185 protein-coding genes, 9 tRNA genes, 1 other RNA gene, 29 pseudogenes and 1 riboswitch (2 of these 225 cut by a window edge) are annotated in these 228,783 nt (G+C 69.6%); of the genes and pseudogenes, 78 read left to right on the top strand and 146 right to left on the bottom strand.

Annotated elements, in window-relative coordinates; translation table 11 throughout:
* The 11 genes and pseudogenes from rsfS to ACRQ5B_RS12995 form a co-directional block, all read right to left on the bottom strand.
* Nucleotides 1-132, bottom strand: partial view of a ribosome silencing factor gene (rsfS, locus tag ACRQ5B_RS13045; RefSeq protein WP_290257628.1) — the start only. Its footprint begins 270 nt before the window's first position; 132 of the gene's 402 nt are visible here — the first part of the coding sequence; it begins with the start codon at nt 130-132; the stop codon falls past the left edge of the window.
* A 113-nt stretch (nt 133-245) separates the two neighbouring features.
* Nucleotides 246-1,580, bottom strand: a complete 1,335-nt coding sequence (locus tag ACRQ5B_RS13040) for a hypothetical protein (RefSeq protein WP_432394493.1) — start codon at nt 1,578-1,580, stop codon at nt 246-248.
* A gap of 7 nt (nt 1,581-1,587) precedes the next feature.
* On the bottom strand, nt 1,588-2,259 hold the full coding sequence (gene nadD / locus ACRQ5B_RS13035; protein WP_432394491.1) for a nicotinate-nucleotide adenylyltransferase: 672 nt from the start codon (nt 2,257-2,259) through the stop codon (nt 1,588-1,590).
* Nucleotides 2,260-2,272: 13 nt separating this feature from the next.
* Nucleotides 2,273-2,506 (bottom strand): hypothetical protein, encoded by a 234-nt coding sequence (locus ACRQ5B_RS13030; RefSeq protein WP_412883158.1) that lies wholly within the window; start codon nt 2,504-2,506, stop codon nt 2,273-2,275.
* A gap of 80 nt (nt 2,507-2,586) precedes the next feature.
* Nucleotides 2,587-3,918, bottom strand: coding sequence for a glutamate-5-semialdehyde dehydrogenase (locus ACRQ5B_RS13025; RefSeq protein ID WP_432394488.1), 1,332 nt, complete (start codon nt 3,916-3,918; stop codon nt 2,587-2,589).
* Nucleotides 3,919-3,944: 26 nt separating this feature from the next.
* A pseudogene (gene proB / locus ACRQ5B_RS13020) lies at nt 3,945-5,101 on the bottom strand (glutamate 5-kinase).
* Nucleotides 5,091-6,680, bottom strand: coding sequence for a GTPase ObgE (gene obgE, locus ACRQ5B_RS13015; RefSeq protein WP_364135206.1), 1,590 nt, complete (start codon nt 6,678-6,680; stop codon nt 5,091-5,093). Before obgE ends, proB begins: the two are co-directional and overlap by 11 nt.
* Before the next feature lie 116 nt (nt 6,681-6,796).
* The gene (gene rpmA / locus ACRQ5B_RS13010) at nt 6,797-7,060 is read right to left on the bottom strand and encodes a 50S ribosomal protein L27 (RefSeq protein WP_009372867.1); all 264 of its coding nucleotides are present in this window, start codon (nt 7,058-7,060) and stop codon (nt 6,797-6,799) included.
* A gap of 59 nt (nt 7,061-7,119) precedes the next feature.
* A complete protein-coding gene (rplU, locus tag ACRQ5B_RS13005) occupies nt 7,120-7,428 on the bottom strand; it encodes a 50S ribosomal protein L21 (protein ID WP_290257883.1) in 309 nt (102 codons plus the stop codon).
* 365 nt (nt 7,429-7,793) lie between these two features.
* On the bottom strand, nt 7,794-9,371 hold the full coding sequence (locus tag ACRQ5B_RS13000; protein ID WP_432398763.1) for a bifunctional hydroxymethylpyrimidine kinase/phosphomethylpyrimidine kinase: 1,578 nt from the start codon (nt 9,369-9,371) through the stop codon (nt 7,794-7,796).
* Nucleotides 9,372-9,429: 58 nt separating this feature from the next.
* Nucleotides 9,430-9,527: riboswitch (TPP riboswitch) on the bottom strand.
* A 153-nt stretch (nt 9,528-9,680) separates the two neighbouring features.
* Entirely contained in the window at nt 9,681-12,539 is a 2,859-nt protein-coding gene (locus ACRQ5B_RS12995; RefSeq protein ID WP_432394481.1) for an Rne/Rng family ribonuclease, read from the bottom strand.
* A 1,230-nt stretch (nt 12,540-13,769) separates the two neighbouring features.
* Here ACRQ5B_RS12995 and ACRQ5B_RS12990 point away from each other — a divergent pair.
* Entirely contained in the window at nt 13,770-14,441 is a 672-nt protein-coding gene (locus ACRQ5B_RS12990) for a vitamin K epoxide reductase family protein (protein ID WP_432394478.1), read from the top strand.
* Between the two features lie 85 nt (nt 14,442-14,526).
* Here the strand turns inward: ACRQ5B_RS12990 and ndk are convergent, their stop codons facing one another.
* From ndk to ileS, 4 genes and pseudogenes are all read right to left on the bottom strand, one after another.
* Nucleotides 14,527-14,940 (bottom strand): nucleoside-diphosphate kinase, encoded by a 414-nt coding sequence (ndk, locus tag ACRQ5B_RS12985; RefSeq protein ID WP_432394475.1) that lies wholly within the window; start codon nt 14,938-14,940, stop codon nt 14,527-14,529.
* Nucleotides 14,941-14,977: 37 nt separating this feature from the next.
* Nucleotides 14,978-15,421 (bottom strand): DUF4233 domain-containing protein, encoded by a 444-nt coding sequence (locus ACRQ5B_RS12980; RefSeq protein WP_432394472.1) that lies wholly within the window; start codon nt 15,419-15,421, stop codon nt 14,978-14,980.
* 3 nt (nt 15,422-15,424) lie between these two features.
* Nucleotides 15,425-16,783: a bifunctional folylpolyglutamate synthase/dihydrofolate synthase gene (locus ACRQ5B_RS12975; protein ID WP_432394469.1), complete on the bottom strand. Its 1,359-nt coding sequence runs from the start codon at nt 16,781-16,783 to the stop codon at nt 15,425-15,427.
* A 3-nt stretch (nt 16,784-16,786) separates the two neighbouring features.
* Nucleotides 16,787-20,156 (bottom strand): annotated as a pseudogene (ileS, locus tag ACRQ5B_RS12970) (isoleucine--tRNA ligase).
* Between the two features lie 402 nt (nt 20,157-20,558).
* Here ileS and ACRQ5B_RS12965 point away from each other — a divergent pair.
* On the top strand, nt 20,559-21,635 hold the full coding sequence (locus tag ACRQ5B_RS12965) for an endonuclease/exonuclease/phosphatase family protein (protein ID WP_432394466.1): 1,077 nt from the start codon (nt 20,559-20,561) through the stop codon (nt 21,633-21,635).
* Nucleotides 21,636-21,705: 70 nt separating this feature from the next.
* Here ACRQ5B_RS12965 and ACRQ5B_RS12960 read toward each other — a convergent pair whose 3' ends face one another.
* Together ACRQ5B_RS12960 and ACRQ5B_RS12955 are read right to left on the bottom strand one after the other, a co-directional pair.
* Entirely contained in the window at nt 21,706-22,476 is a 771-nt protein-coding gene (locus ACRQ5B_RS12960) for an SDR family oxidoreductase (RefSeq protein WP_432394463.1), read from the bottom strand.
* A 30-nt stretch (nt 22,477-22,506) separates the two neighbouring features.
* On the bottom strand, nt 22,507-22,875 hold the full coding sequence (locus ACRQ5B_RS12955; RefSeq protein ID WP_432394460.1) for a DUF488 domain-containing protein: 369 nt from the start codon (nt 22,873-22,875) through the stop codon (nt 22,507-22,509).
* Nucleotides 22,876-22,957: 82 nt separating this feature from the next.
* Between ACRQ5B_RS12955 and valS the strand changes: the two are divergent.
* A pseudogene (gene valS / locus ACRQ5B_RS12950) lies at nt 22,958-25,645 on the top strand (valine--tRNA ligase).
* 74 nt (nt 25,646-25,719) lie between these two features.
* On the opposite strand, the gene ACRQ5B_RS12945 reads toward valS, so the two are convergent.
* The 8 genes and pseudogenes from ACRQ5B_RS12945 to ACRQ5B_RS12910 form a co-directional block, all read right to left on the bottom strand.
* The gene (locus ACRQ5B_RS12945; protein WP_364135176.1) at nt 25,720-26,016 is read right to left on the bottom strand and encodes a putative quinol monooxygenase; all 297 of its coding nucleotides are present in this window, start codon (nt 26,014-26,016) and stop codon (nt 25,720-25,722) included.
* 57 nt (nt 26,017-26,073) lie between these two features.
* Nucleotides 26,074-27,936, bottom strand: coding sequence for a glycoside hydrolase family 15 protein (locus tag ACRQ5B_RS12940; protein WP_432394457.1), 1,863 nt, complete (start codon nt 27,934-27,936; stop codon nt 26,074-26,076).
* A gap of 398 nt (nt 27,937-28,334) precedes the next feature.
* Nucleotides 28,335-28,955, bottom strand: a complete 621-nt coding sequence (locus ACRQ5B_RS12935; protein WP_432394454.1) for a DsbA family protein — start codon at nt 28,953-28,955, stop codon at nt 28,335-28,337.
* Between the two features lie 94 nt (nt 28,956-29,049).
* Nucleotides 29,050-30,328: pseudogene (gene clpX, locus ACRQ5B_RS12930) on the bottom strand (ATP-dependent Clp protease ATP-binding subunit ClpX).
* A 209-nt stretch (nt 30,329-30,537) separates the two neighbouring features.
* Nucleotides 30,538-31,197, bottom strand: a complete 660-nt coding sequence (locus ACRQ5B_RS12925) for an ATP-dependent Clp protease proteolytic subunit (RefSeq protein ID WP_056738346.1) — start codon at nt 31,195-31,197, stop codon at nt 30,538-30,540.
* A 38-nt stretch (nt 31,198-31,235) separates the two neighbouring features.
* Nucleotides 31,236-31,841, bottom strand: a complete 606-nt coding sequence (locus tag ACRQ5B_RS12920; protein WP_290257881.1) for an ATP-dependent Clp protease proteolytic subunit — start codon at nt 31,839-31,841, stop codon at nt 31,236-31,238.
* 242 nt (nt 31,842-32,083) lie between these two features.
* Nucleotides 32,084-33,475, bottom strand: coding sequence for a trigger factor (gene tig, locus ACRQ5B_RS12915; protein WP_432394451.1), 1,392 nt, complete (start codon nt 33,473-33,475; stop codon nt 32,084-32,086).
* A 68-nt stretch (nt 33,476-33,543) separates the two neighbouring features.
* Nucleotides 33,544-33,618: transfer RNA gene (locus tag ACRQ5B_RS12910), tRNA-Pro, on the bottom strand.
* A gap of 130 nt (nt 33,619-33,748) precedes the next feature.
* On the opposite strand from ACRQ5B_RS12910, the gene ACRQ5B_RS12905 reads away from it, so the two are divergent.
* Nucleotides 33,749-33,819 (top strand) — tRNA-Gly (locus ACRQ5B_RS12905).
* Nucleotides 33,820-33,892: 73 nt separating this feature from the next.
* Here ACRQ5B_RS12905 and ACRQ5B_RS12900 read toward each other — a convergent pair.
* The 3 genes from ACRQ5B_RS12900 to ACRQ5B_RS12890 all read right to left on the bottom strand — a co-directional run bounded on the left by ACRQ5B_RS12900 (nt 33,893) and on the right by ACRQ5B_RS12890 (nt 36,382).
* On the bottom strand, nt 33,893-34,822 hold the full coding sequence (locus ACRQ5B_RS12900; RefSeq protein ID WP_432394448.1) for an Fpg/Nei family DNA glycosylase: 930 nt from the start codon (nt 34,820-34,822) through the stop codon (nt 33,893-33,895).
* Nucleotides 34,822-35,316, bottom strand: coding sequence for a ribose-5-phosphate isomerase (locus ACRQ5B_RS12895; protein WP_432394446.1), 495 nt, complete (start codon nt 35,314-35,316; stop codon nt 34,822-34,824). The genes ACRQ5B_RS12900 and ACRQ5B_RS12895 overlap by 1 nt, the downstream gene beginning before the upstream one ends.
* Nucleotides 35,317-35,380: 64 nt before the next feature.
* A complete protein-coding gene (locus ACRQ5B_RS12890; protein ID WP_432394445.1) occupies nt 35,381-36,382 on the bottom strand; it encodes a hypothetical protein in 1,002 nt (333 codons plus the stop codon).
* A gap of 141 nt (nt 36,383-36,523) precedes the next feature.
* On the opposite strand from ACRQ5B_RS12890, the pseudogene pepN reads away from it, so the two are divergent.
* Both pepN and ACRQ5B_RS12880 read left to right on the top strand, forming a co-directional pair.
* Nucleotides 36,524-39,078: pseudogene (gene pepN, locus ACRQ5B_RS12885) on the top strand (aminopeptidase N).
* Between the two features lie 110 nt (nt 39,079-39,188).
* Nucleotides 39,189-39,656: an OsmC family protein gene (locus tag ACRQ5B_RS12880; protein ID WP_432394442.1), complete on the top strand. Its 468-nt coding sequence runs from the start codon at nt 39,189-39,191 to the stop codon at nt 39,654-39,656.
* A gap of 30 nt (nt 39,657-39,686) precedes the next feature.
* On the opposite strand, the pseudogene ACRQ5B_RS12875 reads toward ACRQ5B_RS12880, so the two are convergent.
* Nucleotides 39,687-40,705 (bottom strand): annotated as a pseudogene (locus ACRQ5B_RS12875) (NAD-dependent epimerase/dehydratase family protein).
* Nucleotides 40,706-40,793: 88 nt separating this feature from the next.
* Between ACRQ5B_RS12875 and ACRQ5B_RS12870 the strand changes: the two are divergent.
* From ACRQ5B_RS12870 to ACRQ5B_RS12855, 4 genes are all read left to right on the top strand, one after another.
* Entirely contained in the window at nt 40,794-41,462 is a 669-nt protein-coding gene (locus ACRQ5B_RS12870; protein WP_432398762.1) for a mechanosensitive ion channel family protein, read from the top strand.
* Nucleotides 41,462-41,920, top strand: a complete 459-nt coding sequence (locus ACRQ5B_RS12865; protein WP_364135146.1) for a globin — start codon at nt 41,462-41,464, stop codon at nt 41,918-41,920. The genes ACRQ5B_RS12870 and ACRQ5B_RS12865 overlap by 1 nt, the downstream gene beginning before the upstream one ends.
* A 139-nt stretch (nt 41,921-42,059) precedes the next feature.
* Nucleotides 42,060-42,515 carry a GNAT family N-acetyltransferase gene (locus tag ACRQ5B_RS12860; protein WP_432394439.1) on the top strand — a complete coding sequence of 152 codons (456 nt, stop codon included), beginning with the start codon at nt 42,060-42,062 and terminating at the stop codon, nt 42,513-42,515.
* Between the two features lie 79 nt (nt 42,516-42,594).
* Nucleotides 42,595-43,221 (top strand): CG0192-related protein, encoded by a 627-nt coding sequence (locus ACRQ5B_RS12855; protein ID WP_432394436.1) that lies wholly within the window; start codon nt 42,595-42,597, stop codon nt 43,219-43,221.
* A gap of 20 nt (nt 43,222-43,241) precedes the next feature.
* Here the strand turns inward: ACRQ5B_RS12855 and ACRQ5B_RS12850 are convergent, their stop codons facing one another.
* Nucleotides 43,242-43,901 carry a hypothetical protein gene (locus ACRQ5B_RS12850; RefSeq protein WP_432394433.1) on the bottom strand — a complete coding sequence of 220 codons (660 nt, stop codon included), beginning with the start codon at nt 43,899-43,901 and terminating at the stop codon, nt 43,242-43,244.
* A gap of 63 nt (nt 43,902-43,964) precedes the next feature.
* Here ACRQ5B_RS12850 and tesB point away from each other — a divergent pair, with 63 nt between their 5' ends.
* The gene (gene tesB / locus ACRQ5B_RS12845) at nt 43,965-44,891 is read left to right on the top strand and encodes an acyl-CoA thioesterase II (RefSeq protein WP_432394430.1); all 927 of its coding nucleotides are present in this window, start codon (nt 43,965-43,967) and stop codon (nt 44,889-44,891) included.
* An 82-nt stretch (nt 44,892-44,973) separates the two neighbouring features.
* On the opposite strand, the gene ettA is transcribed toward tesB, so the two are convergent.
* The 3 genes from ettA to ACRQ5B_RS12830 form a co-directional block, all read right to left on the bottom strand.
* Nucleotides 44,974-46,656 carry an energy-dependent translational throttle protein EttA gene (gene ettA / locus ACRQ5B_RS12840; RefSeq protein ID WP_432394427.1) on the bottom strand — a complete coding sequence of 561 codons (1,683 nt, stop codon included), beginning with the start codon at nt 46,654-46,656 and terminating at the stop codon, nt 44,974-44,976.
* 79 nt (nt 46,657-46,735) lie between these two features.
* The gene (locus tag ACRQ5B_RS12835; protein ID WP_432394424.1) at nt 46,736-47,245 is read right to left on the bottom strand and encodes a DUF6993 domain-containing protein; all 510 of its coding nucleotides are present in this window, start codon (nt 47,243-47,245) and stop codon (nt 46,736-46,738) included.
* A 112-nt stretch (nt 47,246-47,357) separates the two neighbouring features.
* Nucleotides 47,358-47,864, bottom strand: coding sequence for a single-stranded DNA-binding protein (locus tag ACRQ5B_RS12830; RefSeq protein ID WP_432394421.1), 507 nt, complete (start codon nt 47,862-47,864; stop codon nt 47,358-47,360).
* A gap of 159 nt (nt 47,865-48,023) precedes the next feature.
* Here ACRQ5B_RS12830 and ACRQ5B_RS12825 point away from each other — a divergent pair.
* The 3 genes from ACRQ5B_RS12825 (at nt 48,024) to ACRQ5B_RS12815 (ending at nt 49,516) form a co-directional block, all read left to right on the top strand.
* A tRNA-Arg gene (locus ACRQ5B_RS12825) sits at nt 48,024-48,096 on the top strand.
* Between the two features lie 181 nt (nt 48,097-48,277).
* The gene (locus tag ACRQ5B_RS12820; RefSeq protein WP_432394418.1) at nt 48,278-48,751 is read left to right on the top strand and encodes a LapA family protein; all 474 of its coding nucleotides are present in this window, start codon (nt 48,278-48,280) and stop codon (nt 48,749-48,751) included.
* Nucleotides 48,752-48,820: 69 nt separating this feature from the next.
* Complete coding sequence (locus ACRQ5B_RS12815; protein ID WP_432394415.1) at nt 48,821-49,516, top strand: DNA alkylation repair protein; 696 nt, start codon at nt 48,821-48,823, stop codon at nt 49,514-49,516.
* Nucleotides 49,517-49,550: 34 nt separating this feature from the next.
* Here the strand turns inward: ACRQ5B_RS12815 and mptB are convergent, their stop codons facing one another.
* Nucleotides 49,551-51,128, bottom strand: coding sequence for a polyprenol phosphomannose-dependent alpha 1,6 mannosyltransferase MptB (gene mptB / locus ACRQ5B_RS12810; RefSeq protein WP_432394413.1), 1,578 nt, complete (start codon nt 51,126-51,128; stop codon nt 49,551-49,553).
* Between the two features lie 155 nt (nt 51,129-51,283).
* Between mptB and orn the strand changes: the two genes are divergently transcribed.
* From orn to ACRQ5B_RS12785, 5 genes are all read left to right on the top strand, one after another.
* Nucleotides 51,284-52,018, top strand: a complete 735-nt coding sequence (gene orn, locus ACRQ5B_RS12805) for an oligoribonuclease (protein ID WP_432394410.1) — start codon at nt 51,284-51,286, stop codon at nt 52,016-52,018.
* Nucleotides 52,019-52,117: 99 nt separating this feature from the next.
* Nucleotides 52,118-52,189: transfer RNA gene (locus tag ACRQ5B_RS12800), tRNA-His, on the top strand.
* A gap of 101 nt (nt 52,190-52,290) precedes the next feature.
* Entirely contained in the window at nt 52,291-53,445 is a 1,155-nt protein-coding gene (locus ACRQ5B_RS12795) for an acyl-CoA dehydrogenase family protein (RefSeq protein WP_432394407.1), read from the top strand.
* A 55-nt stretch (nt 53,446-53,500) separates the two neighbouring features.
* Nucleotides 53,501-54,073, top strand: a complete 573-nt coding sequence (gene def / locus ACRQ5B_RS12790) for a peptide deformylase (protein WP_432394404.1) — start codon at nt 53,501-53,503, stop codon at nt 54,071-54,073.
* Between the two features lie 48 nt (nt 54,074-54,121).
* Complete coding sequence (locus tag ACRQ5B_RS12785; protein WP_432394403.1) at nt 54,122-55,093, top strand: 1-phosphofructokinase family hexose kinase; 972 nt, start codon at nt 54,122-54,124, stop codon at nt 55,091-55,093.
* Here the strand turns inward: ACRQ5B_RS12785 and ACRQ5B_RS12780 are convergent.
* From ACRQ5B_RS12780 to ACRQ5B_RS12770, 3 genes are all read right to left on the bottom strand, one after another.
* Nucleotides 55,080-55,907, bottom strand: a complete 828-nt coding sequence (locus ACRQ5B_RS12780) for an HNH endonuclease family protein (protein WP_432394400.1) — start codon at nt 55,905-55,907, stop codon at nt 55,080-55,082. The genes ACRQ5B_RS12785 and ACRQ5B_RS12780 overlap by 14 nt on opposite strands.
* Before the next feature lie 124 nt (nt 55,908-56,031).
* Entirely contained in the window at nt 56,032-56,241 is a 210-nt protein-coding gene (locus ACRQ5B_RS12775; RefSeq protein WP_432394397.1) for a hypothetical protein, read from the bottom strand.
* 71 nt (nt 56,242-56,312) lie between these two features.
* The gene (locus tag ACRQ5B_RS12770; RefSeq protein WP_432394394.1) at nt 56,313-57,806 is read right to left on the bottom strand and encodes a glyceraldehyde-3-phosphate dehydrogenase; all 1,494 of its coding nucleotides are present in this window, start codon (nt 57,804-57,806) and stop codon (nt 56,313-56,315) included.
* Nucleotides 57,807-58,202: 396 nt separating this feature from the next.
* On the opposite strand from ACRQ5B_RS12770, the gene ACRQ5B_RS12765 reads away from it, so the two are divergent.
* Nucleotides 58,203-59,195, top strand: a complete 993-nt coding sequence (locus ACRQ5B_RS12765) for an IS481 family transposase (RefSeq protein ID WP_432394391.1) — start codon at nt 58,203-58,205, stop codon at nt 59,193-59,195.
* 9 nt (nt 59,196-59,204) lie between these two features.
* Complete coding sequence (locus ACRQ5B_RS12760; protein WP_432394388.1) at nt 59,205-59,351, top strand: LPXTG cell wall anchor domain-containing protein; 147 nt, start codon at nt 59,205-59,207, stop codon at nt 59,349-59,351.
* A gap of 79 nt (nt 59,352-59,430) precedes the next feature.
* Here the strand turns inward: ACRQ5B_RS12760 and rnpB are convergent.
* Nucleotides 59,431-59,824: RNase P RNA component class A (gene rnpB / locus ACRQ5B_RS12755), an RNA gene on the bottom strand.
* Nucleotides 59,825-59,932: 108 nt separating this feature from the next.
* On the opposite strand from rnpB, the gene ACRQ5B_RS12750 reads away from it, so the two are divergent.
* Together ACRQ5B_RS12750 and ACRQ5B_RS12745 are read left to right on the top strand one after the other, a co-directional pair.
* Complete coding sequence (locus tag ACRQ5B_RS12750) at nt 59,933-60,796, top strand: slipin family protein (RefSeq protein ID WP_432394385.1); 864 nt, start codon at nt 59,933-59,935, stop codon at nt 60,794-60,796.
* 22 nt (nt 60,797-60,818) lie between these two features.
* Complete coding sequence (locus ACRQ5B_RS12745; protein ID WP_432394382.1) at nt 60,819-61,583, top strand: YaaA family protein; 765 nt, start codon at nt 60,819-60,821, stop codon at nt 61,581-61,583.
* Nucleotides 61,584-61,590: 7 nt separating this feature from the next.
* Here ACRQ5B_RS12745 and ACRQ5B_RS12740 read toward each other — a convergent pair whose 3' ends face one another.
* Nucleotides 61,591-62,328, bottom strand: coding sequence for a zinc ribbon domain-containing protein (locus tag ACRQ5B_RS12740; RefSeq protein ID WP_432394379.1), 738 nt, complete (start codon nt 62,326-62,328; stop codon nt 61,591-61,593).
* Nucleotides 62,329-62,460: 132 nt separating this feature from the next.
* A complete protein-coding gene (locus ACRQ5B_RS12735) occupies nt 62,461-63,453 on the bottom strand; it encodes a Nif3-like dinuclear metal center hexameric protein (RefSeq protein ID WP_432394376.1) in 993 nt (330 codons plus the stop codon).
* Nucleotides 63,454-63,572: 119 nt separating this feature from the next.
* Here ACRQ5B_RS12735 and msrA point away from each other — a divergent pair, with 119 nt between their 5' ends.
* The 3 genes from msrA to epsC all read left to right on the top strand — a co-directional run bounded on the left by msrA (nt 63,573) and on the right by epsC (nt 65,775).
* Entirely contained in the window at nt 63,573-64,154 is a 582-nt protein-coding gene (gene msrA, locus ACRQ5B_RS12730; RefSeq protein WP_432394373.1) for a peptide-methionine (S)-S-oxide reductase MsrA, read from the top strand.
* 67 nt (nt 64,155-64,221) lie between these two features.
* On the top strand, nt 64,222-65,157 hold the full coding sequence (gene cysK / locus ACRQ5B_RS12725; RefSeq protein WP_432394370.1) for a cysteine synthase A: 936 nt from the start codon (nt 64,222-64,224) through the stop codon (nt 65,155-65,157).
* Nucleotides 65,158-65,190: 33 nt separating this feature from the next.
* Nucleotides 65,191-65,775: a serine O-acetyltransferase EpsC gene (epsC, locus tag ACRQ5B_RS12720; protein WP_412883285.1), complete on the top strand. Its 585-nt coding sequence runs from the start codon at nt 65,191-65,193 to the stop codon at nt 65,773-65,775.
* A gap of 62 nt (nt 65,776-65,837) precedes the next feature.
* On the opposite strand, the gene gndA is transcribed toward epsC, so the two are convergent.
* On the bottom strand, nt 65,838-67,274 hold the full coding sequence (gene gndA, locus ACRQ5B_RS12715; RefSeq protein ID WP_432394367.1) for an NADP-dependent phosphogluconate dehydrogenase: 1,437 nt from the start codon (nt 67,272-67,274) through the stop codon (nt 65,838-65,840).
* A 136-nt stretch (nt 67,275-67,410) separates the two neighbouring features.
* On the opposite strand from gndA, the gene ACRQ5B_RS12710 reads away from it, so the two are divergent.
* Nucleotides 67,411-68,139: a FadR/GntR family transcriptional regulator gene (locus ACRQ5B_RS12710; protein ID WP_364135075.1), complete on the top strand. Its 729-nt coding sequence runs from the start codon at nt 67,411-67,413 to the stop codon at nt 68,137-68,139.
* Between the two features lie 190 nt (nt 68,140-68,329).
* On the opposite strand, the gene ACRQ5B_RS12705 is transcribed toward ACRQ5B_RS12710, so the two are convergent.
* Nucleotides 68,330-68,620 carry a hypothetical protein gene (locus ACRQ5B_RS12705; protein ID WP_432394364.1) on the bottom strand — a complete coding sequence of 97 codons (291 nt, stop codon included), beginning with the start codon at nt 68,618-68,620 and terminating at the stop codon, nt 68,330-68,332.
* 182 nt (nt 68,621-68,802) lie between these two features.
* Here ACRQ5B_RS12705 and ACRQ5B_RS12700 point away from each other — a divergent pair, with 182 nt between their 5' ends.
* On the top strand, nt 68,803-69,948 hold the full coding sequence (locus tag ACRQ5B_RS12700; RefSeq protein WP_432398761.1) for an IS1249 family transposase: 1,146 nt from the start codon (nt 68,803-68,805) through the stop codon (nt 69,946-69,948).
* A 118-nt stretch (nt 69,949-70,066) separates the two neighbouring features.
* Here the strand turns inward: ACRQ5B_RS12700 and ACRQ5B_RS12695 are convergent.
* The 4 genes and pseudogenes from ACRQ5B_RS12695 to ACRQ5B_RS12680 all read right to left on the bottom strand — a co-directional run bounded on the left by ACRQ5B_RS12695 (nt 70,067) and on the right by ACRQ5B_RS12680 (nt 72,134).
* Nucleotides 70,067-70,142: transfer RNA gene (locus ACRQ5B_RS12695), tRNA-Val, on the bottom strand.
* Between the two features lie 100 nt (nt 70,143-70,242).
* Nucleotides 70,243-71,162, bottom strand: a pseudogene (locus ACRQ5B_RS12690) (NAD-dependent protein deacetylase).
* Nucleotides 71,163-71,217: 55 nt separating this feature from the next.
* Nucleotides 71,218-71,718, bottom strand: a pseudogene (locus ACRQ5B_RS12685) (peroxiredoxin); the annotation flags it as partial.
* Nucleotides 71,715-72,134 (bottom strand): DUF3052 domain-containing protein, encoded by a 420-nt coding sequence (locus ACRQ5B_RS12680; RefSeq protein WP_432394361.1) that lies wholly within the window; start codon nt 72,132-72,134, stop codon nt 71,715-71,717. The gene ACRQ5B_RS12680 and the pseudogene ACRQ5B_RS12685, both read right to left, overlap by 4 nt.
* 406 nt (nt 72,135-72,540) lie before the next feature.
* Here ACRQ5B_RS12680 and aceE point away from each other — a divergent pair.
* From aceE to fabF, 6 genes and pseudogenes are all read left to right on the top strand, one after another.
* A pseudogene (gene aceE, locus ACRQ5B_RS12675) lies at nt 72,541-75,293 on the top strand (pyruvate dehydrogenase (acetyl-transferring), homodimeric type).
* Between the two features lie 163 nt (nt 75,294-75,456).
* Nucleotides 75,457-76,701 carry a PucR family transcriptional regulator gene (locus tag ACRQ5B_RS12670; RefSeq protein WP_290257563.1) on the top strand — a complete coding sequence of 415 codons (1,245 nt, stop codon included), beginning with the start codon at nt 75,457-75,459 and terminating at the stop codon, nt 76,699-76,701.
* 87 nt (nt 76,702-76,788) lie between these two features.
* Nucleotides 76,789-77,718, top strand: a complete 930-nt coding sequence (locus tag ACRQ5B_RS12665; protein WP_432394357.1) for an ACP S-malonyltransferase — start codon at nt 76,789-76,791, stop codon at nt 77,716-77,718.
* Nucleotides 77,715-78,767 (top strand): beta-ketoacyl-ACP synthase III, encoded by a 1,053-nt coding sequence (locus tag ACRQ5B_RS12660; protein ID WP_412883294.1) that lies wholly within the window; start codon nt 77,715-77,717, stop codon nt 78,765-78,767. Before ACRQ5B_RS12665 ends, ACRQ5B_RS12660 begins: the two co-directional genes overlap by 4 nt.
* 138 nt (nt 78,768-78,905) lie before the next feature.
* On the top strand, nt 78,906-79,151 hold the full coding sequence (locus ACRQ5B_RS12655) for an acyl carrier protein (RefSeq protein WP_290257560.1): 246 nt from the start codon (nt 78,906-78,908) through the stop codon (nt 79,149-79,151).
* Nucleotides 79,152-79,331: 180 nt separating this feature from the next.
* Nucleotides 79,332-80,565, top strand: a pseudogene (gene fabF / locus ACRQ5B_RS12650) (beta-ketoacyl-ACP synthase II).
* Nucleotides 80,566-80,649: 84 nt separating this feature from the next.
* Here fabF and ACRQ5B_RS12645 read toward each other — a convergent pair.
* A complete protein-coding gene (locus ACRQ5B_RS12645; RefSeq protein WP_432394353.1) occupies nt 80,650-81,606 on the bottom strand; it encodes an ABC transporter substrate-binding protein in 957 nt (318 codons plus the stop codon).
* Nucleotides 81,607-81,658: 52 nt separating this feature from the next.
* Nucleotides 81,659-82,623: pseudogene (locus ACRQ5B_RS12640) on the bottom strand (M20 metallopeptidase family protein).
* A 387-nt stretch (nt 82,624-83,010) separates the two neighbouring features.
* Here ACRQ5B_RS12640 and ACRQ5B_RS12635 point away from each other — a divergent pair.
* The gene (locus tag ACRQ5B_RS12635; RefSeq protein ID WP_432394351.1) at nt 83,011-84,027 is read left to right on the top strand and encodes an Lrp/AsnC family transcriptional regulator; all 1,017 of its coding nucleotides are present in this window, start codon (nt 83,011-83,013) and stop codon (nt 84,025-84,027) included.
* 91 nt (nt 84,028-84,118) lie between these two features.
* On the opposite strand, the gene ACRQ5B_RS12630 is transcribed toward ACRQ5B_RS12635, so the two are convergent.
* From ACRQ5B_RS12630 to ffh, 19 genes and pseudogenes are all read right to left on the bottom strand, one after another.
* On the bottom strand, nt 84,119-84,622 hold the full coding sequence (locus ACRQ5B_RS12630; protein ID WP_290257555.1) for a DUF3145 domain-containing protein: 504 nt from the start codon (nt 84,620-84,622) through the stop codon (nt 84,119-84,121).
* 315 nt (nt 84,623-84,937) lie between these two features.
* Nucleotides 84,938-85,864 (bottom strand): tyrosine recombinase XerC, encoded by a 927-nt coding sequence (locus ACRQ5B_RS12625; RefSeq protein WP_432394347.1) that lies wholly within the window; start codon nt 85,862-85,864, stop codon nt 84,938-84,940.
* Nucleotides 85,865-85,989: 125 nt separating this feature from the next.
* Nucleotides 85,990-87,173: pseudogene (gene dprA / locus ACRQ5B_RS12620) on the bottom strand (DNA-processing protein DprA).
* Nucleotides 87,174-87,204: 31 nt separating this feature from the next.
* Complete coding sequence (locus ACRQ5B_RS12615) at nt 87,205-88,749, bottom strand: YifB family Mg chelatase-like AAA ATPase (protein ID WP_432394345.1); 1,545 nt, start codon at nt 88,747-88,749, stop codon at nt 87,205-87,207.
* Nucleotides 88,750-89,106: a YraN family protein gene (locus ACRQ5B_RS12610; RefSeq protein ID WP_432394342.1), complete on the bottom strand. Its 357-nt coding sequence runs from the start codon at nt 89,104-89,106 to the stop codon at nt 88,750-88,752.
* Between the two features lie 108 nt (nt 89,107-89,214).
* The gene (locus tag ACRQ5B_RS12605; RefSeq protein WP_290257548.1) at nt 89,215-89,541 is read right to left on the bottom strand and encodes a DUF2469 domain-containing protein; all 327 of its coding nucleotides are present in this window, start codon (nt 89,539-89,541) and stop codon (nt 89,215-89,217) included.
* A gap of 70 nt (nt 89,542-89,611) precedes the next feature.
* Nucleotides 89,612-90,283: a ribonuclease HII gene (locus ACRQ5B_RS12600; RefSeq protein WP_432394339.1), complete on the bottom strand. Its 672-nt coding sequence runs from the start codon at nt 90,281-90,283 to the stop codon at nt 89,612-89,614.
* A 10-nt stretch (nt 90,284-90,293) separates the two neighbouring features.
* On the bottom strand, nt 90,294-91,343 hold the full coding sequence (gene lepB / locus ACRQ5B_RS12595) for a signal peptidase I (RefSeq protein WP_432394336.1): 1,050 nt from the start codon (nt 91,341-91,343) through the stop codon (nt 90,294-90,296).
* Nucleotides 91,344-92,021 carry a signal peptidase I gene (gene lepB / locus ACRQ5B_RS12590; RefSeq protein ID WP_432394333.1) on the bottom strand — a complete coding sequence of 226 codons (678 nt, stop codon included), beginning with the start codon at nt 92,019-92,021 and terminating at the stop codon, nt 91,344-91,346.
* Nucleotides 92,022-92,120: 99 nt separating this feature from the next.
* Complete coding sequence (rplS, locus tag ACRQ5B_RS12585) at nt 92,121-92,480, bottom strand: 50S ribosomal protein L19 (RefSeq protein WP_056738299.1); 360 nt, start codon at nt 92,478-92,480, stop codon at nt 92,121-92,123.
* A 280-nt stretch (nt 92,481-92,760) separates the two neighbouring features.
* Nucleotides 92,761-93,564 carry a tRNA (guanosine(37)-N1)-methyltransferase TrmD gene (gene trmD / locus ACRQ5B_RS12580; protein ID WP_432394329.1) on the bottom strand — a complete coding sequence of 268 codons (804 nt, stop codon included), beginning with the start codon at nt 93,562-93,564 and terminating at the stop codon, nt 92,761-92,763.
* A 1-nt stretch (nt 93,565) separates the two neighbouring features.
* Nucleotides 93,566-94,159, bottom strand: a complete 594-nt coding sequence (gene rimM / locus ACRQ5B_RS12575) for a ribosome maturation factor RimM (protein WP_432394326.1) — start codon at nt 94,157-94,159, stop codon at nt 93,566-93,568.
* Nucleotides 94,160-94,284: 125 nt separating this feature from the next.
* Nucleotides 94,285-94,526, bottom strand: a pseudogene (locus ACRQ5B_RS12570) (RNA-binding protein).
* A gap of 1 nt (nt 94,527) precedes the next feature.
* Nucleotides 94,528-94,950 (bottom strand): 30S ribosomal protein S16, encoded by a 423-nt coding sequence (gene rpsP, locus ACRQ5B_RS12565; protein ID WP_290257538.1) that lies wholly within the window; start codon nt 94,948-94,950, stop codon nt 94,528-94,530.
* A gap of 208 nt (nt 94,951-95,158) precedes the next feature.
* Complete coding sequence (locus ACRQ5B_RS12560; protein WP_432394324.1) at nt 95,159-95,596, bottom strand: hypothetical protein; 438 nt, start codon at nt 95,594-95,596, stop codon at nt 95,159-95,161.
* 85 nt (nt 95,597-95,681) lie between these two features.
* Nucleotides 95,682-96,557, bottom strand: coding sequence for a VOC family protein (locus ACRQ5B_RS12555; protein ID WP_432394322.1), 876 nt, complete (start codon nt 96,555-96,557; stop codon nt 95,682-95,684).
* Between the two features lie 75 nt (nt 96,558-96,632).
* Nucleotides 96,633-97,730, bottom strand: a complete 1,098-nt coding sequence (locus ACRQ5B_RS12550) for an amidohydrolase family protein (protein ID WP_432394319.1) — start codon at nt 97,728-97,730, stop codon at nt 96,633-96,635.
* A gap of 10 nt (nt 97,731-97,740) precedes the next feature.
* Nucleotides 97,741-98,490 (bottom strand): alpha/beta fold hydrolase, encoded by a 750-nt coding sequence (locus ACRQ5B_RS12545; RefSeq protein WP_364134999.1) that lies wholly within the window; start codon nt 98,488-98,490, stop codon nt 97,741-97,743.
* A 69-nt stretch (nt 98,491-98,559) separates the two neighbouring features.
* Nucleotides 98,560-100,140 (bottom strand): signal recognition particle protein, encoded by a 1,581-nt coding sequence (gene ffh, locus ACRQ5B_RS12540; protein WP_432394316.1) that lies wholly within the window; start codon nt 100,138-100,140, stop codon nt 98,560-98,562.
* Nucleotides 100,141-100,290: 150 nt separating this feature from the next.
* On the opposite strand from ffh, the gene ACRQ5B_RS12535 reads away from it, so the two are divergent.
* A complete protein-coding gene (locus tag ACRQ5B_RS12535; protein ID WP_432394313.1) occupies nt 100,291-101,679 on the top strand; it encodes a glucose-6-phosphate dehydrogenase in 1,389 nt (462 codons plus the stop codon).
* A gap of 130 nt (nt 101,680-101,809) precedes the next feature.
* Here the strand turns inward: ACRQ5B_RS12535 and ACRQ5B_RS12530 are convergent, their stop codons facing one another.
* Nucleotides 101,810-102,148: a P-II family nitrogen regulator gene (locus tag ACRQ5B_RS12530; protein ID WP_136322366.1), complete on the bottom strand. Its 339-nt coding sequence runs from the start codon at nt 102,146-102,148 to the stop codon at nt 101,810-101,812.
* Nucleotides 102,145-103,521: an ammonium transporter gene (locus ACRQ5B_RS12525; RefSeq protein ID WP_432394309.1), complete on the bottom strand. Its 1,377-nt coding sequence runs from the start codon at nt 103,519-103,521 to the stop codon at nt 102,145-102,147. The genes ACRQ5B_RS12530 and ACRQ5B_RS12525 overlap by 4 nt, the downstream gene beginning before the upstream one ends.
* A gap of 228 nt (nt 103,522-103,749) precedes the next feature.
* Here ACRQ5B_RS12525 and ACRQ5B_RS12520 point away from each other — a divergent pair, with 228 nt between their 5' ends.
* Nucleotides 103,750-105,000, top strand: coding sequence for an MFS transporter (locus tag ACRQ5B_RS12520; protein WP_412883317.1), 1,251 nt, complete (start codon nt 103,750-103,752; stop codon nt 104,998-105,000).
* 9 nt (nt 105,001-105,009) lie between these two features.
* On the opposite strand, the gene ftsY is transcribed toward ACRQ5B_RS12520, so the two are convergent.
* Nucleotides 105,010-106,206, bottom strand: coding sequence for a signal recognition particle-docking protein FtsY (gene ftsY, locus ACRQ5B_RS12515; RefSeq protein ID WP_432394306.1), 1,197 nt, complete (start codon nt 106,204-106,206; stop codon nt 105,010-105,012).
* Nucleotides 106,207-106,263: 57 nt separating this feature from the next.
* Nucleotides 106,264-109,868, bottom strand: a pseudogene (smc, locus tag ACRQ5B_RS12510) (chromosome segregation protein SMC).
* Nucleotides 109,869-110,170: 302 nt separating this feature from the next.
* Here smc and ACRQ5B_RS12505 point away from each other — a divergent pair.
* From ACRQ5B_RS12505 to ACRQ5B_RS12495, 3 genes and pseudogenes are all read left to right on the top strand, one after another.
* Entirely contained in the window at nt 110,171-111,193 is a 1,023-nt protein-coding gene (locus ACRQ5B_RS12505; RefSeq protein WP_290257521.1) for a 3-oxoacyl-ACP synthase III, read from the top strand.
* Nucleotides 111,187-113,867, top strand: a pseudogene (locus tag ACRQ5B_RS12500) (alpha/beta fold hydrolase). The gene ACRQ5B_RS12505 and the pseudogene ACRQ5B_RS12500 overlap by 7 nt, the downstream one beginning before the upstream one ends.
* Nucleotides 113,864-114,891 (top strand): annotated as a pseudogene (locus tag ACRQ5B_RS12495) (NAD-dependent epimerase/dehydratase family protein). The pseudogenes ACRQ5B_RS12500 and ACRQ5B_RS12495 overlap by 4 nt, the downstream one beginning before the upstream one ends.
* Here ACRQ5B_RS12495 and mutM read toward each other — a convergent pair.
* The 5 genes from mutM to coaD all read right to left on the bottom strand — a co-directional run bounded on the left by mutM (nt 114,827) and on the right by coaD (nt 117,923).
* Nucleotides 114,827-115,816: a bifunctional DNA-formamidopyrimidine glycosylase/DNA-(apurinic or apyrimidinic site) lyase gene (gene mutM, locus ACRQ5B_RS12490; protein ID WP_432394302.1), complete on the bottom strand. Its 990-nt coding sequence runs from the start codon at nt 115,814-115,816 to the stop codon at nt 114,827-114,829. The pseudogene ACRQ5B_RS12495 and the gene mutM sit on opposite strands and share 65 nt — an antisense overlap.
* 8 nt (nt 115,817-115,824) lie before the next feature.
* On the bottom strand, nt 115,825-116,574 hold the full coding sequence (gene rnc, locus ACRQ5B_RS12485) for a ribonuclease III (protein ID WP_432394300.1): 750 nt from the start codon (nt 116,572-116,574) through the stop codon (nt 115,825-115,827).
* A 21-nt stretch (nt 116,575-116,595) separates the two neighbouring features.
* Nucleotides 116,596-116,799, bottom strand: coding sequence for a 50S ribosomal protein L32 (gene rpmF / locus ACRQ5B_RS12480; protein WP_056738282.1), 204 nt, complete (start codon nt 116,797-116,799; stop codon nt 116,596-116,598).
* A 36-nt stretch (nt 116,800-116,835) separates the two neighbouring features.
* A complete protein-coding gene (locus tag ACRQ5B_RS12475) occupies nt 116,836-117,360 on the bottom strand; it encodes a YceD family protein (RefSeq protein WP_432398760.1) in 525 nt (174 codons plus the stop codon).
* A gap of 83 nt (nt 117,361-117,443) precedes the next feature.
* Nucleotides 117,444-117,923, bottom strand: coding sequence for a pantetheine-phosphate adenylyltransferase (coaD, locus tag ACRQ5B_RS12470; protein ID WP_290257515.1), 480 nt, complete (start codon nt 117,921-117,923; stop codon nt 117,444-117,446).
* A gap of 48 nt (nt 117,924-117,971) precedes the next feature.
* Here coaD and ACRQ5B_RS12465 point away from each other — a divergent pair, with 48 nt between their 5' ends.
* Genes ACRQ5B_RS12465 through ACRQ5B_RS12455 form a run of 3 tightly spaced genes read left to right on the top strand, consistent with a single transcriptional unit; the run spans nt 117,972 to nt 120,885 of the window.
* Entirely contained in the window at nt 117,972-118,892 is a 921-nt protein-coding gene (locus ACRQ5B_RS12465; protein WP_432394295.1) for an SDR family NAD(P)-dependent oxidoreductase, read from the top strand.
* Nucleotides 118,889-120,100, top strand: coding sequence for an aminotransferase class I/II-fold pyridoxal phosphate-dependent enzyme (locus ACRQ5B_RS12460; protein ID WP_432394292.1), 1,212 nt, complete (start codon nt 118,889-118,891; stop codon nt 120,098-120,100). Before ACRQ5B_RS12465 ends, ACRQ5B_RS12460 begins: the two co-directional genes overlap by 4 nt.
* Entirely contained in the window at nt 120,097-120,885 is a 789-nt protein-coding gene (locus ACRQ5B_RS12455; protein WP_432394289.1) for a spermidine synthase, read from the top strand. The genes ACRQ5B_RS12460 and ACRQ5B_RS12455 overlap by 4 nt, the downstream gene beginning before the upstream one ends.
* Nucleotides 120,886-120,915: 30 nt before the next feature.
* Here ACRQ5B_RS12455 and ACRQ5B_RS12450 read toward each other — a convergent pair whose 3' ends face one another.
* Nucleotides 120,916-121,437 carry a MarR family winged helix-turn-helix transcriptional regulator gene (locus tag ACRQ5B_RS12450; protein ID WP_432394286.1) on the bottom strand — a complete coding sequence of 174 codons (522 nt, stop codon included), beginning with the start codon at nt 121,435-121,437 and terminating at the stop codon, nt 120,916-120,918.
* Between the two features lie 193 nt (nt 121,438-121,630).
* Here ACRQ5B_RS12450 and ACRQ5B_RS12445 point away from each other — a divergent pair, with 193 nt between their 5' ends.
* Entirely contained in the window at nt 121,631-122,608 is a 978-nt protein-coding gene (locus tag ACRQ5B_RS12445) for an ABC transporter substrate-binding protein (protein WP_432394283.1), read from the top strand.
* A 3-nt stretch (nt 122,609-122,611) separates the two neighbouring features.
* On the opposite strand, the gene rsmD is transcribed toward ACRQ5B_RS12445, so the two are convergent.
* From rsmD to ACRQ5B_RS12425, 4 genes and pseudogenes are all read right to left on the bottom strand, one after another.
* Nucleotides 122,612-123,214, bottom strand: coding sequence for a 16S rRNA (guanine(966)-N(2))-methyltransferase RsmD (gene rsmD, locus ACRQ5B_RS12440; RefSeq protein WP_432394281.1), 603 nt, complete (start codon nt 123,212-123,214; stop codon nt 122,612-122,614).
* Between the two features lie 18 nt (nt 123,215-123,232).
* Nucleotides 123,233-125,505, bottom strand: a pseudogene (locus ACRQ5B_RS12435) (ATP-dependent DNA helicase RecG).
* Nucleotides 125,495-126,561 (bottom strand): annotated as a pseudogene (locus ACRQ5B_RS12430) (DAK2 domain-containing protein). The pseudogenes ACRQ5B_RS12435 and ACRQ5B_RS12430 overlap by 11 nt, the downstream one beginning before the upstream one ends.
* 22 nt (nt 126,562-126,583) lie before the next feature.
* Nucleotides 126,584-127,615, bottom strand: coding sequence for a thiamine-phosphate kinase (locus tag ACRQ5B_RS12425; protein ID WP_432394279.1), 1,032 nt, complete (start codon nt 127,613-127,615; stop codon nt 126,584-126,586).
* A gap of 71 nt (nt 127,616-127,686) precedes the next feature.
* Here ACRQ5B_RS12425 and ACRQ5B_RS12420 point away from each other — a divergent pair, with 71 nt between their 5' ends.
* Nucleotides 127,687-128,190 (top strand): DUF3515 domain-containing protein, encoded by a 504-nt coding sequence (locus tag ACRQ5B_RS12420; protein WP_432394276.1) that lies wholly within the window; start codon nt 127,687-127,689, stop codon nt 128,188-128,190.
* Nucleotides 128,191-128,218: 28 nt separating this feature from the next.
* On the opposite strand, the gene ACRQ5B_RS12415 is transcribed toward ACRQ5B_RS12420, so the two are convergent.
* The 4 genes from ACRQ5B_RS12415 to murA are packed head-to-tail and all read right to left on the bottom strand — an operon-like array spanning nt 128,219 to nt 132,618.
* Nucleotides 128,219-129,382 carry a D-alanine--D-alanine ligase family protein gene (locus ACRQ5B_RS12415; protein ID WP_432394273.1) on the bottom strand — a complete coding sequence of 388 codons (1,164 nt, stop codon included), beginning with the start codon at nt 129,380-129,382 and terminating at the stop codon, nt 128,219-128,221.
* Between the two features lie 2 nt (nt 129,383-129,384).
* The gene (locus tag ACRQ5B_RS12410; protein WP_432398759.1) at nt 129,385-130,419 is read right to left on the bottom strand and encodes an NAD(P)H-dependent glycerol-3-phosphate dehydrogenase; all 1,035 of its coding nucleotides are present in this window, start codon (nt 130,417-130,419) and stop codon (nt 129,385-129,387) included.
* 19 nt (nt 130,420-130,438) lie between these two features.
* Entirely contained in the window at nt 130,439-131,284 is an 846-nt protein-coding gene (locus ACRQ5B_RS12405; RefSeq protein WP_432394271.1) for a lysophospholipid acyltransferase family protein, read from the bottom strand.
* An 8-nt stretch (nt 131,285-131,292) separates the two neighbouring features.
* A complete protein-coding gene (gene murA / locus ACRQ5B_RS12400; protein WP_432394268.1) occupies nt 131,293-132,618 on the bottom strand; it encodes a UDP-N-acetylglucosamine 1-carboxyvinyltransferase in 1,326 nt (441 codons plus the stop codon).
* Between the two features lie 383 nt (nt 132,619-133,001).
* On the opposite strand from murA, the gene ACRQ5B_RS12395 reads away from it, so the two are divergent.
* Nucleotides 133,002-134,411 (top strand): HNH endonuclease, encoded by a 1,410-nt coding sequence (locus ACRQ5B_RS12395; protein ID WP_432394265.1) that lies wholly within the window; start codon nt 133,002-133,004, stop codon nt 134,409-134,411.
* Nucleotides 134,412-134,501: 90 nt separating this feature from the next.
* Here ACRQ5B_RS12395 and leuD read toward each other — a convergent pair whose 3' ends face one another.
* Complete coding sequence (gene leuD / locus ACRQ5B_RS12390) at nt 134,502-135,104, bottom strand: 3-isopropylmalate dehydratase small subunit (RefSeq protein WP_432394263.1); 603 nt, start codon at nt 135,102-135,104, stop codon at nt 134,502-134,504.
* Between the two features lie 9 nt (nt 135,105-135,113).
* Nucleotides 135,114-136,567: pseudogene (leuC, locus tag ACRQ5B_RS12385) on the bottom strand (3-isopropylmalate dehydratase large subunit).
* Nucleotides 136,568-136,713: 146 nt separating this feature from the next.
* Here leuC and ACRQ5B_RS12380 point away from each other — a divergent pair.
* Together ACRQ5B_RS12380 and ACRQ5B_RS12375 are read left to right on the top strand one after the other, a co-directional pair.
* The gene (locus ACRQ5B_RS12380; protein WP_412883341.1) at nt 136,714-137,433 is read left to right on the top strand and encodes an IclR family transcriptional regulator; all 720 of its coding nucleotides are present in this window, start codon (nt 136,714-136,716) and stop codon (nt 137,431-137,433) included.
* 40 nt (nt 137,434-137,473) lie between these two features.
* Nucleotides 137,474-138,025: a DUF1697 domain-containing protein gene (locus ACRQ5B_RS12375; protein ID WP_432394260.1), complete on the top strand. Its 552-nt coding sequence runs from the start codon at nt 137,474-137,476 to the stop codon at nt 138,023-138,025.
* Here ACRQ5B_RS12375 and ACRQ5B_RS12370 read toward each other — a convergent pair.
* The 4 genes and pseudogenes from ACRQ5B_RS12370 to ACRQ5B_RS12355 form a co-directional block, all read right to left on the bottom strand.
* A pseudogene (locus ACRQ5B_RS12370) lies at nt 138,022-139,636 on the bottom strand (GTPase). The gene ACRQ5B_RS12375 and the pseudogene ACRQ5B_RS12370 sit on opposite strands and share 4 nt — an antisense overlap.
* Nucleotides 139,633-141,483, bottom strand: a complete 1,851-nt coding sequence (locus ACRQ5B_RS12365; RefSeq protein WP_432394257.1) for a dynamin family protein — start codon at nt 141,481-141,483, stop codon at nt 139,633-139,635. Before ACRQ5B_RS12365 ends, ACRQ5B_RS12370 begins: the two are co-directional and overlap by 4 nt.
* 40 nt (nt 141,484-141,523) lie before the next feature.
* A tRNA-Glu gene (locus ACRQ5B_RS12360) sits at nt 141,524-141,596 on the bottom strand.
* 108 nt (nt 141,597-141,704) lie between these two features.
* A tRNA-Gln gene (locus tag ACRQ5B_RS12355) sits at nt 141,705-141,776 on the bottom strand.
* 344 nt (nt 141,777-142,120) lie between these two features.
* On the opposite strand from ACRQ5B_RS12355, the gene ACRQ5B_RS12350 reads away from it, so the two are divergent.
* On the top strand, nt 142,121-143,551 hold the full coding sequence (locus ACRQ5B_RS12350) for a hypothetical protein (protein WP_432394254.1): 1,431 nt from the start codon (nt 142,121-142,123) through the stop codon (nt 143,549-143,551).
* A 42-nt stretch (nt 143,552-143,593) separates the two neighbouring features.
* Here ACRQ5B_RS12350 and ACRQ5B_RS12345 read toward each other — a convergent pair whose 3' ends face one another.
* The 8 genes from ACRQ5B_RS12345 to ACRQ5B_RS12310 all read right to left on the bottom strand — a co-directional run bounded on the left by ACRQ5B_RS12345 (nt 143,594) and on the right by ACRQ5B_RS12310 (nt 150,316).
* On the bottom strand, nt 143,594-144,301 hold the full coding sequence (locus tag ACRQ5B_RS12345; RefSeq protein ID WP_432394251.1) for an HAD family hydrolase: 708 nt from the start codon (nt 144,299-144,301) through the stop codon (nt 143,594-143,596).
* Between the two features lie 41 nt (nt 144,302-144,342).
* Nucleotides 144,343-145,749, bottom strand: coding sequence for a glutamate--tRNA ligase (gene gltX, locus ACRQ5B_RS12340; RefSeq protein WP_432398758.1), 1,407 nt, complete (start codon nt 145,747-145,749; stop codon nt 144,343-144,345).
* A gap of 267 nt (nt 145,750-146,016) precedes the next feature.
* The gene (locus ACRQ5B_RS12335; protein ID WP_290257489.1) at nt 146,017-146,793 is read right to left on the bottom strand and encodes a fumarylacetoacetate hydrolase family protein; all 777 of its coding nucleotides are present in this window, start codon (nt 146,791-146,793) and stop codon (nt 146,017-146,019) included.
* A gap of 10 nt (nt 146,794-146,803) precedes the next feature.
* A complete protein-coding gene (locus ACRQ5B_RS12330; protein WP_432394247.1) occupies nt 146,804-147,589 on the bottom strand; it encodes an MBL fold metallo-hydrolase in 786 nt (261 codons plus the stop codon).
* Nucleotides 147,590-147,636: 47 nt separating this feature from the next.
* Nucleotides 147,637-148,749: a branched-chain amino acid aminotransferase gene (locus ACRQ5B_RS12325; protein WP_432394244.1), complete on the bottom strand. Its 1,113-nt coding sequence runs from the start codon at nt 148,747-148,749 to the stop codon at nt 147,637-147,639.
* A gap of 96 nt (nt 148,750-148,845) precedes the next feature.
* Complete coding sequence (locus ACRQ5B_RS12320) at nt 148,846-149,898, bottom strand: 3-isopropylmalate dehydrogenase (protein ID WP_432394241.1); 1,053 nt, start codon at nt 149,896-149,898, stop codon at nt 148,846-148,848.
* An 83-nt stretch (nt 149,899-149,981) separates the two neighbouring features.
* Complete coding sequence (locus ACRQ5B_RS12315; protein WP_432394238.1) at nt 149,982-150,158, bottom strand: hypothetical protein; 177 nt, start codon at nt 150,156-150,158, stop codon at nt 149,982-149,984.
* Between the two features lie 2 nt (nt 150,159-150,160).
* Complete coding sequence (locus ACRQ5B_RS12310) at nt 150,161-150,316, bottom strand: hypothetical protein (RefSeq protein ID WP_432394235.1); 156 nt, start codon at nt 150,314-150,316, stop codon at nt 150,161-150,163.
* 143 nt (nt 150,317-150,459) lie between these two features.
* On the opposite strand from ACRQ5B_RS12310, the gene ACRQ5B_RS12305 reads away from it, so the two are divergent.
* Nucleotides 150,460-150,723, top strand: a complete 264-nt coding sequence (locus tag ACRQ5B_RS12305; protein WP_432394232.1) for a hypothetical protein — start codon at nt 150,460-150,462, stop codon at nt 150,721-150,723.
* A 115-nt stretch (nt 150,724-150,838) separates the two neighbouring features.
* Here ACRQ5B_RS12305 and ACRQ5B_RS12300 read toward each other — a convergent pair whose 3' ends face one another.
* The 10 genes and pseudogenes from ACRQ5B_RS12300 to ACRQ5B_RS12255 form a co-directional block, all read right to left on the bottom strand.
* Nucleotides 150,839-151,597 (bottom strand): hypothetical protein, encoded by a 759-nt coding sequence (locus ACRQ5B_RS12300; RefSeq protein WP_432394229.1) that lies wholly within the window; start codon nt 151,595-151,597, stop codon nt 150,839-150,841.
* A gap of 341 nt (nt 151,598-151,938) precedes the next feature.
* A pseudogene (metG, locus tag ACRQ5B_RS12295) lies at nt 151,939-153,496 on the bottom strand (methionine--tRNA ligase).
* A 9-nt stretch (nt 153,497-153,505) separates the two neighbouring features.
* The gene (locus ACRQ5B_RS12290; RefSeq protein ID WP_377970056.1) at nt 153,506-154,276 is read right to left on the bottom strand and encodes an ABC transporter ATP-binding protein; all 771 of its coding nucleotides are present in this window, start codon (nt 154,274-154,276) and stop codon (nt 153,506-153,508) included.
* Nucleotides 154,273-157,061 (bottom strand): annotated as a pseudogene (locus ACRQ5B_RS12285) (ABC transporter permease). The gene ACRQ5B_RS12290 and the pseudogene ACRQ5B_RS12285 overlap by 4 nt, the downstream one beginning before the upstream one ends.
* Nucleotides 157,062-157,276: 215 nt before the next feature.
* Nucleotides 157,277-158,872: a phosphoglycerate dehydrogenase gene (gene serA, locus ACRQ5B_RS12280; protein ID WP_364134893.1), complete on the bottom strand. Its 1,596-nt coding sequence runs from the start codon at nt 158,870-158,872 to the stop codon at nt 157,277-157,279.
* Nucleotides 158,873-159,009: 137 nt separating this feature from the next.
* Nucleotides 159,010-160,035 carry a ketol-acid reductoisomerase gene (ilvC, locus tag ACRQ5B_RS12275; protein WP_290257480.1) on the bottom strand — a complete coding sequence of 342 codons (1,026 nt, stop codon included), beginning with the start codon at nt 160,033-160,035 and terminating at the stop codon, nt 159,010-159,012.
* Nucleotides 160,036-160,114: 79 nt separating this feature from the next.
* Entirely contained in the window at nt 160,115-160,627 is a 513-nt protein-coding gene (gene ilvN, locus ACRQ5B_RS12270; protein ID WP_432394224.1) for an acetolactate synthase small subunit, read from the bottom strand.
* 2 nt (nt 160,628-160,629) lie between these two features.
* Nucleotides 160,630-162,531, bottom strand: a complete 1,902-nt coding sequence (locus ACRQ5B_RS12265; protein WP_432394221.1) for an acetolactate synthase large subunit — start codon at nt 162,529-162,531, stop codon at nt 160,630-160,632.
* A 340-nt stretch (nt 162,532-162,871) separates the two neighbouring features.
* A complete protein-coding gene (ilvD, locus tag ACRQ5B_RS12260; protein ID WP_432394218.1) occupies nt 162,872-164,590 on the bottom strand; it encodes a dihydroxy-acid dehydratase in 1,719 nt (572 codons plus the stop codon).
* 101 nt (nt 164,591-164,691) lie between these two features.
* A complete protein-coding gene (locus ACRQ5B_RS12255; protein ID WP_412883354.1) occupies nt 164,692-165,660 on the bottom strand; it encodes a LysR family transcriptional regulator in 969 nt (322 codons plus the stop codon).
* A gap of 105 nt (nt 165,661-165,765) precedes the next feature.
* Between ACRQ5B_RS12255 and ACRQ5B_RS12250 the strand changes: the two genes are divergently transcribed.
* Nucleotides 165,766-166,629 (top strand): hypothetical protein, encoded by an 864-nt coding sequence (locus ACRQ5B_RS12250; protein ID WP_432394214.1) that lies wholly within the window; start codon nt 165,766-165,768, stop codon nt 166,627-166,629.
* A 256-nt stretch (nt 166,630-166,885) separates the two neighbouring features.
* Nucleotides 166,886-166,957, top strand: a tRNA-Lys gene (locus tag ACRQ5B_RS12245).
* A 733-nt stretch (nt 166,958-167,690) separates the two neighbouring features.
* Here the strand turns inward: ACRQ5B_RS12245 and ACRQ5B_RS12240 are convergent.
* Complete coding sequence (locus tag ACRQ5B_RS12240; RefSeq protein ID WP_290257472.1) at nt 167,691-167,825, bottom strand: hypothetical protein; 135 nt, start codon at nt 167,823-167,825, stop codon at nt 167,691-167,693.
* A 102-nt stretch (nt 167,826-167,927) separates the two neighbouring features.
* Nucleotides 167,928-168,422, bottom strand: a complete 495-nt coding sequence (locus ACRQ5B_RS12235; RefSeq protein ID WP_432394210.1) for a MarR family winged helix-turn-helix transcriptional regulator — start codon at nt 168,420-168,422, stop codon at nt 167,928-167,930.
* Nucleotides 168,423-168,530: 108 nt separating this feature from the next.
* Here ACRQ5B_RS12235 and bcp point away from each other — a divergent pair.
* The 6 genes and pseudogenes from bcp to ACRQ5B_RS12205 all read left to right on the top strand — a co-directional run bounded on the left by bcp (nt 168,531) and on the right by ACRQ5B_RS12205 (nt 176,842).
* A pseudogene (gene bcp, locus ACRQ5B_RS12230) lies at nt 168,531-169,002 on the top strand (thioredoxin-dependent thiol peroxidase).
* A 56-nt stretch (nt 169,003-169,058) separates the two neighbouring features.
* Nucleotides 169,059-169,142, top strand: a tRNA-Leu gene (locus ACRQ5B_RS12225).
* 196 nt (nt 169,143-169,338) lie between these two features.
* Entirely contained in the window at nt 169,339-170,034 is a 696-nt protein-coding gene (locus ACRQ5B_RS12220; RefSeq protein ID WP_364134872.1) for a fasciclin domain-containing protein, read from the top strand.
* 487 nt (nt 170,035-170,521) lie between these two features.
* Nucleotides 170,522-171,946 carry an ABC transporter substrate-binding protein gene (locus tag ACRQ5B_RS12215; RefSeq protein ID WP_432394207.1) on the top strand — a complete coding sequence of 475 codons (1,425 nt, stop codon included), beginning with the start codon at nt 170,522-170,524 and terminating at the stop codon, nt 171,944-171,946.
* A 78-nt stretch (nt 171,947-172,024) separates the two neighbouring features.
* A pseudogene (locus tag ACRQ5B_RS12210) lies at nt 172,025-173,526 on the top strand (malate:quinone oxidoreductase).
* 82 nt (nt 173,527-173,608) lie between these two features.
* Nucleotides 173,609-176,842 carry an efflux RND transporter permease subunit gene (locus ACRQ5B_RS12205; protein ID WP_432394204.1) on the top strand — a complete coding sequence of 1,078 codons (3,234 nt, stop codon included), beginning with the start codon at nt 173,609-173,611 and terminating at the stop codon, nt 176,840-176,842.
* A 34-nt stretch (nt 176,843-176,876) separates the two neighbouring features.
* On the opposite strand, the gene ACRQ5B_RS12200 is transcribed toward ACRQ5B_RS12205, so the two are convergent.
* Nucleotides 176,877-178,334: an MFS transporter gene (locus ACRQ5B_RS12200; protein ID WP_432394201.1), complete on the bottom strand. Its 1,458-nt coding sequence runs from the start codon at nt 178,332-178,334 to the stop codon at nt 176,877-176,879.
* Between the two features lie 197 nt (nt 178,335-178,531).
* Here ACRQ5B_RS12200 and ACRQ5B_RS12195 point away from each other — a divergent pair, with 197 nt between their 5' ends.
* Nucleotides 178,532-179,635, top strand: a complete 1,104-nt coding sequence (locus ACRQ5B_RS12195; RefSeq protein WP_432394199.1) for an LLM class flavin-dependent oxidoreductase — start codon at nt 178,532-178,534, stop codon at nt 179,633-179,635.
* Nucleotides 179,635-180,129 carry a MarR family winged helix-turn-helix transcriptional regulator gene (locus tag ACRQ5B_RS12190; RefSeq protein ID WP_432394196.1) on the top strand — a complete coding sequence of 165 codons (495 nt, stop codon included), beginning with the start codon at nt 179,635-179,637 and terminating at the stop codon, nt 180,127-180,129. Before ACRQ5B_RS12195 ends, ACRQ5B_RS12190 begins: the two co-directional genes overlap by 1 nt.
* Here the strand turns inward: ACRQ5B_RS12190 and ACRQ5B_RS12185 are convergent.
* The 3 genes from ACRQ5B_RS12185 to ACRQ5B_RS12175 form a co-directional block, all read right to left on the bottom strand.
* Nucleotides 180,126-180,932, bottom strand: coding sequence for a transglutaminase-like domain-containing protein (locus ACRQ5B_RS12185; RefSeq protein ID WP_432394193.1), 807 nt, complete (start codon nt 180,930-180,932; stop codon nt 180,126-180,128). The two genes, ACRQ5B_RS12190 and ACRQ5B_RS12185, sit on opposite strands and share 4 nt — an antisense overlap.
* Before the next feature lie 79 nt (nt 180,933-181,011).
* Complete coding sequence (locus ACRQ5B_RS12180) at nt 181,012-181,815, bottom strand: hypothetical protein (protein WP_432398757.1); 804 nt, start codon at nt 181,813-181,815, stop codon at nt 181,012-181,014.
* Nucleotides 181,816-181,848: 33 nt separating this feature from the next.
* On the bottom strand, nt 181,849-183,201 hold the full coding sequence (locus ACRQ5B_RS12175) for a M20/M25/M40 family metallo-hydrolase (RefSeq protein WP_432394191.1): 1,353 nt from the start codon (nt 183,199-183,201) through the stop codon (nt 181,849-181,851).
* Nucleotides 183,202-183,383: 182 nt separating this feature from the next.
* Between ACRQ5B_RS12175 and ACRQ5B_RS12170 the strand changes: the two genes are divergently transcribed.
* Together ACRQ5B_RS12170 and ACRQ5B_RS12165 are read left to right on the top strand one after the other, a co-directional pair.
* Nucleotides 183,384-184,001: a DUF1684 domain-containing protein gene (locus ACRQ5B_RS12170; protein WP_432398756.1), complete on the top strand. Its 618-nt coding sequence runs from the start codon at nt 183,384-183,386 to the stop codon at nt 183,999-184,001.
* Between the two features lie 4 nt (nt 184,002-184,005).
* Nucleotides 184,006-184,491: a GtrA family protein gene (locus ACRQ5B_RS12165; protein ID WP_432394188.1), complete on the top strand. Its 486-nt coding sequence runs from the start codon at nt 184,006-184,008 to the stop codon at nt 184,489-184,491.
* Between the two features lie 41 nt (nt 184,492-184,532).
* Here ACRQ5B_RS12165 and ACRQ5B_RS12160 read toward each other — a convergent pair whose 3' ends face one another.
* The 6 genes and pseudogenes from ACRQ5B_RS12160 to ACRQ5B_RS12135 form a co-directional block, all read right to left on the bottom strand.
* The gene (locus ACRQ5B_RS12160) at nt 184,533-185,687 is read right to left on the bottom strand and encodes a cysteine desulfurase family protein (protein ID WP_432394185.1); all 1,155 of its coding nucleotides are present in this window, start codon (nt 185,685-185,687) and stop codon (nt 184,533-184,535) included.
* A pseudogene (gene nadC, locus ACRQ5B_RS12155) lies at nt 185,684-186,707 on the bottom strand (carboxylating nicotinate-nucleotide diphosphorylase). The gene ACRQ5B_RS12160 and the pseudogene nadC overlap by 4 nt, the downstream one beginning before the upstream one ends.
* Complete coding sequence (gene nadB / locus ACRQ5B_RS12150; protein ID WP_412883372.1) at nt 186,704-188,413, bottom strand: L-aspartate oxidase; 1,710 nt, start codon at nt 188,411-188,413, stop codon at nt 186,704-186,706. Before nadB ends, nadC begins: the two are co-directional and overlap by 4 nt.
* Nucleotides 188,410-189,723 carry a quinolinate synthase NadA gene (gene nadA / locus ACRQ5B_RS12145; protein ID WP_432394182.1) on the bottom strand — a complete coding sequence of 438 codons (1,314 nt, stop codon included), beginning with the start codon at nt 189,721-189,723 and terminating at the stop codon, nt 188,410-188,412. Before nadA ends, nadB begins: the two co-directional genes overlap by 4 nt.
* Nucleotides 189,720-190,430: an NUDIX hydrolase gene (locus tag ACRQ5B_RS12140; RefSeq protein ID WP_412883373.1), complete on the bottom strand. Its 711-nt coding sequence runs from the start codon at nt 190,428-190,430 to the stop codon at nt 189,720-189,722. The genes nadA and ACRQ5B_RS12140 overlap by 4 nt, the downstream gene beginning before the upstream one ends.
* A 147-nt stretch (nt 190,431-190,577) precedes the next feature.
* Nucleotides 190,578-191,051, bottom strand: a complete 474-nt coding sequence (locus ACRQ5B_RS12135; protein WP_412883374.1) for an Lrp/AsnC family transcriptional regulator — start codon at nt 191,049-191,051, stop codon at nt 190,578-190,580.
* 172 nt (nt 191,052-191,223) lie between these two features.
* On the opposite strand from ACRQ5B_RS12135, the gene ACRQ5B_RS12130 reads away from it, so the two are divergent.
* The 5 genes from ACRQ5B_RS12130 (at nt 191,224) to ACRQ5B_RS12110 (ending at nt 195,942) form a co-directional block, all read left to right on the top strand.
* Nucleotides 191,224-192,603 (top strand): amino acid permease, encoded by a 1,380-nt coding sequence (locus tag ACRQ5B_RS12130; protein ID WP_432394177.1) that lies wholly within the window; start codon nt 191,224-191,226, stop codon nt 192,601-192,603.
* 126 nt (nt 192,604-192,729) lie between these two features.
* Nucleotides 192,730-193,767, top strand: a complete 1,038-nt coding sequence (locus tag ACRQ5B_RS12125; protein ID WP_432394174.1) for a thiamine pyrophosphate-dependent enzyme — start codon at nt 192,730-192,732, stop codon at nt 193,765-193,767.
* Complete coding sequence (locus tag ACRQ5B_RS12120) at nt 193,760-194,788, top strand: alpha-ketoacid dehydrogenase subunit beta (RefSeq protein ID WP_432394171.1); 1,029 nt, start codon at nt 193,760-193,762, stop codon at nt 194,786-194,788. The genes ACRQ5B_RS12125 and ACRQ5B_RS12120 overlap by 8 nt, the downstream gene beginning before the upstream one ends.
* Entirely contained in the window at nt 194,781-195,110 is a 330-nt protein-coding gene (locus ACRQ5B_RS12115) for a biotin/lipoyl-containing protein (protein ID WP_290257447.1), read from the top strand. The genes ACRQ5B_RS12120 and ACRQ5B_RS12115 overlap by 8 nt, the downstream gene beginning before the upstream one ends.
* A gap of 4 nt (nt 195,111-195,114) precedes the next feature.
* Nucleotides 195,115-195,942 (top strand): alpha/beta fold hydrolase, encoded by an 828-nt coding sequence (locus tag ACRQ5B_RS12110; protein WP_432394168.1) that lies wholly within the window; start codon nt 195,115-195,117, stop codon nt 195,940-195,942.
* A gap of 13 nt (nt 195,943-195,955) precedes the next feature.
* Here ACRQ5B_RS12110 and ACRQ5B_RS12105 read toward each other — a convergent pair whose 3' ends face one another.
* From ACRQ5B_RS12105 to ACRQ5B_RS12095, 3 genes are all read right to left on the bottom strand, one after another.
* Nucleotides 195,956-196,471, bottom strand: coding sequence for a hypothetical protein (locus ACRQ5B_RS12105; protein WP_432394165.1), 516 nt, complete (start codon nt 196,469-196,471; stop codon nt 195,956-195,958).
* Nucleotides 196,468-196,833, bottom strand: a complete 366-nt coding sequence (locus ACRQ5B_RS12100; protein WP_432394163.1) for a hypothetical protein — start codon at nt 196,831-196,833, stop codon at nt 196,468-196,470. Before ACRQ5B_RS12100 ends, ACRQ5B_RS12105 begins: the two co-directional genes overlap by 4 nt.
* A 1,237-nt stretch (nt 196,834-198,070) precedes the next feature.
* The gene (locus tag ACRQ5B_RS12095) at nt 198,071-199,405 is read right to left on the bottom strand and encodes an MFS transporter (protein ID WP_432394160.1); all 1,335 of its coding nucleotides are present in this window, start codon (nt 199,403-199,405) and stop codon (nt 198,071-198,073) included.
* Nucleotides 199,406-199,744: 339 nt separating this feature from the next.
* Between ACRQ5B_RS12095 and ACRQ5B_RS12090 the strand changes: the two genes are divergently transcribed.
* Complete coding sequence (locus tag ACRQ5B_RS12090; protein WP_432394157.1) at nt 199,745-200,458, top strand: IclR family transcriptional regulator; 714 nt, start codon at nt 199,745-199,747, stop codon at nt 200,456-200,458.
* Nucleotides 200,459-200,462: 4 nt separating this feature from the next.
* Here the strand turns inward: ACRQ5B_RS12090 and ACRQ5B_RS12085 are convergent, their stop codons facing one another.
* From ACRQ5B_RS12085 to ACRQ5B_RS12060, 6 genes and pseudogenes are all read right to left on the bottom strand, one after another.
* Nucleotides 200,463-201,662, bottom strand: a complete 1,200-nt coding sequence (locus tag ACRQ5B_RS12085; protein ID WP_432398755.1) for an MFS transporter — start codon at nt 201,660-201,662, stop codon at nt 200,463-200,465.
* A gap of 403 nt (nt 201,663-202,065) precedes the next feature.
* Nucleotides 202,066-204,483, bottom strand: a complete 2,418-nt coding sequence (locus tag ACRQ5B_RS12080; protein ID WP_432394155.1) for an SbcC/MukB-like Walker B domain-containing protein — start codon at nt 204,481-204,483, stop codon at nt 202,066-202,068.
* A gap of 218 nt (nt 204,484-204,701) precedes the next feature.
* Nucleotides 204,702-205,124, bottom strand: a pseudogene (locus ACRQ5B_RS12075) (AAA family ATPase); the annotation flags it as partial.
* Nucleotides 205,121-206,293, bottom strand: a complete 1,173-nt coding sequence (locus tag ACRQ5B_RS12070) for an exonuclease SbcCD subunit D (protein WP_432394152.1) — start codon at nt 206,291-206,293, stop codon at nt 205,121-205,123. The gene ACRQ5B_RS12070 and the pseudogene ACRQ5B_RS12075, both read right to left, overlap by 4 nt.
* Nucleotides 206,294-206,370: 77 nt before the next feature.
* The gene (locus ACRQ5B_RS12065) at nt 206,371-206,592 is read right to left on the bottom strand and encodes a hypothetical protein (protein WP_432394149.1); all 222 of its coding nucleotides are present in this window, start codon (nt 206,590-206,592) and stop codon (nt 206,371-206,373) included.
* Nucleotides 206,593-206,846: 254 nt separating this feature from the next.
* Nucleotides 206,847-207,227, bottom strand: a pseudogene (locus ACRQ5B_RS12060) (aquaporin); the annotation flags it as partial.
* Nucleotides 207,228-207,556: 329 nt separating this feature from the next.
* On the opposite strand from ACRQ5B_RS12060, the gene ACRQ5B_RS12055 reads away from it, so the two are divergent.
* The 3 genes and pseudogenes from ACRQ5B_RS12055 (at nt 207,557) to ACRQ5B_RS12045 (ending at nt 208,597) form a co-directional block, all read left to right on the top strand.
* Nucleotides 207,557-207,961, top strand: a complete 405-nt coding sequence (locus ACRQ5B_RS12055) for a hypothetical protein (protein WP_432394146.1) — start codon at nt 207,557-207,559, stop codon at nt 207,959-207,961.
* Nucleotides 207,937-208,395: pseudogene (locus ACRQ5B_RS12050) on the top strand (ADP-ribosylglycohydrolase family protein); the annotation flags it as partial. The gene ACRQ5B_RS12055 and the pseudogene ACRQ5B_RS12050, both read left to right, overlap by 25 nt.
* Before the next feature lie 37 nt (nt 208,396-208,432).
* On the top strand, nt 208,433-208,597 hold the full coding sequence (locus tag ACRQ5B_RS12045) for a hypothetical protein (protein ID WP_432394143.1): 165 nt from the start codon (nt 208,433-208,435) through the stop codon (nt 208,595-208,597).
* Here ACRQ5B_RS12045 and ACRQ5B_RS12040 read toward each other — a convergent pair.
* Together ACRQ5B_RS12040 and ACRQ5B_RS12035 are read right to left on the bottom strand one after the other, a co-directional pair.
* Nucleotides 208,584-209,174, bottom strand: a complete 591-nt coding sequence (locus tag ACRQ5B_RS12040; protein ID WP_432394140.1) for a DUF4395 domain-containing protein — start codon at nt 209,172-209,174, stop codon at nt 208,584-208,586. The two genes, ACRQ5B_RS12045 and ACRQ5B_RS12040, sit on opposite strands and share 14 nt — an antisense overlap.
* Nucleotides 209,175-209,250: 76 nt before the next feature.
* Nucleotides 209,251-210,270, bottom strand: a complete 1,020-nt coding sequence (locus ACRQ5B_RS12035) for an exonuclease domain-containing protein (protein WP_412883390.1) — start codon at nt 210,268-210,270, stop codon at nt 209,251-209,253.
* Nucleotides 210,271-210,338: 68 nt separating this feature from the next.
* On the opposite strand from ACRQ5B_RS12035, the gene ACRQ5B_RS12030 reads away from it, so the two are divergent.
* The gene (locus ACRQ5B_RS12030) at nt 210,339-211,106 is read left to right on the top strand and encodes a VTT domain-containing protein (protein WP_432398754.1); all 768 of its coding nucleotides are present in this window, start codon (nt 210,339-210,341) and stop codon (nt 211,104-211,106) included.
* 87 nt (nt 211,107-211,193) lie between these two features.
* Here ACRQ5B_RS12030 and rdgB read toward each other — a convergent pair whose 3' ends face one another.
* From rdgB to clpS, 7 genes are all read right to left on the bottom strand, one after another.
* Nucleotides 211,194-211,844 carry an RdgB/HAM1 family non-canonical purine NTP pyrophosphatase gene (gene rdgB / locus ACRQ5B_RS12025; RefSeq protein WP_432394137.1) on the bottom strand — a complete coding sequence of 217 codons (651 nt, stop codon included), beginning with the start codon at nt 211,842-211,844 and terminating at the stop codon, nt 211,194-211,196.
* Nucleotides 211,841-212,599 (bottom strand): ribonuclease PH, encoded by a 759-nt coding sequence (gene rph / locus ACRQ5B_RS12020; RefSeq protein WP_290257430.1) that lies wholly within the window; start codon nt 212,597-212,599, stop codon nt 211,841-211,843. Before rph ends, rdgB begins: the two co-directional genes overlap by 4 nt.
* Before the next feature lie 33 nt (nt 212,600-212,632).
* The gene (locus tag ACRQ5B_RS12015) at nt 212,633-213,430 is read right to left on the bottom strand and encodes an MBL fold metallo-hydrolase (protein WP_400158780.1); all 798 of its coding nucleotides are present in this window, start codon (nt 213,428-213,430) and stop codon (nt 212,633-212,635) included.
* Nucleotides 213,427-214,416, bottom strand: a complete 990-nt coding sequence (murI, locus tag ACRQ5B_RS12010) for a glutamate racemase (protein WP_432394133.1) — start codon at nt 214,414-214,416, stop codon at nt 213,427-213,429. Before murI ends, ACRQ5B_RS12015 begins: the two co-directional genes overlap by 4 nt.
* Nucleotides 214,417-214,627: 211 nt before the next feature.
* Complete coding sequence (locus tag ACRQ5B_RS12005) at nt 214,628-215,041, bottom strand: hypothetical protein (protein WP_432394131.1); 414 nt, start codon at nt 215,039-215,041, stop codon at nt 214,628-214,630.
* Between the two features lie 49 nt (nt 215,042-215,090).
* The gene (locus ACRQ5B_RS12000; RefSeq protein ID WP_290257426.1) at nt 215,091-215,651 is read right to left on the bottom strand and encodes a DUF2017 domain-containing protein; all 561 of its coding nucleotides are present in this window, start codon (nt 215,649-215,651) and stop codon (nt 215,091-215,093) included.
* Nucleotides 215,644-216,009 (bottom strand): ATP-dependent Clp protease adapter ClpS, encoded by a 366-nt coding sequence (gene clpS / locus ACRQ5B_RS11995; protein WP_290257425.1) that lies wholly within the window; start codon nt 216,007-216,009, stop codon nt 215,644-215,646. The genes ACRQ5B_RS12000 and clpS overlap by 8 nt, the downstream gene beginning before the upstream one ends.
* A gap of 206 nt (nt 216,010-216,215) precedes the next feature.
* Here clpS and ACRQ5B_RS11990 point away from each other — a divergent pair, with 206 nt between their 5' ends.
* The 3 genes and pseudogenes from ACRQ5B_RS11990 (at nt 216,216) to ACRQ5B_RS11980 (ending at nt 218,630) form a co-directional block, all read left to right on the top strand.
* Complete coding sequence (locus ACRQ5B_RS11990) at nt 216,216-217,544, top strand: nicotinate phosphoribosyltransferase (protein WP_290257424.1); 1,329 nt, start codon at nt 216,216-216,218, stop codon at nt 217,542-217,544.
* A pseudogene (locus ACRQ5B_RS11985) lies at nt 217,545-218,182 on the top strand (isochorismatase family protein).
* 82 nt (nt 218,183-218,264) lie between these two features.
* A complete protein-coding gene (locus ACRQ5B_RS11980; protein ID WP_432394126.1) occupies nt 218,265-218,630 on the top strand; it encodes a hypothetical protein in 366 nt (121 codons plus the stop codon).
* A 123-nt stretch (nt 218,631-218,753) separates the two neighbouring features.
* Here ACRQ5B_RS11980 and ACRQ5B_RS11975 read toward each other — a convergent pair whose 3' ends face one another.
* The 5 genes from ACRQ5B_RS11975 to ACRQ5B_RS11955 all read right to left on the bottom strand — a co-directional run bounded on the left by ACRQ5B_RS11975 (nt 218,754) and on the right by ACRQ5B_RS11955 (nt 224,992).
* Complete coding sequence (locus ACRQ5B_RS11975; RefSeq protein WP_432394123.1) at nt 218,754-220,538, bottom strand: DEAD/DEAH box helicase; 1,785 nt, start codon at nt 220,536-220,538, stop codon at nt 218,754-218,756.
* A gap of 98 nt (nt 220,539-220,636) precedes the next feature.
* Nucleotides 220,637-220,984, bottom strand: a complete 348-nt coding sequence (locus ACRQ5B_RS11970) for a DUF3039 domain-containing protein (RefSeq protein ID WP_432394120.1) — start codon at nt 220,982-220,984, stop codon at nt 220,637-220,639.
* 21 nt (nt 220,985-221,005) lie between these two features.
* Entirely contained in the window at nt 221,006-222,106 is a 1,101-nt protein-coding gene (locus ACRQ5B_RS11965) for an NADH:flavin oxidoreductase/NADH oxidase (protein ID WP_432394117.1), read from the bottom strand.
* On the bottom strand, nt 222,106-223,104 hold the full coding sequence (locus tag ACRQ5B_RS11960; protein WP_432394114.1) for a co-chaperone YbbN: 999 nt from the start codon (nt 223,102-223,104) through the stop codon (nt 222,106-222,108). Before ACRQ5B_RS11960 ends, ACRQ5B_RS11965 begins: the two co-directional genes overlap by 1 nt.
* Nucleotides 223,105-223,138: 34 nt before the next feature.
* Nucleotides 223,139-224,992, bottom strand: coding sequence for a hypothetical protein (locus tag ACRQ5B_RS11955; protein WP_432394111.1), 1,854 nt, complete (start codon nt 224,990-224,992; stop codon nt 223,139-223,141).
* A 297-nt stretch (nt 224,993-225,289) separates the two neighbouring features.
* Here ACRQ5B_RS11955 and ACRQ5B_RS11950 point away from each other — a divergent pair, with 297 nt between their 5' ends.
* Entirely contained in the window at nt 225,290-226,465 is a 1,176-nt protein-coding gene (locus ACRQ5B_RS11950) for an AI-2E family transporter (protein WP_432398753.1), read from the top strand.
* A 4-nt stretch (nt 226,466-226,469) separates the two neighbouring features.
* On the opposite strand, the gene ACRQ5B_RS11945 is transcribed toward ACRQ5B_RS11950, so the two are convergent.
* Entirely contained in the window at nt 226,470-227,264 is a 795-nt protein-coding gene (locus ACRQ5B_RS11945; protein ID WP_432394108.1) for an alpha/beta hydrolase, read from the bottom strand.
* Between the two features lie 52 nt (nt 227,265-227,316).
* Entirely contained in the window at nt 227,317-227,661 is a 345-nt protein-coding gene (locus tag ACRQ5B_RS11940; protein WP_432394105.1) for an ATP/GTP-binding protein, read from the bottom strand.
* A 77-nt stretch (nt 227,662-227,738) separates the two neighbouring features.
* On the opposite strand from ACRQ5B_RS11940, the gene nucS reads away from it, so the two are divergent.
* Together nucS and ACRQ5B_RS11930 are read left to right on the top strand one after the other, a co-directional pair.
* Nucleotides 227,739-228,434: an endonuclease NucS gene (gene nucS, locus ACRQ5B_RS11935; RefSeq protein ID WP_290257414.1), complete on the top strand. Its 696-nt coding sequence runs from the start codon at nt 227,739-227,741 to the stop codon at nt 228,432-228,434.
* A gap of 285 nt (nt 228,435-228,719) precedes the next feature.
* Nucleotides 228,720-228,783, top strand: the beginning of a protein-coding gene (locus ACRQ5B_RS11930; RefSeq protein WP_003804766.1) for a cold-shock protein. Its footprint extends 140 nt past the window's final position; the window shows 64 of its 204 coding nt (coding positions 1-64); the start codon lies at nt 228,720-228,722; its stop codon lies off the right edge, out of view.

Genomic DNA, 228,783 nt, shown 5'->3' with positions numbered 1-228,783 from the left:
GGCGATGAGGAAGACGTCAGCCAGGGCGAGGCGTTCGCTGACGTCGAGCGCCACGATGTCTTCGGCCAGCTTGTCCGCGGCCGCGTGGGCGGCGTGGCGGGCGGTGGTGATGGCTGAATCGGTTGCAGTCACGGGACTCCTTGTTGGTGATGAAACTTTGGTGAAACTCGGTGAATAGGGTGCCGGCCCAAGGCCGGACGGTGAAAGCTGGTGGCGATAAGGGGCGGTCCGCGGCGGTGGCCGCGTCAGTGCCCCAGGCCCGTGATGATCAGGATGACGCCGGCCACAAGGGCCAGGACGCCGAGGGCCAGGACGCCGAGCTGCAGCAGGTGCAGCCGCCGGGCCCTGCCGAGTCCGGCGGTGGCCGCGTCCAGCGGGTCCAGTCCGTAGGCGGCGTTGGCGGCGACCGGCGGACGGGCGGCCAGGTCTTCGTGCGCCTGCGCGTCCTGGATTTGGACCGCTGCTGCGGGACGCCGGCCGGCCTTGGCCGCGGCTTCGGCCCGGGCCAGGACGCCGGTGCGGCCTGCGTCGCGCTGCTGCTTGGCCGGACGGCGGCCGGTGCGGGGCTGGACCTTCGGACCCTGGTTGGTCACGAGTGGCACGTAGGAGGTTGCCGGGCGCTTCATCACCGGGCGTTCCATGCCGGGGACCTCGACGAATTCCAGCGGGGTGACCATGGCCAGGTTGCTGGCCGTGGAGGGCCCGTTGTCAGCTGTACCGGGCTTAGGGGCGACGCCCTCGGCGCCCGTCTCCGGGATGCCGGCCGTGGTTCGGGGGGCCTGCTGGTTGTTCTGCTCGGCGAGCTTCTGCTTGGCCGCGGCGCGCCGGTTCAGGACGGCGGCCCGCTCGGCCAGGGCGATCTGCTGTGCCAGGACCTCGGGGTCGACGGCGTCGGGGTCGGTGGCGGCGATGTGCTCCATCTTCGCCACCTGGTTGCGGGCCTGGGCGGCGAGGAGTTCCCGGGCGGCCAAGGCCTGCTCGACGCTCATGCCCTCCGTTGCGGCGGGGGCTTCCGGTGCAACCGGGGCTTCCGGTGCGCCGGAAGATTCGGGCGCCTGCTGCGGAGCCGCTTCGGGTGCGGCCTCCCTCGGAGCCACCACCGGGTGCCGCTGCGTCCGCGGCGAGGGCATCGGCACGATCGGGTTGGCCGACGTGGCCGGAGCCGTTTCCTCGGCCAGCTGCTGGAGGCGCAGCTGCCGGCGGGTGGGTGGGCCGCCCGGGGAGAGCTGGCCCTCCTTCTCGGCAAGTTCCTTGATGGTGCGCAGCGCGGCCCGGTCACGGGCACGGATCTGGGAGGACCGCTCGGCAGGCGTCTCGCGGCGCACGGTGTCCACCGGGCCGGGGATCCGGCGGCGGCCGGTGGTCTCGGCCTCGGTGGGTTCCACAGGCCGGGACTGCCGTGGCGCGACGGCGTTGTCCGGGGAGCCGGAACCGGCGCCGGCACTCCCCGGGTTCCCGGGGGTATCGGCGCTCCCGGATTTATCGGCATTTCCCGGGGCTTCGGGGGTCGCTGCCTGCTGTTCATCCCTGGCACGGCGCAATTCGCGTCGGCTGCGGATGGGAGGCTGTTCCTGACTCATGGGAGGCTCACTCGGTACTGGCGGTTAGGTGCGGTTGGAGGACGGGGCGGACCTGGTGGACGTCCCGATCGGTTTCCGGCTGGCCGTCGTAGAGTCCGTACTTGGCGATGTACTGCACCACGCCGTCCGGCACCAGGTACCAGACAGGGTTGCCGGCAGCCACGCGGGCGCGGCAGTCCGTGGACGATATCGCCATCGCAGGGATCTCCAGGAGCGTGACGTCGTCGCGGCCCATGCCGTCCAGGACGTGACCGGGACGCGTCACCCCGACGAAGTGCGCCAGCGACCAGAGCTCGTTGATGTCCTTCCAGGAGAGGATCTGCGCGAGGGCATCCGCTCCGGTGATGAAGAACAGGTCAGCGTCGGGACGCTGCGTGTGCAGGTCCCGCAGGGTGTCGATGGTGTACGTGGGACCCGGCCGGTCGATGTCCACGCGGCTGACCGTGAAGCGCGGATTGGACGCCGTCGCAATGACGGTCATCAGGTACCGGTGCTCGGCCTGGGTGACCTTCTTGCTGCTCTTCTGCCACGGCTGCCCGGTGGGGACGAACACCACCTCGTCGAGGCCGAACTTGGCCGCGACCTCGCTGGCGGCCACCAGGTGCCCATGGTGGATCGGATCGAACGTGCCGCCCATCACACCCAGGCGCAGGCGGCGTGTTGCGCCGTGCGGCTTCATGATGGCGGAAATATTAGTGGCCCTGGCCGTGGCCGTGCTTGTTCGGGTGCTGGCGGTGCGGGTCAGCGTGCTCTTCGACGGCGGAGTGGCGCTTGCCCAGGTTGCCGTAGGAGAGGGTGATGAACATCAGGACCAGGAGGAGCAGGAACATCGAGCCGCCGATCACGTATGGCGGCGCGATGAGCGGAGCGGGTTCTTCGTGCGCCACTGCTGCGGCAACGGACGTGGCGATCTGCTGAAACAGCATGTTCTCCCCTAGTGAGTTCTACAAATGGACGACGGCGGAGGATCCCGCCGTTCCTGGCTTTAGTCCATGGTACCGCGTGACTAGGCCCGGACCTGGCCCTCGCCCTGCACGATCCACTTGGTGGTGGTGAGTTCGGTCAAGCCCATCGGGCCGCGGGCGTGCAGCTTCTGCGTGGAGATCCCCACCTCGGCGCCCAGCCCCAGCTCGCCGCCGTCGGTGAACCGGGTGGAGGCGTTGACGATCACCGCTGCAGAATCAATCTCTGCGATGAACCGTTCGGCGTTGGCGAGGTCGTTGGTGACGATCGCCTCGGTGTGGCCGGTGGACCAGGAGCGGATGTGGGACAGCGCCTCGTCCATGCTGTCGACCATGGCCACGGCAAGGTCCAGGTCCATGTACTCGGTGGCCCAATCCACGTCCGTGGCGGGCACGGTCTCCACCGAGGGCAGCGCCGCGGTGACGCGGGCGTCGGCGTGCAGGGTGACGCCGGCGGCCCGCAGGGCGGCGGCGACGGCGGGCAGCACGGTGGACTCCGAGTGCACCAGGAGGGTTTCCACCGTGTTGCAGACGCTGGGCCGCTGGGTCTTGGCGTTGAGGAGGATCTCCACGGCCATCTTCTCGTCCGCGGAGGCGTCGAGGAAGATGTGCACGTTGCCCTCGCCGGTCTCAATGACGGGGACAGCGGAGTTGGTCACGACGGTCTGGATCAGGTCCCGGCCGCCGCGGGGAATCAGGACGTCCACGCGGCCGCGGGCCCGCATCAGCACGTTGGCGCCCTCACGGCCGTATTCGTCGACGCTCTGGACGGCGTCCGCGGGCAGTCCGACGGAGACCAGGGCGTCGCGGAGGACGTTGATCAGGGCGACGTTGGTTTCGGCTGCGGCGCTGCCGCCGCGCAGGATCACGGCGTTGCCGCTCTTGAGAGCCAGCCCGGCGATGTCCACGGTGACGTTGGGGCGGGCCTCGTAAATGGCGGCGACGACGCCCATGGGCACGTTGACCTGCCGCAGGCGCAGTCCGTTCGGCAGGGTCTGGCCGCGCACCACGTTGCCCACGGGATCGGGCAGGCCGGCGAGGTTCTCCAGCGCCGCGGCGAGGGCTTCGATCCGGGCGTCGTTCAGCGTCAGCCGGTCCAGCAGCGCGGCGGAGGTGCCGTTGGCACGGCCGGCAGCGACGTCCTTGGCGTTGGCGGCGAGGGTGGTCCCCCGGTGGTCCAGGAGGGCGGCGCCGATGGCGCGCAGACCTCGGTCCTTCCAGGCCCGGTTGGCGCGGGCCATCTCGCGTGAGGCGGCGCGGGACCGGTCGGCGATCGCGTGGACCGAGGCTTCGACACCCGGGGCCGCCGGCGGCAGGCCTGCGGCAGGCGTGTCGTTCAGGGGCAGGTCGGGGTGCGAAGTCAGGGCCTCAGTCATGCTCCAAGTTTAGGCGAGCGGGTGGGTCAGACCAGCACCAGGTCGTCAACATGAACAACTTCGCGCTCATAGCCAGGGCCCAGGCTGCGGCCCAGGTCCATGGTGGAGCGGCCGAGCATCTGCGGCAGCTCCCCGGCGCCGTAGTTGACCAGCCCGCGGGCGATCACGGTGCCGTCGGTACCGACCATCTCCACCGGGTCGCCGCTCTCGAAGTCCCCGTGCACGGCGGTGATGCCGGCGGGCAGCAGGGAGGTGTGGCGTTCCCGGACGGCGCGCACGGCGCCGTCGTCGAGCACCAGCCGGCCCCGGACGGACGCGAGGTGCGCCAGCCAAAGCAGCCGGATGGGCTTGCGGGCGCCGTTGACGGAGAACCAGGTCCCCACGTCCTCCCCGCCAGCGCGGCGGCGGCGTTCGGGGTGGAGGTGACCAGGGCGTGGATACCGGAGCCGGCGGCGATCGAGGCGGCCTCCACCTTGGTGACCATTCCGCCGGTCCCCACCCCGGCCTTGCCGGTGCTGCCGATCGAGACGCCTTCGAGGTCGCGGGGGCCGGCGACGTGCGGGATCCTGCGGGCGCCGCGGGCGGGCGGACCGTCGTAGAGGGAGTCGACGTCGGAGAGCAGCACCAGCGCGTCTGCGCGGACCAGGTGGGCCACCAGGGCGGCGAGCCGGTCGTTGTCGCCGAAGCGGATCTCGTGGGTGGCGACGGTGTCGTTCTCGTTGACCACGGGCACGACGCCGAGGTTCAGCAGCCGGTCCAGGGCTCGGAAGGCGTTGGTGTGCTGGCTGCGGCGCATGAAGTCGTCCGCGGTCAGCAGTACCTGGCTGACGGTGACCCCGTGCGCACCGAAGGCGTGGGTGTAGCGGGCCATGAGCAGGCCCTGCCCGACGCTCGCCGCGGCCTGCTGGGTGGCGAGGTCACGGGGCCGCTTCTCCAGTCCCAGCGGTGCCAGCCCGGCGGCGATCGCGCCGGAGGAAACCAGGATGATCTCGGTGCCGGCGTTGCGCTTGTGCGCCAGGGCGTCGGCCAGGCCGGTGAGGGCCTCCTCGTCGATACCGCCCTTGATGGACGTCAGCGACGAGGAGCCGACCTTGACGACGATCCGGCGCGCGTCGGCCAGGAGGGCCCGGCCGGGAAATACTGCCGGCGCCCCGGCGCCGGACTGGGTGGCGTTACTGGTCATCGGCGTCGCCGAGTCCACTCTCCTTGAGCGGCTGCTGGGCGCGGCGGCCGCTGACCGATTCGGTCCAGATGCCGGCCTTGCGTTCGGCTTCGAGCTCGGCGCGGGCGGCGGCCTTGGCGTCGCGGCGTTCCTGCTGTTCCTCGCGCTTCTGGCCGCGGGTGGGCCGGTCGCCGATGTCCGCGAAGCGGATGTCAGTGCCACGCGGGGAGGCCAGCAGTTCCGCGCCGGCCATCATGGTGGGCTCCCAGTCGAAGACGACGCCGTCGTCCTCGCCGATCACCACGGCATCGCCGGGCTTCGCGCCCTGCTTGAACAGCTCGGTTTCGACGCCCAGCTTGGCCAGCCGGTCCGCGAGGTAGCCGATGGCTTCCTCGTTGGTGAAGTCGGTCTGCTTGACCCAGCGGACAGGCTTCTCGCCCAGGACGCGGAACAGCGGCTCCATGCCGCGCTCCTCGCGGCGGATGGTGAAGCCGGATTCGTTCACGGCGCGGGGGCGCAGCACCGGGGCGGCGACCTTTGGCGGGGTGGCGGCGACGGCGTCGCGGGCGGCCTTGACGATTTCGGCCATGGCGAAGCCCAGCTGGCGCAGGCCCTCGTGGCTGGTGGCGGAGATTTCGAAGACGCGGTAGCCGCGCTTCTCCAGCTCGGGGCGGACGAACTCGGCCATGTCCTTGCCGTCGGGCAGGTCCACCTTGTTCAAGGCGACCAGCCGCGGGCGGTGATTCAGCGGAACGACCTCGCCGTCGGTGCCGGCGTAGCTCATGTCGACTGCGTACTTCTCCAGCTCGGCCTCGATCACGGCCAGGTCGGAGAGCGGATCGCGGTCCGATTCGAGCGTGCCGCAGTCCAGGACGTGGACCAGGGCGGCGCAGCGTTCGACGTGGCGCAGGAAGTGGTGGCCGAGGCCCTTGCCCTCGCTGGCACCCTCGATCAGGCCGGGCACGTCGGCGATGGTGAAGCGGACGTCGCCGGCCTGGACGACGCCGAGGTTGGGGATCAGGGTGGTGAAGGGGTAGTCCGCGATCTTGGGCCGCGCGGCGGACATGGCGGCGATCAGGCTGGACTTGCCGGCGGACGGGAAGCCGACCAAGGCGATGTCCGCGATGGACTTCAGTTCCAGGACGATGTCGCTGGATTCGCCCTCGATGCCGAGCAGCGCGAAGCCGGGGGCGCGGCGCTTCTGCGAGGACAGGGCCGCATTGCCGAGGCCGCCGAGGCCGCCGGCGGCGGCGATGTATTCGGTGCCCTCCCCCACCATGTCGGCCAGGACGGTGCCGTCCTTGCTCTTGACCACGGTGCCTTCGGGGACGGGCAGGACCAGGGTCTCGCCGTTCTTGCCGCCGCGCCAGTCACCCATGCCGGGGCCGCCGTTGGTGGCGTGCCGGTGGGGGGCGTGGTGGTAGTCCAGGAGGGTGGTGGTCTGGGGGTCGACGCGGAGGATGACGTCGCCGCCGTTGCCGCCGTTGCCGCCGTCGGGCCCGCCGAGGGGCTTGAACTTCTCACGGTGGACGGAGACACACCCGTGGCCGCCGGTACCGCCGGATACGTGCAGTACTACCCGGTCTACAAAGCTGGCCACGTGGATCTCCTCAGTGCTGTTCCCGGTCCGCAAGGTCCCGGAATGATTGTAATGCGGTTAAGAACACCGGTGGAGCGGACCCATTGGCCCGCCCCACCGATTATGAAACGTAGGTGCTACTCTGCGGCTGCAGCAGCCACGATGTTCACGACGCGACGGCCGCGGCGGGTGCCGAACTCGACAGCGCCGGGGGTCAGAGCGAACAGGGTGTCGTCGCCGCCACGGCCAACGCCAGCGCCCGGGTGGAAGTGGGTGCCACGCTGGCGGACGATGATCTCGCCGGCGGAAACAACCTGGCCGCCGAAGCGCTTCACGCCGAGGTACTGGGCGTTGGAGTCACGACCGTTGCGAGTGGAGCTCGCGCCTTTTTTATGTGCCATTTGGAATGCCTGCCTTCAAAATTCTGGGAAACTGCGGGAACCTGATCAGTAACGGAAAGTTACTTGATACCGGTGATCTTGACCTTGGTCAGTTCCTGACGGTGACCCTGGCGCTTCTTGTAACCGGTCTTGTTCTTGTACTTCTGGATGACGATCTTGGGACCACGGAGGTCTTCCAGGATCTCAGCCGTAACCGTTACCTTAGCCAGGTCCGCTGCGGCAGACGTGACCTTGTCACCGTCCACCAGGAGCAGTGCGGGCAGCTCAAAGGTGCTGCCGGCTCCACCGGGGACGCGGTTCAGGGTAACGAAGTCTCCAACAGAAACCTTCTCTTGGCGGCCGCCTGCGCGGACAATCGCGTACACCACTGGGGAACTCACTTCTCTCGACGTTTATTACTAGATTTGCGTGCGGAACCTGGCCCCGAACTACCGGAGCGGCTCACGCTGTGCCTCAACGCCGGCAGGTTCCCCGGGGGAACCCATGAGCTATCCCGTGGATCATCCGTCCCGCGTGGGGTGGACAGGTCCTCAAGGTCATAACCCAAGTGTTGGCGTAAGCACCGAAGATCAAGACTACGCTAATTTCGCCTTCGGCCGCAAACGAGGCAGGCCCCGGAGAGTCGGGCGTGACCGGTGCCACAGTGCCGTTTTCCAAGGAACCGGACCGGGCGCCGCAGCCGCTTTCGGGAACCGCGCCCCACCACCTTACCGGCCGCGGCTCCCGTTCCGGGTCAGGCGTGCAGCCGCGGCGCGTCGAAGAAGTCCACCTCGAAGCGCACGGAGTGGACGAAGGCCTCGGTCATGGCGCCCCGTTCGGCGGCGGAACCGCGGCGGGCGGCGGCGTCCGTGTAGCGGATCGCCTGCCGGGTCGACTCGGCGAAGGCCTCGTCCGCGTAGGTGCGCAGCCAGGCGGCGTAGGGGTGGGCTTCGTCCGCGCCCGCTGCCAGGAACTGCGCGTGCAGCGCGGCGCCGACCTCGGCGTAGAGCCAGAAGCAGGGCAGCGCCGCGGCCACGAGGACCCCGTAGCTGCCGGCCAGCGACGCGGCGTGCAGGTGGTCCACGTAGGACTTGGTGACCGGACCCTGCCGCCGCGGGGTGCCGGCACGTCCGGCCAGCCAGCTGCGGTGCAGTTCCGACTCAACTTCCAGGCACTGGGCGGCCGAGCGTGACCAGAACAGCTGCTCTGCCTCCGTCGGGGCAAGCGCGGCGGCGCGGGACAGCACCCGGGAGTAGCCATTGAGGTAAAGCGCGTCCTGGCCCAGGTAGTAGGCGAACTCGTGCTCAGGCAGGGTCCCGTCGGCCAGGCCCCGGATAAAGTCCAGGGCGTAGATTTCCGTCAGGCCCTCCGCGGCGAGCGGCTCGAGTCCGGTGGCGAAGTCGCCGGGTTCCTTGAGGTGGTCCGTGAACTGTCCCGTGCCGGCCGCGGGCGCCGGTTCCGCCGGCTGGGCGAGGTGGTGGAAGTGGTGGACGGGTCCGTTGCCGGTGCCGACGTCGAGCCGTCCGGCCTCGCGCAGCGCCCCCAGCAGCCAGGGCTTGACGCGGCGCAGCGCGGCTTCCCAGTCCCCGCCGGCGGCGTAGGCCGTCGCAAGGGCCGAGGACAGCGAGCACCCGGTGCCGTGGCTGTTGCGGGTGTCGACCCGCTCCCCCGGCACCACCACGGTTTCGCTGCCGAGCAGTCCGGAGCTGTTGACCAGCGCGTCCGGGCAGCCGCCGTCGGCGTCCTCCTCGAGGTGGCCGCCCTTGACCAGGACCGTGGTTCCGGCCAGCGCGGAGAGGCGTTTGCCCTGCTCCAGCGCCTCCGCCCAGCCGGCGGCGACCGGTTCGTCCAGCAGGAGGGCGAGTTCGGCCAGGTTGGGGGTGACCAGGTCGGCGAGCGGCAGCAGGGTGTGCAGCGCCGCCACCGCCGATTCCTGCAGCAGCCGGTCACCGCTGGTGGCGACCATGACGGGGTCCAGGACGACAACGGCGGGCCGGGTGCGTTCCAGCCACGCCCGTACCGCGTCGATGACGCCGGCGTCGCCGAGCATGCCGATCTTCACGGCATCGATGGTGATGTCCTCGGCGATGGCGTCCAGCTGCTCGGTCAGGAAGGCGGCGGGCGGCACGTGCACGGACCGGACGCCGCGGGTGTTCTGGGCGGTCAGGGCCGTGATGGCGGCCATGCCGTAGCCACCCATGGCCGCGATGCTCTTCAGGTCCGCCTGGATTCCGGCACCGCCGGAAGGGTCGGACCCCGCGATGGCGAGGACCCTGGGGATCGCGGCCCGCCCGGTGGGTGCAGCCTGCGCTGCGGGAAATACCGTCTGCAGGAAGGTGGCGCCGGCCGCGGGAACGGTTGAAGGTGCCGCGGGTGCTGCCGCGGGTTGGGTCGAAGACAAGAGACATCCCTTCGCCGGTGCTAACCGGACAGGTTCAACGGGTGTGGATCTCAGCCGGCCCGATGCGCGGCACCCCGTGTCGCGTTCCAGCGTAGCGCCCCTCCCCGGGTTCTCCCGCCCGTCCCGTCCTCCGACCGGTCTCCCCCTTAACCGGCTCGCGGGTACCGCCCGGAGTCGACGCTTCGAAACGTCGAGTCCGGGAGATACCCGCGAGTGGTGCCGATGCGTGCGGCCGAGCGGTTACAGCTCCGAGGCCGGTACGCCGACGCCGAGGATGATCGGGCCGCCGTTGTCCTTGACCACAGGCTTGACCGTTTCCGGCGCCTTGGCCTCGTGGACCGAGCCCTGGCCGGATGCGGCCGAGGCCTGCCGGTGCTGCTCGACGGCGGTCTCGTTGGCCGCCCCCTGGGCACGGCTGGCGCTGCGGTGCCGCCGCGGACGGCGCTGACCGGTGGCCGGTTCATCAGCCGCGGGGGTGCGGGTGGCGACGGGGGCCGCCACCGGTGCAGCCGTCTTCGGAGCCTCCTGCTGCCGGGTGTCCTGCTTCGGAGCCTCCTGCTGCCGGGTGTCCTGCTTGGGAGCCTGCTGCGGGGCGGGTTCCCGGCGCGCTTCGGGCTCGGCCGCGCGGTTGCGGGCGTTCGGCGGCTGGATCCGGGCCGTGCGGGCACGTCCCCGGCCCCGGGTTGCCCGGGACTGGTCAGCGGACCGACCGGCGGCCGGAGCCTCGGCGGGTGCCTCAGCCTCCGGGGCAGGGGTTTCCTCGGACCGTGCTTCCACAGACGGCGCTTCCACAGGCGGGGCGGCCTCGCGGGCCGCGGTCTCCGTTGGCCCGGACTGGCGGTTCCGCGAGTCCGAGTCGCCCAGGTTGGCGAACGCCTCGGTCAGCAGGTCCAGCGTCAGGGCCGGCTGCGGCGCCTGCTCGGCGTGCTCGACGAAGGGCAGGGCCACCTGCTCGCCGCCGAAGGTCAGCACGGCGGCGGGACGGCCGGCTGCTTCCTCGGTGGAGGCCAGCTCGACGGCGGCATCCAGGGCCGCCTGCCTGGTCTCGGCGTCGGGCGCTGCGGTGGCTTCGCCGTCGTGCAGGTGCGCCGCGTGGGCCGCCGCCGCGATGTTCGCCAGTGCGGCCCGGGTGGCCTCGGCCTTGGCGTGCCGCTCGGCCTCGGTGGGCTCGTGGTGCCCGGCAGCCGGTGCCTGCTGCTGGACCTCGGTGCCCTGGCCGCCCTTGCCGCGGCGGCGCTTACGCTCGTTGCGGGCGGCGGGCTGCTGCTCGGTGCGCGGAACGTGGTGTTCCGCGGCGACGGTGTTGGCGCGGCGGTGCTCGACCGGCTCGTCGTGCGTGACGACGCCCCGGCCGGCGCAGGCCTCGCACTGCTCGCCGAAGACTTCCAGCAGGCCGGTGCCCATCCGCTTACGGGTCATCTGAACGAGGCCCAGTGAGGTCACCTCGGCCACCTGGTGCTTGGTCCGGTCCCGGCCCAGGCACTCCACCATGCGGCGCAGGACCAGGTCGCGGTTGGATTCAAGCACCATGTCGATGAAGTCGATCACGATGATGCCGCCGATGTCGCGGAGGCGCAGCTGGCGGACGACTTCCTCGGCCGCTTCCAGGTTGTTCTTGGTGACGGTTTCCTCGAGGTTGCCGCCGCTGCCGGTGAACTTGCCGGTGTTGACGTCCACCACGGTCATGGCCTCGGTGCGGTCGATCACGAGGGAGCCGCCGGAAGGCAGGAAGACCTTGCGTTCCAGAGCCTTGTGGATCTGCTCATCGATACGCCAGGCGGAGAAGATGTCCGTGTCCTTGGTCCACTTCTCGAGCCTGCCCACCAGGTCCGGCGCCACGTAGGTGACGTAGGCCTCGATGGTGTCCCAGGCCTCCTCACCGGAGACGATCAGCTTGGAGAAGTCCTCGTTGAACACGTCGCGGACCACCTTGATGGTCAGGTCCGGTTCGCCGTAGAGGAGCTCCGGGGCGAGGATCTTGGTGGACGCGGCCTGGCTTTCGATACCTTCCCACTGGGCGCGCAGACGGTTGATGTCATGCGTCAGTTCCTCTTCCGAGGCTCCCTCAGCCGCGGTGCGGACGATCACGCCGGCGTCTTCCGGCAAGCGGTCCTTGAGGATGCGCTTGAGGCGGTTGCGTTCGACGTCGGGCAGCTTGCGGGAGATGCCGGTCATGGAGCCGCCGGGCACGTACACGAGGTACCGGCCGGGCAGGGAGATCTGGCTGGTCAGCCGGGCGCCCTTGTGGCCCACCGGGTCCTTGGTCACCTGGACCAAAACGGAGTCGCCGGACTTGAGCGCGTTCTCGATCCGACGCTGCTTGCCCTCGAGGTTGACGGCGTCCCAGTTGACCTCGCCGGCGTACAGCACGGCGTTGCGGCCGCGTCCGATGTCGACGAAGGCCGCCTCCATGGAGGGCAGCACGTTCTGGACACGGCCCAGGTAGACGTTGCCAATCAGGGAGTCCTGCTGGGTCTTGGACACGAAGTGCTCGGCCAGGACGCCGTCTTCGAGGACGCCGATCTGGATTCTGTCATCGCGCTGGCGCACGATCATCTGCCGGTCAACGGATTCGCGGCGGGCCAGGAACTCCGCCTCGGTGATGACGGTGCGGCGGCGGCCGGTGTCGCGGGACTCGCGGCGGCGCTGCTTCTTCGCCTCCAGCCGGGTGGAGCCCTTGACCGAGGTGACGCGGTTGCTGACGGGCGCGTCGCTGACGGTGCGCGGGGCACGGACCCGGGTGACGGTGTTGGGCGGGTCGTCGTCGCTGCCGCCGGTCAGTTCGAGGTCCTGTTCACCGCGACGGCGGCGACGGCGGCGGCGGGACGTCACGCCGTCCTCCAGTGCGGCTTCGCGGCCCTCCTCGGCGTCCTCGTCGCCGGGCTCGGCGTCGGTGTCGGCCTCGGCGACCCGGCTGCGGCCACGGCGGCCGCGGCTGCGGCGACGGCGGCGGTTGCCCTGCTCGTCGTCCTCGTCGTCTCCATCGGTGTCGGCGTCCTCGGCAGCGGCAGCAACCGGGGCGGGGGCGGGACGGACGACGGCGGTGAGGTCCGGGGCCTGGAAGAGCATTGAGGTGACGGCGCCGGCGCCGGGGGCCATGAACAGCGACGGCGTTTCGGTTTCCTGAGCCTCCTCCGCGGGGCCTCCGGTGCCGGAGCCGCCTCGGCGGGGGTTTCGGTGGCGACGGCGGGAGCGTCCTGGGCGGCAACGGCATTATCGGCCGTGGGCGCGTCGTCGGTGGCGCCGGCCTCCGGTGCGGTTTCTGCAGGCACCTCGGCGGGGGCTGCCTTGGCGCGGCTGGCCCGGCGGCGGACCGGCTTGCGCGGGACATCGGTCTCGGCCTCGGCCAGCACGTCGGCGGGTGCCACGGCCTCGGAGACGGTGAGGAGGGCGGGGGCTTCGTCCGCGGCGGCAGCCTCGGGTGCGGCGTCGGCGTCTGGTGCTGCGGCTGCCTTCGGAGCGGCCTGGCGACGGGTACGGGTCCGGCGCGCCGGGGCCTTCTCCGCTACCGGATCCCCGGCAGCCGCGGCCACGGCCGTGCCGCTATTGTCTGCACCGGCAGCGGACGCTTCTGCGTCGGCGGCGGGGGCCGCGGCGTCGGCGGCTTCGCCGACCGGTGCGGCCGCTTCGGCCTTGGGGGCCGCCTTCTTGCGGGTGCGCGGGGCCCGTTTGGGCTTCTCCGGCACCTCGGTGGCGGTTACGCCGTCGGTCATGGGGGCGTCGGAAACCGTTGCTTCGTCGTTGCCCGTTTCCAGCTGTTCATTATCCATATGTGGCCACGCTCCTGCCCCTGATGCGCCGCCACATCCGGCGCCCTGGGGGCATATATTTGTCAACACCCGCAGGCATTGACAGAAGTCAATTGAATACCCTCAGGTTCGCACCGGCATTGGGGTGCGGCAGCCCTGGAGGGCCGGCGGCTTCGCTGCGAACCCGTTGATCGATGCATCACAACCAGGTGCCGTCCAATGGCATTGCGGGAAAACCGGATCATCAGACCCGGGAAGATCCCTGCTCCTCATTGGCGGTCTTGAATTCAAAGTCGCCGGACTGAAGCGCGAATGTGGTTCACGTCCCAGCCAGCTTCATTGTCTCACAGCAGTCGGAAATGCTGGCTTAGGCCGCACATCCCGGACGCACATGACACCGAATCACCGGTAAGCGGGAGGCGATCGGACCCGGAACCCGGGATTCGTCCAGCCTCCGGCGATAGAATTTGCCGTAGCACGCCGTTCCGCAGCCAGAGCTGCGCGCACGGCGGACCTGAGCACCGAGAACCTGACTTTCGAAGACCCAGCACAGAGAACCGACGCAAAGGACGAACGATCCATGCCCAGCATCTCCCACGCCCCTGACGACGTGGCCACCCCGGCACGGGACAACGGACCGGCCGAAGCGGACCGGCAGGTTCCGTCGATGACCCGGCCGCGGCCGTTTGGCTGGCTGCTGGTGATCACCGGCGTCGTCGGCTGGCTCGCCTCCGGCGCCCTGGTGCTGGAGAAGCTCGCCGTCCTCAAGGACCCCAGCCACGTCACCGTCTGCGACGTCAACCCCTGGATTTCCTGCGGCCAGGTGATGCAGACCTGGCAGAGCTCACTCTTCGGCTTCCCGAACATGTTCATCGGCATCGTGGCGTTCGCCGTGATCATCACCACCGGCATGGGGCTCCTGTCCGGCGCCCGCTTCGCCCGCTGGTACTGGCTCGGGCTGCAGACCGGCGTGACGCTGGGCTTCGCCTTCGTGGTGTGGCTGTGGTCGCAGGCGCTGTACTCGATCCACATCCTCTGCCCGTTCTGCATGATCGTCTGGGCGGCCATGATTCCGCTCTTCGTCTGGGTGACCGTCCGCAACATCACCCACGGCGTCATTCCGATGCCCGCCAGCGCCACCCGCATCCTGGGCGAGTCCGGCTGGATCCTGACCGCCCTGCTCTACATCGCCGTCATCGCCACGATCTTCTTCGCCTTCATCCAGGTCTTCGTCGGCACGTCCGGCTACTAAGAAGCCGCAAGAAAACAAAAGCCGGGGCCGGTGTTCGACTACGAACACCGGCCCCGGCTTTTAACGCCCCCTGGGGGCAGAGAGCCTAGAACCAGATCTTGATCTCGCGCTCGGCGGACTCCACCGAGTCGGAGCCGTGGACCAGGTTCTGCTGGACCTTGACGCCCCAGTCGCGGCCGAAGTCGCCACGGATGGTTCCCGGAGCCGCCGTCGTCGGGTCGGTGGTGCCTGCGAGCGAACGGAAGCCCTCGATCACGCGGTGGCCCTCGAAGATCGCCGCGACCACGGGGCCGCTGAGCATGAATTCGACCAGCGGCTCGTAGAAGGGCTTGCCGACGTGCTCTTCGTAGTGCTGCTTGAGGAGTTCGCGGGTGGCGTTGACCTTCTTCAGTTCGGCCAGGGTGTAGCCCTTGGCTTCGATCCGGGCGATGATGCTGCCCGTCAGGTTGCGGGCGACGCCGTCGGGCTTGACCAGGACTAGGGTGCGCTCGATGCTCACAGCTGCTCCAATGTGTTGTGGTGGGTTTGGGACAAGTCTAGTTGCTCGGGGTCTCCGGGTTGGCGGCCTCCCAGGCCGCCTGCTCCCGGTCCCGCTGGGCCGCCTCGCGGTCGATCCGGATACCGGTGCGGATGCCGTACCACCAGGTGAGGGCGAACAGGGCGCCCACCACGAACATGGTCGGTTCCACGAAACCGGTGAGGATCAGCACCAGTTGCAGCACCCAGCCCAGGGCAACTCCCCACGGCTTGGTGAGCACCGCGCAGGTCAGCGCCAGCACCAGCGCGAGGCCGATGCCGAGCCCGAAGACCAGCGCGGGAGCAAATTCCCCGCGCCGCAGGCCGAACACGGCCAGGGTCCCGAAGATCGCCACGAAGGCCTCCAGCAGGAGGACCGTGGAGGCGAACATGACCTTGGTGGAACGCCGCTTCTTCGGCATGCCCGGGCGCCACTCGCGCTGGGCCTTGGTGAGTTTCGCCATCGGTTACGCCTCGGACTTTCCGAGCAGGATCCGGGCCTCGGCCACGAGCGTGATGGAGCCGGTCACCAGGACGCCGCCGGCCAGGTCGTCGTTGGACTCGGCCCGCTCCACCGCCCATTCGAGGGCGTCGTCGAGCTTCTCCGCGGTGTGCACGAGGTCCTCGCCGAAGCCCAGGTCCAGGGCCAGCTCGCCGAGTTCTTCCGCGGGGATGGCCCGCGGCGAGTTGGACTGCGTGAAGCAGAACTCGGCCGGCACGTCCTCGAGGGAGTCCTTGAGCTGGCGGAGGATTTCCTCGGCGTCCTTTTCCTGCAGGATGCCCAGGACCACCACCAGCTTGCTGAAGCTGAAGGCCTCCTGGAGCGCCTCGGCGGAGACCCGGATGCCCTCCGGGTTGTGTGCGGCGTCCACCACGATGGTCGGGGCGGTGCGCAGCACCTCCAGCCGGCCCGGGGAGGTGACGGCGGCGAAGGCCTCCTGGAGCACCTCGGGGTTCAGCGGCTTGTCCGCCCCGAAGAACGCCTCCAGGGCGGCGACGGCGACGGCGGCGTTCTCGGCCTGGTGGGCGCCGTGCAGCGGCACCAGCAGGTCTTCGTACCGGTCCGCGAGGCCCTGGATGGTCACCATCTGGCCGCCGACGGCCACGGTGCGGGACTCGACGCCGAACTCGACGCCCTCGAAGCGGAACGGCACGCCAACCTCCTTGGCCTTCTCCAGGAGCACCTGGGCGGCGTCCACCGGCTGGGCGGCGCTGACCAGGAAGCCGCCGGGCTTGATGATGCCGGCCTTCTCGTGGGCGATGTCCTCGGTGGTGTCGCCCAGGAGGTCCGTGTGGTCCAGGGAGATCGGCGTGATGACGGAGACAAGGCCGTCGCCGACGTTGGTGGCGTCGGTGATGCCGCCCAGGCCCACCTCGATCACGGCCACGTTCACCGGCTGGTCCGCGAAGACCGCGAAGCCCAGGATGGTGAGGCATTCGAAGTAGGTCAGCCGGGGCTGGCCCTCCGCGGTGAGTTCGTTGTCCACGATCTCCAGATACGGCCGGATCTCGTCCCAGATCCGGACGAAGGTCTCATCCGAGACCGGTTCGCCGTCGATGCTGATCCGCTCGGTGACCTTGGACAGGTGCGGGCTGGTGTACCGGCCGGTGCTCAGGCCGTGGGCCCGCAGCCCGGCCTCGATCATCCGGGCCGTGGAGGTCTTACCGTTGGTGCCGGTGACGTGGATGATCGGGAAGGCCTTGTTCGGCTCCCCCAGGATGTCCATCGCCCGGCGCAGCGGCGCCAGCCGGGGTTCCATCTTGTTCTCCGGCGCCCGGCCCAGCAGTTCTGCGTAGACGCTCTCGACCGAAAATTCGTCGCTCATGGATTATGCCCCTGCTTCAACGGTGACTTTTTCGACGCTGACCTGCGGTTCCTTGACGTCGGCGTGGACCGTGTCCAGGTCCACGCTCAGCGTCTCGGTCTTGACCAGGCCGGCGTGGGCCTGCAGCGCCTCGACGACGGCTACGGGCGCGGTGACGGTGGTGCGGATCCGGTCGCTGACGTTCAGCCCGGCGTCCTTGCGGGCCTGCTGGATGGCGCGGACCAGGTCGCGGGCGGTGCCCTCGGCCTCCAGTTCCGGCGTGACCTCGGTGTTAAGGACCACGAAGCCGCCGCCGGGCAGGACCGCCGCCGCCCGTGATCCCTCCCCCGCCGCGGCCTCGGCCACGACGGTCTCCAGGGTATATTCCTGCGGCTCGAGTTCGAGGCCGCCGGCAGTGACTACGCCGGCGTCGTTCACGGACCAGTCGCCGGACTTGGAGCCCTTGATGGCCTGCTGGACGTTCTTGCCCAGGCGCGGACCGGCGGCGCGGGCGTTGACCACCAGCTTCTGTTCGATGCCGAACTCCTCCGGGGAGGCGGCGTCGGCGTCGAGCACGCGGACGGAGCGCAGGTTCAGCTCGTCGGCGACGACGGCGGCGAAGCCCGCGAGGGTGTCCGCGCCGGGGGCGACGACGGTGAGTTCCTGCAGCGGCAGGCGCACCCGGAGGTTCGCGGCCTTGCGCAGCGAAGAGCCGGTGGAGCAGATCTGCTGCACCCGGTCCATCGCCTCCACGAGGCCGGCGTTGGCGGGGAACAGACCCGCGTCCGGCCAGTCGGCCAGGTGCACGGAGCGCCCGCCGGTGAGGCCGCGCCAGATCTCCTCGGAGATCAGCGGCAGCAGTGGTGCGGCGACGCGGCAGACGGTCTCCAGCGCGGTGTAGAGCGCGTCGAAGGCGTCGGTGTTCTCGTCGAAGAACCGCGTGCGGCTGCGCCGGACATACCAGTTGGTGAGCATGTCCAGGTAGCCGCGCAGTTCGTCGCAGGCGCCGGAAATGTCGTAGCTGTCCAGCTGTTCGGTCATGCTGCGGACCAGGTCGCCGGTGTTGGCCATCAGGTACTGGTCCAGGGTGTCGGCGTAGCCGTCGTAGCGGAGTTTCGCGTCGTAGCCTGCAGCTGTTCCATCCACTGCGTTCGAAGCGTTCGTGTAGAGGGTGAAGAAGCTGTAGACGTTCCACAGCGGCAGGATGACCTGGCGGACGCCGTCGCGGATGCCCTGTTCGGTGACCACCAGGTTGCCGCCGCGCAGGATGGGGCTGGACATCAGGAACCAGCGCATCGCGTCGGAGCCGTCGCGGTCCAGGACCTCGGAGACATCCGGGTAGTTGCGCAGGCTCTTGGACATCTTCTGCCCGTCGGAGCCGAGGACGATGCCGTGGCTGATGACGTTGCGGAACGCCGGGCGGTCGAACAGCGCGGTCGAGAGGATGTGCAGCATGTAGAACCAGCCGCGGGTCTGGCCGATGTACTCGACGATGAAGTCCGCCGGATTGTGGGTGTCGAACCATTCCTCGTTCTGGAACGGGTAGTGCACCTGGCCGTAGGGCATGGAGCCGGAGTCGAACCAGACGTCCAGGACGTCCTCGACGCGGCGCATCACGGACTGGCCCTCTTCGGGGTGCGCGGGTCGTCCGGGTTCGGGCGGGTCAGCTCGTCGATGAACGGACGGTGCAGGTCCACCTGGCCGTCGTTGTTCAGCGGCAGCCGGCCGAAATCGGCCTCGATCTCGGCGAGTGAGCCGTAGACGTCGGTGCGCGGGTAGTCCGGGTCGCTGGACTGCCAGACCGGGATGGGGCTGCCCCAGTAGCGGTTGCGGCTGATCGACCAGTCGCGGGCGTTGGCCAGCCACTTGCCGAACTGGCCGTCCTTGACGTTGCCCGGGATCCAGTTGATCTCCTGGTTCAGCTCGGACATGCGGTCCTTGAACTTTGTGACCTCGACGTACCAGGAGGAGACGGCGCGGTAGATCAGCGGGTTCCGGCAGCGCCAGCAGTGCGGGTAGGAGTGCTCGTAGCTGGCCTGGCGGACCAGACGGCCCTCGGCGCGGAGCACCTGGGTGATGGGCTTGTTGGCCTCGAAGACCTGCAGCCCGGCGATCGCGGCGAGGGGTCCGTGGCCGAAGAGGGGCAGGAACTTCGCGCCTTCGTCGACGGAGAGGACCACGGGGATGCCGGCCTCTTCACAGACCTTCTGGTCGTCTTCACCGTAGGCCGGGGCCTGGTGGACGATGCCGGTGCCGTCGGTGGTGGTGACGTAGTCGGCCACGAGGAAACGCCAGCCGTTCTCGGTGCCGTACTTCTCGGCGTCGGCGAAGTAGTCCCAGAGCGGCTCGTACGTCAGGCCCTCGAGTTCGGTGCCGAGGTGGCGGGAGACGACGGCGGCCTCGGCCGCGGCGGCCCCCTCGGCGCCGTCGCCGTAGCCCAGGTCCTTGGCGTAGGCGCCGAGGAGGTCGGCGGCGAGCAGGAAGGATCCGCTGACCGGCGCATCGTCGGAGGCGGCCTTGATTCCGTGCGGTCCGGCGGGCAGAACCACGTAGGTGATGGCGGGTCCGACGGCGAGTGCCAGGTTGGTGGGGAGGGTCCAGGGCGTGGTGGTCCAGGCGAGCGCCTGGACGCCGGCGAGCTGCTTCGAGAGCTCGGACTCCCCGCGGTGATCGGGAAGGTCACGGTGACGGTCTGGTCCTGGCGGTTCTTGTAGACGTCGTCGTCCATGCGCAGCTCGTGGTTGGAGAGCGGCGTCTCGTCCTTCCAGCAGTACGGGAGGACCCGGTACCCGTTGTAGGTCAGGCCCTTCTCGTGCAGCTGCTTGAAGGCCCAGAGGACGGACTCCATGTATTCGACGTTGAGCGTCTTGTAGTCGTTCTCGAAGTCAACCCAGCGGGCCTGGCGGGTGACGTAGCTCTTCCACTCGTCGGCGTACTTCATCACCGAGGCGCGGCAGGCATCGTTGAACTTGTCGATGCCCATGGCCTCGATCTGGGTCTTGTCCGTCATGCCCAGCTGCTTCATCGCCTCGAGCTCGGCGGGCAGGCCGTGGGTGTCCCAGCCGAAGCGGCGCTCGACGCGGCGGCCACGCTGGGTCTGGTAGCGGCCCACCAGGTCCTTGGCGTACCCGGTCAGCAGGTGGCCGTAGTGCGGGAGGCCGTTGGCGAAGGGAGGGCCGTCGTAGAAGACGAATTCGTTGGAGCCGTCTTGACCCGCGTCCCGCTGGTCGATGCTCGCCTGGAACGTGCCGTCCTGGTCCCAGTACTTGAGGATGCGCTCCTCGATCTCCGGGAACTTCACGGAGGCGGACACGCCTGCGGCGCTGGAAGCCGTGCTGGCGTCGGAGGGTGCGGCTGCGGAGGTTGCGGCTGAGGCCTTGGGGTAATGGGTCATCTCGACATCCTGGGTTGAGCTGTGAACAACGGGATTCATTCAGGATGCGAGGACGGCTCCTGTGCTGTCGGAACAACACCGGCACCGCGGTACCACCTCACTTACCGGCTCCGGGCCCGGACCACCCCGTGGGGGTGGAACGCGCACCGCTGCCGGCCGCTCGTTGACTGCTGTGACGGGCTTACCCGTCCGGTTCTACTGGCACCGCGCGGACCGTGGGGTCCGCGCCGGAGTGTTCTTCCGGAAGCTCACCGGTGATGGCCGGGTCGACGCTGTTAGTTCGATGGTACCGGAGAGGGGCCGGTGTCCGCCGCGCCCGGACGGGCCGACGGCCCGGGATACAAACGGATCCCGTCCTGCTGAACCCTCGCCCCGGGACCCGGGCCTGCTTACACTCGGGGAATGGGCCTTCCTCACGGCGTTGCCGACCGCTTGTCCGGGACTGCCCGGGCCGGGGTGGTGCCGCGCCGGCGTTGGCTGGCGGCGGCGGGGCTGCTGGGGTTACCGGTGGCGGGGCTGTCCGTGTGCCGCGCCGTGGATCTGCCGTGGCCGGAAACGGTGGTCCAGCTGCTGTCCTTCACGCCCTGGCTGGTGGTTCCGGCGGGCTTCTCGGTGCTCTGTGCGGTGGCGGCACGCCGTCCGATGGCGGCCGGCGCGGCCGCGGCGCTCCTGGCCCTGCAGGCGGCGTGGCTGTTCCCGACCGGCCACGCCCGTCCGTTGCCGCCAGCGGAGGGCACGGGAGCGGAGCTGGTGACGATGAGCGTCAACGCGAAGCTGGGCCGGGCCGACGCCGGGGAGATCGTCCGGCTGGTCCGGGACCACGGCGTCGGGCTGCTGGCGCTCCAGGAGTACACCCCCGCCTTGGAGCAGCGGCTGGAGGCCGCGGGCATCACCGCAGAGCTGCCCTACCGGATCAGCGCCCCTGCCAAGGACGCTTCCGGCGCGGCGCTGTACTCCCGCGTCCCGCTGCAATCCACCGGAACCCTTGCCGGGACCAGGTTTCCGATGGTCTCGGCGAGGCTGGAGCTTCCTGCCCCGGACGGCGGCGCCGCCGTGCTGGAGGTGACGAACGTGCATACCCGGGCGCCGGTGGACGGCGGGCTCGGCCAGTGGCGCAAGGAGCTGGCGGCCCTCGGCAGGCTGCCCGAGTCCGCTGCCGGAGCAGATGCGGCAGCCTCCGGCGCCGGCGGGCAGCAGGCACCGCTGCTTCTGCTGGGCGACTTCAACGCAGGGTACGACCACGCGGAGTTCCGGCACTTGGTCTCCGCCGCCGCAGCGCACCCGTTGGTGGACGTGGCAACCACCCAGGGTGCTCGTCTGATACCCACCTGGCCGATGGATCTGCCGCTGCCGGGCACCACGCTGGACCATCTACTGACGGGCCCCTCGATTGGCAGCACGGATTACGGGGTGCACCGGGTGGCCGGGACGGATCACGCGGCCGTGGTGGCGACGCTCACCGTCCCGGCGCCGGGCTAAGCCGTGGGCTAGGTTGCCGGCCTAACTTGCCGGGCAACTGGCGGGCTGGGTCGCAGGCTCGCCGGGCCGGTCAGCCCTTGCGGATCACCTTGAAGTTGGACGCCTGCGCCACCGGCCGGATGATGATCTGGTCCAGGTTCACGTGGTGCGGGGCGGTCACCGCGTAGCGGACCACGTCGGCGACGTCGTCCGCCGTCAGCGGCTTCTCGACCCCGGCGTAGACCTTGTCCGCGGCGCCCTTGTCTCCGAGGCGGTTGAGCGAGAACTCCTCCGTCTGCACCATGCCGGGGGCCACCTCGATCACGCGGAGGTTGTGTTCGGCTTCCTCCAGGCGGAGCGCCCCGGTGAGGGCGTGCTGGCCGAACTTGGCCGCGTTGTACCCGCCGCCGCCCTCGTAGGCGGAGAGCCCGGCGGTGGAGGTCAGGTTCAGGACGGTGCCTTCGCCGCAGGCGCGGAGCATCGGCAGGAAGGCGCGGGTCAGCTTGAGGGTGCCGAGGACGTTGACCTCGTACATCCACTGCCAGTCCTCGGCCTTGCCGTCGGCAATCCTGTCCGCCCCGCGGGCTCCGCCGGCGACGTTGATGAGCGTGTCGATACCGCCTCCGCGGGTGACCTCCTCGACCAGGCGGGCGACGGCGTCGTCGTCGGTCACGTCGGCGGCCAGCGCGACGGCGCCGGTTTCCGCCGCGAGGGCGTCCAGGCGGTCGGCGCGGCGGGCGACGGCGAACACGGTCCACCCTTCCCTGCGGAGCGCACGGACCGTGGCCTGCCCGATTCCGGTGCTGGCGCCGGTGACGACGGCGGCTTTGGCTGCTGCTGTGTTGGTGGTTCCCTCAGTCATGGCACCACCCTAATGGGAATCGGGCGGCGGTTAGCGGCCACCGCGCTGGAGGAACTCCAACAGAACCCGGGCGTGGTTGGTTTCCACATCCCTTGCCCCGAACAGCATGGTCACGCGGGCGTGGTCGGTCCCGATCCGGCGCAGGGTCTCCACCGCCGGGTTCTCCGCAAGCTCCACCTCGTAGGCGGACCGGAAGTCCTCGAAGCGTTCCTGCATGTGCGCGAACCCGGTACGCAGCGGCCCCGACGGGGCCACGTCCTTGAGCCACAGGTCCAGCTGCGCCCGATCCTTGCTGACGCCACGCGGCCAGAGCCGGTCCACCAGGACCCGGTAGCCGTCGGCGTCCCCGGGTGGGTCATAGATGCGTTTGATCGCGAAATGCGCCGAATTTTCCTTCATAGTCCCGCACGTTATTGCAGCGAGATTCGCCAAACCAGCACTGTGGGGCGAAAGGAAGTGAAATAACTGCAAGAATTGACCCATGGCTGAAGACACGCAGGGTACAGACACGCCCACCACCGCCCCCACCAACGTTCCGGACAAGCCCGCCCTCGAGGGGCTGGAGGCGTCGCTCACCCGGCGCTGGCTCGATGAAGGAACCTACAAGTTCAACCCGGACACCACCCGGGAGCAGGTCTACTCGATCGACACTCCCCCGCCCACCGCGTCGGGTTCGCTGCACGTGGGACACATGTTCTCCTACACGCAGACCGACGTCCTGGCCCGCTACCAGCGGATGACCGGCAAGAACGTCTTCTACCCGATGGGCTGGGACGACAATGGCCTGCCCACCGAGCGGCGCGTGCAGAACTACTATGGCGTGCGCTGCGATCCGGCCATCCCCTACGACGCCAACTACCGTCCCCCGGCCGAGCCGGCCAAGAACCAGCGCGACTTCGACGTCGTCTCGCGCCGGAACTTCATCGAGCTCTGCGAGGAACTCGCCGTCGAGGACGAGAAGGTATTTGAGAACCTCTTCCAGACCCTGGGCCTGTCCGTCGACTGGGACCTGACCTACCGGACCATTGACGATAAGTCCCGTGCCATCTCCCAGCGGGCGTTCCTGGCCAACCCTGGCCGCCGGCGACGCGTACATGGCCGAAGCCCCCACCCTGTGGGACGTCACCTTCCGCACCGCGGTGGCCCAGGCCGAGCTGGAGGACCGCGAGGTCGCCGGCGCCTACTACCGCTACCCGTTCTTCACCGAGTCCGGCGAGAAGATCTACATCGAGACCACCCGCCCCGAGCTGCTGGCCGCCTGCGCCGCGCTGGTGGCGAACCCCGACGACGAGCGCTACCAGCCGCTCTTCGGCACCAAGGTCACCTCCCCGTCTTCGGCGTCGAGGTGGAGGTCAAGGCCCACCCGCTGGCCAAGGCGGACAAGGGCTCCGGCATCGCCATGGTCTGCACCTTCGGTGACCTCACCGACGTCACCTGGTGGCGTGAGCTGCAGCTGCCCACCCGCGCGATCGTGGGCCGCGACGGCCGCATCGTCGGCGAGACCCCGGACTGGATCACCACCGAGGAGGGCCGCGAGGCCTTCACCGCGATCGCCGGCAAGACCGTCTTCAGCGCCAAGGAGGGCGTGGTGGAGCTGTTGGCCGCCGCGAATCTGCTCGACGGCGAACCGAAGAAGATCATGCACCCGGTCAACTTCTTCGAAAAGGGCGACAAGCCCCTCGAGGTCGTCACCTCCCGCCAGTGGTACATCCGCAACGGCGGGCGCGACGAGGACCGCCGCGAACGCCTGATCGGCCGCGGCAAGGAGATCGACTTCCACCCTGCGTTCATGCGCTCCCGGTACGAGAACTGGATCACCGGCCTGAACGGTGACTGGCTGGTCTCCCGCCAGCGCTTCTTCGGCGTGCCGGTGCCGGTCTGGTACCCGCTGGACGCCGACGGCAACCCGGACTACGACGCTCCGATCCTGCCCGCCGATGAGCAGCTCCCGGTGGACCCCGCCGCGGATGCCGCCCCCGGCTTTGAGGAAGCCCAGCGCGACGTTCCGGGCGGCTTCACCGGCGACGCCGACGTCCTGGACACCTGGGCCACGTCATCGCTGACCCCGCAGATCGTGGGCGGGTGGAGCACCGATGAGGCGCTCTTCTCGAAGGTCTTCCCGTTCGACGTGCGCCCGCAGGGCCACGACATTATCCGGACCTGGCTGTTCTCCTCCGCGGTCCGCGCCGACGCCCTGCAGGGCATGGCGCCGTGGAAGCACGCCGCGATTTCCGGCTGGATCCTCGACCCGGACCGGAAGAAGATGTCCAAGTCCAAGGGCAACGTGATTGTTCCGACCGATGTGCTCAACGAGTACGGCTCGGACGCGGTCCGCTACTGGGCCGCCTCGGCCAAGCTCGGCGCGGATACCGCCTACGAGATCGCGCAGATGAAGATCGGCCGCCGCCTGGCGATCAAGCTGCTCAACGCCTCCAAGTTCGTCCTGAACCTCGGTGCCACCGAGGACTCGGTGCTTTCCGGGGACCTGTCCGTCCTGACGAACCCCGGGATTGATCGACCCAACGCGGAAAAAGCGCCCGCGTCGGGCCCCTTGATCAATCCCTTGGACCGCGGCGTGCTGGCGCAGCTGGCCGACGTGGTGGCCCAGGCGACGAAGGCCTTCGAGGCCTACGACTACGCCCGTGCCCTGCAGATCACCGAGAGCTTCTTCTGGCACTTCACCGACGACTACGTGGAACTGATCAAGGACCGCGCCTACGGTGCCGCCGGGGCGGAGCAGCAGGCCTCCGTGCTGGCCGCCCTCGCCACCAGCCTGGACACCCTGCTGCGGCTCTTCGCCCCGTTCCTGCCCTTCGCCACGGAGGAAGTCTGGAGCTGGTGGCGGAAGGGCTCCGTGCACCGGGCGCAGTGGCCCGCCGCCGTGGAGGTCGACGGCGACACCACGTTGCTGTCCACCGTCGGCGCGGCCCTGGGCGGCATCCGCAAGGCCAAGTCCGAGGCGAAGGTCAAGCAGCGCACCGAGGTGCTTTCCGCGGCGATCACCGGCTCGGAGTCCCTGGTCCAGCAGCTCCGTGCCGGACTGGGCGACCTGAAGGCCGCCGCGAACGCCCGTGAGCTGACGCTGGTGGCCGGCGACGGCGAGCTGGCGGTCAGCAACGTCGTCCTGGCCCCGGCGGACGTTCCCGTGGAAGCGCCAACCCAGGCCTAGTAGCGCTTCGCCTCACGACAAGGGCCCCCGCCCGGCTGATGCCGGACGGGGGCCCTTGTGGTTGCGGTAGGTGCTCAGGCCTCGAACGAGGTCTCAAAGTGCGTCAGCGTCGGCGGGGCGGCCAGCAGGGCGCCGAGGCCGCTGGCGCCTTCCTCGGTGGCGCGCCAGGCACGGTAGGCCGCGTCCTGTTCCATGGAGGCCCAGCGTTCGACGACGAGGACGTGCGTGGGATTCTCCCGCTCGACCAGGACGTCGACGCCGAGGCAGCCGTCGAAGGCGCGGGTGTCGGCCAGCGTCTCGCGCAGGACGTCGGGGGCGGTGTCGAGGACTTCGGTCTTCAGGGTCAGGTCCAGATGTGCGGTGATAGCCAATGTCACTCCAATGGTCGCGGGACATCCCGGAGGATGCTGTCATAGGGGCCAACCGCCTCAGCGCGGCTCTTGTTCCCCGCCGTCGCCGCCCCGGGCATTCTCCTCCCGGCTCCGCCGCTCGGCCTCGCCGATGGCCCAGGCCGCGTTCACCAGTCCGATGTGGCTGAAGGCCTGCGGAAAGTTGCCCAGCAGTTCCGGGCCGTCCGGGGCTATCTCCTCTGCCATCAGCCCCAGGTCGGTGGCGAAACCGGCGGCACGCTCGAAGACCTCCCGGGCCCGCTCGGTCCGCCCGGCGAGTGCCAGTGCGTGGGCCAGCCAAAAGGTGCAGAGCAGGAATGCACCCTCCCCGCCGGGCAGGCCGTCGTCGGCGAGGTAGCGGTAGACCAGCCCGCGGGAATCGGTGAGGCGTTCCTCCACAGCCTCCACGGTCGCCAGGAACCGCGGGTCCATCCCCTCCAGGAACCCCACGATGCCCAGCATCAGGGCGGAGGCGTCCAGTTCCGCTGCGCCGTAGGACTGCGTGTACGCCCCGGCCGCCTCATTCCAGCCGTGGGTGCAGATCGATTCCCTGATCTCCTCCCGGGCCGCCGTCCAGCCGGGCACCCGGTCTGTGGTCCGCAGCAGGGCGGCCAGGCCGATGGCGCGGTCCACGGCCACCCAGCACATCAGCTTCGAATACAGGAAGTGCCGTGGTTCCCCCCGGACTTCCCAGATGCCCTGGTCCGGGCTCCGCCACCGGGCCGCGGCGACGTCGGCGGCGTCGGCCAGGAAGCGCAGGGTCTCCGGTGCCAGTTCCGCCACGGAATCCCGCATCGTGGCGGCCGCGTCCAGCAGCTCTCCGTAAACGTCCAGCTGCCGCTGGTCCCACGCGCCGTTGCCCACCCGGACGGGTGCGCTGCCACGCCAGCCGGGCAGGTGGCTGAGCTCCCGTTCCGGGAGTTCCCTTTCGCCGCCAATGCCGTACATGATGTGGAGGTCTTCCCCGGCCGCCAGCTGCCGGGCGGCGGCGGTCGCGAGGAACTGGAAAAACGTACCGGCCTCGTCCGGGCAGGCGGCCACCCACAGCGCCTGGAGCGTCATGCTGGCATCCCGCACCCAGGTGTAGCGGTAGTCCCAGTTCCGCGTGCCCCCGGCGACTTCCGGCAGCGACGTGGTGGGCGCAGCCACGATCGCTCCCGTCGGGTAGTAGCTCAGCGCTTGCAGCACCCTCCCGCTGCCGGCCACCAGGTCCTGCCAGGGGCCGCGGTAGTTCTGGTGGATACCGGACCAGCTGGTCCAGCCTTCGAGCGTGTCCGCGAGCCTGCGGTCCATCTCCTTCTGGTCCCAGAACACGGGGTCCTCCCCGCCGCTTGTCGGGCGGTGCAGGGCGAACGCCACACTCTCGCCGGCACGCAGCCGGAGCGTGGCGGACGCCGTCCCGCCGTCGTGCTCGAGCGCCACCGGGGAGGACAGCGTGAGCACCTCGCCGCCCGCGGTGATGAGCAGGCCGCCGGGCACGCCGCGCAGGACCGGTTCGAGGAGGCCATAGCCGGGGCGCGGCGCGCACTCGAACTCCACGTCGACGCTCCCCCGCGTGCAGGCCAGGCTCCGCAGCAGGGTGCCGGGCGAGCCGTCGCCAAGGTCGTGGCCGCGGCGGCCGCTGCCCAGGACCAGGGCGTCGGTGACGGTCAGGTCGCCGTCATCGGTCCGGTGCCGGGTCTCCAGGACCATCGACGGTCCCAGATACCGCCGGGAACTCCCGCGCACGCCCGCGGCACGCACCGACCAGTGGCCGGCGGCCTCCCCGAGAATCCGGCCGAAGACGGAGGGACTGTCAAAGCGCGGAAAGCACAGCCAGTCCACGGAGCCGGCGGCACTGACCAGGGCCGCGGACCGGCAGTCGGACAGCAGCGCGTAGTCGGCGATGGGCTGGTTGCTCATGTCCCGGTCAGTCCTCCGGTGAGGCGGGAGTTTTTAGGCTGTTTATGGGCAATGCTGTTTTTGGGCAATGCTGTTTTTGGGCAAAGGGGAAGCCCCATCAGCTTTTTGCGGTTGGTGGGGCTTCGACTTTTTCGATCACCACGTGACCTCTTAGGCAATCTGGCGGGATCCTTGGAATTTCAGGTCTTCCTACCTCGTCACTGGTAGCCATCATCTGACTGTGCCGAAGGCTGCGTCGGATGAGTGTCACTGAATCTTTGGTTCCTGCGTCCCTCCCCTTGCGGGGTGGGTATTAACCATTGTTCTCCCGTCCCCGGGGATGCACAAGGGCGCCGCGGGAACTACAGCGTGGTAGTTCCCGCGGCGCCCTGTGGTCCCGCCGTGGCGGGGTCCGTTGCCTAGTCGAAGACGGGGCTTTCGGTGCGGCTGCGCTTGAGTTCGAAGAAGTACGGGTAGGAGGCCAGGCCCACGGAGGCGTCCCAGAGCTTGCCGGCGTCCTCGCCGCGGGGAATGCGGGTCAGGACCGGACCGAAGAACGCGGTGCCGTTGATGGCTACCACCGGGGTGCCGACTTCCTGGCCCACCAGGGAGATCCCGGACTCGTGGCTGGCACGGAGTTCGGCGTCGAACTCGTCGCTGTCGCCGGCCGCGGCGAGCTCCGCCGGGAGGCCGAGCTCGGACAGGGACTTCGCGATGACCTCGGCGATGTCCTTGTTGCCCTCATTGTGGATCTTGGTGCCCATGGCGTCGTAGAGCGGCTTGATGTACTGCTCGCCGTGCTTCTGCGCCGCGGCCACGATCACGCGGACCGGAGCCCATGCCTTGGTCAGGAATTCCTTGTAGTCGGCAGGCAGTTCATCCCGGCCCTCGTTCAGGACGGCGAGGCTCATGACGTGCCACTCGGTCGAGATGCTCCGGACGGTTTCCACCTCGGAAATCCAGCGGGAGGTAACCCAGGCGAAGGGGCACATCGGGTCGAACCAGAAGTCGGCCTTGTTCGTGGCGGTGTTCTCAGGCACGTGAATTCTCCTTGTTGGGAAGCTGACAGGCGTCTCAGGGCACAGCAGAAAGCGGCGCGGATTTATTCCGGGTTCCTGCCGTTCCGGGAAGGAATCAGGCGGACTTACGGCGCTTCACGTCGTGCGGAATCATCGTGGGCTCGGCCTTCTTCGCCACGACGTCCTCGGTGATCACCACGGTGGCGACGTCGTCGCGGCTGGGCAGGTCGAACATCACCGGCAGGAGGACTTCCTCCATGATGGCGCGCAGGCCGCGGGCGCCCGTGCCGCGCTCCAAAGCTTGGTCCGCGATCATGTCCAGCGCTTCGTCCTCGAAGACCAGCTCCACGCCGTCGAGCTGGAACATCTTCTGGTACTGCTTGACCAGGGCGTTCTTGGGCGTGGAAAGGATCTGGATCAGGGCCGGGCGGTCCAGGTTGGATACCGTAGTGATGACCGGGAGGCGGCCGATGAATTCGGGGATCAGGCCGAACTTGAGCAGGTCCTCCGGCATGACCTCGCCGTAGGAGTCCGCGTTGTCCTTGACCTCGTTCAGCGGGGCGCCGAAGCCGATGCCCTTCCGGCCGGACCGCGACCCGATGATCTCCTCGAGGCCGGCGAAGGCGCCGGCGACGATGAAGAGCACGTTGGTGGTGTCGATCTGGATGAATTCCTGGTGCGGGTGCTTGCGGCCGCCCTGCGGGGGACGGAAGCTACCGTGCCCTCGAGGATCTTCAGCAGCGCCTGCTGGACCCCTCGCCGGAGACGTCCCGGGTGATGGAGGGGTTCTCGCTCTTGCGCGAGATCTTGTCGATCTCGTCGATGTAGATGATGCCCTGTTCAGCCTTCTTGACGTCGTAGTCCGCGGCCTGGATCAGCTTGAGCAGGATGTTCTCGACGTCTTCGCCGACGTAGCCGGCCTCGGTCAGGGCGGTGGCGTCGGCGACGGCGAACGGGACGTTCAGGCGCCGGGCCAGGGTCTGGGCCAGGTAGGTCTTGCCGCAGCCGGTGGGGCCGATCAGCAGGATGTTGGACTTGGCGATCTCCACGTCGTCGTGGTGGCCGCCCTCGGCCAGGGCGCCGCTCTTGGGGGCGTGGCCGGCCTGGATGCGCTTGTAGTGGTTGTAGACCGCGACGGCGAGGGAGCGCTTGGCGGGTTCCTGGCCGATGACGTATTCCTGCAGGAAGTCGAAGATTTCCCGGGGCTTGGGCAGTTCAAAGCTGCCCAGGTCGGCGACTTCGGCGAGTTCTTCTTCGATGATCTCGTTGCAGAGTTCGATGCACTCGTCGCAGATGTAGACGCCGGGCCCGGCAATGAGCTTGCGGACCTGCTTCTGGCTCTTTCCGCAGAACGAGCACTTCAGCAGATCGGTGCTCTCGCCAATCCGAGCCATATGTGAACCCCTTTGTATCTTGCTGCCGGCCGGGTCATGCCTCCGTGCAGCGTGGCACCCATTTTGAAATCACCGCCGGCCCCGAACGGGACGGCCGTGACATATTCCACTCTAGGTCACTTTGGGCCTGTTGGGTGGAAAGAAGACGCCGGTTCACCCCGTTTCCACGGGCCGAACCGGCGTCGTCTACTGCTGTAAAGCTGCCAAGGCTACTTGGTCAGCGCCTGCGGCTTGATCTTGCGCGAGTCGAGGACCTGGTCGATCAGGCCGTAGCTCATGGCTTCGGCGGCCGTGAGGATCTTGTCGCGTTCGATGTCGTTGTTGACCTGCTCGGAGGTCCGGCCCGAGTGCTTGGCCAGCGTGTCCTCCAGCCAGGAGCGCATGCGCATGACCTCGGCGGCCTGGATTTCCAGGTCGGAGGCCTGTCCGCCCTGGCCGCCGGAAAGCGCGGGCTGGTGGATCAGGACGCGGGCGTTCGGCAGTGCCAGGCGCTTGCCCGGCGTACCGGCGGCCAGCAGCACCGCGGCGGCGCTGGCGGCCTGGCCGAGGCAGACCGTCTGGATCTCCGGGCGGATGTACTGCATGGTGTCGTAGATCGCCGTCATGGCGGTGAAGGAGCCACCCGGGGAGTTGATGTAGAGGGTGATGTCGCGGTCCGGGTCCGTCGATTCGAGGACCAGCAGCTGGGCCATGATGTCGTCGGCCGAGGCGTCGTCCACCTGGACCCCGAGGAAGATGATGCGGTCCTCGAACAGCTTGGTGTACGGGTCCTGGCGCTTGAAGCCGTAGGGGGTGCGCTCTTCAAACTGCGGCAGCACGTAGCGGCTGCTGGGCAGGTTTCCGGCAGTCGATCCGAAGTTGTAGTTCATGTTCATTGCTCCTGGAGTCGGTTCTGTCTGCGTGCCGGTTACTTGCCGCTGTCGGCGTTGGTTCCGCCGCCGCCGGCCACGGACCCGGCGTGGGCCGCGATCTTGTCGAAGAAGCCGTATTCGAGGGCCTCGGTCGCCGTGAACCACTTGTCACGGTCGTTGTCCTTGAGGATGGTCTCCACGGTCTGGCCGGTCTGCTCGGCCGTCAGTTCGGCCATGACCTTCTTCATGTGCAGGATCAGCTCGGCCTGGATCTTGATGTCCGAGGCGGTGCCGCCGATGCCGCCGGAGGGCTGGTGCATGAGGATGCGGGCGTTCGGGGTGGCGTAGCGCTTGCCCTTGGTGCCGGAGCTGAGCAGGAACTGGCCCATGGAGGCGGCGAGGCCGGTGGCCACGGTGACGACGTCGTTCGGGATGAACTGCATGGTGTCGTAGATGGCCATGCCGGCGGTGACGGAGCCGCCGGGAGAGTTGATGTAAAGGTAGATGTCCTTTTCGGGGTTCTCCGCCGAGAGGAGCAGCAGCTGGGAGCAGATCGCGTTGGCGTTCTCGTCGCGGACCTCGGAGCCGAGCCAGATGATGCGCTCTTTCAGCAGGCGGTTGTAAATGTAGTTATCCTGGGCCGCGGGATCGACGGTAGCCATCCGGGGTGCCCCTGCTTGCTGTGACATGTGTACTTACCTCTCGCTGGCGACGGTGGTGCCGTGGGGTGGCTCCACTGAACTTTCCTACATGGACACTAACCGTTTTCCCTGCCGCATTGTGCCGGCGTGGCGGGCTGTTCGCTGACGGCGCACGATTGGGCCGCCGGGTTCGTCTGCGGCTTAAAGCCGCACCCCGGATCGCTGATCCGGGGGTGCGGGCACTGCTCAGGGTGCCGGGCGGGCTAGAACTTCACTGCCGCCGGGTCGTCGTTCTTGGGAGCCTCGGTGGCTTCCTCGGAGGACACTTCCTCGGCCGGAGCTTCCTCGAAGGAGGACTCTTCGCCGCCGGGGCGGACGAACTCGCTCAGGTCAACCTTGTTGCCCTCGGAGTCGGTGACCTCGGCCTGGCCCAGCACGACGGCCAGGGCCTTGCGGCGGCGGACCTCGGAGACCATCATCGGGACCTGGCCGCTCTGATCGATGATCTGGGCGAACTGGTTCGGGTCCATGCCGTACTGGCTGGCGGTGGTGACGATGTAGTCGATCAGCTCGTTCTGAGTGACGTTGACTTCTTCCTTTTCGGCAATGGCGTCAAGGATGATCTCGTTCTGGAAGGCGCGCTCGGTGTTGGCCTTGACCTCGGCGCGGTGCTCCTCGGTGTCGTGCTCGCCTTCACCGTGGTTGTTCTCGGCGCTGAAGTGCTGCTCGAGCTGCTCTTCGACGACGGACTCGGGAACCGGGACCTCGATCATTTCTACGAGCTTGTCCAGGACCTTGTCGCGGGCCTCGACGCCCTGCTCGACGGTCTTGGAGTCGGCGGCCTGCTTGGCGAGGTCCTCGCGGAGCTCGGCCAGGGTGTCGAACTCGGAGGCCAGCTGGGCGAAGTCGTCGTTGGCCTCGGGGAGCTCGCGCTCCTTGACGGCCTTCACGACAACCTTGACCTGGGCGGCTTCGCCGGCGTGGTCGCCGCCCACCAGGGTGGTGTCGAAGATGGCATCCTCGTCGGCGCTGAGGCCGGTGACGGCCTCGTCCAGGCCCTCGAGCATGGTGCCGGCGCCAACCTGGTAGGACAGGCCGGAAGCGGAATCAACCTCGGAACCCTCGATGCTGGCGGTGATGTCGATGGTCAGGAAGTCGCCGTCGGCGGCCGGGCGGTCAGCGCTCTTGAGCGTGCCGAAGCGACCGCGCAGCTCGTCCAGGGCCTTGTCGACGTCGGCCTCGGAGGACTCGGCGGCGGCAACCTCGACCTTGATGCCGGCGTAGTCCGGCAGCTCGATCTCGGGACGGATGTCAACCTCGGCGTGGAACTTCAGCTCGCCGTCGGTGGCGGAGGGGTCCGGCACCTCGGTGATCTCGACCTCGGGACGGCTCAGCGGGCGGATGCCGGTCTCCTGGACGGCGGCCTGGTACCAGCCGTTGAGGCCCTCGTTGATGGCGGTTTCCAGAACGTAGCCACGGCCGACGCGCTGGTCGATCAGCTTGGAAGGGACCTTGCCCTTGCGGAAGCCGGGTACCTGAATCTGGGAAGCAACGCTCTTGTACGCCTCGGCGATGCTGGGCTGCAGTTCCTCAAACGGGACCTCAACATTGAGCTTGACCCGCGTAGGGGTGAGGTTCTCGACGGCGCTCTTCACAGTCTAAGTACTCCTGGTTTTGGGGGATTGTGGGTCTGCAACGCCGATGACCGGCAGTTGCTGCAGAGTCGGGGTGACAGGATTTGAACCTGCGACTTCCTGCTCCCAAAGCAGGCGCTCTAGCCAAGCTGAGCTACACCCCGTAAGTGCACAGAACAGTCTAAGGTCATCGTGTGGCCATTTGCACATTTGACACTGCGGGGCTGCATTGGGTTTAGTTGTATCCGGCTTGAACAGCCGACCGGAAGTTTGCTGGATTTCCAGCATAGTCCCGGGGACGTAGCTTAATGGTAAAGCCTCAGTCTTCCAAACTGATTACGCGGGTTCGATTCCCGTCGTCCCCTCTCCAAAAACATCACGAAGGGCCCCTCCAGCGGAGGGGCCGCTTCGTGTGTCTGCGGGCCTTGCGTCACGGTTTTAGCTTTGCTGGCAGACCGTGCACCAGTACAGCTTGCGGGCTGCGTGTTCCACGAGCGAGACGGGGGTGCCGCAGACCCGGCAGTCCTGGCCCTGCCGCCGGTAGACGAAGTGCGCCTCCTCCGGAGCGGGAAGGACAGCACCCTCTCCGCCGGAGGACTCTCCCCCGGCGCTCCAGTACCGGGGCCCGGTGGTAATGATCCGGCCGTCGCGCACGCCGTCGGCCATGACGGCGACCGTGTCGTCCCAGAGCAGCCCGGCGTCCCCGGCCGGGAGCCCGGCACCGGGCAGCCAGGGGTCCAGGCGCTGCCGGAACAGCAGCTCGGCTCGGTAGACGTTCCCGACGCCGGCAATCACCTTCTGGTCCATGAGCAGGGTGGCCAGCGGGGTCTTCCGCCGGCCCAGTGTGGCGACAAAGGCCTCCCTGTCCCCCGGCAGGTTTCGCAGCGGGTCCGGGCCCAGCCGGGCCATCACAGTGTCGGTTTCCGCTTCGGTGAGGGTCTCGCAGGTGGTCGCCCCGCGCAGGTCCGCCCAGCCGTGGCTGCCGGCGAGCCGGACGCGGACGGCGCCCACCGGGGCGGGTGGGCCGGCGTAGGCGGCGTCATCACCCACGGCACCGGCATCGGCGTCGCGGTCCTCCCGCTCCCCGATCCTGCGCGGTGCGCCGATGCTGGAGGCGCCCCGGAAAGTGCTGTCGCCGCCGAAGTTCCAGGCGCCGTAGAGGCCCAGGTGGACGTGCAGGGACAGTCCGTGCTCGAAGCGGAGGAACAGGTGCTTGCCGTGCGCGGTCGAGCCGGTGAGGACGTGCCCGTCCAGCAGGGCGGCGCCGCCGGCGAAGCGTCCCTGCGGACTGGAGACGGACAGCCGCTCACCCGTGAAGACGTCCGCGAACTGCCGGGCGAGCCGGTGGATGGAGTGGCCCTCGGGCACTACTCGACGACCTCGCCGGTGGCCTCGTAGGTGGCGATCTTGCCGATACGGCGGACGTGGCGCTCGTCGTGGCTGAACGGCTCAGTCAGGAACGCCTCGATGATTCCGGTGGCCTCCTCGACGCTGTGCTGACGGCCGCCGACGGCGACGACGTTGGCGTCGTTGTGCTCGCGGGCCAGCTTCGCGGTGGGCAGGCTCCACGCCAGGGCCGCACGGACGCCCTTGACCTTGTTGGCGGCGATCTGCTCGCCGTTGCCGGACCCGCCCAGGACAATCCCCAGGGCGTGGACGCCGGCGTCCTGGTCCGCGACGACGGCGAGAGCGGCGTTGATGCAGAAGGACGGGTAGTCATCGAGCGCGTCGTAGACCTTCGGTCCGTGATCCACCACTTCGTAGCCCTTGGCGCTGAGGTGCTCCACCAGGTGGGCGCTGAGCTCCATGCCGGCGTGGTCGGTGGCGATGTGGACGCGCGGAAGGTCCTGGGCGGTGGTCACAGTCGGATCCATTCTGTGGTCGCCGGAGGGCATCCGGCGTGGTGATCGGGGTGGCTCCAGCCTACTAGGGACGGGGCGGCGCGCCGTCGCCGCGGGCCCGGGAAGCCACGCGGGTCAGGGTCTGCGCGACGTTGTCCGCCGTGGCGGGGCCGCCGGCGCTGACCGTCACGGTGCCGCCGCCCAGGCGCTGCACCACGACGGCGGGCCCGTTGGCCACCAGCATGCTGGAGTCCCGGCCGTGGCGGCGGAAGCCCCAGCCGCCACGCTCCGCCGCGCGCACCAGTTCCGGGGTGGCCGAGCCGATCTCGGCGGCGGGAACCGTCAGCACGGGAAGCAGTCCGGCGGCGAGGACGCGGAGCCCGGCCCGGTCCACCCTGACCCGGGCGAAGAGGAAGAGGGTTGCCACGAGCGCCGCGGCCGCCAGGACGGCCGCGAGCCAGGGCAGGGCCAGGCTGAGCAGCGCCGCCGGGAACAGCGTGGAGATTCCGAGCATCACGAAGATCGAGCTGCGGGCGTGGACCCAGAGGCGGACGTCGTCCCTGGCCAGGTCCGGGTCGCGGATGTGTTCGAGCGCCTCGCGGGCGGCGCGTTCGTCGTCGACGGACCAGCGCTCATCGGCCTTGAACACGAAGCCCATCACCACGCCCAGGCCCAGGGCGGCGCCGCTGCCCATCGCCAGAATGGTGACGTCCACGTGCGAGGCGCGGGCGTCGGAGAGTCCGATCTGCCCGACCAGGACAGCGGCCAGCACGGCGGTGACGAACAGGCTGAGGCCCAGCCCGGCGCCCATCATGATCCGCCGCATCACGGCGGGCCGGGTCAGCGGGGCGGCCTGGAGCAGCACCGCCCAGCCCGTCAGGACGATCATGGCGGCGCCCACGCCCACCACGGCGGCGAAGGGAGCAAAGTTTTCGGCGCCCTCCGCGGACCACCGGACGGCCAGCGGCTCGGGCAGCCGGGACCGGATCAGGAGCGCGCACACCGTGAAGGCGGCGGCCAGCACCAGGGGGAAGCCGATGGCGAAGCGCACGGCCCTGGTGTCGACGGAGTCCCGGAAGGTTCCCATGCCGTCAACGCTACCCCCGTCCGCGCCACCGGCGGCCGGGCTGTGACGGGGGCAACTTGCCAAGGCCGCAAGGCGTGAAAGAATGATTTCACAGTATCCCCATTTCCCGTTCCCGCATTCCTGGAGGCCCCCTTGCCCGGTATGAACCTCACACGCGCCGAAGCCCGCGAGCGCGCCGCCCTGATCGCCGTCGACTCCTACGACGTGACCCTGGACCTGACCCGGGGCGACACCGTCTTCGGCTCCACCACCCGCGTGCGCTTCACCGCGACGCAGGGCTCCTCGACGTTCATCGACGCGGTCACCCGGACCGTGCACAGCGTGACCCTCAACGGCCGCGAACTGGACCCCGCCGAGGTCTCCGACGGCATCCGCATCCAGCTCCCCGAGCTGGCCGCGGAGAACGAGCTGGTGGTGGTCGCGGACGCCCCTACATGAACACCGGCGAGGGCCTGCACCGCTTCGTGGACCCGGTCGACGGCGAGGTCTACCTCTACACCCAGTTCGAGGTCCCCGACTCCCGGCGGATGTTCGCCGTCTTCGAACAGCCCGACCTCAAGGCCACGTTCACGTTCACCGTCACCGCTCCCTCGCACTGGGACGTGGTGTCCAACTCCCCCACGCCGGCACCGTCCGAGACCAGCCCGGGTGAGGACGGCGGCGCGCGCTCGGTGTGGGCCTTCGCGCCCACCCCACGCCTGTCCTCCTATGTCACCGCGCTGATTGCCGGCCCTTACCAGAGCGTCCGCAGCGAGGTGGTTTCCGCCACCGGCAAGGTCACGCCGCTGGGCGTCTTTGCCCGCAAGTCCCTCATGCAGTACCTGGACGCGGACAACATCTTCGAACTGACCCGCCAGGGCTTTGAGTTCTTCGAGGCGCAGTTCGGCTGCCCCTACCCGTTCGACAAGTACGACCAGCTCTTCGTGCCGGAGTTCAACGCCGGCGCCATGGAGAACGCCGGCGCGGTGACCATCCTGGAGGGCTACGTCTTCCGCAGCAAGGTCACGGGGGCCCAGGTGGAGCGGCGCGCCATCACCGTCCTGCACGAACTGGCCCACATGTGGTTCGGCGACCTGGTGACGATGCGCTGGTGGAACGACCTCTGGCTTAACGAGTCCTTCGCCGAGTACATGTCCCACCTCGCCGCCGTCGAAAACACCAAATTCGACGCCGCGTGGACCACCTTCGCCTCGGTGGAGAAGTCTTGGGCCTACCGCCAGGACCAGCTGCCCACCACGCACCCGATCTTCGCCGAGATCAACGACCTGCAGGACGTCGAGGTCAACTTCGACGGCATCACCTACGCCAAGGGCGCCTCGGTGCTGCGGCAACTGGTGGCCTGGGTGGGTCCGGAGGAGTTCATGGCCGGCGTCCGCGAGTACTTCCGCAAGCACTCGTGGAAGAACACTGAGCTGGCGGACCTGATGGTGGAGCTGGAGCAGGCCAGCGGCCGCGACCTGGACCAGTGGGGCAAGCTCTGGCTGGAGACCGCCGGAGTGAACACGCTGAAGCCCGAGCTCGAGGTCGATGCCGGCGGGACCATCACGTCCTTCGCGATCCTGCAGTCGGCCACCGAGGCGCAGCCGACCATCCGCCCGCACCGGCTCGCCGTGGGCTTCTACAACCTCGACGGCGCCTGCAAGCTGGAGCGTGTGCACCGCGAGGAGCTCGACGTCGACGGCGCGCGCACCGAGGTCCCGGCCCTGGCCGGGCTGGCGCGGCCGGACCTGATCCTGCTCAACGACGACGACCTGGCCTATGCGAAGGTTCGGCTTGATCCGCAGTCGTGGGCCACCGCCACGGCGCACCTGAAGGACTTCGGCCGCAGCCTGCCACGGACCCTGGTCTGGGGCTCGGCCTGGGACGCGGCGCGCGACGGCGAAACCCCGGCGCGCTGCTACGTGGAGCTGATCCTGGCCAACATCGCGGAGGAGACGGATTCCTCGGTGATCCTGGTGCAGCTGCGCCAGCTGGCCGCCACGCTGAACTTCTACGTCGCCGCCGAGCACAAGGACGCCACGGCGGCCGCCGCCGCGGACCGGCTCTGGGACCTCGCCTCCCGCGTGGCCGCCGGCTCCGATGCCCAGCTGCAGTTCGTGAAGTCCTACGCCCTGCTGGCCCGCACGGGTGCGCAGTTCGACACGGTCGCCGGGCTGCTGGACGGCTCCCGCGAGCTGCCGGGCCTCACCGTGGACCAGGACCTGCGCTGGGAACTGATCACCTCCCTGGTGGTGGGCGGCCGGGCCGGCAAGGCGGAGATCGACGCCGAGCTCGAGCACGACAACACCGCCACCGGCCAGAACGCGGCCGCCCAGGCCACGGCCGCCATCCCCACCCCGGAGGCCAAGGCCGCCGCCTGGGAGTCGATAGTGGTCACGGGTGAGCTGTCCAACGCGCTGCAGGGCTCCGCCGTCGCCGGCTTCACCCGGGTGCTGGACACCGCGCTGCTGGAGCCCTACGCGGAGAAGTATTTCGAGGCCGTCCCCGGGATCGTCCGGGACCGCACCCACGCCCTGGCCCAGCAGATCGTCGTCGGGCTCTACCCGGCGCAGCTGACCACCCAGTCCACCGTGGACCGCACGGACCAGTTCCTCGCCTCGCTGCCGGCGGACAGCGCCGCGCTGCGCCGGATGATGCTGGAGAACCGTGACGGCGTGGCCCGCGCCCTGCGCGCCCGCGCCGCGGACATCGGCTAGGCAGGAAGCCCCCACCCCGCCCAACTAGCTCGCAGCTAAGGCCGTTTTGGATGCTCAGAACGGCCCCTGCTGCCAGCCAGTTGGGCGGGGACGTGTCCTAGACTTGCCGCATGAGCCTGGACGAGCACCACTACGCCCTGACGGTCACCTGGACGGGCAACCTCGGCGAGGGGACGTCCGGCTACCGGGCGTACAGCCGCGACCACGAGATCGAGATTCCGGGCCTGCCGGTCCTCAAGGGCTCGGCGGACCCGACCTTCCGCGGCGACCCCGGCCGGTACAACCCCGAGCAGCTGCTCCTGGCCGCGCTGAGCCAGTGCCACATGCTCTCCTTCCTGCACGTGGCGGTAAAGCACGGCGTGGTGGTCACCGGCTACCGGGACCAGGCCGAGGGGCTGATGCGGACCAACCGGGACGGAAGCGGCCAGTTCGAGTCGGTCACGCTGCGCCCGGTGGTGGCCACGAAGGACCCGGTGGCCCCGGACACCATGGCCGAGATGCACCACGAGGCCAACTCGCTCTGCTTCATCGCCCGCAGCGTCAACTTCCCGGTCCGGCACGAGGCGTCCGCCGGCTGACGGTTCGGCGCCGCCAGCCTGGGGCAGCAACTACCCCGAGTAGGCAACCGGGCCCGTAGCGTCCCGCCATTCCTCCAGCAGCCGCTGCTCGGTTTCCGGGCTGAGTCCGGCCCTGCGTTCCCGGTCCAGCCCCCGGCGCCGCTCGTCGTCGAGACTGTCAGCCAGCGTCCGGGTCCACGGCCGCAACCGGAGTCCGGCCGCAACCGCGGCGGCGTTGCTGCGGGTCGTGAATCCCTCGTGGCCCGGCGGCAGCCACAGCGGCAGGGAGTCCGGACCTGCCCAGTAGTTCACCCCGCGCGAGGCGAGCCAGTCGGGCGGCGCGGCCACGACCGCCGCTGTTCCCCCGTCGAGACGCCGTGATTCATCGAGGTACTCGGCGAACGGCACGGGATCGCCGACCGCGTTCAGCGGCCCGGCGACGCCCCGTTCCGCCGCGGCCAGGACCCAGGCGGCCAGGTCCCGGACGTCGATGATCTGGGTCAACGCCGCCGGAGTGTCCGGGACGAGGACAGGTCCAAGGTCCCGGGCGAAGCGGGCCGGCCAGTACCCGTAGCGGTCCGATTCGTCCCCGGGCCCGCCGATCAGGCCCGGCCGGCACAGGTGCGCCGTGTCCCCGGCCAGTTCCAGGGTCAGGTGTTCAATCGCGGACTTCGCTGCACCGTAGTTCTCCATCGTCGCCGGCGTTCCGGCCGGCAGCGGCTCCAGCACGGCGGCGTCCTCCGCCGTTCCGGGGACCGAGGTGTCCGCGTAGACCGAACAGCTGGAGATGAAGGTCCAGTGCCGGGCACGGCCGGCGAGCGCCACGAGGGCGTCCTCCGCCTGCCCGGGGTCGCGGGCGACGTCGACGACGGCGTCCCACTCCCCGCGTGCACGGCCCCGGCGTAGGCAGCCGGACCCTGTGAGCGGTCCGCCTGGAGCCAGCTGGCACCCTCCGGCGGCGCGGTCCGGGATCCGCGGGCCAGGCACGTGACTTCGTGGCCGGCGGCTACCGCCTGCCGGGCGATTTCGGCAGAGAGGAAGGCGGTGCCACCAAGGACGAGGATGCGCATGGGGCCACGCTACGGCGCTAGTCTGGACAGTGAACAGAGTCTTATGCGGCCGGCGAACGCGGGCGTGCCGAAGGAGCAGTACCACTTGATCTTGAGCTTCACCACCCCCGAACCCCTGACCCCGCTCGACGTCTCCGCCATCAACGTGCCCGGAGCACTGATCAGCATCGGTGTGGGCGTCCTTGTCTGGCTGGTGGCGTCCTTCGTGATTTCCGGGATCACCAAGCGCGTCGCCGCGGGCAGCACCTTCTTCAAGAAGCCGCGGTTCCGCTGGGTGGCCCCCGCCCTGCGCGCCCTCGACCACCAGCGCCGGGAGCAGCGGGCCCGCACCATCGGCGCGCTGCTGACCAGTGTGGTGAGCGTCCTCGTCGTCGTGATCACCGCGATGTACGTGCTGCAGTACCTCGACGTCAACATCGCGCCGCTGCTGACCAGCGTCGGCATCCTGGGTGTCGCGATCGGCTTCGGCGCCCAGCAGCTCATCCGCGACTTCCTGGCCGGGATCTTCATCACCATCGAGGACCAGTACGGCATCGGCGACATCATCGAAACCTCCGAGGTGGTGGGCACTGTGGAGTCGATGGGCCTGCGCATCACCCGGGTCCGCGCCGACGACGGCACCATCTGGTACCTGCGCAACGGCGAAATCCTCCGCGTGGGCAACCGCTCCCAGGGCACCTACACCCCGACCCCCGACGACGAGTCCGGCCCGGCGGCCGCCGCCGACGCCGCACCCCAGCAGAAAGCCGGAGAGTAATGACCATCCCCCTCGGCGGAGACCCCCGCCAGCCCCGGCAGCTGATGCAGAACGACCCGTTCAGCAAGCCCGGCTACACCGACAACTTCTACGACGCCGTCGGCGGGCACGAGACGTTCGTCAAGCTCATCGACGTGTTCTACGACGGCGTCGCCACCGACCCGCTGCTGCGGCCCATGTACCCGGAGGAGGACCTCGCTCCGGCGAAGCGCCGCTTCCTCATGTTCCTGGAGCAGTACTGGGGAGGTCCCACCACTTATGGCGAGGAACGCGGCCACCCCCGGCTCCGGATGCGGCACCAGCCGTTCCGCGTGACCCCGGAGGCCAAGGACGCCTGGCTCCGGCACATGCGCACCGCCGTCGATGCCCTGGAGCTCCCGCCGCTCTACGAGGGAACCCTGTGGGACTACATGGAGCGGGCCGCCCTCTCCATGGTCAACAGCCCGTCCGGAGCCTAGGCCGGTCGCGCCGCTTGCCGCCCGCACACAGAGAAAGAACCCCGGAGGCACTTGGGGGGATGCCTCCGGGGTCTTTCTGAAAATAATAATACCCACCCGGGTATGACCTTGCAAGGGGTTCCCCGCCTAGGCTGGAGCCATGATCACGATTCGCGAAACGGTCAACGGCGACCTGCCCGCCCTTGCCGCTTTGCGGGCCACCTGGGCGGCCGAACAGGCACCCGCCGCCGATGGCACGACCGTTGACCCTGAAAAGTTCCTCGCCGCGCTCAAGAGGTGGCTGGAGGCCAATCCGCGGACCTTCTTCCTCGCCGAGGACGACGGCGTTCCCGTGGGCATGCTGAACCTCATGGTGTTCGAACGCATGCCCAAGCCCGGCAAGGACATCTCGCGCTGGGTGTACCTGGGCAACGTCTACGTGCTTCCCGACCGCAGGAACGCCGGCATCGGGGCGCAGCTGGTGGAGGCCGCCCTGGCCTATTCGCGGGAGATCAACGCGGTCCGCATGCTTCTCTCCCCGTCGTCGGAGTCCCGGAACTTTTACGCTCGGCTGGGCTTTGTGCCGGCGGAGGAACTGAACGTGCTGACCTTCTAAGCTGCGTCTCCACCCGTACCGGCCCGTTTGCGAGCCTTTCCGCCCGCTGCCCGGCGCGGCCGGGTCTAGGCTGGCGGTCATGGCGATCATTCATCAGGCAACGTTGACCCCCTCCAAGATGGAACTCCTCGAGCGCTGGCTCCCCGGCCGGTCCTGGTTCCCGGACACCGGGTCCGCCCCGGAGAAGGCCGGACACTTCCGCTTCGACGACCCGGAGGGAGAGGTGGGCCTGGAGACCATCCTGGTGCGTTCCGGCGGCGCCGTGTTCCAGGTGCCGCTCAGCTACCGGGGCGCTCCCCTGCCCGGCGCCGATGACCACCTGGTCGGCACCATGGAACACTCCGTCCTGGGCAGCCGCTGGGTCTACGACGCGTGTACGGACCCGGCCTACGTCCGCGCGCTGGCCGGTGCCATCCTGGCCGGCACGCCGCAGGCACAGCATGTCCTGCAGGTCGACGGCGGCCAGAGGGTGCTCCCCGAATCGGTCACCGTGCACGGCACGGGCTCCGCGGGTATATCGGTTCCGGAGGTCGGCGACGTCACGGCCAGCGACACCGCTGAAGGGACCGTGATCCGCTCCGGTGCGCTGGAGATCATGGTCCACCGGCGGCTCGACCCCGCTGTCCCGCCGGCGGCCCGCTCCCTGGCCGGCACCTGGGAGGGTCAGGACACGCCGGTGGCCCTCGCCGCCGTCACGGAAGGCTAGGGCGTCGTCGCGGGGTCCGGCTAGAGACCAGAGCCCGCTCGGACCAGCACGTGGCCGCGGGGGCTGCTGAGCCGGAACCACGTGTCGGCCCGGAAGACGGACTGCTCCCCCTCGGCCAGGAAGCCCAGGGTCAGCACCGCGAAGGCCGCCCCGGCGGGCAACCCGTGGACCGCCGGCAACGGCCGGCCCCAGACGGTGGCGCGGGCGTTGTTCACGATCAGGGCGCCGGGCTTGTCCGGGATGATGCCGGCAATCTCCCTGATCCCCTCCTCCGCCACCCGCCGCAGTTCGGCGTCAGGGACGGTGCCGGCAGGTTCCCAGCCGCCGCGGGGTGCTCCGACGCCGGCCCAGGATTCCCGCAGGGTCATCGGCGGGACGGGAAGGTCGACGTCGTCGGGCCCCGATCGGGCGAGCCGGTCCAGCACCGCCGAGAGCGGCACCGTCACGTCCAGCCGGGCCGGCACGGCCAGAGCCATGGTGCGCAGGCCCAGGATGGTCGGCGTTCCCTCGCCCAGCAACCGCGGCCGCAGGAGGCAGACGTAGGCGGCCAGGACGGTGCCGTCGGCGCTGAGGCGGATGCCGCCGTCGTCCACCGCCTTGGCCCTGGTGGCGAAGGTGCGCAGGTCGGCAAGGTCGCGGGGATCGGAGAACTGCAGGGACTCGGTGAGGACATCAGACACATTCCCGACTTTACCGGCTGAGCCTCTTTGGAGCCCGGCCGAGCCGCCGTCTAAAGTCAAACCATGACTGAAGCCGAAGCCGCAGTGCAGGCCGCACCCGCACCCCCGGAGGACCCGACCACCTCGCTCATCCACCTTCTGGACCTGGGCGAACTTCAGGGTGCCCGGACGGACGAGGACATTTTCCTGGGCCCGTCGCAGAAGCAGCCCCGGCAGCGGGTGTTCGGCGGCCAGGTGCTGGCCCAGTCGCTGGTGGCCGGCAGCCGGACCGTTCCCGAGGGCCGGGGCGTGCACTCGATGCACGGCTATTTCTTGCGGCCGGGCGACGCGAACCAGCCCATCACCTTCGGCGTCCAGCGGCTCCGCGACGGGCGCTCCTTCTCGGCCCGCCGGGTCCACGCGTACCAGGACGGCAAGCCGATCCTGTCGATGATCGCCTCCTTCCAGGACGAGGATGAGGGCATCGAGCACCAGACACAGATGCCGGAGGGAATCCCGGACCCGGAGTCGCTACCGAGCACGGCCGACCTGCTGGGCAAGTTCGACCACCCGGTGGCCCGGCACTGGGCCTATGAGCGGCCCTTCGACATCCGGCACGTGGACCCGGCCCTGTATGTCTCGGCCGAGGGGCCCAAGGAGGCCCGCAACGCCGTGTGGATGCGGACCTTCGGCCCGATGCCGGACGATCCCGGCCTGCACCGTGCCGCGCTGGCCTACGCCAGCGACTACACCCTCCTGGAGTCGGTGCTGCGCCGGCACGGTATGAGCTGGATTACGCCGGGGATGTCCGTGGCGAGCCTGGACCACGCCATGTGGTGGCACCGTCCGGTGCGTGTGGACGAGTGGCTGCTGTACGTGCAGGAATCCCCCAGCGCCCAGGGCGCCCGGGGCCTGGCCACCGGGAAGATCTTCAGCCGCGACGGCCGGCACGTCGCTACCGTGGCGCAGGAGGGCATGATCCGGTTGCCCACCGAGCCGACGCCGCAGTAACTGCGAACGCCTCTAACGCAAAGCCCTGCGCACCCCTCTCGGGGATGCGCAGGGCTTTTGCGTTGGCGGGCCGGCCGCGGAACTAGTCGCGGGTCAGGCGGCGGTGGGTGACCCGGTGCGGCTTGGCCGCGTCGGGGCCGAGGCGCTCCACCTTGTTCTCCTCGTAGGATTCGAAGTTGCCCTCGAACCAGTACCACTTGGAGGGGTTCTCCTCGTCACCTTCGTAGGCGAGGATGTGGGTGGCCACCCGGTCGAGGAACCAGCGGTCGTGCGAGACGACGACGGCGCAGCCGGGGAATTCCAGCAGGGCGTTCTCGAGGCTGCTGAGGGTTTCGACGTCGAGGTCGTTGGTCGGTTCGTCGAGGAGCAGCAGGTTTCCGCCCTGCTTAAGGGTCAGCGCGAGGTTCAGGCGGTTGCGCTCACCGCCGGAGAGGACGCCGGCCTTCTTCTGCTGGTCCGGGCCCTTGAAGCCGAAGGCGGCGACGTAGGCGCGGGACGGCATTTCGACCTGGCCGACCTGGATGAAGTCGAGTCCGTCGGAGACGACCTCCCAAAGGGTCTTGTTCGGGTCGATGCCGCCGCGGCTCTGGTCCGCGTAGGAGATCTTCACCGAGTCGCCGACCTTGAGTTCGCCGCCGTCGAGCGGCTCCAGGCCGACGATGGTCTTGAACAGGGTGGTCTTGCCGACGCCGTTGGGGCCGATGACGCCGACGATGCCGTTGCGCGGCAGCGAGAACGACAGGCCGTCGATCAGCATCCGGTCCTCGAACCCCTTCTGCAGGTTCTTCGCCTCCAGGACCAGTCCGCCCAGGCGCGGTCCCGGCGGGATCTGGATCTCTTCGAAGTCGAGCTTGCGGGTCCGGTCCGCCTCGGCGGCCATTTCCTCGTAGCGGGCCAGACGGGCCTTGGACTTGGTCTGGCGGCCCTTGGCGTTGGAGCGCACCCAGTCGAGTTCCTCGGCGAGGCGCTTGGCCTGCTTGGCGTCCTTCTTGCCCTGGATTTCCAGGCGGGCGCGCTTCTTCTCGAGGTAGGTGGAGTAGTTGCCCTCGTACGGGTAGAGGTGGCCGCGGTCCACTTCGGCGATCCATTCGGCCACGTGGTCCAGGAAGTACCGGTCGTGGGTGACGGCCAGGACGGCGCCGGGGTACGAGGAGAGGTGCTGTTCGAGCCAGAGCACGCTCTCGGCGTCGAGGTGGTTGGTGGGCTCGTCGAGGAGCAGCAGGTCGGGCTTCTGCAGCAGGAGCTTGCAGAGGGCGACGCGGCGGCGCTCACCACCGGAGAGCACGGTGACGTCGGCGTCGGCCGGCGGGCAGCGCAGGGCGTCCATGGCCTGCTCCAGCTGGGAGTCGAGGTCCCAGGCGTCGGCGGCGTCGATCGCTTCCTGCAGCTGGCCCATCTCTTCGAGCAGGGCGTCGTAGTCGGCGTCCGGGTTGGCCATCTCTTCGGAGATCTCGTTGAAGCGCTGGATCTTGCCGTAGATCTCGCCCACGCCCTCCTGGACGTTGCCGAGGACGGTCTTTTCCTCGTTCAGCGGCGGCTCCTGCAGCAGGATGCCGACGGTGTAGCCGGGGCTCAGCCGGGCCTCGCCGTTCGAGGGAGTGTCCAGGCCGGCCATGATCTTGAGGATGGTGGACTTACCGGCACCGTTCGGGCCGACAACACCGATCTTGGCACCGGGGAAGAAGGACATACTCACGTCGTCGAGGATGAGTTTTTCGCCAACGGCCTTACGGGCCTTGGTCATTGTGTAGATAAATTCCGCCATACTCTCAAATCTAGTGGTTCGGCGCTGATAACTCACATTCCGAGGCGCAGGTTCCGCGCTGCCGTCGCCGGGGGACCGGTCAGGCTGCCGGGCCGGCGAGGCAGCGGCCGTCGGCGAGGGCCGGCAGGACCGCAGCGATGACGGACCGCCCCCGGATCTGGGCGACGACGCAGCCCGCGCCCTGCCGGACTGACGCTTCCACAGCGTCGGCATCCAGGCCCGTGGGGGTCCGGCTGGCGGTGACCTCGATGGCCCCGGGAGCAAAACCGGCCCGGACCAGTGCAGTCCGAACGCTGTCCGTCGCCGGCACCGTACCGTTTGCGAAGCCGGCGAGCGCATCGCGCACCGTGGCCGCATCCACGGGTGGCGCGGCCGCCGAGCCGCTCGCCGTCGACGGAGCGCTGGGCGTGGGCACAGAGGGGGCTATGGGCATGGCGGTCGCGGTCGCGACGGCGGCGGACGCTGATGCCGCGGGGGCGACTGTATCGCCCGACCCGGAGCATCCTGAGAGGGCCACTGTAACCACGATGCCGGCCAGGGCGGCGGACGTCGGGAACAGCGCGCGGGGAAGGAGTCTGGGCCGGGTCACCCGGCCATTCTGCCACCGGCACTGGTCCGGTCATCGCAGCCACCCCCGCCCACGCTCTTAGCCGAGCCTTCCGGGCCGGCGACCTGCTGGCACTGGCCCGGAAACGAAGTCCTCAGGCGGCGTCCTCCTTCACCTCTCCGGTTTCCTCGTCGAAGTCGGGCAAGTCCTCCGTGGCGTCGACTCCGCCGTCCCCGCCGCTCCCCTGCCCGGCCGTTCCCGTGGTCCCGCCCTGATCCGCCCCGTCCGGCTGCTGTTGCTGCCCGCCGGTGTTACGGGTGAAGTTGGCAGCACCCCACGCCAGGTCGTGCCCGATGGCGTCGGCATCGATGTCCACGGCGTGGTGGATGCGGCCCTCCGACTCCCAGGTGCGGATCTTGAGCCTGCCGGCAACGATGACGGGCTGCCCCTTCCGGATACTGCAGGCCATGTTGCCGGCCAGCTGGCGGTAGCCCTGCACGGTGAACCAGTTGGTGGTGCCGTCGACCCAGGCGTTGGCCGCCCGGTCGAAGCGCCGCCCGGTGGAACCCAGCCGGAAGGATGCGGTGGCGACGCCGCCGGGCGTGGTCGAACTCTTGATTTCCGTGGCGACGAAGCCACGGATGGTGATGCTGTCATTCATTGGTCTGTCCTGTCTCGTGGGAAGGCTGGCTGGTCCTTCCCACTCTGCGACCGGCGTCCGGCACACGGCAGTCCGTACCGGGGCTATGTGGAAAACGCGCCGCGGTGGCACGGTAAACTTCTTGAGGCGTGCCCGGCTCCGGTCGATGGGCACGCGAGTGCCCCAGTAGCTCAGGGGATAGAGCAGCGGCCTTCTAATCCGCCGGTCGGGGGTTCGATTCCCTCCTGGGGCGCCTGCACGGTCCCGGTCACGGAATTTCCGTGACCGGGGCCGTTCCGTTTAAGCTCCCCAGTTTCCTGGTTCCCCGGCTCAGCTAAGGGAGCGCCGCCTCCCGCCGGGGCCATAAGCAGGCTTAGTATTGAGTCGAGAGCTGGAGGCGGTGCCCCCGGCCCGTAACCGAAAGTAAGGCAGCCATGACGCAGACACCCCGCGGATTCGACTCCTACGACCAGGCCGACACCCCGCCGGAGCCGGAGCACGCAAGCACCGGACTCCCCCGGGAGGAACTTCCGGGGGCCACCTCCTCCCCCGCCCGGACGCCCGCAGAGGCTCCCACGCCGGAGCCCGCTCCCGCCACCCCGGCAGCACCCGCGCCAACGCACGAGTCCCGCCGCGTGACCCGCGCCGGGATGGTGTGGACCGCCGTCGCGGTCGCGCTGGCGGTGCTGATCCTGCTGATCGTCTTCATCCTGCAGAACCAGGACTACGTCCAGGTCAAGTTCTTCGGCCTGGCGGGCGCCGTGCCACTGGGTGTTGCGCTGTTCATCGCCGCAGTCGGCGGCGGGGTGCTGGTCGCCATCGCCGGGGCCGCCCGCATCATCCAGCTCCGGCTGTCCGCGCACCGCCAGCGCACCCGCCTCGCCGGGCAGGGCACCCGCAACCGCTAAATCTGGGGAACCGCTGAGCCGGAGGCACGGCAGGAGCGCAGACCGGCCGGACTGCCCTACAGTTGCCGCATGTCCGAAGGCCTCATTACTGCCATCCGCACTGCCCTGCACGCCGCGGCAGACCCGGTCCGCGGCGCGGCGGCCCAGCGGTACCTGAAGTCGGAGATGCCGTCCCTGGGCGTCCGGGTCCCGGAGGTCCGGGCCATCGTCAGGAACGCCGCCCGGCGGTTGCCGCCGCAGTCGCTGTCCGAGCTCACCGCCGGCGTGACCGGGCTGTGGCGCGAGGCCCGCTGGCGGGAGGAACGGCTCGCGGCCATCGAACTTACCGGTTTACGGCTGGCCCGGGACGAGCTCGCCATGCTTCCCCTGTACGAGGAGATCATCCGCGACGGCGCCTGGTGGGACCTGGTTGATTCCCTGGTGCACCGTCTGGGCGGCCTGCTCCTGGCACATCCCGCCACGATGGCGTCGTTGCTGCGCCGATGGAGCAGGGACCCGGACCTCTGGGTCCGCCGTGCTTCCATCACCGCCCAGCTGGGAGCCAAGGGCGCCACGGACCGGGAGTTGCTGGCTGACGTGATCACGGCCAACCTCGGCGACCGTGAATTCTTCATCCGCAAGGCCATCGGCTGGGCGTTGCGGGACTTCGCCACGACGGATCCGGACTGGGTCCGGGACTTCGTCGACCGCGCCGGGGACGGTTTGAGCCCGCTCTCCCGCCGCGAGGCGTTAAGGAAGCTGGGACCAGCGGACGGCCTCAGCTGAGCGGTCTTAGGTGACCGCCCTTAAGTGACCGGCCTCAGATAACGGGCCGACTGGTGACCGGTTCGTCCGGTTTGCTGAACAGCTGCTTGGTCTTGGGGTCCAGGAAGATCAAATAGAGGGCGAACAGCAGGGCAATGATCGCTGCGGCGTTGCGGGCCAGGGCCAGCGCCAGGCCCAGGTCCTGGCTCTGCAGGTACGGGAAGACCTCCAGCTGGTCGGAGATCGCGTAGACCATGAAGAACGAGACCATGAAATACAGGGCCTTGACCTGCCAGTCGTCGCGGATACCGGTGACGGCGAAGAGCGGGATCAGCCACACCACGTACCAGGACTGGATCATCGGGGCGAGGAACACGACGGCGGCGAAGGCCAGCGTCAGGCGGCGCATCAGCCGGTCGTAGTCGCCGCGGAAGATCTGCCAGGCCACGATCCCCAGCGCCAGGACCTTGCCGGCGTCGTACACGTATTTCGCCAGGCCCCAGCCGTCGAGACCGAAAGCGTTGGAAATGGAGGCAACGATCAGGCCCACCAGGCCCACCGGGGCGTACCAGATCCAGATGCTGCCGGGGGCGGACAGGCCGTTGATCCAGCCGAAGCCGAACCCGTTGACGGCGCTCATGGCGTAAAGCAGGCCCACGCTGATTCCGGCGGTCAGGGCCCAGAACACGAACTTCCGCGGCCACCCGGCGTTCTTGCCGGCCCACAGCAGCCCGATGAAGGGCAGGAACACGATGGTGATCGGCTTGACCGCGATTGAGAGTGTCACCAGGACCAGGCCCACCAGCACCCGCTTGGTGGCGCAGTAGTAGAGGCCGGCGAGCGCCAGGCCGATCATCAGGGCGTCGTTGTGAACGCTGGCGATGAAGTTGGTCAGGAAGAGCGGGTTGGCGGCGGTCAGCCAGAGGGCGCGGTGCGGGTTGACACCGTGCAGTTCCGCGAGCTTCGGGACGTAGATGATGCAGAGCACGATCCCCACGAGGGCGGCCAGCCGGAACAGCATGATGCTGGCCTCCGGCTGGACATTCGTGGACCACACGACGAACTGCTCGATCCAGAGGAACAGCTGGCCATAGGGCACCGGCGCCTCGGTCCACATCTTGTCCGCGCCGAGCTGGAAATAGTTGGAGAGCGCGGAGATGCCGTTCTCGTAAGGGTTGAAGCCCTCGACCATCAGCCGGCCCTGGCCGATGTAGGCGTAGACGTCGCGGCTGAAGAGCGGCACGGAGAACATCATCGGCAGGCCCCAGGCGACGACGGCGGTCATGGTCGCCTTCCGCGCGCCCACGCCCCAGTGCCGGACCCGCTGGCCCAGCCGCAGCCACGCCCGCACCAGCAGCATCCCGCCGACCGCCAGCAGCACGATGCACATGCCGACGCCCACGGCCTCGGTGCGCATCCAGATGAAGAGCGGCAGCCGGCGCAGTTCGGAGACCGGCGCCAACCAGCCGACGCCGAGGGAACCGATAAACATGAACAGCGAGCCCAGGAATCCGGAGAGGATGGGTGAGCGTGCGTTGTCCACGTCGGCCGAGGCCGCCGTGGACGGTGCCCCGGAGGATGCCCGGGACGTACCGGCAGCCGTCTTTCCCGCCGCAGGTACAGGCGCCGTCATCTCAGGGGTGTCCAATCTGTCGAGTGCTGGTGGAGCCCACTCGTGGCCTGAAAGCCGGTCAGGGGCACGCCGCACGGAGGAAAAATTCCGACGGCCGCGTTGCCAAAATCGTAGCACCGGGCCCCTCCGGGGCGGCGGAACGGTAGGCTGGGCGCGTGCCTATATCTAATGAACGCATCGTGTGGATCGACTGCGAAATGACCGGCCTGGACACCAAGAATGACGCCCTGATCGAGGTAGCTGCCCTGGTGACCGACTCGGAACTGAATATCCTCGGCGACGGCGTCGACGTCGTCATCAAACCGGACGACGCCGCCCTGGCCCAGATGAACGACTTCGTGCGCGACATGCACACCCGTTCCGGGCTGCTGGAGGAACTCCCCCGCGGCAAGACCATGGCCGAGGCGCAGGAAATGGTGCTGGCCTACATCAAGAAGTGGGTACCGGACCCCAAGAAGGCCCCGCTCGGCGGCAACTCGGTGGGCACCGACCGCGTCTTCCTGGTCCGGGACATGCCGGAACTGGTCGAGCACCTGCACTACCGGGTGATCGACGTCAGCACCATCAAGGAACTCTCCCGCCGCTGGTATGCCCGCGCGTACTTCCAGTCCCCCGCCAAGCTCGGCGGCCACCGCGCCCTCGGCGACATCAAGGACTCCATCGACGAGCTCCGCTATTACCGGCAGGCCGTCTTCGTCCCGGCGCCCGGCCCGGACAGCTCCACCGCGCAGCGCATCGCCAAGGACATCATGGCCACCTCGGGCGCCGCTCCCGGCAGCGCGCCGACGGACGCCGCGGACGACGCCGGGAACCCCGGAAACGCCTCGGCAGAGTCCCCGCGGGTGCCCGCGCAGAGTAATCTGCGCCACGTTTCGGCCTTTTTTCGATGAAATCGCCAAAACTGGCAAAAGCACCCCCGCGGAGCAGGTAAGCTATTTGTCGTTGCCTTTCCGGAAGGCCGGTTCGCCGGTTCGACTGACAGGCACATGGTGGGCGTAGCTCAGTTGGCAGAGCGCCTGGTTGTGGTCCAGGAGGTCGCGGGTTCAACCCCGTCGCTCACCCTCACCGAGGACGGCACGATTGTCCGACCTTGCCAAAGGCCGCACCGGATATCCGGTGCGGCCTTTGTTGTTTGTCCCGAAAACACATGGAAGGAACCGCGATGAGGCGCCAGCTCTTCGAAGAAGACCATGAGATGTTCCGCGAGATGGCGGCCGAGTTCAACGTCCGCGCCGTGGCCCCACATTATGCGCAGTGGGACCGGGACCACATGATGCCGCGGGAGCTGTGGACCGCCGCCGGGGAACAGGGCCTGCTGGGGCTCGCCGTCCCCGAGGAGTTCGGCGGCCTCGGCATGACCGACTACCGGTTCCGCGCCGTGCTGGATGAGGAATTCGCCAAGAGCAACCACCTCGCCGTCGGCCTGGCCTTCCACCTGCACGACGACATGGTCCTGCCCCATCTGCTGGCCTACGGCTCGGAGGATCTCAAGCAGCGCTGGCTGCCCGGCATGGTCTCCGGCGAGACTGTCACCTCCGTGGCCTGGACCGAGCCGGGCGCGGGCTCTGACCTCCGCGGCGTCCGCACGAAGGCCGTCCGCGACGGCGATGACTGGGTGATCACCGGCCAGAAGACGTTCATCGGCAACGGCATCTCCGGCGACGCCGCCCTGGTCCTCGCCCGCACCGACGGCGGAAGCGGCCGCGGCGGCGCCGAGTCCTTCTCGCTCTTCATGGTCCGCAAAGGCGAGGGCTACACCACCGGCAACCAGCTGGACAAGATGGGCCTGAAGGCCTCCGACACCGCCGAGCTCTTCTTCGACAACGTCCGGGTCCCGCACGCCGACCTCGTCGGCGAGGAAGGCCAAGGGTTGCGCTACTGCGCCGGGCAGCTGCCGCAGGGCCGACTGGGCATCGCCGTCGCCGGTTCCGCCGTCGCCCGTGCCGTGTACGAGGCGACCGTGCGGTACACGAAGGACCGCAACGCCTTCGGCGAGCGGATCATCGACTTCCAGAACAGCCGCTTCGAACTCGCCGACATCCTCACCGAGGTCGAGGCCACCGAGTCGTACGTGGACCGGGCCATCACCGCGTTCAACGCCGGGGAACTCGACGCGTCCTCCGCCGCCAGGGTGAAGCTGTGGGCCTCCGAGCGGGCGAAGTCCGTGACCGACCGCTGCCTGCAGCTGCACGGCGGCTACGGCTACATCATGGAATACCCGGTGGCGCAGGCCTTCCTCGCCGCCCGCCTGCTGACCATCTTCGGCGGCACCAACGAGATCATGCGGGACGTCGTCGGCCGCGGCATCGCCGGCTGACGCGCCCCCTCCACCCGCACCACTCCCTCCCCCGCAGCAAAGGAAGCCCCGCGCCATGACTGTCCTGCCCATCACCATCTGGGGCGAACCGGTACTGCACCGCCGGGCCGCCGAGGTCGAGGTCTTCGACGACGAGCTGCGGACCCTGATCGCGGACATGTTCGAGACCAACGACGCCGCCAACGGCGTCGGCCTGGCAGCCCCGCAGGTGGGGGTCGGCAAGCGTCTCTTCGTCTACAAGTACGAGAACGACGACGGCGCCCCGCCCTCCGGCGTCGTGGTCAACCCGGTCCTCACCCTCTCCAAGGTCTCCGGGGCGCTCCCCGATCCGGACGAGGAAGAGGAAGGCTGCCTGTCCTTCCCGGGCGGCCACTACCCGCTCAAGCGTGCCGAATGGGCCCGGGTGCAGGGCTTCGACGGCGAGGGCAACCAGATCGAGTTCGAGGCGACGGGCTGGTTTGCCCGTGTGATGCAGCACGAATACGACCACCTCGACGGCAAGCTGTACGTCAACCGGCTGATCGACCGGTACTCCCGCAAGGCGATGAAGCAGGCCAAGAAGAGCGGCTGGGGCGTCCCGGGCCTGACCTGGATGCCGGGCGTGGACCCGGACCCCTTCGGACACTAGCGGAGAGGACCCGGGACACCGGCGGCGGCCGCTCCTATGCTTGGCAGCATGGAAGCCACACTGGCCGCCCCGGCGAAGCCCATCCTGACCCTCACCATCAACCCGGCCCTGGACGTCAGCACCACCACGGAGCACGTCACCAGCGGCCATAAGCTGCGCTGCGGCCCCAGCCGGCTGGATCCCGGCGGCGGGGGCATCAACGTGGCCCGCGTGGTCCAGCGCCTCGGCGGCCGGCCCCTGGCCATCTACACCGCCGGCGGGCCCACCGGCGAGGCGTACCGCCGCCTGGTCGAGGCGGAGCGGCTGCCTGCACTGGTGGTCCCGATCCAGGGCAGCACCCGGCAGGACTTCACGGTGGACGAGACCGGCACCGGCGAGCAATTCCGCTTCGTCCTCCAGGGCCCCGAGCTCAGCGAACCCGAATGGCGCCTCTGCCTGGGGCTGGTGGCCGACTCCATTCAGCCCGGCGGCTACGTGGTGGCCAGCGGCAGCCTGCCGCCGGGTGTGCCCGAGGATTTCTACGCCCGGATCGCCCGCCTGGCCCGGGAGCAGGGCGCCCGCTGCGTGGTGGACGCCTCGGGTCCCGCCCTGGCCGCGGCCCTGGCCGAGGGCGTCTTCCTGGTCAAACCCAGCCGGCGGGAGCTGGGCCTGCACTTCGGCACGACGCTGAAGGATGAACAGGCCGAACTCGACGCCGCCGCTGCTCTGGTGGCGGACGGCTCCTCCGAGAACGTAGCCCTGACCCTCGGTGGGGCCGGTGCTGTACTCGCCTCAGCGGCGGGCACACTGCGCCTGGCCGTCCCGAAGGTGGAGGTCCGCAGCACCGTGGGTGCCGGCGACAGCTTCCTCGCCGCATTCGTCCTGAGGCTGGCGCAGGGCCTGGGCAGCGCCACAGCGTTCCGCTCCGCCGTCGCGGCGGGCAGCGCCACCGTCACCACGCAGGCCACTGAGCTCTGCCACCGCGACGACGTCGAGCGGCTGGAAGCCGAACTGGCGCGGCAGGAATTCAGCTTGGCCTGATTGTGGGTTGGCCCCATTGTTGGTTTGGCCTGATGGTCGCTTGATCCGGGCAGCTTCCGAGCACCCGCCGCATGGCGTCCTTTTCCGCGGCCGTCACCCACAGGGCGTAGGCCGCCTTCACGGAGACCTGGCGGGCGACGTAGTGGCAGCGGAAGGCCTTGTTTGGCGGGAGCCAGCTGGCGGCGTCCGAGGAGCTCTTGTCCTGGTTGGCCGGCCCGTCCGCGGCCACCAGGTTCAGCGGGTCGTTGGCCAGGTGTGTGCGCTGGAGGGCCGTCAGCTGCTGCGCTCCGGTCTGCCAGGCGTCGCCGAGCGCCACGACGTGGTCGATCTGGATGGCTTTGCTTGAGTCGGCCCCGCGCCGGAAGGCGGTCTGCCGGCCGGTGTAGGGCTCCCGGAAACTGCCGGACCCGATCCGGCAGCGGGACTCGTCCGTGAATCGGGCGTCGGCGAGGTCCCGCCGGAGGATGTCGTTGCGGGTGTCGCAGCCGTTCCGGTCGACGTCGAGCCACGCCTGTCCAAACGCCGCCCGGTCATAATTGGCGGCAGGATCCCGGATCCTCACTGGAAGCGACTCCAGCAGGTCCGCGGCCCGGCCCGCCGGCACCGCCCGCACGGAAGAGACGGGACTCATCCACGCCGCCAGCACCGGGGCCTCCGACGGCCCGTCGGAGAACCCGCCGCCGAGGCGGAACTGGCCGTCGACAAAGAACCAGAGCAGCGTCAGGAGGACGGCCAGCGCGGCGGCTGCCAGGACTATCCATGCCTGGCGGGACCGCCGTCGTGCCCGTCGGTAATGCGCCCAGGTGACGCTCACAAGGTCTCCGCGAGGTCCCGTGCCGGGTGCTGGTTCTCCATCACGGCAAAATCTTAGGCGGCGGTCCGCACCGCGCCGCGGTTATGCACAGTGTGGAGGGAAGGTCCCTCGCGGGGGCGCCGGGCTACTGTTCGCGGGTGACGCGGCGGAGGTCCTCCTCCGCGAGGTCCGACAGGGCCTCCAGCTGAGCGACCCGGGCGTCGTCGATCTCGCCGGCCTCCCGTTTGGCGCGGGCGTCGTCGAGGAGCCGCTTGGCTTCCTTGGCATTGCGCCGGGCCACATCGAGGGCGTGTTCGAGGGTGGTTTCGTGCTCCGTAGCCTGGTTCTGTTCCATGGCTCCCATTGTGGTTCGCTTTCCCGGCCGTTTCCAGAGAACCGGCCGGGAAAGCGCTCCGTGTCGGTGACTTAGCCGACCTCGACGGGCAGGCCCGCGGCCTCAAGGGTGGCGGCGGCGTCCTTGGCGGGGAACGACGGCGGGTTGACCCCGGCCATCTCCTCCATGACCCGGACCACCTGGCAGCTGTAGCCGAACTCGTTGTCGTACCAGACGTAGAGGACGAGGTTCTTGTCGTTGGAGATCGTGGCGAGGCCGTCCACGATGCCGGCGCGACGGGATCCGACGAAGTCGGTGGAGACGACCTCGGGCGAGTCGATGTAGTCGATCTGCTTGCGCAGCTCGGAGTGCAGCGACATCTCCCGCAGGTAGTCGTTGACCTCGTCCTTGGTGGTGCCGTTCTCGAGGTTGAGGTTCAGGATGGCCATCGAGACGTCCGGGGTGGGTACGCGGATGGCGTTGCCGGTGAGCTTGCCTTGGAGTTCGGGGAGGGCCTTGGCGACGGCCTTGGCGGCACCGGTCTCGGTGATGACCATGTTCAGCGCTGCGGAGCGTCCGCGGCGGTCGCCCTTGTGGAAGTTGTCGATCAGGTTCTGGTCGTTGGTGAAGGAGTGGACGGTCTCCACGTGGCCGTGGATGACGCCGTAGCGGTCATTGATGGCCTTCAGCACCGGGGTGATGGCGTTGGTGGTGCAGGACGCGGCGGTGACGATCTTGTCCTCGTCGGTGATTGCGGCGTGATTGATGCCGTGCACGATGTTCTTCAGGTCGCCCTTGCCCGGGGCGGTGAGCAGGACCCGGGACACGCCCTTGCTCTGCAGGTGCTGGGAGAGGCCCTCGGCGTCACGCCAGCGGCCGGTGTTGTCGACCACCAGCGCATCGTGGATGCCGTAGGCGGTGTAGTCGACGGTGGCGGGGTTGTCCGAGTAGATGACCTGGATCTGGACGCCGTTGGCGGTGATGGTGTCGTTCTCGAGGTCCACCTTGATGGTGCCCTCGAAGGAGCCGTGGACGGAGTCACGGCGCAGCAGGCTGGCGCGCTTGGCCAGGTCGTTGTCCGAGCCGCGGCGCACGACGATCGCACGCAGCCGCAGGCCATGGCCGCCGCCGGCCTTTTCGATCAGGAGGCGGGCCAGGAGGCGTCCGATGCGGCCAAAGCCGTAGAGCACGACGTCGGTGCTGGTGCGGTCATCGCCGCCGCGCTTGCCGACAACCTCGGCGAGTTCTTCGCGGAGGAACTCGTCCAGGCTGACGCCGTCGCCCTCGGCGCGGTACTTCTCGGTCAGGCGGGCGATGTCGATGGCCGCGGCGCCGAGGTCCAGCTTGGTGAGCGCGTCCAGCAGCGGAGCGGTCTCCTCGAGGCGGAGTTCCTCTTTGCTCATCCGGCGGGCGAAGCGGTGCGCCTTCAGGATGTTCATGGTGGACTTGTTGATCAGGCTCCGGCCGTGAATGGAGGTCACCACGTTGTTTTCGCGGTACAGCCGGCCGATCACCGGAATCATGGCCTCGGCGAGCGCCTCCCGGCCCATCCACGTATCAAGACAAGAATCTGACGTCTGGCTCACAGAACTACCTTCCTAAAATCCACCGCATACGTCCTCGTGTGCGGAAGTCGGCCGCCGGCGGGTCTCCGGAACCTTCTCGCTGCGGGGATTCGGTCCACCCCGGCGAGCGCGTGACCGCAAAGAAAAAGCCACCGGCTGCGAACGCAGACCCGATGGCTGAACCTCTACGTTCACGCCCTATTCTAGGGCGGACCCCCTGCACCTACCGGCCGGTACGGGGTGAAATCACTCACATCGGATTGCCAAGGATTCCCGGCACCCCTGGCCTAGGATGGCGGCATGGGACGTTGGTTTGGTGAATGTGATGACTCGCTGGAGTCGTTGACCTAGAGGCGAGGACCTCCGGTTGCACAGTGGAGTTGCTTAGACAAACGCTGTAGCGACCAGGAGGTCCTCGTGTCCCACGCTAATGCCGCTTTGACTCCGCGCCAACGTTTACGCGTCGCGCGTCTGGTCATCGACCATGGGTGGCCGGTATCCCGGGCCGCCGAGCAGTTCAACTGCTCCTGGCCTACTGCTAAACGGTGGGCGGCCCGCTACGCCGCGATGGGTGAGGCCGGCATGGGCGACAGGTCCTCACGCCCGCACCGGGTGGCGAACCGGACACCGCAGCAGCTGGTGCGCAAGGTCGTGCATCTGCGTTGGAAGCAACGGTTGGGACCGGTCGCGATCGGCGCGAAGCTGGGCATGCCGGCCTCAACCGTGCACGCGGTCCTGGTCCGGTGCCGGCTGAACCGCCTGCACCACGTGGACAAACGCACCGGCGAAGTGATCCGCCGCTACGAACACGAGCGCCCCGGGGCGATGATCCACGTCGACGTGAAGAAACTCGGCAACATCCCCGACGGCGGCGGGTGGCGCTACGTCGGCCGGCAACAGGGAAAACAGAACCGCTCCGCGACCCCGTCAGGAACCCGGAACAGGCACCGCAATCCGCTGATCGGTACCGCCTATGTTCACACCGTTATCGATGACCATTCCCGGGTCGCCTACGCCGAAATCCACGGCGACGAAACCGCGGCCACCGCCGTCGGCGTGCTCAAGCGGGCCGTGTCATGGTTCGCCGCACGCGGCGTCACCGTCGAGCGGGTCCTCTCCGACAACGGATCGGCCTACAAATCCCACCTCTGGCGCGACACCTGCCGCGAGCTGAACATCAAGGCGAAGAAAACCCGCCCCTACCGGCCGCAGACCAACGGCAAGATCGAACGCTTCCACCGCACCCTCGCCGACGGATGGGCATTCAAACGCTTCTACGCCACCGAATCAGCCCGAAGAAACGCCCTCCCGGCATGGCTGCACCACTACAATCACCACAGACCCCACACCGCAATCGGAGGCCACCCGCCCATCAGCCGCCTAACCAACCTGCCCGGGCAGTACACCTAGGATGGCGGCATGGGACTCATCGTTGCACTTCTTGTCATCTGGCTCATCCTCTCGATCCTTGGCTTCGTGGTGAAGGGCCCGCTGTGGCTGGCCATCATCGGCCTGGTCCTCCTGGTCGCCACCGCCGTGTGGGGCTGGATCAAACGCAAGGCCTGACCCGCACGTCCACCAACGGCTGAGGGCCGGCACCGTTCTTGGTGCCGGCCCTCAGCCGTTTTTCGTGCTCAAGAGTCGTGGGATGGGTTGACCGATACGCCGGGTTCTGTGGTCCCGGGCCGTCGCCGGCACGGGAATAGCGACCATCCATCTACGAACGCCGTTGCCGGCGCCCTCCAGCAGCCTACCCGGACACTCGGGCGGGCAGCCCTCGAACGTGTCCTGTCTGGCCTTGCTCCGGGTGGGGTTTACCTAGCCTTCCCGGTCACCCGGGAAGCTGGTGGTCTCTTACACCACCGTTTCACCCTTACCCGGCCGCGGAACCGTGCAAACACGGCGCCGCCCCGGGCGGTCTGTTCTCTGTGGCACTGGCCTGCGGGTTACCCCGAGTGGGCGTTACCCACCACCCTGCCCTGCGGAGCCCGGACGTTCCTCGAGCCACTTGCGTGACGCGCGGCCGCCTGGTCAACCCATCCGCTGTTCATTCTACGGGCTGACAGGGGGCCTTTGTCCCGGATCCTTTTGGCCGGGCCGGTGGGAGAATTGATACAGGCACCCCACCGTCCAAGGAAGCGATCCGGATGGACATCACCGCCGTCATTATCTGGCTGCTCGTCGCGGCCCTGTTGATCATCATTGCCCGCTCCTCCATCAGGATCGTCCGCCAATACGAACACGGCGTACTCTTCCGGCTGGGCCGGGTGATCGGCGTCCGGATGCCCGGACTGCGGCTCATTATCCCGGTAATCGACAGGCTCCAGCTGGTCAGCCTTCGGATCGTGACCATGCCCATCCAGTCGCAGGGGATCATCACGCAGGACAACGTCAGCGTGGACATCTCCGCCGTCGCCTATTACCGCGTCATCGACGCCGTAAAGTCCGTCGTCGCGATTGAGAACGTCGCCGCCGCCATCAACCAGATCGCCCAGACCACGCTTCGCAAGGTGGTGGGCCGGCACAGCCTGGACCAGACGCTCTCCGAGACGGAACACATCAACAGCGATATCCGCGAGATTCTCGACGCCCTGACGCTGGAGTGGGGCGTCGAGGTGACGCTCGTGGAACTGAAAGACATCCAGCTGCCGGACAGCATGAAGCGCGCCATGGCCAGGCAGGCAGAAGCGGAGCGGGAGAAGCGGGCCAAAATCATCGCCGCAGAGGGCGAATCGATTGCCGCCGCCGCCCTCGGTGAAGCCTCTGACATCATGATGGCGCACCCCCTGGCACTGCAGCTGCGGAACCTGCAGTCCCTCGTGGAAATCGCGGTGGACAAGAACTCCACGGTGGTCTTCCCGGCGCCACTGATGAGCACCATCGGCGAGCTGTCGGCGTTCCTCGCCCGGGAAAACCAGTCGGCCGCCACTGCCGCCGGCTCCGATGCCAGGCCACCCGCCCCTGCCCCGGTCCCCGCACCTGCCGCAGGGCCGCCATCGAAAGCCGCGTGAGCCGCGCCGGTAGGATCGTACGGTGCTGATTCTGCTCCCGCCCTCCGAGGGCAAGACCCCCGCCAGCCACGGCGACGCCGTCGACCCCTCGTCGCTCAGTTTTCCCGCCCTGAATGACGGGCGGGCGCAGGTGCTGGAGGCCCTCGGCACGGTCAGCGCGCACGAGGACGCCCTGTCGCTGCTGGGTGTGGGAGCCTCGCTGAGCGCCGACGTCGAACGCAACACCAGGCTGCACGCCGAGCCCGCCGCGCCCGCCCACCAGGTCTACTCCGGGGTGCTCTACGACGCCTTGGGCTACTCTTCGCTGACGCCGGCGCAGCGGAAGAAGGCGGACGCGTCCGTGCTGGTGGTCTCCGCGCTTTGGGGCGCCATCCGGTTCGGCGATCGGGTGCCGGCCTACCGGCTCTCGATGGGCACGGCACTCCCCGGGATCGGACGCCTGGCATCCTTCTGGAAACCGCAGATCACCGCAGCCTTGGCCGGGGAGACCGACGGCGAGCTTCTGGTGGACTGCCGCTCCAGCACCTACGCGGCCGCCTGGGCCCCGCCGCCGGAGCGTACCGTCGCCGTGCACGTCTTCACCGAGGTCAACGGGGTGCGCAAAGTGGTCAGCCACTTCGCCAAGCACACCCGCGGCGAGCTGGCCCGGCACCTGCTGACCCGGCGCGGCAAGGCCCCGCAGACCCCGGCTCAGCTGCAGAAGGCCGCGGCCGAGAAGTGGCCGGCGGAACTGGTCCCCGGAACGGCCCGGAAGCCGCACACGCTGAACCTGATCCTGCCGGGCTAGGCTCCGGTCAGGCCCATTCGGCGGAGCGGACCAGGATGCAGCCGGAGTCCGGGCAGAAGACGATGTCGTCCTCCGCGGCGGCCTTGATCTCGGCCAGGTCGCCGGGGCTCAGCTGCATGCCGGAACCTTCCGAGGTGCCGTGGAACAGCCGGGCGGCGCCGACGCCGCGCTTGGCCAAAGTCTTTTCGTAGATCGCCAGCATGCCCTCGTCCAGGCCGGCCGCGAACTCTGCGCGCTGCCCGCGGACCACGGTGTGTTCTGCCGCGACCTCAGCGAGCTTCTCATCAATCTCGGCGCGGATGCCGGAGAACGAGCCTTGGATGTCGTCGACAATCTGCTGCTGCTCCGCCTGGCGCAGGCGCAGCGCATCCAGCCGCTCCAGGACCTCAAGCTCCACGTCCTCCAGGTCCGAGCGGCGCTTGTTCAAGGACGCGATGTCCTTCTGCAGGGCCACCAGGTCCTTGGACAGACCGGTTCCGCTGTTCAGCCGGGCCTCGTCGCGGGTGATCCGGGAGGCCACCTGCTCGACGTCTGCCTCGGCGCGCTTGAGCTCCAGTTCCGCGTCGGCGACGGCCACCTTTGCCGCGCCGAGTTCTCCGTTGGCAACGCCCAGGGCGGCTTCCAGGTCGGTGATGCGCGAGTCGCCTTCGAGGCTGCGGCGGCGGTTGGAGAGTGACTTCAGTTTCGCGTCGAGCGCCTGCAGCTCGAGTAACTTCATCTGTTCCGCCGGGGCTGCCTTGGCCACTGTTTCCTCCGAATGTCTGTCGTCCGGCCGTGCCGGGCACCTGAACGGCGCTCCCTCGACTCTAACGCGTGGCACGCCCTGCGCTCACCCGGGTCTCCCCGCAGACGGGGCGCCTACAGGGCGAAGCCGGGCTCAGCCGGGTGTGAGGATGAAGTCCCACGGGTCGCTGTTGGTGGTGCTGACCCGGATCTCGACGTCGTGGCCCTGGTCCGCCAGGACGTTGCCCAGCGCCTCCGCCGCGGCCGGGAGCCACAGCCACTCGCTGGCGAAGTGCGAGACGTCGATCAGGTAGGGGCGGTCGTTGAGTGCCGCCTCGCGGGCTTCGGAGGCAGGATGGTGGCGCAGGTCGGCGGTGACATAGACGTCGGCGTTGCTGGCCCGAACCTGGTCGAAGAGCGAGTCGCCGGCGCCGCCGCAGACCGCCACCCGGCGCACCAGGCCGTCGCGGTCGCCGGAGACGCGGACACCTCCGGCGACGGCGGGCAGGATGCCGAAGACGCGGGCGGCGAAGTCACCCAGGGTCTCGACGTCGGCGAGGTCGCCGACCCGGCCGATGCCTTCCTCCGGCAGCCCGTTCGCCGCCTGGGTCAGGGGCTGGACGTCCTGCAAGCCGAGCGCGTCGGCCAGCACGTCGGAGACGCCCCCCACGGCGGAGTCGCCGTTGGTGTGCACGGTCAGCAGCGCGGTACCCGTCTCGATCAGGCGGTGCACCGCCCGGCCCTTGGGCGTGTTGGCCGCCACGGAGGTCACGCCCTTGAGAAGCAGGGGGTGGTGGGTGATGAGCAGTTCCGCGCCCCACTCCACGGCCTCCTCGATCACCTCGAGGGTGGGGTCGACGGCGAAGAGCACGCGGGTGACCGGCGCGGAAGGGTGTCCTGCCACCAGGCCCACCTCGTCCCAGCCTTCGGCCAGGGATTCGGGCCAGAGTTCTTCGACGGCCACCTGGACGGCGCCGAGGGTGGTGGCGCCGGTGTCCCCTGCGTCGTCAGTCTCATCGGTGTCCGCGTCGCTGGGGGTTCCGCCGTCGGCGGTCCCGGCGGTGTCAGGGGTCTTCTCCCCGGGCGCTGCACCATCCGGGGCGGGGCCGGCGGTCGGGGCTGAAGCGTCCGTATCCTCTGGTTCCATACCCACATTCTTACCCTATTGGCCGTCCGGGACGCCCCTGCGGGAATGATCCGGACGGTTCATCCATTGAACAAGGAGGACCCCGTACGGACGATCCCGCACGGGCCGAAAGGAACAGCATGCAGGAAACCAAGACAGGAGAACGCGTGGACACCGACGTCGTGAACGGCAGCAGCGAACGGACCTTTGTGCTGGGTGGCGGTTGCTTCTGGTGCCTGGACGCCGTGTACCAGAAGACCCAGGGCGTGACCTCCGTGGTCTCGGGCTACACCGGCGGTCACGACCACAACCCCGACTACTACTCGGTCTGCTCCGGGACCACCGGCCACGCGGAAGTGGTGGCGGTCAGCTTCGACGAATCCGTCATCCCGGCGGAGGTCATCCTGGATATGTTCTTCGCCCTGCACGATCCCACCACGCTGAACCGGCAGGGGTACGACGTCGGCACGCAGTACCGCTCGTCCATGTTCTACGAGACCACGGAGGAGAAGATCCTGTTCGAGGAGGCCATCGAGCGGAACCAGGAGCTGTGGGCCAACCCGATCGTCACCGAGGTCAGCCGGCTGCCGGTCTTCCACGTGGCGGAGGATTTCCATCAGGACTACTTCGCGAAGAACCCGGACCAGGGCTACTGCCAGGTGATTATCAACCCGAAGCTCGCGAAGGCAAGGAAATATTACTCCGCATGGCTTAATGCTTAGCCGGGCTTCTCGCGCCCTCAATAAGCTGACCCTAGAATTCCCTCCTCACAGATAGGCACATTTCCCCATGGCACGAATCTATGACGACGTAACCCAGCTTGTCGGCGGCACCCCGCTGGTCCGCCTGAACCGGCTGTCCGATGGCCTGGACGCAACCGTGGCCGTGAAGCTGGAGTTCTACAACCCGGCCAACAGCGTCAAGGACCGGATCGGCGTCGCCATCATCGACGCCGCGGAGAAGTCCGGCGCGCTCAAGCCCGGCGGCACGATCGTCGAGGGCACCTCCGGCAACACCGGCATCGCCCTGGCCATGGTCGGCGCGGCCCGCGGCTACAAGGTCATCCTCACCATGCCGGAGACCATGTCCACCGAGCGCCGCGTCATGCTGCGCGCCTACGGTGCCGAGATCGTCCTGACCCCGGGCTCCGAGGGCATGCGGGGCGCCGTCGAGAAGGCGCAGGAAATCGTCGCCAACACCGAGAACTCCATCTGGGCCCAGCAGTTCGCCAACGAGGCCAACCCCGCCGTCCACCGCCGCACCACCGCCGAGGAGGTCTGGGAGGACACCGACGGCAAGGTGGACATCTTCGTCGCCGGCGTCGGCACCGGCGGAACCGTCACCGGCGTCGGACAGGTCCTCAAGGAGCGCAAGCCCGGCGTGCAGATCGTCGCCGTCGAACCCAAAGACTCCCCCATCCTCAACGGCGGCGCCCCCGGCCCGCACAAGATCCAGGGCCTGGGCGCGAACTTCGTCCCCGAGATCCTCGACACCACCATCTACGACGAGGTCATCGACGCCTCCCTCGAGGACTCCGTCCGGGTGGCCCGGGACCTCGGCGTCAAGGAAGGCATTCTCGGCGGCATCTCCTCCGGCGCGATCGTCTGGGCCGCGCTGGAACTGGCCAAGCGCCCGGAGAACGCCGGTAAGCTGATCGTTGCCGTGGTCTGCGACTTCGGGGAGCGCTACATCTCCACCGTGCTGTACGACGACATCCGCGGCTGACCCTAAAGCGGCCGCATTCTCAGAAAGAATTTTGTGGGCTTTTTCGCACGACTCAAGGAAGACCTCGACACCGCCCGGTCCCACGACCCGGCGGCGCGGGGCTCTTTCGAAAACTTCTTCGCCTACTCGGGGCTGCACGCGATCTGGGCCCACCGGCTCACCCACCGCCTGTGGCAGAACCCGTCGCTGCGGTTCCCGGCCCGGCTGATCTCCCAGCTGGCCCGGTTCATGACCGGCATCGAGATCCATCCGGGCGCCACGGTCGGCCGGAGGTTCTTCATTGACCACGGCATGGGCGTGGTCATTGGCGAGACGGCGGAAATCGGCGAAGACGTGATGATCTACCACGGCGTCACCCTCGGTGGACGCTCGCTGGCGAAGATCAAGCGGCACCCCACCATCGAGGACCGCGTCGTGATCGGCGCCGGCGCCAAGGTCCTGGGCCCCATCACCATCGGCCGGGACAGCGCCATCGGCGCGAACGCCGTCGTGGTTAAGGACGCCCCGGCCGAATCGATCCTGACCGGCGTGCCCGCCACCTGGCGGCACCGCGACGCCCAGCGCGAGACCAAGAAGGCCGTCGACCCGGCCGAGTACCTGATCGAATACCGCATTTAGGGTTAGAACCGCTGCGGCCGCCGCCCCGGAAGTCCGGGCCGGCGGCCGCAGCCATCTAAGCGCTAGTGGGTGTCCACGGCCTCAACCTCGGACTTGTCCTCGCCCCAGAGGGTGTGGAACGTACCCTCGGCGTCGACGCGGCCGTAGGTGTGGGCGCCGAACAAGTCGCGCTGGCCCTGGATCACGGCGGCCGGCAGGCGCTTGCGGCGCAGGCCGTCGTAGTAGGCCAGCGAGGAGGAGAACACCGGCACCGGGATGCCCAGCTGCACCGCGGTGGCCACCACGCGGCGCCACGCCGGCAGGGCGTCGGCGATCGCGGCGGTGAACGCGGGGGCAAAGAGCAGGTTGGCCGGCTTCTCCTCGGCGGAGTACGCCTTGGTGATGTCCTTGAGCAGTTCGGCTCGGATGATGCAGCCGCCCCGCCACAGGGAAGCGATCTCGTCCAGCTTCAGCTCCCAGCCGTATTCCTTGGCGGCCGAGGTCAGCATGTCCAGGCCCTGCGCGTAGGAGACCAGCTTGGAGGCGTAGAGCGCCTGGCGCACGTCCTCCACGAAGGTCTCGGGGACCTCGACGTCGGCCTCTCCCCCGGCCAACAGCTCCTGCGCCAGCTTCCGCTGGCCGGCCTGCGAGGACAGCGCCCGGGCGAAGACGGACTCGGCGATGCCGGAGACCGGGGAGCCCAGCTCCAGGGCGGAGATGACGGTCCACCGGCCGGTGCCCTTCTGGCCGGCGGCGTCCACGACGACGTCGACGAACGGCTTGCCCGTTTTCGCGTCGACGTGGCCCAGGACCTCGGCGGAGATTTCGATCAGGAAGGAGGCGAGGTCGCCCTTGTTCCATTCGGCGAAGATCTTTGACTGCTCGGCCGGCTCGATGCCCGCGCCGGAGCGGAGCAGGTCGAAGGCCTCGCCGATGACCTGCATGTCCGCGTATTCGATGCCGTTGTGGACCATCTTGACGAAGTGGCCGGCACCGTCGGTGCCGATCCAGGCGCAGCAGGGCTGGCCGTCGACGTGGGCGGAGATCTTCTCCAGGAGCGGGCCGAGGGCCTCGTAGGACTCCTTGGAGCCGCCGGGCATGATCGAGGGGCCGTTCAGGGCACCCTCCTCGCCGCCGGAGACGCCGATGCCGACGAAGTGCAGGTCCTTCTTGGCGAGGGCGGCCTCGCGGCGGCGGGTGTCCTCGTAGTGGGAGTTGCCGGCGTCGATGATGATGTCTCCGGCTTCGAGCAGCGGCTCGAGCTGTTCGATGACGGAGTCGACCGGCTTGCCGGCCTTGACCATGATCAGGACGCGGCGGGGCTTCTCCAGCGAGTCGACGAGTTCCTGCAGTGTTTCGGTCCGGACGAAGTCGCCCTCGGAGCCGTGCTTTTCGAGGAGCGCGTCGGTCTTTTCCACCGAGCGGTTGTGGAGGGCGACCGTGAAGCCGTTACGGGCGAGGTTGCGGGCGAGGTTTGCCCCCATCACCGCAAGGCCGGTGACACCGATGTGTGCTGACATCAAATCTCCAATTCATTGGGTGCAACGAGTGCAGTTGGCTGGCCGAAGACGGCGCCTCCTAGACAGTCTATGATTTTCGGCCGGGACCGCGCCCGTTCGCGGCTCCTGTGACGGGCACGCCACTATGCTTACGACTATGTCGACCAGCCTCCACCATCAAGCCATCGAGCATCTGGGAACCCGGATTGTCAGGGGCGAGCTCCCGACCGGCCACGTGATGCTCGCCGAGCACCTGGAGGACGAGCTCAAGGTCTCCCGCTCCGTGGTCCGCGAGGCGGTCCGGGTGCTGCAGTCCCTGGGCCTGGTCGAGACCATTAAGCGGGTGGGCATCCGGGTGCTGCCGGCCAACCGGTGGAACCCGTTCGACCCGTCCGTCATCCGGTGGCGCCTGGCCGGCGAGGGCCGGGGCGCCCAGCTCCGCTCGCTCGCGGAGCTGCGCACGGCGGTGGAACCCGTCGCGGCCGAGCTGGCCGCGGCCAACGCACCCGACGATATCCGCAGCGAGCTGGTGGAAATCTCCCATGCCATGCGGGAAGCCGGCGTGGCCGGGGACGTCCCGAGGTTCCTGGACCTCGACATCAGGTTCCACTCGCTGTTGCTCACCGGGTCCGGGAACGAGATGTTCGCGAACCTTGTGGGGCAGGTGGCGGAGACGCTGACCGGGCGGACGATGCACGGGCTGATGCCGGACCATCCGCAGACCTATGCGCTGCAGTGGCACGTCGACGTCGCGGAGGCCATCGCCACCGGCAACGGTCCGGCGGCGCGGGAGGCCTCCGACAAGATCATGCGCGAGACCATTGCGGACATGGAGCCGAGCTGGCGGGACCAGCCCCGGGTTTTCGTCCCCGTCCGGCCGGCCTGACCCGGGGCCGGTTACTGGCCCCGCGAATTAGTCCCGACACTGGGCTAATTCAACCGCTTTCAGTTTCACATTTCGTCTCATTTCCGGTATGTTTTTCTCAAGCCCTCCACCGCGGCATCCCCCAATAGCCGCGGTGGAGGGCTTTTCCATGCCCGGGAAAACGGCCCGGAAAACCGCCCGGGCCAGGGTCTCACGCCGCGTCGGCCACCAGGTCCCTGAGCCGCCACCCGCCGCCGAGGCCGTCGCGGATAAGTTCCATGGTGGTCAGCGCCGATCCGGCATTGCGGCCCAGCCGCGCCTGGATCTGCCAGACCTCCACGTCCACCCGGCCCAGGTCCCGCGGCATTCGCCGCTCGGCCTCCCACCAGCTCACCCGCTCGAACCAGCGGACCGGGTCCGCGCCGATGATCCATTCCCGGCCGCCGCGGATGACGGTGTGGGGGCGCCCGTCCGGGCCGGCTGTGACGAGTACGTGTTCCATGCAACTGACGCTATGGCCGGGCACCGACATTTATCCGGGACCGGCCGCCGTGGTCTTCGACCTGAGCTCAACCGGGGGCTATAGGACAAAACGTGTGTATGGATTGGGCCTGCTTCCCAGTGACGGCGGGGGAAATCAGGGGTAGCTAAGCTTTGAAAGCTTAGGGTGGCTGGGGTGCTTGCATATCTCTGGAATGTTCGATCTGCGGTCGACCGCTGGTTCGGAACGGAAAAACGGCGGCTGGGAAGCAGCGGTACCGGTGTCTGTATTGCGGGGCGAGCCGCTCGGGTGAACGCCCGGATGTGAGCCGGCGCGCGGAGCTGGATGCTTTTCTGGGCTGGCTGCTGGGCACGGGCTCGCAGACGTCGGCTGCCTCGTTTGGCACTGCCCGGTCGTTCCGGCGCCGCACAGCATGGTGTTGGAATATCGCCCCCTCTATTCCGGCGACGGGCGAGATCTATGACCAGGTCCAGATCGACGGGATCTACGTCGGGTCATGGTGCTGCCTCATCGCGATCGCCGGAGAGCACGTGATCGGCTGGCAGTGGTGCGACACTGAGAAAAAGGCCGCCTGGGCCGCTTTGCTTCAACGCTTCCCCGCACCGCGGGTGGTGATCACCGATGGTGGTTCCGGGATCGCGGCCGCCCTGTCCGATTGCTGGTCAGATACCGCGGTGCAACGCTGCCTCGTCCACGTTCAACGCAACGTACGCACCTATCTGACCAGCCGCCCGCGGACCGAGGCGGCCAGGGCCCTACTGCGGTTGGGGCGGGCTCTCACAAGGACCAGCACACCTGCGCAGGCCGCGGCGTGGCTGGGCCACCTCAACGACTGGCACCAAGACCACGGTCACCTCGTCCGGGCCCGCACCTACCGCACCGCGACCACCATGGCACCGGCATGGGTCCGGTCGAACCAGAGCTGGTGGTTCACCCACGACCGGCTTCGAAAGGCCTACCGCCTCCTGGAACGGCTCAGCCAGGCCGGGACGCTGTTCACCTACCTCCGCCACGAGTTCGCCGGACTCGACATTGCCGCCACGACCAACCGGATCGAGGGCGGCACGAACGCCCAGCTACGACTGATCCTCCGGGCCCACCGAGGGATGAGCGAAAAACACCAGAAACGGGCCATTGAGTGGTACCTCTACCTGCACAGCGAAACCCCGGTCCCGCCGTCAAAGCTCATCAAATCGCAACACCACACGCCCGCACGCCGCCCTGCTCAAACCACCCTTGAGCAACCCCACGGGCCGGAGCAATACGGCACCGCAGCCACCGCAGAAGAAGGCCTCTGGGCCCGGACGGGCTGGGCAGGACGCCCCTGACACACCCGGGATTTACACACGTTTTGTCCTATAACCCTCAACCGGCCCCCCGGCCGGGCCCCGGACAAAGAAAAACCCCGCCGCGGTTGCCTTGCGGCTCCCGCGACGGGGTTCATGATGGTGGGTCCTACCGGGATCGAACCGATGACATCCACGGTGTAAACGTGGCGCTCTACCAGCTGAGCTAAAGACCCGTCACGCCGGTTTCCATGCCTCGGCACGTCAACCAACGAACATTGACCTTACCCGAAGCGCGGGCTCCTGCGCCAATCGGCGCGGCCGCGGAACACCGGGTCAGAGGGCGGGGAGTTCGGACTCGAGCCAGGTCAGCGACTCGCTGACGCCGGCCTCCAGCTTGATGGTCGCCAGGTCGTCGCCGCGGGTCTGGCCGCGGTTGATGATCACGACCTCCTTGCCCTGCTTGACGGCGTGGCGGACGAAGCGCAGCCCGCTCATCACGGTCAGCGAGGAACCGGCGACCAGGAGCGCGCCGGCGGAGTCCACCATGGCGTAGGAACGCTCCACCCGGTCCTTGGGCACGTTTTCGCCGAAGTAGACGAAGTCGGGTTTCAGGGTGCCGCCGCAGGCCGGGCAGTTCGCGACGACGAACTCGCTGATCAGCGCCTCGTCCTCCACGGTGGCGTCCGCGTCCGGGGCGGCCTCCACTACGCCGCCGGCGAGGGCGGCGTCGAGGAATCCGGGGTTGAGTTCTTCCAGCACCCCGGCCAGCAGGGTCCGGCTGTAGCTGCGGCCGCAGGCCAGGCACACCACCCGGTCGAAGCGGCCGTGCAGGTCCACGACGTTCCGGCTGCCGGCGTCCTCGTGCAGCCGGTCCACGTTCTGGGTGATCAGGCCCGTGAGCAGCCCGCGCTGTTCCATCCGGGCCACGGCCGTGTGGCCGTCGTTGGGGTCGGCCCGGCGGAGGTGGGACCAGCCGATATGGTTCCGGGCCCAGTAGCGCTGCCGGTTATCCGGCGAGCCGATGAACTCCTGGTACGTCATGGGTGCACGCGGCGCCGCACCGGGGCCGCGGTAGTCGGGGATGCCCGAGTCGGTGCTGAGACCGGCGCCGGTGAGCAACGCGAAGCGTTTCCCGGCGAGGACTCCGTGGATCTCCTGCAGGACCTCAAGTTCGTCGCGGGCCGGCTCCGCGGGTGTGACGGGGGAAGGCTCGCGAAGCCCGTCATCCCTACCCCGGGCCGCCGCTGCCTCATACCGTTTCCGGTCCCCGGCTGGAGGACGGGTCCGTGGAGGGGAGGAGGAATTGCCGGACAGTTCCGCGAGGGCCGCCCGGTAGCCGGCGAAGTCACGCGCCTGGCCCCGGGGGTTGACCACGACGTACCGGACGGTGCCGGCCGCGTCGATGATGAACGTCCCGCGCAGGGCCATGCCGCTCTCCGGGTCGAACACCCCGTACCGCTCCGCCACCGCTCCGTGCGGCCAGAAGTCCGCCAGCAGGTCGAAGCTGTAGCCTTCCTTCTCGGCGTAGGCGCGCTGGGCGAACTTGCTGTCCACCGAGATGCCCAGCACCACGGCGTCGGCGTCCTCGAAGACGGAGAGGTTGTCCCGCAGTTCGCACAGTTCGCCCGTGCAGATGCCGGAGAAGGCGAACGGGAAGAACACCAACACCACGGTGCGGCCCCGCAGTTCGGAGAGCCGGACGGGCTCACCGAACTGGTTGACCAGCTCGAAGTCCGGGGCCGGCTGCCCGACGGCGGGCACGGCGCCGGGCTGCCCGGCGGGAGCCTGCGCCGGCGCGGTACCGGTCACTTGTTCTTCCGGGTCACCAGCCGGGTGGCGCTCCAGTCCTGGGAGACCCCGGCGGAGGTGGTGCAGTGCAGGCCGGCGGTGGGCGCCGCCTCCTGCAGTTCCGAGGGCGAGACGTAGCCGGTGCGGCCCTTCTTCGGGGTCAGCACCCAGACCACACCGCCGTCGGTCAGGGAGGTCAGGGAGTCCACCAGCGTGTCGACCAGGTCACCATCACCGTCGCGCCACCAGAGGATGGCCGCGTCGACCACCTCGTGGTCGTCCTCATCGAAGATCTCGGACCCGGTGAGGTCCTCGATGTCATCACGCAAGTCGAAGTCGACGTCGTCGTCGTAACCGAACTCCTGAATCAGATCCCCGTTCTTGAAACCCAATTTTTCCGCCACATTTACCGAAGTGGCGGCGTCGGCCTCGCTCACGTGTTGCTCCTATGCTGTTGGTGCGTCTGTTGGTGCCTGCCGGCAGGATGCCCGCTGTGTCCGATAGTGACACATTCCATGGTGCTAGTGATTTCCATTACTCCAAGCCAACACCCTTTGTGCGTCCGCTTCAAGCTGTGGGCCCCGCGATCCGCCATATTCTGCGTCACACCGGGGCGGCGGCGGCTACGCATCCGCGGACGCGCAAGGCTAGAGTGGCTGATGACGACCATGCCTGCGCGGACAACCGACCGCTCCCACTGTCAGGCCTGGTTGTGATTGGACCAAGCCCGGCGTACAGGACCGGGCTGCTGTTACCGATATGTCGCACACGTCGCGTTCACGCCAGGCAGTCACCCTGCCGGAGCTGAGGGTGCCGGTGAATGCGCTCAAAGAGAGGTTGGACGTGGCTGCAGGAGAAGATACCTCCCATATCCTCAGCGGGTTGACTAACCAGCTGCCTGATCGTGATCCGGAAGAGACCGCCGAATGGCTGGAGTCCCTGGACACCCTGATTCAGGAACAGGGCACGGAGCGTGCCCAGTACATCATGCGAAGCCTGCTTCAGCGGGCCGGCGCCCAGAGCGTGGGCGTGCCGATGGTGACCACCACGGACTACGTCAACACCATCCCGGTGGACCAGGAAGCCCCGTTCCCCGGCGATGAGGAAATCGAACGCAAGTACCGCGCCTGGCTGCGCTGGAACGCCGCGATCATGGTGCACCGCTCACAGCGGCCCGAAATCGGCGTCGGCGGCCACATTTCTACCTACGCCGGTGCCGCGACCCTCTACGAAGTCGGCTTCAACCACTTCTTCCGCGGCAAGGACCACCCGGGCGGCGGCGACCAGGTCTTCTTCCAGGGCCACGCCTCCCCGGCATGTACGCCCGCGCCTTCCTCGAGGGCCGGCTGAGCGAGGAAGACCTCGACGGCTTCCGCCAGGAGAAGTCCAAGGAGGGCCACGCCCTCTCCAGCTACCCGCACCCGCGCCTGATGCCGGAGTTCTGGGAGTTCCCCACCGTCTCCATGGGCATCGGCCCGATGAACGCCATCTACCAGGCGCAGTCGAACCGCTACCTGCACAACCGCGGCATCAAGGACACCTCCGACCAGCAGGTCTGGGCGTTCCTGGGCGACGGCGAAATGGATGAGCCGGAATCCCGCGGCCTGCTCCAGCTCGCCGCAAACGACAAGCTGGACAACCTCAACTTCGTCATCAACTGCAACCTGCAGCGCCTCGACGGCCCGGTCCGCGGCAACGGCAAGATCATGCAGGAACTCGAGGCCTTCTTCCGCGGCGCCGGCTGGAACGTCATCAAGGTCGTCTGGGGCCGCGAGTGGGACAACCTGCTCGCCAAGGACGACGACGGCTCGCTCGTGAAGATCATGAACGAGACGGTCGACGGCGACTACCAGACCTACAAGGCCGAGTCCGGCGGATTCGTCCGCGAGCACTTCTTCGGCAAGACCCCGCAGACCAAGGACATGGTCGCGGACATGACGGACCAGGAGATCTGGAACCTCAAGCGCGGCGGCCACGACTACAACAAGGTCTACGCCGCGTACAAGGCCGCCACCGAGTTCAAGGGCAAGCCGACGGTCATCCTGGCCCACACGGTCAAGGGCTACGGCCTGGGCACCCACTTCGAGGGCCGCAACGCGACCCACCAGATGAAGAAGCTCACCCTGGCGGACCTGAAGGCCTTCCGCGACCACCTGCGCATCCCGATCACGGACGAGCAGCTCGAGGCCGACCCGTACCAGCCGCCGTACTACCACCCGGGTGCGGACTCTCCGGAGATCAAGTACCTGATGGAGCGCCGCCAGGCCCTGGGCGGTTTCGTGCCCGAGCGCCGGTCCAAGCACACCGACGTCACCCTGCCGGGCGACAAGGCGTACGAGGTCGCCAACCGCGGCTCCGGCAAGCAGCTGGCCGCCACCACCATGGCGTTCGTCCGGCTGCTCAAGGACCTGATGCGGGATAAGGAATTCGGTTCCCGGATCGTGCCGATCATCCCGGATGAGGCCCGCACCTTCGGCATCGACGCGTTCTTCCCGACCGCGAAGATCTACAACCCGAACGGCCAGAACTACCTTTCCGTGGACCGCGACCTTGTCCTCGCGTACAAGGAGTCGATCGCCGGCCAGATCGTGCACGCCGGCATCAACGAGGCCGGTTCGGTTGCGGCCTTCACCGCCGCCGGCACCTCCTACGCCACCCACGGCGAGCCGCTGATCCCGATCTACGTCTTCTACTCGATGTTCGGCTTCCAGCGCACCGGCGACTCCTTCTGGGCCGCCGCCGACCAGATGACCCGCGGGTTCATCATCGGCGCCACCGCCGGCCGCACCACGCTGACCGGCGAAGGCCTGCAGCACGCCGACGGCCACTCCCCGATCCTCGCCGCCACCAACCCGGCCGTCGTCACCTACGACCCGGCCTACGGCTACGAGATCGGCGTCATCATGCGTGACGGCCTGAACCGGATGTACGGCCCGGGCCCGGCGGACAACGACCCGTCGCGGAACGTCATGTACTACCTGACGGTCTACAACGAGCCGATCTCGCAGCCGGCGGCCCCCGCCGAGCTCGACGTCGAGGGCATCGTCAAGGGCATCTACCTGCTGGCGCCGGCCAAGATCGACGGCCCCCGCACGCAGATCCTCGCCTCCGGCGTGTCCGTGCCGTGGGCCCTCGAGGCCCAGCGTGTGCTGGCCGAGGACTGGGGCGTTTCCGCCGACGTCTGGTCCGTCACGTCCTGGACCGAGCTGCGCCGCGACGCCATGGCCGCCGAGGAAGAGGCCTTCCTCAACCCGGGCCAGCCGGCCCGCGTGCCGTTCGTCACCGAACAGCTCGCCGGTGCCACCGGCCCGATCGTCGCGGTCTCGGACTACATGAAGGCCGTCCCGGACCAGATCCGCCAGTTCGTCCCGAACGAGTTCGCCTCGCTCGGCGCCGACGGCTTCGGCTTCTCCGACACCCGCGCCGCTGCACGTCGCTTCTTCAAGAACGATGTGCACTCGATCGTGGTCCGCTCGCTGCAGATGCTTGCCCGCCGCGGCGAGGTCGACGCGCAGGCCCCGGCCCAGGCGATCGAGAAGTACCGGCTGCTCAACGTCAACGCCGGCACCACCGGTAACGCGGGCGGTGACTCCTAGGAGTCACCCGGCCGGACCGGAATACACGACGACGGCGGTCCCCACGGTGTGGGGGCCGCCGTCGGGCTTTAACCACGGCGGCCCGCCGTGTGATCCAGCGCAAAGCTAGTTGTAGCCTTCGCACAAATGGAGCTTGTCAGGCGGGCGCCGTATGCTCGTTGTCATGGCAGAGCCCACCCCCACCCCCGCGCAGCGCAAATCCGCCGCCCGGACCCTGTCCCCGGAGAAGGCCGAGACGCTGAAGAAGCTCCGCTCCAGCGTGGGCCAGCTCTCCACCACCACGCTGCGGCGGCTGGAATCCTCGCTGCCCTGGTACAGCCGGCTGAACTCCGACGAACGCTCCGCGCTGGGCATGGTGGCCCAGAACGGCATCGCCGCCTTCGTCACCTGGTTCGAACGGCCCAGCTCGCCGTCGTGGATCCTCTCCGACGTCTTCGGCACCGCCCCCACCGAACTGACCCGCTCCATCAGCCTGCAGAAGGCCCTCCAGCTGATCCGGATCGTGGTGGAGGTGGTCGAGGAGCAGGTCCCGATCATCGCCCCCGAGGCGGACCAGGCGGCCCTGCGCGAGGCGGTGCTCCGCTACTCGCGCGAGGTCGCCTTCGCCGCCGCCGACGTCTACGCCCGCGCCGCGGAGACCCGCGGTTCCTGGGACACCCGGCTGGAAGCCCTGATCGTCGACGCCATCCTGCGTGGCGAGAACACCGATGCCCTGCGGTCCCGGATCGCGGCCCTGGGCTGGAAGGCGCAGGAACGTTTCACCGTCATGGTGGGCAATTCGCCCTCGGAACCCAGCGCCAGCTACGTCAGCGAGCTGCGCCGCACCGCCGGCCGGTTCGCCGAGGACGCCCTGGTGGGAATCCAAGGCGACCGGCTGATCCTGATCCTCGGCGGCGTGCAGGACCGGGAGACCGCCTGTCAGAAGCTCAGCGAACTCTTCGCCCCCGGTCCCGTCGTGTACGGCGCCGAGGCAGCCTCCCTGCCGGAGGCCAGCAGCTCCGCCCAGTCCGCCTTCGCCGGCCTCACCGCCGCCCGCGCCTGGCCCTCGGCCCCGCGCCCGGTCGCCGCGGACGACCTGCTGCCGGAGCGGGTCATCTCCGGCGACGACGCGGCCCGCCGGTCCCTGGTGAAGAACATCTACCGGCCCCTCCTGGCCGCCTCGAACGGGCTGGTGGAGACCCTGGGGACCTACCTCGAACTGGGTCATTCGCTCGAAGCCACGGCCCGGGAATTGTTCGTCCACGCCAACACGGTCCGTTACCGGCTCAAGCGCGTCTGCGACGTGACCGGCTGGGATCCACTGATCCCGCGGGAGGCGTTCGTGCTCCAGGCGGCCCTCGTGGTGGGGCGTCTCTCCACCCCGCCGAAGCCCGCCGTGGAGCGGCAGCCATCCCGCAACGGCGGCTGAGAGGTTGTAGACTTCCTACAAACTGACCCAGTGAGCTTGGTGCATGAAAGTACCGATGAATCACGCGGCATTTGGAAAGCTGGATACGTGCTTGCAATCGTCTGCCCTGGACAGGGCTCCCAGACCTCCGGTTTTCTGGCCCCCTGGCTGGAACTGCCCTCCGTCCCAGGCCACCTGGCCTCCCTGAGCGAAATAGCAGGTATCGACCTCACCGCCCACGGCACCACCTCCGATGAGGAGACCATCAAGGACACCGCCGTCGCGCAGCCGCTGATCGTCGCGGCCGGACTCGTCGCCGCGAAGGCGCTGTTCGACGTCGAACTCGAAACCCTCCCCGTCATCCTCGCCGGCCACTCGGTGGGCGAAATCACCGCCTCCGCGCTGGCCGGTGTCCTCACCGAGACCGAGGCCATGACCTTCGTCCGGGAACGCGCCAACGGCATGGCCGCCGCGGCCGCCGCCACCCCGACCGGCATGAGCGCCGTCGTCGGCGGCGACCCCGCCGAGGTCCTGGCCGCCATCGAGGCCGCCGGGCTGACCCCCGCGAACGTCAACGGCGCCGGACAGACCGTCGCCGCCGGCACCCTCGAGCAGCTCAAGGCCCTCGCGGACAAGCCGCCGGCCAAGGCCCGGGTCATCCCGCTCAAGGTCGCCGGTGCGTTCCACACCTCACACATGTCTCCCGCCGTCGCCGCACTTCAGGCGCTGCGCCCCACGCTTCACCCCCGCAACCCGCAGGTTCCGCTGCTCTCGAACTTCGACGGCGCGCAGGTCACCGACGGCGGCGCCGCGGTAGACAGCCTCATCGCCCAGGTCTCCCGCCCGGTCCGCTGGGACCGCTGCATGGAGACCCTGGTGGAGCGCGGCGTCACCGGCCTGATCGAGCTGGCCCCGGCAGGCACCCTCGCCGGCCTGGCCAAGCGCGGCATTCCCGGCGTGAAGACTGTTACCGTCAAGACACCGGACGATCTGTCCGATGCCTTGGCACTATTCGCAGAACTTGAGGGAGGAAAATGAGCACTCCTACGCTGAAGCAGGCCCCCCTGCAGAACGGCACCCGTGTGCTGGGCGTCGGTGCGTACCGTCCCGACGTCATCGTCACCAACGAGGACGTCTGCCAGTGGATCGACTCCTCCGATGAGTGGATCCGCCAGCGCACCGGGATCGTCACCCGGCACCGCGCCCCCGCAGACGTCAGCGTGATCGACATGGCCGAGGGCGCCGCCCGCGAGGCCCTCGAACGCGCCGGCGTCGATCCCTCCGAGCTCGGTGCCGTGATCGTCTCTACGGTCACCCACCCCTACGCCACGCCATCCGCGGCCGCGAGCCTGACCGACCGCCTGGGTGCCACGCCGGCCCCGGCCTTCGACATCTCGGCCGCGTGTGCCGGGTACTGCTACGGCATCGCCCAGGCCGACGCCCTGGTCCGCTCCGGTGCCGCCAAGTACGTGCTGGTGGTCGGCGCCGAGAAGCTCTCCGACGTCATCGACAACACCGAGCGCACCATCTCGTTCCTGCTCGGCGACGGCGCGGGCGCCGTCGTCATCGGCCCTTCCGACACCCCGGGCATCGGCCCGTCGGTCTGGGGCTCGGACGGCAGCAAGTGGGACGCCATCGGCATGACCCACTCGATGCTGGACATCCGCGACCACGCCGCCGGCAAGGGCGCCCTCAGCGAGGGCGAAGCCGCCGTCACCGAGGCCGCGCTCTGGCCCACGCTGCGCCAGGACGGCCAGACGGTGTTCCGCTGGGCGGTCTGGGAAATGGCCAAGGTGGCCCAGCAGGCCCTCGACGCCGCGGGCGTCAAGGCCGAGGACCTCGCCGCCTTCATCCCGCACCAGGCCAACATGCGGATCATCGACGAGATGGCCAAGCAGCTCAAGCTGCCGGAATCGGTCATCGTCGCCCGGGACATCGCCGAGGCGGGCAACACCTCGGCGGCGTCCATTCCGCTGGCCACGCACCGGCTGTTGCAGGACTACCCCGGCCTCAGCGGCGGACTCGCCCTGCAGATCGGTTTCGGCGCCGGGCTGGTCTTCGGCGCCCAGGTGATCGTGCTGCCGTAGTCCACCGCGACTTCCCGGGTGCCGGCACGGCAGGCAGCCCGGATTCCCCCACCGGACCGAACCCTCGGCCCGAACCACTCCGCCCAACGCTCCGGACCCGTCCGGCGGCCGATGGCACCAACAAAAGAAGGAGCCACCATGGCTAACAACGAAGAGATCCTGGCCGGCCTGGCCGAAATCGTGAACGAAGAGACCGGCCTGGCCCCCGAGGCCGTCGAAATGGACAAGTCCTTCACCGAGGACCTCGACATCGACTCCATCTCGATGATGACCATCGTGGTCAACGCCGAGGAAAAGTTCGGCGTACGCATCCCGGACGAAGAGGTCAAGAACCTCAAGACCGTCGGCGACGCCGTCAACTTCATCGCCAACGCCCAGGCCTAATTCCGCCTGCTCCCCGGCGCCGTCCCCCACGGGGGCGGTACCGCGGGCCGCCGGGGGCCGCTGACACAGCGGCTCCCGGCGCTCCCCCGATTCACTGACTGACCACCGAGTTTCCTACGCAGGCCCCGGCGCCCTGGCTGGCACCGTTAGCGGCACGCGCACCGACGAAAGAGTGATCCCATGGCACGCAAAGTAGTCATCACCGGTCTGGGTGCCACCACACCCATCGGCGGCGATGTCCCCACAATGTGGAAGAACGCGCTCAAGGGCGTCTCCGGCGCGCACACGCTCGAAGACGACTGGGTTGCCAAGTACGAGCTGCCCGTCCACTTCGCCGCACGCGCCTCCACCCCGCCCTCGAGGTCCTGAGCCGGGTCGAAGCCAAGCGCATGGACCCGTCCACCCAGTTCGGCGTGATCGCGGCCCGTGAGGCCTGGGCCGACGCCAACATCGACGGCATCGATCACGACCGCCTGGCCGTGGCCTTCGCCACCGGCATCGGCGGCGTCTGGACCCTGCTGGACGCCTGGGACACCCTGCGCGAAAAGGGCCCCGCCGTGTCCTGCCGATGACCGTTCCGATGCTGATGCCCAACGGTGTCGCCGCCGCGGTCAGCCTGGACCTGGGAGCCCGCGCCGGCGCCCACACACCCGTCTCCGCCTGCGCCTCCGGCACCGAAGCCGTGCACATGGGACTGGAGCTGATCCGCTCCGGGAAGGCCGACGTCGTCGTCTGCGGCGGCGCCGAAGCCGCCATCCACCCGATGCCGATCGCCGCGTTCTCCTCGATGCAGGCCCTCTCCCGCCGCAACGACGATCCCGAGCACGCCTCCCGCCCGTACGACCGCGACCGTGACGGCTTCGTCATGGGCGAGGGCGCCGGCGCACTGGTCCTCGAGGCCGAGGAGCACGCCCTGGCCCGCGGCGCCCGGATCTACGCTGAACTGGCCGGCACCTCGGTAACCGCGGACGCTTACCACATCACTGCCCCGGACCCCGAGGGCCTGGGCGCCACCCGAGCACTGAAGGCGGCCATGTTCGACGGCCGCATCCAGGCCGAGGACGTGGTGCACGTCAACGCGCACGCCACCTCCACCCCGGTCGGTGACAAGCCCGAGTACACCGCCCTCAAGGCCGCCCTCGGCAACCACGTGGACAACGTGGCGGTCTCCGCCACCAAGTCCCAGATGGGCCACCTGCTGGGCGCCTCCGGTGCCGTGGAAGCGGTCCTGACGGTCCTCGCCGTGCACGAACGCAAGGCTCCCGTCACCATCAATCTGGAGAACCAGGACCCGGAGATCCCGCTGGACGTCGTGACCTCCGAGCGGGCGCTCCCGGCCGGCAACATCGTCGCGCTGAGCAACTCCTTCGGCTTCGGCGGCCACAACGCCGTGATCGCGGTGCGCAGCATCTAGCGTCCACCGCACGCAGCACGAACGACGGCGGCCAGGTTCCCTTCGCGGGGAACCTGGCCGCCGTCGTTTGCGTTGGCCCGTCCGCTACTTGTTGACCATGGGGTTGACCTCGGCCTTGGCGATGGCGCCGCCGTCGGTGCCCCACGCCGCCAGAATCTTCTTGTAGGTCCCGTCCTCGATCAGCTTGTTGGTGGCTCCTGCCACCGCGTCGGCGAGGGCCGTGTCCGACTTGGCGACGGCGATGCCCACCGGCGAGGCGCCGTAGACGTCGCCGAGCGTCTGCAGCTTCCCGTCGGACTGGGTGATGGCGTAGGCCACCGTGATGGACCCGGCCGCCATGGCGTCCATGCCGCCGGCCACCAGACGGGTGGTGACGTCGGTCTGGTTCTTCAGGGAGACGACGTCGATCGCGGGCTTTCCGGCCGCGACGCACTGGGCGCTCCGGCCGGAGATGTCCGGGTTCTCCTGGAAGGTTCCGGTCTGCACCCCGACGGTCTTCCCGCACAAATCGTCCAGGGAGATGTTCTTCGGGTTGCCCTTCTGCACCGCCCACTGCGTTCCGGCCTGGAAGTAGCTGACGAAGTTGGCGGCCTTGCTGCGTTCCTTCGTAATGAAGAACGAGGACACGCCCAGGTCATACTTCGGGCCGAGCGAGGGGAGGATGCCCTCGAACGGGGAGGTCTGCACCTCCACCTTCAAGCCGAGGGTGGCGCCGATGGCCTTCGCCAGGTCGACGTCGTATCCCACCGGGGTCTGGCCGTCGGAGGCCGCGAGGAACTCCGCCGGGGCGTAGGTAGTGTCCGAGCCGACCGTCAGCTTCCCCTTGGACCGGATCTGGTCCGGAACCTTGGCGGCCAGGGCGTCGTCCTTGGCGACGGTTCCCGGGTCGAACGTCGCCGTCGCCTGCCCGCTGCCGCCGGTGCCCGAACCTGCCCCGGAGCCGGACCCCGCCTCGGAGGCGTTCGTGCAGGCGCTCAGGGCGACGAGGACGGCCGCTGCGGCCGCCGCCGTCCGGAGGCCCTGCCCATTCAGTACGTTCATGGTGTTACTACCTTTCATGGTGCCCGCCCACGCGGTGGTCGGGCGGGCTGTCCTAAGCTCCCTGGTTGATCCGGCGCAGCGCCACCTCGGCCAGCCAGGCAGCGGCGTCGGGGAGCACGGCATCGTCGAAGAGGGCGTGGGGTGAGTGGTTGGAGCCGGCGTCGGCGGGGTCCCCGTGAGCGCAGGCGCTGAGGAAGAGGTAGGCGCTGGGGACCTCGTTGCCGACGAACGAGAAGTCCTCGGCGCCGGGCATCGGGTTCGCCATGGGCGCATAGCGGTCCTCGCCGAAGAGGTCCACGATGGTGCGGCGGGCCAGCTCGTACTCGTCCGGGGCGTTTTCCGTGACCGGGTAGAGCTCGTGGTAGTTCACCGCTGCCTCCAGGCCGTGGGAGGCGGCGATGCCCTCGAGAAGCCGCACGCTGCGCTCCTTGATGGCGGCCCGGGATTCGGCGCTGAAACTGCGGACGGTCGCGTCGAATTCGGCGTGCTCGGGGATGATGTTCTCCCGGGTGCCGCCGGCGATCCGGCCCACGGTGATGACCACCGGGTCGAAGACGTCGAAGGCCCGGGTCACCATGGTCTGGAGGGCGGTGACCGCTTCGCAGAGGGCCGGGATGGGGTCGTTGGCGTGGTGCGGCTGGGAGCCGTGGCCGCCGGATCCGATGAACCGCACGTGGAGGTCGTCGACGGCGGCCATCTGTGGGCCGGGGCGGCCGAACCAGACGCCGCGCGGGTGGGCCGCGGAGAAGACGTGCAGGCCGAAGGCCGCGTCGACGCGGCGTCCGGCTGCCTCGAGGATGCCCTCCTCGATCATCGGCAGCGCTCCCCGGGGCCTTCCTCCCCAGGCTGGAACATGAATACGATGTCGCCGGCCAGCTCATCCTTGAGCGAGGACAGGATCCGGGCCGCGCCCACCAGGCCCGCGACGTGCATGTCGTGGCCGCAGGCGTGCATCAGTCCCTCGTGCGAGGAGCGGTACTCCAGCCCGTTGTCCTCGATCACGGGCAGGGCGTCCATGTCGCCGCGGAGCAGCACCACCGGCTTGGGTCCGCTGGCCGGCGCAGCCCCGCCGCGGAGGACCGCCGTCACGGAGCTCAGGCTCCGTCCCAGCGTGATCTCCAGGCCGAGGTCCTCCAGTTCGTCGAGGAGCCGGCGCTGGGTCAGCGGCAGGTCGTTGCCCAGTTCCGGGATTCGGTGCAGCTCCCGCCGGAACGAGACGAGTCCGTCGGCGAGCTCCGCCGCCAGTTCCTGGGTGCGGGTGGGTTTCCTGGTGTCTGAGATCGTCACGCTCTCCATGCTTTCAGTAGTCGGGCGGTCACGGGGACCGGGTCAACCCCTCCACCGTGTGATACTTGGCCCATGCAGACGCCCAAATTGACGGAAACGGACTCTAGTCTCCGTAATATGCAGGATTCGGTCACGCTGGGTGAGCTGGACCTGGCGCTGGTGAACGCCCTGCAGCTGCGCCCGCGGGCCAGCTGGGCGGAGCTGGCCGGTCCGCTGGGCACGACGGCGACCACGCTGGCCCGCCGGTGGGACCGGATGACCGCCGCGGGCCTGGCCTGGATCACGGCCTCCTTCGGTCGGGAATTCAGCCGCAGCCGCTGCATCTCCTACGTCATGATCCGCGCGGATCCGGGTACCCGGACGGGACTGGTGGAGCGGCTCTCCGCGTGTCCCGAGGTTGCCACGATCGAGGTGGCCACGGGCGGTCACGACATCAACTGCGACGTGCTGACCCGTGACCTGCGCGAACTGGACATCTTCCTGACCACCAAGGTCTACGGGGTGCCGGGGGTGGTGTCCGTGTCCGTGCTTCTCACCACGTCCCTCTATCTGGAGGGGAGCCGCTGGCGGCTGCGGTCGCTGGACCCGAGCCAGCTCAATGTCCTCAACCGGAGCACCATGTCCGTGGGGCAGGGCACCTACGCGATGGTCCTGGACGACCTGGACCGGTCCCTGCTGGAGCACCTGTCCCTGGACGGGCGGCTGGGCTGGGCGGAGCTGGCTTCCCTGACGGGCGCGAGCACGGCCACGTCGAGGCGCCGGGTGAACCGCCTGATCTCCTCTGGGATCATGACCTTCCGCTGCGAGATCGCCCATCCGCTGGCCGGCTGGCCGATCCAGGCCTCGCTGCTGGGCGTCGCGCCGGGGCAGGACCTGGACCGGATCGGACGGGAGCTGGCCGCGTGGCCGGAGTGCCGGTTCGTGGCGGCGGTAACGGGGACGGCCAACCTTTACGCCACGTTCTGGGTCCGGGACCTGGGCGAGTTGCAGCGGGTAGAGGCGCGGACGAGCGCCGTGTTCCCGACCCTGGGCGTGCTGGACCGGATGGTGGCCCTGAGTACGCCCAAGCGGATGGGGCACCTGTGCGACACCGAGGGCCGGCGTATCGGGACGGTGCCGATTTCGCCCTGGTAGGCAGGGCTGTCCCCGGTCAGCTCCCTCCCGCTGGCTCTGTGCGCCGCCATGGAGGAAGCGGCCCCGAAGCCTGCCGGGGAGTCGTGGGGGGCTAGCCGACCTGGTGGAGCCAGCGCACGGGGGCGCCCTCGGCGGCGTGCCGGAAGGGCTCCAGCTCCTCGTCCCAGGCCTCGCCGAGGGCGAGGGAGAGCTCGTGGTAGACGGCGGAGGGGTCGCCCGCGCCGGATTCGTAGGCGTAGCGGATGCGGTCCTCGGAGACCATGATGTTGCCGTGCACGTCGGTGACGGCGTGGAAGATGCCGAGCTCGGGGGTGTGGGACCAGCGGCCGCCGTCGACGCCCTGGCTGGGCTCTTCCGTCACCTCGTAGCGCAGGTGGGCCCAGCCGCGCAGTGCCGACGCCAGAGTGGCTCCCGTCCCCGGCGTACCGGTCCACGAGAGCTCGGCCCGGAACATTCCGGGCGCGGCGGGCTGCGGGGTCCACTCGAGGTCCGTGCGCTTGTCCACGACCGAGCCAATGGCCCACTCGACGTGGGGGCACAGGGCGGTCGGGGCCGAGTGAACGAACAGGACACCACGGGTTAGTGCAACAGACATTCCATCCTCCATAGCTATAGGTACGTCTTCCCCAACGACCTCTGCCAGGATGTCCGTCTGCCGCGGTTGCCCGCGTGCGGGGGCTGGTGCCCCTGCCAGACTATTCAGTTGTTTTGTGACTCAACTTCTTTGTAACGCTCGGTGACTCGACATAAATCACGTCCGGATCCGTGGTGGCCGGGAAACTCGGGAGCTTCGCGTGACCACGTGGTGGGTGCCGGGCGTGAACCCCATTGTGCCGTACCCCACCCTAATAAGCCAGTGCCGCGCAGCGCGCCGTCACCGCCGGGTTTTCGGCGTGTCGCGGATGCGGTTTCAGGCGCGCGGGTGGGCCTGTTGATAGCTGCTGCGGAGCCGGTCCACGGAGACGTGGGTGTAGATCTGGGTGGTGGCGAGGCTGCTGTGGCCGAGGATCTCCTGGACGGCCCGGAGGTCGGCGCCGCCGTCGAGCAGGTGGGTGGCAGCCGAGTGCCGCAGCGCGTGCGGGCCGGTGGCGGAAGTGTCGCCGAGGCCCTCCAGCTGGTCCTTGACGACGCTGCGGACCTGCCGCTGGTCCACCCGGTTGCCGCGCGCCCCGAGGAAGAGTGCGGGCCCGGAACCGTCCGCCACGAGGGCGGGGCGGCCGCGCCGGAGCCAGTCGTCGACGGCGAGCGCTGCCGGCACACCGTACGGTACCGTCCGTTCCTTGTTGCCCTTGCCGAGCACCCGCAGGGTGCGGCGGTCCGGGTCGAGGTCGTCGATGTCGAGGCCGGTCAGTTCGCCGACGCGGATGCCGGTGGCGTAGAGGAGTTCCAGGATGGCCCGGTTCCGTAGCGCCATGGGTCCGCCGTCCGCCGCGGCCGCTTCGGCGCCTGCGACCAGGCGCTGAACCTGGCCTTGCTGGAGGACGCCGGGCAGGGACTTCTCGCGCTTGGGGGCCCGCAGCCGGAGGGCCGGGTCAGCGGCCAGGAGTTCCTCGCGGACGGCCCAGGCGGTGAAGGCCCGAGCGGTGGCGGCGCGGCGGGCCAGCGTTGCCCGGGCCATGCCGGCCTCGCTCTGCGCGCCCAGCCAACGGCGGAGGGTCCCGAGCTCGAGGTCTCCCAGTCCCGTGGCACCCTCGGACGCGGCGTGGCCGAGGAGGCTCTCGACATCGGCCAGGTACGCCCGCACGGTATGGGCGGAGCGGCCGCGTTCGGCGTCGAGGTACCGGCCGAAGGCGGCGGCGGCCTCGGCGAGCGCGGGAGGGATGGCTGGTGCTGGCACCCTTCCACTCTCCCAGCCCCGTCCCGCTTCCCGGCGGAGCCCGACGGCGCGCCGTCTCCTTCCTGCTCGACCGGGCTTGCCACGGCGCCGAGAGCTCCTTGCGACGGGGGTGCACGGCACCACCCCTAAACCGCCGCCGCCGAGCGTTTCCAGCCACCGTGGCGGGACTCGGCCAGGCCCACCAGGCCAAGCCGTCCCAGGCCGGCCCGGACGGACTCGGGGCTCAGCCCGGCGACGACCGCCAGCTTCTCCACGGTGCTGGTGACCCGCAATGGCAGCGCATCCAACAGGATCAGGTCCTCCAGGGTCAGCCCGTCTTGGACCTCCGACCGTCCCGCCGCCTGGTCTGGGAGGGAGTCGCCGCTGGGCGAGACGAGTTCGGCGATCTCCGCGGCATCTGTGACGCACACCGCCCCTCCCTCCCGGAGCAGCCGGTGGCAGCCGGCGGAGTTGGCGCTGTGGACCGATCCGGGGACGGCGCCGACCGCACGGCCGAGGGTTTCGGCGTGGTGGGCGGTGTTGAGGGCACCGGAGCGCCAGCGCGCCTCCACCACCACGGTGGCCCCGGCCAGGGCGGCGATGATCCGGTTGCGCTGCAGGAAGCGGTACCTGGTGGGCGCCGAGCCGGGAGGCACCTCGGCCAGCACCGCGCCCTGGTTGGCCACCGTGCGGAGCAGGTCCTCGTTCCCGGACGGATAGAAGCGGTCCACTCCCCCGGCCATCACGGCGATCGTCGGCAGACCGGTCGCCCCGGCGAGAGCGGCCCGGTGGGCGTGGGCGTCGATGCCGTAGGCCCCGCCGGAGACGATGGTGAAACTGCGCTGCGCCAGTGCGTAGGCCAGGTCGGCGGTGACGGAAGAGCCATAGGAGGTGCTGTCCCGTGACCCGACGAGGGCGACAGCCTTCGCTGGAGGGGCAGTTCCTGCTCCTGGCCCCGCCACCACAGGCAGAGCGGCTCCTGCAGCCCCAGGTCCGCCAGTTGCGCCGGCCACAGCCCGTCGGTGGGGATGAGCAGCCGTCCGCCTAGTCGCTGCATGGTGGTCAGGTCCCGTGCCGGGGCGAGGTCCGGGACGCGGGGTGCCCAGCGTTTGAGCGCCATGCCCAGGCCCGACCAGCCGCCTCCGGCACCGGCTTCCGCCAGCAGCCCGGTGATCTCCTGTTCCAAGGATGGACCGGGCTTCAGCTGGCCGGTGGCGATCCGGAGGGCGTCCTCCGCACCGGCGGCCTGCACCAGGGCCAGGCCCGCGGCGTCCTGCGGTTCCATCAGCCGGGACAGGGCGGCCCGGGCGGTGCGTTCGTTGGCGGTCATGCTGTTCTCCTCCTCGGGGTGGGGCACGCTGTCATGGGGTTGCTCCGCCGGACTGCCGCAGGGCCAGGGCCCGGCCGACGTCGTCGGCGTCGGGGCTGCCGCGTCCGGCGAGATCGGCAACCGTCCAGGCCAGGCGCAGTACCCGGTCGTAGCCCCGGGCGGTGAGGGAGCCGCGTTCCAGTGCCCGGTCCAGGATGCCGGTGTGGTGGGCGCCCAGTCGAAGCCCGCCGCGAAGCACCCGGCCGGGGACCTGCGCGTTCGTCTCGAGGCCGAGCGGCCGCAGCCGGTCCAGCTGGGTGTCCCTCGCTGCCCTGACCCGGGCGGCAATGGCGGCGGACGTTTCTTCCGCCCGGGGTGCCCCGAAGTCGGCGAGGGCCACCCGTTCGACGTCCAGCTGGATGTCGACCCGGTCCAGCAACGGCCCGGACAGCCGGGCGAAGTAGCGTCGGCGCATCGTCGGGGTGCAGGTGCAGTCCACGCCTTTCCCCGAGGCTTTGCCGCACGGGCAGGGGTTGGCGGCGAGGACCAGCTGGAAGCGTGCCGGGTAGGCGGCGGTGCCGGCGGCGCGGTGGAGGATCAGCTCGCCGCTTTCCAGCGGCTGCCGCAGGGCGTCCAGGACGCGGCGTTCGTACTCGGGCGCTTCGTCCAGGAACAGCACGCCGCGGTGGGCCCGGGACGCGGCGCCGGGCCGGGGAAGACCCGAGCCGCCGCCGATGATGGCCGCCGCGGTGGCGGTGTGATGCGGGCTCTCGTAGGGCGGCCTGCGCCGGAGGGTTATCGCCGACGTCGTCAGGGAGCTGAGCGAGTGGATGGCGGTGACCTCCATCGCCTCCTGATCGCCGAGGTCCGGCAGCAGCCCGGGCAGGCGTTCGGCCAGCATGGTCTTGCCGGCCCCCGGCGGCCCGGTCAGCAGCACGTGGTGGGCCCCCGCGGCCGCCACCTCAAGGGCACGCCGTCCCTCGGCCTGGCCCGACACGTCGGCCATGTCCGGCACCATCGCCGGCTCCGGGTGCCCGTCGCCGTCGTCGGGTTCCTCCCCCAGATCGGCATCAAGGGCGAGGTCCTGCGGATCGGCGCCGAAGTCGAAGGCCAGCCGGGCCAGGGTGGTGTAGGAACGGACCCTGGCACCGGGGACCAGTTCGGCCTCGGCTGCGTTGGCCTGCGCCACGACCACGTCCGGGTAGCCGGCCCGGACGGCTGCCATGACGGCGGGGAGGATCCCGCGGACGGGGCGGAGCCGGCCGTCCAAGCCCAGTTCGGCGAGGAAAACGTGCCGGCCGGTGGACCGGATGTCGTTGGCCGCCAGGAGCGCGGCCATGGCGATGGCCAGGTCGAACCCGGAGCCGCGTTTGGGCAGCGACGCCGGAATCAGGTTGGCGGTGATCTTTCGCCGGCTCAGCGGGATGCCGGAGTTCTGCGCGGCAGAGCGGATCCGCTCCCTGGCCTCGTTCAGCGACGCGTCCGGCAGCCCGAGGATCACAAACGCCGGCAGCGTCTGTCCAATATCTGCCTCGACCTCGACGATGTACCCGTTGAGGCCCACCAGGGCCACGGCGTAGGTCCGGCCCAGCGCCATCTACCCCACCCCTTTGAGGTGTTCGATGGCCGCTAGGCCGCTGCCGTCGTCGAGCACGGCGATGACGTCCACCCGGCGCAGCGGCATCCGCAGCTCGTGCTCCCGGCACCAGGCGGATCCGAGTCGGTGCAACCGGGCAAGCTTCTCGGCGCCGACGGCCTCGAACGGGTGCCCGAACGTCAGCGAGCGGCGGGTCTTGACCTCGGCAATGACCAGGGCGTCGCCGTCGAGCGCGACGATGTCGATCTCACCGGCGGAACAGCGCCAGTTCCGGTCTACCACCCGGATCCCCTGGTCCTCCAGGAAACCGGCCGCCAGGTCCTCGCCTCGGCGGCCCAATACGTCTTTGGCTCTCATCCCTCCAGCGTGGACGGCACGGAGCCGGGACCTTACCCGATAGTCACGCTATGTGGGTAACTCCGGTCAGGGGGCCAGCGACAGGGGCCAAGCGGGGTGGGCGCGCCGCTAGTTGCCGAGGTCCTCCACCTTGGGCAGGGCGAGTTCCTCGTTGCGGGGAAGTTCCTCGACGTTGACGTCCTTGAAGGTGATCACGCGGACGCTCTTGACGAACCGGGCGGAGCGGTAGACGTCCCAGACCCAGGCGTCCTGCAGGGTCAGGTCGAAGTAGACCTCGCCGTCGGCGCTGCGGGCCTGCAGGTCGACATGGTTGGCCAGGTAGAAGCGCCGTTCGGTCTCGACGACGTAGCTGAAGAGCCCGACGACGTCGCGGTACTCGCGGTAGAGCTGCAGCTCCATGTCGGTTTCATAGTTTTCCAGGTCTTCGGCACTCATGGTTCCATCTTGCACCATCGGGCGCAGGCCGCGCGCCACGGCCGGGCGCCAGGGCCGGGACGGCGAAGGCTCAGTCGCCCAGCAGCTGCCAGCTCACCCGGTGGTAGGGGCTGGGCCCCGCGGTACGCAGAGCGTCCTTGTGGGCGGCGGTGCCGTAGCCCTTGTTCTCGTTCCAGCCGAAGGCCGGGAATTCCTCGTGCAGCGCGGCCATCTGACGGTCGCGTTCGACCTTGGCCAGCACGGACGCCGCAGCGACGGAGAGGCACTGCATGTCCGCCTTCACCAGGGTGTGAACCGGGGCGTCGCAGCCGGGCTCGGCCGGTCCCTCATCAAACAGGGAGGCCTGCGCCGGGGTCGTGAGCCAGTTGTGGCTGCCGTCCAGCAGCACCACCTCGGGGGTCACGCCGGCGGCCAGCACGGCGGCCCAGGCCCGGTTGCCGGCGAGCCGGAGCGCGGCGATGATGCCGAGGGCGTCGATCTCCGCGGCCGAGGCGTGGCCGACGGCGGACGCCACGCTCCAGGCCCGCACGAGGGGTTCCAAGCGTTCGCGTTCGGAGACCTTCAGCAGCTTGCTGTCCCGCACGTCGGCGAGCAGTTTCTGCTGCTGCAGGTCGATGACGGCGATCCCCACGCTGACCGGGCCGGCCAGAGCCCCTCGGCCCACCTCGTCGATGCCGGCCAGCAACCGTGCGCCCGAGGCCTTGAAGCGGCGCTCGTAGTCCAGGGTTGGTGCGACGGACACTGCTCCTGCCTTACTTTCCTGCCGGGGCGCTGGTGGGGGTGCTGGACGGGGCGGGCACGCCGTTGAAGACGTCCGGGTAGTTATCCAGTGCCTTGACGCGGTTCAGTGGCCACGCGATCACGGCGGCCTGGCCCTCGATGTCGGCCATGTCGATGAAGCCGCCATTGGTTTCCATGTGGGCGCGGGAGTCGGCGGAGTGGTTGCGGTTGTCGCCCATCACCCAGACCTTGCCGGCGGGGACCACGACGTCGAACGCCCGCACCTGCGGGATTTCGGCGCTGTTGACGTACTTCTCGTCCAGGGCCTTGCCGTTGACCGTCAGGCGGCCGCTGCCGTCGCAGCAGATGACGTGGTCGCCCGGGAGCCCGATGACGCGCTTGACCAGGTGCTGCTCCGAGTTGTCCGGCAGCAGTCCCACGAACGTCAGCGCGTTCTGCACCCCGGTCATGGGTCCTACCGGCTTCGGCGCCGCGGGGGCCAGCCAGTTCTTCGTGTCACGGAAGACGATCACGTCGCCGCGCTGCAGCGCAATCGGCTGGGGCACCAGCAGGTTCACGAAGATCCGGTCGTTGACGTCCAGCGTGTTCATCATCGACTCGGACGGGATGTAGAAGGCCCGGAACAGGAAGGTTTTGATCAAAAAGGACAGCACGACGGCGATGACCACCACGGTGGCGATCTCCCGGAGCCAGACCAGCACCGGGTTGCGGCCCTCGCGGGCCAGCGCCCGGCGCGCCCGGGCCGACGTCGGACCCGCATGGGAGGGACCGTCCTGCGCGACGCCCGCGGCCCGCTCGGGGACTCTCGGCGCTTCCCGCCGGGGAGCCTCCGCCGACGCACCATGCTCGGGCGCCTCCTGGGCCACCATCTCCTGGGACAGGGTCCCCTGGGCCAGGGCCTCCGGCGCAGGCGTCTCGCGGGCGGGCGTCTCCGGCGCTGTCATGTCCGGCGTCGCCGGGAACTGCGTCGTCGGGTGTTCGCCGTCGGGAATGGGCGCGGACGTCACCCGGGGTTCGGCCTGGCCGTGGGGCTCAGGGGTCCGGGGTCCGGTCTCGGGCATCTACTGTCCGTTCTGTGTCGTCGTGGCGGCCGCGTCGGGCCGCGGTAGTGCAGCAAATCTATCAAGCGGCCAGATGATCATCACCGGCCGGCCGATCACCCGGTCCAGCGGCACCATGCCGCCGCCGGGAGCCCCCAGCAGCCCCCTGGAATCGGCCGACTTGGAACGGTGGTCCCCCATCAGCCAGAGCCGTCCTGCGGGGACGATCGCGTCGAATTTCAGGGTGCTGGGCTCATCGCCGGGATATATATACGGTTCACTAAGTTGCTGGCCGTTGACTGTGAGCTTGCCCGACACGTCGCAACAGACCACGCGGTCCCCCGGCAGCCCGATGACCCGTTTGACGTAGGTGGTGTCGCTGCCGGTGATGCCCAGCCAGTGCCCCGCCCCGGCCACCAGCTCCGCGGCCGGGCCGGCGCCGCTGTTCAGCGGCGCGAAGGACCCGCGGCCGTCGAAGACCACCACGTCGCCGCGGCGGATCGGGTCGGCGGCGAAGTCGGTGCGGGAGACCAGGATCCGGTCCCCGTCGCGCAGCAGCGGCTCCATCGACGCGGAGGGGATGAAGTACACGTCCAGCCACAGGGAGCGGACCAGGCCGCTGATGGCGATGGCCAGGACGAGTCCCAGAAGCACAAAACGCCAGCCCAGTTTCCTGGGCCGGCGTTTTGGCTGTTCCATGGTCCACATCCCCTGACGCGTGAAGTGCTTGATCGGCGCAGTGGCGCTGACCCGGGGTGAGCCGGACCGGCCGTGGATCCGCGGGGTAAGTCCGGGGACTTACTTGGCGGTCTGGAAGTCGCGCTTTTCCTTGATCTTCGCAGCCTTACCGCGCAGTGCACGCATGTAGTAAAGCTTGGCGCGGCGCACGTCACCCTTGGAGACGAGCTCGATCTTGTCGATGATCGGGGAGTGCACCGGGAAGGTACGCTCCACGCCGACACCGAAGGAAACCTTGCGGACGGTGAAGGTCTCGCGGACGCCGTCACCCTGGCGGCCCAGGACGAAGCCCTGGAAGACCTGGACACGGGAGTTCTTGCCTTCGATGATGTTCACGTGCACCTTGATGGTGTCACCCGCGCGGAACTCGGGAACATCGTTGCGCAGCGAGGCTGCGTCGACGGAATCGAGGATATGCATTGATCCACTCCTGGTGAACGCCACAGGTCATTCACGTTGGGTCACGGCGGCCAAGCCCGGGGCCGAAGCGCCCGGAAATCACCGCCGAAAATGTGTCGTTCCGGTCCAGTCAGGAATTGACCGGGCCGGGGTGCCGCGCTGTTGGTGACGCTCCCCCTGTGGCAGGTTCGCACCCAGCAGGCACAAGGACTTATTTTGCCACAGAATGGCCGGTTTTGCTGAATCCGCGGAGTCAGCCGGACGCACGACGGCGGCGGGAAAGTCCGGTGTCCGGCTGCGCTCAGGCGTCGGCGCGGCGGTGCAGCCGGCCGTCCTCGATGGTGTACCCGAGGTCCGCGAAGGCGGTGCGGTCCGTACGCGGCAACGTCCCGGCGTCGAACGCCTCGAGCAGGTCGGGGCGGCGCTCCGCGGTCCGGCGGTACTGTTCGTGCCGGCGCCACTGGGCGATCTTGCCGTGGTTGCCGCTGAGCAGCACGGCGGGAACGTCCCGGCCGCGCCAGCTGGAGGGCTTGGTATAGACCGGGTACTCCAGCAGCCCGTCGGAGTGCGATTCCTCCACGAGGGATTCGGGGTTGCCGACGACGCCGGGCAGCAGCCGCCCGATTGCCTCGACCATCGCCAGGACCGCCACCTCGCCGCCGTTGAGCACGTAGTCGCCCAGGCTCATGGGTCGGACGGTGAAGTGGTCCGCCGCCCATTCGAGGACGCGTTCGTCGATGCCCTCGTACCGGCCGCAGGCGAAGACCAGCTGCTCCTCCTCGGAGAGCTCGTGCGCGATGGCCTGGGTGAAGCGCTCCCCCGCGGGCGAGGGGACGATCAGCACGGGCTTCCGGGTCTCGCCCTCGTCCGCTGCCGCCGTGCCCGCGACGGCGCCGAGTGCCTGGGCCCACGGTTCCGGCTTCATGACCATGCCGGCGCCGCCGCCGTACGGGGTGTCGTCGACGGTGCGGTGCCGGTCGGTGGTGAAATCCCGCAGGTCGTGGACGGTGAGCTTGAGCAGTCCGTCCTGCCGGGCCTTCCCGATCAGGGACAGCTCCAGCGGGGCGAGGTACTCGGGGAAGATACTGACGACGTCGATCCGCATCTTAGGCGCGGTCCCCGTCTGCACCCTCGGCGGCGCTGTCGGCGGCACTGTCGGCGGAGTCGCCGTCGTCGGGGGTCGCGGTGGTGTCCGTGTTGACCTCGAACAGGCCCGCCGGCGGGGTGACGAGGACGTACTTTTCGGCGACGTTGACCTCGGGGACGATCTGCTCCACGAACGGGATCAGAATTTCCTTGCCGGCGCGGTCCTTGACCACGAGCAGGTCCTGGACGGGCATAGTGTGCAGCGCGGAGACCGTGCCCACCACCTCGTCGCCCACCCGGACGTCCAGGCCGACGAGCTCGTGCTCGTACCAGCCCTCGTCGTCGTCCTCGTCGAGTTCCTCGGTTTCGATGAAGAGCTTGGCGCCGCGCAGGGCCTCCGCATCGTTGCGGGTCTCCACCTCCTCGAATGCCAGCAGCAGGATGTCCTTGTTCCAGCGCGCGCTCTCGACCGTGAGCGGCCCGGCGGACGCGGGCTCCACGACGAACTGGGTGCCCGGAACGAACCGGTCACCGGGGGCGTCGGTCAGCACCTGGACGGTGACCTCGCCGCGGATGCCGTGGGGTTTGCCGATTCGTGCCACCTGAAGCTGCATGCTGTCCTCTTGTTCGGGGATGGGAAGGATGGGTCGTTGTGGGGCGCAGTGTGCGCAAAACAGTCCGGCCCCTCCACCAATGCTGGTGGAGGGGCCGGACAGAGATCAAGCGTGTGCTGGCTGCGCTACCGGCGGCGGTCGGTGTCGACGACGTCGACCCGCACCGGCTCACCGTCTGCCAGCGCCGCGACCACGGTGCGCAGTGCGCGTGCGGTCCGGCCCTGGCGGCCAATCACCCGTCCAAGGTCGTCCTGATGAACGCGCACCTCAAGGGTGTCCCCCGGCGGTTGTTCTTGGCACTGACCTTGACGTCTTCGGGGCTGTCTACAATCCCGCGGACCAGGTGTTCGAGCGCGTCTGCCAGCAAGTTACTCAGCCTCGGTGGTCTCTGCTTCGGCGTCGGCCGGGGCCTCGGCTGCGTCGTCCTTCTTGGCCTTCTTGGTGATGGCTTCCGGAATGATGACGGAACCCTTCTCCGGGGCTACGAAGCCTTCCTTGGCAGCCTTGGTCTTCAAGGTGCCTTCCTGGCCGGGCAGACCCTTGAACTTCTGCCAGTCACCGGTGATCTTCAGGATCGCGGCAACCTGCTCGGACGGCTGAGCGCCGACGCCGAGCCAGTACTGGGCGCGGTCCGAGTCGACCTCGATGTACGAGGGCTCTTCGGTCGGGTGGTACTTGCCGATCTCTTCGATGGCACGGCCGTCACGCTTGGAGCGTGAGTCCATGACGACGATGCGGTAGTACGGGGCGCGCATCTTGCCGAAGCGCTTAAGGCGAATCTTAACGGCCACTTTTGTGGTCACTCCTGTTTCTGAAACGGGGTCGAACCCGGCGTTCTGCACCCGTGGGGCGGGCCATACTAGGGGGTTCTAAAAGGACAAGATCCAGACGCGGAGAGAGGGCCACGCAGATCAAGTACCTGATCATTGTGCCAGATCACCGCGCCGATTTCGACTTGACACCCGCGGCGGGCCGCCGCGGCTGGCGCCGTCGTCAGGCTCAGGCGGTCCAAACGTACAGTTCGGTGCGGGCGGCGGGGTCGACGGCGGAGGCGAGCTCCGCGATCCGGCGGGTGTGGCCGAGGGCCTCGGCGGCACCGAAGGGCATGTCCTCCTCGGCCGCCCACTGCCCGGCGACATCGGCCATGACGCTCTCGCCCTCGTCGGTCTCGTAGCTGAGCAGCTCGGCGAGGGTCCGGACCATGGCGGCGGGCACGCCGAGCAGTGCATCGCTGGAGACGTCAACCATCGCGAGTTCATAGTCGGCGCCGGCGGCGTGGACGGCGGTGCCGGCGAGGTCACCGAGCCGTTCGATCTCGTAGTCGCTGATGCCCTCGATCCGGACGGCGTCCGGGCCTGCGGGGGCGCCCCCGGCGAGGGCGGCGGCCCGCTGGAGCGCGGCGTCATGGGTGGCGACGAAGACTTCGGTAAATCCCACGGGGCTCATCCTTGGATTTCGGGCGGCCCGGGGGCCGCGGCGTGTGGCGTGCTCCCAGCCTATCGGCTGCCGGCCCGGAGGCCGGTCAGCGGACGGCCACCCGGATCCGGTTGCGCCAGGGGTCATCGAACCGGAGCTCGGCGCCCGTGTGGTGGGACGAGACGCCGGCCACCTTCAGCCGGTCCGCGAGGGCGCCGACGTCGTCCCCGGAGGGCACCTCGATCAGCACCTCGCCCAGGCCCAGCGTGTCGCGCCGGGGGCCGGCGCCGCGGCTGTTCCAGACATTCATGGCCATGTGGTGGTGGTACCCGCCCGCCGAGACGAAGAGGGCCTGGCCGTGCCAGCCTGCGGTCTTTTCGAAGCCCAGGGTCCCGACGTAGAAGTCGTGCGCCGACTGCACGTCGCCGACCTGGAGGTGCACGTGCCCGACGCCGGCGCCGGTTTCGCGCTGGCCGGCGAGCGACGCTTCGGTGAGGTGCTGCTCCAGGTAGCGCTGCGGCGGCAGTGCCAGGCTGTCCATGACAACATTCGCCCCGTCCCACGACCATTCCTCGCGCGGACGGTCCCAGTACAGTTCGATGCCGTTGCCCTCGGGGTCGTTGAAGTAGAAGGCCTCGCTGACCAGGTGGTCCGCGCTCCCGGTGAAGAACCGGGGATCGTACTGGGCTGCGGTGGCGACGGTGGCGGCCAGCGCCGCCTGGTCCTCGAACAGGAGGGCGGTGTGAAAGAGTCCGGCCTCGCCCCGGGAGGGCAGGTTCAGTCCCGGGGCGGGCGCGAGGTGCACCAGCGGCGTGCGCCCGCGTCCGAGGTAGAGGCCGCCGTCCTGCTCGGCCACCACCTCCAGGCCAAGGGCGCGCTGATAGTAGTCGGTCATCATCGCCAGGTCGCCGACTTTGAGCATCACGGTGCCCATCGAGAGGTCGGCCGGCAAGAGGTCCTGGGTGGCGGCGTTGGTGGTCATTGCATCACTCCGGTGCTGAGGGGTTTTGCCGTCGTTCGGCGGCTCTCACCAGATAAAATTACTTGAAGCTTCAATTTATTCCACGAATGCCGCGCCGAGGACGTCCCCGCGGAGGATGACGGCGCGCAGGTTCCGCAACGTGGAGAGATCCCGCCGCGGGTCAGCGGCGCAGACCAGGACGTCGGCGGGGCCACCCTCGGCGATTCCGGCGGCGCCCAGCCAGGCCCTGGAGGACCAGGCGCCGGCGTCGAGGGCAGCGGCCGGGCCCAGTCCGGCGGCCTGCAGCGCCTCGAGTTCGTCAACGATCCGCCCGTGGGCAATGACGCTCCCGGCGTCGGTGCCCGCGTAGATGGCCACCCCGGCCTCATAGGCCTCGAGGACCCGCTCGGCCCGGCGTTCCCAGAGCGCGCGCATGTGGGCGGCGTAGCGCGGGAACTTGGGCTCGGCCTGCGCGGCGATGTCCGGGAAGGTGGCGATGTTGATCAGGGTGGGGACGATCGGCACGCCCTGGTCGACGAAACGCGGAAGATGGCGGGGCAGCAGCCCGGTCGCGTGTTCAATGCAGTCAATGCCGGCGTCGAGCATGTCATCGAGGGTGCCCTCGGCGAAGCAGTGAGCGGTGACCCGGGCGCCCTCGTCGTGGGCGGCGCTGACGGCGTCCCTGACGGTGCGGGCGGGGAAGCTTGCGGCGAGGTCCCCGGCGTCGCGGTCAATCCAGTCCCCCACGAGCTTGACCCAGCCGTCCCCCGCCCGCGCCTGCTTCCGGACCTCCTCGACCAGGTCACCGGGGTCGACCTCGACGGCGAGGCCGCGCAGGTAGCGACGGCTCCGGGCGATGTGGCGGCCCGCACGGATGATCCGGGGCAGGTCCCGCCGTTGCTGGATCCAGCGTGTGTCGTGCACGGCTCCGGCGTCGCGCACCAGCAGGGTCCCCGCGTCACGGTCCGCGCGCGCCTGCGCTTCGGCGACAGCGGCGTCGACGTCACCGCCGGGCCCGAGCCCGATGTGGCAGTGGGCGTCGACCAGTCCCGGGATGACCCACCCGTCGATGACTTGGTCCGGCGCCGCCTCCGGACGGTCGAAGGTCAGCACCCCGTCCACGGACCACAGGCCGCGCCGCTCCCGGTCCACGGCGGTGAGGACGGGCCCGGTGAATTCGATGATGCCGCTCATGCGTCCCAGCCTAGGAAGCGCGGGCGTGCCGGCTGCGGACGACGTCGGCGATGAAGGAGCGGATCGCCCGGTCCCCTTCCGGTGAGTCCTGCGGCCGGTGCCCGCCCGGGGCGGTGCGGTGCCGGGCGCCGGTCTCCACGAGGTAGCCGGCGATCTCCTCATACAGCGGTTCCCAGCCTCCGGTGAGGACAAGGGTGGGAACGCCGGGGACGATGTGCAGGGGCGCCTCCCAGGCCGGGGCCTGCAGCCGGAGCCGCCGCGCCTCCCGGGCGTTGTCCGCCGCGACTTCCCCGGCGGCGCCGTGCAGCGGGGCGTGCGCGGCGAAGACCCGGCGGACGAATTCGCGGTGGAAGTCCTCGTCGCCCAGGCTGTGCCGGACGTCGAAGAGCGGCTCCATCAGGGCCCGGTGCGCGGCGGTGGCCGGCAGTTCCGCCGTCAGGGACAGGCAGGCCGGTTCCACCAGCGTGAGGGACTGGACCAGGTCGGGCCGTTCGACGGCGGCCATCATCGCGGCGATGGCGCCCTGGGAGTGGGCGACGACGTGGCCTCCGGCGGCTCCGCGGCCGTCGTCGGCCAGGGCGCCGAGGACGATCCCGGCGTCGGCCGCGAAGTCGGTTTCCAGCGGCTCGGCCACCGGGTCGAAGCCGTGCCGGCGGAGGAAGAGCGCGTCATAGGCCAGCGCCATGCCGTGCTGTTTCGGCCACGCCGCGGCACCGAAACTGCCGGCCCCGTGGACGAAAACTACGCGCTCCTTGAACATGCTCCAAGCCTATTCCACGGGTCCGTCAACGGGGCCGCGACATGCGCCGCGGCCCGCGGCAGCGTGTCGCTACTTGCTGCCGCCGAGGAACTTGTCGAAGCCCTTGGGCAGGTTCAGCTGGGAGGGATCGAAGTCGCCCTGCTGGCCGAAGGAGGCGCCGGTGGGGACGGCCTTGGCGCCGGCTGCGCGCCGCGCCTCCGCGTCCTTGAGCTCCTGCGCGGCCTTGGCCGGGTTGCCGGAGCGGGCCTTCTTCTTGGGCGCGGGCTTGTTGCCCTTGCGGGCCCCGCCGCCCATGCCCGGCATCCCGGGCATCCCCGGAATGCCGCCGCCGGCGGCCATCTTCTTCATCATCTTCTGCGCCTGGGCGAAGCGTTCCAGCAGGCCGTTGACCTCGGAGACGTGCACGCCGGAACCGCGGGCGATGCGGGCGCGGCGGGAACCGTTGATGATCTTCGGCGCGACCCGCTCGTGCGGGGTCATGGACCGGACGATCGCCTCGACCCGGTCGATTTCGCGCTCGTCGAACTGCTCGAGCTGCTGCCGGATGTTCTGCGCACCGGGCATCATCATGAGCATCTTCTTCATCGAGCCCATGTTGCGGATCTGCTGCATCTGGGCGAGGAAGTCCTCGAGGGTGAAGTCTTCCTGGTCGGCGAACTTCTTCGCCATCCGGGCCGCTTCATCCTTGTCCCAGGACTTCTCGGCCTGCTCGATCAGGGTCAGCACGTCGCCCATGTCGAGGATGCGGGAGGCCATGCGGTCCGGGTGGAAGAGCTCGAAGTCGTCCAGGCCTTCGCCGGTGGAGGCGAACATGACGGGCTTACCGGTGACCGACGCGACGGAGAGCGCGGCACCGCCGCGGGCGTCGCCGTCGAGCTTGGAGAGCACGATGCCGGTGAAGTTGACGCCCTCGTCGAACGCCATGGCGGTGTTGACCGCGTCCTGGCCGATCATCGAGTCGATGACGAACAGGACTTCGTTCGGGACGATGGCCCGGCGGATCTGGCGCGCCTGCTCCATCATGTCCGCGTCCACGCCGAGGCGGCCGGCGGTGTCCACGATCACGACGTCGTGCAGGGTGCGCTTGGCTTCCTCGACGCCGGCGCGGGCGACGGCGACCGGGTCGCCGACCGGGTGGTCCAGCTCGGTGGAGGTGGCACCGGGGTGCGGGGCGAACACCGGCACGCCGGCGCGCTGGCCGACGACCTGAAGCTGGGTGACGGCGTTGGGGCGCTGCAGGTCACAGGCCACCAGCATGGGGCTGTGGCCCTGGGACTTCAGGTGCTTGGAGAGCTTGCCGGCGAGGGTGGTCTTACCGGCACCCTGGAGGCCGGCGAGCATGATGATGGTGGGGCCGGTCTTGGCCAGCCGGATCCGGCGGGTCTCGCCGCCGAGGATCTCGACGAGTTCCTCGTTGACGATCTTCACGATCTGCTGGCTGGGGTTCAGCGCACCGGAGACCTCGGCGCCGAGGGCACGTTCGCGCACGCGGGAGGTGAATTCGCGGACCACCGGCACGGCGACGTCGGCGTCAAGCAGGGCACGGCGGATCTCCCGGACCGTGGCGTCGACGTCGGCCTCGGTCAGGCGGCCCTTGCCGCGAAGGTTCTTGAAGGTTGCTGTCAACCGGTCAGAGAGTGAATTGAACACGCGCCGTGCACTTCTTTCAGTGGATCTGCAGCTGGCGGCCGGAACGGCGCGCCAGTGTCGGAACTGTCTCGCCGGAACGAACCGGCCCGACAACGGGACTCGACTATCTAGGGTACCAAGACCCGGCTCGGAGGTGGCATGCTGGCGTAGGTGACCAGTGAATCGACGGTAAAGACCCTGCTCATCCTCGGCGCGTCCGGCGACCTGACCGGCCGGCTGCTGCTTCCGGGCCTGGCCCGCCTGGTGGCCCGGGGCCACGCCGCCGGCCTGACCCTGGTGGGCGCCGGCTCCGACGACTGGAGCCAGGAGCAGTGGCTGGAGCGGCTGGACACCGCCTTCGCGGACGAGAACTCGCAGGCCACCACGGACGGCAAACGCGAACTCAAGCGCATCCGCTCCTCCACCAGCTACCACCGCCTGGACGTCACCTCGGGCGGCGAGCTGGCGTCCCTGCTGGCCGGGCTGGAGGGCCCGGTGGCGGTGTACTTCGCGCTGCCGCCGAAAATCAGCCAGCTCGCTTGCGAGGCGTTGACCCCGGAGGAAGTCCCCGCCGGCACCCGGCTGGTGATGGAGAAGCCCTTCGGCTCCAGCGAGGAATCGGCCCGGCACCTGAACAAAACCCTGGCGGCCCTGGTCCCCGAGGACCACATCCACCGGGTGGACCACTTCCTGGGCAAGGCCACGGTCCTGAACATCCTGGGCCTCCGCTTCGCGAACACGTTCCTGGAGCCGGTCTGGAACCGGGAGCACATCGAGAAGGTGGAGATCATCTTCGACGAGGACCTTGCCCTCGAGGGCCGGGCCCGGTACTACGACGGGGCCGGCGCACTGCGGGACATGATCCAGAGCCACCTGCTGCAGATCATGGCGTTAATGGCGATCGAACCGCCGGCCTCCGTGGACGAACGGGACCTGCGCGACGCCGTCGCCACCCTCCTGCGGGCCAGCAGCATCAAAGCCCCCTACGCAAAGAACACCCGCCGCGCGCGCTACTCCGCCGGCTCGATCGACGGCCGCAAGGTCCCGGACTACGCAAAGGAAAAGGGCGTCGACCCGTCGCGGAACACCGAGACCCTCGCCGAGGTCCGGGTGGACATCGACAACTGGCGCTGGCAAGGCGTGCCGTTCATGCTCCGGTCCGGAAAGGCACTCGGATCGATGCGCAAGGAGGCCATCGTGACGTTCCGCCCGGTGCCGCACCTGCCCAGGGGGTTCACCGGCGTCGACTCCCCCAACCAGCTGCGGATCGGCTTCGGCCCCGACACCCTGCAGTTCGACGTCGACGTCAACGGGCCGGGGAACGTGCTCAGCCTGGACCGGGCCACCCTGAAGGCGGAGCTGAGCGCCTCGGAACTGCTCCCCTACGGCGAAGTCCTCGAGGGTGTACTCAGTGGGGACCCGTTGCTCTCGGTTAGGGGCGACACCGCCGAGGACTGCTGGCGGATCGTGGAGCCGGTCATTAAAGCCTGGGCCAGGGACAGCGTGCCGCTGGAGGAATACCCCGCCGGCACCCCGGGCCCCGAGGGGTGGCCCACCTAGGGCGCACCTAGCCCCGGGCACACACAAGCGCACACACAAGCGGGCCGGGCACCTTTTCAGGTGCCCGGCCCGCTGTTCGCAAGCCTCATTCGCGTTGCGCTGAGTCGGTCCGCGGCTGGAGGGATTGCCGCTAGATGGCGGCCGCGCCGCGTTCTCCGGTGCGGACCCGGACTGCCTCGAAGACATCCATGGTCCAGACCTTGCCGTCGCCGGCCCGGCCGGTGTTGGAGCTGGCGATGATGACGTCGAGGATGTCATCGGCCTGCTCGTCGGTGGCCAGCACCTCCACCCGGATCTTCGGCAGCAGGTCCACGTTGTACTCGGCGCCGCGGTAGACCTCGGTGTAGCCGCGCTGCCGGCCGTAGCCGCTGGCCGCGCTGACCGTCAGGCCCTGCACCCCGTAGGCTTCCAGGCCCTCGCGGATGGCGTCGAGTTTTTCCGGTCGGACGATGGCGGTGATCAGTTTCATGCTTCCACGCTTTCTTTGCCTGCTGCGGTCTGCTTGCCGTGCTGCGGGACGCCTGCGATGTCCTCGGCCGGGAGCTGGACGGCCTCGCCGCCGAGCGTCTTGCCGGTGATGATTTCGTGCAGCGGCTGGAAGCTTCCGCCCCGGCCGCTGAGGCCGAATTCGTAGGCGGTCTCGGCGTGCAGGCTGAGGTCCACGCCCACGACTTCCTGCTCCTGGGAGACCCGGAAGCCCATCAGCTTGTGGATCGGGAAGGCGATGATGAAGGTCATCACGGCGGTGAAGACGATGGAGAACAGGGCGGCCAGGACCTGGGCGACCAACTGGGTGCTGCCGCCGCCGTAGAAGAGGCCGGCGGTGCCCTGGGACGGGGTGGCCAGGAAGCCGATGGCCACGGTGCCGACGACGCCGGAGACCAGGTGAACGCCGACGACGTCGAGCGAGTCGTCGTAGCCGAACTTGAACTTCAGGCCGACGGCCAGAGCGGAGGCTACACCGGCGACGACACCCAGGATGATGGCGCCCAGCGGGGAGACGTTGGCGCAGGCCGGGGTGATGGCGACGAGGCCGGCGACCACACCGGAGGCGGCACCGAGGGAGGTCGGGTGGCCGTCACGGAAGCGCTCCACGGCGAGCCAGCCGAGCATGGCGGCGGCGGGGGCGGCGAGGGTGTTGACCCAGATCAGGCCGGCCTGCTCGACCGTGGCGGCGGCGCCGGCGTTGAAGCCGAACCAGCCGAACCAGAGGATGGCTGCACCGAGCATGACGAACGGGATGTTGTGCGGGCGGTGGTTCGGGTCCTTGCCGAAGCCCTTGCGGTTGCCGATGACCAGCACCAGGATCAGGCCCGCGATACCGGCATTGATGTGGACCACGGTGCCGCCGGCGAAGTCGATCACGGGGGCGAACGTCTGGCCGAACCAGCCGTCCTTGGAGAAGAGGCCGCCGCCCCAGACCATGAAGGCCATGGGGGCGTAGACGAGGGTGGCCCAGATCGGGGTGAAGATGACCCAGGCGGAGAACTTGGCGCGGTCGGCCACGGCACCGGAGATCAGGGCCACGGTGATGATCGCGAAGGTTGCGGCGTATCCGACCTTCAGCAGGTCCGCCGGATCGGTGAAGTTGTGCAGCCCGAAGTGCGAGAACGGGTTGGCGAAGATCTGGAAGAAGTTGTCTTCGTTGCTGGTGGCCATGGAGGCGCCCCACAGAACCCAGACAATGCCGACAGTGCCGATGGCGACGAAGCTCATCATCATCATGTTCAAGGCTGACTTGGCACGCGTCATGCCGCCGTAGAAAAATGCCAGGCCCGGGGTCATGAACAGCACGAGCGCTGCTGCGACCAGGAGCCAAACGAGACCCGCGGTGAGTTCCATGGTCTGCGTCCTCTCTTGCTCTTAGGTGCGGATCCAGTCCGCAAGTTCAACGCATTTTGCGTTCTAAGAAGAGTCTGCTGGCGTAGTGTTTCACCGGCTCGGGATTTAGATTGCCGGGCTGTTACAAGAACCTCCCGGAAGTAAATGGTGCATCTCGCGCTTGTTACGGTTGTGTTTCACGCAGCCCCATCCCCCCACCGGCCATCTCCCGGCCTCGAAAGCAGCACCATGAGCAAAACAGCCCGTCCCGCCAGGGATTCCAGCCTTCTCTCCGCCCTGCGGCCGTCCCGCGGTCCGCGGCTTCCCCGCGACATCAAGGTGATGTTGGCTGCGGCGTTCCTGATCGCCCTGGGCTTCGGGCTGGTGGCGCCGGTGCTCCCCCAGTTCGCGACGACGTTCGACGTCGGGGCGACGGCGGCGGCGGTGATCGTGAGTATCTTCGCGTTCATGCGGCTGGTGTTCGCCCCGGCCGGCGGTGCGCTGATCGTGCGCCTCGGCGAACGGCCGGTGTACGTCGCCGGGCTGCTGATCGTGGCGGCGTCGACGGCGGCGTGCGCCTTCGCCCAAAATTACTGGCAGCTGCTGGTGTTCCGCGGCCTCGGCGGCGCCGGCTCGGTGATGTTCACGGTGGCGTCGATGGCCCTGGTGGTCCGGCTGGCCCCGCCGGAGAGCCGCGGCCGGGTTTCCGGCGCGTACGCCTCGGCCTTCCTGATCGGCAACGTCTGCGGCCCGATCGTCGGCGGCCTGCTGGCAGGCTTCGGCCTGCGGGTGCCGTTCCTGGCCTACGCCGCCGCGCTGGTGCTGGCCGCCGCCGTCGTCCAGACCCAGCTCACGCACGTTCCCTCCGGGTCCCGGGAGGCCGGCACGGCCGCCCCGGCCATGCTGCTGCGCGACGCGGTGCGGGACAGCGCCTACCGGGCCGGCCTGGCCTCCAGCTTCGCTAACGGCTGGGCCACGTTCGGGGTGCGGATGGCGACGGTGCCGCTGTTCGCCGTCGCGGCCCTCGGCGCGGGGGCGTCCTCCGCCGGCTGGGCGCTGGCGGTGTTCGCCGCCGGCAACGCCGTGGCGCTGACGTTCTCGGGACGGCTCGCGGACTCCGCCGGCCGGAAACCGATGATGCTGGCGGGCCTGGTGGTCACCGGCCTGGCCACCGCCTCGATCGGCCTGACGCACGATCTGCCGCTGTTCCTGCTGGCCTCCACGGTGGCCGGCATCGGCTCCGGCCTGCTGGGCCCGGCGCAGCAGGCTACGATCGCGGACGTGATCGGCAACGAACGCTCCGGCGGCAAGGTGCTGGCGGTGTTCCAGATGACCCAGGACAGCGGCGCGATCGTGGGGCCGGTGATCGCCGGCCTGCTGGCGGACCGGCTGGGTTACGGCTGGGCCTTCGGCGTCACCGGCGGCGTGCTGCTGGCCGCGGCCGCCGGATGGCTGCTGGCGCGGGAAACGTTCCGGCCCGCAGCCCCGGCGGCCGCGTAAGGCAACCGCCTAGTTCAGGATCGCGTCCACGAAGCTGTCGGCGTCGAACGGGGCCAGGTCGTCGGCCCCTTCGCCCAGGCCCACGAGCTTGACCGGGACGCCCAGTGCCTTCTGGATCGCGACGACGATGCCGCCCTTGGCGGTGCCGTCCAGCTTGGTGAGCACGATGCCGGTGATGTTGACGACCTCGGCGAAGACCCGGGCCTGATTCAGGCCGTTCTGGCCGGTGGTGGCGTCCAGGACCAGCAGCACCTCGTCGACCTCGGCGAGCTTCTCGACGACGCGCTTGACCTTGCCGAGTTCGTCCATCAGGCCGACCTTGTTCTGCAGGCGTCCGGCGGTGTCGATCATGACGACGTCGACTTCCTGGTCGATGCCGGCCTTGACCGCCTCGTAGGCGACGGAGGCGGGGTCCGCGCCGTCGATGTCCGACTTGACCGTCGGGACGCCGACGCGCTGGCCCCACGTGGCCAGCTGTTCGGCGGCGGCGGCGCGGAAGGTGTCCGCCGCGCCGAGCAGGACGTCCTTGTCTTCGGCAACCAGCACGCGGGCCAGCTTGCCGACGGTGGTGGTCTTGCCGACGCCGTTGACGCCGACGACCATCATGACGGCCGGCTTGTCAGCGTGGCGCTGGACGTTCAGGCTGCGGTCCATGGTCGGGTCGACGAGCTTGAGCAGTTCCTCGCGCAGCAGGGCCTTGACTTCTTCCGGGGAGCGGGTGCCCAGGACCTTGACGCGGGCGCGGAGTGCGTCCACCAGCTGCATGGTCGGCTCGGTTCCCAGGTCCGCGAGCAGCAGGGTCTCCTCGACCTCGTCCCAGACGTTCTCGTCGATCTTGTCGGAGGACAGGAGGGCCAGCAGGCCCTTGCCGAGGACGTTGTTGGACTTCGCCAGGCGTTCGCGCAGCCGGGTCAGGCGGCCTGCGACGGGCAGCGGCATCTCGACCGGGACGGTCTCCAGGCCGGCGGCGTCGTCCGGCACTTCCACGGTCTCAAGGTCTTCGAGGCCTTCGGTGTCCCGGGCGGGGGCGCCGGTCCGGTCCTCCAGCAGGGTCCCGCCGCCGGTGCCCTGGACGGGGTCGTTGGCGTCACGCTGCGTGGGGTAGTTGGTGATGTTCTTCCGGGTCCGCACGAGCACCGGAATGAGGGCACCGATGACCACCAGGGCAACGATAATGGGCAGGATGATAGGGAGGATGTCGTTCACTCCCCTAGCTTCTCATAACCGCTAAAGCCGCCGGTCAGCGGCCCGACCGGCCCCGGCTCAGACCTCGGCGCCGAGCCGCTGGCTGATCACGGTGGAGACGCCGTCGCCACGCATGGTGACGCCGTAGAGGGCGTCGGCGACCTCCATGGTGCGCTTCTGGTGGGTGATCACGATCAGCTGGCTCGATTCGCGGAGCTCCTCGAAGATGGTGATGAGCCGGCCCAGGTTGGTGTCGTCGAGGGCCGCCTCCACCTCGTCCATGACGTAGAACGGCGAGGGCCGGGCCTTGAAGATGGCCACGAGCAGCGCCACGGCCGTCAGGGACCGCTCGCCGCCGGAGAGCAGCGAGAGGCGCTTGATCTTCTTCCCCGCGGGACGGGCCTCCACCTCGATGCCGGTGGTCAACATGTCGCCGGGGTCGGTCAGGACCAGGCGTCCCTCGCCGCCCGGGAAGAGCCGGGCGAAGACCCGGACGAACTGCCGGGCGGTGTCCTCGAAGGCCTCCGCGAAGACCTTCTGGACCCGGTCGTCGACGTCCTTGATGATGTCCAGCAGGTCCTTGCGGCTGGCCTTGAGATCCTCGAGCTGGGTGCTGAGGAACTGGTGGCGTTCCTCCAGCGCGGCGAATTCCTCCAGGGCGAGCGGGTTGACCCGGCCCAGGGCGGCGAGGTCCCGTTCGGCCTTCCGCAGCCGTTTCTCCTGTTCCTCCCGCACGAAGGGCTTGCCCTCGAGAATGGCGCGGCCGTCCTCGTCCACGGGCGCACGCAGGGCCGCCCATTTGTCCCCGGTCTCCTCCGCCGGGACCGGGACGGGCTGGTCCGGGCCGAAGTTCTCGATGAGCTGGTCCGGGCTGAGACCGAGTTCCTCGACGCTACGCAGCTCAAGGGCCTCGATTTTCAGGCGCTGTTGCGCCCGGGCCAGCTCGTCCCGGTGCACGGAGTCGGTCAGTTCCGCCAGTTCGCGGGCCAGGGCGTCGTTGCCGGTCCGAACCTCCGCCAGTTCCTGGTCCAGCCGGGTGCGGCGTTCCTCGGCCAGGTCGCGGTCCACGCGGGCCAGTTCGACCGATACGTCCAGGAAGCGGGCCACCTGGGCGACGGCGGCCGAGATGGCGGCGGCGCGGCGGGCCTGCAGGGCGCGGCGGCGGGCGCGTTCGGCTGCCTCGGCGCGGGCCTGCCGCTCCGTGGCGGCGGCCCGTTCCAGCGAGGAGGCACGGTTGCTGATGGCGGTGAGCTGTTCCTCGGCGCTGCGAAGGCCCAGCCGGGCCTCCATCTCGGCCGCGCGGGCCGCGGCGGCGGCCTGGGCGAGGGCGTCCCGCTTGTCTTGGGAAGGTTCTTCCTCCGCGGGGCCTCCTGCGCGGCGGCCAGCCGGGCGGCCACCGTTTCCAGGGCTTCCTGTTCGACAGTGACGGCGGCCTCGGCGCGGGCCAGGGAGGCGGCCAGGCGTTCGCTCTCCCCTACGGCGCTGCGGAGCACGGAATTCAGGTGCCCGAGGCGTTCGGCCACGGCGGCCAGCCGGGCGTCGGACTCGTGCAGTTTGTCCAAGGCCGCGTCCGCGCGCTCCTGCACCTCCGCCCGCCGGGCGCAGCGGCGGCGAGGGCGAAGCGGGTGCGTTCCAGCTCGGCGGTCACGGCGGCAAGCCGGGCGGCGGCGTCGTCGACGGCGGCCTGCACCTCCAGCAGCGACGGGGCCGAAGCCGAGCCGCCGCGGACGGCGAGGGCGGTGAAGACATCCCCCGCCCGGGTGACGGCGGTCAGCTCCGGGTGGTCGGCCAGCAGGGACGCGGCGGCCGCGTCGTCCTCGACGACGGCGGTGCCGGCCAGCAGCCGGTCCAGCAACCCTCGCACGGGCACGGCGGCCGCCGCATCGGCCGCAGGAGCAACCAGTCCGGCCGCCGGGCGTGCCCCGGCCGGGAGTGCGGTCGCCCCGGGCACGTTGTCCGGGTTCCCGGCACCGGCCGCAGCGAGAAGCAGCGCCGCACGGCCGGCGTCCTCTTCCCGGAGGAGGCCGAGCGCGGCCGTGGCCGCGGCCAGGTCGGCCACCACGACCGCGTCGGAGCAGTGGCCCAGCGCCGCGGCAATAGCGGCCTCGTAGCCGGGTTCGACGGCCAGCATCGAGGCCAGCGGGCCGAGGATCCCGGCGAGGCCGGAGGAGGCGACGTGACCGGAGCCATCCTTGCGGGTCAGGCCGAGCTGGAGGGCCTCGTGCCGGGCCGAGAGTGCACCGCGTTCCCGGTCGGCATCGCGTTCGGCGGCCTTCAGCGCGTCAATCTCGGCGGTGACGGCGTCGAGTGCCTCGCTGGCGGCCTCGTACTCGGCGTCGAGGCTCTCTTCCCCGTCCTCGACGCCGGCTACCTGGGACTCCAAGGCGGTGAACTCTGCCTGGGCCTGGCGCCGGCGTTCCTCGCCGGCGGTCAGTGATTCCCGCAGCCGGCCCACCTCGGCCTGCGCGGATTCGACCCGGGAGCGGGCCGCGCCGACCTGCCCGGCCAGCCGGGCCAGGCCCTCTCGCCGGTCCGCGGCGGCCCGCAGCAGGGCATCGAGGCGTTTGGATTCGGCGGCGGACGCGGCCTCGGCCTCCTGCTTGGCGGCGGTGGCGTCCGCGAGCGCGTCCCGCCGCAGCCGGATCTGCTCTTCCAGCCCGGCCTGCTCGGCCCGGACCCGGGCGGCCTGCTGGTCCAGGTGGTCGGGGTCCCGGCCGGTCGCGGGTCCCTGGTCCGCGGCGCCGAGCAGGCGCCGGCGTTCTTCGGCCAGCGAGCCGAGGGAGCGGAGCCGTTCCCGCCCGGAGGAGAGCCGGTACCAGTTGTCACGGGCGGCGTTGAGGGCGGGCGTGGCCTCGGCGGCCTGCTGCTCCAGTTCCGCCTGGTGGCGTCGGCCCAGGTCCAGGTCCCGTTCGACGACGGAGCGCCGGGCCTTGAGCGCCGATTCGTCCGCGACGTCCCGGGCGAGCGTGGACTGCAGCTGGACCAGGTCGTCGGCGAGGAGCCGTGAGCGAGCGTCGCGGACCTCGAACTGAACGGTCTGCGCGCGGCGGGCGACGGCGGCCTGCTTACCCAGCGGCGTCAGCTGCCGCCGAATCTCGGCCGTCAGGTCACCGAGCCGGGCCAGGTTGGCCTGCATGGCCTCCAGCTTCCTGACCGTTTTTTCCTTCCGGCGCCGGTGCTTGAGGATGCCGGCGGCTTCCTCGATGAAGCCGCGCCGGTCCTCGGGAGTGGCGTGCAGGACCTTGTCCAGCTGGCCCTGGCCGACGATCACGTGCATCTCCCGGCCGAGACCGGAGTCGGAGAGCAGTTCCTGGATGTCCAGCAGCCGGCAGGGGCGCCGTTGATGGCGTACTCGGACCCACCGGTGCGGAACAGCGTGCGCGCGATGGTGACTTCGCTGTACTCGATCGGGAGGGCGCCGTCGCTGTTGTCGATGGTCAGCGACACGTGCGCCCGGCCCAGCGGGGGCCTGCCGGAGGTGCCGGCGAAGATGACGTCCTCCATCTTGCCACCGCGTAGGGTCTTGGCGCCCTGTTCGCCCATCACCCAGGACAGGGCGTCCACCACGTTGGACTTGCCGGAGCCGTTGGGGCCCACCACGGCGGTGACGCCGGGTTCGAACTCAAGGTCGTCGCGGACGCGAATGACTTGAATCCGCGGACGGTCAGGCTTTTGAGGTGCACGGTGGTTCCGGTCTCCTGCTGTGGGTTGATGGAGCTGGTTTTGGTGAAGCTGTGAGGTTGGCAGATCGGGGGTGGCAGCCGCCTCCGGCTACATACAATCTACTGCGGGGCACCGACAGATCCCGCGTCATCGCGGTTCCGGCGGCGCGCTGGGCCCCTCCGTCCCCGCCGTCGATGCCGTCGATGCCGTGGACTGCATATGCAGGAATGGATGTGCAACGGGCATAGTTAAGCACTTGGGCTTGTGCTTGACGGCGCAGTGAGCCGCAGGAGCGCAGGACAGATACGAACAGAGGCTTGATTTGATAGGCAATGCCACCTTCCGGCACACCAACACCGCGCTGCTTTCGGTGAGCAGCGTCGAGGCGCCCACGATCGTGAGTTCCCGCGACTTCGACCAGGCCCTGGCCGGGACGCTGCGCCGGTTGAAGTTCCCGCCGCGGCTGCTGGAACGGGTCGCCGGGATCACGCACCGTCGCTGGTGGGCCCCCGGCACGGCGTTCGACGACGCCGCCGTGGAGGCCGGCGCCAAGGCCCTCGCCGAGTCCGGAATCGCGGCCTCCGACGTCGGGCTCCTGATCAACACCTCGGTCACCCGCCGGAACCTTGAACCGTCAGTCGCGGTCAAGATCCACCACGGCCTGGGGCTGCCCTCCTCCGCCATGAACTTCGACCTGGCCAACGCCTGCCTCGGCTTCGTCAACGGCATGACCCTGGCCGCCACCATGATCGACTCCGGCCAGATCAAGTACGCCGTGATCGTCAACGGCGAGGACGCCCAGGCCACGCAGGAGGCCACCCTGGCCAGGCTGCAGCGACCCGAGACCACCCGCGAGGACTTCAACCGCGAATTCGCCACCCTCACCCTCGGCTCCGGCGCCGCAGCCGCCGTCCTGGGCCCCGCGGACCAGCACCCGGGCGCGCACCGCGTCGTCGGCGGCGTGGTCCGCGCCGGCACCGAACACCACGAACTCTGCGTCGGCGGCATCGACGGCATGGCAACAGACACCAAGGGACTGCTCGACGGCGGCCTGCAGCTGGTGGTGGACGCCTGGCGCGAAGCCCAGCCCGAGTGGGACTGGGCCTCGATGGACCGGTACGTCACCCACCAGGTCAGCAACGCCTACACCCAGGCCATCATCGACGCGATTGACCTGGACCCTGACAAGGTGCCGATCACGTTCCCGCACTGGGGCAACGTTGGGCCCGCGTCCCTGCCGATGACCCTCGCCGCCGAGGCGCAGACCCTCACCAGCGGTGACCGCGTCCTGTGCATGGGCGTCGGTTCCGGCCTGAACACCGCGATGGTGGAAATCGCTTGGTAGCCGCCACCTGGCCCGGCGTCGATCCCGCCTGGTCCCGCGAGGTCGACGTGCCCGCCACCTCCGGCGCCGAGAGCGCGCCGGGCCCTGACAAGCACGGCACAACGCGCCGCTGGCACATTCTGGATAACGCGGCCCAGCTGGCCGAGCGCGGCCTCACCCCGCCGGGACCCTGCTCTGCGTCCACGGCAACCCCACCTGGTCCTACCTCTGGCGGACCGTGCTGGCCGCCGGGACCGACCCCGCCCACCCCTGGCGGGTGGTGGCCGTGGACCAGCTGGACATGGGATTCTCCGAACGGACCGGCACCTTCCGCCGGCTGCAGGACCGGATCGATGACCTCGGCAACCTGACCGACGAACTCGGTCTGACGGGGCCGGTCGTCACGGTCGGCCACGACTGGGGCGGGGTCATCAGCCTCGGCTGGGCGCTGGCCCACCAGGACCGGCTCGCCGGCGTCGTCCTCACCAACACCGCCGTCCACCAGCCCGCCGGGGTGCCCATCCCCGCGGCGCTGCGGCTCGCGCTGCATCCGGCCGTGCACCGCTGGGGCACGACGACGTCGGATGCCTTCCTGCGCGTGACCCACGCCCTGGCGCACCCGGCGCTTGACCCCGCGGTCCGCGCGGCGTTCATGGCCCCGTACCGCAACGCCCGCCGCCGCGCCGGGGTGGGCAACTTCGTGGCCGACATCCCGGCCGACGCCTCCCACCCCAGCTACCGGGCCCTGACCGCCGTCGCCGAGGGGGTGTGCGGACTCAGCGTCCCGGCGCTGATGCTGTGGGGGCCCAGGGACCCGATCTTCTCCGACCGGTACCTCAAGGACTTGGTTGGCCGGCTGCCGCACGCCCAGGTGCACCGCTTCGAGGGTGCCGGGCATCTGGTGGCCGAGGACCGGAACATCGCGGACCCCATCTTCACCTGGCTCGCCGAGCAGGTTTCCGACGCTTCCACGGCAGAAGCCGACGCACCGGCCGCCGCGGAAGCCTCCGATGCCGAGCCGCTCTGGGCGCCCCTGACCGTCCTTGCCTCGGGCCCGGACGCGGACCAGACCGCCGTGGCCGAGATGGCGAACCACGGGGGCGTGTCCCGCTCGCTCAGCTGGCGCGAACTGGACCGGCGCGTCACAGACCTGGCCCGCGGACTCAGCGGGGCCGGAATCGCTGCCGGGACCCGGGTCAGCCTGATGGTTCCGCCCGGCGTCGACCTCACCGTCGTCCTCTACGCCTGCCTTCGCGTGGGCGCCGTCGTGGTCGTGGCCGACGCCGGACTCGGGCTCCGCGGCCTGAGCCGCGCCGTGCGGGGAGCCACCCCGGATGTGCTGATCGGCATCGACAAGGCCCTCGCCGCGGCCGCCGCCCTCGGCTGGGAGGCCCGGCGCTTCAGCGTCCGCGAGCTGCCGGCGGCCCGCCGCCGGATCCTCTGCGTCGAGACCTCCCTCGAACGCCTCGGTGAATCCGGCAACGTGCCGGCGGCCGACGCCGGCCTGCCGCCGGTCCCGGCGGCCGACTCCCCCGCGGCCGTGCTGTTCACCTCCGGATCCACCGGCCCGGCCAAGGGCGTCCAGTACACGCACCGGCAACTCGCCGCCATGCGGGACACCCTCGCCGCCACCCTGGACCTCCGCCCCGGCGCACGCCTGGTGGCCGGCTTCGCCCCGTTCGCGCTGCTGGGCCCCGCCCTTGGTGCCGTGTCCGTCACCCCGGACATGGACGTGACCCGGCCCCGCACCCTGACGGCCCGGGCCCTTGCCGACGCTGCCGCCGCGATCGGCGCCACGGTGGTCTTCGCCTCCCCCGCCGCGCTGCGCAACGTCCTGGCAACCCGGGACGCCCTCACCCCGGAGGGCCGGCAGTCCCTCGCCGCCGTGGAGCTGCTGCTCTCCGCCGGCGCCCCGGTACCGCAAAGCCTGCTTGAGGACGTCCAGGACCTGGTCCCCGCAGCCGAACTCCACACCCCCTACGGGATGACCGAGGCCCTTCCCGTGACGGACATCAACTTGGCGCAGATCCGGGAGGCCGCGGCTGACTCCGCCTCCGGGACGGTGATTGGAGCCGGAAACGGCATCTGCGTGGGCCCGGCGGTGCACGGGGCCGAGCTGGCGGTTGCCCCGCTCGCCGCGGACGGCACCGCACCGGACACCGCACCCGTCGCAGCACCGGGTGTGACCGGCGAAATCCTGGTCCGCGCCGCACACGTCAAGGACTCCTACGACCGGCTGTGGCTGACCCAGCGCGAAAGCGCCCGGACAGCGGGCTGGCACCGCACCGGCGACGTCGGGCACCTCGACGCCGCCGGCCGGCTCTGGGTGGAGGGCCGGCTGGCGCATGTGGTCACCGCCCCGGGCGGCGTAGTCACACCCGTCGGCGCCGAACAGGCCATCGAGGCGCTGCCCGGGGTGGGCCTCGCCGCGGTGGTCGGCGTCGGCCCGGCCGGCACCCAAGCGGTCGCCGCCGTCGTCGAGACCGTCCCGGCCGTGCGCAAGGCGGGACCGGCCGAGCCAGGGCTCGCCGGCCGGGTCCGCGCAGCCGCCCGGCAGGCCGGCGTCGAAGTCTCCGCCGTCCTGGCCGTCCCCGCCCAGCCCACCGACATCCGGCACAACGCCAAGATCGACCGGACACGGTTGGCCCGCTGGGCCGGGTCCGTGCTGGCCGGCGGCCGGCCCGGCACGCCGTGAGGGTCCTGGTCACCGGCGCCAGCGGGCTGCTCGGCGGCGCCGTCGCCCGGCTGCTTGTCGAGCAGGGCCACGAGGTCACCACCTTCCAGCGCCGACCCTCCGGGGTTCCGGGGCCGCGGACCTGCCCGGGTCCGTGACGGACGACGCCGCCTTGCGCGGCGCCGTCGCCGGCATGGACGGCGTCATTCACCTCGCCGCTAAAGTCTCCTTCACCGGCCGTCCCGAGGAGTTCGACGCGGTCAACATCGCCGGCACCGCCCGGCTGCTGGCCGCCGCCCGTGACGCCGGCGTGCGGGACCTGGTGTTCGTGTCTTCTCCGTCGGTGGCCAACTCCGGACAGGCGATCGCGGGCCTCGACGCCGAACCGGCGGATCCCGCCCGGGCACACGGGGACTACTCCCGGACGAAGGCCGCCGCCGAACTGCTGGCCCTCGCCGCGGACGCACCCGGCTTCCGGGTCACCGCCGTGCGGCCGCACATCGTCTGGGGACCCGGCGACACCCAGCTGGTGGAGCGGGTCCTGGAGCGCGCCGCACAGGGCAGGCTGCCGCTGCTGGACTCCGGCGGCGCCCTGATCGACACCACGTATATCGACAACGCGGCGGCCGCCATAGTGGCGGCGCTGCACCGCATGGACCGGGTCCACGGGCTGGCCCTGGTGGTCAGCAACGGCGAGCCGCGGCCGGTGGGTGAGCTGCTGGCCGGAATCTGCGCCGCCGGCGGCGTGCCCGCGCCGGCATGGTCAGTGCCGGGACGCGTGGCCAGTGCCGTGGGGTCACTGGTGGAGAGGGCCTGGCTCCGGTCCGGCCGGGTGGAGGAGCCGCCGATGACCCGGTTCCTGGCCGAGCAGCTGTCCACGGCGCACTGGTTCGACCAGCGCCGGACCCGCGAGCTTCTGGACTGGACCCCCGCGGTCAGCCTGGACGAGGGGCTGGCCCGGCTGGCGGCGCACTACGGTGCTACCAGCGGCCGTTCCGGGGACGCGGCTGGCACACCGGACAGGTGTGCGCCGAGCGGTTCATGAACTGCTCACGCTTGATCAGGCTGACGATCCCGTTCGCGGCGCAGCGCCGGCACTCCTGGCCCTCCCGGCCGTAGGCGTTCAGGGACCGTTCGAAGTAGCCGGAGGAGCCGTTGACGTTCACATAGAGGGAATCGAAGCTGGTGCCGCCGGCGGCCAGGGCATCGGTCATGACCTGCCGGGCCGCGTCGAGGACGCGTTCGGCGTCGGCGCGGCGCATCCGGTCGGTGGCGCGGGCGTAGTGCAGCTTGGCCAGCCAGAGGGCCTCGTCCGCGTAGATGTTCCCGATACCGGAGACCAGGCCCTGGTCCAGCAGGGCGCGCTTCAGGCCCGTCCGGCGCGCCCGAAGGCGGCGGTAGAACAGGTCGAAGGAAAAGTGCGGGTCCAGCGGATCGCGGGCGATGTGCGAGGCTTCCTCGGCGATCAGCGGCAGCGGGGTCTCGGCCAGGCCGCCCGGGCCGCCGTCCGCGGTGGGGATCAGCGAGGTCAGGAACAGTCCGCCGAAGATCCGCTGGTCCACGAACCTGAGCTGCTCCGGCATGCCCGCGGCCGGGCTGAGCCGCAGCCGGATCTTCAGGTGCTTCTCGTCCGGAACCTCGGCGTCCTGCATCAGGAGCTGCCCGGACATGCCCAGGTGCGCCATCAGGGCGACGTTCGCGGCTCCGTCGGCCGCAGCGGCACTTCCAGAGGCACCCGCACCGCCTGACGCCTCCGCGGACGCGTCCGCGAGAGGCAGCCAGAGGAATTTGCCGCGGCGGACCACGTCCAGCACGCGGGCGCCCTGCAGGTTGCCGATGAAGTCAGCGGGGCCGAGGGCGTGCCGGCGCAGGGACCGCGGGTCCAGCACCTCGACGCCGGTGATGGTCCGGCCGCGGACCCAGCTCACCAGGCCGCGCCGGACCACCTCAACCTCGGGCAACTCGGGCAAGGGCGTTCCTAGCTGCCGGCCGGGGCGGCGGCGGAATCCCGGCGGCCCTCACGGTCAGCGGCGTCGCCGTCGGACTCAGCGGGGGCGGACAGCCGGCGCCAGGCGTCGGCGGCAGCTTCCTGTTCCGCTTCCTTCTTGGAGTTCCCGGTACCGGAGCCGTAGTCGGTGCCGCCGATGCGCAGTACGGCCTCGAAGGTCCGGGCATGGTCCGGGCCCGAGCCCTCCACCGCGTAGTTGATGGTGCCGAGCTGCCGGCTGGCGGCGAGCTCCTGGATGCTGGTCTTCCAGTCGGTGCCGGCGCCCAGGGCGGCGGCGTCCGAAAGCAGCGGACCCACCAGGCGCATAACCAGCTGCCGGGCCGTCTCCAGGTCGTTGGAGAGGTACGTGGCGCCGATCAGCGCCTCCATGGTGTCCGCGAGGATGGAGGCCTTGTTCTTGCCCTGGGTGAGCTTCTCGCCCTGGCCCAGGTAGATGTAGTCGCCCAGGTTGATGCTGCGGCCGATGCCGGCCAGCGCCCGGGTGCTGACGACGGCGGAGCGCCGCTTGGCCAGGTCACCTTCGGGAAGGTCCGGGTTGTCACGGTAGAGCGCGTCCGTGACCGAGAACCCCAGGATCGAGTCGCCCAGGAATTCGAGCCGCTCGTTGGTGGGGATGCCGCCGTTTTCGTAGGCGTAGGAACGATGGGTCAGAGCAAGACGAAGCGTCCCGGCGTCAATAGAGACACCGAGACGCTTCAGAAGCTCTTCAGTTGAAGACATCTTAGTCAGCCTGTTGGCGGATTAGACGTCTGCGACCTTGCGGCCCTTGTACTCAAGGAACAGCGCGGTGCCAGCCGAGTCGGTAACGACCTTTGCCTGGTGCGGCAGGCTGTAAACAACCTGGCCGTTTTCCACGGTCTTCACCAGGTGGGGGGCGGTTGCCTTCCACTGGGAGCGGCGGGCGCGGGTATTCGAGCGAGACATTTTCCGCTTGGGAACAGCCACGGCTAACTCATTTCTCTCTAGTCCAACACTTACAAATCAGTTTTGCCGGTCAGGCTTAGCCAGGTCGGCTAGGGCAGCCCAGCGAGGATCCAGGACCTCGTGGTGGTGCCCCGGCTCGTCTTCCAGGCGAACTCCGCATTCGGAGCAGAGGCCCTGGCAGTCTTCCCGGCACACCGGCTGGAACGGCAGCATGGTGACAACTGCGTCCCGCAACACCGGTTCAAGATCGATTAGATCGTGCTCGACTCGACGTTGCTCTTCTTCGTCTTCTCCGTCCGAGAATTCAGCACCCTCGTAGAAGAAAAGTTCTTGCACATTGACCTCTTGGTCATACGCAAGGGGATCCAGGCATCGACCGCATTCGCCGGTTACTTCGACGAACGCGGTGCCCGATACCAGAATTCCTTCGTGTACGGCCTCCAGGCGCAGATCCAGCTCGACATCCGAGCCTTCCTGCACACCAATGAGCGCCACGCCGAGATCACTCGGCGCGGGTACATGTTCTTTCAGTGTCCGCATGCTTCCCGGACTGCGTCCGAGGTCCTTGACGTCGAACGCCAGGGGCGAACTTGCATCTCGCTTAATGAGAACTCCTGTAGAACATATGACCGACGTACTATCTTAGCCTGATTCTTCGAGCGGACTCAAACCGCCCCGCCGGACCCCAGGCGCCGCAGAACCGACTTCGGCACGAACTCCGACACGTCGCCGCCAAGGGTGTGGACTTCCTTGATCAGGGTGGAAGACAGGTGCAGGTAGTGCCCCTCGGCGGGAAGGAAGACCGTCTCGACGCCGGTGAGCTGGCGGTTCATGGTGGCCATGGGCAGCTCGTAGTCGAAGTCGGAGGAGGAGCGCAACCCCTTGACGATCGCGGAGGCACCCCGCCGGCGGCAGTACTCGGCCAGCAGCCCCTCCCCCACGGGCTCGACCACGATTCCGCGCAGCGAAGCCAGCGTCTCGCGGGCCATGCCGATCCGTTCCTCGAGGGTGAAGCGGTACTTCTTGGCGTAGTTGGTGGAGACGGCGACGATGACCTCGTCGAACAGGCTCGCGGCCCGCGCAATGACCTCCAGGTGGCCGTTGTGGATGGGGTCGAAGGAGCCTGGGCACACCGCGCGTCTCATCCTCCGAACCTACCGCATGGGGCTTGCGGGGCGGGATAGCATGGCGGCATGTCAGCATCGAAGAGTTCTTCTGCCGCGCCCGTGTCCGCGCCGTTCAGCGTTTCGGGAGGGACCGTCCTGGTGACCGGTGCCGCGATGGGCATGGGCCGGCTGTACGCCCTGCGCGCAGCCCGGGAGGGTGCCGCCGTCGTCATCCTCTGGGACGTCGACGCCGCGGGCCTGGCCTCGACCGCCGCGGAGGTCACGGCCCTGGGTGCGCGCGCCGTCGTCCGCCAGGTGGACCTGGCCAGCCGGGAGGCGATCGCCGACGCCGCCGCCGAGGCCGCCGCGGAAGGGCCCCTGACCCTGCTGGTCAACAATGCCGGGATTGTCCGCGGCGCCCTGTTCTGGGAGCACGACCCGGCGCGGGACATTGCCCTGACCATGGACATCAACGCCCTCGCCCCGATGTACGTCGCCCACGCGTTCCTGCCGGCGATGATGTCCGACGCCGGCCGTCCGCGCCGCATCCTGAACATCGCCTCCGCGGCCGGGACCGTCTCCAACCCGCGGATGAGCGTCTATGCGGCCTCCAAGTGGGCGGTGATCGGCTGGAGCGACTCGCTGCGGCTCGAACTCGAGCAGCAGGGCTTCGACCACCTCAAGGTCACCACGTTCTGCCCCAGCTACATCTCCACCGGCATGTTCGCCGGCGCCCGCGGGCCGCTGTTCACTCCCCTGATGACCCCCGAGGACGCCATCAACCGCGCCTGGAATGCCATGCAGGAGGGCCGGCCGCAGCTGATCGCCCCGGCCACGGCCCAGCTGGGCAAGGTGCTGCGCGGGCTGCTGCCGGTGCGCGCCTGGGACTTCGTGGGCGGCAGGATCTTCGGCATCTACACCACCATGGACAAGTTCACCGGCCGAGCCGGCGCTCCCTCCGGCACGGCGCCCAACCAGTCGCCGGACACGACGGCGGGCACGCCGTGACGCAGGTCCCGAATCCGGCACCCTGGCAGCGGACGGCCACCGGAGCGAACCTGCTCGGCGCCGACGGGACCCTGGGCGTCACCATCTTCGAGGAAATGACCACCCTGGCGCTCTCCACCGGCGCCATCAACCTGGGCCAGGGCTTCCCGGATGAGGACGGCCCGGCCGAGATCAAGGACGCCGCGCAGGCTGCCATCGCCGCCGGCGCCAACCAGTACGCCCCGGGCAAGGGGATCATCGAGCTCCGCGAAGCCATCTCGCTGCACCAGGAACGCTTCTACGGCCTAACCCCGGACCCGCAGACCGAGGTGCTCGTCACTACGGGCGCCACGGAGGCGATCGCCGCCGCGCTGCTGGCCCTGGTGGGCCCGGGCGATGAGGTCCTCACCTTCGAACCGTTCTACGACTCCTACGGCGCGATCATCGGCCTCGCAGGCGCCACGCACGTCACCGCGCCGCTGCTGGCCCCGGATTTCATGCCGGACCTCGACGCACTGGAGGCCGCCTTCAGCGACCGGACCAAGGTGGTGCTGGTGAACAACCCGCACAACCCCACCGGGGCAGTCTTCCCCCGGGAGGTGCTGGAGCGCGTGGTCGCCCTCGCGCGCCGGCACGACGCCGTGATCGTCACCGACGAGGTCTACGAACACCTCACCTTCGGCCCCGCGCACCTTCCCATAGCCGGGCTGCCCGGCGCCGCGGACCGCACCCTGACCATTTCCTCTGCCGGCAAAACCTTCTCCGTTACCGGGTGGAAGATCGGCTGGATCTCCGGCCCGGAGCAGCTGATCTCGGCCGTGCGCACGGTCAAGCAGTTCCTCAGCTACAGTTCCGGCACCCCGTTCCAGAGCGCGATCGCCCTGGGGCTCGGCCTGCCGGACGAGTTCTACGCCGGCATCGCGGACACCCTGCGGCTGAAGCGGGACATTCTCAGCGAGGGGTTGCGGGCCGCCGGCTTCGATGTCTTCACCCCGCAGGGCACCTATTTCGTCAACGTGGACACCGCGCCGCTGGGCATCACGGACGCCCTGGACCTGGCGCGGCGGCTGCCTGGGCTGGTGGGCGTCGCCGCGATCCCGGTCCCGGTGTTCTGCCACGCCGAGGGCGCCGAACGGACCCGCAGCCTGCTCCGCTTCGCGTTCTGCAAGCGGACGTCGGTGCTTGCCGAGGCCGCGGAGCGCCTGGCGACTCTCCGGGACCGGCTGTGAGCGCTACCTCCCCGGAGGGCTCGCGGTTCCTGCGCACCACCGGCCAGCACGCCGCGATCGAACGGGACGAGTTCACCGACGGCGGCTACATCCTCAGCATTGGCGGCGCCGAACAGTCGCACGTCAACCTGGCCGAACCGGACGACATCTTCTACGAGTACCTGCGGCGGATCGGGCACATCGTGGACCTCGCCGCGCCGTGGGGCGAGCCCGTCACTGCGCTGCACCTGGGCGCCGGTGCCCTCACCCTGGCCCGTTACATCCAGGCGACCCGGCCCGGCTCGGTGCAGTACGCAGTGGAGCTCGAACGTGAGCTGCTGGACTTCGTGCTGGAGCGGCTGCCGATGCCGGAGGGCACGGAGCTGCACACGGTCATCGGCGACGCCCGGGAGTCCCTGGGGACCGTCCCGCCGGAGCTGCGCTTCGACGTCGTGATCCTGGACATCTTCTCCGGTCCCGAGGCGCCCGCCCATATCGCCTGCACGGACTTCTACCGTGAGGCGGCCGCCCGGCTCACCCCGCGCGGGGTGCTGGTGGTCAACGTCGGAGATGAGCCGGGCCTGACCCTGGTCCGCAGCCAGGTGGCCGCGCTGCGCCGGGCCATGGCGGACGTCGCCGCGTTCGCCGAGTCCGGCCTGTTCTCCGGCCGCTACCCCGGCAACATTATCCTCGCCGGCACGCAGGGCCCCTGGCCGGCGCCGTGGACGGCCGCGCTCACAGCCCGCGGGCCGCACCCGGCGAGGGTGCTCACCGGCGTCGAGCTCGACGCGATCGCGGAGGCCTAGGGGCCCGGGACCGTAGTACTTTTCGGAAACTCAGCCGAAGGCGATCTTCCGCAGCAGCTCCCTCAGCTGGTCCCGCTCGGTGCCGCTGAGGGCGGCCAGGGACGTGTCCTCGGCGTCCCGGACCGCCGCTGCGGCCCGGGCGAACAGGTCCCTGCCGGCGGCGGTGGCCCGGATGACCTTGGAGCGCCGGTCGCGGGGGTCGGCAGCGCGTTCCACCAGGCCCCGGGCCTCCAGTGCATCCACTAGCGAGACGATCTGGCTGGGGTCCAGGCGCAGGAAGCCGGAGAGCTCCCGCTGTGAGGGGTCGGTGTCGCTGCAGGCCAGGGCCAACACCGAGTAGGAGCGCACCTTCAACTCCAGCGGCGCCAGCAGCGCGTTGGCGTGGCCGATGCCCACCGAGCGGGCGCGGGCGGCCAGGAACTCGATCTCGCCGGCCAGGTCGCTGGCCAGCAGGCGGTCCGGAACGGCGGCGGAGCCTTCCCCTGTTCCGGGTCCGGCGTGAGTGTTGCGGCCACAAATCCTCGCAGTTCTCGGCGGGTGCGCGGGGCGCATGACAGCAGCAACATTACCCGTGGTCCCTGCCGGGGACGGCGGGCGGCGCGCACAAGGATCGTTGAAAAAATAATGATTGACTTTGTCAATTATATGAGTTGTCATTTATGTAATCCGGGGCCTGCCGGAAACGCCGTTCGCGGCCGCCCGGGCCCCGAAGGCCGGATAACTTACCCCAAGGAAGTGGACTGTTATGAAGAGACTGACCTTTGCCGCCGTCGGCGTTGCCGCCGCGGTGCTCCTGACGGCCTGCGGCGGAGGATCCCCGTCCGGCACCGGCTCTGCGGCGCCGGCCGCAGGGGCGGACGGTCTCCGCAGCATCAGCGTCGGCGTGATTTCGATCGCCCCGTCCGCCGCAGTTCAGATGGGCATCGACGAGGGCATCTTCGCCAAGCACAAGCTCAAGGTCGAGCTGCAGAGCGGGCAGGGCGGCGCGGCCATGCTTCCCGCCGTGTCCACCGGCACCATGAACTTCTCCGTCGGCAACCCGCTGTCCGTGCTCCTGGCCAAGAACAAGGGCCTGGACATGAAGATCGTCACCGGATACTCCAACTCCCTGGCCACCGGCGAGGACATCAACGGCGTGGTCGCGAAGGCCAATTCGGGCATCACCTCCGCCAAGGACCTCGCCGGGAAGAAGGTCGCCGTCAACACCATCAACGCCCAGGGCGACCTGACCATCAAGGAGGTCGTCTCCCAGCAGGGCGGCGATCCGAACGCGGTGCAGTTCCTCGAACTGCCGTTCCAGGACATGGGCGCGCAGCTGGCGCAGGGCAACGTGGACGCCGTCTGGGTCCCGGAGCCGTTCCTGTCCAAGCTGCTGGCGGACGGCAACAAGCTGGTCACCTACAACAACCAGGCCGCGCTGCCCGGGCTCCCCACCATGGTGACGTTCACCAGCGGCAACTACGCGCAGCAGAACCCCGAGGTGGTCAAGGACTTCAAGGACGCCATGACGGAGACGCTCAGCGCGGCACAGAGCAACCCCGACAAGGTCCGGGCGCTGCTGCCCGCGTTCATGAAGATGCCGGAGAACGTCGCCAAGACCCTGCGCCTGGAGAAGTTCGACGGCGCCGTGGACGAGCCGACGCTGACCAAGCTCGGCGCGCTGATGGCCAAGTACAAGATCGTTCCCTCGGAGCCGGACGTCTCCGGCACCATCCTGAAGTAGCGGCTACTCCCCGGCGTCGCCGGCGGTCTCCTCCGCCGGCACGCCGGGCTCGGCGAACCAGAGCCTGGTCTCGCCGTATTTCTTGTCCGCGAACCGTTCCAGCCCCTCGGGCCAGGACGGTTCCGGCGTGCGGGCTGAACGTTCGACCACGACGACGGCGCCCTCGGCCAGGTGCGGCAGGAGCTTGGCCAGTACGGCGGCCAGGGCGTCCTCTTCCAGCGGGTAGGGCGGGTCCAGGAACACCAGGTCCCAGCGGGTTCCCTCCCCCGCCCGTTCCAGGAACGATTCGACCTTGGAGCGGTGCACCGAGACCACCTTGCGCCGCAGCACGGTGTTGATCAGGTCCGCGTTGCGCTGGCAGACCTCGGAGGCCTTGGCAGCGAACTCCACCAGGTCCACGTTGGCGGCCCCGCGGCTGGCGCTTTCGACCCCGAGGGAGCCCGAGCCGGCGTAGAGGTCCAGCACGCGGGCGTCCGAAATCACCTCGAACGCGTCCAGCCGGGAGAACAGTGCCTCCTTGACCCGGTCCGTGGTGGGCCGGGTCAAGGAGCCCGGAACCCCGGCCAGGGTGGTGCCGCCGGCCGCGCCGGCGATGATCCGGCTCACGGGCGGTGCTCCTCAGTACTAACCGCGTTCAAGGAACGCCTCCTTCTCGGGGTTCAAATAATCGTCAATGGCGGCGGCCAGCGCTGCGTGGCGGGTCAGCCCGGGGTCCCCGCCGATGATCGCCTGCGCGTCATGCCGTGCCCGGGCAATGACGTCCTCGTGCTCAAGGACCCGCAGCAGCTTCAGGGTGGACCGGCCGCCGGACTGGGAGGCGCCGAGGATGTCACCCTCGCGGCGGAGCTTGAGGTCCTCCTGGGAGAGTTCGAACCCGTCGGTGGTGGAGGCCACGGCCTCGAGGCGTCGACGGCTGGGGTGCCCCGGCCCCAGGGTGGTCACCAGCAGGCAGGTCCCGGGCAGGCCGCCGCGGCCCACCCGGCCACGGAGCTGGTGCAGCTGGGAGATGCCGAAGCGGTCCGCGTCCAGGATCACCATGAGTGTGGCGTTGTGCACGTCCACGCCCACCTCGATCACGGTGGTGGAGACCAGCAGCTTGGTCCGGTTGGCGGTGAACGAGGCCATCGTGTCCGACTTCAGCACCGGGTCCTGCCGCCCGTGCAGCGGCGCCACCGGCACCCCGGCGAGGGCCGGTTCGTCCTGCAGCAGTTCGACAACGCCGGTGACGGACGCGAGCTCCCGGGCGCCGCCGCCGGCCAGGTCGGCGTCGGTGGGTTCGGCCTCGCCGGGGCTGAAGTCGCCGTCGTCGTCATCGCCGATCTTGGGGCAGACGACGTAGACCTGGTGCCCGGCGTCGATCTCCTCGCGGGACCGGGACCAGATCCGCTGCGCCCAGGCCGGGTGTTCGGCCAGTCCCACCACGTGGGTGGAGATCGGGGCGCGGCCGGCCGGCAGCTCATCCAGCACCGAGGTCTCGAGGTCGCCGAACACGGTCATGGCGACGGTGCGCGGGATGGGCGTGGCGGTCATGACCAGCAGGTGCGGCGGTTTGCTGGCCTTGGAGCGGAGCACGTCGCGTTGTTCGACGCCGAAGCGGTGCTGTTCGTCCACCACGATCAGGCCGAGGTCGTAGAAGGAGACGTTCTCGCTCAGCAGCGCGTGGGTGCCAATCACGATGCCGGCGGTACCGGAGGCGGCGTCCAGCATCGCCTGCCGGCGGGCGGCGGTGGGCATGGAGCCGGTCAACAGCGTCACCTGCACCGAGTCGGGGCCGAAGCCGCCGAGCAGCCCGTCGCGTGAGAGCGGGCCCAGGGTCCGCCGGATCGACTCGAAGTGCTGGGCGGCGAGGACCTCGGTGGGGGCCAGCAGCGCGGCCTGCCCGCCGGCGTCGACCACCTGCAGCATGGCGCGCAGGGCAACGATCGTCTTGCCGGAGCCCACCTCGCCCTGCAGCAGCCGGTTCATCGGCGAGTCCCCGGCCAGTTCCGCGGCGAGGGTCTTCCCGACGGCGGCCTGGCCGGCGGTCAGGGTGAACGGCAGCTGCCGGTCGAAGGCGGTCAGCAGCCCCTCGGCCACGGGGCGGCGGGCTGTGGCTTCCTCGGCGGCCAGCTGGGAGCGGCGCCGGGCGAGGGCGGACTGCAGGACCAGGGCCTCCTGGTAGCGGAAGCGGTCCCGGGCGCGGCGCCAGTCGGCGTGGACTTCCGGGGCGTGGATCAGCCGGTAGGCCTCGGCGACCGGCATGAACTTTTCCCGGGCGGAGATCCCGGCGGGCAGCGGGTCCGGCAGCTCGGCCAGGTCAGCGGTCTCCAGCAGCGTGGCGATGACCTTCTGGATGGACCAGCTGGTCAGCTTGGCCGTGGCCGGGTACACCGGGATGGGCATGGCGGCGAGCTTCTCCGGGTCCATGCCCGGCACGTCCGGGTCCTCGTCCAGGAGCTGGAAGTCGGGGTTGGTCAGGCCCAGGCTCCCGCCGTAGCGGGTGATCTTGCCGGAGAAAAGCGCGCGGACACTCGGCTGCAGTTCCGCCCGGGCCCGGAAGCCGTTGAAGAAGCTGACCTTGAGCGTGCCCGGCTGCGCGATTCCAGTTCCGGTTCCGGTTCGCGGTGCGGCGCCGTTCGCGCTCCCCGAGCCGGCGTCGTCGGAGATCACGACGTCGGTGATGGAGCCGCGGCGGGCGCGCATCTGCCGGGTGCTGTTGGAGAGCACCCGGGCGATGAGCGTGACTTCTTCATCGAGCGGGACCTCGCTGATGGGGTCAGTTCGCCGCGGGTGACGTAGCGGCGCGGGAAGTAGTTCAGCAGGCCGCCGACGGTGGTGATGCCGAGGTGCTTCTCGATGACGGCGGCGGACCGCTTCCCGATCCGGCGGTCCAGGGCGAGGTTCAGCTCAGCGGACATGTCCGTCGGGGTCCGTGCTGCCGGCGGCGCCGGGGACGGCCGCCTCCGCGGGGTCGCGCGGGACGGCGAGGTCGCTGATGCTGGTCTCGGTGGGCTCGCCGAGGGAACGGATGAGCGCGACGGCGGGGGCGGCGTCGGGGACGTGGACGTGGACGCGCCAGCGGTAGGCCCCCTCGGCGTCGGCGTCCTTGCCCACCTGGCTCATGATCACCGACTCGCCGATCTCGTCCAGCCGCTGCCGCATGGTGGCCGCGTCCAGCGGCGAGAGCGAGATGGTGCACATGACCTCCACGCCCTCGTCCCGCGGCATGTCGGCGTGGATGTGGGGGTCCTGCACGTCGTAGCCGTGCAGTCCGTCCAGCAGGGCCTCCTGGAGCTCCTCCCCCAGCACGGCCGAGCGGAGGCAGTCGAGGACCAGCAGCATGCCGACGCCGCCGGCGTCCACCACTTTGGCGGCGTGCAGTGCCTCGAGTTGGTCCTCGGTGCGGACGACGGCGCCCAGAGCGGCCTCGACGGCCGCATCCAAGGCCAGGCCCAGGGTGTGGTTGCTGTCGTCTCCGCCGTGTTCGGCGTCGACGGCGGCCACGGCACGGGCGGCTGCCTCCATGACCGAGAGCATGGTTCCGGGGACGGGGTCGCTCAGCGCGGACCAGGCCCGGAGCTGGGCGCGGTTCAGGGCGGCGGCCAGCAGCGGGGAGCTCATCCGGGGGTGGCCGGCCAGCGGCTCGGCGACGGCGCAGAGGAAGACGGCGAACAGGGTGCCGGAGTTGCCGCGGGCCTGCTCGATGGCGGCCTGGCCGGCGCGGGCCAGGAGCGCCCCGACGTCGTGCTGGGCCGGGTCCGGGGCGGGCACGGCGAACGGCTGGCCGCTGGCGGGCAGCTGTGGGAGGGCGGAGGTGTCCGTGGCGACGTCCTGCAGCGGCGGGCGGCGGCCCGGACGGTGAGGTAGAGGTTGGTGCCGGTGTCGCCGTCGGCCACCGGGAAGATGTTGATGGCGTTCAGGCGGTCGCTGTGGTTTCCGAGCGTCGTTTCTGCCTTGCCCAACCACCGCTTCATCGCTTGCGCGTTGGCGGCAATCTTAGTCTGCAAAGTGATCCCATCCCACAGTGTCAGCGGGCTTGCCCGCTATGGTCACGGCCGGGCTGGTGTTCGTTGCCCGGGCCTTTACCGAGCCTATCGCAGTGAAACCGGGAGGCAGCTGAACGTCGGCGGGAAAGGCCGCCAGCAGCCCGTGGTCCTCCCCGCCGCCCAGCACCCAGTCCAGCGGATTTGTTCCCAGCAGCGCGGCGGCGTCCTGGAGCGGGGCGGCAAGTTGTTTCAGCGCGGCGGGGTCCAGGTCGAGGACGGAGCCGCTGGCGTCGCCCATCCTGCCGCCGTCCCGGACCAGGCCGTCGGAAATGTCCATCAAGGCGGTGGCCCCGGCGTCGCGGGCGGAGGGTCCGGCGGCCAGCGGGGGCCGGGGCCGGCACTGGGTGTCCAGCAGGGCGCGCTGTTCCCGGGTCAGGCGGTCCACGGGGACCTCCGATTCGAGCAGGGCGAGACCGGCGGCGGCGTGCCCGACGGTGCCGGCGAGGGCGAGCGTGTCCCCGGGCCGGGCGCCGGAGCGCAGCACGGGGGCACGGCCGTCGAGGCTGCCGAGGATAGCGACGGAGACGGAGAGTTCGCGGCCGCGGCCCAGGTCCCCGCCGGCGACGGCGCAGCCGCCGGCGCCGAGCCCGCTGATGCCGGCGCTGATGCCGTCCGCGAAGTCCTCCACCCAGCCCACGGTGGTTTCCGGGGGCATGGTCAGGCTGACCACCAGGGAGGTGGCGCGGGCGCCCATGGCGTTGATGTCGCTGAGGTTCTGGGCGGCGGCCTTCCAGCCGACGTCGTAGCCGGTGGTCCGGTAGCCGTTGTTCCACTGCAGCCGGAAGTCCTGGTCCGCCACCTGGGTGTCGATGCTGATCACGGTGCGGCCGTCCGGGGCGGCGACGATCGCGGCGTCGTCCCCTGGACCGAGCAGCAGGACGTTGCCGTCGCCGGCGTTCAGGCGCGGAAAGATCCGCTGCAGCAGCTGGGACTCGGAGAGGTCGGCCACGGTCAGCGGGGTGGTGTTCACGATGTCAGGCACGTTCCTACGCTACCGTCCGGGTCCGACAGTGACGGTCCGGGCGCCCGCTCAGGCCGGGATAGGCTGGATGAATGCAGCAGCACCGCCAGACCGGATCCCGTCGCCCCCTCCGCTTCCTGGCCACCGTCGCCGCTGCCGGGCTGGCCTTGAGCGCCTGCTCCCCCGCCGTCGACGTCGCCCCCGCCAAGGATGCGGCCAACCCGGCGTGCGCGCCCATGATGGTGGCGTTGCCGGATTCGATCGGCGACGCGAAGCTGCGCAAGACCAACAGCCAGGGCACCGCAGCGTGGGGGGATCCGTCCCTGCTGGTGCTGCGCTGCGGCGTGAACGTCCCCGGCCCCACCACGGACCGCTGCGTGACCGTCAACGGTGTGGACTGGGTCATCAAGGAGGGCGATCCCGTGTGGACGCTGACCACGTTCGGCCGCGAACCCGCCACGGAAATCCTGATGGATCCGAACAAGATCAGCTCCGCCACGGTCCTCGCGGAACTGGCGAACGCCGCGGGCAAGGTGAAGTCCACCCGCAACTGCGTCGGCCAGCAGGACCTGCAGAACCTGCCCACCGGCAAGTAGCGCGGCGGGCAGGCGTTACCGGTGGGGCTTAGCGCAGGCCGGTCTTGCGGTGCAGGGCCAGGTAGATGAGCTCGTCGATCAGCTCCGCGTAATCCAGCCCGGAGGCCTTCCACATCTGCGGGTACATGCTCTTGGGCGTGAAGCCGGGCATGGTGTTGATCTCGTTGATGATCAGTTCGCCTTCGGGGGTGTAGAAGAAGTCCACCCGGCTCAGGCCCTCGGCGCCGACGGCGTCGAACGCCACGGCGGCGAGCTCGCGCACCCGGGCGATGTCCTCTTCCGGCAGGTCCGCCGGGCAACTCAGCGACGCGGCGTCGTCCTCGACGTACTTGGCGTTGAAGTCGTAGAAGTCGTGCCCGCCACCGGCCACCGAGATCTCACCCGGCATGGAGGTGCGCGGGGCATCCGTTCCCCGGCCTTCGAGCACGGCGCACTCGATCTCGCGGCCCAGGATGCCGGCCTCGATCACCAGCTTGGGGTCGTGCTCGCGGGCGGTTTCGATCGCGGCGTCCAGGCCGTCCAGGGAGTCAACCTTGGAGATTCCCATCGAGGAACCCGCGCGGGCGGGCTTGACGAAGACCGGGAAACCGAGGGCGTCGACGCGCTTGCGGACGCTCTCCGGGTCGGTCAGCCATTGCCGGTCCGTGACCGTGATGTAGGGCCCCACGCGCAGGCCGGCGGACTCGAAGACCACCTTCATGTAGTGCTTGTCCATGCCGACGGCGGAGGCCAGGACCCCGGCTCCCACGTAGCGGGTGTCCGAGAGCTCCAGCAGCCCCTGGATGGTGCCGTCCTCGCCGAACGGGCCGTGCAGCAGCGGGAAGACCACGTCCACGGAGCCGAGTTCCTGCGGAACCTGGTTCGGGGCGGCCACGATCAGCTGGTGCTCGCCACCGATCTCGGCCAGCGTCACGGTCTGCTCCGAGGGCGCCACCTCCGGGAGGGAGGACGCGGAGAGGGACCAGTCCCGGGTGTCCCCGGAGGCCAGGACCCACTGGCCGGTCTTGGCGATGCCGATCGGGATGACCTCGTACTTGGCCTTGTCGATCGCGCCCAGGACGCCGGCGGCGGTGACGCAGCTGACGGCGTGTTCGCTGGAGCGGCCGCCGAAGAGGACGGCCACGCGGGGCCGCGCGGCACCGGTCTGGGCGTCTGAGGTCTGGGCTTCAGGGGTCGGGGTGTTTTCCGGCACTGTCAGTAATCGCCTTCGGGTTTCAGGTCCCGGGACAGCAGCAGCGGTCCCAGTTGGTCAACGTGGAGTTTTCCGGCCAGCACGGCGACGACGGCGGCGGTGATGGGCATCTCGACGCCCAGTTTTCCGGCGAGCTCGTGGACGGCCTGGGCGGACTTGATGCCCTCGGCGGTCTGCGTCATCTCGGCGGTGACCTGGTCCAGGGTGAGCCCGGTGCCCAGCAACCTGCCGGCGGTGTGGTTGCGGGACAGGGCCGAGGAGCAGGTGGCCACCAGGTCGCCCAGCCCGGCGAGCCCGGCCATGGTACGGGCCTCCCCGCCCAAGGCCAGGGTCAGGCGGGAGGTCTCGGCGAGGCCGCGGGTAATGACGGAGGCTTTGGTGTTGTCGCCCATCTGCCTGCCCTCGCAGATGCCGACGGCCAGCGCGATGATGTTCTTGACGATGCCGCCGATTTCGACGCCGACCACGTCCGAGGTGGTGTAGGGCCGGAAGTAGGGGGCGGTGCAGCTGCGCGCCATCCACCCGGCCGGGGCGGCTTCGGTGCAGGCGACGACGGACGCGGTGGGTTCCTCCCGGGCGATTTCCATCGCCAGGTTGGGGCCGGAGACAACGGCGACGCGGCCGGCGGGCAGGTCGAGCTCCTCGCGGATAACCTCGCTCATCCGGGAATCGGTGTGCAGCTCCAGCCCCTTCATCAGGGAGACCACCAGCGCGTCGGGCCCGATCAGGGGCTTCCAGTCGCGCAGCTGCGGGCGCAGGGTCTGCGCCGGAACGGCCAGGATCACCAGGTCCGCGCCGTCCAGGACCTCGGCGACGTCGGTGGAGGCGGTGATGCTCTCCGGCAGCAGGATGCCCTTGAGGTACTGCTCGTTGCGGTGGTCGGCGTTGATCTGGTTGACGACGTCGGCCCGGCGGCCCCAGATCCGGATGGTCCGGTCTACGCCCGAGGCCGTGGCCGCGTCGGCGACGACCTTGGCGAAGGTGGTCCCCCAGGAGCCGGCGCCGAGGACGGCGACCCCCGGGCCGAACCTTCCCAGCTGCGCGCGTGCTCCGCCGTCACGCGGTGCCGCCGTCGTCAGCTGTTCCCGCGACGCCGCCAGCAGTTCCAGGGACGCCGCCGTCGTTCGCGGTAGTCGACGGGCCCGATGTGGAGGGGCCGATGCCGCCGCGTTCGACGAAGCGGCCGTGGGTGCTCTGGTTGTGCGCCGAGGGGTCCCAGCGGACCAGGGGCGGCTGGCCGCCGCGCAGGGTGGCCAGGAGTTCCGTGATGGCGTCCATGATGACCTCGGTCGCCTCGTTCAGGGTGGCGCGGTCCAGCGGCCGGCCCTCGAACGCGCTGAGGTCCACGGGATCGCCGACCAGGACGCGGGACGTCTTACGCGGGAAGACGTGGAACCGCTTGGCGTAGCGGGGAAACACCTCGTGGGCGCCCCAGTGGGCCAGGGGCACCACGGGAATGCCGCTCTCGAGGGCCATCCGGGCAGCCCCGGTGTGTCCCTTCATCGGCCACAGCTCGGGGTCACGGGTGAGCGTGCCCTCGGGGTAGATGATGATGGCGCCGCCCTCGCTGACCACTTCCCGGGCCACCTGGAGGGACTGGTTGGCGCCCGCCGTCGAGCGTTCCACCGGGATCTGCTTGGTGTTGCGGAGCACCGCGCCCACCACCGGAACCTTGAACAGGCTGCCCTTGGCCAGGAAGTGCGGCATGCGCTTCTGGTTGTAGAGCATGTGGCCGATCACCAGCGGATCGATCTCGGTGCAGTGGTTGGGCGCCGCGATGAAGCCGCCGGCGGGCAGCTTCTCCAGGCCTTCCCACTTCTTGCGCATCAGCAGGTTCATGATCGGCCGGACGATCCCGGCGACGATCACGAAGGTGGTCTGGCTCTTGGCCGTTTCTTTCATTGGGTCCGCTACCCGGCCGAGGTGATATCGAAATCGGCGCCCAGGCCGGCGAGCTTTTCGGTGAAGCGCTCGTAGCCGCGGTTGATGATGTCGATGCCGGTGACGCGGGAGGTGCCGGTGGCGGCCAGTGCCGCGATCAGGTGGCTGAAGCCGCCGCGCAGGTCGGGAACGTCGATGTCGGTGCCCTTGAGTTGCGTGGGACCGGAGATGACGGCGGAGTGCAGGAAGTTGCGCTGGCCGAAGCGGCACGGCACACTGCCCAGGCATTCGCGGTGCACCTGGATGTTGGCGCCCATGCGGACCAGGGCGTCGGTGAAGCCGAAGCGGTTCTCGTAGACGGTCTCGTGCACGATCGAGACGCCCTCGGCCTGGGTGAGCGCGACGATCAGCGGCTGCTGCCAGTCGGTCATGAAGCCGGGGTGAACGTCGGTCTCGAGGACCAGCGGGCTGAGCTTGCCGCCCGGGTGGTAGAAGCGGATGCCGTCGTCGCCGATGTCCATGCCGCCGCCCACCTTGCGGTAGGTGTTCAGGAAGGTCATCATGTCGCGCTGGGTGGCCCCCTCGACGAAGATGTCGCCGCGGGTGACGAGGGCCGCGGAGGCCCAGGAAGCGGATTCGTTGCGGTCGGAGAGGGCGCGGTGGTTGTAGCCGCCGAGGTCCTGCACACCCTCGATCCGGATCGTGCGGTCCGTCTGGACGCTGATGATGGCGCCCATTTTCTGCAGCACGGCGATCAGGTCCACGATTTCCGGCTCGGTGGCCGCGCCGGAGAGTTCGGTGATCCCCTCGGCCCGGGTTGCGCTGAGCAGGACCTGCTCGGTGGCGCCGACGGACGGGTAGGGCAGGGCGATCTTGGCACCCTTGAGGCCGTTGGGGGCGGAGATGTGGATGCCGCCCGGGCGCTTCTCGACGACGGCACCGAACTGGCGGAGCACGTTCAGGTGGTAGTCGATCGGGCGGTCGCCGATCTTGCAGCCGCCCAGGTCCGGGATGAAGGCCTCGCCGATCGCGTGGATCAGGGGCCCGCAGAGCAGGATCGGGATGCGCGAGTCGCCGGCGTGGGCGTCGATGGCGGTGTGCGAGGCCGTCTTGGCGTTGGTGGGGTCCAGGGTCAGGTCCCCGGTGACCGGGTCCTTGTCCACGGTGACGCCGTGCAGCTGGAGCAGGCTGGTGACAACCTCAACGTCCTTGATCTCAGGGACGTTGCGCAGCACGGATGGCTCGTTGCCCAGCAGGGCGGCCACCATCGCTTTGGGGACAAGATTCTTGGCCCCACGGACGGTGACGCGGCCGGTCAGCGGGACGCCTCCGCGGATTGTCAGAACACTACTCATTTACCAGTTTCCTCACGACTACTCGCCCCCAAATCCTTACAAAGGCTCCCGCTAAGTGTAGGAGGTCGCGTTACCGATCTGAAATACGGCACGGTTCGGCGGCGCCGCATCCCGGCCCGATGGGCAGTTGGCTGACTATCGGCCGTTGCGCTCCAGCGCCTCACCCAGCAGCCGGGCGGCGCGGGGGAACGCCGCGGGGTTGGGGCCGGCATAGTTGAGCCGCAGGAACGGGCCGGAGGCCTCGGCCGGGAAACAGCCCGCGCCGTGTCATCGGGGCCCGTGAGCTCCTAGGGCACCCGGTCGGCTGCACCCCAGCACCCCATTCTTTTATGCGCCCACGGACCCGATCCTTAAATGTCAGACCCCTCCGATTGAATGGGTTCATGGAAGGCAATCGGAAGCTTTTCGAGGATTCAGTCGGCGCGGTCCCAACGGTGGGGGACGCGGCGGCGATCGTCGATGAGCTCCGCGCGCTCGAGGACCGGAAGTCCGCGATCTCGGCGAGGCAGGCACGGCTGGCCGTGGCGTTGGACCTGATCCGGCGGCGGGAACAAGCCGCCCTTGGCTTGCCTCCGGACCAGCTCGGCGCCGGTGTCGGAGCGGAGATCGCGTTAGCGCGACGGGAATCCCCGGCCAAAGGCTCACGGTTGCTGGGTTTGGCACGGGCACTCGTGACGGAGATGCCGCACACCCTCGCCGCCCTCGACACCGGGCTCCTGAACGAATGGCGCGCCACGCTCCTCGTCCGCGAAACCGCCTGCCTGGACGCCCCCGACCGGACCGCCGTGGACGAGGAACTCGCAGCCGACACCGGCACCTTCGACGGAGCCGGAGACCGTACCATCATCTCCGCCGCCAAAGCCGCCGCCTACCGGCACGACCCACGCTCCGTCACCCAACGGGTAGCGCACGCCGAGACCGAACGCGGTGTCAGTCTCCGCCCGGCCCCTGACACGATGTGCTACCTCACCGCACTGCTCCCCGTAGCCGCCGGCGTCGCCGCCTACGCGGCCCTCACCCGGCACGCCGACACCGCCCGCGCCACCGGAGACACCCGATCCCGCGGCCAATTGATGGCCGATACTTTGGTCGAGCAGGTCACCGGGACCCCTGGCGGGATCACCGGCATCGAGGTTCAACTCGTCATGACCGACCGGACCCTCCTCGACGGGGACAACGAACCCGCTAGGCTCGCCGGCTATGGCGTGGTCCCCGCCGGATGGGCCAGAAAACTCGTGGCCGGCAAACGCGACAACTCAGAGCTCACAACCTGGGTGCGGCGCCTCTACACCGCGCCCGGCACCGGCGAACTCATCGGCATGGACTCGCGGGCCCGACTCTTCCCAGCAGGGCTGCGCCGGTTCATAGAGGCCCGCGACAACACCTGCCGCACCCCCTACTGCGACGCCCCCATCCGGCACCTGGACCACACCGTTCCCTGGCACCGCGGCGGAGAAACCACAGCAGTCAACGGCGCCGGACTCTGCGAAGCCTGCAACCACACCAAAGAAACGCCAGGATGGACCGCCCGACCAGTCGGTAGAGCAGAGCCCGCCAACAGGGTAGTACCCGACGCCAGACCGCCCGACGGCCGTCATGCACTCGAACTGACGACGCCCAGCGGCCACGTCTATCTCTCTGTCGCCCCGCCACTGCCGGGAACCCTCAGCGAAGGGCAGCGGAGGTCGCATGCGGAGGCGCTCTTAGGCGACATCGTTCTCTCACGTTCCAGAGCGCAACCCCGGCGCCGTAACAGGCGGCACCTCAAGCAACGTGCCCGGTTGCCGGCCTAGCGGGTCACCCGCGAGCCCCCTTTAAACCACGTCGCCGCCGGGCAAAAGCCCGGCGGCGATGGAAGCGGCAACCCGCTGCCCGCGAAAAAATCAGCCCAGCTTGGCGGGCAGCGTGGTGGGCTTGAATGCCGGCCGCGTAGCCTCGTAGGCGGTGATGTCTTCCTCGTGCTGGAGGGTCAGCCCGATGTCGTCCAGGCCTTCCAGGAGGCGCCAGCGGGTGTAGTCGTCGATCTCGAACGGAGCCACGACGTTGCCGCACTCGACCGTCTTGGAGACCAGATCAACCCGGACCTCGGTGCCCGGAGCGTTTTCCAGCACCTTCCAGATCAGTTCGATGTCGTCCTGCGACAGCTCGGCGGCCAGCAGGCCCTGCTTGCCCGAGTTGCCGCGGAAGATATCGGCGAACCGGGAGGACAGCACCGCCTTGAAGCCGTAGTCCTTAAGCGCCCACACGGCGTGCTCACGCGAGGACCCGGTCCCGAAGTCCGGCCCGGCCACCAGCACCGATCCGGCAGAGAACGGTTCCTGGTTCAGGATGAAGGACGGGTCCTTGCGCCAGGCGGAGAACAGGGCGTCCTCGAAGCCGGTCCGCGTGATCCGCTTGAGGTAGACGGCGGGGATGATCTGGTCCGTGTCGACGTTGCTCTGCCGCAGCGGGACGCCGACGCCGGTGTGGGTGGTGAACTTTTCCATCGTCTCTCCTTAGGCTGCGCTGGAGCGGTGTCCGGCGGACACGGGCTCGGGTTCAAGGTCTGACGGCGAACTCAAGGTGCCGCGCACCGCCGTCGCCGCCGCCACAACGGGCGAGACCAGGTGGGTGCGGCCGCCCTTGCCCTGCCGTCCCTCGAAGTTGCGGTTCGAGGTGGACGCGCAGCGCTCCCCCACTTCCAACTGGTCCGGGTTCATGCCCAGGCACATCGAGCAGCCTGCGAACCGCCACTCGGCGCCAAAGTCCTTGAACACCTTGTCCAGCCCCTCCGCCTCGGCTTCCAGCCGGACTCGGGCGGAACCGGGCACCACCAGCATGCGGATGTTCGGGTCCTTGGTGCGCCCCCGGATGATGTCCGCCGCGGCCCGGAGGTCCTCCATCCGGGAGTTGGTGCAGGAACCCAGGAAGACGGTGTCCACCCGGATGTCCTTCATCGGTGTCCCGGCCTCCAGCCCCATGTACTGCAGCGCGCGTTCCGCGGCGGCCTTGGCGTTCTCGTCGCCAAAGTCCCCTGGCGAAGGCACCTTGTCCGACAGGGAGACGCCCTGGCCGGGGTTGGTCCCCCACGTCACGAAGGGCTCCAGCGTGTCGGCGTCGAGGTCCACCTGGGCGTCGAAGACGGCGTCGTCGTCCGTCCGCAGCGTGTTCCAATACTCGATCGCTGCGTCCCAGTCAGCGCCCTCGGGGGCGTGCGGACGGCCCTGCATGTAGTCGTACGTCGTCCGGTCCGGGGCCACCATGCCGGCGCGGGCCCCGGCCTCGATCGACATGTTGCAGATCGTCATCCGGGCTTCCATGGACAGCGCGCGGATCGCCGAGCCGCGGTACTCCAGCACATAGCCCTGGCCGCCGCCGGTGCCGATCTTCGCGATGACCGCCAGGATGATGTCCTTGGCCGTTACGCCAGGGCGCAACGTGCCCTCGACGTTGATGGCCATGGTCTTGAACGGCTTGAGCGAGAGAGTCTGGGTGGCCATGACGTGCTCAACCTCGGAGGTGCCGATGCCCATCGCGAGCGCACCGAAGGCGCCGTGGGTGGAGGTGTGCGAATCGCCGCAGACCACCGTCATACCCGGCTGGGTCAGTCCAAGCTGCGGGCCCACCACGTGGACGATTCCCTGTTCGGCGTCGCCCAGGGAGTGCAGGCGCACCCCGAATTCCTTGCAGTTGTTCCGCAGGGTCTCGATCTGCGTGCGGCTGGTGAGGTCGGCGATAGGCTTGTCGATCGCGAGGGTGGGCGTGTTGTGATCCTCGGTGGCGATGGTCAGGTCCGGCCGGCGGAGTTGGCGGCCGGCCAGGCGCAGCCCCTCGAACGCCTGCGGGGAGGTCACCTCGTGCACGAGGTGAAGGTCAATGAAGAGGAGGTCAGGCTGGGCGTTGGCGCCTTCGCCGTCCCCTTGCGCACCACGTGCGCGTCCCAGACTTTCTCGGCCAATGTCTTTCCCACGGCCTGCTCCCTCCACTGCTTTCGCTACTGCCTGTGCCACCGGGATCCGCCCGGCGGCGTTGATGCTATCCACTGAATCAGCCCGCTGACCGAATAAGCCAGCGCAATGATTTGCATCTCAGATATTGAGACTGCAATATCATTACATGGACAACTCTAGTGGCGTTGGCGTCATCGATAAAGCGGCACACGTACTCGACGCCCTCGAGGCCGGCCCCACCACTCTGGCCCAGCTGGTCGCGGCCACCGGACTGGCCCGCCCCACGGTGCACCGGCTGGCCCTTGCCCTGGTCCACCACCGCCTGGTCAGCCGAGACATCCAGGGCCGCTTCGTCCTCGGCAGCCGCCTGGTGGAGTTGGCCTCCGCCGCCGGCGAGGACCGGTTGATCGCCTCCGCCGGCCCGGTCCTGATGCAGTTGCGCGACGCCACCGGCGAGAGCGCCCAGATCTTCCGCCGCCAGGGCGACTGGCGCGTCTGCGTCGCCTCCGCCGAACGTCCCATCGGCCTGCGCGACACCATCCCGGTCGGCACCCAGTTGTCCATGAAGGCAGGCTCGGCCGCCCAGGTGCTCCTGGCGTGGGAAGACCACGACCGCCTGCTTGAGGGGCTGCAGGCCGCGCGCTTTACGCCCACCGTCCTGGCCGGAGTACGACGCCGGGGCTGGGCCCAGAGCCTCGGCGAACGTGAGCCCGGTGTCGCCTCCGTCTCGGCCCCCGTGCGCGGCCCATCCGGGCGCGTCATCGCCGCGGTCTCGATCTCCGGTCCCATCGAACGCCTGACCCGCCAGCCGGGCCGCCTGCACGCCGAGGTGGTCTGCAACGCCTCCCGCACGCTGACCGAGGCGCTGCGCAAAACCAACGACTAATCCTCCCCCCGACGTCAGCGGCCGGCGCTAGGCTGTGCGGATGAACAGCTATGCGGTCTTCCTGCGCGGGGTCAATGTCGGCGGTATCACCATCAAGATGGCCGCACTGAAGGATGCCCTGAAACAGCGGCCCTTCGGCTCCGTGAAGACGCTGCTGGCCAGCGGGAACGTGGTCCTGACCAGCGACTTGCCCGGTTCCGGGGTGAAGGCCCAGTTCGAGGAGTGCCTGCGCGAGGCTTTCGGCTACGACGCCTGGGTGGTGGTGCTGTCCGCCTTACGCCTGGCGGAACTGGTGGCCGCATGCCCTTATCCGCCGGACGACGCGGAAACACACAGCTACGTCACGCTGTCCTCCGACGCCGGGGTCCTCGATGAACTGTACGACGCCGGAACCGCACTGGACGGGGTGGAACTGACCCTGCTGGGCCCCGAGGCGGTGGCGTGGCTTGCCCCGGCCGGCGGCACCCTGGACAGCCCGTTCAGCAAGCTCTCCTCGAAGCCGAAGTACAAGTCCTCCACCACCACACGCAACCTGCGCACCCTCATCAAGGTCCGCGACGCCGCCGCGGACCTGCAGGGAGGAGGCGGCTAGCCCGCTGCCACCTTCAGGGCGCCGTTGAACGCGGTGAGCCTGCCGGCCTCAAGCTCGACGGGCGCCACCACGAGGTCACGGGCGACGGCGTCGACCGCCGCTTCCAGCCGGCGCCGCGCGGCCCGGGCCCGCGCCCTGGCGGCGATTCCTGCGAGGGTCCGCGCCGCCAGGGCCAACACCACGCCCAGCAGCACTCCCCGGCCACCAGCACCGTGGGCACCGGCCAGCCCTCGACCCGGGGAACCTCCGGAACCGGCAACTGGAAGTAGCCCAGCGCCGCCAGCACCCCCAGCCAGCCCAGCCCGGCAACCGCGGCGGCCAAACCCAGCCACTGCAGGACGTTGAAGACCCGCCACCACCAGGAGCCCCGCCCCGCGGACAGCTCGGTCCCGGCGATCGCCTGATCGAGCGCGTCCGGGAGCTGGTCCCGGCCCTCCCGGGCGGCGGCGCGGATCGCCGCCCGCCACGGGCCGGGCGCGCCGTCGGAGGCGGCATCGGCGAAGTCCCGGACCGCCGCGTCGGCCCTCGCACGCTCCGGCGCACCGGCAGGCGGTAGCGATGTCCGGTTCAACTGCGGAGGCTCTCCGGTCCGGCGAAGGTTCAGCCTGCGCAGGGGTCCGGCCGGAGCCGGGCGAGCCAGCGGGTTACCGGCCAGCCGGTCCGGCGCGTGGCCTCCAGCCGGTAGGAGGCGGCCACGGCATCCACCACCAGCGGCACGTTGGCGGCCGTGGCCAGTTCCCGGGACAGGCGTTCCCGGCTGCCGGGGCGGACCCCGGCGGCCTTACCCGTCCCGGATGCCTCGGCCAACAGGTGGGCCGCGTGGTCGACGTCGGCCGCCAGCCGCTGGGACAGTGCGCGCCGCTGCATGGTCACCTGGCGGATCGCGGCGCGGACCTTGTCCACCCCGGTTCCCACGAGGGCCGAGGCTCCGAGGACCTGCACGGAACCCAGTCCGTCGCGGTGGAGCAGGGACTGGAGGGATTCCAGGACCGGCCGCACGTCGTGTTCCGGCAGCCGGTCCACCTGGTTGAGGACCACCAGCGTCACGGCGGCGTGGGTGGCGAGCGGGGCGAGGAAGTCGTTATGCACCGCCGCGTCGGCGTATTTTTGCGGGTCGAGCACCCAGACCAGGACGTCCACCAGGCCGGTCAGGCGCTCCGCGATGGCCCGGTTTTCGGCGTGGGTGGAGTCTATGTCCGGAAGGTCCAGCAGGATCAGTCCGGTGGAGTCGTCCGCGAATCCGGGTACGGCCGCGGCAACGTGCCGGTGACGGACGTCCAGCCAGTCCAGGAGCTCCCCGCTGCCCTCCGCACCCCAGATCCCGGCGAGCGGTTCCGACGTCGTGGGGCGGCGGGCTGCCGCCGTCGCGATGGTCGCGCCGCTCACCGCATTGAACAGCGACGACTTTCCGCTGCCGGTGGCCCCGAAGAAGCCCACCACGGTGTGTTCGGCGGAGAGGGAACGCCGCGAGCTGGCCCGCTCCAGGACCTGCAGGACCCCGTCCAAGGTCTCGTCCGGCAGCACGCCGGCCGCCAGTTGCCGCGCGTCATCCAGTGCCTCCAGCCGGCGGTCCAGGCGCGACGCCTCCCGGGCCGAAGCGTGGCGGTTCATGCGGCCGCCAGAGCTGTCAGGGCGGTGGCCCGCGCCCGCAAATCCTCGGCCGGGACGGCGTCCGGCGCCGCGGCCTCGAGGCGGTCCAGGAACCGCTGCCGCTCGTCGTCGAGGAGGCGCTGGCAACGTTCCTGCAGGTCGGTGCGGGCGGTCCTGGCCAGCCGGCGCACGGCGTCCTCGCCGAAGACCGCCTCCAGGACGCGTTGGCCGATCACGGCCGTTCCGCCGGCGACGCCGATCTCCAGGCCGGTGAGACCGGCGGTCATAGAGAAGACAACGATCATCAGCGCCGCACCGAGGCCGTTGATTCCGAAGGACAGCCAGCGCGCCTGGCTGCGCTTGCCCTGGCCTTCGGTCCGGATCAGCTCCATCAGGCTTCCCTGCCAGGCCCGGATCTCGGCCGCGACGGCGTCCGCGAAGCCCGGCGAGGTGCCGGACAGGTCGTCGGTGCCCAGCAGGAGGCGGCCGGCCGGGTCGGAGCGCCAACGCCGGTCCGTCTCCTCGGCAGCGTTGGCCGCTTCGTCGAGGATCACCGCCTGCAGGCCGGTTTCGATGGCCGTTTCAACGCGGACCGCCGGGGCCGGTTCGCCCCGGAAGAACGCCCCGACGCGGTCCCGCATCCGGCCGATGTTCTGTTCCATGACGCGGAAGAACTCCCCAGTGCCGACAAAGTCCTGCCACCGGGCGAGGACCTCTCCCCGCAACAGGGCGCCGTCGCGGGTGGCCTCCTGGATGCGGCCGGCGGCGTCCCGGTAGGCGCTCATGGCGTCCTGCTCCAGTTGCCGGGCCGCTTCCTGCTGCGCCGCCACGGCGCCTGCGGCGGCGGTGAACCTGGCGGCCAGGCCCCTGATGGCGCCGTTAAGGGTCCGCCGGGCGATTGCGGACCTGCCGGCGGCGTCCGCCGCGATCCCGCGCAGCCAGGCAAGCAGCGGCGCCACCGTGGCCGGCGGCAGCATGCCCTCACGGTCCAGAGGCACCTCCGGGACGATGAACAGCCGCGCCGAGGCCAGGCCTTGGCGCTCAAGCATTGTCCGCAGGTCGGCGGCCACTTCGTCCTCGGCCGCCGGCGGCACGCGGTCCAGCACCACGGCCACGGTGATGTCGCGGGCGGCGGCGTCCAGCAACAGCCGCCAGGGCACGGCGTCGGCGTAGCGGTTGGCCGTCGTCACGAAGATCCAGAGATCCGCCGCGGCGAGCAGCTGTCCGGCGAGCCGGCGGTTCTCAGCGGAGACGGAGTCGACGTCGGGGGCATCCAGGAGGGCGACGCCGGCCGGGACCGCCGGGTCGCCTGCGAGGACCAGCGAGGTCACTGCGGCAGCGTCTTCCCCTGCGCCGGGGACCGACGCGGGTTGCGCCAAGGTCGGCCCGGCGAGGACCGTGCCGCGGATCCTGCTGAGCGTGGGCAGCACGCGCTGGTCCTCGAACCAGCCGGCGTCGCCCGGGTGGTGCAGGAGGATGGGTTGGCGGGTGGTGGGGCGGATCGCCCCGGCGCGGGTGACCGGGTGGCCCACCAGGGCGTTGACCAGCGTGGACTTGCCGGCGCCGGTGGACCCGCCGACGACGGCGAGCAGGGGCGCGTCGAGGCTGCGGTAGCGGGGCAGGATGTAGTCATCCAGTTGGGCCGCGGCATTGCGGAGATCGCGGCGGGCGTCCTCCACCCCGGGGAGGTCCAGCGGCAGGATCACGGTGGCCAGCTCGCGGCGGGCGGACTCCAGCAGCTCCACCGCGTTCGTCTGGCGTGCGGCGGCCTGCCCTGCGCGGGCTGGAATGGTGCTCTCGTGGTCGCTCACAGCTTCATCATGGCAGGTCGGCGGTCCGGGGCGGCCGGGCTGGGGCACTCCGGGCATAAAAAATCCCCCGGAGACCGTAGTCTCCGGGGGAAATTTGTGACCCCAGCGGGATTCGAACCCGCGTTACCGCCGTGAGAGGGCAGCGTACTAGGCCGCTATACGATGGGGCCTTGCACTTTTCCAGCTCGAAGATTGTTTCACATCTTCAGCCATTCTCCAAATCGGTCAGACCGACTCAGAGACTCCGATTTTCCGCGGAAATCCGCGGATTTTCAGAGCTGGGATACCAGGACTCGAACCTAGAATGACGGTACCAGAAACCGTAGTGTTGCCAATTACACCATATCCCATTGTGACTTTCGGACCGGTTCCGCAGGCCTAAACCCGCGCTCCCGGCGCCTCAGCACGAGTAATTACTTTACCCGAGACTTTTGTCCGACACAAATCGAACCCCAGCCTCCGCGGGGACGCCCCGAAACGCACCCCCGGCGGCAGGCGACTCCGGCCAATCTGCAAAAAACCCTTGCGAATCCGCCGTAGATAAGTTTACTCTCGGTAAGTTACCAACGAGTAACCCAACCCTCCCCCAATCGAACAGCAGCATCCCCATGGCCCAAGACGGCTGTTAGCTGCATCACACTGGCGGGGTCGGCAGCGAAGCCGTTGCCGGCGAGATCGTCGAGAGGAACAAGAAGTGCCACAGAGTCGTGTCGCCATCGCTCCGCCCCGCAACCGGGCCCAACAAATCGCCATCGCCGTCCTGGCGCTGCTGCTGATCGCCCTCCTGGGCTTCTACACCCTGGTCACGGGCAAGATCACCGACGGGTCCGCCCGCCTCAACGACGGCGCCGGCCAGGCCGCCGCCGGGGCACAGCAACTCAAGGACGGTGCGGGGAAGCTCGCCGATGGCGCGGGCCAGGCCGACACCGGCTCGGGCAAGCTCTCGGACGGCGCGGAGAAGATCCACCAGGGCATCGCCGGCAAGCTCGCCCCCGGCGCGGATCAGCTGCAGCAGGGCGCGACCCAGCTCTCCGAGGGCGCGGTCAAGATTCAGACCGACGTGGACAACAAGCTCGCCCCCGGCGTCTACCAGGTGGACGACGGCGCCCAGAAGCTGGCGGCGGGTGCTGTCCAGCTCTCCGCCGCGCTGACCCCCACGGCCGCCGGCAACGCGGAAAACAACCTGGCCGACGGCGCCACCCAGCTCAACGCCGGAGCCGGCCAGCTGGCTGCCGGCACGGGCCAACTGGCCGCCGGCACGGATCAGCTCGCCGCCGGCACCGACCAGCTCAAGGGCTACCGGGGCGCCAACAACAACCCCGAGGCCGGAACTGGAACGGCCGCCCTGGCCCAGGCGCTGGAGCAGCTGAACGCCGCCGCCAATGATCCGGTCCAGGGCCTGGTGCCGCTGGCCGTGGTCAAGGACAAGATCGCCAAGATCCTCGACGGCGCCCACCGTCTGGACGCCGGCGCCTCACAACTGCAGGCCGGGGCCGGCCAGCTCCGCAGCGGCGCCGCCCAGCTGAACACCGGCGCCGGGCAGCTTCACGCCGGAACCGGAAAGCTCACCGCCGGCTTCGCCACCCTGGCGGCCAAGCTCAACAGCCAGGACCCCAACAACCCCGGCGTCGTCCTGGGCACCCGACTGCTGGCGGACGGCACTTCGAAAATCCGGGTGGGCATGGACGGCGTACCCGGCGATCCGGAGCACCCGGGCCTGCTGAAGGCCACGGCCAAGATGACCGACGGCAGCTCACGGCTCGCGGACGGAACCCTGGCACTGAACACGGGTATCAAGGGCGATCCCGCGGACCCGGCCAACCCGGGCCTGCTGAATGGATCCACCGCTCTGGCCACCGGCGCCTCCGACCTTCACACCGGCAACAGCAAGCTCGCCGCGGGGTCCACACAGCTCGCCACCGGCGCCGACAAGCTGGCCGACGGCAACGCGCAGATCGCCGCCGGAACCGGCACGCTCTTCTCCAGCGCCTCCGCGGTGTCGCCGTCGAGCATGATCAAGAACGACGTCGCCGTGGCCCTGGGACTGGTGACCCTGCTGGCGCTCGGCGCCGTCGGCGCCTACCTGGCGCTGCGGAACCGGCGGCTCGCCCAGGCTCCGGCCTAACGGACCGCCCAGGCCAGCCCGCCAGGCCGTCCAGGGGTCAGCTCAGGCGAGAAGGTCCAGCAGCGAGGAGACCTCGCGTCCGGTGAACTCCGGCGCGGGGTCTCCTCCGCGGTTCAGCCACACGCCCAGAAGGCCGGCCGCCGTCGCGCCGTCCGCGTCGAGCAGCCGGTTGTCGCCGACGTAGAGCGTCTCTCCCGGGCCGGTGCCGATCAGGCGCACGCCCTCGAGGTAGATGGCGGGGTCCGGCTTCGGGACGCCCACGGTATCCGTGCCGACCAGCACGCCGATCCGCTCCAGCCCGGCGGCGTCGAGCTTCACCCGCTGGTAATCGTGGACGTTGTTGCTCACCGCGCCGTACGGGATGCCCGCGGCGTCCAGGGCGTCCAGCAGCGGAACCACGTCGTCAAAGGCGCGGATGTAGCTGTGCTGCAGGCTCGCGTAGGAGCTGACCCAGTGATGGGCCTGCTCCCCCTCGGCCAGTTCGACGCCGAAGTGCCCCAGTGCGGCGCGGCCGCGGAGCAGACGCTGCTCGTTGAACGTCAGCTCGCCGGCGAGATAGCGGTCGTAGTAGTGCGTGGTTTCCTTCGTGAAGATGCGGCCGAACTTCTCCCAGGAGGCCTCGTCCAGGCCCGGGAGCAGGTGCTCGCTGACGCCGCGCAGGGCCGCCGTCATGGCGAACTCCAGGTCCACCAGCGTGTCGTCGATGTCGAAGAGCACGCCGGTGACGGCGGTGAGACCGGGCGCCAGCACGCCGGCCGCCCGCTCCCCGCCCCGCGTGGCGGCATCCATCATCAGCCGTGGAAGGCGCGCAGGCGGGCCAGGGAGGAGTCCCGGCCCAGGATGACCATGGACTCGAACAGCGGCGGGGAGATCCGGCGGCCGGAGATGGCGGTGCGGACCGGGCCGAACGCCAGCCGGGGCTTGACGCCGAGGCCCTCGACCAGCGACTCCTTCAGGGCGGCCTGGATGCTCTCCGCGGTCCAGTCCTGCAGCGGTTCCAGCGAGGCCAGGGCGGCCTCGAGCACCTCGGTGAGGTTCTCCGGGAGTCCCTTGCGGGCGTCGTCGGCCACGTCCACCTCTTCGTCCGCCTTGAAGAGGAAGGCGAGCATCTCGGGCGCTTCGCCCAGGAGCGAGATGCGCTCCTGGATCAGCGGCGCCGCCTCGGCGAGGATCTCCTCTTCGCGCGCGGTGAGCGTCTCCGCCACCAGGCCGGCGGCCTGCAGGTACGGGACCAGCCGGCCGCGGAAGTCCTCCGCGTCGAGCATGCGGATGTGCGTGCCGTTGATGGCCTCGGCCTTTTTGAGGTCGAAGCGGGCCGGGTTGGCCAGCACGTCGTGGACGTCGAAGTTCTCGATCAGCTGCTCGACGGTGAAGATGTCCTCGTCCGCGGAGAGGCTCCAGCCCAGCAGCGAGAGGTAGTTCAGCAGGCCCTCGGGGATGAAGCCGCGGTCGCGCAGCAGGAAGAGGTTGGACTGCGGGTCGCGCTTGGAGAGCTTCTTGTTGCCCTCGCCCATGACGTAGGGCAGGTGGCCGAACTCGGGCAGGTAGCTGGCGACGCCGATCTCCATCAGCGCACGGAACAGCACCACCTGGCGGGGCGTGGAGGAGAGCAGGTCCTCACCGCGGAGGACGTGGGTGATGCCCATCAGCGCGTCGTCCACCGGGTTGACCAGGGTGTAGAGCGGCGAACCGTCCGCGCGGACGATCACGTAGTCCGGGATGCTGCCGGCCTTGAAGGTGATCTCGCCGCGGACCATGTCGGTAAAAGTGACGTCCTCGTCGGGCATCCGCATCCGCAGCACCGGCTGCCGGCCCTCGGCCTTGAACGCGGCGAGCTGTTCCTCGGAGAGATTCCGGTCGAAGTTGTCGTAGCCGAGCTTCGGGTCGCGGCCGGCGGCGCGGTGGCGTGCCTCGACTTCCTCCGGGGACGAGTAGCACTCGTAGGCGTAGCCGCCGGCGACGAGCTTGGCCACCACGTCCTTGTAGAGGTCCAGACGCTGCGACTGGCGGTAGGGCTCGTGCGGGCCGCCCACCTCGACGCCCTCTTCCCAGCTGATGCCGAGCCACTTCAGCGCCTCCAGCAGCTGCTGGTAGCTCTCCTCCGAGTCGCGCGCCGCGTCCGTGTCCTCGATGCGGAAGACGAACGTGCCCTTGGTGTGCTTCGCGTGGGCCCAGTTGAACAGTGCGGTGCGGATCAGGCCGACGTGCGGGGTTCCGGTCGGGGAAGGGCAGAACCGGACCCGGACCGGGGTGTCCGCGGTGACTTCGCGGGGGCTTCACGGTTCGGGTCCGTGGTGGCAGAGCTGGAGACGGCGTCGGGCGCGGTGGGAGTAGTCATAGTGGTACCAACTTTACCGCGTGCCCGGTACCCGTTCCCGCTGTGAAAACGGACAGCCGCACCGTGGTTCCACGGTGCGGCTGTCCGAAATCGGCGCGGTTTCCTTGCGAGGTTCCCCGCCGCGCGGCTAGCGGCGGACGATCGGGTTGGAGAGGCGTCCGATGCCCTCGATCTCCACCTCGTAGCGGTCCCCGGCCTGGACGAGGCCGACGCCGGCGGGGGTGCCGGTCATGATGACATCGCCGGGCAGCAGGGTGAAGGCGTGCGAGACGATCGAGACCAGCTCGCGGACACCGCGGATCATCTGGTTGGTGTTGCCGTCCTGGCGCAGTTCGCCGTTCAGGCGGCCCTGGATCTGCAGGTCCTCGGTGTCCAGTTCGGTTTCGATCCAAGGGCCCAGCGGGGCGGAGGTGTCGAAGCCCTTGGCGCGGGCCCACTGCAGGTCCGTCTTCTGGACGTCCCGGGCGGTGAGGTCGTTGCCGCAGGTGTAGCCGAAGACGACGTCGTCCACGCGCTCCTCGGGGACGTCTTTGCAGATCCTTCCGATCACGACGCACAGTTCCGCTTCGAAGGAGATCTCCTCGGAGAACTCGGGCAGGACCACGGGATCGTTCGGGCCCACCACGGAGGTGTTGGGCTTGAGGAACAGCAGCGGCTGGGCGGGCACCTCGTTGCCAAGTTCATGGGCGTGCTCCACGAAATTGCGGCCGACGCCAACGACCTTGCTGCGCGGGATGATCGGCGCGAGCAGGCGGACGTCCTCCAGCTGGTGCTTCACGGAGGTCCGTTCGACGCCGTTGAAGAAGGGGTCGCCGTGGATGACAGTGATGACCTCACTGCCGGGCTCGCCTTCGACGATGCCGTAAAGGGGATCAGAATCAACTACAAACCGGGCGATACGCATGCGCCCTAGCCTACCGTCCGCGCAGGTAGTCCAGCTGCGCGGCGACGGACAGTTCGGCGGCGGGCCGGACGGAGGGGTCGACGGCGGCGTAGACCGCGTCGGCCACCTCCACGACGCCGGCGTCCCCGCCGAGTTCGGCCAGGGCGGAGCGGATCTGGGAGAGCCGGTCCTGGCGGTGTTCGCGGTAGGCGCGGACGATCGTGTCCAGCGCAGGGAGGATGGGGCCGTGGGCCGGCAGGACCGTCGCCGGGCCGATCCGCTCCAGCCGGTCCAGCGAGTCGAGGTAGTCCCCCAGCCGCCCGTCCGGGTAGTCCAGCACCGTGGTCCCGACGCCAAGGACGGTGTCGCCGGTGAGGACGGAGCCGTGCTCGCCGTCGCCGGGCAGGTGGAAGGAGACGGAGTCGGAGGTGTGGCCCGGCGTCGCCAGCACCCGGATCTCGACGCCGGCGGCGTGCAGCACCTCGCCGTCGGTCAGCGGTTCGGCGCCGTGGCAGTGCGCGGGGTCGGCGGCACGCACGGGGGCGCCGGTCAGCTCCGCGAAGCGTGCGGCCGCGGCCGTGTGGTCGGCGTGGCGGTGGGTGATCAGGATCAGTTCCACCGTCCCGGCCCGGCCCAGCGCGGCCAGGTGGTCCTCATCCAGCGGGCCCGGGTCCACCACGACGACAGTGGAGGCCCCCGGGGCCGAGAGCACGTACGAGTTGGTCCCGTGCAGGCTCATCGGCCCCGGGTTGGGAGCCAGGTGGAAGGCGGTCAGGTCGGTGCTCCGGACCGGGGCCCGGACGTCGTCGTGGATCACAGTCCCATCGTCCCACCGCGCCCGCCCGGAGGGCAGGGCCGGAGTGCTTACGCCAGGCGGGTCAGCCAGCCGTGGGTGTCCTCGACCGTGCCGGTCTGGATGCCGAGCAACTGTTCGCGGATGGCCATGGTGGTCCCGCCGGCCTTGGCGTCCTCGGAGCCGATGAACTCGGTGGCGTCCTTGAGCACGCCGATCGGGGTGATCACGGCGGCGGTGCCGCAGGCGAAGACCTCGGCGATCTCACCGGAGGCCACGCCGTCGCGCCACTCGTCCAGGGTGATCTTCCGTTCGGTGACCTCGCGGCCCATGTCGCGGGCCACCTGGATGACCGAGGACCGGGTGACGCCCTCGAGGATGGTGCCCGAGAGGGCCGGGGTGACCAAGGAGCCGTCCTTCATCACGAAGAAGACGTTCATGCCGCCGAGCTCCTCGACGGCATTGTCGTTGAACTGGTCCAGGAAGAGCACCTGCTTGCAGCCGTTGGCCTCGGCCTCCTGCTGGGCGATCAGCGACGCGGCGTAGTTGCCGCCGCACTTGGCGGCACCGGTGCCGCCGCGGCCGGCACGGGCGTATTCGCGCGAGATCCAGATGGAGACGGGCTTGAGCTCGCCGCCGAAGTAGTTACCGGCCGGGGAGGCGATCACGCGGAAGGAGACCTCGCGGGCGGCCCGGACGCCCAGGAACGCCTCGGTGGCGATCATGAACGGCCGCAGGTACAGGGCCTCGCCGTCGCCGCTGGGGACCCAGTCACGGTCGACGGCGACCAGCTCGCGGATGGCGGCGAGGAAGTATTCCTCGGGCAGTTCCGGCAGGGCGAGCCGGCGGGCGGACTTGTTCAGCCGGGCGGCGTTGGCCTCGGGCCGGAACGTCCAGACGGAGCCGTCCGCGTGGCGGTAGGCCTTGAGGCCCTCGAAGATTTCCTGGCCGTAGTGCAGGACCGCGGCGGAGGGGTCCAGCATGATCGGACCGTAGGGTTCGATCCGGGAGTCGTGCCAGCCGCCCTTGCCCTCCGCGTCGACGCTGTAGTCGACGATCGCGGTGTGGTCGGTGAAATAGTCGCCGAATCCCGGGTTCGCCAGGATGGCTGCGCGCTCTTCCGCGGACTTCGGGGTCGCCGAGAGCCGCTGCGCGAATTCGACGCCATGGGCAGTCTGGGTCATGGTTCCTCCATGGTCGGCTGCCTGGCGGTGTGAACGTGGTTCATCCTCGGACCACGGCAGCAAATTGGTGAGTCGAAACTAGCTTACGCCCGGGCGTCAGAAGGCGGCCGCGATGGCATCGCCGATCGCCGCCGTGCTGCGGAAGCTCCCGTCGCGGGCCTCGACGTCGGCGGTCACGGCCGCCTCGATCCGCCGCGCGGCCGGGCCGTAGCCGAGGTGGTCCAGCAGCAGGGCGGCGGAGAGGATCGCGGCGCTCGGGTCGGCCTTCTGCTGGCCGGCGATGTCCGGGGCGGAGCCGTGGACGGGTTCGAACATCGACGGCGCGGTGCGGTCCATGTTGATGTTGCCGGACGCGGCCAGGCCGATGCCGCCGGTGATGGCCGCGGCGAGGTCGGTGAGGATGTCGCCGAAGAGGTTGTCCGTGACGATCACGTCGAAGCGGGCCGGGTCCGTAACCATGAAGATGGTGGCGGCGTCCACGTGCAGGTAGTCGTGGCTGACCTCGGGGAACTCCTGGGCGACGGCCTCCACGGTGCGCTTCCAGAGGTGGCCTGCGTAGACCAGCACGTTGTGCTTGTGCACCAGGGTCAGCTTCTTGCGCGGGCGCTCGTTGGCGCGGCGGAAGGCGTCACGGACCACGCGCTCGACACCGTGGGCGGTGTTCAGCGAGACCTCGGTGGCGACCTCGTGCGGGGTGCCGCTACGCAGGGTGCCGCCGTTGCCGACGTAGGGGCCCTCGGTGCCCTCGCGGACCACGATGAAGTCGACCTCGCCGGGGTTGGCCAGCGGGCTGCCGACGCCGGCGTACAGCTTGGAGGGGCGCAGGTTCACATAGTGGTCCAGGCTGAAGCGGAGCTTAAGCAACAGTTCGCGCTCGATAATGCCGGAAGGAATCCGGGTGTCCCCGGGTGCGGCGCCGACGGCGCCGAAGAGGATGGCGTCGCGGCCGCGCAGGTCGGCCAGCGTCTCCTCGGGCAGGGTCTCCCCCGTGGCCAGCCAGTGCGCGGCGCCCAACTCGTAGTGGGTCTGCTGCAACACGATGCCCTCGGCCGCGGCGGCCTTCTCGAGCACCTTGAGGGCTTCGGCTACGACCTCGGGGCCGATGCCGTCGCCGGGGATAACGGCCAGGTCGATCGTGGATTCGCTCATACCTTCAGGGTAGTGAGGGCATCCGCATGCTGGTCAATCCGTCTCAAAATACGAACACCGGAGGCGGCATGCAAGGGGAGGGGTCAGAGCGGCGACGCCACCACGACAACGTTCCGGCCCCACGGGTCCTCCGTGTAGCAGCTGATCAATACCAGTCTGTCGGGCACGACCTCCCAGATCGGGCTGTCCTTGAGTTGCGCCTTGGAGTAGGTGGCGATCGAATCCACCCTATAGCTGAGCGCGCCGCTGGCCGTGGTCACGGTCAGCACTCCCCGGGGGCGGCCGCGGTGCTCAGGTGATTGAAGGGCGCGTCCTGGTCAACCCAGCTGTGGCCGATGATGTAGGTGGTGTTCATCGAGCCGGTTCCCGGGGTGCCGAAAGGGGTCAGCCAGTAGCCATCCTTGGTCTCGGGCGGCACGATGCTTTGGGATGCGGCCTCACCGGCGGTGGGCTGCAACGGATGGACCGGTACATCGATGCCGGCCGCCGGGTAGGAGACGCGCAGGGGTTCGCGCTGCCGCGGGCCGGGCGGGGACTGCCGCGTTTGTCGGAGCCGCGGGGATGGCGGTTGGCGTCGCCAATGTCACCGCGGGACTGGGAACGGCCGGCGTCGTTCTCAAAGGCAGCGAGTGTCCGGCGGCGGGCACGGAGAGCGGGCTGGCAAGCTGGCTGGCGCTGGCCGGACCTCCGGAGACCGACCCCTTGCCGCCGCCGGTGGTGCCCACCCCAAAAGCAAAATATCCCAGCCACACCAGCACCAGGCCCATGATGCAGGCGGACAGCATGAGCCGCTCGGCAACCGGCGACGGCTTCTTCCTGAGCTGAGCCACGCGTTGGCGGCCGGGATGACGAACAGCCATCGTTTCTTCCTCACTGGAGTGCTGGCTTGTAGACGGGAGGCGGACCGGTTGCCGGGTGGCAATCGGTCCGCCTGCCTTGCTTACAGGTTGCTGTTCCGTCCCCGGAGTCCGCTCTTGACGAGCAGGGAGGCCGCCCCCGCCATGAGCAGCGCAGTGACGGCTACCAGCCACACCGGAAGGCCGTGGTTGCTACCGGCCGCCGTCTGCACGTTGTAGCCGGCGTTGACCGCCGGGGCCGGCTGAACGGCGGCGGCGGCACCCGCGGGGATAACCGCTGGCCGCTGAACGGCCGGCGCAGGCGGTGTGACGACGGGCGGGGTCACCACCGGCGGGGTGACAACCGGCGGAGTCACCACCGGCGGAGTCACCACCGGCGGGGTCACCACCGGCGGGGTCGTCGGCGGAGTCGTCGGTTCGACGGGCGGGTCGGACGGGGTGTCGCAATCGCCTTCATCGCCGTTGCCGCCGCCCCAGCCACCACCGTGGTCACCCTTGTCGCCACCGTTGCCGCCGCCCCAGCCGCCACCGTGATCGCCCTTATCGCCACCGTTGCCGCCGCCCCAGCCACCCGAGCCGCCACCGTGATCGCCCTTGTCGCCACCCGAACCGCCACCACCTTGATGGTCGGAATTTCCGGCGCCGCCGCCGGTCCACCCTCCGGAACCGTGCTGGTTGTCCTTGCCCGGAGTCTTGGTTCCGTCACCGGGCGTCGCACTTCCCTGGGTGGTTGCCCCGGAGTGGACCTCAGTGTCGCTGCCTGCCGGCGAAGCGTAAGCCGTGCCTGCCGTGCCCAGGAGAGCAAGACTCAGAATTCCGGCTGCCGCAATTGTTCGTTTCATATTCGGTCGCCCCATCTAAAGAAAGGTTTGTCGACCTGACTCCACCGCGCGGAGTACCCGGCTACGACCAAGCCGAACGAGACCTGGCCACGCGGGAAAATTCGTAGTGACAATTACTCCCCAGCAGATTTGTCAGTCCGCTAACGCAGTCAGGCTAAGACGGGGCAGAAACGATGGTCCCGGGTGACGGCTGCTCGATTTTCGAACGAAATTACCTGTTTATCCGTGGAATTACTTGGCCTGGCCACCGTCATGCGAATGTCCGCTCTCCTGACAAACCCGGAAACGACGAACACCCCCGGCAATAGGCCGGGGTGTTCGTCGTCTTCGGGCCGGGCGGCTCAGGCCTCCGCGGGCTCCTCGTACTTCGGGAAGACCGGGGCCGGGGCGGGCAGGGCGGTGCCGGCCTCGATCGGCGTGGCCAGCGCGGCGAAGCTGCGGGCCCCCCTCGGGTTGGCCGAGGCTGTCCAGGATGGCGCCGGCCGCCGTCGGCATCACCGGCTGCGCCAGGATGGCGACGTTCCGCAGCACCTCGAGGGTGACGTAGAGGACCGTGTTCATCCGTTCGACGTCGGTCTTCCGCAGCACCCACGGGGCCTGTCCGGCGAAGTAGGCGTTGGTGTCGCCGAGGACGTTCCAGATGGCCTCAAGGGCACGGCTGAACTCCTGCTTCTCGAACGCGGCGCGGGCAGCGTCGAGCAGGCCCCGGGCCTGTCCCAACAGGGCGTCGTCTTCGGCGCTGAAGGCGGCCGGGACGGGGACCTTGCCCTCGCAGTTCTTGGCGACCATGGACAGGGACCGCTGGGCGAGGTTGCCGAAGTTGTTGGCCAGGTCCGCGTTCATCCGGCCCACGATCGCCTCGTGGTTGTAGTTGCCGTCGGCCCCGAAGGGGACTTCCCGCAGGAAGAAGTAGCGCACCTGGTCGAGGCCGTACTGCGCGACAAAGTCCGCCGGCGCCACCACGTTGCCGAGCGACTTGGACATCTTGACGCCGTTGTTGTGCAGGAAGCCGTGGATCATGATGCGCTTGGGCAGCTCCAGCCCGGCGGACATCAGGAACGCCGGCCAGTAGATGGCGTGGAACCGGGAGATGTCCTTGCCGATCACGTGCACGTCAGCCGGCCAGTACTTCTTGAACGATTCGGATTCGAGGTCCGGGTAGCCGACGCCGGTGAGGTAGTTGGTGAGCGCGTCCACCCACACGTACATGACGTGCCCGTCGCTGCCGGGGACGGGGACGCCCCAGTCGAAGGTGGTCCGGCTGATGGAGAGGTCCTCGAGGCCGCGCTTGACGAAGCTGATGACCTCGTTGAAGCGGGACTGCGGTGCCCCGAACTCGGGGTGCGCCTCGTACAGGGCGAGCAGCTTGTCCTGGTAGGCCGAGAGCCGGAAGAAGTAGCTTTCCTCGGCGGTCCAGGTGACCTCCGTGTCGGTCTCCCGCGAGTAGCGGAGGCCGTCGTCCTTGACCACGGTCTCGTCTTCGCCGTAGTAGGCCTCGTCGCGGACCGAATACCAGCCCTCGTAGTTGGACAGGTAGATGTCCCCGTTTGCTTCCATCTTCTTCCAGATGGCCTGCGACGCGGCGTAGTGGTCGGCGTCCGTGGTCCGGATGAAGCGGTCGTAGGAGATGCCGAGGGCCGCGTGGGCGGCCTGGTAGATCTCCGCGTTACGGTCGACCAGTTCCTTGGGCGAAATGCCTTCCCTCTCGGCCGTCTGGGCGATCTTCATCCCGTGCTCGTCGGTCCCGGTGAGGAAGAAGACGTCGTAGCCGTCCAGCCGCTTGAACCGTGCCATCGCATCGGTGGCGATGTATTCGTAGGCGTGGCCGATGTGCGGCACGCCGTTCGGGTAGGTGATGGCGGTGGTGATGTAGAACGGGGGCTTTTCGGAAGACGTCACGGGTTAAACCTAAATCAGTTCGGTGAGGGTATCGCTCTGGCGGACAAGTTCGTGGTCATGTGAAGCGACCAGCACGGCGATGCCGTCCGAGGTGGTGTCCTTGAGGATGCTGATGATGCGGTTGGCCGAGGCCCGGTCCAGGCTGGCGGTGGGTTCGTCCACCACGAGCACGCGGGTCCCCAGGATCAGCGCACGGGCGATCGCCACGCGCTGGCGTTCACCGCCGGAGAGCTGGGCGGGCCGGTGGCGCATGCGCCGGCCCAGGCCCACCAGGTCCAGGAGGTCCTTGGCCATGTCCCGGCGCTGTTCGACCTCGCCGTCGGGGACGGCCGGCAGCAGGACGTTCTCCAGCGCGCTCATGCCGTCGATCAGGGCCCCGCCCTGGTCCACGTAGCCGATCAGCGCGCGGCGGCGGTCGGCGATCTCATCGTCGCCCATGGTCTCCAGCGAGTCGCCCTCCCAGAAGACCCGGCCCGACGTCGGCAGGGTCAGGCCCGCGCCGACGGTGAGGATGCTGGTCTTGCCGGAGCCGGAACGGCCGGCGACACAGTGCATCTCGCCGGCATGCAGCGTCATGTTGAAGTCATCCACGACGTTGACGGCCTCGGCGCCGTTCTTGCCGCCGCCGTAGTGGATGGTGATGTTGCTCAGCTCCAGCGGCGTGGCGTGGTCCGTTGGCCGCACGATCGTGTTGGCGCGGGTCTTCTGCGCCGCCGCACGGCGGGTGCTGGTGGTCATCCGGTCGTGTGCTTCCCGGTCAAGGTTCAGCTCGTTGGTCATTGGACTACTTTCGTTGCAATCGGGATCCAGCAGAGGACCGCGACCAGGCCGGCGACGGCGGCCCAGAGTGCGGCGTAGGGGGCGAGGATGAGGCCCACGCCCAGGGCACCGAGGACGCCCAGGGGCAGGGCGATGGTTCCCACCATGGCATTTTCGAAGAAGCGGACCTGGCCCAGCATGTCCGGGTTCCAGCCCATCGCCTGCAGCGTGCCCAGGTACTGGCGCTTGGCGGCAAGCTCGAACCGGCCGGTGACCATGGTCAGCAGCAGGCCCACGGCCACCCCGGAGATGCCCAGGATGATGCTGGGCAGGGCGATGCTGGCGGCGGCCACGCCGCTGAGGGCGCTGGCGCCGGCGGCACGCGGGATGTCGATCAGCAGGGCGGCGAGGCCGCCCACCGCGGCGCCGAAGACGCCGACGGCGATCGCCAGGGAGCCGGTGTTGAACTTGTTGGTGCTCAGCTGCCGGCTGGCGAAGGTCAGCGGGGAGTCGACCGGGATGAGCCGCTCGTCGTGCTGCGGTTCCTGGTCGATCACCTCGCGGTGGCGCAGCTGCTGGGCCGCGAAGAAGGCCGCGGCGCAGTAGAGCACCAGGACCGAGGCGGAGACGATCGCGGTGGCCGGGTTCCAGCTGACCAGGCTCAGGATGATCCCGGCGGCGGCCAGCGCCGCGGCGCCGACCCCGAACTCGGCCAGCACCCAGGTGAGGATCCGGCGCTGGGTCCACCCCATGGCGCGCAGGGTTCCGGCCTCGCGGCGGCGCTTGCGGACGTAGCTCACGGTGGAGGCGCCGGTCAGCAGGGCGGCCCCGCAGAGGGTCAGGAACAGCAGGGTGAGGTTGGTGCCCGACAGCGAGCCGGACACGGCGTCGGCCGCGTTCTGCCGCACCCACGACTGCGTGACGGTGCCCAGCGGGGATTCCTTGCCGGCGTCGTCCTTGGAGTAGCCGGGCACGAAGATGCTGGCGTCCTCGCGGGCGGAGCCTGCCACCACGGTGGCTTCCAGGCCCATGTCGCGAATCTGGTTGGCGAGCTTCTCGACCTCGGGCTGCGCCTGCTTCCAGGTGCCGTCGACCTTGGTGCGGACCCGCACGGCGTCGATGACGGAGGCGTTCTTGTCGTAGCCGCGGGCGGCGGCCAGGCCGTAGTAGTCGGTGATGGCGCCGGCGGACTGGCTGACCAGGCCCGTGGCGCTGAGCGAGGGCTTTAGCGTGGTGGGAGTGGTGTCCTTGCCGGAGGCGTCCTTGGTCAGGGTCATCGGCGTCGGGTCGTAGCCGCCCAGCGGGAGGCGGTTGACGTCGCCGGCGGCCTCCTGGACCTTGGCCGGATCGAAGGTTCCGTAGACCATGGGCAGCGGCGTGGCCGGCTTCTTGCCGGTCTGCAGGTTCTCCCGGTAGGAGCGCTCGTCCACCGGGGTGCGCTGGGTCTGGTCGACGGCGGCACCGTTGGCGCCCTTCTCGGGCAGCCGGTTGACGGTAACCCATTCCCCGGGGACGGCGGACTTCTCGACGGCGCCGTTGCCGGCGGTCTGGCCGTCCTTGTACTTCGGCGCTGCGGCGAAGTCGGTGCTCCAAATGGCGGGGTTGTAGAGGCCCTGGCCGAAGCCGCCGGTGTCCCCCATCAGTGAACTGAGGTCCTTGGAGCCGGGCCAGGCCAGGTCGAACGGGGCCTTCGAGACGAACGGCAGGTAGTCCTTGTCCAGGGACCGGGTGACGGTGCCGACGTCCTTGGTGACGTTGCCGGCGTTGTCGATTTCCTCGATCTTGACCGAGTACTTCAGGTCCAGGGAGGTGCCGGAGCGGACGATCAGCGGGATGGCCTGCGAGTCGGCGGTGAGCTGGCCGGCGTTCTTGGCCTGCTGGTACTGGGTCATCAGGGGCGCCCAGTACTTGAGCTTCACGCCCAGGAAGTCGGGGCCTTCCTTGAGCTGGTCCATGGTGATACCGCTGGTGAAGAGGCTCTCGAAGTGGCGGCCGATCGCGCCGGCGTCGCGGGCGTCGGCGGGCGGGGCCTTCTCCAGGGGTGCCAGGAAGTCGCCGGCACCGCCCAGCAGGGCGCGTTCGGCGACGGGGTCGACGGCGACCACGGACTCGGTGACCTGCGGCGCCAGGGGCAGCGCCACGGAGAGGTTGAAGAGGGTGTGCTCGGAGCCGCCGGCCGGAGCCGGGAACTTGATGCCGGTCTCCCCGCCGGGCCCGCGATGCGGACGTTCTTGCCGCCGGCGACCTGTTCCTCGACCAGCTTGCCCTTGCCGAGGGTGCCCTCGGCGGTGGTCTTGAACAGCGTCTGCTCGCTGGAGCCGTTGGAGCTGACGGCGCTGGCGGTCAGACGGTACTTCTTGGGGGTGTCGCTCAGGACGGACTGCGCGGCGGGCCACTTGGAGGGGTCCGTGGCGGTGGGGTCACCGGCGGTGCCGGCCAGGCCGGCGTTGTAGCCCAGGTAGTCGGTGGCGTCGAGGCGGGGTGCCTCCAGGTTCTGCGAGACGCGCGAGACCAGGCTGATCGGCGCGGCGACGGAGGTGCCGGAGAGCTTCCGGATGGCGTCGAGCTGGTCGAAGCCGATGCCGCCCTGGCCGGTGGCGATGTCCGGCTGCATCAGCGCCCCGGACGAGCTGGCCTTGGCCTGGACCAGGATGTCGTAGAGGCCGCGCGAGTTCTGGTCGACGGTGCGGTTGAGCGCCGCCTGGGACTGTCCCTGCACGAGGACGGACAGGCACATGGCGACGATCAAAATGGACGCGGTCAGCAAAAGCACTCTGCTTCTGATGAACCTTTGGACGGCGTTCATTGGGCTCCTGAAAGCTGGATTGCGTGCACACGCCGCTGTTCGTGGTCCGCGGGTTCTCGGCGCGGATGAGAAGGCTTCCCTGCCGGGCGTGCAAAAGTAAAGGCCGGTCTGCCGGCCACATCCTGGAATCGGACGTAGCTATTGTACGCAGACCGGCCGGTGGTTCCCGGACGCCTGCGGCGGACGCGCCGCCGCAGGCAAACCGGTAAGGGTGCTTAGTCCTCGAGGTCCACTTCGCGCACCATCTCGGCGCCGATGCCGGCCTTGATGGCGTCAAGGACCTGCTGCGGCACGGAGCTGTCGATGGTCAGCAGTGCGAGCACCTGGCCGCCCTCGGCCTGCCGGGCCACCTGCATGCCGGCGATGTTGATGTTGTTCATGCCGAGGATGTGGCCTATGGTGCCGATCACGCCGGGGCGGTCCGAATAGGCGACCACCACGAGGTGCTCGCTGATCGGGATTTCGACCTCGAAGCCGTTGATGCCGACCAGCTTCTCGATCTGCTTGGGTCCGGTCAGGGTGCCGGCCACGGAGATCTGGCTGCCGTCGCTGAGCGCCCCGCGCAGGGTCAGGACGTTGCGGTAGGACTCGGTGTCCGGGGTGGTGATCAGCCGGACGTTGATGCCGCGCTGCTCGGCGATCACCGGGGCGTTGACGTAGGAGACCTGCTCGGTGACGACGTCGGCGAAAATGCCCTTGAGCGCGGCGAGTTCGAGGACCTTGACGTCCAGTTCGGAGATCTCACCGGCGACCTCGACGTCGAACTGGGTCAGCGACGCGTGGGTCATGGCGGTGAAGATCCGGCCCAGCTTCTCGATCAGCGGGATGCCGGGGCGCACGTCGGGGGCGATCACGCCGCCTGCGACGTTCACGGCGTCCGGGACCAGCTCGCCAGCCAGGGCCTGGCGGACGGACTTGGCCACCGAGACGCCGGCCTTCTCCTGGGCCTCATCGGTGGAGGCGCCCAGGTGCGGGGTGACCACCACGTTGTCAAGCTTGAAGAAGGGCAGGTCGGTGCTGGGCTCCTTGACGAACACGTCGACGCCGGCGCCGGCGATCTCGCCGGACTCCAGCGCGGTGTAGAGGGCTTCCTCGTCCACCAGGCCGCCGCGGGCGACGTTGACGACGTACGCGGTGGGCTTCATCTTCCGGAACGCGTCGGCGCCGAGCATGCCGACCGTTTCCGGGGTCTTGGGCATGTGGATGGTGATGAAGTCGGACTGGGCCAGCAGCTCGTCCAGGGTCACCAGCTGCACGCCGAGCTGGGCGGCCCGGGCGGAGGTGATGTAGGGGTCGTAGGCGAGGATCTTGGTGTCGAAGCCCTTCAGCCGGGCCGCGACCAGTGCGCCGATGCGGCCGAGGCCGATGATGCCGATCTTCTTCTCGAACAGTTCGGTACCGGTGTACTTGGAGCGCTTCCACTCGCCGTTCTTGAGCGCCGCGGAGGCCTGCGGGATGTGCCGGGCCAGGCTCAGGATGTGGCCGACGGTCAGTTCTGCGGCGGAGACGATGTTCGACGTCGGGGCGTTGACCACCATGACGCCGGCCTGGGTGGCGGCCTTGATGTCCACGTTGTCGAGTCCGACGCCGGCACGGGCGATGACCTTGAGGTTCTTCGCCGCGGCGATGGCCTCAGCGTCGACCTGGGTGGCCGAGCGGATCAGGATCGCGTCCACGTCGGCGATCGCCGAGAGCAGCTGGGAACGGTCGGCGCCGTCGGTCTGGCGGATCTCGAAGTCCGGGCCGAGGGCCTCGACTGTGGCGGGCGAAAGTTCCTCGGCGAGGAGTACGACAGGTTTGGTGCTTGTCACCGGTGACCTCTTTAGCTCTCTTGTTTTCAGGTGGGGATTTTGGTGAATCGATGGCGCGGGTAAACAGATGGTGCGGGTAAACACAGGGAAAGCCGGACCCCCGTCTGGGTGTCCGGCTCCCCCTGCCGGTCAGTTCCCTAGCGGGCGACTGATCCTTCGGTGTAGTCGTCTTCGTTCTTGATCCAAGAGAACAGCTTGCGCAGTTCCCGGCCGGTGGCCTCGATCGGGTGGTCCTCACCCTTCTTGCGAAGGGCCTTGAACTCCGGTGCGCCGGCGTCCTGGTCGTCGATGAAGCGCTTGGCGAAGGTGCCGTCCTGGATGTCCTTGAGGACGGCCTTCATGTTCTCCTTCACCTCGGGGGTGATGACCCGCGGGCCGGAGACGTAGTCGCCGTACTCGGCGGTGTCGGAGACGCTCCAGCGCTGCTTCGCGATGCCGCCCTCGACCATCAGGTCGACGATCAGCTTGAGCTCGTGCAGCACCTCGAAGTAGGCAACCTCGGGCTTGTAGCCGGCCTCGGTCAGGGTCTCGAAGCCGTACATGATCAGCTGCGAGGCGCCGCCGCAGAGGACCGCCTGCTCGCCGAAGAGGTCGGTTTCGGTCTCTTCGGTGAAGGTGGTCTCGATAACGCCGGCGCGGGTGCCGCCGATGGCCTTGGCGTAGGACAGGGCCAGTTCCTTGGCCTTGCCGGACGGGTTCTGCTCGACGGCGATCAGGTCCGGCACGCCGCGGCCGGCCTCGAATTCGCGGCGGACGATGTGGCCCGGGCCCTTGGGGGCGACCAGGGCGACGTCGACGTCGGCCGGCGGCTGGATGTAGCCGTAGCGGATGTTGAAGCCGTGGCCGAAGAACAGGGCGTCGCCGGCCTGCAGGTTCGGGGCGATGTCCTCGGCGTAGACGTGGCGCTGGACCTGGTCCGGGGTGAGGACCATGATCAGGTCGGCCTCGGCGACGGCGTCGGCGACGTTGAGGACGCGCAGGCCCTCAGCCTCGGCCTTGGCGCGGGACTTCGACCCTTCCTTGAGCCCGACGCGGACGTCAACACCGGAATCGCGCAGGCTGAGGGCGTGGGCGTGGCCCTGGGATCCGTAACCGATCACGGCGACGGTGCGGCCCTGGATGATCGACAGGTCGGCGTCGTCGTCGTAAAACATTTCAGTCACTGGGGTGTCTCCTTATTAATGGATTCGTGGGGTGTTGTCTGTGAATTCGTGTGGCGCTGTGCTGCAGGTGCGGCGCGGCCTACGCGGAGCGCAGGGCCCGGTCGCTCATCGAGCGGGACCCGCGGCCGACGGCCAGGGTGCCGGACTGCACGATTTCGCGGATGCCAAAGGGCTCAAGCACCGAGAGCAGTGCCGTGAGCTTGTCGGGGTGGCCGGTGGCCTCGATGACGACCGACTCTGTGGAGACGTCGACCACCGATGCGCGGAAGAGGTCGGCTGCCTGGGTTACCTGCAGCCGGGTTGCGGCGTCCGCCCGTACCTTGACCAGGATGTGGTCGCGCTGTACGGAAGATTCTGGGGTGAGCTCGACGATCTTGATCACGTTGACCAGCTTATTCAGCTGCTTGGTGACCTGCTCGATCAGCTGGCCGTCGGCGTCGACGACGACGGTCATCCGGGAGATGCCGGCGACCTCGGTCGGGCCGACGGCCAGGGAGTTGATGTTGAAGGCGCGCCGGGCGAAGAGGCTGGCCACGCGGGTCAGCACGCCGGGCTTGTCCTCGACCAGGACGGAGAGTGTGTGGCGGGTCATGGTCAGTCCTCTTCTTCCCAGTCCGGGGTCATGTTCCGGGCGACCTGGATCTGGTCGTTGCTCACTCCGGCGGGCACCATCGGCCAGACCATGGAGTTGGGGCTGACGACGAAGTCGATCACCACGGGACGGTCGTTGATTTCCAGGGCCTTCTGGATGGTCGCGTCGATATCCTCGTCGCGTTCGCAGCGCAGGGCTGCGCAGCCGTAGGCGTCGGCGAGCTTGACGAAGTCCGGGATGCGGACGGTGTCGTGGCCAGTGTTGAGGTCCGTGTTGGAGTAACGGCCCTCGTAGAACAGGGTCTGCCACTGGCGGACCATGCCGAGGGATGAGTTGTTGATGACGGCGACCTTGATGGGGATGTTGTTGATCGCGCAGGTGGCAAGTTCCTGGTTGGTCATCTGGAAGCAGCCGTCGCCGTCGATCGCCCAGACCACGCGGTCCGGGTTGCCCACCTTGGCGCCCATCGCCGCGGGCACGGCGTAGCCCATGGTGCCGGCGCCGCCGGAGTTCAGCCAGGCGTGGGGGCGCTCGTACTTGATGAACTGTGAGGCCCACATCTGGTGCTGGCCCACGCCGGCGACGTAGACGCCCTCGGGGCCGGTCAGGGCACCGATCCGCTCGATGACCCGCTGCGGGGCGGTCAGGCCATCCTCGGGTTCGGTCCAGCCGAGGGGGTAGGTCTCCTTGAGGTTATTCAGGAAGGCCCACCAGTTGGCCAGGTCCGGGGTGCCGGAGGCCTCGAACTGCAGCCGCAGGGCCTCGCTCAGTTCGGGGATGATCTCCTTGACCGAACCCACGATCGGCACGTCCGCGGTGCGGTTCTTGGAGATTTCCGCGGGGTCGATGTCCGCGTGGATCACCTTCGCGTGCGGGGCGAAGGAGGAGAGGATGCCGGTGACCCGGTCATCAAACCGGGCGCCGAGGGTGATCAGCAGGTCCGACTGCTGCAGCGCGGTGACGGCCGAGACCGTGCCGTGCATGCCGGGCATGCCGACGTGCTGCGGGTGGGAGTCGGGGAACACGCCGCGGGCCATCAGGGTGGTGACCACGGGGGCGCCGGAGAGCTCGGCCAGTTCCCGCAGCTCCGCGGAGGCGTGGGCCTTGACCACACCGCCGCCTACGTACAGGACCGGCTTCTTGGCGGCCGCGATCAGGCGCGCCGCCTCCCGGACCTGCTTGCTGTGGCCGCGGAGCACCGGGCGGTAGCCGGGCAAGTCGATCTTCGGTGGCCAGGAGAAGGTCATCTCGGACTGCTGGGCGTCCTTGGCCACGTCCACCAGGACCGGGCCGGGGCGGCCGGTCGAGGCGAGGTGGAACGCCTCCGCCATCACGTGCGGGATGTCGTTTGCGTCGGTGACCAGGAACGAGTGCTTGGTGATCGGCATGGTGATGCCGACAATGTCGGCTTCCTGGAAGGCATCGGTGCCGATGACTCCGCTGGAGACCTGGCCAGTGATGGCCACCATCGGCACGGAGTCCATGTGGGCATCCATGATGGCGGTAACGAGGTTGGTGGCACCGGGGCCGGAGGTGGCGATGCAGACGCCCACCCGTCCGGTGACCATGGCATAGCCTTGCGCGGCGTGGCCGGCTCCCTGTTCGTGACGGACCAGGACGTGATTCATCCTGGAGGCCATCAAGGGGTCATAGGTGGGCAGGATCGCGCCACCGGGCAAACCGAAAATGTCCTCGACGCCGAGTTCTTCGAGCGCGCGGACGATTGCTTGCGAGCCGGTCATCACCGTCGGGGGTACGACGTTGTTCGGCCCAAGGACGGGAGAGGCAGCAGCATGCTCGACGACGGCGGTGTCGGCCGGTCGTTCGACGCGTTCCGGAGCTTTGTGCGCTCCAGCGGACTTCGTAGCCATCAGCGAGGGGCTGATCGGCGATCCTTTGCTCATCGGACTCTTCCTTAGGTGGATCTTCGGGTGGATCTACAGTGATCGTGTGGTGCTGGCGGTGCGGGTGGAGCGGAAATAAAAAACCCCTCAGCCTGCCGGCTCTTCGAGGGGTTTGCGCGTGACGGTTCGTTACCAGTGGAGGCTATGAGGCCACGCGCTTGGTAAGGACGACGGATACACCTGCAGCAATGCCGGCGGTAACGATTGCGGTCATGCGTTCAGTTTTCCCTCTGAGCGAGACGGGTGTCAACGAGGCCCCCGCCTGTCTCACTATTTGGACACCATTGTCCACCTGCTGAACGCGGGGCCGCGGCGTCGCGCCGCGGCCCCGGAAGGGGTGCTAGCCGCAATAGGCGCCGGTGGAGGCGCTGTGGACGAGCTTGGCGTACTTGGCCAGGACGCCCTTGGTGAATTTGGCCGGCAGCGGCTGCCAGCCTTCCTTGCGGGCTTCCAACTCGGCGGGGTCGACCAGCAGGTCGAAGGAGCGGGAGGCAATGTCGACGCGGATGCGGTCGCCGTCCTTGACGAAGGCGATCGGACCGCCGTCGACCGCTTCGGGTGCGACGTGGCCGATGCAGAGGCCGGTGGTGCCGCCGGAGAAGCGTCCGTCGGTCAGCAGCAGGACGTCCTTGCCGAGGCCGGCACCCTTGATGGCGCCGGTGATGGCGAGCATCTCGCGCATGCCCGGGCCGCCCTTGGGACCCTCGTAGCGGATGACGACGACGTCGCCGGCCTTGATCTCACCCTTGTCCAGCGCGTCCAGGGCGCCCTGTTCGCGTTCGAAGACGCGGGCGGTGCCCTCGAAGACGTCGGCGTCGAAGCCGGCGCTCTTGACGACGGCGCCTTCCGGGGCCATCGAGCCGTGCAGGATGGTGATGCCGCCGGTCTTGTGGATCGGGTTGTCCAGGGCGCGGAGGATCTTGCCGTCGACGTCCGGCGGGTTGATGGCGTCCAGGTTCTCCGCGACGGTCTTGCCGGTCACGGTGAGGCAGTCGCCGTGCAGCAGGCCGGCGTCGAGCAGCGCCTTCATGATCACCGGCACGCCGCCGATCCTGTCGACGTCGGTCATGACGTAGCGGCCGAAGGGCTTGAGGTCGCCCAGGTGCGGGATCTTGTCGCCGATGCGGTTGAAGTCGTCCAGGGTCAGCTCGACCTCGGCCTCGCGGGCGATGGCCAGCAGGTGCAGGACCGCGTTGGTGGAACCGCCGAAGGCCATGGTGACGGCGATGGCGTTCTCGAAGGCCTTCTTGGTCATGATGTCGCGGGCGGTGATGCCGAGGCGGAGCAGGTTCACCACGGCCTCGCCGGACTTGCGGGCGAAGTCGTCGCGGCGGCGGTCGGCCGAGGGCGGGGCGGCGGAACCGGGGAGGGACATGCCCAGGGCCTCGCCGATGCAGGCCATGGTGTTGGCGGTGTACATGCCGCCGCAGGCGCCTTCGCCCGGGCAGATGGCCTTTTCGATGCGGGTGAGATCCTCCATGCTCATCTTGCCGGCGGCGCAGGCGCCCACGGCCTCGAAGGCGTCGATGAGGGTGACTTCCTTCTCGGAGCCGTCCTCGAGCTTGACCCAGCCGGGCATGATCGAGCCGGCGTAGAGGAAGACGCTGGAAAGGTCCAGGCGGGCCGCAGCCATCAGCATGCCCGGGAGGGACTTGTCGCAGCCGGCCAGCAGGACCGAGCCGTCAATCCGCTCGGCCTGCATGACGGTCTCGACCGAGTCGGCAATGACTTCACGGGAGACCAGGGAGAAGTGCATGCCCTCGTGGCCCATGGAGATGCCGTCGGAGACGGAGATGGTGCCGAACTGCATGGGGAAGCCGCCGCCGGCGTGGACGCCTTCCTTGGCGCCCTGGGCCAGCCGGTTCAGGGAGAGGTTGCAGGGGGTGATTTCGTTCCACGAGCTGGCGACGCCCACCTGCGGCTTGGCGAAGTCGTCATCGCCCATGCCGACGGCGCGGAACATGCCGCGGGCGGGGGCTGCGTGGATGCCATCGGTGACGACGCGGCTGCGGGGCTTGATGTCCGGGGTGGCTGCTGCTGCTTCGGTGTCCTGGCTCATGGCTCAAAGTCTATGGGTCCGGCGATGATGCCAACGAGCCAGGGGGCCGGATTAAGCGGCAATTCCGGAATATTTCCGCGCCCTCACGGTGGGCGCACGCCTCACTCCGCGGAAGCTGCAGCTTGGACAGCGGGTTTCCCGTGATCTCCGCCACGGAGTTCCGGCGCCAGCGCCACCGCCCGCGCCTCTGCCTGCAACAGGGCGATCACTTCCTGGATGGTGGTGCGGGCCGCGGCCTCGGGGCGGGCCAGCACCACGATGCTGCGGCTCGCCTTCACGCCGCGGAGGGGGCGCAGCACGAAACCACGACCCTGGTTCTTCAGGGCCGTGTAGCGCGGCAGCAGGCTGAGCCCGTGCCCGGCACTGACCAGGGCCTCGAGGACGCGCAGGTCCGGGTAGAGCTGGGCGCGCAGCGCCGGGGAGTCCGCCTGCATTTCGATCTGGCGCAGCACGGTGTCAAAGGGGAAGCCGTCCGGCACACCCATCCACGGGCAGCCGATGACGTCCTGGGCGCTGAGGCTGGCCTTGGCCGCGAGCGGATGTCCCGCGGGGACAGCCACGTCCAGCGGCTCGTCGAGGAGCGGGACCACGTCCAGGCCCTGCCGGGCGAAGACCTCGGGGCCGTCCACGCTGTGCGCGAGGACGACGTCGTAGTCGGCGGCCAGGGCGGCGAAGCCGGCGACGCCGGGGTCCTCGAAGTGAGCCTCGAAGCGCAGGCCGTCGATCTCGCGGACCCGGTGCAGCAGTCCCGGCAGGAACATTTCCGCGGCGCTGGGGAAGAACGCCGCGCTCACCCGTGTCTGCCAGCCGCGGCGGTAGGTGTCGATGGTGGCCTCGGCCCGGGCCATGGCGGTGGACACCTCCGCAGCGGCGCCGGCCATCGCCAAGCCGGCCTCGGTCAGGCGGACGCCCCGCCCGGACTTTTCGACCAGCACCACCCCGAGTTCCTCCTGGAGCGTTTTCAGCTGCTGGGAGACGGCAGACGGGGTGACCTGCATGGCCTCCGCAGTGGCCCCGACGGTGCCGCGGTCCGCCAGTTCGCGGAGGATCCGCAGCCTCTTGAAATCCATGAGCCGAGGCTACACGGGCGGCCGGGGCGTTGCTGGACACCCGCGGGGGCCGGACGTAACGTCAAGCACACGGCAACCCTGCCGCCCGACCCGAAGGATCTGGCCATGGATTGGATTATCTGGCTCATTGTCATCGTGCTGATCGTCGCGGTGGTGTGGACCCTCCTGAACCGCAACAGCCGGCGCGGCGGCGGGACGCAGGCAACCGGCACACAGGCCACCGGTACACAGGCCACCGGCAGCACGCCGCGGACCGCGGAGCGGGAGCCCGTCGCGCCGGCAGCCGCTGCTCCTGCCCCCGTACCCGCGCCGGCCCCTGAGCCTGTTGCCGAATCTGCCACCGAAACGAGTGCCGAACCGGCTGCCGCTCAGGAACCCACCACCGAGCCGGCACCGGAACCCGCCGCCGACGCCGAGCCCGCCCCGGCCGCGGCTGAACCTGCAGCAACCCACGCTGCTCCGGTGCACCACCCGGAGTACACCGGAGCCCACGCGCCCACTCTTCCGGGAGCGGAGTCCGCGGCGGCCGAGGCCGCCGAGGCGGAGACCCTGCAAGCGGCAGCATCCTCCGCCGCCGTCGAGGGCTCGGCCAGCCACGCCGCTCCCCCGGCCCCGGAACCCTCGCCCGCGTCCACGCACGAGCCGGCCGCCCCGGTGCACACGCCGGCCCCCGAGCAGATGCGCGAGCCTGCGCCCGAACCCGTCCGGGAGCCGATGCATGAACCCATGCCCGAGCCGGAGCCCATCGGCCATCTCGCCGCCGATGAGCCCTACGGTCAGGGCTCCGCCGCACCTGCGGCCGATGGCAGCGGTCCGGCCGACTTCACCGTCAAGGGCGACGCGGAAACCATGACGTACTACGAAGAGACCAGCCAGGGCTACGACGAGGCCCGGGCCGGGGTGTGGTTCGAGTCGGCAGCGCATGCCGAGGCCGCCGGCTTCCGCCCGCCCCGCCGCGTCAGGCTCTGACACTCCCGCACTGTGGCTCACTTCACATTGGACGACGGGGGCCCGCCGCCTCTCCCGACCTCATTTCGGGAGCGGGCAGGCGGCCCCCGGAGGGCCTAAATCCGCGAAATTGCGGGGTTGCCGCCCGTCACCCGGTCCGCGTGGAGCACCGCCAAGCCCCCGATTTCGCGCTCCGGCAAATCTCGTGTAGAGTTTCATGTCGTTGCGGAGAACACCGCGGGAAATAAACAGCCCGGGGGAAACGAAAACAACAGCTGCACCTCTAGCTCAACTGGCAGAGCAATTGACTCTTAATCAATGGGTTCCGGGTTCGAGTCCCGGGGGTGCACAAGAAGAGAAGCCGCTCCAACACCGATGAAATTCGGAGTTGGAGCGGCTTTTTCGTGTCTGCGCGGGTTGCAAACTGCAGGCTGGGAAATCCAAAGGCAGGACCTCCCCACTGGAAGGGTCTGTCTGGTCAGAGCAACCGGAGGCGGCGGGCGCGCAGTCCCAGGGCAGCTGATGCCGAGACCAGGACGCCGCCGCCGGCCAGCAGGGCGGCACCCAGCCCCACGGTGGCCCGCTCCCCCGGTTCCGGCTCCCCCGGTTCCGGCTCTTCCGGGGCGCCTCCGGCCGTGGAAGCGGTCGTCGGGAGGGTAGAGGCGGCGGGCTGCTGCGGAACGGAAGCGGAGGGCGTCCGGGCCGGGGACGCAGGGCTTGCGGGTGTGGCCGGCGCGGCGGTTGCCGGCGGCGCACTGGTGGCGGCCGTTGTGGCCCGGTCCGCCGGGGAGGCCGGCGCCGGTGCCGGGGCCACGGGAGCGGCCGGGGCGGGAGCCGGCGCAACGGGAGCAGTGGTGGGGACGGGTGCCGGGCTGGCAGTCGCCGTAGGCCGTGGACTGGACGGAGCCGTCGGTTGGCAGGGCCCGAGGGGCAACACGATCACGGGCGCACATGTCTCTGCTCCGGCCGGGGCCGCCGAGATCGTGAGGGCCAGGACCGTTGCGGCCAGCGCCGCGGCAACGGCTCCCGGGGAGGGGCGGCGCATACAGCGGTAATCGGTCATGAGGGAATCCGGCGCGGACTCAGCCGCGGACGCGGAGCGCCGGGTGGAAAAGCAGGGGCAGGACCAGCTGGACCGGGTCTGCGCCCACGGGCTCGTCGAGCAGCTCGTTGATCGAGGTCTGCCCTTCCAGCTCAGGCGGGTGCGACGTGTCCATGGCACACAACCCTATGCGAGGCGGACAGGCTCCCCGGGGCGTGACACGCAGTTCGCGGCGTGCTCGTGCGGGGACCGGCCGACGCCGGCCGGGAGGGACCGGTTAGGAGAGGGTGCTGACGTCCGCCGACACCTGCGGCACCGGGGCGTCAACGATGTTCTTCGCGTCCTCGGTGGAGGAAATGCGGTTCGCGAGTTCACGCACCACGGCCTGCAGCTCGTGGCGAAGGGTGTCCGGGTCGATGGACGCGGCGGCGAGCACGGAGCGTTCCATGTCAGCGGCGGCGACGACCGCTTCCCGGCCGCGGTCGGTCAGCGTCACTACGTGGCTGCGGCGGTCGGAGACGCTGCGCTCACGGGAGATGTGGCCGTGCGCCTCGAGGCGGCTGAGGGTCTTGCCCATCGTCTGCGCCTGGACACGCACCAGCTGAGCCAGCTGAGCCTGGGTCATGGGGCCATGAACGGAGAGCACTTCCATCGCGATGACCCCCGCGTGAGTAAGGCCGATTGCTCCCAGCTTTTCGTTCCAGGAGTGCTCAACCAGGCGTGCTGCCGTGGACAATAGGCGGCCAGTGGGCCAGCGATCCAAATCGGGCATAGTAAGCAGTATACCTAATCCCTGATTCGTCGTCGGTTCAGGCGCTCACTAAGCTGGGGTTCCGTCCGTCACATCCGCTCTCCGGAGCGTCAAGAACAGGAGCCCACCGTGGCAGAACGACTCGTTCCCGGCGACACCGCACCCGATTTCAGCCTCCAGGATTCCTCCGGCCGGACCGTTGGCCTGAAGGACTTCAAGGGCCGCAGCACCGTCGTCTACTTCTACCCGGCGGCGGCAACCCCGGCTGCACCAAGCAGGCCTGCGACTTCAGGGACTCCCTCGCCTCGCTCTCCGCCGCCGGCTACGACGTCGTCGGCATCTCCCCGACCCCGTCGCCAAGCTCGCCACATTCGCCGAAAACGAGGGCCTGACCTTCCCACTGCTCTCCGACCCGGACCACACGGTCGCCGAGGCATACGCCGCCTGGGGCGAGAAGAAGAACTACGGCAAGACCTATGACGGGCTGATCCGATCCACCGTGGTGGTGGGACCGGACGGCAAGGTGACCCTGGCCCAATACAACGTGCGCGCCACGGGCCACGTGGCCAAACTGCGGCGGGACCTCAAGCTCGATCTGTAGAATGGTCCCTGGCGTCCGACGCCGGATCCCCCGGGATCCGCCGACGACGGCGCCGCGCGCGAGTGGTGAAATTGGCAGACACGCAGGATTTAGGTTCCTGTGCCTTCGGGCGTGGGGGTTCAAGTCCCCCTTGCGCACCATGGAAAACCCCGGTCTTTGGCCGGGGTTTTCCTGTTTTAAAAATATTTCTGCAATCCCACCCATCCCCCCGGCCCCACCCCCCGAATCTTCTGTGAGACACCAACCAAGGGTCGGTGCCCGCCAGTCGAAATAAAAGCAGCACCGGAAAAGCCGTCCGTTGCACGCACAACATCGGCACTACTAAGGAGATTCACAATGCAGACCATCAAGCGCACCACGCTCGCCGTTTCCGGCATCGCCGCCGTCGCCATGCTGAGCCTGACCGCCTGCGGCGGATCCACCACCGGTTCCTCCAGCTCGTCGGCCCCGGCTGCCGCCCCGTCCGCCTCGAGCATGGCCGCCTCCCCCTCCATGAGCGCCTCGCCGTCGATGAGCGCCTCCGCCGGCGCCATGGATCCGGCCGCCGACCTTGTCGGTTCCGGCTGCGCCGCCTACGCCGCCCAGGTCCCCAGCGGTGCGGGCTCCGTGTCCGGCATGGCCCTCGACCCGGTAGCCACCGCGGCCTCCAACAACCCGATCCTCACCACGCTGACCGCCGCCGTCTCCGGCAAGCTCAACCCCAAGGTCAACCTGGTGGACACCCTGAACGGCAGCGAATTCACCGTCTTCGCACCGACCGATGACGCCTTCAAGAAGATCGACGCCGCCACGATCGACAAGCTCAAGACGGACGACGCCCTGCTGAGCAAGATCCTGACCTACCACGTTGTCCCGGGCAAGATCTCCCCGGACCAGATTGTGGGCACCCACAAGACGGTTGAGGGCGGCTCGGTCACCGTGACCGGCAGCAAGGATTCCCTGATGGTCGACGGCGCCAACGTCGTCTGCGGTGGCGTCAAGACCGCCAACGCCACCGTGTACATGGTCGACTCGGTGCTGATGCCGAAGTAACCACCACCGACCTCCCTTTCCGGGTTCGGATTGACTCCCCGGACCCGACCGGAGAAAACGAAGGCCCGCACCATCGGTGCGGGCCTTCGCCGTGTCCGGGCCGCCTCATCACCGCCATGCCGGGGCCGTGCCGGAGTTTGCGGCCGGGTTTGCGGCACGGCACCGTCCACTAGAATGGGGCTCACTCCGCAGCCGGCGGCCCCATCGTTTCCAGAGGTGATTCTTCAGTGCCCAGCAGGACCGCGCCCATCAGAGGACCGCGCAGGATGCGCCGCCTCGTTGCAGGCCTGGGCGCGCTGCTGCTCCTGGCCCCCTCGCCGCCTGCACGGGCGCACCCGGGCCGGTCCCGTCGTCGTCGGCCGCCGCCGGCACCGGGCCCACCGAAACCTTCACCTTCGGCACCGCGTCCCGCCCGCTGGGGCTGGACCCGGCGCTGGTCTCCGACGTCGACTCCTACCGCGTCACCCGGCAGATCCTCGAGGGCCTGGTGGGCGTTGACCAGAACAGCGGCAAGCCCACGCCGCTGCTGGCCACCGAGTGGAAGACCAGCGACGACGGCCGCACCTATACCTTTAAACTCCGCGACGGCGTGACCTTCCAGGACGGTACGCCGTTCGACGGTCCTGCGGTGTGCACAAACTTCAACCGCTGGTTCAACTTCTCCGAGGCGCTGCGCAAACAGGCCCCCGGGACCACGTTCAAGGGTGTCTTCAAGGCCAACGCCGACCAGGCCTCGCTTTCCATCTACAAGGGTTGCACCCCGCTCGCGGGCGGCAACGTCGAGATCGACCTGACCCAGCCCTTCACCGGCTTCCTGCAGGCGCTGACCCTGCCCGCCTTCGCCATGTCCTCACCGAAGGCCCTCGCGGCGCAGTCCGCCGACGTGCTGAACCAGACGAGGGACGGCCAGCCGGTCTCCGCCTACGCGCTGAAGCCGGTGGGAACCGGGCCCTACGTCTTCACGTCCTGGGACAACGACACCGTCACGCTCTCCAGCAACAAGAACTACTGGGGCGACAAGGGCCAGATCGCCACGATCAACTTCGTCACCTATGACCACCCGCAGACCCGGATGCAGGCGCTGCTGGACGGCAAAATCGACGCGTACGACTCCGTGACCGTGGGCAACTTCGACCAGCTGGTCAAGCGCGGCAAGCAGATCATCCAGCGCGACCCGTTCTCCGTCATGTACCTGGGCATGAACCAGGACATCCCCGCCCTGCAGGACCTCAAGGTGCGCCAGGCGATCGAGATGGCCCTGGACAAGGACACCCTGATCCGGAAGTTCTTCATCGACAACACGTCCTCGGCTTCCCAGTTCGTGCCGCCGAAGCTGAGCGGTTTCAACAACAACGCCCCGTCCCTGGGCCACGACCCGGCCAAGGCCAAGGAGCTGCTGGCCCAGTCCACGTACAAGGGCGAGGAGCTGAAGTTCTACTACCCGCTGAACGTCACCCGGCCGTACCTGCCGACGCCGGAGAAGGTGTACGCCGAGATCAGCCGCGAGCTGATCGCCGTCGGCCTGAACATCAAGCCCGTCCCGGTGGACTGGTCCGACGGCTACCTGCAGAAGGTCACCTCCCCCGGGGACCACGCCCTGCACCTGCTCGGCTGGAACGGTTCCTACGCGGACCCGGACAACTTCGTCGGTCCGCTGTTCGGCGAGAAGAACGGCGAGTTCGGCTACCAGGACCCGCAGGTGTTCTCCAAGATCGCCCGGGCCCGCGGCCTGCCGGACGGCAAGGACCGCACCGAGCAGTACCAGACCATCAACGCGCAGATCGCCGCGTCGGTGCCGGCCGTGCCGATCGCCTTCCCGATCTCCGCGCTGGCACTCTCCGACCGGGTGGTGAAGTACCCGGCGTCGCCGGTGCTCAACGAAGTTTTCACGAAGGTGGTCCTCAAGTCTTGACGTGCCGGGCCAATTTCAGTTAGTGGGCGGTGCGGGGATATTCTGTGACAGCCAGAGCCGCTGCTACCGGAGACTGATGTGACTTTCATTTCCAAGACCCAACACGCCGACGTCGTCCTGATTGGCGGCGGCATCATGAGCGCCACGCTCGGTGCCTTCCTCAAGCAGCTCGAGCCGAACTGGACCATCTCGCTGTTCGAACGACTGGACCGCCCGGGCCTGGAAAGCTCCGACCCCTGGAACAACGCCGGCACCGGCCACGCCGCGCTCTGCGAACTGAACTACTCCCCCGCGGCCAAAGACGGCTCGGTGGATCCGTCCAAGGCGCTGCACATCAACGAACAGTTCCAGCTCTCCCGCCAGTTCTGGTCCCACCTGGTCACCAACTCCCTGATCGGCTCCCCCAAGGGCTTCATCAACACCGTCCCGCACATGAGCTTCGTGGTGGGTGAAGAGAACACCAAGTTCCTGCGGACCCGGTTCGAGGCGCTCAAGCCCAACCCGCTGTTCCGTTCCATGGAGTACTCCGAGGACCAGGCGCAGATCGCCAAGTGGGCGCCGCTGATCATCAAGGGCCGCGACCCGAAGCAGCGCGTAGCCGCGACCCGCGCCGCGGAAGGCACCGACGTCGACTTCGGCGCCCTGACCCGTGAGCTCACCGGCTACCTGGGCAACAACGGCGTCGAGATCAACTACGGCCACGACGTCACCGGCATCAGCCGCGCCGCCGACGGCGGCTGGGACCTGTCCCTGAAGCACCCGCGCTCCGGTGAGCGGGGCTCCATCCACGCCAAGTTCGTCTTCGTCGGCGCCGGCGGCGGGCCCTGCACCTGCTGCAGGCCTCCGGCATCCCCGAGAGCAAGGGCTACGGCGGCTTCCCCGTCTCCGGCCAGTTCTTCCGCTGCACCGACGAGTCCCTGGCCGCCCAGCACAGCGCCAAGGTCTACGGCCAGGCGTCCGTGGGTGCCCCGCCGATGTCCGTGCCGCACCTGGACACCCGCTACGTCAACGGCAAGCGCTCCCTGCTCTTCGGCCCGTACGCCGGCTTCTCCACCAACTTCCTGAAGAACGGCTCCTACCTGGACCTGCCGCTGTCCATCCGCCCCTCCAACATCATCCCGATGCTGGCCGTGGCCAAGGACAACATGGACCTCACCGCCTACCTGGTCAAGGAGGTCGCCAAGCGTCACGGCGCCAAGGTCGAGGCCCTGCGCGAGTACTACCCCGAGGCCAAGGACGGCGACTGGGAGCTCATCACCGCCGGCCAGCGCGTGCAGATCATCAAGAAGGACCCGAAGAAGGGCGGCGTGCTGCAGTTCGGCACCGAGGTCATCGCGGGCCGCGACGGCAGCATCGGCGCCCTGCTGGGTGCCTCCCCGGGTGCCTCCACCGCCGTGCCGATCATGATCGAACTGCTGCAGAAGGCCTTCCCGAAGGACTTCAAGGGCTGGCAGGGCAAGCTCAAGGAGATGATGCCGGGTTACGGCGTCAAGCTCAACGAGAACCCGGAACTCGCCGCGCAGCTCGAGGCCGACACGGCCAAGGTCCTGCAGCTGGAAACTGTCCCGGCCTCCCGCTGAAACTCTGCCGGGTTGCGGCACGTTTAGTCCCTTGAGGCGTTCCGTCGGGTACGGCGTCCGTAGACCCCACAGGAGTTCATGAATGTTCCGGCTGGCCAGGCTCTCGCTCGGAAACCGGGCGCTGATCGCGCTGATCACCGTCTTTGCCTCGGTCTTCGGGGTGATCACCATGACCTCGCTGAAGCAGGAGCTCATCCCCTCGATCGAGTTCCCGCAGATCACGGTGATCACCTCGATGCCGGGCGCCTCGCCCGAGGTCGTGGACAAGCAGGTGAGCGGTCCGCTGGAGACCGCCCTGCGCGGCGTCGAGGGCCTGGAGTCGACGTCGTCCACTTCGCGCAACGGCGTCTCGCAGATCACCTTGGCGTTCACCTACGGCTCCAACCTGGACCGGGCCCGGAACCAGATCGACCGGGCCATCTCCAACGCCAAGCAGGCGCTGCCCAAGGACGTCCAGCCGCAGGCGATCGCCGGCAGCATCAGCGACTTCCCGATCGTGTACCTGGCGGTCTCCTCGGACAAGCCGCTCAGTGAGCTCAACACCGACCTCGCCCGGCTGAGCGTGCCCCGGCTGCAGAAGATCGACGGCGTCCGCGGCGCCGAGGTCACCGGCGGCGCCACCGAGCACATCCAGATCCAGCCCAAACCCGAGGCGATGGCGGCAGCCGGCACCTCCATCCAGGCGATCAGCGATGCCCTGAAGAACAACGGCAGCCTGGTCCCGGCCGGCAGCATCCAGGACCAGGGCAAGACCCTGTCCCTGCAGATCGGCAGCCCGGTGGACTCCGTGGACGCCATCAAGGCCCTGCCGCTGGGCGGGGCGCGCGACGCCGCCACGATCGGCACCGTCGCGGACGTCTCCATCGCCGAGGACGCCCGCACCTCCATCACCCGCACCAACGGCAAGGAGACGCTGGCCGTCTCCGTCACCAAGAAGCCCGAGGGTGACACCGTGGGCATCTCGCACGCGGTCAAGGACGCCATTCCCCAGCTGGAGGCAGAGCTGGGGTCCAACGCCAAGTTCACCCCGGTCTTCGACCAGGCGCCGTTCATCGAGAAGTCCATCAAGGACCTCACCACCGAGGGCCTGCTGGGCCTGGGCTTCGCCGTCGGCATCATCCTCCTGTTCCTGCTCTCGGTCCGCTCCACCCTGGTTACGGCCGTCTCGATTCCGCTCTCGCTCCTGATCACGTTCATCGGGCTGAAGGCCACCGGGTACTCGCTGAACATCCTGACCCTGGGCGCGCTGACCATCGCGATCGGCCGCGTAGTGGACGACTCGATCGTGGTGATCGAGAACATCAAGCGGCACCTCAGCTATGGCGAGGCGAAGATCACCGCCATCCTCACCTCCATCCGCGAGGTGGCCGGGGCGATCACGGCCTCGACCCTGACCACGGTGGCGGTGTTCCTGCCGATCGCGTTCGTGGCGGGCCTGGCCGGCGAACTGTTCCGTCCCTTCGCGCTGACGGTCACCATCGCGCTGATTTCCTCGCTGCTGGTCTCCCTGACGATCGTGCCGGTGCTTGCCTACTGGTTCCTGCGCAACCCCCGATCCCGGGAAAAGACAGCCCGGGACACAACAGCCCGTACCGACGCCCCGGATACCGAGGCGGCCGAGAAGGCGCACGACGCCGAGCGCCGCAGCCTGCTGCAGCGCGGCTACCTTCCGGTGCTCACCAAGACCCAGCGGCACCCCGTCATCACGCTCATCGCCTCCGTCCTGATTCTGGGCGGCACCGCGGCGATGACCCCGCTGCTGGCCACCGACCTGCTGGGCAACTCCGGCGAGAACAGCCTGACCGTGCGCCAGGCGCTGCCCGCGGGCACCAGCCTGGACCAAGGCAACGCGGCCGCCGTCAAGGTCGAGGACGTGCTCCGCGGCATCGACGGAATCAAGAACGTCCAAGTCACCACGGGCAACGCCCAGACCGGTTTCTCCGCCCTGCAGTCCACCGGCGCCGCCAACTCCACCTTCACCGTGGTCACGGACGACAAGGCGGACCAGAAGAAGCTGCAGGACACCGTGCGCACCCGGCTGGCCGCGATTTCCGACGCGGGCACGATCACCGTCGGCTCGCAGCAGGGCGGCTTCGGGACGACGTCGACCGTGGACATCACGCTCAAGGCCGCCGGCTCGAACGACCTGCAGACCGCCAGCGACGCCGTGGTCAAGGCCATGGACGGCGTCCCCGGCTCCTCTGAGGTCAGCACCAACCTGGCCGCCAGCCAGCCCGTGGTCCAGGTCAAGGTGGACCGCGCCAAGGCCACCGCGGCCGGGCTCAACGAGCAGCAGGTCGCCGGTGTCCTCGCCTCCACCATCAGCCCGATCCCGGCCGGCACGGTACGGATCGGCACCAACGACTACCCCGTCCGGATCGGCGAGGGGACGAAGTTCAGCAGCATCGGCGCCGTCCGTGACCTGCAGCTGCCGACCGCCCGCGGACCCGTGCCGCTGTCCTCCATCGCCTCCGTGGAGCAGGCGGACGTGCCGGTTTCCATCACCGCCAGCAACGGCCAGCGGACCGCACGCGTCTCCGTGACCCCCTCCGGCGGAAACCTCGGCGCCGTCAGCACCGAGGTGCAGGCCCGGCTCAAGACGGTCCAGCTGCCGCCGGGCGTCACCGCGGAAATCGGCGGCGCCACGACGCAGCAGGCCGAGTCCTTCGGCCAGCTGGGCCTGGCCCTCCTGGCCGCGATCGCGATCGTCTACGTGATCATGGTGGCGACCTTCAAGTCCCTGGTGCAGCCGCTGATCCTCCTGGTGTCCATCCCGTTCGCGGCGACCGGCGCGATTGCCCTGCTGCTGATCACCAAGGTCCCGCTGGGCCTGCCGTCACTGATCGGCATGCTGATGCTGGTGGGCATTGTGGTGACCAACGCGATCGTGCTGATCGACCTGATCAACCAGTACCGTCAGCCGCGCAACGGCGAGCCCGGCATGAACGTCGCCGACGCCATCACCCACGGCGCCCGCCAGCGCCTGCGCCCCATCCTGATGACGGCCCTGGCCACGGTCTTCGCCCTGACCCCGATGGCCCTCGGACTGACCGGCGGCGGCGGGTTCATCTCCCAGCCGCTCGCCGTCGTTGTCATCGGCGGCCTGATCTCCTCCACCGCCCTGACCCTGATCCTGGTCCCCGTGCTGTACCGGCTGGTCGAGGGCCGGCGGGAACGGAAGGCCCTGGAGCGCGACGGCGGCTCCCCCGCCCGTGGACGCCACGCCCGGCCCGCGGATGACGCCTCCGTTGACGCGAACGCCGCCGCAACCACCGACGTCGCCGACCCGGACGAGGCCCCGGCGCTCCGCAACTAACTCTCTCCTCCGCGCCTGCTGCGAGCTCCATGGGTCAGGTGCGGGCGTTGGCGGGGCCAACGGCGGTTTCCGGGGCCGGGTCCGAGAACGCCAGCCGGGGCACCAGGGCCAGGGCTGCCGCCGCGGCCAGGCCGGTGACGCCGCAGATCGCCCAGACCAGCAGGTAGCCGGCCAGCGGGGCCGCGGTCTGCCCCGCGTCCGCACCCCCGACCCCGGCGTCGGCCGCGGCGTGGCTGAGCAGGGCGATGCCGAACACCGCCGAGGCGAACGCCCCGCCGATGGTCTTGGTGGTGTTGGTCAGCCCGGTGGCCATGGCGGTCCGGTTCAACGGGGCCGCGGCCGCCGCGGCCGAGGGCAGCGCGGCCACCAGCGCGCCGGAGCCGACGCCGGCGATGGCCATGTTCACCAGCGTCTCGGCCAGGCTGGAGTGCAGCGGGAGGAACAGCAGGTAGCCGACGCCCACCAGCGCGGCGGCCCCCACCAGGGTCAGGCGCGGGGTCAGCCGCCGGGTCACCAGCGGATACAGCAGGGCCCCGGCGAGCAGCGCCAGCACGTACACCCCGATGATGATGGAGACCTGGCCGGAGCGGAGCCCCAGCCCGTAGCCGTAGGTCCCCGGATCGGTGCGGGCGAAGGTGGACAGCGGGGCCTGGGCGCCGAGGACCGAGACGCCGAAGAGTCCGGCCGTGAGCTGTACGGGCCACATCGCCGGGGACCGCAGCATCCGGATGTCCACCAGCGGGTCCTCCTTCCGCAGCTCCACCCGCACGAACAAGACGCACACGGCGACGCCGGCGGCCAGCACCGCCCAGACCCACCAGGCGCCGGGACCGTTCAGCCGGACCAGGGTCAGCCCGGAGGTGACGAGCAGCAGGCCGACGGCGAGCAGCGCCAGGCCCTGGGTGTCCACCCGGCCTGCGGCGCGCCCGGCGGACTCCGGGACCCCGAAGCGGATCACGAACCAGCAGGCGGTGACCGCGAGCGCGGGCACGGTCAGCACCAGCGGCAGCTGGCCGGCCAGCGCCTCGGCGAGCGCCCCGGAGGCGAGGGCCCCGGCGATCACGCCGAACTCCAGCGCCCCCACCAGGACGCCGGCCGCACGCCGGGTGAGCGCGGCGCCGTCGGGCCGTCCGTGCACCCGGCTGAAGACGAGGGCGATCTCCAGCGGCAGCCAGACAACGTAGAACCCCTGCAGCGACCAGGCGGCGAGGAAGGTCCAGAAGTCCGGTGCGAACGCCACCGCCCAGGACGCGGCGGCGGTGAGAGCGGTGGAAACCAGAAGGATCCGCCGGTGCCCGTAGAGGTCGCCAAGCTTGGCCAGCACCGGAACGGCGAGGGCGCTGACGGTCAGCTGCGCCGCCTCGAACCAGTTGACGTCTGCGTCGTGGATGCCCAGGTGGCGGGCGATGTCCGTGAGGATGGGCGTGTAGTACCCCTGCAGGATGCCGCTGGTGAGTTCCACCAGGCAGAGGAACGCGATGATCCGGCGCATGCGGGCCTTCCTTACGGGCTGGACCCGGGCTGGCCAGCGGATTGATTGCATCCTAGGTGCAGGCACGGCCGGCGGCGGCGAAGGTCCGGGAATACCTGCGCGTGGCGGCTGTTATACCGGTCGATAGATGCAAATGCATGTAAATCGGTTACACTTGGAGCAGGACCCCGGAAGCCTCCGGAACGGAAAGGATCATCATGCAGATCGGCGTATTCAGCGTCAGCGACATCACGACCGACCCCACCACGGGCCGGACCCCCACCGAGCACGAGCGCATCAAGGCCTCGGTGGCGATCGCCAAGAAGGTCGAAGAGATCGGCATGGATGTCTACGCCATCGGCGAGCACCACAACCGGCCGTTCTTCTCCTCCTCCCCCACCACGACGCTGGCCTACATCGCGGCTCAGACGGAGCGGATCATCCTCTCCACCGCCACCACCCTGATCACCACGAACGACCCGGTGAAGATCGCCGAGGATTTCGCGATGCTCCAGCACCTGGCCGACGGCCGCGTGGACCTGGTGCTGGGCCGCGGCAACACCGCCCCCGTCTACCCCTGGTTCGGCAAGAACATCCAGGACGGCATCGAACTTGCGATCGAGAACTACTCCCTGCTGCGCAAGCTCTGGGACGAGGACACGGTCAACTGGTCCGGCAAGCACCGCACCCCGCTGCAGAACTTCACCTCCACGCCGCGCCCGCTCGACGGCGTCGCCCCCTTCGTCTGGCACGGTTCCATCCGCACCCCGCAGATCGCCGAGGTCGCCGCGTACTACGGTGACGGCTTCTTCGCCAACAACATCTTCTGGCCCAAGGAGCACTACCAGCAGCTGATCGGCCTGTACCGGGAGCGCTACGAGCACTACGGCCACGGCAAGGCGGACCAGGCGATCGTGGGCCTCGGCGGCCAGTTCTTCATGCGGAAGAACTCCCAGGACGCGGTCAAGGAGTTCCGCCCCTACTTCGACAACGCCCCGGTCTACGGCCACGGCCCCTCCCTCGAGGACTTCACCTCGCAGACCCCGCTGACGGTCGGCAGCCCGCAGGAAGTCATCGAGAAGACCCTGACGTTCCGCGAGTACTTCGGCGACTACCAGCGCCAGCTCTTCCTGATCGACCACGCCGGCCTGCCGCTAAAGACCGTCCTGGAGCAGCTGGACCTGTTCGGCGAGGAGGTGCTGCCGGTGCTGCGCAAGGAGTACGCGGAGAAGACCCCGGCGCACGTCCCGGCACCGCCCACCCACGCCGGCCGCGTCGCCGCGCAGCTGGCGGCCCACCAGGCCGCCCCGCAGGAGGCGTGATGGCCGCGGGTGCGCCCGGAGGGGGCGCCGGGACCGGTACCTCCCCGGCGCCGACGGTGCGGCTGGCAGCCCAGGCCTGGGAATCGCTGTTCCGTGCGCAGGTGGCCGTCATGCGGCGCCTGCAGGGCGGCCCGGCCTTCCGTGACCTGGCCGTCAATGAATACGACGTGCTGTTCACCCTCTCGGGCTGCCCCACGGGCTGGCTGCGGCAGAACGAACTGAACGATCACGTGCTGTTGAGCCAGTCCAGCCTGAGCCGGCTGGTGGAGCGGCTGGAGAAGCGGGGGCTGGTCGAACGGCGGCCGGCCCCCGACGACGGCCGCGGCGTCCTGGTCCGTCTCACCGATGCCGGCAGGGAACTGCAGAAGCAGATCGGCCGGGAGCACGTGCGGGACATTGCAGCCCTGGTGAGCCCCGCCCTGACCGCCGAGGAGCAGCAGGAGCTGCTGCGGCTGACGGACAAGCTGCGGGCCTCGGTACAGGCCCGCAGCTAGCGGATGGTCACCAGTGCGGCCGAGTCCTCCTCCGGCAGGTCCCCTGTCACCGTGGCGGTGACCTTGAGTTCCCTCAGGGACAGGCTGCCGCCCACGGTGGAAAGGAAGGCCGTGTCCGAGGAGTCCCTGCCGGCGGTGATCCGCAGCATGCTCTCCCGCGGCGCCAGGCCGGTCGGGTCTATCACGTGCCAGGCGCCGTCGACGTGGGCCTCCGCGACGGCGTGGAAGTCCATGGGGCTCAGCCCGGGGGCGTAGACGGCCGCCAGGCGCGCAGGGACGTTCTTGGAGCGCAGCAGGGCGATCGCCAGGTGGGCGAAGTCGCGGCAGACGCCGCGCCGGTGCAGCAGTGTCTCGACGGCGCCGTCGGTGCCGCGCGAGGAGCCGCTGACATAGCGCAGCTCATTGAAGACCCAGTCGCGGACGGCGTGCAGCAGTTCCGGACCCTGCAGGCCGCCGAACTCGGCGTAGGCCGTCGGCAGCAGCCGGTCCGATTCGGCGTAGCGGCTGGGCCGCACGTAGCGGATCAGTTCCATCAGCCCCGGCTCCTCGGGGTCCGCGGCGCCGGTGACGGTGGCGTTGTACTCCACCAGCACGTCGGTGGGCTCGGCGAACTCCATGTAGTGGAACCGGCCGCCGTGGTGGTCGGCGAGCTCGGTCAGGGGAACCTCGACGCCGTCGGCGGTGACGGAGAGTTCCTCGTCGAAGCCGGTGTAGCCGGGGTTGCGCGCCACAGCCACGGCCATGGCGACCTTGGTGCCGGCCACGGTCTTGAAGGCCATGCGGGCGGACACGATGCGTTCCATAATTCTCCGGGGGTGCGGGCGGGGCGCGTGGGCCTGCCGCCGGGGGTTCCCTGGCTGCCGTGGGGCCGGCGCGGCAGGGCTACTGTGTGATCCTCAGCGACATTAGCATCCGCTGGACGTTGGCGAATTCGGACCCCTCGTTGACGTAGGCGTCCGCCTGGGCCAGCGTGTCGAACGCCTTGGCCGGAGCCACCCGCTGGTCCGGGGCAAACGCCGTCAGCTCGCCCAGGTCGCCGAAGGAGTAGTCGCCCTTGCCTTCCGGCCCGCGGACCACGTTCTGCAGGGCGCAGGCCTTGCCCCCGGTGCCGCCGACGATGTTGGTGATGCCGTAGGAGCCGAAATACTTGTAGCCCTGGATCACCCGGTAGACCACGTGCGGGTCGATCATCCCGTCACCGGAGGCGTGCGGCAGGTCCACCGGCACGCTGCTGACCACGATGTAGGACTTGGCGGCGTCGGGCGCGCAGGAGGCAGGCGTCCGCGGCGGCAGTCCCGTCTGCAGGGTGGCGAGGTAGTGGCCGGCGGCGTCCTTGACCTCGACCTTGACCGCACCGGGAAGGCTGCCCTGGGCCGGGGTCTGCGACTGGGCGATCCACTCCTGCGGCAGCTCGAAGCTGACCGACTTGGCCGGATCGGTATAGGTCTTCCAGGCCGCCGCCGTGGCGCCGGCCGACGCCGTCGCAGTGGACGTTGAGCCGGGTGACGTTGAGCCGGGTGACGCGGTTCCCGGCGAGCCGGAGTCTTGCGCCGTTGCCGTCCCGCCGGCGTCGGCCGTCCATTGGGGTGCGGCGGGGCCGCCGGAGCACCCCGCGAGCACGCCGGTGCCGAGCACCAGCGCCGCGACCAGCCCCACCGGCACCCCGGTCCCCAGCCTCATCCGCATCATGCTGCCAGCGTAGTGCGGTCCCGGCGCCGCTCAGAGCTTCCGGAGCAGCGTTTCGTAGAAGCGTACGCCGCGGCCCAGGGCCTCGAGGGAGATCTTCTCGTCGACGGCGTGAATGGAGGCCCGGTCCGCCCGGTCCATGGCGAACGGCGCGAACCGGTACACCGCTTCGCAGATTCCGGTGAAGCGTCGGGAGTCGGTGCCGCCCATCATGATGTACGGGGTGACGATCGCCTCCGGGTAGGCCGTGCCGATGCACTCCGTCAGCAGCTCCCACGCCGGGCCGTGGCTCGCGGAGACCGGGGAGGGTCCGTTGCCCTCCACCACGCGCAGCTCCACCTTGGGGTCGCGGATGATCCGGCGCAGGCGCTCCACCGTGCCGGCCACGCTCTCTCCGACGGCCACGCGGATGTTGGCGTTGGCGGCGGCGGTGGCGGCCAGGACGTTGGCTCCGGCGCTGCCCCGCAGCGTGGTGATGGCGACGGTGGTCCGGGTCATGGCGTTGGTCTCGCCGCCCAGCCGGCCGAACAGCCAGGTCAGGGGCGTGCGCAGGCGCTCCACGCGGGCGAAGGCCAGCCGCAGCGGGAGGGGCGCGTGCGGGCCGAAGCGGCGCAGCATCTCGGCGGTGACGTCGGGCAGGTGCTGCGGGAACGGGTGGTTTTCGATCCGGGTGATGGCCCTGGCCAGCCGGGCGGTGGCGCCCATCCGGGGCGGCGTGGAGGCGTGGCCGCCGGGGTCGCGGGTGAGCAGTTCGACGTCGAGGATCCCCTTTTCGGCCACGCCGACGACGGCGGCCGGCCGGGTGACGCCCGGGAAGGCCCCGCCGGCGACGGCGCCGCCCTCGTCCAGCACGAGCGCCGGCCGGACACCCCGTTCGGCCAGCAATGCCGCGGCGGCGGCGGCGCTGTCCCCTGCGGTCTCCTCGTTGTCGCCGAAGGAGAAGTAGACGTCCCGTTCCGGCGCGAACCCCTCGGCCAGCAGCGCCTCCGCGGCGGAAAGGATCACCGCCAGCTGCCCCTTGTCGTCCAGGGTGCCACGGCCCCAGAGATGCGTGCCGTCGTTATGGCCGGAGAACGGCGGGTGGGTCCAGGCCGCTTCGTCTCCGGCGGGCACGACGTCGTAGTGGGCCATCAGCACCGCCGGTCCCGCCAGGCCGCCGGCCGGATTGTTTGCTGGGCCGCCCGCCCAGCGGAACAGCAGGGCGCGGCCGTTGACCCGTTCCACGTCCAGCGCCGCGTATACCCGCGGGAACAGCCCGGGCAGCGCGGCCAGGAACGCCTCGAATTCGGCCTCGTCAGTCCCTCCCGGGGTACGGGAAGAGACGGTCCGGAAGCTCACCAGGGAGGCGAGGGCGTCCGCTACGGCGGCTGTGTCGGTGCTGTGCATGCGCGCCAGTCTAGGCACCGCAGGCCCCGGACGGCCGGAGGCGTCACCGCGCGCGGGGACCGCGGCGCAAACAGGGTTAGGCTGGAGGGATGTCGGAACAGGATCTTGAGGGTACGGATACGGATGTCCAGTCGGAGGCGGCTGCCGGGACGGAGGCCGACGAAGGGGACGACGTCCTGCAGATGACCGCGCTTGACATCGCCGACTGGCGGCTGCGGACCTTCGACCTGTACGCCACCGTCCGGAAGATCGCCGCGGACAGCCCCGCCGAGGCGCACGCCTACTGGCGCCACACCCGCGACCGGATGTTCGTCACCCACCCCGCCTCGCCCCTGACCCGGGCCGCGAAGGCCGAATTCTCCGGCCTGAAGACCGCCGACTACGACCCGATCTACCGTTTCCACGTCCCGATCACCCCGGAAGGGGCCGGGCGTGAGATGAACGTCGAGACCGGCACCGACGGCGTCGTCCGCTTCGTCCGCCTCGGCACCTTCGACCTGCCCGAGATCGGCCAGCTGGCCGTCTGGAAGCACCAGGGCTACGGCGGTGGCATCTTCGTGCCGTTCCGCGACGCCACCGCGGGACAGACCGGCGGCAGCTACGGTGCCGGCCGCTACCTGATCGACACGATCAAGGGCGCCTTCCACGGCGTGACCGGATCCGGCCCGGACGCCAGCTTCGTCCTGGACTTCAATTTCGCGTACAACCCTTCCTGCGCCTACAACGAGGCCTGGGCCTGTCCGCTGCCCGGCCCGTCCAACCGGCTGGCCGTCGAACTGCCGGCCGGGGAGCTTTACTAGCCGGATGGAACCCCAACTCCAGGCCGACCCGCCCGGGGCCGCCGCTCCCCCGGTGACCCGCCCGCCCCGGCGGCGCGGGCTGCTGCGGTACCCGGTGGTCCGGCAGCTGCTGCGGTTCACCGGCGTCGGCGTGGTCTGCACGGTGACGTCGCTGGCGCTCTTCGCGCTGCTGCGGCCCTGGATCGGACCGCAGCCGGCCAACGCCGCGGCGCTGATCCTGACCTCGCTGATGAACACGGCGCTGAACCGGCGGCTGACGTTTAAGATCACGGAGACCCACCGGATGCGCCGCGACCACCTCAACGGCCTGATCGTGATCCTGGTGGCGCTGCTCATCACCGGCGGCAGCCTGGGCATCCTGCACTGGGTCAAGCCGGACGCCACCGTGGCCGAGGAGCTCTGGACCACCACGCTCTCCGGCTTCCTCGCCACCGCCGTGCGGTTCACGATGCTGCGGCACTGGATCTTCCGGCGGGCCCGGCACCGCTAAAGCCCTTCGCCAATAAAGCCCGGCACCGCTAGGGCCCGGCGTTACGCCCCGAGGGACCGCACGCTGCCGACCGCCCCGCGGACGGCGGCGGCCGCCTGGTCCAGCTCGGCCGCGGTGATGGCGGCGTCGAAACTGAACCGGACCGCCGTCTGCGCCACCGCTGCGGGGATGCCCAGCGCCACCAGCACCGGGGAGGGTTCATCGGACCCGGCGGCGCAGGCCGAGCCGCTGGAGCACACCACGCCCCGGCGCTCCAGCTCCAGCAGCACCGACTCGCCGCTGGTGCCGGGGAAGCAGAACGACGCCACGGAGGGTAGCCGCTCGGCCGGGTGCCCGGTCAGGACCGCACCCGGCACGCCTTCGAGGACCGCGGCGATGAACCCGTCCCGCAGCGCCGCAACCCGGGCGGCACGCCCGGCCTGGTCCTGCGCCGCGAGCGTCAGCGCCGTCGCCAGCGCCACCGCGGCGGCAACGTTCCCGGTCCCGGAGCGGCGGCCGCGTTCCTGGCCGCCGCCGTGGACCAGCGGCTCCAGCCGGGTCCGGCCGCGCACCACCAGGGCTCCGCAGCCCTTGGGCGCGCCGAGCTTGTGCCCGGACACCGAGAGCGCGGCCACGCCCAGCGCCTTCGCGTCCAGCGGCAGCCAGCCGGCGGCCTGCACCGCGTCGGTGTGCAGCGGGACGCCCGCGGCCGCGGCCAGGCCGGCCAGCCGGGCCACGGGCTGGACGGTTCCCACCTCGTTGTTGGCGTACATGACGCTGACGACGGCGGTCTCCGGGCGCAGCGCCGCGGCGATGGCATCCTCCGTGACCTGGCCGTGGCGGTCCACCGGGATCACGTCCACCGCGAAGCCGTGCACGCGTTCGAGGTAGCGGGCGGACTCGGTCACGGCGGGATGCTCGACGGCGCTGATGGCCACTCGGTCCAGCCGGGGGTCTGCCGCGCGGCGGGCCAGTGCGATGCCCTTGACGGCCAGGTTGTCCGCCTCCGTGCCGCCCGAGGTGAACACCACCTCCCCGGGCCGGCAGCCCAGGACCCGGGCAGCGGCCGCCCGGGCGTCGGCGAGCGCCGCCGCGGCCGCCTCCCCCAGCGAGTGGTGGCTGGAGGGGTTGCCGAACTCCCCGCTCAGGTGGGGCCACATGGCCGCCAGCACCTCCCGGCGGACCGGGGTGGTGGCGGCCGCGTCGAGGAAGATCACGGCGTCCCCTGGGCTCCCGGTTCGGGCTGCGGGGTGGTGCCGGAGCCGGCGTCGGTGCCCAGATCGGTGTTCAGATCGGTGCCTAGTTCAACGTCCAGTTCAATATCCAGCCCCAGGTCCAGGGCGGCGACGCTGTGGGTGAGGGCGCCGATGGAGATCACGTCCACGCCCGTGGCGGCGATCGCGGCCACGCTGCCCAGGTTGACGTTGCCGCTGGCCTCCACCCGGGCGCGCCCGGCCACCAAGTCGACGCCGTCGGCCAGCTCCATGAGCGTGAAGTTGTCCAGCATGATGGTATCCACCCCGGCGGCGAGCACCGGCTCGATCTGCTCCATGGTGTCCACCTCCACCTCGAAGTGGGTGGTGTGGCCCAGCCGGGCCTTCGCCTCCCGCAGCACGGCGGTCAGCCTGGCCGGGTCTCCCCGGTGAGCACGGCCAGGTGGTTGTCCTTGGCCAGGACGGCGTCCGAGAGTCCCGCCCGGTGATTGCTGCCACCCCCGCACCGCACGGCGTAACGTTCCAGCACGCGCAGTCCCGGGGTGGTCTTGCGGGTGTCGGTGATGCGGGCCCGCGTGCCGGCCACGAGGGCCACGTACTCGGCGGTCTTCGTGGCAATCGCGCTCATCCGCTGCACCAGGTTCAGTGCCACCCGCTCGGCCAGCAGCACGCCGCGGGCGTCCCCGTGACCCGGGCCAGGGGCGTGCCCGCGTCGAAGCGCTCTCCATCCGCTACCAGCAGGGTCACGGCGGCGTCCGGGTCGGCGAGTTTCATGGCCGCCGCGAAGACCTGGCCGCCGCTGAGCACCCCGGGCACGCGGGCGGCCAGCACCGCCGTCGCGCGGGTCCCGGCGGGGATGAGCGTCTGGGAGGTGATGTCCCCGTAGGGGGCGTCCTCCGCGAGCGCGGCGCGCAGGACGGCGTCGACGGCGGCGGCCGGCAGGGTCCCGGCCACGGCTGCGGGAACGACGGCGGGGCTCGCGGCCGGGCGGGGGCTGCGGGCGGCCGGGGCGGGTGCTGTCATGACGTGATCCTTTGCTTGGAACGGGTGGCGTGCCGCGGGCCGTGGGTGGGCTGCGGCAGGTGGAGGTACCGGGGCTCCGGGGTGTCCGGGACAGCCGCCGCCGCCTCCGGGTCCGCCCGGAAGTGGGCGCCCACCGAGCCGGTGCGGCGCCGGGCCGCCTCAACGAGGAGCGTGGCGGCCAGCAGCAGGTTGCGGTCCTCGTGCCCGGCCTGGTCTGCGCTCTCCGATACGGTCTCCGGGCGGAGGTCGGACGCCCAGGCGGCGAGCCGGGCCGCCGCAGCGTCCAGCCCGGCGCCCGTGCGCGAGACCCCGGCGGTCCGGGTCATGAGCCGTCCCAGGGCATCCCGGGAAAACGCCACGGGACGGGGGTCCGGCGTGACGTCCCCCAGTGGGGCCGACCGGGCAGTTCCCTTCACGGAGGAAGGCGCCGCGTGGTCGCCGAGGAAGTCCTCCACGGCCCGGCGCCCAAAGACCAGCCCTTCCAGCAGGGAGTTGCTGGCGAGCCGGTTGGCCCCGTGCACCCCGGTGCGGGCGACCTCCCCGGCGGCGTAGAGCCCCGGGACGGTGGTGCGCCCGGCGAGGTCGGTGGCGACGCCGCCCATCCAGTAGTGCGCCGCCGGCGAGACGGGCACGGTCTCTGCCGTCCAGTCGTAACCGGCCGCGCGCGTGCCCGCGGTGATGGTGGGGAACCGTCGTGCCAGGTAGCCGGCGCCGCGGGCGTCCTCGATCCCCCGCGCGTCGAGGTGGACGGCGGTTCCGGGGTCGGCGCCGGTTGCGGCGAGGTGCAGGGCGATGCTGCGGGAGACGACGTCGCGCGGTGCCAGTTCGGCGTCGGGGTGGTAGGCCGGCAGGAAGCGGCGGCCGGCGGCGTCGCGGAGGACGGCGCCCTCACCACGCACGGCCTCGGAGACCAGCAGGGCGGGCGGGCCGTCGGGGGTGTCGGCGGTGGCCAGGGTGGTGGGGTGGAACTGGTAGAACTCCAGGTCCCGGACGGCGGCACCGGCGCGCCAGGCCAGGGCCAGGCCGTCGGCGGTGGCGACCCGCGGGTTGGTGGTGCGGGAGAACATCCGGCCTGCACCGCCGGTGGCCAGCAGCACGGCCTCGGCGTCCAGTTGGTGTCTGCGTCCGCCGGCGAGGTAGGCGACGCCGATGACCGCCGCGGGGTTTTGGTCGCGGGCCTCCTGGTCGCCCGTATCCGGCCCGGTCAGCAGCGCGGTGGCGAAGGCCCCGGTGAGGACCCGCAGCCGCCCGCGGGCGGCCTGTTGCAGCACGGCGGCACCGAGGGCGTGGGAAATCCGCGCGCCCGTGGCGTCGCCGCCGGCGTGCAGGATCCGCGCGGCGGAGTGTGCCGCCTCCAGGCCCAGCGCGGGACCACCGGTGGCGGCGGCGTCGAACTCCACGCCGAAGCGGCGCAGCCCGGCGATGTCCCGTACCGCCTCGGTGCAGAGCACCCGGACGGCCTCCGGGTCGCACAGCCCGGCGCCGGCGGCGAGGGTGTCGGCGATGTGGGCGGCGACCGAGTCCCCGGAGGCAGCCTCTCCCGGGCCCAGGACGGCGGAGATCCCGCCCTGGGCGTAGCCGGTGTTACCGTCCCCGAGCGTCCCCTTGGTCAGCAGCACCGCCTCGACGCCGGGAGCCTCGGCCGCGAGCAGCGCGGCGTAAAGCCCGGCGATGCCGCTGCCGATAATGACCAGACGCCTGGTCACGGCCGCGCCGCCAGCATGCGTTCCAGTGCCACCCGGGCCGGGGCCGCGACGTCGTCGGCCACGGTGATCCGGTTGACCACCTCGCCGCGGACCAGGGACTCGAGCACCCAGGCGAGGTAGCCGGGGTGGATGCGGTACATCGTGGAGCAGGGGCAGATCACCGGGTCCAGGCAGAAGATCGTGTGCTGCGGGTACTCCGCGGCCAGGCGGTTGACCAGGTTGATCTCGGTGCCGACGGCGAAGACCGTGGGCTCGGTGGCGGCCGCGATGGCCTTCCGGATGAAGTCGGTGGAGCCGGCGGCGTCCGCTGCGTCAACCACCGGCATCGGGCACTCGGGGTGCACGATCACCTGCACGTCCGGGTACTCGGCCCGCGCCTTCTCGATCTGCGCGACGGTGAAGCGCTTGTGCACGGAGCAGAAGCCGTGCCAGAGAATCACGCGGGAGTCCTGCAACGTCTGCTCGTCGTTGCCGCCGAGGTCCTTGCGCGGATTCCACATCGGCATCTGCTCCAGCGGCACTCCCATGGCCTTGGCGGTGTTGCGGCCCAGGTGCTGGTCGGGGAAGAACAGCACCCGCTGGCCGCGCTCGAACGCCCATTCCAGCACCGTGGCGGCGTTCGAAGAAGTGCAGACGATGCCGCCGTGCTCGCCGCAGAAGCCCTTGAGTGCGGCCGAGGAGTTCATGTAGGTGACCGGGACGACCGGGACCCGGCCGTCGGCGTCGGGTTCGGTGCCGAAGAGTTCCTCCAGCTGCTCCCAGCACTCGGTGACCGAGTCGATGTCCGCCATGTCCGCCATCGAGCAGCCGGCGGCGAGGTTGGGCAGGATCACGGCCTGCTCCGGGGCGGAGAGGATGTCCGCGGTTTCGGCCATGAAGTGCACGCCGCAGAAGACGATTGCCTCCGCCTCGGGCCGGGTCAGCGCCGCGTTGGCCAGCTGGAAGGAGTCGCCCACGAAGTCGGCGTATTCGACCACCTCGTCGCGCTGGTAGAAGTGGCCCAGGATCACGGCCCGGTCCCCCAACGTGGCCTTGGCGGCGCGGATCCGGGCGTCGAGTTCGGCGTCGGTGGCCCGCTTGTACTCCTCAGGCAGCTGCCCCTGCCGCGGGGTCGACGGCGGGGCCACGTCGGCTGCCGAGGCGCCCGGACCGTACGCCGGGACGCCGGCGAGGGCCTCGGCCAGGTCGAAGTCCCAGGGACCGCTGGCCAGCGCGGGGCTGCACGTGGACCCCGCGGCCGCACTGCCTGTTACCTGGCCTGTGGCCGCTCCCCGGGTGATCAGCTGGATCGCCGTGTTGACGCTGCTCATGGTGTGCTCCTGTGGTCGGGATCGAGGCCGGGGCGGCCGGTGTAACGGTAGAGGCGGGGCGGGCGGTGTTTGCCGCCCTGGAGGTATTCGTCGGTTTCCTCGATTTCCGGGGCTGCCTTGATCTGGCGGCGGAAATTCGCGGGGTCCAGCTCGCGGTCCAGGACGGCCTCGTAGACCTCGCGCAACTGGGCGAGGGTGAAGTACTCGCCCAGGAAGTGGAAGGCGATGGGGCCGTATTCGAGCTTGTTGCGCAGCCGCCACAGCGCGTAGTCGACGATCGCATTGTGGTCGAAGGCCAGCTGGCCAGGCCGGTCCGCCCGCACCCAGCGAACGTTCTCCGACTCGTCGGCGAGCGCCGCCTCGGTGGGCCGCACCAGCGCCCAGTAGACGATCGAAACCACGCGCTGGGTGGGTGAGCGGTGCAGGCCGCCGAAAGCGTAGAGCTGTTCGAGGTAGCTGGGCGCCAGGCCGGTGGTCTCGCGCAGGTTCCGGGATGCGGCATCTTGCAGGGACTCGTCGTGGCTGAGCGGGCCGCCCGGGAGCGCCCACAGGCCCTTGTACGGTTCACGGATCCGCCGCACCAGCGGGATCCAGAGGGTGGGCCGGCCCGAGGTCTCGCTGGGCCGGAGGGCGAAGATCACCGTGGAAATGGCCAACGACGGCGGCGCGAGGCGGCGCTCGCTGACATTGGCCGGTGAGGTGTACATGGTGCTCTGCCCCCGCGGTTCGGGGTCCGGGGCCGGTGGCGGACCCCGGCCGGACGGCTCCGGCCCGACTGCCGGAGTAGTTATAGTCCGATTGACTAGAACTGATTCTACGCCGACGCCGGCGGGGCACCAAATGGTGACGGCGCGCTACTGCGGGCGGGCCGCTGCCTCCAGCAGCGGCAGCGTCCTGCCCTCGAAGTGGGTGTTGAGCACGATCACCGACGAGGAGCGCAGCACGGTCCGCGTGGCGATCATGGCATCAAGGACCCTCTGCAGGTCCGGGTTGGAGCGGGCGGCGATCCGGGCCATCAGGTCCGAACTGCCGGAGACGGTGTGGATCTCGATCAGTTCCGGGATCTGCGCCAGCGCCTCGACGACGGCGTCGTGGCCCAGGTCCTGGTTGATGGTCAGCGAGCAGAACGCCACCACGGGGTAGCCGAACCGGGCGGGGTCCGGCTGCGGCACCCAGGAGCCGATCACGCCGGACTCCTGCATGCGGTCAAGCCGGGACTGCACGGTCGCGCGGGCCACCTTCAGCACGCGGGAGGCCTCCAGCACGGAGGAGCGCGGGGAGTCGGTGAAGAATCGGACAATTTTGGCATCGAGCGCGTCGACGGTCATGGCGGATTCCTCGATTTCGGGCGAAGCGGAAGTACAAACAGCCGGAAAACGGCCAGTTTTGAAAGCAAACTGCCACCATAATCTCACGCCGGTGGTTCTTCGGCGCCGCGGACGGGCGGTAAATTCAAATGGTCCCAAAAGGACATCCCACCACGCAGAGAAGGTCCGCCAGATGACAACGAAGTCCGCCGCGACGGAACCCGGCCGCGAGCTCGGCCACACCATGCTGCCCCGGCAGCTGACCATGATGGGCCTCGGCAGCGCGATCGGCGCCGGCCTGTTCCTGGGCTCCGGTGCGGGCGTCCAGGCCGCCGGCCCCGCCGTCCTGCTCTCCTACCTGGTGGCCGGGACGCTGATCATCATCGTGATGTGGGCCCTCGGCGAGATGGCCGCGGCGAACCCCGTCAGCGGGGCGTTCTCCGTCTACGCCCAGCGCGCCCTCGGCAACACCGCCGGCGCCACCGTGGGCTGGCTCTGGTGGCTGCAGCTGGTGGTGGTGATCGCCGCCGAGGCCCTCGGCGCGGCTGGCCTGCTCTTCACCGTCTGGCCGGTGCTGCCGGTCTGGGCCCTGTCGCTGATCTTCATGGCGGTGTTCACCGCCATCAACCTCGCCGGCGTGAAGAACTTCGGCGAGTTCGAGTTCTGGTTCGCGATCCTCAAGGTCGCCGCGATCGTGATCTTCCTGATCATCGGTGCCGCCCTGATCCTCGGGCTGCTGCCGGACGTGCCGGGCCCGGGCCTGTCCGTCATCACCGCCGACTTCGCGCCCGCAGGCCTGGGCGGCATCGCCACGGCCCTGTTCGTGGTGATCTTTGCCTTCGGCGGCACCGAAATCGTCAGCGTCGCCGCCGCCGAGACCAAAGACCCGGAGCGCAGTGTGCGCCACGCGATCCGGACCGTGGTCTGGCGCATCCTGGTCTTCTACATCGGCTCGGTCTTCGTGATCGCCGCGGTTCTGCCCTCGACGTCGGAGGGGCTGAAGTCGCCCTTCGCCGGAGTCCTGGACGCCGCCCGGATTCCCGGGGCGGGGGCCGTCATCACCCTGGTGGCCGTCGTCGCCCTCCTCTCGGCCCTGAACGCAAACCTCTACGGGGCGTCCCGGATGGCCTTCTCGCTCTCCCAGCGCGGGGAGGCGCCGCGGGTGCTGTCCCGGCTGAACGCCGCCCGAGTCCCGGTGGTGGCGGTTGCGGTCTCGGTGGCCTTTGGCTTCATCGCCGCCGTGCTGGAACTGCTCTTCCCGGACCGGATCCTGCCGGCGCTCTTCCAGCTGGTGGGATCGACCTGCCTGGTGGTCTGGGGCTCGGCCCTGGTCTCGCAGCTGGTGCTGCGCCGCCGGGCCGACCGGGACGGCACCGTGCTGCCGCTGCGGATGAAGGGGTTCCCGGTGCTGACGATCGTCGGCCTGGTGCTGCTGGCGCTGATCTTCGCGGTCGGGTTCAGCAGCCCGGAGAGCAGCAAGCAGCTGGTCAGCACCCTGATCCTGGTGGCCGCCATCGCCGCAGCCTGCTGGGCCGGGGCCCGGTTCGGCAGGACCCGCCGGACAGACGGCTGACCCGACCGGGGCGCAGCTATACAAGCTGCTACCCATGGAGGCGTAGACGCCGGCAGATTTTGGCAGATTGGCCAGCGTGTTGTGGGCTGATTGCCCAATGCCGAGCCCGTGACTAGGGTCACAGCCATGGATACACTCCCGCTTGCGGTGTCCGGCGACGACGCCGCACCGCTTACCCCCGACCAGCTGCGCGAGCTGTACACGCTGATGGCGGCCGTCCGGCACCTGGACACCTCCGCCATCGCGTGGCAGCGCCAGGGCATCATTCCCGGCTACGCTCCCGAACTCGGCCAGGAGGCGGCCCAGGTGGGCAGCGCCTTCGCCGTGGACACCAGCCGCGACTTCGTCTTCCCCACCTACCGTGAGATGGGCGTGGCCCGGACCATGGGCGTGGACATGGTGGGCTACATGTCCACCCACAAGGCCACCTGGCACGGCGGGCTCTACAACCCGCTGGAATCCCGGCTCGCCCCGATCCAGGCCGTCGTGGCCGGCTCGGTGCTGCACGCCGTCGGCTGGGCCCACGGCCAGACGCTGGAAAATGCCGACGGAGTGGCCATGACCTACTTCGGCGACGGCGCCTCCTCCCAGGGCGACGTGCACGAGGCACTGAACTTCGCCGCCGTCATGAAGGCCCCCGTGGTCTTCTTCGTGCAGAACAACGGCTGGGCCATCTCCGTGCCCACCGAACGCCAGGTTGCCGGCGGCTCCGTCGCCGCCCGGGCGGCCGGCTACGGCATGCCGGCGCTGCAGGTGGACGGCAACGACGTCGTCGCCGTCGTCGAGGCGACCCGCCGCGCCTTCGCCCATGCCCGCGCCGGGCACGGCCCGGTGCTGATCGAGGCCATGACCTACCGGCGCGGACCGCACTCGACCTCGGACGATCCGGGACGCTACCGCTCGCTCGATGAGGAGCGCGACGGCGCCGGCGCCGACCCGCTGGAGCGGCTGAAGCAGCGGCTGCTGGCCGAGGGGCTCGCCGACGAGGCGTTCTTCGCGGAGGCCCTCGCCGCCGCCAAGGCCGAGGAGGAAGCCATCCGCACCGGCATCCAGGCGCTCGGGTCCCGGCCCGGCGCGGAAATGTTTGACCTGGTCTTCCAGGAACCCACCCCGGCCCTGCAGGCGCAGGCGGCCACCTGGCGCGAGGAGTCCGAACATGTCTAGCCCGACCCTGGAAAGCGGCACCGCCGCCACCGAGGCCGCCACCGTCACGATGTCCATGCAGCAGGCCCTGAACCGGGCGCTGGACGAGGTGCTGGCCGAGAACCCCAAGGCGGTGATCTTCGGCGAGGACTGCGGCCGGCTGGGCGGGGTCTTCCGGATCACCGACGGGCTGCAGGCCAAGCACGGCGCGCAGCGGGTCTTCGATACCCCGTTGGCCGAATCGGGCATCCTCGGGATGTCCGTGGGCCTGGCGATGGCCGGCTTCCACCCCATCCCCGAGGTCCAGTTCGACGGCTTCGCCTACCCGGCGATCAACCAGATCGTCTGCCAGATCGCCCGGATGAACTACCGCAGCCGCGGCACGCTGCCGATGCCGATCACCCTGCGCGTGCCCAGCTTCGGCGGCATCCGCGCCCCCGAACACCACGGCGAGAGCCTGGAGGCGCTCTTCGCCCACGTTCCCGGGCTCAAGGTGGTCTCGCCGTCGAACCCGCACGAGGCGTACCACCTGCTCAAGCACGCCGCCACCCGCCCGGACCCGGTGATCTTCATGGAACCGAAGTCCCGCTACTGGCAGAAGGGCGAGGTGGACACCGCCAATCCCGGCTCGCCGGAGGGCGCCAAGGTCATGCGCGAGGGCCGGCACCTGACCCTGGTGGCCTGGGGCGCGATGGTGGCCCGCTGCCTGCAGGTGGCCGAGCTCGCCGCCGAGGACGGGATCGAGATCGAGGTCCTGGACCTGCGCTGGCTTAAGCCGATCGACGCCGCCGCGCTGGCCGCCTCGGTGGGCAAGACGCGCCGCGCCGTGGTGGTGCACGAGGCACCGCTGACCTCCGGCCTGGGCGCCGAGGTGGCCCAGCTGATCACGCAGGCCTGCTTCGACACCCTCAAGGCGCCGGTGGAACGCGTCACCGGCTTCGACGTCCCCTACCCCTCCGGGGATCTGGAGGACGAATACATCCCAAACATTGACCGGATCCTCTTCGGCATCCAGCGAGTATTGGAGTACAAACGTGGCTGAACTTTCCTTCCCCCTGCCGGACCTGGGCGAGGGCCTGATCGAGGCGACGGTGCTGGAATGGCTCGTTGCCCCCGGCGACCAGGTGGAGCGCAACCAGCCCCTGGTGGAGGTTGAAACCACCAAGTCCGCGGTCGAATTGCCCAGCCCCCAGGCGGGTAAGGTAGTGCGTATTCATGGCGGACCGGGTGAGAAAATCAACGTCGGCGAGCCGCTGATCGTGTTCGAGGTGCCGGATGACACCGCCGGCATCGTGGGCACGGTCCCGAAGGAAGAGGCACCGAAGCGCCGGGTCCGCCTGAGCGCCGTACTTGATGAGGACTGAGGCCATGAGCGGCAGGCACACCGGGGAACAGCACCAGCACACGGTCGAGGGCACCGACCCGCAGCTGTACGTCAACGTGGTCGACCCGCAGGACGACGCCGGCCTTCGCCCGGTGCTGCTGCTGCACGGCTTCTCCTCCTCTTCCAAGCTGAACTGGGAGGACACGGGCTGGATCACGGCCCTCACCCAGGCCGGCCGCCGGGTGATCGCCGTCGACCTTCCCGGCCACGGCCGCAGCGGCGCCCCGGAGGACCGGGATTCCTACTCCCCCAGCCGGATCCGTGCCGATCTGCTGCAAATCGCGTTCGACGCCGGCGCGCGTCCCCTGCGCGACGGCGACCCGGCGTCGGGCCTGGACGTGATCGGCTACTCCCTGGGCTCCCGGCTGGCCTGGGAATTCGGCGCCACCCAGCACGAGCTGGTGCACCGCCTGGTCCTCGGCGGCCCCAACGTGGCGGACCCGCTGGCCGAGTTCGACCTGCCCGCCGCGCAGCGTTACCTGGCCGACGGCACCCCGATCGCCGACGACTCCACCGCGGGGCTGCTGAAGATGGCCCAGTTGCTGCCGAGCAACAACATCTTCGCGCTGCTGTCCCTGATCGAGGCGATCAAGGACGAACCCTTCGACCCGGCCGAGGCGGTCCCGCCGATGCCGATGCTGCTGGTGGCCGGCGAGAAGGACGAGCGGGCGGCTTCCATGCCCGAGCTGGCCGCGCTGGGCAGCAAGGCCGGGGCCCTGGTGGAGCAACTGGTCCTGCCGGGCCGCAACCACACCAACGCCGTCACCAGCCGGGCGTTCAAGCAGGGGGCCATCGAGTTCCTCGGCGTCTAGGACCTGGCCCCGCTCAGTAGTCGACCCCGGGGTCGGGCTTGCCTTCCATGTGGAAGCACGCCGACGAGGAGAGCGTGTAGAGCGCATTCCGCTGCGGGTTAAACTCGACCGAATGCCGGAACCCCTCCCGGCTGACGATCACGAGTTCGGGGATCCCGTTGACGCTGGTCTTTTCCTCCACGGTCCAGCCTTCCTTGCCGGACCACGCGGCCTTGATCTGCTGCAGCAGCCCGGCGCCGTCCGCCTCCGGGGTGAGGACCAGATCCATCGTTCCCGGCCAGTAATAGCTGTTGGCGTCGCATTCGAAGAGGGCGCGGGAGGTCTCCGTCTGGGTGGTCGTCGTGATCTCCGCGGCGGGCACCACCGCCATCAGTTCCTGCTGCTGGCTGCGGGTTGACTGCTTCGCGGTGGCGAGGTCCATGCTGGGGCTCCTGGGGTCGGCGGCGGGTGCACAGGCGGCCAGGATGGCAGCGAGGCAGGTAAGGGTCACGGCGGTGTGCAGCCGACGGACGGCCGTGGCGGGGCTCATCGCCGGCCGCCGAAGATGACCTTGGCGACGTCCTCGCGGGCCGCCCGGTTCCGCGCGTCCTGGGCGTTGGCAACCAGGCTGTGGTTTTCGATCTTGGCCATCGGATCCGTGGTGATCTTCACCGGGCCCAGGACGATGTTCCGCGCCGGGTCATCGTAGATGTGCTTGGTGAACGCGGGATCCGCCAGCGGGTACTTGTCCCCCACCAGGCCGAGGCCCTGGGCGGTGGCCAGCGCGTCGAAGTCGTAGGCGAAGTGGTCATAGGCGGTGCCGGGATCGGCTTTCCACCCCTCCGGCATCCATGCCCCGGACAACGAAATCTGCCGGTCGTAGTGCGTGCCGTACATTTCGGAGGATGCCACGGCCGCCTCGCCCCAGCTGTGGGACACCGCGACGGTGCGGGCTCCGGAGGGTTCTGGTCCGCCAGGCCCGCCTCAAAGGCGGCCAGTTTCCGGCCGGCGGCCTCGCCGAAGGCCTTGTCCGCCGACTGCCTGAAGGTCCCGTCCTGCGGGAACTCGCTGTTTTTGTAGACGAAGGCCGCCGTCCGGCCGGTGGGATCGGACTGCTGCAGGTACGCGGCCATCTTCTGGGCGCTGCCGGCGTAGAAGTCGCCGGCGGTCGCGAAGGTGCCGGGCACATAGGTCAGGACCGTTGTGGTGCTGCTGTGGTAGTCGCCGATCATCTGAATGAGGTTACCTTTCGCCGGGTCGTACGCCGCCAGGCGGATGTCCCCCTTGACCGTGTTCCTCAGGTATTCAGCCTCCTCCGTCGACCCCTTCCCCTCCCGCTCCAGCTCCGCCAGGCGGGTGCCGGCGGCGACGCGGTTGGCCTGGATTCTGGTGTCGATGGGCAGGCCGTCCGTGTTGCCGGCCGTGTAGGGGTGGAGCCGGAGGAAGTCGGCCCGTCCGGCCGCGTCCAGTCCGGCCCACCACCTGCCGACCTGGTGCGGGGTGAGTGCGGAGAGCGCAGCGGGCGTGAGCAGCACCGACGGCGGGGCGCCGGCCGGGGCGGTCGACGGCGGCACGGCCGACGGCGTGGACCCGCCGGAGGAGGACCCGCCGGAGGGGCCTGGGCACCCGCTGCGGCGCTGGCGCTCTCCTGCTGGTCGGCGTGGGCGGTGAGTTCGCGCTGCATCTGCTCCAGCCCCGCCACCGCCCGGGCGAGGGACTGCGCGTGGACGCGGTCCCACTCCGACCGGAAGGCCCCGGCGTCGTGCCCCTGCCAGTAGGCCGACCCGGCGATCTCCGCGCCCAGGCGGCGCTGCAGGCTGCCCAGGCTGCCCGCCCCGCTGCCCGCGCGCGCGGCCAGGCTGCGCAGTTGCGCCACGTCGGCGCCGTAAAAGGTCCCGGCCACTCGATTCCCCCATTAGTCCACACATTGCATACGCGTCGGGCCGCCTCCTGCAGCCCACCGCGTCAGCCTACCGGGATTTTTCCATTTGATGGATGGATAGTGCTCCCCATCGGTCCGGCGCGGCAGCCGCCGTCGTACGTCCGGGACCGCCAACAGCAACGCGGGGCCACGTGCTGCCCGCCCGGCGGTACCGGATGAGCGCACGTGACCCCGCGCGGCGTGGTGCTGCCTGCCGGCAGCCGCGGCCTAGTGGTGGCTGCTGACGCCCAGCGGGCGTCCCTTGGTTTCCTTGGCCAGCACCACGCCGACGGCGGAGATCACGCAGAGGATCATGATGTAGATACCGATCGATCCGGTCCACTTGGTGCCCTGCAGCAGGGCCTCGGCGATGGTGGCCGCGAAGGCGCCGCCCAGGATCGCGCCGAAGGCGTAGCCGATGGAGATGCCCGAGTAGCGGACGTTGGCCGGGAACATCTCGGCGTACATCGCGGACATCGGACCGTAGGACAGGCCCAGGCCCACCGTGAGGACGAACAGCGCGATGCCGTACAGCATGATGTCCTTGGTGTCGATCAGCGCGAACATTGGGATCATCCAGGCGAAGACGATCGCGTAGCCGATCAGGAAGGTCTTGACCCGGCCGATCTTGTCCGAGAGCCAGCCGCCGACCAGGGTGAAGATGAGCCAGCCGAAGGACGCCAGCGTGGTGGCCAGCAGGATCTGCGGGGTGGGCATCTTCAGGGTCTTGGTGGCGTAGGAGATGAAGAAGGCGATCAGCAGGTAGCCGGCGGCATTGTTGCCGATGAAGATCAGCGTCGAGTAGAGGACGGCCTTCTTGTGCTTGCGGACCAGCTCGCCCAGCGGGGCCTTGCTTTCCTCCTTGCGCTCCTGCATCTCCTTGAAGACCGGGCTTTCGGCCACGGCACGGCGGATGAGGTAGCCGACGACGATCAGCACGATGGAGAGCAGGAACGGCACCCGCCAGCCCCAGCTGGCGAAGTCTTCCTTGGACATGCCGGTGTTGAGGAAGTAGAGCAGGCCGGTGGCGAGGATCATGCCGACCGGGACACCGATCTGCGGGTAGGCGCCGAACAGGCCGCGGCGGCCGACCGGGGCGTGCTCGACGGCCATCAAGGCCGCGCCGCCCCATTCTCCGCCGGCGGAGAAGCCCTGAATAACGCGCAGCAGGATCAGCAGGACCGGGGCCCAGACGCCGATCTGCGCGTAGGTGGGCAGGACGCCGATCAGGGCGGTGGCCGCACCCATCATCACCAGGGTGAAGACCAGCATGGCCTTGCGGCCGAGACGGTCGCCGAGGTGGCCGGCGATGATCGCGCCGAGGGGACGGAACAGGAAGCTGATGCCGATCAACGCGAACGAAAGGATCTGGGCCAGGCCCGGGTTGGAGGCGTTGAGCGGGGCGAGGAAGAGCGGGGACAGCAGCGTTGCTGTCAGTTGGGCGAAGATGAAGAAGTCGTACCACTCGATGGTGGTACCGACCAGCGTCCCGGCGAGGACCTTGCGTTCCTCATGTTTAGTGCTGGGGCCCGCCGCTGAATCGACGGTTGAAGTTGCGGTCATTGGAACTCCGTTGCTGGGGCAGAGGTACTGCCAGTGGGTGCTGAGTGAAGCTGTGCCTACCGATTTACTGATCGAACGGTCAGTTAGTACCGTGAGCCTACTACAGAAGTTGTGATAAGGCACACATTTTCGTTTGATGACGAACCGGCGTCGTTCGGTGTGCTGTTCCATATTTGAACTAGCTGTTCATATATGGAACACTGCTGCCTCACGCTACTTCACTGTGACCCCGCGCACAAGGGGCACCCGACCCGGCACGCTGTTGCGGTTCAAAGACGCCGCGCCGCCGCAGCTGCGGTCAGTGCGAACTTAGGAGCCGTGCAAATTTAGGATGGGCATATGACCCCCAACGCCGGCGTCCAGGCGCCCCCGTCCCAGACCCTCTCCCGTGGCATCCGCGCCCTGGAGATCCTCGCGGACGCCCCGGAGCCCATGACCATCGCGGAACTGGCCGTGGCCATGGGAGTCCACCGCTCGGTGGCCTACCGGATCCTGCGGACCCTTGAGGACCACTCCCTGCTGGTCCGCGACGACGCCGGACGGGTCCAGCCCGGGCCGGGCCTGGCCGTCCTGGCGCGCGGGGTGTCCCGCAACCTGCAGACGGCAGCCCTGCCGGAACTGACCCAGCTGGCCAACGCCCTGGCCATGAGTGCCTTCCTGGCGGTCTGGGACCGGGAGGACTGCGTCACGCTGGTCACTGTCGATCCGCGCCATGCCGGCCCCGCCGTCGTCCAGCACCCGGGATCCCGGCACCCGATCAACGCCGGCGCCCCCGGGATCGCCATCCAGTCCGCCTACACGGAGGACGAATGGCGTGCCCTGGCACCGGCCGTGCCGTACCGGGCCGAGGCCGCCACGGCCCGCGGGCTCGGCTTCGCCGCCAGCCATGACGAGGTCATCCCGGGCGTCTCGTCCCTGGCCGTCCCGGTGCGCGTGCCCGGCGGCAGGCCGGCTGCCCTGGCCGTGGTGTACCTCAGGGCCGCGCAGGATCCCGCCGAGGTGGCCGCGGCCCTCACCGCCGGCGCCGCCCGGATCGAGGCCCAGCTGGGCTGAGTCCCTAGGGCTGCCGGCGAAGGACGACGGCGGCAGCGGCTCCCAGTAGGAACAGGGCACCGGCCGCGCAGACCGGCACGATGAACGCCGTGGAGTAGCCGGCGGTCTGCGCCAGTTGGCCGGCCACGGAGGAGCCGATGGCCGTGCCGGCGACAATCCCGCTGGCCAGCGCGGTCATCACGGTCCCAAGCCGTCCCGCCGGCGCCACCAGGCCGCCGATGCCGAACACGGTGACCATCAGCGGCCCCACCGGCAGGCCGAGGACCAACAGCACCACGATCATCGTCGGCAGGGAATCGGGCAGCAACAGCAGCGGCGCGAGGGCCGTCATCAGGCCCGCGCAGGCGAGCCACCGGGTGCGGGGCCCGATCCGCCGCGGCCAGTACGCCACGGACAGGGCGGCCGCGGCGGAGCTCAGGCCCATCACCGCGTAGAGCAGGCCGGCCAGTTCGGAGCTGGCAAACCCGGCGGAGAAGGAACTCAGCGAGGTCTGGGTGGCGCCGAAGAAGGTCCCCATGCAGACCATGGCCAGCACCGGCACGGCAATCGCGACGGCGGCCCGGAGCCGGGCGGCGGTGGAGGCCAGTGCCGTGGCGGCTGGGATCCCGGGCTCCTGCGTCCGGCGGGTGCGGGGCACAGCGAGATGCGTGGGGTGGACGGCGAAGGCGGGTACCAGGGCCAGGGTCAGGACCGCGGCGATGGCCAGGGGCAGCCAGGGGCTGAGCAGGCTGGCGATGATGCCCACGAGCGCGGGCCCGAGCACGAAGGTGATCTCGTCGGCGGTGCTCTCGTAGGACAGTGCCGTGTCGAGGTCCCCGGGCCGGCCGGACCGGCCGGAGGTCAGGGCCATCCAGCGGACGCGGGCCAGCGGTCCCACCTGCGGGCAGCTGGCGCCGGCGATCAGGGCGGCGGCCAGGACCGGCACGGCGGCGGCGAGGTCACGTGCGTCGGGCACCAAATAGGCGGCAAGGATCAGGGCGGTCACGGCGGCGGCGTTCAGCAGGGCGGCAACGATCAGGACGCGCCGCTGGCCGAGCCGGTCAGCGAGCGCGCCGAAGACGGGGGCGCCGGCCGCGGACCCGATCCCGACGGCGCCTGCCGCGGCACCGCCGACGGCGTAGGAGCCGGTGACCGCGGTGACGAGGGTGAGCGCCCCGACGGTGAGCATCGCCAGGGGCAGGCGGGCGGCAAGGCCCAGGGGGATGAAGCCGCGCCCGGCGAGGACAGGGAGCCGGGCGAACCGGCCGCCGCGCTCCTGGGCCTGGGCGTGGGCCTGTGGCGGAGCCTGGGCGGGTTCGGGCTGTTGGTGATCGGGCTGTTTGCCGTCGGGCTGTTGGTGATCGCGCTGTTTGCCGTCGCGCAGGGGCGGGAGTTCGACCTGGGCAGCGTGGGCCGCTGCTGATGCCGGGCCGGCGTCGGGCACAGAGACATCCGGGGACGCGTGAGGCGTCGATGAGGCTGAGGGGTTCATGGTTTCCGGGTTCGCTAAGAGGTGCGCATCGTCCCCCCTCCCGATGCGCGCGACCCGGTGACCGTCCCAGTATATCGGGCGGCACCTGCCGTGGCCTCACCCGGGACGGCGTTCGGGGGGCAGCTCCCGGCCGGGCTTAGGCGGGCACCTCGTCGGAGATATGCAGGGTGGAACCGTTCCGGCCCTTCACCACCTGCAGCTGGGTGGTGATCCGCTGCTTCATCTCGGCGACGTGGCTGACCAGGCCCACCACCCGGCCGCCGTCCCGGAGACCCTCGAGGGCATCCATGACCTGCTCCAGAGACTGCTCGTCCAGGCTGCCGAAGCCCTCGTCCACGAAGAGCGTCTCGATGTCCACGCCGCCGGATTCCATCTGCACCACGTCGGCCAGTCCCAGGGCGAGCGACAGCGACGCCATGAAGGATTCGCCGCCGGAGAGGGTGGCGGTGTCCCGCCGCTGCCCGGTCCAGAGGTCCACGACTTCCAGCCCGAGGCCGGACTTCTGCCCGCGGGAGGCCTTCGCGTCGGTGTGCTGGAGCGTGTACCGGCCATCGCTCATGCCGATCAGCCGCTCGGAGGCCGCGTCGGCCACCTGCTCCAGCCGGGCGGCCAGAACGTAGCTGTTCAGGCTCATGCGGTAGCTGTTGTCGCCGCCGCCACGGGCAGCCTCGGCTACGGCGGTCAGCAGCGCCGCCCGCTCCCGGGGTTCCCGGCCGGACTCGGCCAAATCGCTGTAGCGGGAACGGAGTCCGGCCAGGGTCCGTGCCGAGGAGGCGGCCAGACCGGCGGCCACCCCGGCCTCCCGGGCCGCGTCCAGCGCCGCAGCTGACTCGGACCTGAGCTGTTCGAGGGCACCGGCGGGGACCGGTCCCTGGTCGGCGAGTTCTGCGGCGGCCAGGACCAGGTCCTCCCCCGCGAACAGTTCCTCGAGGCGCGCGGTTTCGTCTCGCCCGGCACGCACGGCAGCCTCCAGGTCCGCGGCTTCCCGGGCGGACAGCAGCATCTCCCGTGCGGCGTCGGCGGAGTCAAACCCGGCGGCGGGCAGGGCCTGCTCCAGCCGCTCGCGGGCCTCCGCCGTCCGGGACCGCGCCTGGGCCAGGCTGACGGCGGCCGCGTCGGCGTCTTCGAGGAGGGCAACGGCCGAGTCGACGGCGGCAATGCGGCCGGCCAGTCCGGGGTGCCCGCTTCGGAGGCCCAGCAGGGTGGCGTCGAGCTCGGCGGCCTGGGTGTCCACCTCGACGACGGCGGCACGGGTCCGGGCCAGCTCGGCGGCAGAATCCTCCCGCGCGTCCTCGAGGGCGGAGATCTCCTCGTCCAGCCCCTCGCAGCGGTTGCGGGCGGCATCGAGGTCGGCCGCGGCCTTCGTGGCCTCCGCGGCCCGGTCCCGGGCGCGTTCGGCATCGGTCAGCGCGTCTTCGAGGGCCGCGTCCCCGCCCTGGGCGGCGAGGACGGCCAGGTGTTGGCGGGCGTCGGCGAGTTCGCGGTCGAGGTCCGCGAGCACCGCTTCGGCAGCCTCGGCGGCCGTCTGGGCGGCCTGCTCGGCGTCGGCCATGGTCAGCGCGGAGGCCGCCAGCGGTGCCGGAGCGGGGTGGTCGGTGCTGCCGCAGACAGCGCAGGGCTCCCCCGGGTTCAGCTGTGCGGCCAGTTCGGCGGCTGCGTTGGCCAGGCGCTCCTCGCGGAGGTCCAGCCAGGCCTGGCGGCGGTCCTGGTGGGTATCGCGGGCCACGCGGCGCCGCTCGGCCAGCCGGTCGCAGTCCTCCGCGGCCGCGGCGTGCCGCTTCACGACGGCCACGAGTTCGTCGGCCGCGTCGGCTTCCTTGACCCGAAGCTGGAGATCGGCCGCCGCCTCCTCGAGCGGGGCGAGGATGTGCCGGAGCCCGAGTGCGTCCGCCCGGAGTGCTTCCAGCCGCGCCGCGGTGGCTGTGCCGGCGTCGGTGAGCCGTTCGACGTCCCGGTGCAGGCCCGCGGAGCGCGTGCGCAGCGCGGCGAGCCGTTCCTCATCCGGCATCCGTTCGGCCAGGACGGCCCGGAGGCTGCGCAGCCGGGTGACGCCGGAGCGGAGCGCGGCGGGGTCGGTCCCGCCCTGGTCCGGGGCCAGGCCGGGCAATGCCGCCAGTTCGGGATCGGTGGCTGCTGCGGCCCGCAGGACGGTGGCCGCAGCCTCGGCCGCTTCTCCGGCACGCTCCTCGGCGGCGGTGGCGCCGTCGAGGGTGTCGAGGTGTCCGCCCAGGACTTCCGCCTTACGGTGCCGGGCAAGCCGCTCTTCGGCGGCGCGCAGGTCCGGGGCAGCCGCCTCGGCCAGCTCCCGCCGCTGCCGGGCGGCCGTGAGGCGCGCCTGGCGGGCGGCCCGGGCCGCGAGAGATTCCGCACGGGCGGACAGGTCGGCGACGGTGGCATCGGCGTCCCCGGCGGCGGCGCGGCGGGCAGCGCCGGCCGCTTCCGCCTCGCGGCCGTACCAGTCCAGCAGCGCGGCGGGGTCGTCTTGCGAAACGTCTTCCGAACCGCCGTTGGGTTCGATCCCCAGCCCGGCGGCTTCGGTGCCGGCCTGGGCCACGAGCAGCGCCAGTTCCCCGTTGAGGGTCTCGACCTCGGCCCGGGCGGCTGCCGCCTTCCGGCCGAGCTCCTGTTCGACGGCCTCAAACCGCTGGGTCCCGAACAGGCTCTGCAGGAGGGCCAGGCGGTCCGCGGCCTTGGACCGCAGGAACGCGGCGAAGTCCCCTGCGGAAGCATGACCACCCGGGTGAATTGGTCCCGGTCCATGCCCAGGAGGGCGGTGATCTCAGCCCCCGCCTCGTCATTGCGACCCGACTTTTCCACCCAGGTGCCGTCCACCCGCTCCCGGAGCAGGGTGTTCGCCTTTTGCTCGGTGAAGCCGTTCTTGCCCCGGGCGCTGGGCTTGTTCCAGGCCGGGGTGCGGGAGACCTCGAAGTGCCGCCCCTTGGCCGAGAATTCGCAGGTGACCCGCGGTTCGGCTCCCGCCTCTGCGTGGTCGCTCCGGAGCCGCTTGCCCTCCTGCCGGGCCCCCGGAACGGAGCCGTAGAGGGCGAAGCAGATGGCGTCGAGGACGCTCGTTTTGCCGGCGCCGGTGGCACCGTTGAGCAGGAACAAACCATGGGCGCTGAGCCGGTCGAAGTCGATCTCTTCCGTGCCGGCGAAGGGGCCGAACGCCGAGATTTCCAGGCGGTGGATCCTCATCGGGATACCCCTTCCAGCCGGACCGCTTCGAGTGCCTCGGCAAGGACGGCTGCCTCGGCCTCGTCCGCGCTCCGGCCGCGGACGTGCTCCAGGAAGCCGCAACAGACGGAGAGGTCGTCGACGGCGGAGGCAAGCCGGCTGCTGTAGCTGGTCTTGGGTGCGTCCTTGGCACCCTCGGGGTCGAAGCCGAGCACGAGGGTATCCGGGAAGCGGGCGCGCAGCCGGTCCATGGCCTGGGCGGGGCGTTGGGCGTCCGTGAGCGTCACCTGGCAGTACGCCGCCTCGGCCCACGCCAGCCCGTCGTCGGCGAGCAGCTCCTCTAGCGTCCCGCGGAGCACCGCGAGCTCGCGAGGGGCTTCCCAGTGCACCTCCGTGACGCTGTCCACGCCGTCGGCCGTGATGTCCACCAGCCAGCCGCCCTTGCGGTGCCGGGCCTCGGAGAAAGAGTAGGCCAGGGGCGATCCGGAGTAGCGGACGGCCGGGGAAAGTTCCTGCCGGCCGTGCAGGTGGCCGAGCGCCACGTAGGAGAACCCGTCGAACAGGTCCAGCGGCACCGCACCGACGCCGCCGATGCTCAGGTCGCGCTCACTGTCGGAGCTGATCCCGCCGCTGGCGAAGGTGTGGGCCAGCACGACGGAGTGGACCGTGCGCCCGGCCGCCCGGGCGGCGAGGTCGGCGCGGACCAGGGACGTGGCGGCACGGGTCACCTCGAAGTGGCTGGCCGTGTCGACGCCGAGGGCGCCGGCGACCAGCCGGGGTTCCAGCCAGGGGATGCCGTAGATGGCAAGCTGTGGGCCGGCGTCGTCGTCGCTGAGGGGCAGCAGCAGGGGCGTGGCGAGGTCGTCCAGCCGGGTCCGCAGGTGCACGCCGCCGCGTTCCAGCAGCCGTGAGGCGAAGCCGAGCCGGATGGCGGAGTCGTGGTTGCCGCTGGTCAGCACCACCGTGGCGCCGGCGTCGGTCAGCCGTACCAGGGCGTCGTCCAGGAGCCCGACGACGTCGACGCCGGGCAGCGCGCGGTCGTACACGTCGCCCGCGATGAGGACCACGTCGACCTTTTGGTCGCGGACGAAGGCGACGAGCTGGTCGACGAAGGAGCGCTGCGCTTCAAGCATTCCGACGCCGTGGAACGACCGGCCCAGATGCCAGTCCGAGGTGTGCAATAACCGCATATAACTACGCTAACGGCTGGCACTGACACTCAAGCGCAGGCCCGGCCTTGAGGCCACATAACGGCGTGTGAGACCGCTTACGGCGTGCGCTTGTCGAAGAATTCGCGGGCCTCGTCGTTGCGGGCAGGGGCAGCTTTCGCGGGCGCCGTAGGCGTGGTCTTCACGACGTCGGTGCCCTCGGCTTCCAGGTCGGTAGCTTCCAACTTGTCGGCTTCCGGGTCTGCTAACTGCCGTTCCTCGACCTCCGGATCCGCGACGTCCCGGTCCCCGACCACTACGGCGGCGGAATCGACCGCCACGGCGTCGGAGGCGCCGACGGCAGCCTGGGCGAATCCGCGGAAGACCAGCCCGGCGACCGCCGCGCCCACCAGCGGGGCCACCCAGAAGAGCCAGAGCTGGCCCAGGGCATCCGGGCTGCTGAAGACCGCGGAGGCTGTGGCACGGGCCGGGTTGAAGGGGTGTTGCCGATGCTTTGTCCCAGCTGCAGGAGGCCGGCGTAGCTCAGGCCCACGGCGTAGGGCGCGGCGGTCCGGGCGGGGTTGCGGCCGGCGCTGGTGCCGAGGAAGACCGCCACCAGCAGGGCCGCGCCGAGCACCTCCACCAGGAGGACGCCGGGCATCGGGGCCTGGATGATCGAGCGGGAGTCAAAGCCGGCGGCGACCGTGTCGAAGGCGCTTTGGGTGCCGTTGAGCTTGGGCACCGTGCGCAGCACGCCGAAGAGGGCCAGGGCACCGAGCAGAGCGCCCACCAGCTGCGCCCCCACGTACGCAGCACCCTCAACCAGCCGGGTCCGGCCGGCAATCATGTGGCCCACTGTGACGGCGGGGTTGAAGTGGCCGCCGCTGAGGAACCCGAAGGCCAGCATGGCGGCGGTAAGGCCCAGGCCGGCGGCTAGCGGGGCCGGAAGCGGGTTGTACTGCGGCACCGCGAACATCGGGACGCCGAGTCCGATCACGACCGCCAGCAGCGTCCCCAGTGCCTCGGCGGACAACCGGGCCAGCAGCCCGGGCCGTCCGACGGCGGCGGGCCGGACAGCAGCAGGTGCCTGGTCGGAGAGCGGAACGGCGGCGGGCCGGGCATCGGGCGCGGGGTGTGTCATCTCGTGGGGTTTCCTTCGCTTCGGGTCGGGTGCCGCCAGCAGTCTTCCAGCGAAGTCTGGACGTTCGCTGGATCCGGGCCGCATGACCGGCGCCATGCAAGGACGCGCCAGCCGGCGCGGCAACCGCGTCAGGCACGCGTGTCCGGGACGGTAAATTTGAAGCCATGAACGAGCACCCCACGGTCCCGTCGCACGAATCCCGCATCCACGGCTGCCTGCTGGGCGGTGCCCTCGGTGACGCGCTGGGCTCATCCGGCGGCAGCGCCGCCGAAAGGGACGGAACCGGCGTCCTCTCCGGCCGCGCCCGGATGACCCTGTATACGGTGGACGGCCTGCTGGAGGCACTCGAGTGGGCCAATTCGGGGGTGGCGGCGGACGCGAACGCCTGCCTCTGGCTTGCCTACCTGCGCTGGCTGGGCACCCAGGGGATGTCCCTGCCGGAGGCGGCTCCGTTCCAGCCGCCGCGTTGGATTGACGCTCACGGCCTGCCGCGGGAGTCCCGCTCCCCGATCCGGATTCCGTCGCCGCCCTGGTCACCGGAGAGATGGGAACGGTGCAGCGGCCGCTGAACCCGGACTCACGCGGCGGCGGCGCCCTGCTCCGGTCTGCCCCGTTCGGCTTGGTGCCGCACGTGGACGTCGACGCCGTCTACAAGCTCAGCGCCGACGCGGCCGCCCTCACGCACGGGCACCCTTCCGCCCGGCAGAGCGCCGGTGTCCTGAGCCTCACCATCCGGGCCCTGGCCCTGGGCGCAAGCCTGGCGGAGGCCGCCGGGCAGGCGGTCGCCCATCTGGCCGGGGGCGCGCTCCCCCGCGGCGAGGTCGCCGACGCCGGCGTGCTGGAAACGCTCACTGCGGTACTCCGGGCACCGGAAATCTCTGCCGCCTCCGCGGGCGGCGCGGACGCCGCGGGCCTCCTCGCCGTCGCACTGTCGGCGGTTTTAACGACGGCGCCGGACGCGACGCTCGGCGGCAACGACCCGGAGACGGGCCGGATCCACTTCCGGGCGGCCGTTATCGCGGCGGCGGAGCGGGCGGACGATGCGGCCGGCGCGGCCTCCCTCGCCGAGTTACCTCCTGGGCGCCTACTACGGAGCGGCGGGCCTCCCGGCGGATTGGCTGGCGAAACTGGAAGCCCCGGAACCGGAGGCCGTGGCGCTGGTGAAGGGCATGGCCGAGCGGCTGGCGGCGGTTACCGGCGCCTGAACGAGACGTTGTTGCAGGCCTCGCAGACATCGGCCGGGATGAGTCCCCGGCGCTGCAGCAGGCCGAAGATGGCGCAGCCCAGGCAGAAGCCGGCGAACGCCTCGAGCGAGGCCGCCACGATCAGCAGGCCCAGCAGGACCCAGGCGGCGGGCGCCAGGCCCGTGGCGAAGAGGATGGCCGCCGTCGTCGACAGGGCGGCGCCGATGCCCTGGGCGAAGCGCTTGGGCGGCCCCGGGACCAGCCGCTTCCGGCCGAGCGCCGGTGTGAGCACCTTGACCGAGAGGATGCCGAAGGGTGAGATCCGGGGTCCGAAGAGCACCCGCAGCCAGAAGCCGACGGCGATTACGGCCAGGCCCCAGCCGGAGCCCGTGAGCAGGGTCGCCAGGGCCAGCAGCACCACGAGCGCCGCCGTGATGCGGGCGGAGTATTCGTTGACGGGATTGGGGAAGGCGAAGACCCGGCCCCACTCCACTCCGCCGCGGGCCGGCGGCACGGTGACGAGGTTCGCCTGAGCAGTGTCGAAGCTGACCGGGCCCCGGGAGGCCGGGCGGGCAGGTGAAGAGATCAGTTTGCTCATCATTTAAGGCTAGAAGCCGCGGGCGCGGGGCCGAAATGAATGTTGCGCCATGTGAAGCCGACCGGAACAGATCCCCTCAGACCGCCCGGGCCGCGGGGGCGGAGTGGCCGCCCACCATCTGCAGGAATTCACCCTCGGACAGGACCTCGATGCGCTGGCCGCGCTGGTGCAGCTCCAGCACGCGCCGGGCCTTGCCCGTCAGCCGGCCGGAGCGCAGGTCCGCCGCGACGAAGCCGTCGCCCACCACCAGCACCGTGGTGCGCCCGGTCACCCGGCTCTCGGGAGCTGCGCCCAGTTCGGCCGAGCGCACCTTGGCCTCCTGCCTCGGGATAGCCAGTTCGCCGGTGAAGACCACCGTCTGGCCGAAGAGCGGGTGCCCCGGTTCGGCCAGCGGGTTGGGCGGCGGATTCTCGCCCTCCTCCGGCCAACCGGCGCGGTAGGGGCGGGTCACTGCCGGGCCCTGTCCGGCGGCGAGGGCTTCCAGCGCCGACTGGCTGGCCTTGGACAGCGGATCCCGCCGCGGGTCGAAGGCCGGCTGCCGGGACACGGTCAGCCCCAGGGACAAGTAGAGTTCGGCGATGCTGGCGGCGCCGTTGCGGGCCGCGATGTCGATCAGGATCCCGGCGCAGGCGCGGGCGTCCTCGGCGGCGTCGTGGTGGTTGACCAGCGGCACGCCCGCCTCTTCCGCCGCGTAGGGCAGGGAGTTGGAGACCAGCGAGTAGCAGCGGCGGGAGAGCATCACGGTGCAGACGTAGTCGTAGGCCGGCCCCGGCAGGCCGGAGACTTCGAGGCCGGACCGGATGACGCCCAGGTCGAAGGCGGCGTTGTGGGCCGCCAGGATGTCTTCGCCGATGAATGCGCCGATCTCCGGAAAGAGCTCACCGAAGCGGGGCCGGCCGGCGACGTGCTCGGGCCGGATCCCGTGGATGCGCACGTTGTGGTGGTCGAAGACGTCGTGGCCGGCGGGCGGCCGCATGAGCCAGGACGCCTCCTCCACCACGACGCCGTTGCGGACCTTGCTCAGGCCGACCGAGCATGCGGAGCCCCGGAACCCGTTCGCCGTCTCGAAGTCGATCGCCGTAAAGTCCAAAGCCACGCCCCATACTTTACCGCCGGATCCCGCAGGCCCTTCTCCAGTACGCTTGGAGTGTGAACCCTAATACCCTGCACGACCTCGCCGTGTCCACCCTCGGCGGCGCCGGCCCGGTCCAGCCGCACATGGCCTCGTTCCTGCCCGATTGGCTCAACCCCCAGGTCTTCCTGGCCGATCCCGCCCTGGCCCCCTGGGTCGTCCTGATGGTCTGCGGCATCATCTTCGCCGAGACCGGCCTGCTGATCGGCTTCTTCCTGCCGGGTGACTCCATGCTGTTCACCGCGGGCCTGCTGGTCGCCACGGGCACCATCCAGTTCAACATCTGGGCGTTCGCCGCCCTGATCGTGGTCTCCGCGATCATCGGCAACCAGGCCGGCTACCTGATCGGCTCCAAGGCCGGCCCGGCCATCTTCAACAAGCCGGACTCCAAGCTCTTCAAGCGCGAGAACGTCGAGAGCGCCCACGCATTCTTCGAAAAGCACGGCGGCAAGGCACTGATCCTGGCCCGTTTCGTCCCCATCATCCGCACTTTCGTCCCGGTGATCGTGGGCGTGGCGCAGATGAGCAAGCGCAAGTTCTTCCTCTACAACGTCATCGGCGCGACCCTGTGGGGCGGCGGCGTAACGCTGCTGGGCTACCTGCTCGGCGACACCGTGCCGTGGGTCCGCGACAACCTGGACATCATCTTCATCCTGATCGTCCTGGTCTCCGTGGTGCCGATCGCCATCGAGGTCATCCGCGGCATGATCGCCAAGCGCCAGGCCGCGAAGTACGGCACCGACGTCGTCGACGAATTCATCGAGGAGCACGAGCCCGAGGAAGAGCGCAAGACGCCCTGACCCGCACCGCCGCCTGAACCGTCACAACGCAAAGGATGGCGCCCCACCGAGGTGGGGCGCCATCCTTTTTGTGCCGCTCAAACCCGGCTACCGTCCGGCCAGTGCCTCCACGATCGCCGGCAGCAGCGCGCGGAAGGCATGCCCGCGGTGGCTGATCGCGTTCTTCTCCTCCGGGCTGAGCTCGGCGCAGCTGCGGTCCATACCGCTCGGCTGCAGCACCGGGTCGTAGCCGAAGCCGCCGGCGCCGCGCGGCTCGCGCAGGAGGGTGCCCTCCAGCTGGCCGTACTCCACCACTTCCCGGCCCTCCCCCGCCGCCGATGCGGGAACGGCCAGCGCGGCGGCGCAGACGAACGCGGCGCCCCGGAAGCCGTCCGGGACGTCGGAGAGCTGGTTCAGCAGCAGTTCGAGGTTCGCAACGTCGTCGCCGTGCCGGCCGGCCCAGCGGGCGGAGAAGATCCCCGGCGCCCCGCCGAGCACGTCCACGGCCAGACCGGAGTCGTCGGCGATCGCCACCAGCCCGGTGGCCTCCGCCACGGCGCGGGCCTTCAGCAGCGAGTTCTCGGCGAACGTCACCCCGGATTCGACGACGTCGGGAGCACCGACGGCGCCGGCGTCCACCACCTGCGTGTCCACGTCCAGGCCCGGGATCTGCCCGCGGAGCAGCTCCCGGAGCTCCCTGAGCTTGCCCTGGTTGTGGGTGGCGAGAACGAGAACAGGTGCTGCCGCGTCGCCGCTCACGGGGCCTCGGCCAGGGTCTCGCGCTGGATCGCGGCGAGCTGTTCGGTGCCCAGCAGGGCAAGGTCCAGCAGCTTGTTCAGCTCGTCCCGGTCGAAGGGGGCGCCCTCGGCGGTGCCCTGGACCTCGACGAACTTGCCGGAGCCGGTCACCACCACGTTCATGTCGGTCTCGGCGCGGACGTCCTCGACGTAGGGCAGGTCCAGCATCGGGATGCCGTCGATGATGCCCACCGAGACGGCGGCGATGGTGTCGGTCAGCGGCTCGGCGTTGCGGGCGATCAGCTTGTTCTCGCGGGCGTAGCGTATTGCCTCGGCGAGAGCGACGTAGGCGCCGGTGATCGCCGCGGTGCGGGTGCCGCCGTCGGCCTGGAGCACGTCGCAGTCCAGCACGATGGTGTTCTCGCCGAGGGCCTTGGTGTCGATGATGGAGCGCAGCGAGCGGCCGATCAGGCGGGAGATCTCGTGGGTACGGCCGCCGATCTTGCCCTTGACGGATTCGCGGGCGGAGCGGGTGTTCGTGGCCCGGGGCAGCATGGCGTATTCGGCGGTGACCCAGCCGCGGCCCTCGCCCTTGAGCCAGCGGGGCACGCCCTCGGTCAGCGAGGCGGTGCACAGCACCCGGGTGTTGCCGAATTCGATCAGCGCGGAGCCTTCGGCCTGATTGGACCAGCCGCGGGTGATGCTGATGGGGCGGAGCTGGTCCGGGGTCCGGCCGTCGGCGCGGAGAACGGGGGCAGTGGGAGCTTCGGAAGTCATGCTCCCTAGCTTATCGACAGCCGGGCGGCCCGGTCAGACGGTGTAGTGCACCCCGGCGACGGCGACGGCAACGTGCGGTCCGAAGACCTCCTTCGCCTCGGCCATCACGGTCGTGTGCGAGGTCCAGACCGGGATGTGCGTGAGCAGCAGCCGGCGGGCGCCGGCGGCGACGGCGGCCTCACCGGCGCGCTTGCCGGTCAGGTGCACGTCCTTAATGCCGTCGTCGCGGCCCTCCTCGAAGGCCGCCTCGCAGAGGAACAGGTCCGCGTCGCGCGCGGCGTCCTCAAGCCCGGTGCAGGAGTCGGTGTCGCCGGAGTAGCTGAGCACCCGGGTCACCGGGTTGCCGTCCTTGTCCGGCTCGGTGACCTCCACACGCAGGGCGTAGGCCTCCTCGACGGGATGGTTGACCGCGTACGGGGTGATGGTGAACGGCCCCATCGTCACCGGGCTCCGTTCGGCCCAGTTGCTGAAGTCGAATTCCTCGTGCATCCCCGGGTCGAGGTCCAGCCCGTAGGCCGTGGCCATCCGGTCCGCCGTCGCCGCCGGACCCCAGACGGGGATCCGCCCGCGGCCCCAGCCGCCCGGCTTCCAGCGCACCGCCACGTGCAGGCCGCAGAGGTCCATGCAGTGGTCCGGGTGCAGGTGGGTGAGAAAGATGCCGTCGATGTCTTCAAGGTCGGTGTAGCGCTGGATGGCGCCGAGTGCCCCGCTGCCGAGGTCCAGCACCACCTTCCAGCGCCGCTCGCCGTCGTCGGCGGTCAGCAGGTAGCACGACGCCGGCGAGCCGGGGCCGGGAAACGAGCCGGTGCACCCGACGATGGTGAGCTTCACAGGCCGCTGATCCGCGGCGGGGACACCTGCGCGGCGGAGGAGACGAAGTTGGAGATCCGGGGCCGGCCGACGGCCGCCTGCGCGGCGGCGATCATTTCCGGGGTGATGCGGGCCAGGCTGCCGGTGGGATACTGCGCCGCGACGTGGTCCACGTGCCGGACGCTGAGCACCTCCGGGCCGAGGAAGCGGCGGGCCAGGTGTTCGAACTGCGCGGCGTCCCCGGTGGCGATGAAGTTGTGTTCCGGGGCGGTGCTGCCGGCGCGTTCCAGGCCGCGGGAGGCCAGGGCACGGTAGACGTCCTTGGCGGTTTCCTCGGCGCTGGAGACGAGCGTGACGTCCTCGCCCATGACGAAGGAGATCACGCCGGTCAGCAGCGGGTAGTGGGTGCAGCCCAGCACCACGGTGTCCACCTTGGCGGCGATCAGCGGGGCGAGGTATTCGCGGGCCACGGCGAGCAGCTCGGGGCCGGTGGTGATGCCGGCCTCGACGTAGGGCACGAAGGCCGGGCATGCCGCGGAGGTGATCTGCAGGTCCGGTGCCGCGGCGAAGGTGTCCTCGTAGGCGCGGGAGCCGACCGTCGCGGAGGTGCCGATGACGCCGACGCGGCCGGTGCGGGTGGCGGAGACGGCCCGGCGGACGGCGGGCTGGATGACCTCGATGACGGGGATGCCGTAGCGGGCGGTGTAGCGTTCGCGGGCGTCGCGGAGCACTGCGGCGGAGGCGGAGTTGCAGGCGATGGTCAGGAGCTTGACCCCGGAGTCGACCAGTTCATCCATGACGCCGAGGGCGTTGGCACGGACCTCGGCGATCGGCAGCGGGCCGTAGGGGCCGTGCGCGGTGTCGCCGACGTACAGGATGGACTCGTTGGGCAGCTGGTCGATGATGGAGCGTGCCACCGTGAGGCCGCCGACGCCGGAATCGAAAACGCCGATGGGGCGTTCGGCCAGTGCCGAGGTCTCGGGGTCCGTGCTCGATGCTGAAGTCATGGTTCTACGAGAATAGGGCTTCGCCCCGGGCCGGACCATGACATTGTGTCGAGCAACTCGTGTGCGATGGATCACACAACGGCCGCGGAACGGCGGGCGGTGCCGCGGTTCAACGCCAGGTGGCCGCCGAGGAATCCCGCGGCCGCGGCCACCGCATTCCCGGCCAGGCCCAGCCGGACCCCGGCCGCGTGCCGGCCGCGCAGCCGAGCGGTCAGCGAGCCCAGGAAGAGAAAGGTTGCGGCGTCGGTGCCGAGGGCGTGGACGGCACCGATCCGGTGCTCCTCCCCTCCGTCTCGGACCAGTCCGCGGCACCGGCGAACGCCGTCGGAACCGCCGCCGCGAGGCCCGCGGCGGTCAGCACCGTGGCCGCGGTCCGGGAAGCGGGACCGCCGGCCACGTCCAGGATCGCGGCGCTGAGCCAGCAGCCCAGGGTGATATCGGTGAGCATCGGGTGGACCGAGTGGCCGAGGGTCCCGCTGTGCAGCGGGGTGCGCCGCGCCCAGTCGATGACCGGGCCGTAGATGGCCTCCTGCACGGAACCGATCCGGCCGGCCGCGGCACTCCGGCCCAGGGCCCCGGTGAGGCGCTGCGGGAGGGAAAACTCGTCGCGGGAAGGTCCGTCCACGGCAGATCACGCTACGCCGCGGGCCGGGGGGTGTACAGGGCCGGGCGGCCTAGGCCTCGAGGGACGCCAGCATCGCCTGGACCAGGGATTCCTGCAGCCAGGTGGTGAAGTTGTAGACCAGGGCCAGGTAGCTTTCGACATCTTCGGCCTGGGACCAGTCCTGCATCCGGTGCACGTGCTCGGCGTCGGCGTCGTCGCGGATGTCGAGGCGCTCGGCGAGGACCAGGCGGACATCGTTCAGCGCGGTGGACCAGTGCCGGGCGTCGGCGGGGGTCAGCACCAGTTCCTCTTTGTCGAGGCCCAGCGAGGCGGCCTTCAGGGCGCCGATCTTGCTCTCCCGCAGCGAGCGCTCCGTGTAGCGGCGAAACTCCAGGGAGGCCTCGGCGTCGTTCTTGGAGACGTTGGGCAGCAGCCGGCGCAGGGCGCGGTCGGAGGGTTCACGCGCCTCCGTGTCCAACCCCACGAGGGCCGCGAGCGGGTCCTCGTTGGCGCGTTCATGCGGCTCCAGCATGGAGATGACGTCGTCGAAGAGGCTGCGCAGGAGGTCGCGCTCGGCCGGTTCGAGGTAGCCGGTGATGCCCTTGAGGCCGTACTTGAATGCCTTAGCCACGTTTTCCCTTGCCCTTGCCCGATCCGTTGCCGGGGCCGCCGCTGGCCTTCTCCACGGTGGCCCAGAGGCCGTAGCCGTGCATGGCCACCGCGTGCTGTTCGACCTGTTCCTTGCTGCCGTGCGCCACGATGGACCGGCCCTTCTTGTGGACCTCCAGCATGAGCTTGGTGGCCTTAGCCTCCGAGTAGCCGAAGTAGCTGCGGAAGACGTAGCTGACGTAGCTCATCAGGTTCACGGGATCGTTCCAGATCACGAGGTTCCAGGGGATGTCCGGGGCCGTCAGGACGTCGGTGGACGTCGCCGTTCCGGTGTGGGTGCCGGCCTCGGTATCGGGGCCAAGCGCAACGCTGAGGGTCATTGGTCCATTCTATGGCGATGACGATGGCCTCCGCCCCGCGGCGAAGCGGAGCGAGACGAGGGAGCCGGTGGGTGGGCCCCCGACGGCGAGGGCCCCGCGGCGAAGCGGAGCGAGACGAGGGAGCCGGTGGGTGGGCCCCCGACGGCGAGGGCCCCGCGGCGAAGCGGAGCGAGACGAGGGAGCCGTCGGGGACTAGAGTAAATTTCGTGAGCACCTCCGCCGGCTGGGACCACCCCCGCACGTCCTTGTACACCGACCATTACGAGCTGACCATGCTGCAGGCCGCCCTGCACTCGGGCGCGGCCCACCGCAAGTCGGTGTTCGAAGCCTTCGCCCGCAGGCTGCCCGAGGGCCGCCGCTATGGCATCGTCGCCGGCACCGGCCGCCTGCTGGAGGGCATCGCGAACTTCCGCTTCGGTCCCGGGGAAATCGACTTCTTGCGCAGCACCGGCGTGGTCAACGAGCAGACCCTGGAGTATCTCGCCGACTTCTCCTTCTCCGGCGACATTTGGGGCTACGCCGAGGGCGACGCATACTTCCCCAACTCCCCCATCCTGATCGTCGAGTCGACCTTCGCCGAGGCCTGCGTCCTGGAGACCTACATCCTCTCGATCCTGAACCACGACTCCGCCATCGCCTCCGCCGCGTCCCGGATGATCACCGCGGCCGGCACCCGACCCTGCGTGGAGATGGGCTCCCGACGCACCCAGGAGGAGTCCGCCGTCGCCGCCGCCCGCGCCGCCGTGATCGCCGGCTTCGCCAGCACCTCCAACCTGGAGGCCGGCCGCCGCTACGGCATCAAGACCGTCGGCACCGCGGCCCACTCCTTCACCCTGTTGCACGACACCGAACGGGACGCCTTCGAGGCCCAGCTGGCCTCCATGGGCGCCGGGACGGCGCTGCTGGTGGACACCTACGACGTCGAGGCCGCCGTGCGCACCGCCGTCGACCTCGCCGGGGACAAGCTCGGCGCCGTCCGCCTGGACTCCGGCGACCTGGTGGCCCAGGCCCAGTGGGTACGCCAGCTGCTCGATGACCTTGGCAACGTCAACACCCGCATCATCGTCACCTCCGACCTCGATGAGTTCGCCATCGCGGCCCTGCAGTCCGCCCCGGTGGACTCCTACGGTGTCGGCACCTCCCTGGTCACCGGCTCCGGCGCGCCGACGGCAAGCCTGGTCTACAAGCTCGTCAGCCGCACCAACGACGACGGCGAGTTCGTCGCGGTCGCGAAGGCGGCGAAGAACAAGGCCAGCAAGGGCGGCCGCAAGTACGCGCTGCGCCGGCTCAACGACCGCGGCATCGCGACCCAGGAGATCGTCGGCATCGGCCACCGGCCCGAGGACGACGGCAACGACCGCCAGCTGCTGCAGCAGTTCATCAAGAACGGCGAGCTGCTTCCCGGCTGGACCGGCCCCGAGGGCGTGGTGCGTGCCCGCGACCGGCACGCCGCCTCCATGGCCGAACTGCCGCCCGTGGTCAACCGGCTGCAGCGCGGCGAACCGGCCATCCCCACCGTCTACGAGGAGGACTGAATGTCCCGCGCCCTGATCATTGTCGACGTACAGAACGACTTCTGCGAGGGCGGTTCCCTGGCCGTTGAGGGCGGGGCGGCACTGGCCGCGGAGATCAGCGAATACGTCGACGCCCACCACGGGCAGTTCGACCACGTCGTGGCCACCCAGGACTGGCACATCGATCCGGGCGCGCACTTCTCGGACGCGCCGGACTTCGTCGAGAGCTGGCCGCGGCACTGCGTCGCCGGCACCCGCGGGGCGGAGCTGCACCCGGACCTGGACACCGAATACATCCAGGCCTACTTCCGCAAGGGCCAGTACACGGCCGCCTACTCCGGTTTCGAGGGCCTGCTGGCCCCGGACGACGCCGTACCCACCGGGGACCGGACGCCCGGCGCGCTGCCGGTGGCCGCCCCGCCGGCGGCCAGGAAGCGGACGAGGACGCGATCGGGCTGGACGACTGGCTGCAGAGCCACGACGTCGAAGAGGTTGTGGTCGTGGGGATCGCAGCTGACTACTGCGTCAAGGCCACCGCCCTGGACGCGGTCCAGGCCGGCTACACCGTCACCGTGCCGCGCGGATTGACCGTGGGCATCGCCGAGGACCTCGAGGACGCCTTCGCCGAGATGGAACTCGGCGGCGTCGAGCTGGACTGAGATCGCGGCCCCGGCGCCGCGCACAGTAGACTCGGAATCCTTGCCAGTAACGTCGGAACAGTAAATCCCGGAGTACATCATCATGAAGAAGACCCTGACCGTCCTGCTCGCCGCCGGGACCATCCTCGGAGCGGCCGCCTGCTCGGCCCCGAAGATGACCACCGCCGAGACCTGCGACCGGATCAAGACGATCACCAGTTCCCCGTCCTCCGGCTCGGACAAGTTCGGCATGACCCGCCTGGCAAACCAGATCCGTCCGATCCAGGCCACCGCCTCCGACGACCTTCAGGCACCGCTGCAGTCGATCGTTGATTACCTGGACGAGGCCGCCAAGAAGGACCCGGACCAGGGCAAACTCGACGAGCTCAAGGCCAAGTACACCGCGGCCGGCCAGACCTTCTCCCAGGCCTGCGGCGGCGGCGCCCAGTCCGGCCAGCCGAACCAGTAACGGCACCCCCGAACGACACGAAAAAGGGACCGGATGACTCCGGTCCCTTTTTCGTGTCGTGACACCGGGGCGCCCGGGCGCCCCTGGCTTACCGGGCGCGCCCCGACTCCACGGGGCTTGCGGCTACTTCCGGCCGATGAACCAGTCCTGAAGCTTCCGCAGCCGGCTCTGCAGCTGTTCCTCGTTGGCCTGGGCGACGGGCGGACCGCCGCAGACCGTGCGCAGCTTGGTGTGGATGACCCCGTGCGGGGTGCCGGTCCGGGCGGACCAGGCGGCGACGTTCTTGGCCAGCTCGGTGCGCAGGTCCATCAGCATCCGGTGGTCCGGAACCGCCGGCGCCGGCTCGGAGGCCGCCGCCTGCGGGGCACGCTTGTTCTTGCGGCTGAGCTGTTCGTGCTGGCGCTGGCGCAGCAGCGTGCCCACCTGTTCGGCGTCGAGCAGGCCCGGGATGCCGAGAAAGTCCAGCTCGTCCTCGGAGCCGACCTCGCCGCCGGTGCCGAACTCGACGCCGTCGAACAGCACCCGGTCAAAGGACGCCTGGGAATCCAGCGCCTCGAACTTGCCCTTCATCAGCGTGTCCGAGGCCTTCTCCTCGCGGTTCGCCTCATCCATCAGCGAATCCTCGGGGTTGAACAGCCCGTCCGCGTCTTCCTTCTCCGGGCGGTCCAAGGCGTGGTCCCGCTCGGCCTCCATCGAGTTCGCCAGCGCCATCAGCTGCGGCACCGAGGGCAGGAACACCGACGCCGTCTCGCCGCGCTTGCGGGCACGCACGAAGCGGCCCACGGCCTGGGCGAAGAACAGCGGGGTGGAGGTCGACGTCGCGTACACGCCCACCGAGAGGCGGGGCACGTCGACGCCTTCGGAGACCATCCGCACCGCGACCATCCAGCGCTTCTCCCCGGCGGAGAACTCCTCGATCTTGGAGGAGGCCTTGGCGTCGTCGGAGAGGATCACGGTGGGTGATTCCCCCGTGATCCGCTTCAGCTGCCCGGCGTAGGCCCGGGCGTCCTCGTGGTCGGTGGCGATGACCAGGCCGCCGGCGTCGGGCACGGTGCGCCGGACCTCGCTCAGGCGCTTGTCCGCTCCGGCCAGCACGGCCGGAATCCATTCGCCCGCCGGGTTCAGCGCGGTGCGCCACGCCTGGGAGGTGATGTCCTTGGTAACGGCTGCCTCGCCGAGGGAGGCGGCCATCTCATCGCCCGCGCTGGTGCGCCAGCGCATCTGGCCGGAGTAGGCCATGAACATCACTGGACGGACCACGTGGTCGCGCAGCGCCTTGCCGTAGCCGTAGGTGTAGTCGGCCTTGGAGCGCCGGATGCCGTCGCGGTCCTCCGCGTACTCGACGAACGGGATCGGGGAGGTGTCCGAGCGGAACGGGGTACCGGTCAGGGACAGCCGGCGCGCGGCCGGGTCGAAGGCCTCGCGGAGCCCGTCGCCCCAGGAGAGCGCCTCGCCGCCGTGGTGGATCTCATCCAGGATCACCAGGGTGCGGGCGGCCTCGGTCTTGGCCCGGTGCAGCATCGGCTTGCTGGCCACCTGCGCGTAGGTGACGGCGACGCCGATGAAGCCCCGGCCGTGCTGGCCGTCGGCGTTCTTGAAGTTCGGGTCGATGGCGATGCCGACCTTCGCGGCGGCGTCCGCCCACTGGCGCTTGAGGTGGTCCGTGGGTGCCACGATGGTCACGCGGTTGACCACGCCGGAATCGATCAGCATGGAGGCCACGCGGAGGGCGAAGGTGGTCTTACCGGCCCCGGGGGTCGCTACGGCGAGGAAGTCCCGGGGGTTGGTGGCGAAGTAGCTATCCAGCGCCTCCTGCTGCCAGGCACGCAGTTTCGGCGCGGTTCCCCATGCGGCCCGCTCGGGATAGGCGGGCGGCAGCACGGGACCGCCGAACAGTGTTTCCGTCACTTAGCGGGCCTCCCGTCCATACGCGTCTGTTGGTTCGGGAAAAGCCCCACTAAGCACAAAAACACCAATCTTTTTTCGGATGAACCGGATGCCACGCCCTACTTGCCGGAGCCGCCGTCGTCACTGCCGGGGCGCAGCCCCTCGTAAACCTCTTTGCATTCGGGGCACACGGGGAACTTCTTCGGATCCCGCCCGGGGGTCCAGACCTTGCCGCAGAGGGCAATGACGGGTTCCCCGGAGAGGGCCGACTCCATGATCTTTTCCTTGCGGACGTAATGCGCGAAGCGCTCCCGGTCTCCCGGTTCCACTTCCTGGCGCAGTTCCTCACGCTCGATCGTCGCCGTGGACGTCCCGGCGCCGGAAAGCTCGCGCATCGGGTCATTGTCGAGGTCGTTGTCCAAGGCGTTCTGGGGGGCCGTCGTCAGGGGTTCCGTCATGCTGGTCATGGCTTCCATCTTAGCCGCTGGCTAGAACGTCCGCCGGGGCATGGCCCGTTCGTACTGCGGCGGCCAGGCCAGCTCGTGGCCCAGTTCGAAGGCCGCTCGCAGCCACCAGTGCGGGTCGCGGAGCGCCGCGCGGGCGATCAGCACGCCGTCGGCCTGGCCGGTCGCCACAGCGTGTTCCGCCTGGCCGGCGGAGGTGAGCAATCCCACCGTGCCGGTTTTGACGCCGGCCTCGCGGCGGATCTTGGCGCTGAAGCCGGTCTGGTACCCGGGACCCACCGGAATCGACTGGTGCGCCACGGCGCCGCCGCTGGAGACGTCCACCAGGTCCACGCCGCGCTCGGAGGCGGCACGGGCGAGCCGGACGGAGGCCTCGGCGTCCACGCCGCCCTCGGCCCAGTCCGAGGCGGAGATCCTCAGCAGCAGCGGCATCGAGTCCGGAATGACCCCGCGCACCGCGTCGACGACCGCCAGCATGAGCCGGTTCCGGCCCGCCTCGTCCCCGCCCCATTCGTCGGTGCGGTCGTTGATCAGCGGGCTCTGGAACTGGTGCAGCAGGTAGCCGTGCGCTCCGTGGATTTCGATGGTGTCGAAGCCCACCTCCACCGCCCGCCGGGCGGAGGAAACGAAGTCGGCGATCACGCCCTCGATTTCGGCTCCGGTCATGGCCGACGGCGGCGCGTAGCCGTCGAAGGCACCGGTGCCCGGACCCACCGGGTCCCAGCCGCCCTCGGAGGCCGGGACGGTGCCGGTCTTGCCGGAGAACGGCCAGTAACTGGAGGCCTTGCGGCCGGCGTGCGAGAGCTGGGTGCCGATCTTCGTCTCCGCGGTGCCGTGCCGGTGCACGAAGTCCACGATCCTGGTCCAGGATTCGGCCTGGGCGTCGTTATAGAGGCCGGCGTCCCGCGGGCTGATCCGCCCGGCGGAGTTGACGGCTGCCGCCTCGGTGAGGATCAGGGCCGCTCCCCCGGTGGCGAAGGAACCCAGGTGCATCAGGTGCCAGTCGGTGGGGACGCCCTCGGCGGTGTCGGGTTCGCAGCTGTACTGGCACATCGGCGAGACCCAGCCGCGGTGTTCGAGCCGCAGGGAGCGCAGGGTCAGCGGGCTGAAGAGTGCGGACGCCATTAGAACAGCACCCGGGCGAGGTTCTGGCGGGCCTTGGCCACGCGCTCGTCGGTGGCGCCGACGACGTCGAAGAGTTCCAGCAGGCGCACCCGGGCGGTCTCCCGTTCCGGTCCGAAGTTCCGGCCGATGAAGGCCACCACCCGGCCCAGGCCGTCCTCCACGTGCCCGCCGGCGACGTCGAGGTCGGCGACGGCCAGCTGCGTCTCCAGGTTGTCCGGTTCCTCCGCGGCCTTGGCACGGACGGCGTCGGCGTCCTCGGTGGACAGCGCCTGCAGGCGTCCCATCAGCTCAACCTGGGCCAGTCCCACCTTGGCGTCGGCGTCGGCGGGCATCTCGGTGAGGGCCTGGCGGTACGCCGCGGCCGCGCCGTCGAAGTCGCCGGCCTCGATGGCGTCGAAGGCCTTCTGGTGCAGCGGGGGCAGCGGCGGGGCCTCGGCCTCCTCGGCGCCCGGACCGCCGCCGATCCGGCCGGTGACGCCGTTGGCCGCGGCGACCTTGAGGAGTTCATCGAAGAGGCTGCGGACCTGCTGCTCGTCGGCGCCGCCCTGGAAGAGCGGCACGGGCTGGCCCTTCACCACGGCGACCGCCGTGGGAACGGCCTGCACCTGGAACGCCTGGGCCAGTTGCGGGAAGGCCTCGATGTCGGCGGCGCCGAGAACCAGGCGGCCCTCGTAGCTGGTAACGATCTGTTCGAGGGCATCCACCAGATCGCCGGACCCGGGTGAGTACGCGGCCCACATGGCGATGACGACGGGTACCCGGGCGGAGAGGTCCACCAGGTCCTGGAAGTTGGCCTCGGTGACGTTGACGCGCAGCGGTGCGGCGCCGCCTTCCGCCGGTTGCTGGGCGGATCCGGGCTGGGCGCTCCCGGCATGCGACGACCCCGGTCCGGCCGGCGGTGCGGGTCGTTGCTTCAGCGAGGAAAGATCGACGGCGCCCCGCAGGTTGATCGGGTTTGCGGCTGCGGGCGGGACCGGGCGGGATGCGGGCGAAGTCATGGAACCACTCTATCGACTCCGCCCGCCCCCGGGACTACTTGAAGCTTGCCCCGACCAGGCCGCGGGTGGCGGCCACCAGCTTCATCGGATCCTTGGACCCCGCCGGCGGCACGTAGACCGCCACGGACTCGGCGAAGTTCAGGACCATACCGGTGCTGGTTTCCTTGCCGCCGGCCAGGGCCGCGGCATCGTCACCGATGGTCAGCTTGTCGCCGGAGTTCTTCGGCGTGCCGTCGAAGCCGAAGTTAAGCCGGCCCAGGACCAGGGCGCCGCCGTCGGCGGTGCGGAACACCACGGTGTCCTCGGGAACGGCCTTGTGGGTGAAAGCGAAGTTTCCGTTGGCACCCGACTTCACCACGTCGGCCTGGTAGGCAAGGGTGTCGGCGATGTACGGCGAGGACTGGCCCTCGGCGAGCTTGTCCTTGAAGGCCGAGTCGGCGTTGGTCAGGCGGTCGCCCAGGCCGGCAAGGGCCTCCTGGCCGCTGTAGAGCAGGCCGGACTTGTCGTCGGCGCCCAGCGTCTCGGTGCCGCCGCGGTTGATCGCGGGGAAGGTGGTTCCGGGCTGCAGCGGCGTCGCGCCCACCAGCTTGTAGTTTTCGCGCGGGGACGCCTGGACCAGCGTCAGCAGCTGCGGAACCACGTTGCCGTTACCCTGGGTGACGGCCATGACGGAGCGGGGCCAGTCGCGCTTGGAGCTCACCACGGTGGTCAGCAGCTTGGTGGCGCGCACGGGCATCCGGGATTCGTAGCTGCCCACCTGCGAACGGATCTTGTAGTTCTGCGTGCGGACCTCGAGTTCGGTGCCGCCGACGCGCGGGGCGAGCTTGGCGGCGTCCTTGGCGGCGTCACCGGCGTCCGTGGCCGCGGAGACCTGTTCCAGGATCCGGCGGAACTGGGCGTCCAGCAGGATCGGGGTACCGCCGGCGGAGGGGGCGGCCGTACCGGTGCTCCCGCTCGGGGCGGGCGACGGCGACTGGCTGGCCTGTGCGGCAACGCCCGTCCCGGCGACGGCGGTGGCGGTCAGCAGGGCCACGGCCGCTCCCGCGGCGCGGCGGCGAGTGGACGTGGTCGCGGTGCGGGGTGCCCGTCCGGTGTCCCCTGCGGCCGGGGTGGAGCCGGCTTCCCGGGTCTTGGCCCGGTCGGCGGCGCGGGCCCGGGCCCGGCGTGCGAAGGCGCTGCCGGCAGTGGCTTCCCTGGGCTCGACAGCGTCGGATTCCGGGTTATCGGAGCCGGAGCCGTCGGAACTGCCGTCGCCGGGGGTGCCGGAGCGCGGCGCGCGCTGCTTGGGCTTCAGGACCAGCAGAGCGACGCCACCGACCACCAGCAGGCCGCCGATGACCATCAGCGGGATGGCCCACGGCGTGGAGGTGTCATTGGGGAAGGTCATCGAAATGTCCGAGGGGGCAGCCTTGGTGCCGTCGGTGGCCAGCAGCAGCGACCAGTCGCCGTCGGCCGGCGGGGTCCACGAGTAGTCCAGCTCGCCGTTGGCGTTCTCGGTGGTGACCCAGAGGTCCGAGCCGGCGGGCGACGGCGCGGTGGCCTCGCCGTCGGCGTGCTCGACCGTCAGTGACTTGCGGTCTTCGGAGACGCCGGAAATGGTGTTGTGGGCCGTCTTGCCCACCCAGGCGTTGACGTCGTCGGGGCGGCCGGAGGCCAGCAGGAAGTTGCCTTCACCCTTGACGTGGATCTTGACCGTGCCGCCGTGCAGGGTGCGCAGCTTCTGGTCGACCACCGTCAGCGGCGCGGGGGTGCCATTGGCCGGGACGCTGGCCGTCACCGTCGCCGGCGGAGCCCAGATCGTCTTCTGCCCGATCCCCGCCAGCAGTGTCAGGAGGCCGAGCAGCACAAGTGCAACTGCAGTCTTGAAACGCAAAATATTACCTATCATCAGCGGACACGTATTTTTAAGAGTAACCGTTTTGTTACCTCAGAGTCAGATCGGGCATCTTGTCAAGCCCCTTTTCCGGCCCGCTCCGGCCCGTCGATCCGCCCGCTAGCAAGGCTGCTGATAGTGTTTGCGGTGATCGTCACACCGGCCCCGCAGCCGCGGAATTCCGGGGAAAATTGAGAGAAAAAGGCTTGCAGCGCAGTGACTGACCCCACGGATTCGTCCCCCTCAGGACAGGCAGCTCCCCCGGAATCCGTCGCACGGCCGGCCCAGGCTCCGGCCGGGTTCCTGGCCGCCATGGCCCGCCGCCTGCGGCAGCCCCTGCCGGGCGCCCAGCCCCGGCTGCGCTTCGAGATGCCTCCGGAGCACCTGGACGACGCCGACGCGGACATTGATGACACCGAGGAGACCCGCTTCGGCCGTCCCGGGCCGCGGATTTCCGCGCAGCACCCGCTCTACGTCGGCTTCATGGGGACCGTGGGCGTCGGCGTGGCCCTGCTGGTCTACTGGATCGGCTCCAACATCACCCAGTTGCTGCTCTGGATCCTGACCGCACTCTTTATCGCCCTGGGCCTCGACCCCGTGGTGCGCTGGCTGGAGAAGCGGAAGGTGCCCCGGCCGGCCGGCATCCTGGTCTCGGTCGCCGTCCTGGCCCTGGCCGTCGCCGGTTTCTTCGCCACCCTGATCCCGACCATCGTGGCCCAGGTTACCCAGATCGTCCAGGAAGCACCGAAGTGGATCCAGGACTTCATCGACTCGGACTTCTTCCGCAGCCTCGACAGCCAGTTCGGCGTCCGGGACCGGATTACGCAGGAGCTCGAGAAGTTCGTCAACAACCCGGATGCGATGGGCGGGATCTTCGGCGGCGTGGTGGGCGTCGGCTCCACCATCGCCAACGGCCTCTTCGGCGCGCTGATCGTCCTGGTGCTGAGCCTGTACTTCCTCTCCGCGATGCCCTCGATGAAGATGTGGGGCTACCGCCTGGCCCCGCGGTCCCGCCGGCCGCGCGTGGAGGCCCTGTCCGAGGAAATCACCGGCTCGGTCGGCAACTACGTCATCGGCCAGGTCTGCGTGGCACTGCTCAATGCGCTCTTCGCCTTCATCGTGATGACCATCGTGGGCGTGCCGTTCGCGGTGCTGCTCGCCTTCGTCGTGGCGCTGCTGGCCTTCATCCCCCTGGTCGGCGGCATGATCGCCGGCATCCTGGTCACCCTGATCGCGCTGACCGCCGGCTGGCAGACCGCCATCGTCTTCGCGATCTGCTACTTCGCCTACCTGCAGTTCGAGGCCTACTTCGTCTCGCCGCGCATTATGCAGAAGGCCGTGGCAGTGCCCGGCGCGGTGGCGGTCATCTCGGTGATTGCCGGCGGCAGCCTGCTGGGTGTGCTCGGCGCGCTGATCGCGATCCCGACGGCCGCGGCCATCATGCTCCTGGTCAAGGAAATCTTCATCGTCCGCCAGGACAAGCACTAACCGCTCAGGCGTGCGCCGTGGCCACCGGGCCGTCCCACTCCTCGGGCAGCGGCTGCGCCGTCCCGGGCAGGACCTCGGCGACGATTTCGTTGAGCACCCGCCCGGCGTACTTCTCCCCCACCCAGAGGTGCTTGGCGCCGTCGACGCCGACGACGTCGGCCTGCGGCACCAGGGCGAAGCGTTCGGCCGCGGCGGCCGGCTGCAGGTAGTCGTCGTGTTCGGGGACCAGCACCTTGAGCGGCTTGCCCGCGGCCGCCCACTCCTTGAGGTGCACGTCCGTGGCGCGGTGCAGCGGCGGAGAGAGCAGGATGGCGCCCTCGATTTCCCCGGCCACCGGGTCCACCGCGCCGTACATGAGCGCCAACTCGGTGCCAAAGGACCAGCCCACCAGCCAGCGGTTCGGCAGGCCGCGGTCCACCGCGAACCGCACCGCCGCCTCGACGTCCAGCCGTTCGCCGATTCCCTCCTCGAAGCTGCCGCCGCTGATTCCCCGGGGCGAGGATGTCCCGCGGGTGTTGAAGCGCAGCACGGCGACGCCGGCCAGGGCCGGCAGCCGATAGGAGGCCTTGCGGTAGACGTGCGAGTCCATGAAGCCGCCGTGCGTGGGCAGCGGATGCAGGGTGATCAGGGTGGCCCGGACCTCGCCGGACTCCGGCAGGGCGAGTTCGCCCACCAGCAGGTGGCCGTCCGCCGTGCGCAGCTCGATGTTCTCCCGCCGTGCCGGCAGCACCGTGGCGGCCCGGATGGGGGTCGGGACGGCGGGCTGGGTGAAGTCGTACGAGGCAGGGTCGAAAGTCATGCCCTCCAGCTTAGCGAAGCGCCGGGCTGGCCCCGGCAGGGATAGCGCCCGTTTAGCGGTACCGGTACGTGCGCGAGGTCCAGCAGTTGCTGTGCCAGTGGCGCCGTTCGGCCAGCCCGGCGGCGGCACCGAAGAGATGGTCCTCGGACCAGACCACCAGGTGGGCGGTTCCGGGCGGGACGGCATGCAGACATCCAGGGCAGACATAGGTCTTGCCGGCGCGGCTGGCCGAGATGGACCGGACCATCCATTCACCGTCCGGGGCGCTCTCCCGGCGGGCTATCCCGGTCCGGGCGCGCTCCAGGTCCAGCTCGGGCACCGGCCCGCCGTGCTTGCCGGGCTGCCGGGCGCCCCCGTTGCCCGGGGCGGGGCGGCGGGGTCGGTTGGAACGGGGCATGGTCCCATTCTGCCCCAGCGGGTCATCGGACGGTGTCCACGCCGCGGCGCCTCCCCGCTGCCGGTAGTGTTGACCGGGTGCGTTTAGTGATAGCCCGTTGCTCCGTTGATTATGTCGGCCGGCTCAAGGCCCACCTCCCCCTCGCCACCCGCCTGCTGGTGGTCAAGGCGGACGGCTCCGTGCTGGTCCATTCCGACGGCGGTTCCTACAAGCCGCTGAACTGGATGAGCCCGCCCGCCCGGCTCCGCGTGTCCACCCCGGATGAGGTCGACGTCGAGGTCGGCGTGATCGAGCAGTGGACCGTGCAGTCCACCAAGACGGACGACCGGCTGATCATCAACATCCATGAACAGCTCCATGACACCTCGCACGACCTAGGCCAGGACCCCGGACTGATCAAGGACGGCGTCGAGGCGGACCTGCAGCGCCTGCTGGCTGACCAGATCGAGACCCTGGGCGAGGGATTCTCGCTGATCCGCCGCGAATACTTCACCGCGATCGGGCCGGTGGACATCCTGGCCCGCGACGCGAACGGCGGCACCGTCGCCATCGAGCTGAAGCGCCGGGGCGACATCGACGGCGTCGAACAGCTCACCCGGTACCTCGAACTGCTCAACCGCGACCCGCTCCTGGCTCCCGTCCGCGGAATCTTTGCCGCCCAGCAGATCAAGCCGCAGGCAAGGGTGCTCGCCACCGACCGCGGTATTGATTGCGTCACGCTGGACTATGACGCGATGCGCGGTGTGGATGACAGCGAATCCCGCCTCTTCTAAGCGCGGCAATTGCACCCCAATCACGCACCAATTGGTTCACCAGCTTGTTACATAAAATTTGTGGATTTATCAGCCGCACCCGTTGACCTGACTGTGGGGGCATGAAATTCTTAGAGCAGTCTTTGTGTAGGTGTTTTTCATGCTCGCAAGACATGTTGCGAGCGTGAAGCTCCTGACGCCGAAACCCGGAGTCCCGGGCGGATGCCAAAGGTTCTTCCCGCGGAGTGACTAAGCCCGGCGTAAGGTGCGCCGGACTTTCTCAAGTTCGAAAATGAGGAGAATTAAATGGCTCAGGGAACCGTCAAGTGGTTTAACGCTGAAAAGGGCTTCGGCTTCATTACCCCGGATG

This window comes from Pseudarthrobacter sp. L19, assembly GCF_050859435.1.
GTDB lineage: Bacteria > Actinomycetota > Actinomycetes > Actinomycetales > Micrococcaceae > Arthrobacter.
This window is presented reverse-complemented; position numbering and strand designations above follow the sequence as displayed.

Coding starts and splice junctions, on each gene's coding strand:
- ACRQ5B_RS12955 (WP_432394460.1), bottom strand. CDS start 22,875: ATGAAGGAAAATTCGGCGCATTTCGCGATCAAACGCATCTATGACCCA.
- mptB (WP_432394413.1), bottom strand. CDS start 51,128: ATGACGGCGCCTGTACCTGCGGCGGGAAAGACGGCTGCCGGTACGTCC.
- ACRQ5B_RS12305 (WP_432394232.1), top strand. CDS start 150,460: ATGGCGGTTGGCGTCGCCAATGTCACCGCGGGACTGGGAACGGCCGGC.
- ACRQ5B_RS12760 (WP_432394388.1), top strand. CDS start 59,205: ATGGGACTCATCGTTGCACTTCTTGTCATCTGGCTCATCCTCTCGATC.
- ACRQ5B_RS11960 (WP_432394114.1), bottom strand. CDS start 223,104: ATGACTTCGCCCGCATCCCGCCCGGTCCCGCCCGCAGCCGCAAACCCG.
- ilvN (WP_432394224.1), bottom strand. CDS start 160,627: ATGACCCGCCACACACTCTCCGTCCTGGTCGAGGACAAGCCCGGCGTG.
- ACRQ5B_RS12255 (WP_412883354.1), bottom strand. CDS start 165,660: ATGGATTTCAAGAGGCTGCGGATCCTCCGCGAACTGGCGGACCGCGGC.
- ACRQ5B_RS12525 (WP_432394309.1), bottom strand. CDS start 103,521: ATGGAACTCACCGCGGGTCTCGTTTGGCTCCTGGTCGCAGCAGCGCTC.
- rplS (WP_056738299.1), bottom strand. CDS start 92,480: ATGCATATCCTCGATTCCGTCGACGCAGCCTCGCTGCGCAACGATGTT.
- nadD (WP_432394491.1), bottom strand. CDS start 2,259: ATGAAGCCGCACGGCGCAACACGCCGCCTGCGCCTGGGTGTGATGGGC.
- ACRQ5B_RS12195 (WP_432394199.1), top strand. CDS start 178,532: ATGCAGATCGGCGTATTCAGCGTCAGCGACATCACGACCGACCCCACC.
- ACRQ5B_RS12925 (WP_056738346.1), bottom strand. CDS start 31,197: ATGAACTACAACTTCGGATCGACTGCCGGAAACCTGCCCAGCAGCCGC.
- ACRQ5B_RS12555 (WP_432394322.1), bottom strand. CDS start 96,557: ATGACCACCAACGCCGCCACCCAGGACCTCTTGCCGGCCGACCTCTCG.
- ACRQ5B_RS12405 (WP_432394271.1), bottom strand. CDS start 131,284: ATGAAAGAAACGGCCAAGAGCCAGACCACCTTCGTGATCGTCGCCGGG.
- ACRQ5B_RS11970 (WP_432394120.1), bottom strand. CDS start 220,984: ATGACCAGCATGACGGAACCCCTGACGACGGCCCCCCAGAACGCCTTG.
- ACRQ5B_RS12980 (WP_432394472.1), bottom strand. CDS start 15,421: ATGGCGAAACTCACCAAGGCCCAGCGCGAGTGGCGCCCGGGCATGCCG.
- ACRQ5B_RS12070 (WP_432394152.1), bottom strand. CDS start 206,293: ATGCGGTTATTGCACACCTCGGACTGGCATCTGGGCCGGTCGTTCCAC.
- ACRQ5B_RS12130 (WP_432394177.1), top strand. CDS start 191,224: ATGACAACGAAGTCCGCCGCGACGGAACCCGGCCGCGAGCTCGGCCAC.
- ACRQ5B_RS12660 (WP_412883294.1), top strand. CDS start 77,715: ATGAGCACTCCTACGCTGAAGCAGGCCCCCCTGCAGAACGGCACCCGT.
- ACRQ5B_RS12180 (WP_432398757.1), bottom strand. CDS start 181,815: ATGCGGATGAGGCTGGGGACCGGGGTGCCGGTGGGGCTGGTCGCGGCG.
- ACRQ5B_RS11965 (WP_432394117.1), bottom strand. CDS start 222,106: ATGGCGTCCGCACTCTTCAGCCCGCTGACCCTGCGCTCCCTGCGGCTC.
- ACRQ5B_RS12615 (WP_432394345.1), bottom strand. CDS start 88,749: ATGGCGCTGGGCCGGACCTACGCCGTGGCCCTGGTGGGCCTCAACGGG.
- ACRQ5B_RS12265 (WP_432394221.1), bottom strand. CDS start 162,531: ATGAGCAAAGGATCGCCGATCAGCCCCTCGCTGATGGCTACGAAGTCC.
- ACRQ5B_RS12055 (WP_432394146.1), top strand. CDS start 207,557: ATGAACGAGCACCCCACGGTCCCGTCGCACGAATCCCGCATCCACGGC.
- lepB (WP_432394336.1), bottom strand. CDS start 91,343: ATGCCCGAGACCGGACCCCGGACCCCTGAGCCCCACGGCCAGGCCGAA.
- ACRQ5B_RS12975 (WP_432394469.1), bottom strand. CDS start 16,783: ATGAGCGACGAATTTTCGGTCGAGAGCGTCTACGCAGAACTGCTGGGC.
- ACRQ5B_RS12775 (WP_432394397.1), bottom strand. CDS start 56,241: ATGGAACAGAACCAGGCTACGGAGCACGAAACCACCCTCGAACACGCC.
- ACRQ5B_RS13025 (WP_432394488.1), bottom strand. CDS start 3,918: ATGACTGAGGCCCTGACTTCGCACCCCGACCTGCCCCTGAACGACACG.
- ACRQ5B_RS12250 (WP_432394214.1), top strand. CDS start 165,766: ATGGATTGGATTATCTGGCTCATTGTCATCGTGCTGATCGTCGCGGTG.
- ACRQ5B_RS12520 (WP_412883317.1), top strand. CDS start 103,750: ATGAGCAAAACAGCCCGTCCCGCCAGGGATTCCAGCCTTCTCTCCGCC.
- ACRQ5B_RS12465 (WP_432394295.1), top strand. CDS start 117,972: ATGTCAGCATCGAAGAGTTCTTCTGCCGCGCCCGTGTCCGCGCCGTTC.
- ACRQ5B_RS12185 (WP_432394193.1), bottom strand. CDS start 180,932: ATGGAACGCATCGTGTCCGCCCGCATGGCCTTCAAGACCGTGGCCGGC.
- ACRQ5B_RS12605 (WP_290257548.1), bottom strand. CDS start 89,541: ATGAGTGCCGAAGACCTGGAAAACTATGAAACCGACATGGAGCTGCAG.
- msrA (WP_432394373.1), top strand. CDS start 63,573: ATGCAGGAAACCAAGACAGGAGAACGCGTGGACACCGACGTCGTGAAC.
- rnc (WP_432394300.1), bottom strand. CDS start 116,574: ATGTCTTCAACTGAAGAGCTTCTGAAGCGTCTCGGTGTCTCTATTGAC.
- ACRQ5B_RS12705 (WP_432394364.1), bottom strand. CDS start 68,620: ATGGAACACGTACTCGTCACAGCCGGCCCGGACGGGCGCCCCCACACC.
- ACRQ5B_RS12125 (WP_432394174.1), top strand. CDS start 192,730: ATGGATACACTCCCGCTTGCGGTGTCCGGCGACGACGCCGCACCGCTT.
- ACRQ5B_RS12610 (WP_432394342.1), bottom strand. CDS start 89,106: ATGAGAGCCAAAGACGTATTGGGCCGCCGAGGCGAGGACCTGGCGGCC.
- ACRQ5B_RS12365 (WP_432394257.1), bottom strand. CDS start 141,483: ATGCCCGGAGTGCCCCAGCCCGGCCGCCCCGGACCGCCGACCTGCCAT.
- ACRQ5B_RS12335 (WP_290257489.1), bottom strand. CDS start 146,793: ATGCGTATCGCCCGGTTTGTAGTTGATTCTGATCCCCTTTACGGCATC.
- ACRQ5B_RS12710 (WP_364135075.1), top strand. CDS start 67,411: ATGTCGACCAGCCTCCACCATCAAGCCATCGAGCATCTGGGAACCCGG.
- ACRQ5B_RS12175 (WP_432394191.1), bottom strand. CDS start 183,201: ATGCACAGCACCGACACAGCCGCCGTAGCGGACGCCCTCGCCTCCCTG.
- rph (WP_290257430.1), bottom strand. CDS start 212,599: ATGACTTCCGAAGCTCCCACTGCCCCCGTTCTCCGCGCCGACGGCCGG.
- ACRQ5B_RS12135 (WP_412883374.1), bottom strand. CDS start 191,051: ATGACCGTCGACGCGCTCGATGCCAAAATTGTCCGATTCTTCACCGAC.
- ACRQ5B_RS12095 (WP_432394160.1), bottom strand. CDS start 199,405: ATGACCGCAACTTCAACCGTCGATTCAGCGGCGGGCCCCAGCACTAAA.
- ACRQ5B_RS12550 (WP_432394319.1), bottom strand. CDS start 97,730: ATGAGCGGCATCATCGAATTCACCGGGCCCGTCCTCACCGCCGTGGAC.
- ACRQ5B_RS12220 (WP_364134872.1), top strand. CDS start 169,339: ATGCAGACCATCAAGCGCACCACGCTCGCCGTTTCCGGCATCGCCGCC.
- ACRQ5B_RS12830 (WP_432394421.1), bottom strand. CDS start 47,864: ATGAATGACAGCATCACCATCCGTGGCTTCGTCGCCACGGAAATCAAG.
- tesB (WP_432394430.1), top strand. CDS start 43,965: ATGACTGAAGCCGAAGCCGCAGTGCAGGCCGCACCCGCACCCCCGGAG.
- ACRQ5B_RS12750 (WP_432394385.1), top strand. CDS start 59,933: ATGGACATCACCGCCGTCATTATCTGGCTGCTCGTCGCGGCCCTGTTG.
- ACRQ5B_RS12645 (WP_432394353.1), bottom strand. CDS start 81,606: ATGAACGTACTGAATGGGCAGGGCCTCCGGACGGCGGCGGCCGCAGCG.
- ACRQ5B_RS12235 (WP_432394210.1), bottom strand. CDS start 168,422: ATGCCCGATTTGGATCGCTGGCCCACTGGCCGCCTATTGTCCACGGCA.
- ACRQ5B_RS12960 (WP_432394463.1), bottom strand. CDS start 22,476: ATGACTGAGGGAACCACCAACACAGCAGCAGCCAAAGCCGCCGTCGTC.
- ACRQ5B_RS12890 (WP_432394445.1), bottom strand. CDS start 36,382: ATGGGAACCTTCCGGGACTCCGTCGACACCAGGGCCGTGCGCTTCGCC.
- murI (WP_432394133.1), bottom strand. CDS start 214,416: ATGACTTCAGCATCGAGCACGGACCCCGAGACCTCGGCACTGGCCGAA.
- ilvD (WP_432394218.1), bottom strand. CDS start 164,590: ATGAGCCAGGACACCGAAGCAGCAGCAGCCACCCCGGACATCAAGCCC.
- ACRQ5B_RS12815 (WP_432394415.1), top strand. CDS start 48,821: ATGTCCGAAGGCCTCATTACTGCCATCCGCACTGCCCTGCACGCCGCG.
- trmD (WP_432394329.1), bottom strand. CDS start 93,564: ATGCGGATCGACGTCGTCAGTATCTTCCCCGAGTACCTCGCCCCGCTG.
- ACRQ5B_RS11955 (WP_432394111.1), bottom strand. CDS start 224,992: ATGATAGGTAATATTTTGCGTTTCAAGACTGCAGTTGCACTTGTGCTG.
- ACRQ5B_RS12375 (WP_432394260.1), top strand. CDS start 137,474: ATGAACAGCTATGCGGTCTTCCTGCGCGGGGTCAATGTCGGCGGTATC.
- ACRQ5B_RS12880 (WP_432394442.1), top strand. CDS start 39,189: ATGAGCCTGGACGAGCACCACTACGCCCTGACGGTCACCTGGACGGGC.
- ACRQ5B_RS12670 (WP_290257563.1), top strand. CDS start 75,457: ATGGCAGAGCCCACCCCCACCCCCGCGCAGCGCAAATCCGCCGCCCGG.
- ACRQ5B_RS12545 (WP_364134999.1), bottom strand. CDS start 98,490: ATGTTCAAGGAGCGCGTAGTTTTCGTCCACGGGGCCGGCAGTTTCGGT.
- ACRQ5B_RS12205 (WP_432394204.1), top strand. CDS start 173,609: ATGTTCCGGCTGGCCAGGCTCTCGCTCGGAAACCGGGCGCTGATCGCG.
- rimM (WP_432394326.1), bottom strand. CDS start 94,159: ATGCAGCTTCAGGTGGCACGAATCGGCAAACCCCACGGCATCCGCGGC.
- ACRQ5B_RS12795 (WP_432394407.1), top strand. CDS start 52,291: ATGAGGCGCCAGCTCTTCGAAGAAGACCATGAGATGTTCCGCGAGATG.
- ACRQ5B_RS12045 (WP_432394143.1), top strand. CDS start 208,433: ATGCGGCCGGCGCGGCCTCCCTCGCCGAGTTACCTCCTGGGCGCCTAC.
- ACRQ5B_RS12040 (WP_432394140.1), bottom strand. CDS start 209,174: ATGAGCAAACTGATCTCTTCACCTGCCCGCCCGGCCTCCCGGGGCCCG.
- ACRQ5B_RS12450 (WP_432394286.1), bottom strand. CDS start 121,437: ATGCGCCCCGCGCACCCGCCGAGAACTGCGAGGATTTGTGGCCGCAAC.
- ACRQ5B_RS12865 (WP_364135146.1), top strand. CDS start 41,462: ATGACCATCCCCCTCGGCGGAGACCCCCGCCAGCCCCGGCAGCTGATG.
- clpS (WP_290257425.1), bottom strand. CDS start 216,009: ATGACCCTCAGCGTTGCGCTTGGCCCCGATACCGAGGCCGGCACCCAC.
- ACRQ5B_RS11940 (WP_432394105.1), bottom strand. CDS start 227,661: ATGCCCCGTTCCAACCGACCCCGCCGCCCCGCCCCGGGCAACGGGGGC.
- ACRQ5B_RS12995 (WP_432394481.1), bottom strand. CDS start 12,539: ATGGCCCCCGGCGCCGGCGCCGTCACCTCAATGCTCTTCCAGGCCCCG.
- ACRQ5B_RS13030 (WP_412883158.1), bottom strand. CDS start 2,506: ATGCTGTTTCAGCAGATCGCCACGTCCGTTGCCGCAGCAGTGGCGCAC.
- ACRQ5B_RS12395 (WP_432394265.1), top strand. CDS start 133,002: ATGGAAGGCAATCGGAAGCTTTTCGAGGATTCAGTCGGCGCGGTCCCA.
- ACRQ5B_RS12170 (WP_432398756.1), top strand. CDS start 183,384: ATGACCGCGCTTGACATCGCCGACTGGCGGCTGCGGACCTTCGACCTG.
- cysK (WP_432394370.1), top strand. CDS start 64,222: ATGGCACGAATCTATGACGACGTAACCCAGCTTGTCGGCGGCACCCCG.
- ACRQ5B_RS12200 (WP_432394201.1), bottom strand. CDS start 178,334: ATGCGCCGGATCATCGCGTTCCTCTGCCTGGTGGAACTCACCAGCGGC.
- ACRQ5B_RS12635 (WP_432394351.1), top strand. CDS start 83,011: ATGCAGGATTCGGTCACGCTGGGTGAGCTGGACCTGGCGCTGGTGAAC.
- ACRQ5B_RS12190 (WP_432394196.1), top strand. CDS start 179,635: ATGGCCGCGGGTGCGCCCGGAGGGGGCGCCGGGACCGGTACCTCCCCG.
- ACRQ5B_RS12860 (WP_432394439.1), top strand. CDS start 42,060: ATGATCACGATTCGCGAAACGGTCAACGGCGACCTGCCCGCCCTTGCC.
- ACRQ5B_RS12165 (WP_432394188.1), top strand. CDS start 184,006: ATGGAACCCCAACTCCAGGCCGACCCGCCCGGGGCCGCCGCTCCCCCG.
- ACRQ5B_RS12735 (WP_432394376.1), bottom strand. CDS start 63,453: ATGGAACCAGAGGATACGGACGCTTCAGCCCCGACCGCCGGCCCCGCC.
- ACRQ5B_RS12090 (WP_432394157.1), top strand. CDS start 199,745: ATGACCCCCAACGCCGGCGTCCAGGCGCCCCCGTCCCAGACCCTCTCC.
- murA (WP_432394268.1), bottom strand. CDS start 132,618: ATGAGTAGTGTTCTGACAATCCGCGGAGGCGTCCCGCTGACCGGCCGC.
- rpmA (WP_009372867.1), bottom strand. CDS start 7,060: ATGGCACATAAAAAAGGCGCGAGCTCCACTCGCAACGGTCGTGACTCC.
- leuD (WP_432394263.1), bottom strand. CDS start 135,104: ATGGAAAAGTTCACCACCCACACCGGCGTCGGCGTCCCGCTGCGGCAG.
- ACRQ5B_RS12140 (WP_412883373.1), bottom strand. CDS start 190,430: ATGTACACCTCACCGGCCAATGTCAGCGAGCGCCGCCTCGCGCCGCCG.
- ACRQ5B_RS12820 (WP_432394418.1), top strand. CDS start 48,278: ATGACGCAGACACCCCGCGGATTCGACTCCTACGACCAGGCCGACACC.
- ACRQ5B_RS12785 (WP_432394403.1), top strand. CDS start 54,122: ATGGAAGCCACACTGGCCGCCCCGGCGAAGCCCATCCTGACCCTCACC.
- ACRQ5B_RS12990 (WP_432394478.1), top strand. CDS start 13,770: ATGCCCAGCATCTCCCACGCCCCTGACGACGTGGCCACCCCGGCACGG.
- ACRQ5B_RS12655 (WP_290257560.1), top strand. CDS start 78,906: ATGGCTAACAACGAAGAGATCCTGGCCGGCCTGGCCGAAATCGTGAAC.
- ACRQ5B_RS12120 (WP_432394171.1), top strand. CDS start 193,760: ATGTCTAGCCCGACCCTGGAAAGCGGCACCGCCGCCACCGAGGCCGCC.
- ACRQ5B_RS11980 (WP_432394126.1), top strand. CDS start 218,265: ATGAAGAAGACCCTGACCGTCCTGCTCGCCGCCGGGACCATCCTCGGA.
- ACRQ5B_RS11950 (WP_432398753.1), top strand. CDS start 225,290: ATGGCCCGCCGCCTGCGGCAGCCCCTGCCGGGCGCCCAGCCCCGGCTG.
- def (WP_432394404.1), top strand. CDS start 53,501: ATGACTGTCCTGCCCATCACCATCTGGGGCGAACCGGTACTGCACCGC.
- ACRQ5B_RS12300 (WP_432394229.1), bottom strand. CDS start 151,597: ATGAAACGAACAATTGCGGCAGCCGGAATTCTGAGTCTTGCTCTCCTG.
- ACRQ5B_RS12290 (WP_377970056.1), bottom strand. CDS start 154,276: ATGACCAACGAGCTGAACCTTGACCGGGAAGCACACGACCGGATGACC.
- coaD (WP_290257515.1), bottom strand. CDS start 117,923: ATGAGACGCGCGGTGTGCCCAGGCTCCTTCGACCCCATCCACAACGGC.
- ACRQ5B_RS12420 (WP_432394276.1), top strand. CDS start 127,687: ATGCAGCAGCACCGCCAGACCGGATCCCGTCGCCCCCTCCGCTTCCTG.
- ACRQ5B_RS12110 (WP_432394168.1), top strand. CDS start 195,115: ATGAGCGGCAGGCACACCGGGGAACAGCACCAGCACACGGTCGAGGGC.
- ACRQ5B_RS12325 (WP_432394244.1), bottom strand. CDS start 148,749: ATGACCCAGACTGCCCATGGCGTCGAATTCGCGCAGCGGCTCTCGGCG.
- ACRQ5B_RS12940 (WP_432394457.1), bottom strand. CDS start 27,936: ATGAGCAACCAGCCCATCGCCGACTACGCGCTGCTGTCCGACTGCCGG.
- ACRQ5B_RS12920 (WP_290257881.1), bottom strand. CDS start 31,841: ATGGCTACCGTCGATCCCGCGGCCCAGGATAACTACATTTACAACCGC.
- ACRQ5B_RS12320 (WP_432394241.1), bottom strand. CDS start 149,898: ATGAGCGAATCCACGATCGACCTGGCCGTTATCCCCGGCGACGGCATC.
- ACRQ5B_RS12445 (WP_432394283.1), top strand. CDS start 121,631: ATGAAGAGACTGACCTTTGCCGCCGTCGGCGTTGCCGCCGCGGTGCTC.
- lepB (WP_432394333.1), bottom strand. CDS start 92,021: ATGGAACAGCCAAAACGCCGGCCCAGGAAACTGGGCTGGCGTTTTGTG.
- ACRQ5B_RS12855 (WP_432394436.1), top strand. CDS start 42,595: ATGGCGATCATTCATCAGGCAACGTTGACCCCCTCCAAGATGGAACTC.
- gndA (WP_432394367.1), bottom strand. CDS start 67,274: ATGTCAGCACACATCGGTGTCACCGGCCTTGCGGTGATGGGGGCAAAC.
- ACRQ5B_RS13040 (WP_432394493.1), bottom strand. CDS start 1,580: ATGAGTCAGGAACAGCCTCCCATCCGCAGCCGACGCGAATTGCGCCGT.
- ACRQ5B_RS12965 (WP_432394466.1), top strand. CDS start 20,559: ATGGGCCTTCCTCACGGCGTTGCCGACCGCTTGTCCGGGACTGCCCGG.
- ACRQ5B_RS12530 (WP_136322366.1), bottom strand. CDS start 102,148: ATGAAACTGATCACCGCCATCGTCCGACCGGAAAAACTCGACGCCATC.
- ACRQ5B_RS11945 (WP_432394108.1), bottom strand. CDS start 227,264: ATGACTTTCGACCCTGCCTCGTACGACTTCACCCAGCCCGCCGTCCCG.
- nadA (WP_432394182.1), bottom strand. CDS start 189,723: ATGAGCAGCGTCAACACGGCGATCCAGCTGATCACCCGGGGAGCGGCC.
- ACRQ5B_RS12380 (WP_412883341.1), top strand. CDS start 136,714: ATGGACAACTCTAGTGGCGTTGGCGTCATCGATAAAGCGGCACACGTA.
- ettA (WP_432394427.1), bottom strand. CDS start 46,656: ATGGCGGAATTTATCTACACAATGACCAAGGCCCGTAAGGCCGTTGGC.
- ACRQ5B_RS12240 (WP_290257472.1), bottom strand. CDS start 167,825: ATGGACACGTCGCACCCGCCTGAGCTGGAAGGGCAGACCTCGATCAAC.
- ACRQ5B_RS12105 (WP_432394165.1), bottom strand. CDS start 196,471: ATGAGCCCCGCCACGGCCGTCCGTCGGCTGCACACCGCCGTGACCCTT.
- ACRQ5B_RS12630 (WP_290257555.1), bottom strand. CDS start 84,622: ATGTCTGTTGCACTAACCCGTGGTGTCCTGTTCGTTCACTCGGCCCCG.